This is a genomic window from Clostridium intestinale (genome assembly GCF_035905475.1).
GTDB classification, from domain to species: Bacteria; Bacillota; Clostridia; order Clostridiales; family Clostridiaceae; genus Clostridium_T; species Clostridium_T intestinale.
On sequence record NZ_CP121166.1, the window covers coordinates 919800 to 1150485 of the forward strand.

The 230686-nt window shown below is 30.1% G+C and carries 257 protein-coding genes, 1 tRNA gene, 2 pseudogenes, 2 riboswitches and 1 other annotated feature (2 of these 263 only partly in view); of the genes and pseudogenes, 219 read left to right on the forward strand and 41 right to left on the reverse strand.

The features are described from left to right. From P8F83_RS04665 to P8F83_RS04690, 6 genes are all read left to right on the forward strand, one after another. A protein-coding gene (locus P8F83_RS04665) for a DUF998 domain-containing protein (protein WP_326513652.1) crosses the window boundary here: on the forward strand, window positions 1–632 show its 3' portion. Its footprint begins 19 nt before the window's first position; 632 of the gene's 651 nt are visible here — the last part of the coding sequence; the start codon falls outside the window, past its left edge; its stop codon occupies window positions 630–632. 71 nt (window positions 633–703) lie between these two features. Further along, complete coding sequence (locus tag P8F83_RS04670) at window positions 704–925, forward strand: hypothetical protein (protein WP_326513653.1); 222 nt, start codon at window positions 704–706, stop codon at window positions 923–925. 282 nt (window positions 926–1207) lie between these two features. After that, window positions 1208–1555: a single-stranded DNA-binding protein gene (locus tag P8F83_RS04675; RefSeq protein ID WP_326513654.1), complete on the forward strand. Its 348-nt coding sequence runs from the start codon at window positions 1208–1210 to the stop codon at window positions 1553–1555. 49 nt (window positions 1556–1604) lie between these two features. Then, complete coding sequence (locus P8F83_RS04680) at window positions 1605–2177, forward strand: flavin reductase family protein (RefSeq protein WP_326513655.1); 573 nt, start codon at window positions 1605–1607, stop codon at window positions 2175–2177. 50 nt (window positions 2178–2227) lie between these two features. After that, window positions 2228–2800, forward strand: a complete 573-nt coding sequence (locus P8F83_RS04685) for a flavin reductase family protein (protein WP_326513656.1) — start codon at window positions 2228–2230, stop codon at window positions 2798–2800. 226 nt (window positions 2801–3026) lie between these two features. Then, on the forward strand, window positions 3027–3248 hold the full coding sequence (locus P8F83_RS04690; protein ID WP_326513657.1) for a DUF1659 domain-containing protein: 222 nt from the start codon (window positions 3027–3029) through the stop codon (window positions 3246–3248). 70 nt (window positions 3249–3318) lie between these two features. Here P8F83_RS04690 and P8F83_RS04695 read toward each other — a convergent pair whose 3' ends face one another. Both P8F83_RS04695 and P8F83_RS04700 read right to left on the reverse strand, forming a co-directional pair. After that, complete coding sequence (locus P8F83_RS04695) at window positions 3319–3540, reverse strand: DUF2922 domain-containing protein (protein ID WP_181603327.1); 222 nt, start codon at window positions 3538–3540, stop codon at window positions 3319–3321. A 2-nt stretch (window positions 3541–3542) separates the two neighbouring features. Then, window positions 3543–3782 (reverse strand): DUF1659 domain-containing protein, encoded by a 240-nt coding sequence (locus tag P8F83_RS04700; protein ID WP_021802249.1) that lies wholly within the window; start codon window positions 3780–3782, stop codon window positions 3543–3545. Between the two features lie 675 nt (window positions 3783–4457). Here P8F83_RS04700 and P8F83_RS04705 point away from each other — a divergent pair. The 6 genes from P8F83_RS04705 to P8F83_RS04730 all read left to right on the forward strand — a co-directional run bounded on the left by P8F83_RS04705 (window position 4458) and on the right by P8F83_RS04730 (window position 7511). After that, window positions 4458–4592, forward strand: coding sequence for a hypothetical protein (locus tag P8F83_RS04705; protein ID WP_326513658.1), 135 nt, complete (start codon window positions 4458–4460; stop codon window positions 4590–4592). Between the two features lie 74 nt (window positions 4593–4666). Then, the gene (locus tag P8F83_RS04710) at window positions 4667–5056 is read left to right on the forward strand and encodes a hypothetical protein (protein ID WP_326513659.1); all 390 of its coding nucleotides are present in this window, start codon (window positions 4667–4669) and stop codon (window positions 5054–5056) included. A 254-nt stretch (window positions 5057–5310) separates the two neighbouring features. Further along, a complete protein-coding gene (locus P8F83_RS04715; protein ID WP_326513660.1) occupies window positions 5311–5571 on the forward strand; it encodes a hypothetical protein in 261 nt (86 codons plus the stop codon). Window positions 5572–5611: 40 nt separating this feature from the next. Continuing rightward, window positions 5612–6079 (forward strand): DUF6882 domain-containing protein, encoded by a 468-nt coding sequence (locus P8F83_RS04720; protein ID WP_326513661.1) that lies wholly within the window; start codon window positions 5612–5614, stop codon window positions 6077–6079. A 198-nt stretch (window positions 6080–6277) separates the two neighbouring features. Next, window positions 6278–6667: a DUF5071 domain-containing protein gene (locus P8F83_RS04725; RefSeq protein ID WP_326513662.1), complete on the forward strand. Its 390-nt coding sequence runs from the start codon at window positions 6278–6280 to the stop codon at window positions 6665–6667. Window positions 6668–6785: 118 nt separating this feature from the next. Beyond that, window positions 6786–7511, forward strand: coding sequence for a hypothetical protein (locus P8F83_RS04730; RefSeq protein WP_326513663.1), 726 nt, complete (start codon window positions 6786–6788; stop codon window positions 7509–7511). Window positions 7512–7872: 361 nt separating this feature from the next. Here P8F83_RS04730 and P8F83_RS04735 read toward each other — a convergent pair whose 3' ends face one another. Then, window positions 7873–9273 (reverse strand): collagen-like protein, encoded by a 1401-nt coding sequence (locus tag P8F83_RS04735; RefSeq protein WP_326513664.1) that lies wholly within the window; start codon window positions 9271–9273, stop codon window positions 7873–7875. A 365-nt stretch (window positions 9274–9638) separates the two neighbouring features. On the opposite strand from P8F83_RS04735, the gene P8F83_RS04740 reads away from it, so the two are divergent. The 5 genes from P8F83_RS04740 to P8F83_RS04760 all read left to right on the forward strand — a co-directional run bounded on the left by P8F83_RS04740 (window position 9639) and on the right by P8F83_RS04760 (window position 13006). After that, entirely contained in the window at window positions 9639–10487 is an 849-nt protein-coding gene (locus tag P8F83_RS04740) for an aminoglycoside 6-adenylyltransferase (protein WP_326513665.1), read from the forward strand. A 100-nt stretch (window positions 10488–10587) separates the two neighbouring features. Further along, complete coding sequence (locus tag P8F83_RS04745; protein WP_326513666.1) at window positions 10588–11145, forward strand: GNAT family N-acetyltransferase; 558 nt, start codon at window positions 10588–10590, stop codon at window positions 11143–11145. Then, entirely contained in the window at window positions 11127–11348 is a 222-nt protein-coding gene (locus P8F83_RS04750) for a hypothetical protein (protein ID WP_326513667.1), read from the forward strand. Before P8F83_RS04745 ends, P8F83_RS04750 begins: the two co-directional genes overlap by 19 nt. 99 nt (window positions 11349–11447) lie before the next feature. Next, a complete protein-coding gene (locus P8F83_RS04755; protein WP_326513668.1) occupies window positions 11448–11888 on the forward strand; it encodes an SMI1/KNR4 family protein in 441 nt (146 codons plus the stop codon). A 311-nt stretch (window positions 11889–12199) separates the two neighbouring features. Further along, window positions 12200–13006: an amidohydrolase family protein gene (locus P8F83_RS04760; protein WP_326513669.1), complete on the forward strand. Its 807-nt coding sequence runs from the start codon at window positions 12200–12202 to the stop codon at window positions 13004–13006. A 249-nt stretch (window positions 13007–13255) separates the two neighbouring features. Here the strand turns inward: P8F83_RS04760 and P8F83_RS23540 are convergent, their stop codons facing one another. After that, the gene (locus tag P8F83_RS23540; RefSeq protein ID WP_420022618.1) at window positions 13256–13426 is read right to left on the reverse strand and encodes a DUF4318 domain-containing protein; all 171 of its coding nucleotides are present in this window, start codon (window positions 13424–13426) and stop codon (window positions 13256–13258) included. Window positions 13427–13904: 478 nt separating this feature from the next. On the opposite strand from P8F83_RS23540, the gene P8F83_RS04765 reads away from it, so the two are divergent. Together P8F83_RS04765 and P8F83_RS04770 are read left to right on the forward strand one after the other, a co-directional pair. Further along, window positions 13905–14774, forward strand: a complete 870-nt coding sequence (locus P8F83_RS04765) for a class I SAM-dependent methyltransferase (RefSeq protein WP_326513670.1) — start codon at window positions 13905–13907, stop codon at window positions 14772–14774. Window positions 14775–14903: 129 nt separating this feature from the next. Continuing rightward, window positions 14904–16169 (forward strand): hypothetical protein, encoded by a 1266-nt coding sequence (locus P8F83_RS04770; RefSeq protein ID WP_326513671.1) that lies wholly within the window; start codon window positions 14904–14906, stop codon window positions 16167–16169. On the opposite strand, the gene P8F83_RS04775 is transcribed toward P8F83_RS04770, so the two are convergent. The 4 genes from P8F83_RS04775 to P8F83_RS04790 all read right to left on the reverse strand — a co-directional run bounded on the left by P8F83_RS04775 (window position 16166) and on the right by P8F83_RS04790 (window position 18815). Next, window positions 16166–16690 (reverse strand): flavodoxin family protein, encoded by a 525-nt coding sequence (locus P8F83_RS04775; RefSeq protein WP_326513672.1) that lies wholly within the window; start codon window positions 16688–16690, stop codon window positions 16166–16168. The two genes, P8F83_RS04770 and P8F83_RS04775, sit on opposite strands and share 4 nt — an antisense overlap. Before the next feature lie 53 nt (window positions 16691–16743). After that, window positions 16744–17331 (reverse strand): TetR/AcrR family transcriptional regulator, encoded by a 588-nt coding sequence (locus P8F83_RS04780; RefSeq protein ID WP_326513673.1) that lies wholly within the window; start codon window positions 17329–17331, stop codon window positions 16744–16746. Between the two features lie 34 nt (window positions 17332–17365). Next, on the reverse strand, window positions 17366–18136 hold the full coding sequence (locus P8F83_RS04785; protein WP_326513674.1) for a flavodoxin family protein: 771 nt from the start codon (window positions 18134–18136) through the stop codon (window positions 17366–17368). A gap of 199 nt (window positions 18137–18335) precedes the next feature. Then, the gene (locus tag P8F83_RS04790) at window positions 18336–18815 is read right to left on the reverse strand and encodes a YbaK/EbsC family protein (RefSeq protein WP_326513675.1); all 480 of its coding nucleotides are present in this window, start codon (window positions 18813–18815) and stop codon (window positions 18336–18338) included. Between the two features lie 124 nt (window positions 18816–18939). Here P8F83_RS04790 and P8F83_RS04795 point away from each other — a divergent pair, with 124 nt between their 5' ends. The 20 genes from P8F83_RS04795 to P8F83_RS04890 all read left to right on the forward strand — a co-directional run bounded on the left by P8F83_RS04795 (window position 18940) and on the right by P8F83_RS04890 (window position 35111). Continuing rightward, window positions 18940–19494, forward strand: coding sequence for a helix-turn-helix domain-containing protein (locus P8F83_RS04795; RefSeq protein ID WP_326513676.1), 555 nt, complete (start codon window positions 18940–18942; stop codon window positions 19492–19494). A gap of 261 nt (window positions 19495–19755) precedes the next feature. Next, a complete protein-coding gene (locus P8F83_RS04800; protein WP_326513677.1) occupies window positions 19756–20220 on the forward strand; it encodes an HIT family protein in 465 nt (154 codons plus the stop codon). Next, window positions 20217–20513 (forward strand): hypothetical protein, encoded by a 297-nt coding sequence (locus tag P8F83_RS04805; protein WP_326513678.1) that lies wholly within the window; start codon window positions 20217–20219, stop codon window positions 20511–20513. Before P8F83_RS04800 ends, P8F83_RS04805 begins: the two co-directional genes overlap by 4 nt. Window positions 20514–20535: 22 nt before the next feature. Next, a complete protein-coding gene (locus tag P8F83_RS04810; RefSeq protein ID WP_326513679.1) occupies window positions 20536–21090 on the forward strand; it encodes a hypothetical protein in 555 nt (184 codons plus the stop codon). A 21-nt stretch (window positions 21091–21111) separates the two neighbouring features. Beyond that, window positions 21112–21675: a GNAT family N-acetyltransferase gene (locus P8F83_RS04815; protein ID WP_326513680.1), complete on the forward strand. Its 564-nt coding sequence runs from the start codon at window positions 21112–21114 to the stop codon at window positions 21673–21675. A 20-nt stretch (window positions 21676–21695) separates the two neighbouring features. Continuing rightward, complete coding sequence (locus P8F83_RS04820; RefSeq protein WP_326513681.1) at window positions 21696–21878, forward strand: NUDIX hydrolase; 183 nt, start codon at window positions 21696–21698, stop codon at window positions 21876–21878. Window positions 21879–21986: 108 nt separating this feature from the next. After that, a complete protein-coding gene (locus P8F83_RS04825; protein ID WP_326513682.1) occupies window positions 21987–22643 on the forward strand; it encodes a carbon-nitrogen hydrolase family protein in 657 nt (218 codons plus the stop codon). A 123-nt stretch (window positions 22644–22766) separates the two neighbouring features. Further along, entirely contained in the window at window positions 22767–23333 is a 567-nt protein-coding gene (locus tag P8F83_RS04830) for a 2-phosphoglycerate kinase (RefSeq protein WP_326513683.1), read from the forward strand. Between the two features lie 21 nt (window positions 23334–23354). After that, window positions 23355–23891 (forward strand): HXXEE domain-containing protein, encoded by a 537-nt coding sequence (locus P8F83_RS04835; RefSeq protein WP_326513684.1) that lies wholly within the window; start codon window positions 23355–23357, stop codon window positions 23889–23891. A 277-nt stretch (window positions 23892–24168) separates the two neighbouring features. Beyond that, complete coding sequence (locus P8F83_RS04840; RefSeq protein ID WP_315109997.1) at window positions 24169–24711, forward strand: helix-turn-helix domain-containing protein; 543 nt, start codon at window positions 24169–24171, stop codon at window positions 24709–24711. 144 nt (window positions 24712–24855) lie between these two features. Beyond that, window positions 24856–25776, forward strand: coding sequence for an ABC transporter ATP-binding protein (locus P8F83_RS04845; RefSeq protein WP_326513685.1), 921 nt, complete (start codon window positions 24856–24858; stop codon window positions 25774–25776). 2 nt (window positions 25777–25778) lie between these two features. Then, window positions 25779–26561 (forward strand): ABC transporter permease, encoded by a 783-nt coding sequence (locus tag P8F83_RS04850; RefSeq protein ID WP_326513686.1) that lies wholly within the window; start codon window positions 25779–25781, stop codon window positions 26559–26561. Window positions 26562–26800: 239 nt separating this feature from the next. Then, a complete protein-coding gene (locus P8F83_RS04855; protein WP_326513687.1) occupies window positions 26801–27175 on the forward strand; it encodes a hypothetical protein in 375 nt (124 codons plus the stop codon). Window positions 27176–27208: 33 nt separating this feature from the next. Further along, window positions 27209–27556, forward strand: coding sequence for a TIGR04076 family protein (locus P8F83_RS04860; protein WP_326513688.1), 348 nt, complete (start codon window positions 27209–27211; stop codon window positions 27554–27556). Window positions 27557–27872: 316 nt separating this feature from the next. Beyond that, window positions 27873–28766, forward strand: coding sequence for a DUF4351 domain-containing protein (locus P8F83_RS04865; RefSeq protein ID WP_238904744.1), 894 nt, complete (start codon window positions 27873–27875; stop codon window positions 28764–28766). A 235-nt stretch (window positions 28767–29001) separates the two neighbouring features. Continuing rightward, window positions 29002–29787 (forward strand): electron transfer flavoprotein subunit beta/FixA family protein, encoded by a 786-nt coding sequence (locus tag P8F83_RS04870; protein WP_326513689.1) that lies wholly within the window; start codon window positions 29002–29004, stop codon window positions 29785–29787. A gap of 20 nt (window positions 29788–29807) precedes the next feature. Continuing rightward, complete coding sequence (locus P8F83_RS04875) at window positions 29808–30746, forward strand: electron transfer flavoprotein subunit alpha/FixB family protein (protein ID WP_326513690.1); 939 nt, start codon at window positions 29808–29810, stop codon at window positions 30744–30746. Window positions 30747–30871: 125 nt separating this feature from the next. Further along, entirely contained in the window at window positions 30872–32413 is a 1542-nt protein-coding gene (locus P8F83_RS04880; protein ID WP_326513691.1) for an L-lactate permease, read from the forward strand. A gap of 73 nt (window positions 32414–32486) precedes the next feature. Continuing rightward, entirely contained in the window at window positions 32487–33920 is a 1434-nt protein-coding gene (locus P8F83_RS04885) for an FAD-binding oxidoreductase (RefSeq protein WP_326513692.1), read from the forward strand. A gap of 51 nt (window positions 33921–33971) precedes the next feature. Then, the gene (locus P8F83_RS04890) at window positions 33972–35111 is read left to right on the forward strand and encodes an acyl-CoA dehydrogenase (protein WP_326513693.1); all 1140 of its coding nucleotides are present in this window, start codon (window positions 33972–33974) and stop codon (window positions 35109–35111) included. A gap of 71 nt (window positions 35112–35182) precedes the next feature. Here the strand turns inward: P8F83_RS04890 and P8F83_RS04895 are convergent, their stop codons facing one another. The 3 genes from P8F83_RS04895 to P8F83_RS04905 form a co-directional block, all read right to left on the reverse strand. Beyond that, complete coding sequence (locus P8F83_RS04895) at window positions 35183–36571, reverse strand: MATE family efflux transporter (protein WP_326513694.1); 1389 nt, start codon at window positions 36569–36571, stop codon at window positions 35183–35185. A gap of 10 nt (window positions 36572–36581) precedes the next feature. After that, window positions 36582–37175: a class I SAM-dependent methyltransferase gene (locus P8F83_RS04900; RefSeq protein ID WP_326513695.1), complete on the reverse strand. Its 594-nt coding sequence runs from the start codon at window positions 37173–37175 to the stop codon at window positions 36582–36584. Between the two features lie 99 nt (window positions 37176–37274). Then, complete coding sequence (locus tag P8F83_RS04905; protein ID WP_326513696.1) at window positions 37275–37655, reverse strand: RrF2 family transcriptional regulator; 381 nt, start codon at window positions 37653–37655, stop codon at window positions 37275–37277. Between the two features lie 157 nt (window positions 37656–37812). Here P8F83_RS04905 and P8F83_RS04910 point away from each other — a divergent pair, with 157 nt between their 5' ends. The 47 genes and pseudogenes from P8F83_RS04910 (at window position 37813) to P8F83_RS05140 (ending at window position 80271) form a co-directional block, all read left to right on the forward strand. Continuing rightward, window positions 37813–37974, forward strand: coding sequence for a hypothetical protein (locus P8F83_RS04910; protein ID WP_021802219.1), 162 nt, complete (start codon window positions 37813–37815; stop codon window positions 37972–37974). A 156-nt stretch (window positions 37975–38130) separates the two neighbouring features. Further along, window positions 38131–39441 carry an MATE family efflux transporter gene (locus P8F83_RS04915; protein WP_326513697.1) on the forward strand — a complete coding sequence of 437 codons (1311 nt, stop codon included), beginning with the start codon at window positions 38131–38133 and terminating at the stop codon, window positions 39439–39441. Between the two features lie 14 nt (window positions 39442–39455). After that, window positions 39456–40097 carry a uracil-DNA glycosylase gene (locus P8F83_RS04920; RefSeq protein WP_326513698.1) on the forward strand — a complete coding sequence of 214 codons (642 nt, stop codon included), beginning with the start codon at window positions 39456–39458 and terminating at the stop codon, window positions 40095–40097. A gap of 116 nt (window positions 40098–40213) precedes the next feature. Next, window positions 40214–40378 carry a hypothetical protein gene (locus P8F83_RS04925; protein WP_326513699.1) on the forward strand — a complete coding sequence of 55 codons (165 nt, stop codon included), beginning with the start codon at window positions 40214–40216 and terminating at the stop codon, window positions 40376–40378. Further along, window positions 40378–40473 (forward strand): annotated as a pseudogene (locus tag P8F83_RS04930) (ATPase); the annotation flags it as partial. The gene P8F83_RS04925 and the pseudogene P8F83_RS04930, both read left to right, overlap by 1 nt. Window positions 40474–40844: 371 nt before the next feature. After that, complete coding sequence (locus tag P8F83_RS04935; protein WP_326513700.1) at window positions 40845–41603, forward strand: NERD domain-containing protein; 759 nt, start codon at window positions 40845–40847, stop codon at window positions 41601–41603. 22 nt (window positions 41604–41625) lie between these two features. Next, window positions 41626–41907, forward strand: a complete 282-nt coding sequence (locus P8F83_RS04940) for a hypothetical protein (protein ID WP_326513701.1) — start codon at window positions 41626–41628, stop codon at window positions 41905–41907. A 134-nt stretch (window positions 41908–42041) separates the two neighbouring features. Further along, on the forward strand, window positions 42042–42623 hold the full coding sequence (locus P8F83_RS04945) for a helix-turn-helix transcriptional regulator (RefSeq protein ID WP_326513702.1): 582 nt from the start codon (window positions 42042–42044) through the stop codon (window positions 42621–42623). Window positions 42624–42699: 76 nt separating this feature from the next. Beyond that, window positions 42700–43167 carry a hypothetical protein gene (locus P8F83_RS04950; protein WP_326513703.1) on the forward strand — a complete coding sequence of 156 codons (468 nt, stop codon included), beginning with the start codon at window positions 42700–42702 and terminating at the stop codon, window positions 43165–43167. Window positions 43168–43239: 72 nt separating this feature from the next. Beyond that, entirely contained in the window at window positions 43240–43656 is a 417-nt protein-coding gene (locus P8F83_RS04955; protein WP_326513704.1) for a hypothetical protein, read from the forward strand. A gap of 194 nt (window positions 43657–43850) precedes the next feature. Then, complete coding sequence (locus P8F83_RS04960) at window positions 43851–44339, forward strand: PRC-barrel domain-containing protein (RefSeq protein WP_181603375.1); 489 nt, start codon at window positions 43851–43853, stop codon at window positions 44337–44339. After that, window positions 44332–45360: an AI-2E family transporter gene (locus P8F83_RS04965; protein ID WP_326513705.1), complete on the forward strand. Its 1029-nt coding sequence runs from the start codon at window positions 44332–44334 to the stop codon at window positions 45358–45360. The genes P8F83_RS04960 and P8F83_RS04965 overlap by 8 nt, the downstream gene beginning before the upstream one ends. Window positions 45361–45435: 75 nt before the next feature. Further along, window positions 45436–45612 (forward strand) — a binding site (T-box leader). Window positions 45613–45666: 54 nt separating this feature from the next. Continuing rightward, window positions 45667–48306: an alanine--tRNA ligase gene (gene alaS, locus P8F83_RS04970; protein WP_326513706.1), complete on the forward strand. Its 2640-nt coding sequence runs from the start codon at window positions 45667–45669 to the stop codon at window positions 48304–48306. 113 nt (window positions 48307–48419) lie between these two features. After that, entirely contained in the window at window positions 48420–48677 is a 258-nt protein-coding gene (locus P8F83_RS04975; protein WP_021802211.1) for an IreB family regulatory phosphoprotein, read from the forward strand. A 46-nt stretch (window positions 48678–48723) separates the two neighbouring features. After that, on the forward strand, window positions 48724–49137 hold the full coding sequence (ruvX, locus tag P8F83_RS04980; RefSeq protein ID WP_021802210.1) for a Holliday junction resolvase RuvX: 414 nt from the start codon (window positions 48724–48726) through the stop codon (window positions 49135–49137). 47 nt (window positions 49138–49184) lie between these two features. Continuing rightward, window positions 49185–49436 (forward strand): DUF1292 domain-containing protein, encoded by a 252-nt coding sequence (locus tag P8F83_RS04985; protein WP_073015851.1) that lies wholly within the window; start codon window positions 49185–49187, stop codon window positions 49434–49436. Between the two features lie 23 nt (window positions 49437–49459). Beyond that, window positions 49460–49912, forward strand: a complete 453-nt coding sequence (locus tag P8F83_RS04990; protein ID WP_021802208.1) for a Fur family transcriptional regulator — start codon at window positions 49460–49462, stop codon at window positions 49910–49912. A gap of 63 nt (window positions 49913–49975) precedes the next feature. After that, window positions 49976–51643: a ribonuclease J gene (locus P8F83_RS04995; RefSeq protein WP_073015852.1), complete on the forward strand. Its 1668-nt coding sequence runs from the start codon at window positions 49976–49978 to the stop codon at window positions 51641–51643. A 15-nt stretch (window positions 51644–51658) separates the two neighbouring features. Beyond that, complete coding sequence (locus P8F83_RS05000; RefSeq protein WP_315109937.1) at window positions 51659–52012, forward strand: YlbF family regulator; 354 nt, start codon at window positions 51659–51661, stop codon at window positions 52010–52012. A gap of 102 nt (window positions 52013–52114) precedes the next feature. Further along, the gene (gene typA / locus P8F83_RS05005) at window positions 52115–53941 is read left to right on the forward strand and encodes a translational GTPase TypA (protein ID WP_181603380.1); all 1827 of its coding nucleotides are present in this window, start codon (window positions 52115–52117) and stop codon (window positions 53939–53941) included. A 63-nt stretch (window positions 53942–54004) separates the two neighbouring features. Then, window positions 54005–54649 (forward strand): O-methyltransferase, encoded by a 645-nt coding sequence (locus tag P8F83_RS05010; RefSeq protein ID WP_326513707.1) that lies wholly within the window; start codon window positions 54005–54007, stop codon window positions 54647–54649. A 4-nt stretch (window positions 54650–54653) separates the two neighbouring features. Beyond that, window positions 54654–55877 carry a peptidase U32 family protein gene (locus P8F83_RS05015; RefSeq protein WP_326513708.1) on the forward strand — a complete coding sequence of 408 codons (1224 nt, stop codon included), beginning with the start codon at window positions 54654–54656 and terminating at the stop codon, window positions 55875–55877. A gap of 11 nt (window positions 55878–55888) precedes the next feature. Next, window positions 55889–56509: a uridine kinase gene (gene udk / locus P8F83_RS05020; RefSeq protein ID WP_073015857.1), complete on the forward strand. Its 621-nt coding sequence runs from the start codon at window positions 55889–55891 to the stop codon at window positions 56507–56509. Between the two features lie 51 nt (window positions 56510–56560). Then, window positions 56561–58165: a penicillin-binding transpeptidase domain-containing protein gene (locus P8F83_RS05025; protein WP_326513709.1), complete on the forward strand. Its 1605-nt coding sequence runs from the start codon at window positions 56561–56563 to the stop codon at window positions 58163–58165. 77 nt (window positions 58166–58242) lie between these two features. After that, a complete protein-coding gene (gene sigK / locus P8F83_RS05030) occupies window positions 58243–58941 on the forward strand; it encodes an RNA polymerase sporulation sigma factor SigK (protein WP_275299588.1) in 699 nt (232 codons plus the stop codon). A gap of 142 nt (window positions 58942–59083) precedes the next feature. Further along, window positions 59084–60139, forward strand: coding sequence for a type IV pilus twitching motility protein PilT (locus P8F83_RS05035; protein ID WP_315109926.1), 1056 nt, complete (start codon window positions 59084–59086; stop codon window positions 60137–60139). Between the two features lie 175 nt (window positions 60140–60314). Continuing rightward, window positions 60315–61589, forward strand: a complete 1275-nt coding sequence (locus P8F83_RS05040) for a glycosyltransferase family 2 protein (protein ID WP_326513710.1) — start codon at window positions 60315–60317, stop codon at window positions 61587–61589. A 334-nt stretch (window positions 61590–61923) separates the two neighbouring features. Further along, window positions 61924–62109 (forward strand): hypothetical protein, encoded by a 186-nt coding sequence (locus P8F83_RS05045; protein ID WP_326513711.1) that lies wholly within the window; start codon window positions 61924–61926, stop codon window positions 62107–62109. Between the two features lie 58 nt (window positions 62110–62167). Beyond that, window positions 62168–63265, forward strand: a complete 1098-nt coding sequence (gene ftsZ, locus P8F83_RS05050; RefSeq protein WP_238904672.1) for a cell division protein FtsZ — start codon at window positions 62168–62170, stop codon at window positions 63263–63265. 170 nt (window positions 63266–63435) lie between these two features. Continuing rightward, window positions 63436–64239, forward strand: coding sequence for a sigma-E processing peptidase SpoIIGA (locus tag P8F83_RS05055; RefSeq protein WP_326513712.1), 804 nt, complete (start codon window positions 63436–63438; stop codon window positions 64237–64239). A gap of 15 nt (window positions 64240–64254) precedes the next feature. Further along, a complete protein-coding gene (gene sigE, locus P8F83_RS05060; protein ID WP_021802195.1) occupies window positions 64255–64962 on the forward strand; it encodes an RNA polymerase sporulation sigma factor SigE in 708 nt (235 codons plus the stop codon). Between the two features lie 80 nt (window positions 64963–65042). Beyond that, the gene (gene sigG / locus P8F83_RS05065; protein ID WP_021802194.1) at window positions 65043–65816 is read left to right on the forward strand and encodes an RNA polymerase sporulation sigma factor SigG; all 774 of its coding nucleotides are present in this window, start codon (window positions 65043–65045) and stop codon (window positions 65814–65816) included. A 167-nt stretch (window positions 65817–65983) separates the two neighbouring features. Further along, a complete protein-coding gene (locus P8F83_RS05070) occupies window positions 65984–66244 on the forward strand; it encodes a YlmC/YmxH family sporulation protein (RefSeq protein WP_021802193.1) in 261 nt (86 codons plus the stop codon). 59 nt (window positions 66245–66303) lie between these two features. Beyond that, window positions 66304–66765: a transcriptional regulator NrdR gene (gene nrdR / locus P8F83_RS05075; RefSeq protein ID WP_021802192.1), complete on the forward strand. Its 462-nt coding sequence runs from the start codon at window positions 66304–66306 to the stop codon at window positions 66763–66765. 101 nt (window positions 66766–66866) lie between these two features. Next, window positions 66867–67580 carry a peptidoglycan editing factor PgeF gene (gene pgeF, locus P8F83_RS05080; protein WP_315109915.1) on the forward strand — a complete coding sequence of 238 codons (714 nt, stop codon included), beginning with the start codon at window positions 66867–66869 and terminating at the stop codon, window positions 67578–67580. Window positions 67581–67599: 19 nt separating this feature from the next. Next, complete coding sequence (locus tag P8F83_RS05085; protein ID WP_315109913.1) at window positions 67600–68298, forward strand: response regulator transcription factor; 699 nt, start codon at window positions 67600–67602, stop codon at window positions 68296–68298. A 2-nt stretch (window positions 68299–68300) separates the two neighbouring features. After that, complete coding sequence (locus P8F83_RS05090) at window positions 68301–69998, forward strand: HAMP domain-containing sensor histidine kinase (protein WP_315109911.1); 1698 nt, start codon at window positions 68301–68303, stop codon at window positions 69996–69998. Window positions 69999–70223: 225 nt separating this feature from the next. Then, the gene (locus P8F83_RS05095; RefSeq protein ID WP_326513713.1) at window positions 70224–71114 is read left to right on the forward strand and encodes a phosphate ABC transporter substrate-binding protein; all 891 of its coding nucleotides are present in this window, start codon (window positions 70224–70226) and stop codon (window positions 71112–71114) included. A gap of 68 nt (window positions 71115–71182) precedes the next feature. Continuing rightward, complete coding sequence (gene pstC / locus P8F83_RS05100) at window positions 71183–72079, forward strand: phosphate ABC transporter permease subunit PstC (protein ID WP_286904387.1); 897 nt, start codon at window positions 71183–71185, stop codon at window positions 72077–72079. Further along, complete coding sequence (pstA, locus tag P8F83_RS05105; RefSeq protein WP_286904389.1) at window positions 72076–72960, forward strand: phosphate ABC transporter permease PstA; 885 nt, start codon at window positions 72076–72078, stop codon at window positions 72958–72960. Before pstC ends, pstA begins: the two co-directional genes overlap by 4 nt. Before the next feature lie 9 nt (window positions 72961–72969). Then, entirely contained in the window at window positions 72970–73719 is a 750-nt protein-coding gene (gene pstB, locus P8F83_RS05110; RefSeq protein WP_021802185.1) for a phosphate ABC transporter ATP-binding protein PstB, read from the forward strand. Window positions 73720–73750: 31 nt separating this feature from the next. Further along, window positions 73751–74407, forward strand: a complete 657-nt coding sequence (gene phoU / locus P8F83_RS05115; protein WP_326513714.1) for a phosphate signaling complex protein PhoU — start codon at window positions 73751–73753, stop codon at window positions 74405–74407. Between the two features lie 95 nt (window positions 74408–74502). After that, window positions 74503–75837: a DUF512 domain-containing protein gene (locus P8F83_RS05120; RefSeq protein ID WP_326513715.1), complete on the forward strand. Its 1335-nt coding sequence runs from the start codon at window positions 74503–74505 to the stop codon at window positions 75835–75837. Window positions 75838–75840: 3 nt separating this feature from the next. Then, complete coding sequence (gene der / locus P8F83_RS05125; protein WP_021802182.1) at window positions 75841–77157, forward strand: ribosome biogenesis GTPase Der; 1317 nt, start codon at window positions 75841–75843, stop codon at window positions 77155–77157. A 3-nt stretch (window positions 77158–77160) separates the two neighbouring features. Beyond that, complete coding sequence (locus P8F83_RS05130) at window positions 77161–78153, forward strand: NAD(P)H-dependent glycerol-3-phosphate dehydrogenase (protein ID WP_326513716.1); 993 nt, start codon at window positions 77161–77163, stop codon at window positions 78151–78153. Between the two features lie 267 nt (window positions 78154–78420). Continuing rightward, window positions 78421–79899, forward strand: coding sequence for a stage IV sporulation protein A (gene spoIVA, locus P8F83_RS05135; RefSeq protein WP_073015872.1), 1479 nt, complete (start codon window positions 78421–78423; stop codon window positions 79897–79899). Window positions 79900–80195: 296 nt separating this feature from the next. Continuing rightward, window positions 80196–80271: transfer RNA gene (locus P8F83_RS05140), tRNA-Pro, on the forward strand. 96 nt (window positions 80272–80367) lie between these two features. Here P8F83_RS05140 and P8F83_RS05145 read toward each other — a convergent pair. Together P8F83_RS05145 and P8F83_RS05150 are read right to left on the reverse strand one after the other, a co-directional pair. Next, on the reverse strand, window positions 80368–81474 hold the full coding sequence (locus P8F83_RS05145) for a site-specific integrase (RefSeq protein ID WP_326513717.1): 1107 nt from the start codon (window positions 81472–81474) through the stop codon (window positions 80368–80370). Beyond that, window positions 81464–81976: an ImmA/IrrE family metallo-endopeptidase gene (locus P8F83_RS05150; RefSeq protein ID WP_326513718.1), complete on the reverse strand. Its 513-nt coding sequence runs from the start codon at window positions 81974–81976 to the stop codon at window positions 81464–81466. Before P8F83_RS05150 ends, P8F83_RS05145 begins: the two co-directional genes overlap by 11 nt. A 194-nt stretch (window positions 81977–82170) precedes the next feature. Between P8F83_RS05150 and P8F83_RS05155 the strand changes: the two genes are divergently transcribed. Next, the gene (locus P8F83_RS05155; protein ID WP_326513719.1) at window positions 82171–82746 is read left to right on the forward strand and encodes a sce7726 family protein; all 576 of its coding nucleotides are present in this window, start codon (window positions 82171–82173) and stop codon (window positions 82744–82746) included. On the opposite strand, the gene P8F83_RS05160 is transcribed toward P8F83_RS05155, so the two are convergent. The 3 genes from P8F83_RS05160 to P8F83_RS05170 form a co-directional block, all read right to left on the reverse strand. Then, entirely contained in the window at window positions 82715–83773 is a 1059-nt protein-coding gene (locus tag P8F83_RS05160; protein ID WP_326513720.1) for a beta family protein, read from the reverse strand. The two genes, P8F83_RS05155 and P8F83_RS05160, sit on opposite strands and share 32 nt — an antisense overlap. 78 nt (window positions 83774–83851) lie before the next feature. Beyond that, window positions 83852–85423, reverse strand: coding sequence for a restriction endonuclease (locus tag P8F83_RS05165; protein ID WP_326513721.1), 1572 nt, complete (start codon window positions 85421–85423; stop codon window positions 83852–83854). A gap of 82 nt (window positions 85424–85505) precedes the next feature. Continuing rightward, entirely contained in the window at window positions 85506–86471 is a 966-nt protein-coding gene (locus tag P8F83_RS05170; protein WP_326513722.1) for a DUF4236 domain-containing protein, read from the reverse strand. Between the two features lie 255 nt (window positions 86472–86726). On the opposite strand from P8F83_RS05170, the gene P8F83_RS05175 reads away from it, so the two are divergent. After that, complete coding sequence (locus P8F83_RS05175; protein WP_326513723.1) at window positions 86727–87269, forward strand: hypothetical protein; 543 nt, start codon at window positions 86727–86729, stop codon at window positions 87267–87269. Between the two features lie 70 nt (window positions 87270–87339). On the opposite strand, the gene P8F83_RS05180 is transcribed toward P8F83_RS05175, so the two are convergent. Then, on the reverse strand, window positions 87340–87705 hold the full coding sequence (locus P8F83_RS05180; protein WP_286904420.1) for a helix-turn-helix domain-containing protein: 366 nt from the start codon (window positions 87703–87705) through the stop codon (window positions 87340–87342). 162 nt (window positions 87706–87867) lie between these two features. Between P8F83_RS05180 and P8F83_RS05185 the strand changes: the two genes are divergently transcribed. From P8F83_RS05185 to P8F83_RS05420, 48 genes are all read left to right on the forward strand, one after another. Next, window positions 87868–88062 carry a helix-turn-helix transcriptional regulator gene (locus P8F83_RS05185; RefSeq protein ID WP_326513724.1) on the forward strand — a complete coding sequence of 65 codons (195 nt, stop codon included), beginning with the start codon at window positions 87868–87870 and terminating at the stop codon, window positions 88060–88062. A 213-nt stretch (window positions 88063–88275) separates the two neighbouring features. After that, window positions 88276–88569 (forward strand): hypothetical protein, encoded by a 294-nt coding sequence (locus tag P8F83_RS05190; protein ID WP_326513725.1) that lies wholly within the window; start codon window positions 88276–88278, stop codon window positions 88567–88569. A 25-nt stretch (window positions 88570–88594) separates the two neighbouring features. After that, window positions 88595–88879 (forward strand): helix-turn-helix domain-containing protein, encoded by a 285-nt coding sequence (locus P8F83_RS05195; RefSeq protein ID WP_315109855.1) that lies wholly within the window; start codon window positions 88595–88597, stop codon window positions 88877–88879. A 102-nt stretch (window positions 88880–88981) separates the two neighbouring features. Then, the gene (locus P8F83_RS05200) at window positions 88982–89422 is read left to right on the forward strand and encodes a helix-turn-helix domain-containing protein (RefSeq protein WP_326513726.1); all 441 of its coding nucleotides are present in this window, start codon (window positions 88982–88984) and stop codon (window positions 89420–89422) included. A 13-nt stretch (window positions 89423–89435) separates the two neighbouring features. Next, window positions 89436–89768, forward strand: coding sequence for a hypothetical protein (locus tag P8F83_RS05205; RefSeq protein WP_326513727.1), 333 nt, complete (start codon window positions 89436–89438; stop codon window positions 89766–89768). 199 nt (window positions 89769–89967) lie between these two features. Next, window positions 89968–90738 carry a ParA family protein gene (locus P8F83_RS05210; protein WP_326513728.1) on the forward strand — a complete coding sequence of 257 codons (771 nt, stop codon included), beginning with the start codon at window positions 89968–89970 and terminating at the stop codon, window positions 90736–90738. Beyond that, on the forward strand, window positions 90716–91747 hold the full coding sequence (locus tag P8F83_RS05215) for a ParB/RepB/Spo0J family partition protein (protein ID WP_326513729.1): 1032 nt from the start codon (window positions 90716–90718) through the stop codon (window positions 91745–91747). The genes P8F83_RS05210 and P8F83_RS05215 overlap by 23 nt, the downstream gene beginning before the upstream one ends. Continuing rightward, entirely contained in the window at window positions 91740–91961 is a 222-nt protein-coding gene (locus tag P8F83_RS05220) for a hypothetical protein (protein WP_326513730.1), read from the forward strand. The genes P8F83_RS05215 and P8F83_RS05220 overlap by 8 nt, the downstream gene beginning before the upstream one ends. Next, entirely contained in the window at window positions 91942–92568 is a 627-nt protein-coding gene (locus P8F83_RS05225; RefSeq protein WP_326513731.1) for a hypothetical protein, read from the forward strand. The genes P8F83_RS05220 and P8F83_RS05225 overlap by 20 nt, the downstream gene beginning before the upstream one ends. 136 nt (window positions 92569–92704) lie before the next feature. After that, window positions 92705–93550: a Shedu immune nuclease family protein gene (locus P8F83_RS05230; protein ID WP_326513732.1), complete on the forward strand. Its 846-nt coding sequence runs from the start codon at window positions 92705–92707 to the stop codon at window positions 93548–93550. Between the two features lie 67 nt (window positions 93551–93617). Continuing rightward, complete coding sequence (locus P8F83_RS05235; protein WP_326513733.1) at window positions 93618–93914, forward strand: hypothetical protein; 297 nt, start codon at window positions 93618–93620, stop codon at window positions 93912–93914. A gap of 148 nt (window positions 93915–94062) precedes the next feature. After that, a complete protein-coding gene (locus P8F83_RS05240; protein ID WP_326513734.1) occupies window positions 94063–95163 on the forward strand; it encodes a hypothetical protein in 1101 nt (366 codons plus the stop codon). Next, window positions 95156–95536: a single-stranded DNA-binding protein gene (locus P8F83_RS05245; protein ID WP_326513735.1), complete on the forward strand. Its 381-nt coding sequence runs from the start codon at window positions 95156–95158 to the stop codon at window positions 95534–95536. Before P8F83_RS05240 ends, P8F83_RS05245 begins: the two co-directional genes overlap by 8 nt. Window positions 95537–95548: 12 nt before the next feature. Further along, on the forward strand, window positions 95549–95782 hold the full coding sequence (locus P8F83_RS05250) for a hypothetical protein (protein ID WP_326513736.1): 234 nt from the start codon (window positions 95549–95551) through the stop codon (window positions 95780–95782). Window positions 95783–95842: 60 nt separating this feature from the next. Further along, on the forward strand, window positions 95843–96040 hold the full coding sequence (locus P8F83_RS05255; RefSeq protein ID WP_084765064.1) for an aspartyl-phosphate phosphatase Spo0E family protein: 198 nt from the start codon (window positions 95843–95845) through the stop codon (window positions 96038–96040). A gap of 113 nt (window positions 96041–96153) precedes the next feature. Further along, window positions 96154–96393 carry an AbrB/MazE/SpoVT family DNA-binding domain-containing protein gene (locus tag P8F83_RS05260; protein WP_326513737.1) on the forward strand — a complete coding sequence of 80 codons (240 nt, stop codon included), beginning with the start codon at window positions 96154–96156 and terminating at the stop codon, window positions 96391–96393. 180 nt (window positions 96394–96573) lie between these two features. Then, window positions 96574–97287, forward strand: a complete 714-nt coding sequence (locus P8F83_RS05265; RefSeq protein WP_073015893.1) for a hypothetical protein — start codon at window positions 96574–96576, stop codon at window positions 97285–97287. Between the two features lie 154 nt (window positions 97288–97441). Beyond that, the gene (locus tag P8F83_RS05270) at window positions 97442–97840 is read left to right on the forward strand and encodes a hypothetical protein (protein WP_326513738.1); all 399 of its coding nucleotides are present in this window, start codon (window positions 97442–97444) and stop codon (window positions 97838–97840) included. Window positions 97841–98033: 193 nt separating this feature from the next. Then, window positions 98034–98276, forward strand: coding sequence for a hypothetical protein (locus P8F83_RS05275; protein WP_326513739.1), 243 nt, complete (start codon window positions 98034–98036; stop codon window positions 98274–98276). 101 nt (window positions 98277–98377) lie between these two features. Continuing rightward, a complete protein-coding gene (locus P8F83_RS05280; protein ID WP_326513740.1) occupies window positions 98378–98848 on the forward strand; it encodes a sigma factor-like helix-turn-helix DNA-binding protein in 471 nt (156 codons plus the stop codon). A 424-nt stretch (window positions 98849–99272) separates the two neighbouring features. Then, entirely contained in the window at window positions 99273–100727 is a 1455-nt protein-coding gene (locus P8F83_RS05285) for a hypothetical protein (RefSeq protein WP_326513741.1), read from the forward strand. A 63-nt stretch (window positions 100728–100790) separates the two neighbouring features. Continuing rightward, window positions 100791–100997: a hypothetical protein gene (locus tag P8F83_RS05290; RefSeq protein ID WP_326513742.1), complete on the forward strand. Its 207-nt coding sequence runs from the start codon at window positions 100791–100793 to the stop codon at window positions 100995–100997. A 13-nt stretch (window positions 100998–101010) separates the two neighbouring features. Then, a complete protein-coding gene (locus P8F83_RS05295) occupies window positions 101011–101619 on the forward strand; it encodes a tyrosine-type recombinase/integrase (RefSeq protein ID WP_326513743.1) in 609 nt (202 codons plus the stop codon). Window positions 101620–101860: 241 nt separating this feature from the next. Continuing rightward, complete coding sequence (locus P8F83_RS05300) at window positions 101861–102325, forward strand: hypothetical protein (protein ID WP_326513744.1); 465 nt, start codon at window positions 101861–101863, stop codon at window positions 102323–102325. Window positions 102326–102476: 151 nt separating this feature from the next. Further along, window positions 102477–102863, forward strand: coding sequence for a phage terminase small subunit P27 family (locus P8F83_RS05305; protein WP_073015900.1), 387 nt, complete (start codon window positions 102477–102479; stop codon window positions 102861–102863). After that, a complete protein-coding gene (locus P8F83_RS05310; RefSeq protein ID WP_326513745.1) occupies window positions 102860–104524 on the forward strand; it encodes a terminase large subunit in 1665 nt (554 codons plus the stop codon). The genes P8F83_RS05305 and P8F83_RS05310 overlap by 4 nt, the downstream gene beginning before the upstream one ends. Window positions 104525–104539: 15 nt before the next feature. Continuing rightward, entirely contained in the window at window positions 104540–104740 is a 201-nt protein-coding gene (locus P8F83_RS05315) for a hypothetical protein (protein ID WP_181603423.1), read from the forward strand. Window positions 104741–104745: 5 nt separating this feature from the next. Beyond that, on the forward strand, window positions 104746–106026 hold the full coding sequence (locus P8F83_RS05320) for a phage portal protein (protein WP_326513746.1): 1281 nt from the start codon (window positions 104746–104748) through the stop codon (window positions 106024–106026). After that, window positions 105986–106267, forward strand: a complete 282-nt coding sequence (locus P8F83_RS05325; protein ID WP_326513747.1) for a head-tail connector protein — start codon at window positions 105986–105988, stop codon at window positions 106265–106267. Before P8F83_RS05320 ends, P8F83_RS05325 begins: the two co-directional genes overlap by 41 nt. A 17-nt stretch (window positions 106268–106284) precedes the next feature. Next, a complete protein-coding gene (locus tag P8F83_RS05330) occupies window positions 106285–106878 on the forward strand; it encodes an HK97 family phage prohead protease (RefSeq protein ID WP_326513748.1) in 594 nt (197 codons plus the stop codon). A gap of 40 nt (window positions 106879–106918) precedes the next feature. Next, window positions 106919–108001 carry a phage major capsid protein gene (locus P8F83_RS05335; RefSeq protein WP_326513749.1) on the forward strand — a complete coding sequence of 361 codons (1083 nt, stop codon included), beginning with the start codon at window positions 106919–106921 and terminating at the stop codon, window positions 107999–108001. An 11-nt stretch (window positions 108002–108012) separates the two neighbouring features. Beyond that, window positions 108013–108327 (forward strand): phage head closure protein, encoded by a 315-nt coding sequence (locus P8F83_RS05340; protein WP_326513750.1) that lies wholly within the window; start codon window positions 108013–108015, stop codon window positions 108325–108327. Further along, the gene (locus P8F83_RS05345) at window positions 108328–108765 is read left to right on the forward strand and encodes an HK97-gp10 family putative phage morphogenesis protein (RefSeq protein WP_326513751.1); all 438 of its coding nucleotides are present in this window, start codon (window positions 108328–108330) and stop codon (window positions 108763–108765) included. It abuts the gene before it with no gap. 13 nt (window positions 108766–108778) lie between these two features. Next, entirely contained in the window at window positions 108779–109111 is a 333-nt protein-coding gene (locus tag P8F83_RS05350; protein WP_326513752.1) for a hypothetical protein, read from the forward strand. 16 nt (window positions 109112–109127) lie between these two features. Continuing rightward, window positions 109128–109709 (forward strand): major tail protein, encoded by a 582-nt coding sequence (locus P8F83_RS05355; protein WP_326513753.1) that lies wholly within the window; start codon window positions 109128–109130, stop codon window positions 109707–109709. Between the two features lie 43 nt (window positions 109710–109752). Beyond that, entirely contained in the window at window positions 109753–110076 is a 324-nt protein-coding gene (gpG, locus tag P8F83_RS05360; RefSeq protein WP_326513754.1) for a phage tail assembly chaperone G, read from the forward strand. A 104-nt stretch (window positions 110077–110180) separates the two neighbouring features. Further along, window positions 110181–110312: a hypothetical protein gene (locus P8F83_RS05365; protein ID WP_326513755.1), complete on the forward strand. Its 132-nt coding sequence runs from the start codon at window positions 110181–110183 to the stop codon at window positions 110310–110312. Window positions 110313–110321: 9 nt separating this feature from the next. After that, entirely contained in the window at window positions 110322–112829 is a 2508-nt protein-coding gene (locus P8F83_RS05370; RefSeq protein WP_326513756.1) for a phage tail tape measure protein, read from the forward strand. Then, window positions 112829–113524, forward strand: coding sequence for a phage distal tail protein (locus P8F83_RS05375; RefSeq protein WP_326513757.1), 696 nt, complete (start codon window positions 112829–112831; stop codon window positions 113522–113524). The genes P8F83_RS05370 and P8F83_RS05375 overlap by 1 nt, the downstream gene beginning before the upstream one ends. Before the next feature lie 17 nt (window positions 113525–113541). Then, a complete protein-coding gene (locus tag P8F83_RS05380) occupies window positions 113542–113751 on the forward strand; it encodes a hypothetical protein (protein ID WP_073015912.1) in 210 nt (69 codons plus the stop codon). 20 nt (window positions 113752–113771) lie between these two features. Continuing rightward, window positions 113772–118313 carry a phage tail protein gene (locus P8F83_RS05385; protein ID WP_326513758.1) on the forward strand — a complete coding sequence of 1514 codons (4542 nt, stop codon included), beginning with the start codon at window positions 113772–113774 and terminating at the stop codon, window positions 118311–118313. Between the two features lie 2 nt (window positions 118314–118315). Beyond that, complete coding sequence (locus tag P8F83_RS05390) at window positions 118316–118516, forward strand: hypothetical protein (RefSeq protein ID WP_326513759.1); 201 nt, start codon at window positions 118316–118318, stop codon at window positions 118514–118516. A gap of 149 nt (window positions 118517–118665) precedes the next feature. Next, window positions 118666–119133 carry a DUF6985 domain-containing protein gene (locus P8F83_RS05395; protein ID WP_326513760.1) on the forward strand — a complete coding sequence of 156 codons (468 nt, stop codon included), beginning with the start codon at window positions 118666–118668 and terminating at the stop codon, window positions 119131–119133. A gap of 456 nt (window positions 119134–119589) precedes the next feature. Further along, on the forward strand, window positions 119590–119841 hold the full coding sequence (locus P8F83_RS05400; RefSeq protein ID WP_326514820.1) for a hypothetical protein: 252 nt from the start codon (window positions 119590–119592) through the stop codon (window positions 119839–119841). Window positions 119842–119901: 60 nt separating this feature from the next. After that, on the forward strand, window positions 119902–120105 hold the full coding sequence (locus P8F83_RS05405) for a BhlA/UviB family holin-like peptide (protein WP_181600500.1): 204 nt from the start codon (window positions 119902–119904) through the stop codon (window positions 120103–120105). Between the two features lie 16 nt (window positions 120106–120121). Continuing rightward, complete coding sequence (locus P8F83_RS05410) at window positions 120122–120454, forward strand: hypothetical protein (RefSeq protein WP_326513761.1); 333 nt, start codon at window positions 120122–120124, stop codon at window positions 120452–120454. A 44-nt stretch (window positions 120455–120498) separates the two neighbouring features. Beyond that, window positions 120499–121425, forward strand: coding sequence for a GH25 family lysozyme (locus tag P8F83_RS05415; RefSeq protein ID WP_326513762.1), 927 nt, complete (start codon window positions 120499–120501; stop codon window positions 121423–121425). Between the two features lie 191 nt (window positions 121426–121616). After that, window positions 121617–122237, forward strand: coding sequence for an NlpC/P60 family protein (locus P8F83_RS05420; RefSeq protein WP_326513763.1), 621 nt, complete (start codon window positions 121617–121619; stop codon window positions 122235–122237). A 148-nt stretch (window positions 122238–122385) separates the two neighbouring features. Here P8F83_RS05420 and P8F83_RS05425 read toward each other — a convergent pair whose 3' ends face one another. Both P8F83_RS05425 and P8F83_RS05430 read right to left on the reverse strand, forming a co-directional pair. Next, window positions 122386–123255 (reverse strand): polysaccharide deacetylase family protein, encoded by an 870-nt coding sequence (locus tag P8F83_RS05425; RefSeq protein WP_326513764.1) that lies wholly within the window; start codon window positions 123253–123255, stop codon window positions 122386–122388. A gap of 129 nt (window positions 123256–123384) precedes the next feature. Further along, window positions 123385–123846, reverse strand: coding sequence for a hypothetical protein (locus tag P8F83_RS05430; protein ID WP_326513765.1), 462 nt, complete (start codon window positions 123844–123846; stop codon window positions 123385–123387). 428 nt (window positions 123847–124274) lie between these two features. Between P8F83_RS05430 and P8F83_RS05435 the strand changes: the two genes are divergently transcribed. The 4 genes from P8F83_RS05435 to P8F83_RS05450 all read left to right on the forward strand — a co-directional run bounded on the left by P8F83_RS05435 (window position 124275) and on the right by P8F83_RS05450 (window position 134129). Then, window positions 124275–124727: a hypothetical protein gene (locus tag P8F83_RS05435; RefSeq protein ID WP_326513766.1), complete on the forward strand. Its 453-nt coding sequence runs from the start codon at window positions 124275–124277 to the stop codon at window positions 124725–124727. Between the two features lie 752 nt (window positions 124728–125479). Further along, entirely contained in the window at window positions 125480–132949 is a 7470-nt protein-coding gene (locus P8F83_RS05440) for an RHS repeat-associated core domain-containing protein (protein ID WP_326513767.1), read from the forward strand. Between the two features lie 8 nt (window positions 132950–132957). Beyond that, on the forward strand, window positions 132958–133392 hold the full coding sequence (locus tag P8F83_RS05445) for a hypothetical protein (protein WP_326513768.1): 435 nt from the start codon (window positions 132958–132960) through the stop codon (window positions 133390–133392). 446 nt (window positions 133393–133838) lie between these two features. Further along, entirely contained in the window at window positions 133839–134129 is a 291-nt protein-coding gene (locus P8F83_RS05450) for an immunity 53 family protein (RefSeq protein WP_326513769.1), read from the forward strand. Window positions 134130–134347: 218 nt separating this feature from the next. Here the strand turns inward: P8F83_RS05450 and P8F83_RS05455 are convergent, their stop codons facing one another. Then, entirely contained in the window at window positions 134348–134614 is a 267-nt protein-coding gene (locus P8F83_RS05455; protein WP_326513770.1) for an ABC transporter substrate-binding protein, read from the reverse strand. 201 nt (window positions 134615–134815) lie between these two features. Between P8F83_RS05455 and P8F83_RS05460 the strand changes: the two genes are divergently transcribed. From P8F83_RS05460 to P8F83_RS05470, 3 genes are all read left to right on the forward strand, one after another. After that, window positions 134816–135082 carry a hypothetical protein gene (locus P8F83_RS05460; RefSeq protein WP_326513771.1) on the forward strand — a complete coding sequence of 89 codons (267 nt, stop codon included), beginning with the start codon at window positions 134816–134818 and terminating at the stop codon, window positions 135080–135082. Window positions 135083–135155: 73 nt separating this feature from the next. Then, complete coding sequence (locus tag P8F83_RS05465; RefSeq protein ID WP_326513772.1) at window positions 135156–135908, forward strand: helix-turn-helix transcriptional regulator; 753 nt, start codon at window positions 135156–135158, stop codon at window positions 135906–135908. Window positions 135909–135955: 47 nt separating this feature from the next. After that, complete coding sequence (locus tag P8F83_RS05470; protein WP_326513773.1) at window positions 135956–136651, forward strand: transglutaminase-like domain-containing protein; 696 nt, start codon at window positions 135956–135958, stop codon at window positions 136649–136651. Window positions 136652–136876: 225 nt separating this feature from the next. On the opposite strand, the gene P8F83_RS05475 is transcribed toward P8F83_RS05470, so the two are convergent. After that, entirely contained in the window at window positions 136877–137236 is a 360-nt protein-coding gene (locus P8F83_RS05475; RefSeq protein ID WP_326513774.1) for a helix-turn-helix domain-containing protein, read from the reverse strand. 253 nt (window positions 137237–137489) lie between these two features. Further along, a riboswitch (M-box (ykoK) riboswitch) is annotated at window positions 137490–137651 on the forward strand. Window positions 137652–138037: 386 nt separating this feature from the next. On the opposite strand from P8F83_RS05475, the gene mgtE reads away from it, so the two are divergent. Then, entirely contained in the window at window positions 138038–139381 is a 1344-nt protein-coding gene (mgtE, locus tag P8F83_RS05480; RefSeq protein ID WP_326513775.1) for a magnesium transporter, read from the forward strand. Between the two features lie 99 nt (window positions 139382–139480). Here mgtE and P8F83_RS05485 read toward each other — a convergent pair whose 3' ends face one another. The 4 genes from P8F83_RS05485 to P8F83_RS05500 form a co-directional block, all read right to left on the reverse strand. Continuing rightward, a complete protein-coding gene (locus P8F83_RS05485; protein ID WP_326513776.1) occupies window positions 139481–139699 on the reverse strand; it encodes a DUF2922 domain-containing protein in 219 nt (72 codons plus the stop codon). A gap of 40 nt (window positions 139700–139739) precedes the next feature. Beyond that, window positions 139740–139964, reverse strand: a complete 225-nt coding sequence (locus P8F83_RS05490; protein ID WP_326513777.1) for a DUF1659 domain-containing protein — start codon at window positions 139962–139964, stop codon at window positions 139740–139742. Window positions 139965–140058: 94 nt separating this feature from the next. Beyond that, window positions 140059–140247, reverse strand: a complete 189-nt coding sequence (locus P8F83_RS05495; RefSeq protein WP_181602867.1) for a YvrJ family protein — start codon at window positions 140245–140247, stop codon at window positions 140059–140061. Between the two features lie 52 nt (window positions 140248–140299). Further along, window positions 140300–140722 carry a hypothetical protein gene (locus P8F83_RS05500; protein WP_326513778.1) on the reverse strand — a complete coding sequence of 141 codons (423 nt, stop codon included), beginning with the start codon at window positions 140720–140722 and terminating at the stop codon, window positions 140300–140302. A gap of 577 nt (window positions 140723–141299) precedes the next feature. Between P8F83_RS05500 and P8F83_RS05505 the strand changes: the two genes are divergently transcribed. Further along, window positions 141300–141539, forward strand: coding sequence for a hypothetical protein (locus P8F83_RS05505; RefSeq protein ID WP_326513779.1), 240 nt, complete (start codon window positions 141300–141302; stop codon window positions 141537–141539). Window positions 141540–141716: 177 nt separating this feature from the next. On the opposite strand, the gene P8F83_RS05510 is transcribed toward P8F83_RS05505, so the two are convergent. Next, window positions 141717–142283, reverse strand: a complete 567-nt coding sequence (locus tag P8F83_RS05510; RefSeq protein ID WP_326513780.1) for a sigma-70 family RNA polymerase sigma factor — start codon at window positions 142281–142283, stop codon at window positions 141717–141719. A gap of 120 nt (window positions 142284–142403) precedes the next feature. On the opposite strand from P8F83_RS05510, the gene P8F83_RS05515 reads away from it, so the two are divergent. The 4 genes from P8F83_RS05515 (at window position 142404) to P8F83_RS05530 (ending at window position 144134) form a co-directional block, all read left to right on the forward strand. Further along, a complete protein-coding gene (locus P8F83_RS05515) occupies window positions 142404–142826 on the forward strand; it encodes an N-acetylmuramoyl-L-alanine amidase (RefSeq protein ID WP_326513781.1) in 423 nt (140 codons plus the stop codon). A gap of 24 nt (window positions 142827–142850) precedes the next feature. Further along, window positions 142851–143090, forward strand: coding sequence for a LysM peptidoglycan-binding domain-containing protein (locus tag P8F83_RS05520; RefSeq protein WP_326513782.1), 240 nt, complete (start codon window positions 142851–142853; stop codon window positions 143088–143090). An 84-nt stretch (window positions 143091–143174) separates the two neighbouring features. Further along, window positions 143175–143396 carry a DUF1659 domain-containing protein gene (locus P8F83_RS05525; RefSeq protein ID WP_326513783.1) on the forward strand — a complete coding sequence of 74 codons (222 nt, stop codon included), beginning with the start codon at window positions 143175–143177 and terminating at the stop codon, window positions 143394–143396. A 174-nt stretch (window positions 143397–143570) separates the two neighbouring features. After that, complete coding sequence (locus P8F83_RS05530; RefSeq protein ID WP_326513784.1) at window positions 143571–144134, forward strand: N-acetyltransferase; 564 nt, start codon at window positions 143571–143573, stop codon at window positions 144132–144134. Window positions 144135–144221: 87 nt separating this feature from the next. On the opposite strand, the gene P8F83_RS05535 is transcribed toward P8F83_RS05530, so the two are convergent. Further along, complete coding sequence (locus P8F83_RS05535; protein WP_326513785.1) at window positions 144222–144512, reverse strand: Dabb family protein; 291 nt, start codon at window positions 144510–144512, stop codon at window positions 144222–144224. A 121-nt stretch (window positions 144513–144633) separates the two neighbouring features. On the opposite strand from P8F83_RS05535, the gene P8F83_RS05540 reads away from it, so the two are divergent. Continuing rightward, window positions 144634–145656, forward strand: a complete 1023-nt coding sequence (locus P8F83_RS05540) for an IS6 family transposase (RefSeq protein WP_326511720.1) — start codon at window positions 144634–144636, stop codon at window positions 145654–145656. A 211-nt stretch (window positions 145657–145867) separates the two neighbouring features. Here the strand turns inward: P8F83_RS05540 and P8F83_RS05545 are convergent, their stop codons facing one another. After that, window positions 145868–146668 carry an SDR family oxidoreductase gene (locus P8F83_RS05545; RefSeq protein ID WP_326513786.1) on the reverse strand — a complete coding sequence of 267 codons (801 nt, stop codon included), beginning with the start codon at window positions 146666–146668 and terminating at the stop codon, window positions 145868–145870. A gap of 66 nt (window positions 146669–146734) precedes the next feature. After that, entirely contained in the window at window positions 146735–147649 is a 915-nt protein-coding gene (locus P8F83_RS05550) for a helix-turn-helix transcriptional regulator (protein ID WP_326513787.1), read from the reverse strand. Window positions 147650–148018: 369 nt separating this feature from the next. On the opposite strand from P8F83_RS05550, the gene P8F83_RS05555 reads away from it, so the two are divergent. The 13 genes from P8F83_RS05555 to P8F83_RS05615 all read left to right on the forward strand — a co-directional run bounded on the left by P8F83_RS05555 (window position 148019) and on the right by P8F83_RS05615 (window position 162447). Beyond that, window positions 148019–148210, forward strand: coding sequence for a hypothetical protein (locus tag P8F83_RS05555; protein WP_326513788.1), 192 nt, complete (start codon window positions 148019–148021; stop codon window positions 148208–148210). Window positions 148211–148482: 272 nt separating this feature from the next. Beyond that, the gene (locus tag P8F83_RS05560; RefSeq protein ID WP_326513789.1) at window positions 148483–149214 is read left to right on the forward strand and encodes a hypothetical protein; all 732 of its coding nucleotides are present in this window, start codon (window positions 148483–148485) and stop codon (window positions 149212–149214) included. Between the two features lie 11 nt (window positions 149215–149225). Then, complete coding sequence (locus tag P8F83_RS05565; RefSeq protein ID WP_286907041.1) at window positions 149226–150908, forward strand: vWA domain-containing protein; 1683 nt, start codon at window positions 149226–149228, stop codon at window positions 150906–150908. A 9-nt stretch (window positions 150909–150917) separates the two neighbouring features. Further along, complete coding sequence (locus P8F83_RS05570) at window positions 150918–152087, forward strand: toxic anion resistance protein (RefSeq protein ID WP_238904089.1); 1170 nt, start codon at window positions 150918–150920, stop codon at window positions 152085–152087. Window positions 152088–152401: 314 nt separating this feature from the next. Further along, window positions 152402–153238 carry a BglG family transcription antiterminator LicT gene (gene licT, locus P8F83_RS05575; RefSeq protein WP_326513790.1) on the forward strand — a complete coding sequence of 279 codons (837 nt, stop codon included), beginning with the start codon at window positions 152402–152404 and terminating at the stop codon, window positions 153236–153238. A 183-nt stretch (window positions 153239–153421) separates the two neighbouring features. Next, window positions 153422–155284 carry a beta-glucoside-specific PTS transporter subunit IIABC gene (locus P8F83_RS05580; protein WP_326513791.1) on the forward strand — a complete coding sequence of 621 codons (1863 nt, stop codon included), beginning with the start codon at window positions 153422–153424 and terminating at the stop codon, window positions 155282–155284. Window positions 155285–155361: 77 nt separating this feature from the next. Next, a complete protein-coding gene (locus tag P8F83_RS05585) occupies window positions 155362–156798 on the forward strand; it encodes a 6-phospho-beta-glucosidase (protein ID WP_326513792.1) in 1437 nt (478 codons plus the stop codon). A gap of 149 nt (window positions 156799–156947) precedes the next feature. Continuing rightward, window positions 156948–157937 carry a lactate/malate family dehydrogenase gene (locus tag P8F83_RS05590; RefSeq protein WP_326513793.1) on the forward strand — a complete coding sequence of 330 codons (990 nt, stop codon included), beginning with the start codon at window positions 156948–156950 and terminating at the stop codon, window positions 157935–157937. A gap of 18 nt (window positions 157938–157955) precedes the next feature. Beyond that, a complete protein-coding gene (locus tag P8F83_RS05595) occupies window positions 157956–158585 on the forward strand; it encodes a hypothetical protein (RefSeq protein ID WP_326513794.1) in 630 nt (209 codons plus the stop codon). A gap of 291 nt (window positions 158586–158876) precedes the next feature. After that, entirely contained in the window at window positions 158877–159740 is an 864-nt protein-coding gene (locus P8F83_RS05600; RefSeq protein WP_326513795.1) for a Cof-type HAD-IIB family hydrolase, read from the forward strand. Window positions 159741–159799: 59 nt separating this feature from the next. After that, window positions 159800–160657, forward strand: coding sequence for a MurR/RpiR family transcriptional regulator (locus P8F83_RS05605; RefSeq protein WP_073016713.1), 858 nt, complete (start codon window positions 159800–159802; stop codon window positions 160655–160657). 22 nt (window positions 160658–160679) lie between these two features. Further along, on the forward strand, window positions 160680–161465 hold the full coding sequence (locus P8F83_RS05610; RefSeq protein WP_326513796.1) for a histidinol-phosphatase HisJ family protein: 786 nt from the start codon (window positions 160680–160682) through the stop codon (window positions 161463–161465). Between the two features lie 67 nt (window positions 161466–161532). Further along, the gene (locus P8F83_RS05615) at window positions 161533–162447 is read left to right on the forward strand and encodes a metallophosphoesterase (protein WP_238904075.1); all 915 of its coding nucleotides are present in this window, start codon (window positions 161533–161535) and stop codon (window positions 162445–162447) included. 41 nt (window positions 162448–162488) lie between these two features. Here the strand turns inward: P8F83_RS05615 and P8F83_RS05620 are convergent, their stop codons facing one another. Beyond that, window positions 162489–163151 carry an N-acetylmuramoyl-L-alanine amidase family protein gene (locus P8F83_RS05620; RefSeq protein WP_326513797.1) on the reverse strand — a complete coding sequence of 221 codons (663 nt, stop codon included), beginning with the start codon at window positions 163149–163151 and terminating at the stop codon, window positions 162489–162491. 195 nt (window positions 163152–163346) lie between these two features. Continuing rightward, on the reverse strand, window positions 163347–164372 hold the full coding sequence (locus P8F83_RS05625; RefSeq protein ID WP_326513798.1) for a sugar ABC transporter substrate-binding protein: 1026 nt from the start codon (window positions 164370–164372) through the stop codon (window positions 163347–163349). A gap of 223 nt (window positions 164373–164595) precedes the next feature. Between P8F83_RS05625 and P8F83_RS05630 the strand changes: the two genes are divergently transcribed. The 6 genes from P8F83_RS05630 (at window position 164596) to P8F83_RS05655 (ending at window position 170126) form a co-directional block, all read left to right on the forward strand. Continuing rightward, window positions 164596–166068 (forward strand): sensor histidine kinase, encoded by a 1473-nt coding sequence (locus tag P8F83_RS05630; RefSeq protein ID WP_326513799.1) that lies wholly within the window; start codon window positions 164596–164598, stop codon window positions 166066–166068. 191 nt (window positions 166069–166259) lie between these two features. Beyond that, a complete protein-coding gene (locus P8F83_RS05635; protein WP_326513800.1) occupies window positions 166260–167723 on the forward strand; it encodes a sensor histidine kinase in 1464 nt (487 codons plus the stop codon). Window positions 167724–167912: 189 nt separating this feature from the next. Beyond that, a complete protein-coding gene (locus P8F83_RS05640) occupies window positions 167913–168500 on the forward strand; it encodes a TetR/AcrR family transcriptional regulator (protein WP_326513801.1) in 588 nt (195 codons plus the stop codon). Beyond that, entirely contained in the window at window positions 168490–168918 is a 429-nt protein-coding gene (locus tag P8F83_RS05645; protein ID WP_326513802.1) for a flavodoxin family protein, read from the forward strand. The genes P8F83_RS05640 and P8F83_RS05645 overlap by 11 nt, the downstream gene beginning before the upstream one ends. Window positions 168919–168939: 21 nt before the next feature. Beyond that, a complete protein-coding gene (locus P8F83_RS05650; protein WP_326513803.1) occupies window positions 168940–169479 on the forward strand; it encodes a flavodoxin family protein in 540 nt (179 codons plus the stop codon). Beyond that, the gene (locus tag P8F83_RS05655; RefSeq protein WP_326513804.1) at window positions 169476–170126 is read left to right on the forward strand and encodes an NAD(P)H-dependent oxidoreductase; all 651 of its coding nucleotides are present in this window, start codon (window positions 169476–169478) and stop codon (window positions 170124–170126) included. The genes P8F83_RS05650 and P8F83_RS05655 overlap by 4 nt, the downstream gene beginning before the upstream one ends. Window positions 170127–170275: 149 nt before the next feature. Here P8F83_RS05655 and P8F83_RS05660 read toward each other — a convergent pair whose 3' ends face one another. Then, the gene (locus tag P8F83_RS05660) at window positions 170276–172630 is read right to left on the reverse strand and encodes an ABC transporter ATP-binding protein/permease (protein ID WP_326513805.1); all 2355 of its coding nucleotides are present in this window, start codon (window positions 172628–172630) and stop codon (window positions 170276–170278) included. Between the two features lie 379 nt (window positions 172631–173009). Here P8F83_RS05660 and P8F83_RS05665 point away from each other — a divergent pair, with 379 nt between their 5' ends. The 6 genes from P8F83_RS05665 (at window position 173010) to P8F83_RS05690 (ending at window position 178094) form a co-directional block, all read left to right on the forward strand. Then, window positions 173010–173684 carry a response regulator transcription factor gene (locus tag P8F83_RS05665; protein ID WP_326513806.1) on the forward strand — a complete coding sequence of 225 codons (675 nt, stop codon included), beginning with the start codon at window positions 173010–173012 and terminating at the stop codon, window positions 173682–173684. Beyond that, window positions 173681–174715, forward strand: coding sequence for a HAMP domain-containing sensor histidine kinase (locus tag P8F83_RS05670; RefSeq protein WP_326513807.1), 1035 nt, complete (start codon window positions 173681–173683; stop codon window positions 174713–174715). Before P8F83_RS05665 ends, P8F83_RS05670 begins: the two co-directional genes overlap by 4 nt. An 18-nt stretch (window positions 174716–174733) precedes the next feature. Beyond that, complete coding sequence (locus P8F83_RS05675; protein ID WP_326513808.1) at window positions 174734–175876, forward strand: AI-2E family transporter; 1143 nt, start codon at window positions 174734–174736, stop codon at window positions 175874–175876. Between the two features lie 168 nt (window positions 175877–176044). Continuing rightward, on the forward strand, window positions 176045–176380 hold the full coding sequence (locus P8F83_RS05680) for a PadR family transcriptional regulator (RefSeq protein WP_326513809.1): 336 nt from the start codon (window positions 176045–176047) through the stop codon (window positions 176378–176380). Next, the gene (locus tag P8F83_RS05685; RefSeq protein WP_326513810.1) at window positions 176381–177214 is read left to right on the forward strand and encodes a permease prefix domain 1-containing protein; all 834 of its coding nucleotides are present in this window, start codon (window positions 176381–176383) and stop codon (window positions 177212–177214) included. Between the two features lie 241 nt (window positions 177215–177455). Further along, a complete protein-coding gene (locus tag P8F83_RS05690; RefSeq protein WP_326513811.1) occupies window positions 177456–178094 on the forward strand; it encodes a hypothetical protein in 639 nt (212 codons plus the stop codon). 113 nt (window positions 178095–178207) lie between these two features. On the opposite strand, the gene P8F83_RS05695 is transcribed toward P8F83_RS05690, so the two are convergent. Continuing rightward, entirely contained in the window at window positions 178208–179365 is a 1158-nt protein-coding gene (locus P8F83_RS05695) for an epoxide hydrolase family protein (protein ID WP_326513812.1), read from the reverse strand. Window positions 179366–179487: 122 nt separating this feature from the next. Here P8F83_RS05695 and P8F83_RS05700 point away from each other — a divergent pair, with 122 nt between their 5' ends. The 8 genes from P8F83_RS05700 to P8F83_RS05735 all read left to right on the forward strand — a co-directional run bounded on the left by P8F83_RS05700 (window position 179488) and on the right by P8F83_RS05735 (window position 186010). Beyond that, entirely contained in the window at window positions 179488–180342 is an 855-nt protein-coding gene (locus P8F83_RS05700; protein ID WP_326513813.1) for a helix-turn-helix domain-containing protein, read from the forward strand. Window positions 180343–180484: 142 nt separating this feature from the next. After that, a complete protein-coding gene (locus P8F83_RS05705; protein ID WP_326513814.1) occupies window positions 180485–180838 on the forward strand; it encodes a hypothetical protein in 354 nt (117 codons plus the stop codon). After that, entirely contained in the window at window positions 180801–181307 is a 507-nt protein-coding gene (locus tag P8F83_RS05710; RefSeq protein ID WP_326513815.1) for a hypothetical protein, read from the forward strand. Before P8F83_RS05705 ends, P8F83_RS05710 begins: the two co-directional genes overlap by 38 nt. 151 nt (window positions 181308–181458) lie before the next feature. Further along, on the forward strand, window positions 181459–182379 hold the full coding sequence (locus P8F83_RS05715; RefSeq protein WP_326513816.1) for an ABC transporter ATP-binding protein: 921 nt from the start codon (window positions 181459–181461) through the stop codon (window positions 182377–182379). Then, window positions 182373–183119 (forward strand): ABC transporter permease, encoded by a 747-nt coding sequence (locus tag P8F83_RS05720; protein ID WP_326513817.1) that lies wholly within the window; start codon window positions 182373–182375, stop codon window positions 183117–183119. Before P8F83_RS05715 ends, P8F83_RS05720 begins: the two co-directional genes overlap by 7 nt. Before the next feature lie 12 nt (window positions 183120–183131). Further along, window positions 183132–183836 carry an ABC transporter permease gene (locus P8F83_RS05725; RefSeq protein WP_326513818.1) on the forward strand — a complete coding sequence of 235 codons (705 nt, stop codon included), beginning with the start codon at window positions 183132–183134 and terminating at the stop codon, window positions 183834–183836. Window positions 183837–183882: 46 nt separating this feature from the next. Continuing rightward, window positions 183883–184587, forward strand: coding sequence for a response regulator transcription factor (locus tag P8F83_RS05730; RefSeq protein ID WP_326513819.1), 705 nt, complete (start codon window positions 183883–183885; stop codon window positions 184585–184587). Window position 184588: 1 nt separating this feature from the next. Beyond that, a complete protein-coding gene (locus P8F83_RS05735; RefSeq protein WP_326513820.1) occupies window positions 184589–186010 on the forward strand; it encodes a sensor histidine kinase in 1422 nt (473 codons plus the stop codon). 64 nt (window positions 186011–186074) lie between these two features. Here the strand turns inward: P8F83_RS05735 and P8F83_RS05740 are convergent, their stop codons facing one another. Continuing rightward, window positions 186075–186488 carry a GNAT family N-acetyltransferase gene (locus P8F83_RS05740; protein WP_326513821.1) on the reverse strand — a complete coding sequence of 138 codons (414 nt, stop codon included), beginning with the start codon at window positions 186486–186488 and terminating at the stop codon, window positions 186075–186077. 338 nt (window positions 186489–186826) lie between these two features. On the opposite strand from P8F83_RS05740, the gene P8F83_RS05745 reads away from it, so the two are divergent. Then, window positions 186827–187435 (forward strand): transglutaminase-like domain-containing protein, encoded by a 609-nt coding sequence (locus P8F83_RS05745; RefSeq protein WP_326513822.1) that lies wholly within the window; start codon window positions 186827–186829, stop codon window positions 187433–187435. A gap of 167 nt (window positions 187436–187602) precedes the next feature. After that, on the forward strand, window positions 187603–190053 hold the full coding sequence (locus P8F83_RS05750) for a DsrE/DsrF/DrsH-like family protein (RefSeq protein WP_326513823.1): 2451 nt from the start codon (window positions 187603–187605) through the stop codon (window positions 190051–190053). Between the two features lie 53 nt (window positions 190054–190106). Here P8F83_RS05750 and P8F83_RS05755 read toward each other — a convergent pair whose 3' ends face one another. Continuing rightward, window positions 190107–190622 carry a peptidylprolyl isomerase gene (locus P8F83_RS05755; RefSeq protein ID WP_326514821.1) on the reverse strand — a complete coding sequence of 172 codons (516 nt, stop codon included), beginning with the start codon at window positions 190620–190622 and terminating at the stop codon, window positions 190107–190109. 288 nt (window positions 190623–190910) lie between these two features. Here P8F83_RS05755 and P8F83_RS05760 point away from each other — a divergent pair, with 288 nt between their 5' ends. Beyond that, on the forward strand, window positions 190911–192689 hold the full coding sequence (locus P8F83_RS05760; RefSeq protein WP_326513824.1) for a glycosyltransferase: 1779 nt from the start codon (window positions 190911–190913) through the stop codon (window positions 192687–192689). Between the two features lie 102 nt (window positions 192690–192791). After that, window positions 192792–194138: an FAD-binding oxidoreductase gene (locus P8F83_RS05765; RefSeq protein WP_326513825.1), complete on the forward strand. Its 1347-nt coding sequence runs from the start codon at window positions 192792–192794 to the stop codon at window positions 194136–194138. Between the two features lie 51 nt (window positions 194139–194189). Here P8F83_RS05765 and P8F83_RS05770 read toward each other — a convergent pair whose 3' ends face one another. Both P8F83_RS05770 and P8F83_RS05775 read right to left on the reverse strand, forming a co-directional pair. Continuing rightward, window positions 194190–194708 (reverse strand): peptidoglycan recognition protein family protein, encoded by a 519-nt coding sequence (locus tag P8F83_RS05770; RefSeq protein ID WP_326513826.1) that lies wholly within the window; start codon window positions 194706–194708, stop codon window positions 194190–194192. A gap of 129 nt (window positions 194709–194837) precedes the next feature. Further along, window positions 194838–195482 carry a DsbA family oxidoreductase gene (locus tag P8F83_RS05775; RefSeq protein WP_326513827.1) on the reverse strand — a complete coding sequence of 215 codons (645 nt, stop codon included), beginning with the start codon at window positions 195480–195482 and terminating at the stop codon, window positions 194838–194840. 191 nt (window positions 195483–195673) lie between these two features. On the opposite strand from P8F83_RS05775, the gene P8F83_RS05780 reads away from it, so the two are divergent. The 16 genes from P8F83_RS05780 (at window position 195674) to P8F83_RS05855 (ending at window position 212989) form a co-directional block, all read left to right on the forward strand. Further along, window positions 195674–196006, forward strand: a complete 333-nt coding sequence (locus P8F83_RS05780; protein WP_073016668.1) for a DUF6054 family protein — start codon at window positions 195674–195676, stop codon at window positions 196004–196006. Between the two features lie 101 nt (window positions 196007–196107). Next, the gene (locus P8F83_RS05785) at window positions 196108–197028 is read left to right on the forward strand and encodes a polysaccharide deacetylase family protein (protein ID WP_326513828.1); all 921 of its coding nucleotides are present in this window, start codon (window positions 196108–196110) and stop codon (window positions 197026–197028) included. 431 nt (window positions 197029–197459) lie between these two features. Next, window positions 197460–198938, forward strand: a complete 1479-nt coding sequence (locus P8F83_RS05790; protein WP_326513829.1) for an Lsa family ABC-F type ribosomal protection protein — start codon at window positions 197460–197462, stop codon at window positions 198936–198938. 83 nt (window positions 198939–199021) lie between these two features. Next, window positions 199022–199081: riboswitch (Fluoride riboswitch) on the forward strand. A gap of 59 nt (window positions 199082–199140) precedes the next feature. Continuing rightward, complete coding sequence (locus P8F83_RS05795; RefSeq protein WP_326513830.1) at window positions 199141–200343, forward strand: cation:proton antiporter; 1203 nt, start codon at window positions 199141–199143, stop codon at window positions 200341–200343. 180 nt (window positions 200344–200523) lie between these two features. Further along, window positions 200524–202002, forward strand: coding sequence for a family 1 glycosylhydrolase (locus tag P8F83_RS05800; RefSeq protein WP_326513831.1), 1479 nt, complete (start codon window positions 200524–200526; stop codon window positions 202000–202002). A 150-nt stretch (window positions 202003–202152) separates the two neighbouring features. Then, on the forward strand, window positions 202153–202485 hold the full coding sequence (locus tag P8F83_RS05805; RefSeq protein WP_326513832.1) for a PadR family transcriptional regulator: 333 nt from the start codon (window positions 202153–202155) through the stop codon (window positions 202483–202485). Then, a complete protein-coding gene (locus tag P8F83_RS05810) occupies window positions 202485–203039 on the forward strand; it encodes a DUF2812 domain-containing protein (RefSeq protein ID WP_326513833.1) in 555 nt (184 codons plus the stop codon). The genes P8F83_RS05805 and P8F83_RS05810 overlap by 1 nt, the downstream gene beginning before the upstream one ends. 178 nt (window positions 203040–203217) lie before the next feature. Further along, window positions 203218–204141, forward strand: a complete 924-nt coding sequence (locus P8F83_RS05815; RefSeq protein WP_326513834.1) for an exonuclease domain-containing protein — start codon at window positions 203218–203220, stop codon at window positions 204139–204141. 134 nt (window positions 204142–204275) lie between these two features. Continuing rightward, entirely contained in the window at window positions 204276–204782 is a 507-nt protein-coding gene (locus P8F83_RS05820; protein WP_326513835.1) for a DUF3189 family protein, read from the forward strand. A 182-nt stretch (window positions 204783–204964) separates the two neighbouring features. After that, window positions 204965–205828 carry an alpha/beta fold hydrolase gene (locus P8F83_RS05825; protein WP_326513836.1) on the forward strand — a complete coding sequence of 288 codons (864 nt, stop codon included), beginning with the start codon at window positions 204965–204967 and terminating at the stop codon, window positions 205826–205828. Between the two features lie 126 nt (window positions 205829–205954). Then, entirely contained in the window at window positions 205955–207712 is a 1758-nt protein-coding gene (locus tag P8F83_RS05830; RefSeq protein ID WP_326513837.1) for a 1-deoxy-D-xylulose-5-phosphate synthase, read from the forward strand. A gap of 114 nt (window positions 207713–207826) precedes the next feature. After that, window positions 207827–209242 (forward strand): glycoside hydrolase family 1 protein, encoded by a 1416-nt coding sequence (locus P8F83_RS05835; RefSeq protein WP_326513838.1) that lies wholly within the window; start codon window positions 207827–207829, stop codon window positions 209240–209242. A 179-nt stretch (window positions 209243–209421) separates the two neighbouring features. After that, on the forward strand, window positions 209422–210582 hold the full coding sequence (locus P8F83_RS05840) for a MerR family transcriptional regulator (RefSeq protein WP_326513839.1): 1161 nt from the start codon (window positions 209422–209424) through the stop codon (window positions 210580–210582). Window positions 210583–210729: 147 nt separating this feature from the next. Further along, window positions 210730–211164, forward strand: coding sequence for a MarR family winged helix-turn-helix transcriptional regulator (locus P8F83_RS05845; protein WP_326513840.1), 435 nt, complete (start codon window positions 210730–210732; stop codon window positions 211162–211164). Window positions 211165–211226: 62 nt separating this feature from the next. After that, the gene (locus P8F83_RS05850) at window positions 211227–211448 is read left to right on the forward strand and encodes a NifU family protein (protein WP_021801783.1); all 222 of its coding nucleotides are present in this window, start codon (window positions 211227–211229) and stop codon (window positions 211446–211448) included. A gap of 104 nt (window positions 211449–211552) precedes the next feature. Further along, complete coding sequence (locus tag P8F83_RS05855; protein ID WP_326513841.1) at window positions 211553–212989, forward strand: methyl-accepting chemotaxis protein; 1437 nt, start codon at window positions 211553–211555, stop codon at window positions 212987–212989. Window positions 212990–213027: 38 nt separating this feature from the next. Here P8F83_RS05855 and P8F83_RS05860 read toward each other — a convergent pair whose 3' ends face one another. Together P8F83_RS05860 and P8F83_RS05865 are read right to left on the reverse strand one after the other, a co-directional pair. After that, a complete protein-coding gene (locus P8F83_RS05860; protein ID WP_326513842.1) occupies window positions 213028–213825 on the reverse strand; it encodes an ABC transporter permease subunit in 798 nt (265 codons plus the stop codon). Beyond that, window positions 213818–214735 carry an ABC transporter ATP-binding protein gene (locus P8F83_RS05865; protein WP_326513843.1) on the reverse strand — a complete coding sequence of 306 codons (918 nt, stop codon included), beginning with the start codon at window positions 214733–214735 and terminating at the stop codon, window positions 213818–213820. Before P8F83_RS05865 ends, P8F83_RS05860 begins: the two co-directional genes overlap by 8 nt. A 172-nt stretch (window positions 214736–214907) precedes the next feature. Here P8F83_RS05865 and P8F83_RS05870 point away from each other — a divergent pair, with 172 nt between their 5' ends. Continuing rightward, window positions 214908–215549, forward strand: a complete 642-nt coding sequence (locus P8F83_RS05870; RefSeq protein WP_326513844.1) for a TetR/AcrR family transcriptional regulator — start codon at window positions 214908–214910, stop codon at window positions 215547–215549. Window positions 215550–215744: 195 nt separating this feature from the next. On the opposite strand, the gene P8F83_RS05875 is transcribed toward P8F83_RS05870, so the two are convergent. Beyond that, window positions 215745–216992 carry a radical SAM protein gene (locus tag P8F83_RS05875; RefSeq protein ID WP_326513845.1) on the reverse strand — a complete coding sequence of 416 codons (1248 nt, stop codon included), beginning with the start codon at window positions 216990–216992 and terminating at the stop codon, window positions 215745–215747. A gap of 226 nt (window positions 216993–217218) precedes the next feature. Here P8F83_RS05875 and P8F83_RS05880 point away from each other — a divergent pair, with 226 nt between their 5' ends. Continuing rightward, complete coding sequence (locus P8F83_RS05880; protein ID WP_326513846.1) at window positions 217219–217761, forward strand: hypothetical protein; 543 nt, start codon at window positions 217219–217221, stop codon at window positions 217759–217761. Window positions 217762–217825: 64 nt separating this feature from the next. Here the strand turns inward: P8F83_RS05880 and P8F83_RS05885 are convergent, their stop codons facing one another. After that, on the reverse strand, window positions 217826–218773 hold the full coding sequence (locus P8F83_RS05885; protein WP_326513847.1) for a helix-turn-helix transcriptional regulator: 948 nt from the start codon (window positions 218771–218773) through the stop codon (window positions 217826–217828). A 126-nt stretch (window positions 218774–218899) separates the two neighbouring features. Here P8F83_RS05885 and P8F83_RS05890 point away from each other — a divergent pair, with 126 nt between their 5' ends. The 14 genes and pseudogenes from P8F83_RS05890 to P8F83_RS05955 all read left to right on the forward strand — a co-directional run. Next, window positions 218900–219421 carry a dihydrofolate reductase family protein gene (locus P8F83_RS05890; RefSeq protein WP_315115726.1) on the forward strand — a complete coding sequence of 174 codons (522 nt, stop codon included), beginning with the start codon at window positions 218900–218902 and terminating at the stop codon, window positions 219419–219421. 68 nt (window positions 219422–219489) lie between these two features. Beyond that, a complete protein-coding gene (locus P8F83_RS05895; RefSeq protein WP_326513848.1) occupies window positions 219490–219927 on the forward strand; it encodes a MarR family winged helix-turn-helix transcriptional regulator in 438 nt (145 codons plus the stop codon). Between the two features lie 137 nt (window positions 219928–220064). After that, window positions 220065–220766 carry a MerR family transcriptional regulator gene (locus P8F83_RS05900; RefSeq protein WP_315115721.1) on the forward strand — a complete coding sequence of 234 codons (702 nt, stop codon included), beginning with the start codon at window positions 220065–220067 and terminating at the stop codon, window positions 220764–220766. 6 nt (window positions 220767–220772) lie between these two features. Continuing rightward, window positions 220773–223027: pseudogene (locus P8F83_RS05905) on the forward strand (ATP-binding cassette domain-containing protein). A 114-nt stretch (window positions 223028–223141) separates the two neighbouring features. Continuing rightward, on the forward strand, window positions 223142–223762 hold the full coding sequence (locus P8F83_RS05910; RefSeq protein WP_326513849.1) for a nitroreductase family protein: 621 nt from the start codon (window positions 223142–223144) through the stop codon (window positions 223760–223762). Between the two features lie 74 nt (window positions 223763–223836). Further along, window positions 223837–224253: a hypothetical protein gene (locus P8F83_RS05915; protein WP_326513850.1), complete on the forward strand. Its 417-nt coding sequence runs from the start codon at window positions 223837–223839 to the stop codon at window positions 224251–224253. Between the two features lie 289 nt (window positions 224254–224542). Further along, window positions 224543–224968: a MarR family winged helix-turn-helix transcriptional regulator gene (locus P8F83_RS05920; protein WP_326513851.1), complete on the forward strand. Its 426-nt coding sequence runs from the start codon at window positions 224543–224545 to the stop codon at window positions 224966–224968. Between the two features lie 32 nt (window positions 224969–225000). Further along, on the forward strand, window positions 225001–225501 hold the full coding sequence (locus tag P8F83_RS05925; RefSeq protein WP_326513852.1) for a GNAT family N-acetyltransferase: 501 nt from the start codon (window positions 225001–225003) through the stop codon (window positions 225499–225501). Window positions 225502–225796: 295 nt separating this feature from the next. Next, entirely contained in the window at window positions 225797–226126 is a 330-nt protein-coding gene (locus P8F83_RS05930) for an ArsR/SmtB family transcription factor (RefSeq protein WP_326513853.1), read from the forward strand. 19 nt (window positions 226127–226145) lie between these two features. Further along, complete coding sequence (gene arsD / locus P8F83_RS05935) at window positions 226146–226532, forward strand: arsenite efflux transporter metallochaperone ArsD (RefSeq protein WP_326513854.1); 387 nt, start codon at window positions 226146–226148, stop codon at window positions 226530–226532. Window positions 226533–226550: 18 nt separating this feature from the next. Further along, on the forward strand, window positions 226551–228296 hold the full coding sequence (arsA, locus tag P8F83_RS05940; RefSeq protein ID WP_326514822.1) for an arsenical pump-driving ATPase: 1746 nt from the start codon (window positions 226551–226553) through the stop codon (window positions 228294–228296). Between the two features lie 46 nt (window positions 228297–228342). Continuing rightward, on the forward strand, window positions 228343–229395 hold the full coding sequence (gene arsB / locus P8F83_RS05945) for an ACR3 family arsenite efflux transporter (RefSeq protein WP_326513855.1): 1053 nt from the start codon (window positions 228343–228345) through the stop codon (window positions 229393–229395). Window positions 229396–229412: 17 nt separating this feature from the next. Beyond that, complete coding sequence (locus tag P8F83_RS05950) at window positions 229413–229820, forward strand: arsenate reductase ArsC (RefSeq protein ID WP_326513856.1); 408 nt, start codon at window positions 229413–229415, stop codon at window positions 229818–229820. A 237-nt stretch (window positions 229821–230057) separates the two neighbouring features. After that, window positions 230058–230686, forward strand: the 5' portion of a protein-coding gene (locus tag P8F83_RS05955; protein WP_326513857.1) for a pirin family protein. 391 nt of this gene lie beyond the right edge of the window; 629 of the gene's 1020 nt are visible here — the first part of the coding sequence; it begins with the start codon at window positions 230058–230060; the stop codon falls past the right edge of the window.

A 230686-nucleotide genomic window follows, 5' to 3' on the forward strand; every position in this document is an offset into this window, starting at 1 on the left:
ATAGCAAAATGCTGAACTGGTTGTTAATTATTGCAATTACTGGAGATTTTGCGGTTCCATACTTTTTGGCTACTTTTTACAAAGGTTATAGCCATAACTTAATGGTTATGAGTTCATTAGGAAATCCCAATAGTCCTGTACGGTTTTTCTATAATACCTGGTTGATCATTTTAGGAATTTTACTTATTTTTTCTTCTGCTATTATCTTTTCAAAGTATTGGTTAATTTCAAAAGCGCTTACCATTGTAACGGTTGTTCTTATTTTAATATTTGCTATTGGTGCAGGAATTCTATCGGGTATTTTTAGTGTAAATCAAAGCAAAGAAATTATAACTGTATCATCGCAAATACATGGAGTAGGAGCAGGCTTTATGGCTATGCTATTTGTTCCGTTGTTTTTAGCAATACTGTCATACAAAAATAATAATAATTTAGAAGGAATGATTTTTTCTATCTCCTTTATTTTTGCTTTCGTATTCTTCACTTTTTTTATAATGGCTGACAAACCACAATTTCAAAGTACATTTATTAAAAATGAAGGTTTATGGCAAAGACTGTCTTTGTTATTGATGTATTTTCCATTGGGATATATAGCGGTAGAAAACTTAATTCATTTGATGCATATAAAATGAATATAATGGGAAAAAGACAAAATCCAATTTATCTATCATATGTATCTGTATTTTATTTAGGAGGTTAGCAAATGAGTTCTAAAACGAAATCAAGAGTTTTATTTGGAATTGGGATTATTCTATTAATGTGTTATTTAATAGGCATATTTTATTTTTATAATATTCAAGAGTATAACCCCTATGCTTCTGCTGGGGCTGATCTTGATGCTTTAATTCACAGCGTATTGTTTTTACCTCCAACTGCAATATGTCTTATATTATCTCTTGTATTACACATAAAAGCAAAAAAGTGAAACATTTTAGTATTTGGAATGACAAATGAGGAAGTAAATATTCAATTTAATTTTTCAAGTAGAAAGATGAAAAAGTATAAGTGATTTTATGGAGTAGCTATGGTGGGTGGCTACTCTTTTATTATGCAGAGAGAAAAGAGACTACCTTGGATGATTTCGATAAGTTATAATAGAACTTATCTGATTAATAATATAAATCAGAAAAAAGATATTGACAACCATATATCTCTGATATATATTATTTATTAGAAAAAAAGATAATATATATATGGAGGGAGCAATATGGAGAAAGTTAATGTTCAACTATTACTCACACAAGAAGAATATGATTCCTTAAAGAAGAATGCTGATAAGCAGGGACTAACGGTTCCGTGTTATATAAAAAGCCAGGTGCTTGAAGATGATTATTTTTATGGCTACTATAAGCAGTTACTTGATAAGGTGGAGCAGCTTCCGTCCGGAACTAAATTTAATATAAAAGCGTTGTTTGGAGTAGAATGGACGATGCCGAGAGGCATTAAACTGACATTAGGTAGAACCTACTTCAATCGTGTTGATAAAGGAATTATTGACAATGTGACTGTAACAGGAAAAGACAGCTCAAATGTGATGTGGTACGAAAAAAAGTGATGCTCACAACAAGAAAACTGAGAACTTATGAACTAACAGGAGGATTATTATGATGAAAGATTTAGGTCCAAGTGGTGCAAATTATGGACATCCAATGCCAGTTTTAATGGTTGGAACTTATGATGAGAATGGAACAGTTGATGTAATGAATCTGCATTGGTGTACGATGAGCGAGGGAGGTCATTTGACATTATGCCTTGGTGAAAGTAAAAAGACGCATGAGAATATAAAAAAAATGGGTGCTTTTACTGTTGCATTAGTTAATCCATCACTTATGAAGGAAGCGGATTACTTTGGAATTATGAGTGGATATAGGGTGCCGGACAAGTTTGCAAGAACTGGTTTGAAAGCCGTAAAGAGTGCACATGTTAATGCACCAATTATTGAGCGCAGTCCTTTGGTGTATGAATGTGAGCTTTCGGAGATTGTAAAGACAGATCATTTTCATGCGGTTATTGGTAAGATTATCAATGTAGTGGCAGATGAATCTGTTTTAGATCAAAATGGTAGACTTGATGCTAAGAAAATAGACATGGTACTATTTGACTCATTCAGCAACAACTATGTTACTTTAGGTGAAAAAGCTGGTGAGGCTTGGAAAGAAGGCCAAAAATATATGTAATTTCTTATTTGAAAATATTGAATTTATATAGATAAGAGAGGTAGATTATTATGATGAAAAATTTAGGACCAAACGCATTCGGATATGGTTATCCTGCACCAGTTTTAATGGTTGGGACTTATAATGATGATGGAACAGTGAATGTGATGAATTTGCATGAGTGTACAAGGACGAATGCTGGTCACCTCGCTTGTTTTATCGGTCCACGTAGTAAAACACATGAGAATGTTGAAAAGAGACGAGCATTTACTATTGCACTCGTGAATCAGAATTTGATAAAAGAAGTGGACTATTTTGGAACAGTAACTGGGTATAAAAATCCAGATAAATTTGCGAGAACAAGTTTAAAAGCAAAGAAGAGTCAATTCATAAACGCTCCAATCATCGAAGGAAGTCCTCTTGTCATAGAATGTGAACTTATAGAGGTTGTATATACAAATAATTTCACTACAGTACTTGCAAAAATTGTCAATGTAGCTGCAGATGAGTCAGTGTTAGATAACAGAGGCAAAATCGATTCCCAAAAAACAGGCATGTTATTATTTGATGCGTTTAGCAACAGTTATATCGCATTAGGCGAGAAAGTTGGAACGGCTTGGAGTGATGGTAAAAAATATCTGTAAATTTAAGTTTGTAGAGTAAATTAAATGGGCGCCTTCAACAACTCTCACCAGTATTTTAAATTTATAGATAATAATATATTATAGACACATATTTAGAGTATTTGAATTAGAAACGTATCTTGTTTTGCCGCTAGCAGCTATACCTAGGAGAAGACACTTTGCACACACAATCAAATTCACTCATACTATATTACTGAATTTCATTTCTGAAAGGAGGTAATATAGTATGACCGAAAGTATACTAACACATCTTTCCGTAGCAGTAGAGTATAAAGCTGGTCTAGATAAAGAAGGAAAAGATGTTTTTAAAAAGATGAGCTTCTCTAACATAAAAGATGAAGCTTCTGACGAGTCCATGAGTAAAGTAGCTAATGCAATAGGAACACTATTAGATACACAAATATATAGAGTTTCTAAGACCATTAAGTATGAATTGATTGAACTATAAAAATATAATTTAGAATTGCTCTGCCATAAACAGATAAAAGTTTGTGGCAGAGCTTTTTTTATTTTCTATTTTAAACTGGAACTTCTAAAGTTGTAGATCTTCTTTCATCAAATCTAGCCGATTTGAAAGAGGCAAGATCTCCGTTTTTGGTAGTAAAAATATTTTCACTTAATATTACAGCTACCACTTCGGCTACCTCTTCAGGTGATATATCACTTCTTACGTCAGCAATGGTTAAAGTGGACCTCTCACCATTGCTCGTTAAGAAGGTCAAGATAAGACTGTATTTCATTGCTATTCTCCTTTCGATTCAGATTCTATTAATTCCGAAGTTAAAATTGTTAAATACTCCTCTGCATCATCTGATAATAGAGCAGAAATTGCTTCAGCTACAGCATGAATACTTTCATTGCTAGCATTTGCTTTAACATTACTTAACGTTTTTTTCTTATAAATTGGAGCACCATTAGCATTGGTTCCAGTATTAATTTTAATAACTAATGAAAGGGACTGAGGAACTTGTTCTATTGACATGTTGATTCACCTCCTTTCATAAGAGATACACACCGCTATTCGGTAGACGCGCTTCTCAGCGTCAGTCTAATCCTTTTACCGCTATTCGGTAGGAGCTGTTTTAAGCTCCGTTCTATCTTTTTAACCCATTTAATAAAATGAGTACTCTATATCATATTTAAAAATGAGGAGTTTTGTCACAACTTGTTGAAAACTTCTTTAAATTATCTTAATAAAAGGAGTTTAAAGAGGCTTGGAAAGAAGCCTCTAAAGGGCAGAAGTGCACAATTTCTCGAAAAAAATTAAAAAAACTTTATTTAAACAATAGAAAAAATAAGGAATTTAATGAAGCTCTTGAAAAGAAGAGCTTCTACAGGGCAGAGGTGCACTACTATTCGGTAGGCGTGTCTTTCAACGCCAGTCTAATCCTTTCGCATGGAATAATAAGGAGTTTTATGAGACTTGAGAAGAAGTCTCTACAGGGCAGAGGTGCGCAATGTCCTAATATCGCAATGTCCTAATATCGCAATGTCCTAATATCGCAATGTCCTAATATTGCAATGTCCTAATATCGCAATGTCCTAATATCGCAATGTCCTAATGTCGCAATGTCTTAATGTCGCAATGTCTTAATATCACAATATCTTAATGTCGCAATATCCTAATATCGTAATGTCCTAATATCGCAATATCTTAATGTCACAATATCATAATCCTTTTAGTATAATAAAAAAGGAATTATATGAAGCTTTTGAGAAGAAAAGCTTCTACAGGGTAGAAGCTAAAAGGAATTTTATGAAGCTTTTGAGAAGAAAAGCTTCTACAGGGTAGAAGTGTATAATATTTATAAGTAAAAGAAGAACTTACTTTGAGGTTAGAGAATATTATGAAAATAAGGGGGAGAAATGGGGAAATTAAATAAAAATAATAGTGGTATATCACAAGGTGAAGAAGAATACGAGAAATTTGCTGAGTGGGGAGAGGTTAAGGGAGGAAATACGATAAGAGAGCTTGATATAACAGATTTAGTGAAAGAAAAGCTTAAAGATAAGCCTATTAAAAATACTATTATAGAGAAGAAAAAAGAGGAGAAAATAGCCGTCGAGAAAGAAATAAACAATTCAGACGCTAAATACAGGAAGAGCTTTTATCTTGGCTTTTCTATAATAAGAATGTTAAATGACTTAAAAGGAAACCATCAAAATATAAATGTGAGAGTTAGTAAAATTGTTGAAAGTGCAATAAAGCATTATTATAAATACATTATGGAAGAAGGCGGAATCCAAGAAGATTAGTTCTTGTAAGGTTTTATGCATAAAAGGTAGTAATATTCTAGTTTGAACTGCTCATTGTTAAGTAGACAAGGGGCAGTTCAAACGAGTAAGTGGTGTTTTTTGGTTAGCATTTCAAAAATTGTATCATGTATTTTGGAATTAATATGAGGTTAGCGATTCTTGGGAAAGTGAAGATTATGATAAATTTTTATTTATTATAATATCTTGAGATGATACAATTTAGAAAGATATATTTATTTAAAGGGGAAAATAATATGCTTGAAAAGCTTAAATCCTTAACACCGTTGCTACATAAAATATTTTGGATAGACAAGTTTCAAGGAAAAGATAAATCATTGTTTACTCCTGCTAAGTTCTTTATGTATTTCTATATAATCGCAATTATAATATCTTTTTTAGATTCAGTAATTAATTTGAGTTTTGTAGGATTAATTGAGACTGTATGTGTAGTAATTATAATTCCTATAATTTATAGAATAGTAATGTGGATGCATAAAGCTATGAGAGGGTTGTAAATTAACTAGATAAAGGCATTCAATTCAAATAAAAAATAGATTGAAGGCGTTATTAATGACTGAAGAGCAGTTTGGTAATTTTGTTGATAAATGTTATGAGGAAATGGAACAAAAGCAGGAAAAACTTTTTAATACTTATAATATAGGAATATATGATAGATACTGGTTTGATCAAGAAACCAAGACGCTTCAACTTAAAAACAATGACGAAGTCTTACTAGAATTTAATATTGTATGCATTGGGACTTGGGGACATCAAAAAAATACTTGGATGTGGGGTTGGGCTAATGCAAGCTTTACAAATGAGATAAGAGAAGATGCCATCTTACTAAAAGGATTAACGGAATACACTGGCTATGAAGTGTTTAAAAAAATAGGGTTTGAATGTGATGAAGTTATGGCGTATGAGTCAGTTGCTATGGCTGTTAACTATTTAAATGCTTTGGGTATGTACAAGATTCCAGGGGAAAAAAGTGATCTGTTTGTTGCGCTAATGGAAATAAAATAATTTATATACAGTTATTTAGAAGCAATATTTATTATATTAGGAATTTTAAAAAGATTTTATTATTCCACTAGATTTCTTAGATAGTATACAAATAAAACTTAATATAAAGTTACGCTAATATGGTATTGGATAAATATTCTACAATTTACGAAATATAAGGAACTAGGAATTATGTATATTTTATTCAGGAGGGTAATGATGACCTTAAGAGATTTAATCCCAAAAGACAAATTTGATAACTCAACAATTAAGCAGCTTTGTAAGTTAACTGATAATGAAATAAGACCTATTATTTTCGATTTATTGGAGTGGCTACAAGATTATAATTGGCCGATAGCAAAAGATATTTTACCAATTGTTATTTTACATCAAAATATTGCTATACCGCACATTATAACAATTTTGCAAGGCAACAATATGATGTGGAAATATTGGATTATAGAATTAGTGATACCATATTTGATATATCCAAATAAGCAACTGTTAAAAAGTGAGTTGGAAAGATTATCTTCTCTTGAAATTATTGATGACGATATTGATGAAATAGTTAAAATGTCAAAAAATTGCCTTACGATTTACTATACATAAAAAGTATAATTGGAAGTTGTCTCATTAGAATGTTTTTATAATGCCTGATCAGATAAAGATGCATAATTAAATTTGGTAAAATAGTGAACATATTTATATTGAAACGAGGATAAGTTAGATGCCAACATTAAGGAATATTGAATTACACGTAAGTTATATACCAAGTAAAGGAATTGAGGATTTACTTGTTGGAAAGAGTAAGGAAGAGCAAAATAAGATTACAACAGAAGATTATAACAATAACATGAAGCAAAGAAATTCTAAATTTAGATTGCAAACAAGAAATATTACTGCTTTTTATGAGAGATGTTTAAAAGGTTATAAGAATGATAAATGTTGTAAGATAAACATAGAGTGTGCTCCAAACTCAGTTATAAGATCTAGTGTAGTACTAGGAATATATACAGTTCATATACCTTATGATATTGATGATTTTTTTAAGCTTAATGATTTTGATAAGAAGAGAAAAACTCTCGACCTAATTAACATAGCAATAGAACATATTGTAGAAAAAGAGCAATGGGACAAAATAAGATTTGATGAGGCTTATGATCAAATTATCTCTGAAAACTATATTAATACTTGGATATGGAAGAAGCAAAAACATAGCCCAAATAGAAAATATATTGCTAAAGTCTTTTGTGAACATGATATATATTACTGTGATATTGGAATCATTATTGTTGATAAGAGTGGACAAATAATTAAGAAAGAAGTTGTTGTAACAGAGATTCCTACTGCGTGGGTGTTCATAAAATACTTTGGTGATTTAAAATGGATATCTAATAATGAATTGGAGTTTATCGGTAAAGATGGTAATTCACGATTCACTATTAAAATTTAAGAAGATTAAAATTAACGTATGTTTTTGAAATATTTTATTAGTATTATGCATTTAAAATTGAATATAAATTTATGATACCGTGTTATTCAAATGAATAAGCGGTATTTTTACTTAGCAATTCAAAAATAGTACTTAGTATTATGAAATTATCGCGAAGTAACTACCTAAAAAATATTATATTGAAAGATTATATTATAAGATTTAGTATAATTTTATTAATTACAAAACTATATTAAATAGGTTTTAATAAAAGGAAAAAGCATTCTTTAGAAAACCTACTAAAAAATGCTTTAATTTGTAAATTTGTTAACATATTTTTTACTAAATACGCTTCTAATGATTGTTCAACTTAATACCTTTATTAAACAGGAAATGGAGTGTATGGGGCTACCCAAAGTATACTAATATCCATCGTTGTAGACGTATTATAAGTGCTACTAGTAGTAAAATTTGAATTTACAGAAATTAATCTAATTGATTGAGTATTTATATTTACAACATGGAATACATCTGTTCCATCAGAATGAAGTCTTCCAATACCAGTTATGTGGGTTGAAACAGTATCAGAGCCTGCAACATAAGATGCTTGATATCCATTTAGCCCTATTATAGTAGTGTTATCATTTACGTTTTGGACAGCAAATGCTAAAGGGTCACCAGGAGGAGTTTCTACCCATGATGCATTTAGATTAATAATAACTTGATACACCCCTGGTAAAGTAAGTGCAAAGGTATTGTTATTTAAAATAACAAAGTTTTCAGATTGGTATTGTAAAAGCTCTATTGGAAGAGGATCTGTAGATGCCACATCTGTTATTTGGCCTGAGTGAAGTATTGCGAATGGCAATTGTTGAGGGCCAGTAGCACCAGTTTCACCGGTTGCACCTGTTACGCCAGTAGAGCCAGTAACACCAGTTTCACCGGTAGCGCCAGTAACGCCGGTAGCACCAGTAATACCAGTTTCACCGGTAGCACCTGTTACGCCAGTAGAGCCAGTAACACCAGTTTCACCAGTAGCGCCTGTTACGCCAGTAGCACCAGTAACACCAGTTTCACCGGTAGCACCTGTTACGCCAGTAGAGCCAGTAAGACCAGTTTCACCGGTAGCACCTGTTACGCCAGTAGAGCCAGTAACACCAGTTTCACCGGTAGCACCTGTTACGCCAGTAGAGCCAGTAAGACCAGTTTCACCGGTAGCGCCTGTTACGCCAGTAGAGCCAGTAACACCAGTTTCACCGGTAGCGCCTGTTATGCCAGTAGAGCCAGTAACACCAGTTTCACCAGTAGCGCCTGTTATGCCAGTAGCACCAGTAACACCGGTAGCGCCTGTAGGTCCAGTAACATTAGTTGGAGAAACTATATCATCTTGTACTATAACTAAAGTTGCTTTAACTGGAACTAAGGAACTTAGAACGGCAGTTCCTTCACTTATATAATTTAATGTCAAAGTAACAGGAGCAGATACTACATTAATAATTCCAAAACCAACAACTTCCCCAGTCTTAACAGGAGAATTTCCTTCAATTAAATCTCCTTGTGAGGAAGTTAATGCGAATACAACAAAGTTAGGAGATGTAGCTGTCTGTGTTGCTACCCACCAGTTTAAAATATAACGTCCGGCTTCAGTAAAGGTTACTACACCAGAAGCTGTATCATACGTAATATTTCCTGAATTATAAACGATATTATCAAATATTACACTTGAGCCAGACTGGATATATGCATTGGCTAATAGTTCAAGCTGAAGAGATGAATTACTCATATGAATCCTCCTTGTATAAAAATAATCAGGTATAAAAATAGCCTGTGTTTTATACTATGGATATAAATAAGATAATGTGTCATAAAATGTAAATGAATATATATTTGAAGGGAAATAGAGAAATATGAAAAGATAATTAGTTCGCAATTCAAAAATAGTACTAAGTATTTTGAAATTATTGCGAAGTAAGTGGTTCTTTGAAAATTGAACAATATAGCATTGGGATAATATGCTATAATTAACTTATAAATGTAATGAAATATTGCGTCAAGAATAATAGGACAACATTGGCTTCAGACAAATATCCAGTATCCGCATTAAAGTATTGAATTTGAAATATGATTAATGAAATGGGGAATATGTGTATGGACAGCAGATATAAAGATATAGTAGGTAAAATAATTAAATATGGAGAAAAATCCGAACTCGTTAAAGCAGAAGTTCTAATTGGATCTCAGTCAAGGCAAATTGATTGTGCTGATGAATATTCAGATATTGATGTTATGTTATTTGTTTCAGATATTGATTTTTTTATTAATTCAGATGAATGGATTAGCTCCCTTGGAAAATACTATATATCATTTGTTGAAAAAACGGTTTCTGGAGGCATGGAAAGACGTGTTATTTTTGAAAATGCTATGGATGCAGATTTTATTTTTTTACAGGCAGATAATTTTAGCAGAATTAATGAATTATCTGAGATAGTTTCAAGATCCTATAAAATGCTTCTAGATAAAGATAATTTCACAGATATTATAAGTCATGTAGCACAATCGGATAAATCATTTTCTATTCCATCAGAAAGTGAAATCCAAAATCTTATCAGTGAATTTTTCTTTCATGTTATATGGGCTTCCAAAAAGATTATGAGAGGTGAGCTCTGGGCAGCAATAACATGTGTAGATGGTTATATGAAAAAATTACTTTTAAAAATGATAGAATATCACTCACACGCTTTACATGGCACAGATTATGATACTTGGCATAATGGCAAGTTTATTGAACGTTGGGCAGAACCGTGGGTTGTAAAAGAATTTCAAAATATTTATGCACGATATTCTAATAAAGATATAATGAAAGCTTTATTAAATACAATGAATTTATTCCAGAAGATAGCTATTGAAACTATGGATAAATGGGATTATGAATACCCTGTGATTAGTGACAAATATGCTGCTGAATGGTTTAATAATATTAAATATCAAAGCTTATAATTTGTTATGAGCTAATTAGTAATTTTTAAGAGAGAATAATTAACTATTTTTATCGAAAATTATGTGAAAAATTTATATTTAGTACAGGAGGAATAAAGGAGTGAAGCATGCAGGGACACAAGTAATAAAAACTACACGCTTGACATTACGGAAACTCGAACTTACTGATGCGGAAATGATGTTTAGGAATTGGACAAGTGATGAGGAAGTTACACGCTTTTTGAGGTGGGATGCACATAAAACAATTGATGATAGCAAGAAAATGATTCAAATGTGGGTTAACAAGTATCAATCTGAGTCCACTTATTACTGGGGAATATATCTAAAAGATGGCGAAATGATTGGCTCTATTGGTATATTGATAACTTCAGAACATGACTTCAAGGCTGAATTAGGTTACAAGATCGGTAGCTGTTGGTGGGGTCAAGGATATACTAGTGAAGCGGCAAGAGCTGTTATCGATTATATGTTCAAAAATACGGATGTTGAACGAATTGAATCATATAACTCGGTAGAAAATCCTGCTTCAGGGAAAGTTATGGAAAAGGTTGGAATGAGCAAGGAAGGCTTTTTACGACACAACTATAAAATCCGTGACGGCTTTCAAGATTGTACTTTATTCGGAATAATACGAGATGAATGGGAACAAACAAAATAAACAGTTGGAGCATCTATATTGCGAAATCAATTTGGATTAATCACAGGGAAGCAAAAGTAAAGATGATAGAAAAATATCTTTTATCAAACGGAATTAAAAAAACTATAGTATTGAAGCGAGCATTGGAAGGCTGTTTGCCAGTGAAGGTAAGAAGGAAAATTGAAGATATATTAAATCAGGAGTTTATAAATGAAAATGAATAGATTTCTAAATTAACGTATTATTCAAATGAATTTGCGGCATTTTTTACACGCAATAGTAATTTAGGAGGAACTATATTAACACAAAGAGAGGTTACACAAATGAATGATATTAGAGAAAAGATAACCGAATTGATAAATAATTATTATGATGAAGGATTTTTTCTGGGGAATACAGAAGAGTCTTTAATTAAAGAAATTGAAATTAGACTTGGAATTATACTACCAGAAAGTTATAAGTGGTATGTAAAAACATATGGCTGTGGAGGTATAGGATTTGATATTATCGGAGTTGGTAAAGATAATAACTTGTCAGTAGTAAACAGTACAGAGAAGTATCGGAAATTTGGCTTGGCTAAAGGTTTAGTAGTTATAGAGGATGTTGGAGAATGGATATATTGTTTAGATACTGATAGAATAAAAGACAATGAATGTCCTGTTGTAACGTGGTCTATGCATGATAAAGATGGAGTTATAGAACGAAATGATAATTTTTACGAATATTTGTTGGGTAATCTCAATGAGGCTATAGATAACCTTTGATTTATAAATTCATTTAGTTAGCAACATTTATTATATTATGAAAATAAAATTATATATGAAGATATAGAAATACCGTATTATTCAGATGAATAAGCGGTATTTTTTATTTTGTAATACAAAAAAGTTAGTTCAAAGCATGAAATTATTGAGAAGTAAATGTTTCTTTGAAAATTGAATAATGCTGTAAAAAACTATTTGAAGATTTGATTTTACTTATAGTTTATATGGAGTTAATTAACTTAATATGATATAATTACCAATAATAAAGTTAGGAAATCAAGGCATACTTAATAATTATTGGAGGCGTTTATATGATTATCGATGCACATGCACATGCTGCAGGGGAGTATTCATCAGCAGAATCTATAATAAATATATCTCAAAAATATAAAATTGAAAAAATTATACTTTGTACAAGTCCTAAGAATATTTTGGATTTAAAGAATCCGCCAAATTTTCCGCTAAAAAAATCTCCAAATAGTAATTATGTACTTAATAGAATGCTTAGATTTGGATATACGCATTTTATGAAAGATAATGGTGATGGAAATAAATATGTATTCGAGTTAAAAGGTAAAGTGCCTGAAAAAATAATTCAGTTTCTTTGGGTGAATCCACTTGATAAAGGGCATATAGCTAATATTGAAAGAAGTATTCATGAGTATCAACCAAAAGGGATTAAGCTTCATCAAGCATGGAATTCTTTTAAAATAGACAATATTGAATTTGATACATTGATTGATATAGCTAGGTCTCATAAACTACCAATTTTTATCCACTTATATTCCAAAAAGGAAACATGGAAATTATTACAGTATATAAAGAGTAATCAGGATATTGTATTTATAATTGCACATATGGCTGGGTTAGATATATTTAAAACAGATAAAAGTTTTTTGAAAAATGTGTTTTTTGATACTTCTGGATCTGATAGGGTTAGGGGAGAAGACATTTTAAATGCAATTAATTCATTTGGCTATGAGCATGTAATTTTTGGTACTGACACACCTTTTGCAAAAATAGACGACCAGATAAATAAAATAGATCAATTAAATTTATCTGATAATGTGAAAGACTACATTTTTAAATTAAATATCAGTAATATTTTGTCTTTATAAATAAAATAACGATATTTAATGTACAGAATAATGATTTCAATTAATAAAACTTAATAACTTGAGATATATTAAATTAATCCAGAGCTAAATTCTAATTTTATGGGAAGTTTCCCTATATTATACAGATAAAATTAAATATTGAGTTATGATAATACCGTATTATTCAAATGAATTTACGGTATTTTTTAGTTCGCAATTCAAAAATAACAAATAAACACATGCATTATTGCATGTGCTAATACTTAATAATTATAATTCTTTGCACTGTATATAATATCCTCCACGAGCCATTTTTACTGTAGCATCATATAAAACACCATCTAAACTAAAAGTAACGGGAGTAGCAGTATTTCTAAATTCAAGTTCATGCTTGGTATCAATACAATGTTTTTGAATATATTTACAGATTATTGAGAAGATGGATACACTAGAGCATCCTCAATATCGATATAAAAAGTTTTTTTAAAAAGATTCTTTAGAAATTCAATCAATCATCAACACTTTCCTTATTATTGAATTTTGTATTAATATTATCCATGTGATTCTATATATTAGTATTATATGGCTGCAATACATTTAGTGTCAATAAGTGGAAAAAGGATAAGGATATTACATTAAATGTGTCACTTATTAGAAAATCAAAATAACTGAAGAAATCTGAAGCTATAGAACAATTGAAGCTAGATGTGATATGACATAATACAAAAAAATGAAACTATTGCGAAGTAAATGATTTTTTAAAAATTGAATAATATGGTATTTATAAAACATGTTATAATGAATTCATAATAATATACTAAATCAATAATTTGGTATAAATAAAAAATTCATGCAGAATTTTTTAGGATGAATGATTTATGAAGGTGAAAGTTTATACATTGTATGTGGAGGCGTTATTATGGAGGGAAATGAAAATTATAAAACTGCATACGCAGCAGCCTATGCAAGATTGATTGAGCAACATGAACCTACAGAAACAAGATTATTTAATGATACATTTGTTAAAAACTTTTTTAGTAAGTATATTAATTCTATTATGAGGTTTGGCGCTATTAGAAAATTCATGATTTCAATGTATAACTCAACATCCATAGGGCTTTATGGATTACAAGTGTGTAGAACAAAATATATTGATGAAAAGCTTAAAGAGGCTATTGATAATGGAGTTGAGCAAGTTGTTATATTAGGAGCAGGACTTGATACTAGATTATACAGGATGTTAGATAGTGATAGAGTAGTAGGATTTGAAATTGATCTTCCAATTATACAAAATGAAAAGAAGAATATAATGAGCAAATGCCTTGGAAAGTTGCCTAACAATATAAACTTTATTCCAATTGATTTTAATACTCAGACACTTGACGAGGTGCTAGAAATTAAAGAATTTGATTTCTCAAGGCCTATTTTCTTCATATGGGAAGGCGTTACGCAATATATTACTCAAGAAGCTGTAGAAAATACATTGAAATTTATTTCAAAAGCTTCATACGGAAGTGCACTAGTATTTACTTATGTGTTAAAAAGCGTGATTGATGGAACTGAGAGTAAGGTAGGGGCAGAAGCATTGACTACTTTATTTAAAGCAGGAGGGGAACCTTGGAGTTTTGGTCTAAACCCATCAGAAGTAGATAGCTTCATAAAACAATATAACCTTAAACTTATTGAGAACGTAGATATGTCTTACTATGAAGAAAATTATCTAAAAGGTATAAACAGAAAACTACATGTTTCACCGATTGAAAGAGTCGTTTATGCAGAACTAATTTAAAATATATTTTTACATCTATTATAAGTATAACCATTTGAAATCATATAACTATGATATACTTAGTTAAGTAAAAATAGTTAGATATTGGTACTCATTATAAGTATTAGGTGGAAGGAAGGGTGCAGTAAAATGCCAAATAGTCAAGCTCTTAATTATCAAGTTGAAGCATGGGATACACTTCAACACCTTTTCAGAGTTAAAAATATTAATGACCATACATTGCATTTTGTAGCAACACTTGCAGAAAAACTTGATTTAGACCGTTTTAAACAGGCAGTAAATATTTCGGCTAAAGCATTTCCTCTTATTAGAAGTAGTTTCAATGAAAGTAAAAGTCAAGCTTATTGGCAGGATAGGGGATATACAGCAGATGATATGGTAAAGCTTGTAGTAACATCGAACACGGATAAAAATATTAATGCATTTGTCTGCAAAGAAATAGATGCTCTAAATGGTCCGCAGCTTAAGATTGAGGTTATTCGAGATGACAAAAGGGACACTCTCTGTGTTTTAATTAATCATATGTTATGCGATGCTGCTGGATTTAAGGATTATCTTTATATGCTGGCTGACATTTACTCAAACATGAGAGAAAATTCAAGCTATTTTCCAACACCAATGGGTAATAGAAGGATAAGTCAAATATTAAAGGCGTTTTCAGTAGGTGACAAAGTAAAAATAATATTTAGTAAAAATGATATGTTTTCACTTGATCCAGCTAAGTTTGAACTTGAGGGGGATATTAGTAATCCGTTTATTGAGATTCGAGAGATTTCAAAAGAGCGTTTTTGTCAAATTAAAGCCTATGCCAAAAAGCATGATGCTACCGTGAATGATGTCATTCTTACAGCTTACTTGCGGGTACTTTATCAAATATTTGGACGTGGTGTTAGTATAACTTGTACAGTTGACATGAGAAAATATCTTCCGAGTAGAAAAGCAGAAGGTATTTGTAATTTATGTACTAATCTTACTTGCAATATAGGTTCGGAGATTGGTACAGAATTTGAACAAACTCTTGTTAAAGTAAAAAGGGCAATGGATAAAGAAAAATTAAGTATTGCCTGCGTTAAAAGTATCAATTTAATGGAAAAGGTTTTTGATATATTTCCTTATAAATTGGCAAGGGGTATCATAAAAAAGAAATTTACTAATCCATTGATTGCATTCACCAATATAGGGATACTTGATAAGACAAGGCTTAAGTTTGGGAAGGTTGAAATTACTAAAGCATATATGACTGGTTCAATCAAATATAGTCCCTATTTTCAGTTAGCTATCTCAACATTTGATGGTCAGGCAATACTTAGTATTAATCTTTATGGAACCCAATCTGACAGAAATACAATATCGTTCTTTTTAGATAAACTTGTTCAAGAGTTAAATGTTGACTAGCTAAACGTTCCTTTTACAGTTTCCACAATTGAATTAGTTAATTTTTTAATATCTTCATTATTTATTTTATAACCTGATGTATCTTTACGGGTAGGCTTAGGATCAGAAGGTAATAAATCGACAATATGCATATCAATAAGTGAAGTTGGTTCTTTTCCTACTATTTTTTTTAGTTCACTTTCTAGTTTTGGATTTACGCCATCAGCTCCACCGCTTATTGAAATGAAAGCATAGCTACATTGAGTTTGTTTAAGATACTTTAGGTATGCGCGAAGTGGTGTGGCTATCTTTCCCATCCAAATTGGACCTACAAAGAGAACTAAATCATAATCTACAAGAGTTTCTGGTGGTGGTTGTACCTTGGGTGTTTTATTGAAAATTACATCTAGAACAATTGTACCCATAGTTCTAGGATTAGGTTCTGTAATTTTGATGTGCTTAGCTGTAAATCTTTCTGCTATACTTTTAGCTAAAGCTTCGTTGTTACCGGTTAATGAATATGAAATAACTACAACATTCATGATAAATCCTCCATTCTAAATATATATAATAGTCTTTTATAAATATTTGGTAATTAGTCCTTTTTAGAGCAATCCATCAAGCCACTCATTGTAAACTCTGCTAAATATTCTAAAACTTGAGGGAAATACTTAAGACCAATCTCTTCTTTGTGTGTATCAATATTGATTAAAGCGCCAAAAATAGCCATAATCATTTCAGCATTGATATCATTTCTAACTTTTCCTTCATTTTGCCATTTTTTCACTATTTCTATAAAACTGTCATATAAAAAATCAACATGATCAAGCCCGTTTTGTTCACGATAGCTTTGTTCTATTTTATTGAAGACATCTTTGTTATACCATTCCTTTAGTATGGGATTTGAACTCATACCTTCAAAATTCAGATACATCATTTCCCTCATGACATTAATTGGGTTAGCCTCTAAATCTAGGGATGCCATTATATTCTTTTTCAGTTTCTCATTTTCTTCTAAATAAATATCCATAAATAGTGTATCCTTTGAAGAATAGTAGTTATAAAAGGTTCCAGTAGCCATTCCAGCCATTTTTGTTATTTCAGCAACATTTGTATCTTTAAATCCTTTTGAACTGAACAACTTTCTTCCACATTCTATAATATCCGCTTTTTTATCGTTCAAATTAGTTACCTCCTTGTAATTTTAAAATATATCTTTATTTATGCTTAAGCATTTTATGCCCTAAAAAATCAAAAAAACACCCAAATATCTTTTTTATTGGTAATAAGGTAGTATCATAATAATAATCGGACGTAAACCATCCTTTTTCTTTATAATACTGATAATCCTTATATTTTTCATCTAAACTATCAATGATGCTTGTGCGAGACATATGAAATATAATCAGACTAAAAAGAGAAGGAGCTGGCGGCGTTGGACGCATAAGTTCCTTGTAAAATCGTCTGGAAGCCTTCTTGATTTCTTGAGTTATTTTTTCCTGTTGAAGCTTAGTTATAGGTTCTAATGTTGTTAAATAACATCCTTTTGCTATATGAAACCCTAAATCTTTTCCTATTTTTTCTAAATACTTAACAATAGATGCCCCTCCATATATACCTTGTGTAACAATAGGCATGAAAGCTTTACCAAAAAAGCGAGGTCTGTGAAGAATGAAAGCTAGACGATCTAAAAAATTTTTCATGAGCGCTGTAACTTGAAAAGAATAATTTGGTGTTGCAAAAATAACTCCATCTGAATTATTTATTTTCTCAATTAGTAAATCTCGATCATCTTTCAAGGGACAATACTCTTCTCCTTTATTAAAGCATAATTTACAACCTCTACAATGTTCAAGCTGATAATCACTTAAAAAGACGTACTCGTAATCAAGTTCAGTAAAGGCTTTTAAATTTGCAATAAGTTCTTCAGCAGCTCTATAAGTTGCATTCTTTTGTTGGGTTCCTATAAATACAGTTATTTTTTTCATTTAGGATATTACCTCACATTTATTAAATATTCATGCTACAATATGAATGAATAATTTTTTATTCATTCATATTGTAGCATAGGCATTTGTTTCAGTCAATTCTAATTATATTATTTATATACTAAAGTGGAATTATTTTCCTAGATGATTTAGTGACAAATAGCCATAAGATACTAAAAAAAATATCTTATGGCTACACTTATTTAACACAAATAATATTTCCCTTTGTTATTTCTGCTAAAATTTTAGGAGTTAATTTAAAAACAGCGTTAGGAGTTCCAGCAGCAGCCCAAATTTCTTCGTACTGCATTAAATCTTCATCTATAAATGTAGCTATAGGATTTTTGTGTCCAATAGGCGGAATTCCACCTATTGCAAAACCTGTATGTTCCAAAACAAAGTCTGCATCTGCTTTTCCTAATTTTTCACCGATATATTCCTTAATCGCCTTTTCATTAATTCTATTTGTGCCACTTGCTATAATCAATACAGGGTTTTTAGATGTTTTACCCTGAAAAATTAATGATTTTGCTATTTGACTTACTGTACAGCCTATTGTATTTGCTGCTTCTTGTGCAGTACGGGTAGAATCTGATAGCTCTATTACATTAAGCTCAAATCCAAATTCATTTAGTACACTTTGCACTTTTTCTGCGCTCTTCTTTAAGTTAGATGACATAAAAGTTCCCTCCTTCAATTGTGCTTATAATTTTTTTTCACATAATATAGTAAAAGTGTAATTATTATTGTATAATATATTATATATATGTTCACAATAACATACAAGTCTTGGAGGAATTTATATGAAGGACTTTAACTTGATAATAGGTAAAAATTTAAATAAGATAAGAAAACAAAAAAATTTGAGCCTCGATAAGGTTGCCGAACTTACTGGAGTAAGTAAAGGGATGTTAGCTCAAATAGAAAGAGGTAGTTCAAATCCAAGTGTATCTACTCTATGGAAAATCGCTACAGGACTAAATGTATCATTTTCTTATTTTATGGAAGAAGATGATATGGAAATTGTTTATATTTGTCACAATGATATTAAACCTATAGTAGAAAGTGATGAAAAAATGAGAGTGTTTCCTCTTTTCTCATATGATAACACTAGAAGATTTGAAGTATTTACTATTGAATTTGAGGCAGGTTGTAATCATCAATCTTTGCCACACAATGAGGGGACTGAAGAGTATATTATTGTTACAGAAGGGCAGATGGAAGTAGAAATAGGAACTTCAATATACAAGTTATCACATGGAGATGCGATAAGATATTTTGCAAATAAGCCACATTGCTATAGAAATAAAACAAATGAGATAGTAAGTTTTCAACATATAATATATTATTTAAAATAGAAGAAATTGTTTCGGGAAATTCTTCTATATTGTACAGAAAAAATTAAATATAAAGTTGTTATGATACCGTATTATTCAAATGAATTTACGGTATTTTTTACTTTACAATACAAAAAAGTTAGTTTAAAACCTGAAATTATTGCGTAGTAAGTGGTTTTTTAAAATTTGAACAATATGGGGTTGGAACAATATGATATAATTAATTAATAATTGTAAAAAAGAACAAACTGAAAATAATTATTTGTGTAGTGGGGGTATAGAATGAACTGTAAAATATGTGATAAGCAAAAAAGCATTAAGGATGACCCATATTTTATTATGGAACTTGAAACAGGATATGTAATTTTAGGATGGTTTCAGAGGTTCAAGGGTTATACAGTTTTTAATTGTAAAGAGCATGGTCCAGAATTACATAACTTAGAACATTCATTTAAAATAAAACATCTTGAAGAAATGTCTATTGTTGCTGAAGCTATTTCTAATATATTTAAACCTGATAAGATGAACTATGAACTACTTGGAAATGGATGTCCGCATATTCATTGGCATTTATATCCAAGAGTAAAAGGTGATACTCCTATAGTTAGTTCGGTATATCAATTGTCAAATGAGGAATTGTTTGATGAATCTACAAGACCAGATGAGGAGCAGAGAAAAGAATTGAAAGAAAAGATTAAAAATGAAATTGTTCGTCTATGTTCAAAAAACATTAAACGAAGTAATTGAATGATACTTACTTTTCTTATATATTGTGCAGCAAGTACGAATTTATTGAGGGATTTAAGGGATGTATATTAACTGATTTATGGTATGACGAAGATATTAATATTTCTTCATCAGATGAATTAATAAGACAATATAATTCACATGAGGCAATAATTTTGTTATCAAATTTTCGAGTAAATTCTTCTGGTGGAGATGGTAGTCTTAATCCTAATTCTAAATATACTGATTGGCAGTGGATTTCAGTGTGTGATGAAGAAAATAGTAAGTGGACACTTAAAACATGGGGATATTAGTTTATTAAATTAAGGAGAAAAAATGAGAATAAAAAAGGTAGCTAAAGTTTCAATAATCATTATTTTTTTAGCAGGTATATTATCTATTTTTTACTTTAATAGCAAGACAATAATGTTCTCTTCAAATATGAACAGAGGTATTGATAACTATTGGAATGATAAGGTTAGTATTAAAGAAGTTAAAGACTTTGAAGTATATGGGAAGAAGTTTAAGTTGGTATTAAGCACACCTATTAATAATGAAAAATACAAATATCTTAATTGTTATGAAGAGAAAATTGATGGATTGTATTATAAGAGTTATAGAGCAGCAGAACAGGGTGGAAGTAATAGTTTATTTAGTTTCTCAACTATATTTGTAAATGATGTAGAAAACTATTTTACTATAGTATATGGATATAATAAAGATGCTGAAGTAGTTAGTTATGAAATTAAGGTTAGTGAACAAGAAAAAAGTATAGTTTCAAATGTATCAAGCAAAGAATACTTTATTGATGGATTTAAAGGTCATATTCAAGATATAGTAAAGGTTATAGGAGAAGATGGAAGCGATAAAATTAACGTTTTTGAAGATTAATCGAATGATGGGAGGAAATACATGAACATAAAAATTGATTGTCCTAGTTTAGAAACTCCACGGTTGGTATTAAGAAAATTATCTTTAATTGATGCGGATGATTTATATCAAGTATTTTCTGATGAAGAAACCACTAATTATGTACCAAGAGAGAAACATTCTGATAAGATGGAAACAATCAATCATTTAGAGAACTTAATTAAAAAAATGGATGAAGGTATTTCAATTGTTTGGTCTGTTATTGATAAAGCTGACAACAGAGTAATAGGTACTGTAAATTTGTATTTTAAGGTAGATAGAGCAGCCTCATTAGGTGCAGTTATTAACAGAGAATATTGGGGCAAAGGAATTGCAACTGAAGCATTAAGGTCAGTTATTAGCTTAGGCTTTGATAAAATGAAACTCATACGAATTGAAGGAAAATGCGAATCAAATAATATTGCTTCAGAAACAATGTTAAAGAAACTAGGGATGACTTATGAAGGAACTTTACGAAACGAAGTGATAATAAAAGATATACCGAGAGATGCTAAAGTATACTCAGTATTAGTGGAAGAATATAATACTTCAAGAACAAATAAATAATAATTAGTAGAGGTGAAAAAATGGGAGAGCATTTTAGAACATTATCAGCTACAATTCCAATTATTTTACAGAAAAAAGATGGAAATGTACAAATTTTATTGCATCGCAGAAAAAATACTGGTTATAAAGATGAAGAATGGCATATGGCAGGTAGTGGATATGTTGATGAAAATGAAACAGCTAAGATGACTGCCGTAAGATAACATTTAAAATAGTGAAATAATTGAAATATAATTAATTAGCAATTGTAAATAATTGTGAAGTAATAGCGATTTATTGTAATAAGATTAAATTTAGTGAGGTAATTAATTTTGAAAATTTTAATAGGACAGCCAATGCATGAAAAGGGAATTAAACAAATGGAGGATGAATTAAAAAATAATGAAGGTATCGACATTGTATTATATCCCGAAGGTTATTTATCCAGTGAAGACGTGTTAGAAAGTGCTTGTCAAATTGCTAAACGATATAATATTACGATTATTACAGCATATAGACAAGAAAATAAGGATAGAGCAGTAATAATAAGTAATCTTGGTGAGAAGGTTTTAGAAAGAGAGAAAACTCCGCCAAAAGAGGATGAAGAGTTATATTCACCCTTAGTAATAGATTATAATAATATGACAATTGGGTATCTGTTATGTATGGAAATTTTAAAGGGTGTTAGAGATTTAAAAAAGATAAGTTCAAAAATTAGTTTTATTGCACACCCAATTGGGGTTGGGATGTTTAGTGATGAACAATTTGAAGAATGGATAAACGAAGCAAAAAATATTGCTAAGACATATAAAACAATTATAATGGGAACAAGTCATGCAGACGGTTCTTTTAGAAATTGTGGAATATCTATTCCAATTTCATATTGCTTTGATAGTAGTGGAGAGCCTATATTTATATCAAAGTCAGACCTAAGAAGTAGAATTGTAAACTTAAATACAAAAGAGGTTGAATTTGCAGTAAGCTTATAAGTTAACGCCTAATGTTCTTATATTATTCAAATGAACATGCGGCATTTGAAAAATATGGTATAATTGATTCGAGTAGTTGTTGATTACATTGTAAAAAAATTTGATAATTGGAGTGATATAACTATGGTTATTTTGATTGGTGGGGTTAGTTGTACAGGAAAAACAATTATGGCTCAAAAGTTGCTCGAAAAATATAAGATTCCATATTTGTCTATAGATCATATAAAAATGGGATTAATTCGTGGAAGTAAATATTGTGATTTTTCTGCGACTGATGGTGATGATGAGCTTACATATAAGTTATGGCCAATAATAAAGGGGATAATAATGACCAATATTGAGAATGGGCAACACATCATTATTGAAGGGTGCTATTTACCTCCTGAGTATATTAGCGATTTTGAACCTCATTATTTAAAACAAATAATTGCTCTCTATATAGGCTTTTCAAAGGATTATCTTGAGAAATATTTTAATTTGGGAGTTATTGATCATAGAAGTGAGATAGAGAAAAAAGAATATGATGATTATTACATGAACAAAGATAATTTTATTAAACTTCATTCAAAAGTCAAGAAACTCTGTAATGAAAATAATGCGAATTTTTTTGAAATTAATGATAATTACACAGAAGAAATAAGAGATGTATACAAATGGATAGATGAACAAATAGAAGCAAGGATTCAATAATAACCTTTGGGAGGAATATGAATGACTGATATAAACGTAATTATATGGCTATTTCCTATACTTTTTATTTTTCACGATTTTGAAGAAATAATTTTTATGCAATCATGGGTAAGGAAAAATAGACATTACTTATGTGAAAGATTTCCTAAATTATCAAAAAGGTTATTACCTCATTTTGATAATATTACAACATCATCTTTTGCATTGGGTGTAGCAGAAGAATTTATTTTAATCACTGTAATTACAGTTGTCTCTTATATGACAAATTGGTATATTTTATGGGTGGGAGCGTTTATAGCATTTACTTTACATTTAGTAATACATTGTTTTCAAACTTTGGTAGTAAAGATATATGTCCCAGCTATTATTACAAGCGTTATTTGTTTGCCTATATGTATTTATATTATTAATCATATGTTGAAGTTGTATCAGTTAGAAACTATTGTTTTATATTCTATTTTAGCTTTTGTGATTATGGTTATAAATTTAGTTATTCTTCACAAAGGCATGGAGATATTTGACGAATGGTTATCAAAATATGAACAACAAAGCCGATGAACTCAATTCTAAATTTTAGATAGCAAGTAATTCTTATTATATAGATAAAACCAAATATAAAGTTATTATGATACCGTATTATTCAAGTGAATAAGCGGTATTTTTTACTTTGCAGTACAAAAATAGTATCATGTATTTTGACATTATAACGTAGCAAAATTATATATTTTTAGTGTTGAAAGTGAGAATAGTGTGGATATTCAACAAAAGTGTATAATTATTTGACTTTATATTATCAAAGTGATAATATTTTCATAAGTAATTAGGAGGGAATGTTATGGAACAAAAAGTTATAGAGTGCATTACTCACCCAATAAAATGTAAACTATTATTAGAGCTATATTCTTCTGGAAAAGCAACTGCTAAACAACTTGCAGAAATATATAACGATATTCCACAAGCAACTTTATACCGCTACTTGAAGCGTATGACAAATGACGGTATTTTAAAAGTAGTGGAGGAAAATCAGGTAAGAGGAACAATTGAAAAGACCTATGGAGTTGCCATTAATTTAGATTCTAACGGTCAGGATATGATTGGTGAAAACTCAGGTGATGCTTATATGCAAATGTTTATGCAGTATGTATTTGGATTTGTTAAAAGATTTCAAGAGTATTGTAAGAATCCGAATATAGATATTTTAAAAGACAGGTCGGGTTTTTCTCTTGCACCCATCTATGCAACCGATGAAGAATTGGAATCAGCAATGGTGGAATACTCGAAAATAATTCAGCCGCTTTATAAAAATAGACCTACGGCAGATAGAAAATCACGAACTTTAGGATTAATTATTTCACCACCAGAAAATTACGATAAATAAGTTTTTTAAAGCTCCTTTACTATTCATTAAGTAAAGGAGCTTCTTCTTGACATTATATTATCATAGTGATAATATAATCAATATAATAATAATTTAATCATTAGTTGATAAGATAAATTCTGTTAATGAAGAGGAGGAAAGCACATGAATGCAATCATTGCAGATAGGCTTACTAAAATATACCCTGGTGGAAAAAAGGCGTTGGATAATGTCAGCTTTGAACTAGGGCAAGGTGAGGTGTTCGGATTTTTAGGACCAAATGGGGCTGGTAAGACAACCTCAGTTAAACTTTTAAATGGTATGATATCTCCATCAGAAGGCTCTTGTCATATTTTTGGCATAAATCCTTCGTCTAATCCAGAGAAAGTCCATGCTATATCAGGAGTAGTTACGGAGCATGCGCAGATGTATGGCAATCTAACAGGGCAGGATAACCTTGTATTTTATGGTACGTTATTTGGAATTTCAAAAGAAGAAAGCCGTAAGCGAGCGATTGAGTTGCTTGAGAAATTGGATCTTACTGACGCAAAAGATAAAAAGCTGAGCACATATTCTACTGGTATGCGTCAAAGACTTTCCTTAGCAAGGGCAATGATCCATACACCCAAAATATTATTTTTGGATGAACCCACCTCTGGATTAGATCCTGAGAGTGCTCAAAGTGTAAATAATATGATCAAAGAATTGGCTAGCGACAAAGGAACCACAGTTTTTTTATGTACACATCAGTTACGTTATGCTCAGGAGGTCTGCACGTCATATGGCATTATTGATGATGGGACACTGCTAGAGGTAGGTAGCCTTGATGCTTTACGTTGCAAGTTTTTCTCAGGTCTTAATGTTCAAATCAAAGCAAACTATTTTCCAAAAGGAATGTCTTTCAGGAAAACTGAAGGACAATGGGCTGAAATAAACGTGCAGACGGAGGAGGAAATTCCACCGATTATTAAACACATTGTGGATGCTGGCGGCAACGTATATTCAGTTTCAGCAAATAAATTGTCATTAGAAGAGATATACTTCTCCCTTATTGAGAAACGAAAAGAGAAAAAGGAGGTCAAATAATTATGAATGCAATGCAATCTTTAATTAGAAAGGATATACGAGGTATCACCGCCAACAAGCAATTACTTATAGGAATGATAAGTGTTCCTATAGTGCTGACAGTTGTTATACCTTCAATTTTTATTATATTACTTCATTTTACATCGGATTTTAGGGATTTTGATGCAATGATTCGTATGTTGCCAATAGACGTTCAGCCAGATAATATGAAGGCCTCGGTTATATCGCTACTTATAAACAACATTATGCCTGTTTTCTTTATAATAATCCCTATTATGGCTTCATCAATTATGGCGGCAAGTTCTTTCGTGGGTGAGAAGGAAAAGCGAACACTTGAAACTCTCTTATATTGCCCGCTTTCTCTAAAACAAATATTCAGAGCAAAAATACTTTCTTCATTTATCATGAGTGAACTGGTTTCTGTCCTATCTTTCATAATTATGACACTTGTGACGCAGATTGAAATATTTATAACAACAGGCAGCCTGATGTTACCTAATATAAGTTGGCTAGTAGTGCTATTACTTATATCTCCAGCTATGTCCCTAATCTCAATTACATTGATTGTACGTGGCTCAGCCAAGGCACAAACAATGGAAGAGTCCCAACAGCTTGGTGCACTTTTAGTTTTGCCAGTAATTTTTCTAGTAGCTGGACAGTTTGTAGGAATTATCCTCATAAATATTTGGATTCTATTAGGCTTAGGAGTCTTTTTAGCAGCGATTGCATGGATTTTGATTAACGGTTCGTTTAAAAAAATAAGCTATGAATCAATGTTGCGTTAAATATAAGGAACAAAACAACACTATAAAACTGTAGTATTTTACTAGTTTTATAGTGTTGTTTTTATGAATTCAATGAAAAATCAGCACTAACTAAGTGTATTTCCAAAGTCTCATTGTGCCAGGTTATATTTTCTATAACTTCCTTTATTAGATAAATGTGATATAATTGATTTATAATTGTTAGAGAATTCAGAATTAAATTATAGAGCTAAATAGTAATTTAAATAGGGGGACAAACTATGAAACAAATCGAAAATTATAATGCTAATAAATATAATAGCGATCTATATTCTGAAATTGAAAATGGAATATATGAAGTAAAAGAAGATGGTGAGATTTTATATGTAACTTCACTATCTTTTATTCAAGAGCCAGAATTTGATGAGGGAGCTAATGCAAGTAATATAACACAATATCCATTAGAAGATATACTAGATAAATATTATTGCTATATTTCAGATTTTTACAAAGAACTAAATACAGTTGATTCCCAAAAGTGTTATCAAGAATTTGCAAGTCCTGATTTAGATGATATTAAAATACTACGCTTTTTAATAGGAAAACACGTATATAACAAAGAAACTGGAAGATATGTAGAACTTATTATTGAATAGGGTGGAAAGCAAATTTAAAGTTGGAGGTTAATCATGAAAAAATGGTATGATGAGGAGTACAAATTTGAAATTGAGGTGACTGGGTTTCTTCGTAGTGATCACACAGAACGATATTGCAGAAACGGGGAGGAAGTTGGAGATAAATATACCTGTACATATGGCTGTCCAACAAATTCGGATGGACAAGGTATCTGTTCCAAGGTCATGATGATTATGTTTCCAATCATGGAGTCAGTCAGAAGTGGTGGAGATTTAGAGAACATTGGTGGAAATGATAAATATAGCAAGGATATTGTATGCCCTGATGGTTGCGTCATGTTTAGGGTGACAGCTCAAAAACTTAACAATGAGAATTTTTATAAAGGGAAGTTTTTTGATTAGTTTTGAATTGGAATCCAAGTTTCAATTTTAAATATAAAAGCTCCTAAAACTTATGCGTTCATAAAAAGATTTACTGATGAAAATAATAATATTTTATAATATCGCTCTGCTATAAACTTATAAAGGGTTATGGCAGAGTTTTTTATTTACCATCAATGAGCAGATAAAAAATCAGAGAAATTTATTTATAAAGCATGAGAATATATGTTCCCCTAAATGGCAATAATAATAAAGGGAACAAATGTTCTGAATATCTAGGTACCTAATATTAAAATTATAATTAAGTTGTTTTGCTTAATTGAAATAGGAGGGTGAAATGGACTATAATAAAGTTGAAGATGCCATAATGAAAAAAGCTATGGATTACTTTAAGGATCATGCAATTAAGTTCTTTGGGATAGAAGATAAGGTAATAGCTCCAGCTGAAACTGAATTAAAAAATATTGAAATTAAAACAAATCAGATGGATTATTTATTCTATTTAGAAGATGGTACTTATCTACATTTCGAATTTCAAACTACAAATAAAAAAGATGATTTAAGTAGGTTTCTTTATTATGATGCTTCTTTATATTTCAAAAATAAAAGAAAAGTTAAAACAGTAATTATATATTCAGCCGATATTGCAAATGCCAATACATATGTAAATGCTGGTTCAGTAAAATACTCTGTTGAAGCGTTTTACATGAGCAGTTTAAATGGTGATGACAGATTAAATTATTTAAAAGAAAAAATCTTAAATGGTTCAAATTTAACTGATGAGGATATTGTAAATCTTACAATGATTCCGTTAATGAAAAGTAAAAGAGACAAAAGTACGCAAACTATTAATTGTATAGAACTAGCTGATAAGATTAAAAATAGCGAAGATAAAAGCAAATGTACAACACTTCTGTACGCATTATTTGAGAAGTTTGGAGATGAATTATCCAAGAAAAAATTTCTGGAGGTGATATCAATGACCGAAATAGGAAAAATGATATATGAGGATGGAAAATCTAAGGGTGAAGAAGAAGGACTTATTAGAGGAAAGGCTGAAGGAAAAGCTGAGGTTTTAATAAAGCAATTAGCAAAAAAATTTAAATCTATTCCTGAAGCTTACATTAATAAAATAAAGAAATTACCTGAAGCTATTATAGAAACTATAGCTACAGATATTTTTGATTTAGAAAAAGTTGAAGATATAGAGAAATATTTTGAAAGCAAATAAAATAATAAATCTTGCAGGTGGTAATTATCCGCCTGCTTTTTTATACTCAATAATTATAAAAATATGACAACTAATGTATTAAATACAAAAATTAATTATTTATATAATGCGTTGAAATTTTTGGAATATTGTGATAAAATTAACTTGTTAATTGGTAAGACCAATTTCTGATTATTTTAATACAAAATGATTTTATCAAAATAAACAATCTGAAAAGGGTAAGGAGAGGGATAGTATGAGGATTCTATTATGTGTAAAACAGGTTCCAGATGATTCTGTTGAAATTCATTTGGACAAGGACAAGAAAAAACCAAATTTAAATGGAGTCAGTTTTGTGGCAAATGCATTTGATACATATGCATTGGAGTTAGCAGTCCGCTTTGTTGAGTCTCATGGAGGAACAGTTAGTGTATTGACGGTTGGAGCAGATGACTCTATAAACACCTTAAGAAATTGTCTTGCAGTGGGAGCTAAAGAAGCTTTTTTTGTAAAAGATGATTTATATGCAGATTTAGATGCTATGGGAGCAGCTGGGGTTTTAGCTGATGCTATTCATAAAATTGAAGAAGATAAAGGTGAAAAGTTTGATTTAATTCTATGTGGAAAAGAATCTACGGATGAAATTACTGGACAAGTTGGAGCAATGCTTTCTGAAAAGTTAAGTTTAGGATATCTTAGTAGCGCCATTGAAATCGATTTAAAGGGTGATGGGATGGAAATCCATCAAGAAACTGATGAAGGATATAATTTAGTTTCCTTAGGTTTTCCAGCTGTTGTTACAGTAAGTAAACCAGAGTATGATCCACGTTATCCTACTATCAAAAATAAGATGGTAAGCCGTAAAGCTGTTATCAAAACTTATAGTGCAGCAGAAATTGGAGATGTAGAGACGTCAAAGGTACATTGTATTCAATATGTTGAACCCCTTAAGAAAGAGGCTGGCATAAAGATTCAAGAAAAAGATGCAATATTAGCAGTAAGTGCTACTATTGATCAAATGAAAAAAGATAAAGCAATTTAATTAAGGGGGGAAGAGATGGTATGAAAGCATTATTATTCATTGAAACAGATAAAGAAAAAGTTTTGGGCGGAAGTATTGAGCTTATTAGTGCTCTTAAGGAATTAAATGCAGAAGGTAAGGCTATTGTGATAAGTAATAAAGCTGCTATAGAAACTGTAGCTGATTTTGGAGTTCCAGTTACTTTTGTAGATGCAAGCGCAGACTGTGATACTTTGACAGAGGTGTTATCAGAAATAGTTAAAGAGGAGAATCCAGATGTGGTTTTACTAGCTAATACAGCAATGGCTAAGGATATTGCACCACGTATTGCAGGACGTCTTGGGTTAGGCTGTGTAAGTGATGTAACAGGAGTTAGTAAAGAGGATGGAAAAGTTATATATACCAGACCAGCTTATGGCGGTACTATTTTAGAACATATTGTGGTAGATGGCACAGCTGTAGTTACAGTTAGAAATGGAAGTTTTCCAAAACCTGAAGCTGGTTCTAAAGCAGAGGTTACAGAGAAAACTATTGAAGTTCAAGCTGATGTTGTTAAGGCAAAAATCATTGATACAGTTAAAGAAATTTCAGAATCTGTTAATTTAGAGGAAGCTGAAGTTATTGTTTCTGGTGGCCGTGGACTTGGTAGTGAAGAGAATTTCAAACTTGTTGAAGAATTAGCACGTGTTCTTGGTGGTGTAGTAGGTGCAACAAGACCGGCAATTGAAAATGGGTGGATTCCACGTACACATCAAGTTGGACAATCAGGAAAAATAGTATCACCTAAACTTTATATTGCATGTGGTATTTCTGGAGCAACTCAGCACACCTCTGGTATGACTGGCTCAAATTATATTGTAGCTATTAACAAAGATGAAGAGGCTCCAATATTTGAAATTGCAGATGTAAGTATCGTTGGAAATGTAAATGAGATTCTTCCAGTTATGATTGAAGAAATGAAAAAGGTAAAAGAAAAGTAGGGATTTTTTATATAAAAAAGAAATTGTCGCACTAAAAAATGAGCTTAATGTGCACTAAAAATTGAACTTGGTGTCGCACTAAAAAATAGGGTTAATATTTTAAAATTAAATAGGGAGATGGAAAAATGTTATTTCTAAAATTCTTAATGGCAATATTACCTATTCTTTGGCTTATAGTTGCGCTCAGTAAATTAAAGATGCCAGGCTATAAAGCTTGCTCTATAGCCCTTTGTATTACTATGGTTTTGGCGATTTTTTTCTGGAAATTGAGTGTAATTAATACTGTGACAGGAGTATTTGAAGGAGTTCTTAATGCATTATGGCCAATTTGCTTGGTTATTGTGGCAGCGCTGTTTACCTATAATTTGATTTTACGTACAGGCGCAATGGATTCCATAAAGCAAATGCTAGCAGAAGTTTCTATAGACAAAAGGGTTTTGATATTAATTATTGGATGGGGATTCGGTAATTTTATGGAAGGTATGGCGGGGTTTGGTACAGCAGTTGCGATTCCTGCATCTATGCTTGCGGCTATTGGATTAAATCCATTTGCTACAGTTATAGCATGTTTAGTTGCAAATACTACACCAACTGCCTTTGGATCAGTTGGAATACCTTTGGTAACTTTTTCAGCAGTAACTGGTGTTTCAGCTACTGACTTAGCGGCAAATACAGCAGTAATTGAGGGTCTTCTTTGTTTTATCACTCCATTTATCATGGTGTGCATAATAGGTGGTGGAATAAAGGCTTTAAAAGGTTCCTTTATTGTTACCTTAGTTGCCGCAATATCATTTACAGTACCTGCTTATATTATGGCAACAACAGTTGGACCAGAACTACCAAACATAGTAGGTTCTATATGTTCTATGGTATTTACAATCATTGCAGCCAAGGTCTTTAATAAAAAACCTCAAGAGGAGTATTGTATTAAAGTTAGTGAGGATAAGGAAAGAGCAAGTTTATCCTTTGGTAAAGCAGTGCAAGCATGGTGTCCATTTATTTTAATATTTGTAATGTTAATTTCTACATCAACATTATTTCCACCAATTCATGATGTAATTGCAGTATTTAAAACTAGTTTAAAGGTATATGCAGGTCAAGGGGCAAACACATTGAGTTTTAGCTGGATCAATACCCCAGGAGTTATTATTTTTATAGCAGCAGTTATTGGTGGTTTTGTTCAGGGGGCTAAGCTATCCATGATATTTGATGTACTAGTTAGTACCTTAAAGGCAAACTGGAAAACGATTGCTACAATCTGTGCAGTTATGTCCACAGCAAAAATAATGGCATATAGTGGAATGATTTCTGATATTGCAAGTCTCTTAGTTGTGGTTACAGGAGGAGCATATCCATTAATTTCTCCATTGATTGGATCTATTGGTGGGTTTGTAACGGGCTCTGGTACCTCGACAAGTGTTTTATTTGGAGGCTTACAAGTAGAAACAGCACAAAATCTTGGGCTTTCTGGAGCTTGGATGGGAGCTGCAAATACTATGGGAGCAGGTATTGGTAAAATGATTTCGCCTCAAAGTATTGCAATCGGTGCAAGTGCAATTGCAGCTACTGGCTCAGAAAGTAAAATTTTAAGAACTGTATTTAAGTATTTTATATGCTATATAGTTATAGCTGGTATTGTATGTTTCTTAGGAACCTTATGGCTTTAATAACTTTTAAGTGGTTTAATTATGAGCAGAAATTTAAGTTTTTAACTAAATATATATGGAGGGAATGAGTAATATGGCTGAATATAATAAGTTAACAGAAGAGATAATAGAAAAATTAAAGGCGGTAGCTCCAGGACATATTTTAACTGACAGTGACATCAATGAGGATTACTCTCATGATGAGATGCCTATCTATGGAAAAAAAGCTCCTGAAGTTGTTTTTATGGCACATTCTACAGAGGAAGTTTCTGAAGTTGTAAGGATATGTAATGAAAACAAAATACCAGTAACTCCAAGAGGAGCAGGAACAGGTCTTGCTGGTGGAGCAGTTCCACTATTGGGGGGAGTTTTGATTGACATTACAAAGATGAATAAGATACTTTCTTATGACATGGAAAACTTCGTTGTTCATGTACAAGCAGGAGTTTTATTAAATGATCTTGCAGAGGATTGTGCTAAAAAGGGATTGTTATATGCTCCAGATCCAGGTGAAAAGCTAGCTTGCCTTGGTGGAAATGTTTCAACAAATGCTGGTGGAATGAGAGCTGTTAAATATGGTGCAACTCGTGATTATGTACGTGCAATGACAGTTGTTCTTCCATCAGGAGAAATCACTCACTTTGGAGCTACAGTATCAAAAACAAGTTCAGGTTATAGTCTTTTGAATTTAATGATTGGTTCAGAAGGAACTCTTGGAATTATTACAGAACTTACATTAAAAATCATGACAGCACCAAAGGTAGTTGCAAGTTTGATTATTCCTTTTGAAAATTTAGATGATTGTATTTCTGCTGTTCCTAAATTCAAGATGGCTCATTTAAATCCACAAGCCTTAGAATTTATGGAAAGAGAAATTGTTTTATCTAGTGAAAGATATGTTGGAAAAAGTGTATTCCCACAAGTAATTGATGGGGTAACTGCAAATGCTTATTTACTTGTTACTATAGATGCTAACAATGAAGATGAGTTAAATGATCTTATTGAAAAAGCAAGTGAAATAGTGTTAGATGCTGGAGCGATTGATGTTCTTGTAGCTGATACACCTGCAAAAATGAAAGATGCTTGGGCTGCACGTTCTAGTTTCTTAGAAGCTATCATGGCAGAAACAAAATTATTAGATGAATGTGACGTTGTAGTTCCAGTAAATAAAATAGCTTCTTATCTTGCTTTTGTAAATAAAGCTGGTGAAGAGTGTGGGTTAACTATTAAGAGTTTTGGACATGCAGGGGATGGAAATCTTCACATATATCAATGCAGCAATGACTTAGAAGAATCAGAGTTTAAAGCAAGAGTTGATAAATTCTTCAAGATTATCTATGATGAAGCAACTTTATGTGGAGGACTTGTTTCTGGAGAACATGGAATTGGTAGTGGAAAGGTTAAATATCTTGTAGACAGCGTTGGAGAACTAAACATGGAATTAATGAAGGGTATTAAAAAAGTGTTTGATCCGAATTCTATCATGAATCCGGGCAAGGTGTGTTACACATTAGATGGTATAAACTAATAAATCACAATTGATATACACATATAAAAAAAAGAGAGGTAGGGAATTAATATGGATTTTAAACAAGATGAAAATCATCAACAATTACAAGAAATGTATCGTGACTTTGCAGAAAATGAGGTTAAACCAATAGCAAAAGAAATTGATGAAAGTATGCGTTTTCCAGAAGAAAATGTTGCAAAAATGGCTGAAATGGGGCTACTTGGAATTCCATTTCCTGAAGAATATGGTGGAGCTGGAGTAGATACTTTAAGTTATATACAATGTGTTGAAGAATTATCTAAATGCTGTGCAACAACAGGTGTTATTGTTTCAGCACATACAAGTCTTTGTGCATCACCAATTTATGCATATGGTACAGAAGAGCAAAAAGACAAGTACTTAAGACCACTAGCATCAGGTGAGAAGTTAGGTGCTTTTGGACTTACAGAACCTGTAGCTGGAACAGATGCTTCTATGCAAAAGACAACAGCTGTATTAGAAGGAGACCATTATGTATTAAATGGAAGTAAAATCTTTATTACTAATGCAGGATATGCAGACATATATATTGTTTTAGCTATGACAGATAAGAGTAAGGGAACAAAGGGGATTTCAGCATTTATAGTTGAAAAAGATTTCACAGGTTTCTCTGTTGGAAGTCATGAAATGAAGATGGGAATACGTGCATCTTCAACCTGTGAGTTATTCTTTGATAACTGTATAGTTCCAAAGGAAAATCTTTTAGGACAAGAAGGTAAAGGTTTTGGAATTGCAATGGCAACTCTTGATGGAGGACGTATTGGTATAGCTGCACAAGCTCTTGGTATTGCAGAAGGTGCAATAGAAGAAACTGTAAAATATGTTAAGGAACGTGTTCAATTTGGACGCCCTATAGCACAGTTCCAAAACACACAATTTGAACTTGCCCAAATGCGTGCAAGTACAGAAGCTGCAAAACTTTTAGTATATCAAGCTGCATGTGCTAAAGATGATCATGAAAGATTTACACATTTAGCTGCAATGGCAAAATTAGTTGCGTCAAGAAATGCTACTGATGTAACAAACCGCTGCCTACAATTATTTGGTGGTTATGGATACACAAGCGATTATCCAATAGAAAGAATGATGCGTGATGCAAAAATAACAGAAATTTATGAAGGAACATCAGAAGTTCAAATGATGGTTATTTCAGGATGGATGTTTAAATAAGAAGAAATATAATTAAGGAGGTATCTGTAAGTTGTTTATACTTACAGATACCTCCTTTAACTTATGAAAATTTATTCCGTAGCTAAGTGTAAAGATTCTGTTTCTTCTAATCTATATTCATTATCTAGTTTGTTTAGATGATTAAATGCGGATCTTAAAGCAAATATGGCAATGACATTGGAAATAATGTCAGACAGTGGACCAACTCCCCATACACCATTTAGTCCAAAGAAATGAGGTAAATTAAGTAATAGAGGTATGAGTAAAAATACTTGCCTTAAAAGGCCTAAAAAAGTAGCTTTCTTAGCTTCACCAATAGCTTGAAAAAAGCTGGCTCCTACTATTTGAGCACTCATGAGGGGAAGCATTAATAAGAATAAACGCATTCCAGAACTTGCTGTCATAATAAGGTCGACTTCTTTAGTAAATATACTAGAAAGTTCTACAGGAAAAGCTTGAACTAATATAAAAGTTGTAGTGCAAATTGATGTTACGGCTATAAGTTCAAGCCTTAATACCTTTTTAACCCCATCAAAGCGTTTAGCACCATAATTAAAGCCTATGATTGGAGCGGCTCCCTGAGTAACTCCCATAGCTGACATGAGGAATAATACCATGATGGAGTTGATTATTGTCATTGCTCCTATTGCTATGTCTCCTCCATATGTTTTTAGGGAGTTGTTGAATATAATGCTGAAGAGAACTGAAGCTAACTGCATTGCAAATGCAGAAAATCCAATGCTCAGAATTGACTTAATAGTTATTAACTGGAGTTTAAATTTTTGTTTTTCAATTCTTATTTCGTTTTTTTCACTTAGGAAATGGCTTATAACCATTATAGAAGTTATTAGCTGAGCAATAATAGTTGCCCATGCTGCTCCTGAGATACCCATATCAAAAGTGAAAATGAGAATTGGGTCTAAAATGATATTAGTAACTGTTCCAACAATTATAATCAACATTGACTTTACTGGATGACCAGTAGCTCTCACCACGTTCACAAGTCCAGATCCAATACCTTGGAAAACAGCGCCATAGAGAATGACAGTCATGTAATCTAAAGCATAAGGCATTGTTGCATCACTTGCCCCAAAGGCTTTAAGTATAGGTACTTTAAAAACTAGTCCTAGAACTGTCATCAGGAACATTAAGATTGTAAGTAATGTTATGGCATTACCAAGTAATCCTTTTGCTTCATCTTTATTATTTTCTCCAAGCTTAATAGAAATTAGGGAAGAAGCACCTATGCCTACCAAGGAACTTACTGCACTTAGTAGCATCATAAAGGGTAAACTAAGTCCTATGCCTGTCATGGCAAGCCCGCCAATTCTTCCAACAAATATTCTATCTACTAGATTATATAGAGAATTTACAAGCATACCTCCAATAGCTGGAAGTGAAAATTTAAGCAAAAGTTTACCTACTGGTGTTGTGATGAGCATGTCTTTATTTGTGTCCATGAAATTCCTCCTATTTTACGGCTATCATGGTATAAATAGCATCGTTAATTTTCGTTTTCTTCGCAAGTTTAAAACCAATTGAAGTTAATGTTTTTTCAAGGTTCTCTGAGGAGATACGAATGGACATTGGTGGTCCTTCTACTACCAAGTCGTCTTTTTCATACTCTAAACATAATAAATGTCCACCGGGTTTTAACACCTCATATATCTTTGAAAGTGCATTTGAAAGAGAGCCAACTTCATGGAGTATTAAAGATGCCATAGCAAAATCAATACTGTCATTTTTAATGTTTAAGTTTTCAAGATAATCTTGAATCAGCTCAATATTAGTTATTCCTTTTTCCTTTGCTTTTTCTTCTATAACTTTTAACATACGAAAGTCAGGGTCCATGGCATAAACTTTATTGGTAGTGCTTTCTGCCATAGGAATTGTAAAAAAGCCGGAACCAGCACCTATATCAAGTAGGGTATGATTTTTTTCAATAGGCATTTGACTAATAAGAACTTCAGGGGGGATAAGTTTAACCCTTTGTTTGCTATCTAAAAAAGCTATTTTGTTTAAAAAATTTTGATTAAATTCATTGTGATTATGTTTATGATTCATAATAAACCTCCTATAAAATATAATACAGAGTGTAATTATCTATAATTACTTTAAAAAATGAGCAGCTTTATAACTGCTTATATAATTTCTAGCTCATTTTTATACAATTTCAAAAATAAATTTCTCTTTAAGGTGTTTCACCATTTTGTCTTCAGCTTCTCTCATTACATTCTCAATTCTACAAGCTTTATTTTCACCCATTTCACAAGTGAAAAGTGCTCCACTTCCTTCGATAGCTTGAATGACATCATAAAAGCTTATTTCAGATTTTGATTTTCTAAGAGAATAACCTCCATTTACACCAGGTGTAGATTGGACTAGATCAGCTTTAACTAATTGAGTTAGAATCTTTGATAGGTAAGTAGGGGATATATTCATATGATTAGCCAATGGAAGTAGACTTAAATTATCCTTACCTTCTTGTTTAATTAAGTAAGCCATGATATGCAAAGCATAATTTGTTGCTTTAGTATACTTCATATTAAATCCTCCATAAAGATATTACAGACTGTATTTGTCTTTAATTATAAATTGAATATTTTATCTTGTCAATAAGTATATTTTTATTAATTATAAAAGAGCAAATTGGGCAAATTAAAGGATGAGTAATATAGAAAACATTTAAGAGGTGAATAGAATGAGCACTAAATATAAAAATACTAAAAAGAAAATGGCATCTTTAGGTCTTAAGAAAGGTGAAAATGGGGACTATGTTTATATTGATCCAAATGATACTACTTCAGAGTTTGTACCAGTAAGAAATAGAAATAAGGAAAAGGATAAATCAAGTGAATCTTAATTGACACTAGTTTAAATTCATATTATAATGAAAAAAATTATAGTGAATTTAAACTTTGCCACCGGGTAAAGAGTTTAAGGTGTTCTGAAGCATTCCGTTAGGTCTTAGAAGGGATGTTGTAAGGGCACCTTTTTTATTTTTTAGGAGGAGTGTTATATGGAAAAGTCTATTTTAAAGAATTTTATTAAGTATGTTAGTTTAAATATCATGGGGATGATAGGACTTTCTTGCTACATTTTAGCAGATACTTTTTTTGTAGCTAAGGCGTTAGGAGCCACAGGTATTGCAGCACTTAATTTTTCTATTTCTATTTATAGTGTTATTCATGGCACGGGATTAATGATTGGTATTGGAGGAGCTACGAGATATAGTATATTAAAATCACGAAACAAGGATATGAAGGCTAATATCATATTTACTACCTGTATGAAGTTAGGTGTTATTATAGGAATTATATTTGCATTGATAGGCATATTTGGGTCAACTCCTTTAGCTTTAGTTTTAGGTGCTGATATGACTACATTACCATTAACAAAGGAATATTTAAGCACAATATTGTGTTTCTCACCTTTTTTCATTATGAATAACATTGTTCTTGCTTTTGTTCGTAATGATAATAATCCTAATTTATCAATGATTGCAATGCTTGTAGGGAGTTTTTCTAATATTATTTTGGATTATGTGTTTATGTTCCCTTTTAGAATGGGAATGTTTGGGGCTGCTTTTGCAACAGGTCTTGCACCAATAATAAGTATAGGTGTACTATCAATTCATTTTATTAAGAAAAAAAGTAAATTTAAGTATATCCACAGTAAGGTAAAGTTCTCTTATATTCGTGATATATTTGGTTTGGGGTTATCTACTTTTATTGTAGAGGTTTCTTCTGCTGTTGTTCTTATTACCTTTAATCTTGTTATTTTAAGACTAAATGGGAATTTGGGAGTTGCTGCATATGGGATTGTTGCCAATATAGCCCTTGTAGGAATTTCAGTTTTTACTGGAATAGCACAAGGGGTTCAGCCTCTTATTAGTAAAGGGTATGGATTGAAAAATCATGAGTTACTTCAAAAAGTGAAGAATTATGCTTTGATAACTTCTATTTCCTTAGCATTATTTATGTATTTATTTATGTTTTTAAACTCTGATAGTATTATTGGAATTTTCAACAGTGAGAAGAATCTTGAAATAGCTCAAATTGCAAAATCAGGACTTAGAATATATTTTATAGGATTTTTCTTTGTGGGTATTAACATAATCATGTCTATGTATCTAAGTGCTACAGAGCGTACAAGGGATGCTTTTATAATTTCTGTATCACGAGGATGTGTTATTATAGTTCCTTTAGTTATTTTATTAAGTAGAATTTGGAATATTACAGGAGTATGGTTTGCTTTTATTTTGACAGAATGTATTGTAACTGGTATAGCATTTTGTATGGTAAAATTAAAAAAGAAATCTTTAGTGTAAAAGGATTGATTATAATGATAAAGAAGCTGAAAAGTTTTGTGGAAGATTTAGCGTCTATAGAGGTTACTCCAAATGTATATAATCAGTATTCATATGAATATAAGGAAAGTTCTATAAGAAGGGATAATCTTTTAATATATTTAAAACAGATGTATGAATTAAAGCCTAGGATTATGCTTGTAGGAGAAGCTCCTGGATATAGAGGCAGCCGTCTTACTGGAGTGCCTTTTACTAGCGAACATTTACTTGTAAATAATATGGATGGTTTAGATTTGTTTGGAATGGATAAGGGTTATAGGCTAGCTTGTCCAAAAGAAAAGTTACTTAAAGAAGCAACGGCTACAATTATATGGAATACCCTTTTACAGTATGACATAAAGGCATTATCTTGGAACGCTTTTCCGTTTCATCCACACAAAAAAGATGATGAAGAAAGCAATAGAACTCCATTAAAGAAAGAATTTTTAATAGGTGAGAAACCTCTTCTTCAAATGATAGAAATGTTTGAGATAAAAAAGGTAATTGCAATGGGTAATAAAGCAGAGGAAAGCCTTAATAAGCTAGGTATTGATTGCCATAAGGTAAGACATCCTGCTCAAGGTGGGAAAAATGAATTTGTTTATGGGATTAGGAAGTTTGGGGAGATGTCTAGTTAAAGGGGTTGGAGACATTAAAACTTGTTTTGTATTTTTTAATATAATTCACTAGGTTTAATATTCACTAAATGTGATATATAATAGATATAATATATTTAGTTATAGGAGGTATTAGAATGAAGAATAATGAAAATCTATATGATATATTTTTAAAATATTCTTACAGCCAATTAAAAGAATTATTTAGTAATGCTAAAACTAAAGAGGAGAAAGATTTTTATATGGCTTTATCTAATATGGTTCTGCAAAGAGAGCAAAAGAAAGTTATAGGAGAGTATTAATGTGTAGATATACAATATTTGCAGGTGTAAATGGAGCTGGGAAGACCTCAATTTATAAATCCATTTACTATGAAGAAAATAAAAAGGAAGAGAAGGAAGTTCTAGATTTCAGTAGAGAATTATTAAAAAGTAGTTTTAAATATAGAGAAGAATTTAATAAGTTAGAACCACTATATCAAGTTAATAATTGGGATGCGGGATGGTATTAAATTAAGGCTTTATTGAAGAAGTATGACCCTAAAGGATTAGATAAATTTAATCTACTTTTTAGAAAACTAGAAAATAAAATGAGGCCTATGATTTATGAGTTAGGATTTTTAAAGAATTAAATTTAGAAATTGAATTAAGGTGGCAAAAGATAAATATGTCTTTTGTCACCTTTTTATTTATTCCATTTAATACACATAACTGGAATAATGATGTAAAATATAGTGGACGATAATTTTGCAATATATGGAGGATTTCTATGGACTTAATAATTCAAATACTAATTCAAAACTGGTATGCAGTAGTAATAATTTTATTCTTCATAGTTCTAGGCGCATTTAAGCCAAAGATTAAAGGTTTTATAGGGGAAGCTGCTGTTTCAAGTAGACTATCTAAGTTAAATTCAGATAATTATAAAGTTATAAATAATCTGATGTTAAGAGTAGGAAATAAAACAACACATATAGATCATGTAGTAGTATCTGATTATGGTGTTTTTGTAATTGAGACTAAAAATTATAAAGGATGGATACTTGGTAATGAGCATGATGATTATTGGAGACAACAAATTTATAAGAGAAAAGAGAAATTATACAATCCTATAAAACAACACTACGGACATGTAATGGCATTAAAAGAAATTTTGAGTACATATGAGGATATAAAATATATTCCCATAGTTACTTTTACCGCAGAAGCTGATTTGAAGATTAATACAAAATCAGAAGTTATTTATACAACAAAATTACTTAAAGCTATTGAAAAGTATAGTGATACTAATATTTCTCATAAAGATAAAGAGGATATTTATAATAATTTGTTATCTTTAAATGTTGATAGTAAAGATAATAGAAAAACTCATGTACAAGCTATAAATAATAATGTGAAAGAGAAAAATAATAAAATTAATAATGACATATGTCCGAGATGTGGTGGAAATTTAGTCACTAGAAAGGGCAAATACGGGAGATTTAAAGGATGTAGTAATTTTCCTAAGTGCAGATTTACAGCTACATAAATCATTACGAGGGGGAAAGTAGATGAGGGCTATAAAAAATAAGAATAATGAATTAGTAATAACTAATTATAGAGATATGGATGAACAGGAAATTTTTGATGGAATTTTTAATATTTTAAAAAACAATTCAGCTATTTATATTGGAAATAAAATAGTAGGTCCCTCAGAAGATATTTACAAATGTAAGTTCTTAAATGAAGAATTTACTTTAGTTTATGATATAGATTATGGTGTATTTATAAATAGTTCATCAGAAGTAATTATAGAAAAATTACAAGAAATATTGAATAGTACTAATAGATAAAAGGTTATATGGTATAATTATCGCATTTTCAGGGTGTCAAATCTTTTTGACATGCGAAAATAAGCCAGTGTAAAGCACTTTTGATTGTGATAATTTATTTAAGATCTTAGACTGAAGTTGCAGGAGGACATTTTATGGAGATTGGAAAACAAATAAAAAAATGTAGAAATGAGATTGGGATTTCACAGGAGGAATTAGCTGAAAAGATTTTTGTATCTCGACAAACAATTTCAAGTTGGGAGAATAGTAAAAGTTATCCTGATCTTAGAAGTTTATTATTACTAGGTTCTCTTTTTGATGTCTCTCTTGACAATTTAATCAAAGGAGATCTTGAAAAAATGAAAGAAAAGGTAAAGGAAGAGGACATTAAAAGATTTAAAAGTGAGGGGAATATTTTTACTATCCTCATGGTAATTTTGATTTTAACTCCAGTTCCATTAGCAATGCTTTGGAATTTCGTTGGTTTAGGAATATATGGAGTGATTTTTATTATAACTATGTACTATGCCCTTAGAGTAGAAAAACTAAAAAAGAATTTTGACATTCAGACTTATAGAGAGATTCTTTACTTTGAAGAAGGTAAAACTATGGACGAAATTGAAAAGAATCGTGAATATGGGAAACGTCCATATCAAAAGTTTTTGTTAGCAGTAGGGGCAGGGTTGATTACTCTTGTTGTTGGAGTTGTTATAGCTATAGTGATTCGTGTATTATAAATAAAGTATAAATTATTGGATAATAGTATTATTCAGTGAGTAAGTTAAATAGTAATTTTTATAGGAGTAATGAGGAATGAAGAAAGGCTTAATTAATAAATTAACCCAATTATATACTGGGGAATTGGCAAGTATAGTAGTTTTTCTGTCTATATACTATTGGAGATTCAAGGATTTTGTCCTTCCTGTATTCTATCCATTACTAGTGTTGTGTTTTATTCTTTTTCAGGGAGCTTTATATTGGTTTATTTGTTTACAAAGGCTAAAAGGTAAATATATAAGAAATGTTGGGGGGAGTTTTTATATTCTCAAGTATTTTAACTTAGCTCTCATCCTAGTATCTATACCAGTAATATTAATTGGTATAGATACTAATATATTTCATATTAGCATAGGCTTTTTTCTTTTGTTATTTGCTATTGTAGAATGGATAAATTACTTTTTTGTTAGACTTTCATATAGAAATCCCAAAATACTAATTGATTTAATTAAACATAGCAAGTTGAAAAAGAGTAAATTAGCTAAAGAAATTGCAGAACGCTAAATTCCAATTTGCAAGTGAGATATAGTAAAATATTTTAACTAGAGTATTTTTAGAATTAAAAAGGGGATATGTATGAATAAGAAAAAGTGGACTTTTATGGTCGCTATAATGGGTTTAGCTTTACTGCTTTATTATATTAACATAAAACCTCATTATAAAATTTCGAGGGAAAATGTTAAGGATATATATTGTAAGTATTCTAATAAAAATGGATATTATTCTATTAAAGTTAGTGATGCGGATAAAGAGATGATAATAGATGAAGTAAGTAAAATGAGAAAAAAGAGTTTATGTGGAGAGGTGGGTACACTATATTACGATTTTGTCATTGAGCTTACTACTGGGGAAACTTTAACTTTCCATGAAAACACAAAAAATATCATAAAATTATATTTCAAAGATGGAAAGTCTATTTTAAATATAAAAGCTCCTAAAACTTATGAGTTTATAAAAAGATTTACTGATGAAAATAATATTGAGAGATATTGAAGAACTTAAAGTTGTTTGGAAATAATAACATTTTATAATAGCACTCTGCTATAAACAGATAAAAGTTTATGGCAGAGTTTTTTTATTTTTAGGAAAATAGGCATAAAGAATCTAATGAAACTTCATAAATAAATGTTATATTTTATCAATTTTTAGAAATACTAAATATATAATTTTCTATGGGAGGCGATTTTTTGAAACGTAGGAAAGATTTTGTGGGTATGATGGTTTTTGATGTTGGGGGAAAGAAAATAGGAACAGTAACTGATATATATATAGATTTTTATAAAGGAATAGTTAAGGGGTTTAAGATTTCGGCTTTTAGTTTGTTTAAGAAAAAGCAGTTTATAGCTATTGAGGATATTTTATCTTTAAATGAGATTATAGTGACGGCTAAAACAACCTCTGAAGAAGGTATAGCTTTTTTGGATATTAAGGATATGGAGGTAATAAGTAACGAGGGGAATATTTTAGGTGTAGTTGAGGATGTTCTTATTAATTTATTGAATTATTCGATTAAAGGTATGATTGTTGCCTCAGGAATTTTTGATAAAATATATAAGGGAAAAAGAGTCTTGCTTATAAATAACAGCATACTTGGTGAAAAAGAAATATTATATTATGAGGATCAAAGGATATCCTTTAAGTCTCTTCCACACAATTTGGTGATGTCTAATGAATAGAAGTTATGTGGTGAAGTGGGGCAAAAGAATTGGAATATTACTTTTATTACTAGCTATTATATTCATAATAAATAAAAGTTCTATTATAAGAGAGATAGTAGGTGTGGTTTTTACATCCTTTATAATAGCCTATAGTTTAAAACCTGTTAAAAATTCTATAGTAAGTAAATTTAAGTTTAACGAGAGGTTAGTCTCTGCCTTATTAGTAGTTGCTATATTAGGTACTGTTGTTTTAACTTTTGCTTTATTGATACCAACATTATTTAAAGAAACTTTGGATATAGAAAATATTTTAAATGGATTTACTGAATTAATCGATTCAGTTCTTAATAAACTTAGAAGTTATAATATAGGTGTTGTAGATGTTATTTATGAACAGACTAGTGAAAAGTTAAATGTTTGGCTTATTGATACTTCTTATAGATTTTTTGATACCCTTATAGCTTTGTGGGAGAATATGATTTCCTTGGCTATAATTCCTGTTGTGACCTATTACTTTCTAGCTGATGGGAAAACTCTTGGCAGCAAGCTTTTATTGGTTCTTCCAACTGAAAAAAAAAGTGTTGTTAAACTTATCGGTAAGGATATAGATAGACTTTTAGGTAAATATATATTCTCTCAGCTTCTATTGTCACTTATTATAATAGTTTTGACCTTTATAGGTTTACTTGTAATAGGGATTAAATTTCCTTTATGGCTCTCTATTTTAAATGGAATATTTAATATAATTCCTTATTTTGGGCCTATAATAGGGTTAGTTCCAGCTCTTTTAATAGCTTTTTTAACTTCTCCATCTAAGGCCATTGCTGTTGCTATATTATATTTTGTAATACAGCAGTTAGAAGGGGATCTTATAGCTCCTAAGGTTACAGGGGAATCTATTAGTATGCATCCTATTTGTATTATATTATTGCTTTTAATAGGAGAAAAATTAGGAGGAATATTTGGGATGGTTTTGGCTGTTCCTATAGGTGTTATGGTTAAGGTTATATATGAGGATATAAATTATTATTTATTTTAGAGATATTAGTTATGACTAAAGGTGATAAATATTGACAAAGTTATCGGCGTATCCTATAATTCAAATATATGTTTGTGTTTGGCTGTGAAGAGAATGAGTAGATTTAATTAATGTATCTAGAGAGGAAGTGGCTTTGGTGAAAACTTCTTACATATTAAATTGAAGCTGTCTTGGAGCTGATTTTCTTGAGTGATGCTAAGATTTTAGCATAATTAGGGTGGTACCGCGGAAGTTATGTCTTTCGTCCCTTGTTTAGGGATGAAGGGCTTTTTATTTTAATTTTTTTTATTGTTGGAGGTAAAGTATATGAAATTCATGGGAGCAAATGAGCTTAGAGAAGCGTATTTAAGTTTTTTTGAAAGTAAAGAACATTTAAGGCTTGAGAGTTTTTCTCTTGTACCTAAAAATGATAAGAGTTTATTATTAATTAATGCGGGTATGGCGCCATTAAAGCCTTATTTCACAGGACTTCAAGAGCCACCTAAAAACAGAGTAACAACTTGTCAAAAGTGCATAAGAACTGGTGATATTGAAAACGTAGGAAAAACCTCAAGACATGGTACTTTCTTTGAGATGCTTGGAAACTTTTCTTTTGGAGATTATTTTAAGGAAGAAATTATTCCTTGGGCTTGGGAGTTTATAACTGAAACTTTACAAATTCCTAAAGATAAGCTTTATGTAACTATATATTTAGAAGATGATGAAGCTTTTGATATTTGGACTTCAAAAACAGATGTAGATCCAAGCAGAATTTTTAGATTAGGTAAGGATGATAACTTCTGGGAAATAGGAGTAGGACCTTGTGGACCTTGTACAGAAATTCACTTTGACAGAGGAGAAGGTAAGGTTCAAACTGTTGAAGAATTTTTAAAGGCTGCTGATGATGATAGAATAGTTGAGTTTTGGAACCTTGTATTTACTCAATTTGATAAGGATGAGCAAGGAGTTTACAATAAACTTGCAAAACCTAATATAGATACTGGAATGGGACTTGAAAGAATAGCTACAATAATGCAAGGGGTAAACAATATTTTTGAAATAGATACAGTAAGAAGTATACTTAACAAGGTATGTGGGGTTACAAACTCTAAATATGGTGAGGACCCTAACAAAGATATATCTTTAAGAATAATTACTGACCATCTTAAGAGTGTTGCTATTTTAATTTCTGATGGAGTTTTACCTTCAAATGAAGGAAGAGGTTATGTTTTAAGAAGATTATTAAGAAGAGCTGCAAGACATGGAAGATTGTTAGGCGCTAAGGATATTTTCCTTATAGATATAGTTGATGTTGTTATTGAGAACTATGGAAAAGCTTATTCTAATTTAGTTGAAAAGAAGGATTATATAAAGAAAATTATTTTATTAGAAGAGCAAAGGTTTAATGAAACTATAGATTCTGGGATGGATATATTAAAGTCTTATATAGAAGAAATGGAGAAGGCTTCTGAAACTGTATTAGTTGGAGAAAAAGCTTTCAAATTATATGATACTTTTGGATTCCCACTAGAACTTACTATGGAAATATTAGAGGAAAAAGGTTTATCTTTAGATTTAGAAGGTTTTAATAAGTCTATGGAACATCAAAGAACCTCAGCTAGAGAAGCAAGAGGGGAAAGTACTTACATGGGTACTGATGATAAACCTATCAATAAATTAGATGCTTATATAGAAACTGAATTCTCAGGATATTCAAAACTTGAACTTAAATCAGAAGTGGTTGCATTAGCTGATAGTAGTGATTTAAAAGAAAAGTTATCCGAAGGAGATAAAGGTTATATAGTTACTTCTAACACTCCATTTTATGCTGAAATGGGAGGTCAAGTAGGAGACACTGGTGTTATTTATAATGATATTTTTAAGGCAGAAGTTTATGACACTAAGAAAAATGTTTCTGGAAAGACAATCCACTACGTTACTGTAGTTCAAGGTGAAGTTTTAGTTAATGAAGAAGTAACACTTAAGGTAAATAGAGTAAGAAGAAGCAACATAGGTAAAAACCATACTGCAACTCATATGCTTCATGAAGCTTTAAGAGAAATACTAGGAGAGCATGTATCTCAATCTGGATCTTATGTTGATGCTGAAAGATTAAGATTTGACTTTACACACTTCCAAGGATTAACTAGAGAAGAGCTTGACAAGGTTGAGGATTTAGTTAATGAAAAAATAATGGAAGTATTTGATGTTGATACTGATGTTATGACTATGGATGAAGCAAAATCTTCTGGAGCTATGGCTTTATTTGATGATAAATATGGTGATAAAGTTAGAGTGGTTTCTGTTGGGGAATTCTCAAAGGAACTATGTGGAGGAACCCATGTTAGAAATTCAGGAGAGATTGGATTATTTAAGATTGTTTCTGAAGCTGGTGTTGCAGCTGGAGTAAGAAGAATAGAAGCTTTAACTGGATTTAATGCTTTAAGATATATGGAAGAAAAACAAAATCTATTAAAAGAAGCTTGTGGAATATTAAAATGCAGCGAAAAAGAAGTAATTAAAAAAATTAATACAACAACTCAAGAGCTTAAGGAAAAGGACAAAGAAATTCAAGAGCTAAAGAGTAAATTAGTTTCTGGAATTGAAGATGAAATATTAGGAGCTAAAAAAGTAATAAACGATGTAGAAGTTGTTGCTTATGTAGTTTCAGATGTTGATGCTAATTCTTTAAGAGATCTTGCTGATAAGGTAAGAAATAAATTAGACCTTGGTGTAGTTGTTTTAGGTAGCGTTTTAGGAGATAAGGTTAACTTTGTATCTATGGCTACTAAAAATGCATTACCAAAAGGCGTACACTGTGGTAAAATCATTAAAGAAGTTGCTACCGTAGCTGGTGGTGGCGGTGGTGGAAGACCAGATATGGCGCAGGCGGGTGGTAAAGATCCGCTGAAAGTTAATGAAGCTATTGCCAAATCATATGAAGTGATTGAAAATTTGGTAAAATAGTGTACATTTTTAATATATTAAGTTATAATAAACTTAGATAATGGGTATATTTATTAATATGTTAATGTAATATTGTGCGAAGGGATGGTGAAGCTGCCTTTTAGCAGCGAATTATGAACGACAATATACAAAATACTATGATGTTTGATAGAAATAGAGATAAAAAAGATTTAACAAAGGCAATGCTGACAGAAGTTTATGATTCACTTATTGAGAAAGGATATAATCCTGTGAATCAATTAGTAGGCTACTTGATTTCCGGAGATCCAACATATATTACTAACTACAATGGAGCTAGAGCTCTAGTGAGAAAACTAGAAAGAGATGAGATTCTAGAAGAAGTAATAAAATCCTATCTAGGAATAGAGTAAAGAGTGCCTTCGGGTGCTCTTTATTGTTAATTGAGGAGTATATATAATGCGTATTTTAGGTTTAGATTTAGGTACAAAAACTATAGGAGTTGCTGTAAGCGATCCTTTAGGGTTTACTGCACAAGGGATTACTACTGTAAAAAGGAAGAACTTTAATAGCGATATCGAAGAAATAAAAAGGATATATGATGAGTATTCTGTACAAACTATAGTGATAGGACTACCAAAAAATATGAATGGAACTATAGGAGAAGCAGGAGAGAGAACATATAAATTTTGTGAAAAGTTAAAGGCTGCTTTTAATCCTGAAATTGTGTATTGGGATGAAAGACTTACAACTGTAGCTGCTCATAGAGCTATGTTAGAAGCCGACTTATCAAGAGAAAAAAGAAAAAAAATAGTGGATAAAATAGCTGCAACCTTTATCTTACAGGGCTATTTAGATAGAAAATCTAGATAGGGTTAATGCTTAATATATAATTTTAAAATATTTAAAGGAGTGTTTTTATGGAAAACGAAGTTGATAAAATTACCTTATTAGATGAGGACGGAGAAGAAAAAGAATTTGATGTTGTGACAAAACTTGATATTGAAGAAAATGAATATGTAATAGTTATTCCTTCAGATGGGGATGAAGAAGAAGCTGTTGCGTTAAAAATTGTTAAAGATGAAGATGGAAATGAGGTTCTTGTAAGCATAGAAGACGAAAATGAATTTGAGATGGTTGCAGAAGCTTATGAAACGTTATTTAGCGAGTAATTTATAGAAGAGAGGGTAATTTTATGCCATATTTAAATGAGGAAGAAGTAAATTCTTTAAAGGAAGATTTTAAGAAAAAAGGGTATAAGCTGACACCTCAAAGAAGAGCGATTGTAAACTCTATAATCAAAAATGAGGGTAAGCATTTAACTGCTGAGGAAATTTATGATGAGGTAAAGAGAGATTGTCCAGAGATCGGGTTAGCTACGGTTTATAGAACCATACTTTTACTTGAAGATTTAGGTATAATATATAAATTGGATTTAGATGATGGTTGTGCTAGATTCGAATTAGCTCATGAGGGCGAAAATCATAGACATCACCACTTAGTATGTAACGTTTGTGGTGGGGTTATAGAAGTGGAAGATGATTTATTAGATGAAATTGAACAAAAGATTCAAAATTCTTATAACTTTGCGATAACGGATCACTCAGTTAAGTTTTTTGGAGTTTGTGATAAATGTAGAGACAAATAAATAAAGGTATCCTCTCGATTGAGATGACATCCTTTGTAGACACCTATAAGAAGGAGGGGAAATATGAAAAGAGAAAAAGCAAAGGTTAAAATAATTCCTCTTGGAGGAATTAGTGAGATCGGGAAAAACATTACTGCTATTGAATTTAAAGATGATATCGTAGTAATAGATTGCGGAATGAAGTTTCCAGATGAAGATATGTTTGGAATAGACGTTGTAATTCCAGATGTATCATACCTACAGAAGAATGCTGATAAGGTTAGAGGAATATTCTTAACTCATGGTCATGAAGATCATATAGGAGCCTTGCCTTATGTTTTAAAGCAATTAAATGTTCCTGTGTATGGAACTAAACTTACCTTAGGGTTAGTTGAAACAAAATTAAAAGAGCACGGTTTATTAAGTTCAGTTGAACTTATAAGAGTAAAACCAAGAGAGGTTGTGAAACTTAATGCTGTGTCTGTGGAGTTTATAAAGATAAATCACTCAATTGCAGATGCATGTGCAATAGCAATTCACACCCCTATTGGAGCAGTACTTCACACTGGTGATTTTAAGATAGACTATACGCCTATTGATAATGAACCAACTGATTTTTCAAGACTTGCTGAGCTTGGAAGAAAAGGAGTACTTGTAATGCTTGCTGACTCTACGAATGTTGAAAGACCAGGTTATACCTTGTCTGAAAGAGTGGTTGGTGAAAACTTTATTAATTTCTTTGGAAAAGCTAAAGGTAGAATAATAGTTGCAACATTTGCATCCAATGTTCACAGAATACAGCAAATTATAACTGCAGCTCAAATATATGGCAGAAAAGTAGCTGTATCAGGTAGAAGCATGGAGAATGTTGTTCAAGTTGCAGTAGAGCTTGGATATATAGAATTTAATAAGGATGTATTAATAAGCGTTGATGATATTAATAAGTATCCTAATGACAAGGTTGTTGTAATAACTACAGGCAGCCAAGGTGAGCCTATGTCAGCTCTTGCTAGAATGGCGAGTTCTGATCATAAGAAACTTAATGTTATTGAAGGGGATACTGTTATAATATCAGCTTCACCAATTCCAGGTAATGAGAAGTTGGTTTCTAGAGTTATAAATCTTTTATTTAAAAAAGGTGCAGATGTTATTTATGAAGCATTAGCTGATGTTCACGTATCAGGTCATGCTTTCCAAGAAGAACTTAAACTTATGCATACTTTAGTTAAACCAAGAAACTTCATACCTGTACATGGAGAGTTTAGACACTTAAAACAACATGGAGAACTTGCTATGAAGCTAGGACTTCCGGAGAAGAATATCCATATTCCTGAAAATGGGGAAGTTATAGAGGTTACAAGAGATTCTATAAGAAAAAATGGAACAGTAACTTCAGGACAAATTTTTGTTGATGGACTTGGCGTTGGAGATGTTGGAAATATTGTTTTAAGAGACCGAAAACACCTATCGCAAGATGGAATACTTACTGTTGTAGTTACTATCGAAAAGGAATCTAGTACCGTTATAGCTGGTCCTGATATAATTTCTAGAGGATTTGTATATGTTAGAGAATCTGAAAGACTTATGGATGATGCTAGAGAGATAGTTAAAAAGGTACTAAGAAACTGTGAAGAGAAAAAGATAACTGATTGGGCTACAATGAAAACAAATATTAAGGATGAATTAAGAAATTTCTTATATGAAAAAACTAAGAGAAGACCTATGATTCTTCCTATAATAATGGAAATATAGATTTAGGAGAAATTTATGGTAAACATTAATGATAAGGTGAATGAATTAGCTAAAGCCTTAAAAGAAGATTCTCAAGTTGTGGCCTATAGAGAGGCTACAGAAAAAATAAATGGTAACCCAGAAGCTAAAAAGATGGTTGAAGATTTTAGAAAAATTCAATTTAAAGCATACAGTGAGCAAGTGCAAACTGGAACTGTTTCAGCAGAGACTCAAGAAGAAATGAGAAACTTTGGAACTATTATGACTTTAAATCCAGAAGTTTCAAATTACATTTCATCTGAAGCTAGCTTCGCTGTTATGTGGGACGGTATTTTAAAAACTTTAAATGAGGCAATAGGTGTAAATATTATTGCACCTTCTCAAGAATAAAGTTTGACTTTTTCTCACTATAAGATTAGAATGTAGTATAGACATGAAATTGGATACGTAAGTATCCAATTTTATTTTGCAAATTGTTTGGAGGAATAAATAATGAACTTAACTGTAAGAGAAGATATAAGAAATATAGCAATTATTGCCCATGTTGACCATGGTAAGACAACATTGGTAGACGCACTATTAAAACAAAGTAATATATTCAGAACTAACGAAAGAGTAGAAGAAAGAGTAATGGACTCTAATGACCTAGAAAAAGAGAGAGGAATAACAATTCTTTCTAAAAATACTGCTGTTATACATAATGGTATAAAGATCAACATTATAGATACACCAGGCCATGCTGACTTTGGTGGAGAAGTTGAACGTGTTCTTAAAATGGTAGACTCTGTTCTACTTGTAGTAGATTCTTATGAAGGTCCAATGCCACAAACTAAATTCGTTTTAAGAAAAGCACTTGAACTTGGATTAAAACCTATAGTTGTTATAAACAAAATTGATAAACCTAATGCTAGACCAGAAGAAGTTATAGACGAAGTTTTTGACTTATTCTTAGAACTTGGTGCTGAAGATGAGCAATTAGATTTTCCTATAGTTTATGCATCAGCAAGAGAAGGTATAGCAAAACTTGAGATAGATGAAGAATCAAGCAACATGGAACCTTTATTTAATACTATAGTTGAAAGAGTTGATGCTCCTAAAGGATATCCAGAAGAACCACTTCAAATGCTTATAACTACATTAGATACTAGTGAGTATGTAGGTAAAATAGCTATTGGTAAAATAGTTCGTGGAACTATAAAGAAAAACCAAAACTTATCAATAGTTAGAAAAGATGGAAGTACAACTAACTTTAAAGCTTCTAACATCTATACTTATGAAGGTCTTAAAAGAGTAGATGCTGATACTGCTTCAATTGGAGATATAATCGCTGTTTCAGGTATTGGTGACGCTAATATAGGTGAAACTATAGCAGATTCTGCTAATCCAGAAGCACTACCATTTGTTGATATAGACGAGCCTACTTTAAGCATGAACTTTATGGTTAATGATTCACCATTTGCAGGTAAAGAAGGAGATTTTATAACTTCAAGACATTTAAGAGACAGATTATTTAAAGAACTTGAAACAAACGTAAGTTTAAAAGTTGTAGAAATTACTCCAGACTGTTTCGAAGTATCTGGTAGAGGAGAACTTCACTTATCAATATTAATCGAAACTATGAGAAGAGAAGGATATGAGCTACAAGTTTCTAAAGCTAATGTTATATTTAAAGTTGAAAATGGTAAGAAGCTTGAGCCAATAGAATATTTAACTATAGATGTTCCAGAAGAATTTATGGGACCTGTTATGGAGAAATTAGGACCAAGAAAAGCAGAAATGGTCAATATGACATCTGCTCAAAATGGTTATACAAGATTAGAATTTAATATCCCAGCTAGAGGACTTATAGGATTTAGAAATGAATTCTTAACTGATACTAAAGGTAATGGTATAATGAATCACGTATTCCACGGATATGAGCCATTTAAGGGTGAAATTCCAGGAAGAAGCAGAGGATCAATAGTTGCTTTTGAATCAGGTGAAGCTATAACTTATGGATTATACAACGCTCAAGAAAGAGGTACTTTATTTATAGGTGCTGGAGTTGAAGTATATGAAGGAATGATAGTTGGAGAATCTTCAAGAGCTGATGATTTAGATGTTAATGTATGTAAGAGAAAGCAATTAACAAATACTAGATCTTCAGGTTCAGATGATGCGTTAAAATTAACAACTCCTAGAGCTATGTCTCTTGAACAATCTTTAGAATTCATTAATAGCGATGAATTAGTAGAGGTTACTCCTGAAAACATAAGAATGAGAAAAAGAGTTTTAAATAGCGGAGAAAGAAAAAGAACAACATCAAGAAATAAAAAATAATTAATAGCCTTAGGGCTTTTAATTATATTAAGAGTAAATTTACCTTTAAAGGTTGGAGGAAAAATGAGCGGAATTACTTATGATTATATGGAAAGCTATATAAGAGGACTTATTCCTGAAAATATTGGAATCTTAAAGGAACTCGAAGATTATGCAAAAGAAAATAAAGTTCCAATAGTTCAAAAAGAAACTGCAAAGTTTTTAGAGTTCATGGTAAGTTTTCAAAAGCCTTTAAAAATTTTAGAGTTAGGTACAGCTATAGGATATTCTGCAATAATGATGTATGAAGCAAGTGGAAAGATTGCTCATATAACTACCATAGAAAGAAGCGAAGAGATGATAGCTATGGCAGAAGAGAATATTAAGATGTTTTCTTTAGAGGATAATATAAAAGTTCTAAAAGGTGACTGTTTAGAGATTTTAGAAAACTTAGATGAGCAATATGATATGATTTTTATGGATGCTGGAAAAGGTCATTACAATCATTTTTTACCACATTGTTTAAGATTGCTTAAACAAGATGGAATTATTATTGCGGATAATGTACTTTTTAGAGGAATGGTTGCATCAAGAGAATTACTTCAAAGAAGAAAAATTACTATAGTAAAAAGAATGAAAACATATTTAGAGTTAGTATCAAAAGATGAAAGCTTAATCACCTCCGTTATACCGATGGGGGATGGGATAGCTATAACTAAAAGGAGGTAAGAGCATGAGAGTACCAGAACTACTAGCACCAGCAGGGAGTTTAGAAAAATTAAAAACAGCTATAGATTACGGCGCTGATGCTGTATATTTAGGTGGAAACAAGCTTAATTTAAGAGCTTTTGCAGATAACTTTACAAATGAACAAATAAAAGAAGGGGTAGCGTATGCTCATGAAAGAGGAAAAAAAGTCTATATGACTTTAAATGTTATTCCTCATAATGGAGATCTATACGGACTAGAGGATTACTTAAAAGAAATATATTCTCTTGAAGTAGACGCCATAATAGTAGCAGACCCTGGTATCATAGCTACAGCTAGAGATGTTGTTCCAGACTTAGAGATACATTTAAGTACTCAAGCTAACAATACTAACTGGAGATCAGCTAAATTCTGGTATGATCAAGGTGTCAAAAGAATAGTTCTTGCAAGAGAACTTACTATGAAAGAAGTTAAAGATATAAGAGAAAACCTGCCAGAAGATTGTGAGATAGAAGCTTTCATACATGGCTCTATGTGTATGAGTTATTCTGGAAGATGTGTAATGTCTAATTATATGACAGGTAGAGATTCTAATAGAGGTGCTTGTGCTCAACCATGTAGATATAAATATTACTTAGTTGAAGAGAAAAGACCAGGAGAATACTTCCCTATAATTGAAGATGATAAGGGAAGTTACATAATGAATTCTAAAGATCTATGTATGATTGAGCATATTCCAGAGTTAATGCAAAGTGGAATATATTCATTTAAGATTGAAGGAAGAATGAAAAGTTCATACTATGTAGCTGCTATAGTTAAATCTTATAGACAGGCAATAGATGCATATTTAGAGAATCCAGAAGGATATGAACTCAAGCAATCTTGGGTAGATAACTTATTAAAGGTATCACATAGAAGTTATCATACAGGGTTTTATTTTAATGAACCTAATAAACAAGTATATGACACATCTTCCTATGTAAGAGATTACGATATCGTTGGTGTGGTTAAAGAATATGATGAAGTAAATAAAATAGCTACGATAGAGCAAAGAAACAGAGTATTTGAAGGAGATAAGGTAGAGGTATTAGGCCCAGTTGGAGAAAACTATGAGATAGTATTATCCGATATGCATGATGGAAAAGGTGAAAAGATTGAAGTTGCACCAAGGGCTCAAATGATATTCTCAATTAAAGTAGATGCTCCTTTAAAAGTTAAAGATATGCTTATTAAAGGAAAAGATAACTAGAGGGGGATATTATGAATAAACCTATTCTTATTGGAATTACTGGGGGAACTGGCTCAGGTAAAAGCACTATAGCAAAAGAAATATATAATAACTTTTCTGAAAATCGTATAGGTATGATTGAACAAGATTCTTATTACAAAGATCAATCACATTTAAGTATGGAAGAAAGAGTTAAAACTAATTATGATCATCCAAAAGCTTTTGATAATGATTTATTAGTTGAACATCTTAAGCAATTACTAGAATGTAAAAGCATAGATAAGCCTATATACGATTTTTCAAATCATAATAGAAAAAGTGAAACTATAAAGGTTGATTCAAAAGAAATCATAATAATAGAAGGAATATTAGTTCTTGAAGATGAAAGAATAAGAGATCTATTAGATATAAAGATTTATGTTGATACTGATGCTGATGTTAGAATAATCAGAAGAATGGTTCGAGATATTAAAGAAAGAGGAAGAACTGTTGAGTCTGTTATTGATCAATACCTATCAGTAGTTAAACCAATGCATCTTCAATTTACAGAGCCTACTAAAAGGTATGCTGACATTATAATACCAGAAGGTGGACAGAATAAGGTTGCAATAGATATCATGGTTTCTAAAATAACTCAAATTTTACAAAATTAATTGAATAAAACATCTCTCTAGAGTCAAAAATTTAGCTGGGGAGGTGTTTTTTTGTTAAGAAAAAAATATTCAAAAAGACTAAGAGCCATGATTATAGTATTTTCGCTAATTTTATTAGTTTTATCATACAGAACATATGATGTTGTTACAAAATATAGTCCTCAAAGTACCAAGGGAGCTGTAGCTAATACTCAAGTAGAAAATTTGTCAGAAACAAATTACATGCTTTTAGATGCTAATGGCAAGGACTTAAGAAGCTACAAGAAAAAATATGTTGTTGTAATAGATTCTAAACCCTTTTCTTTAAATAATTTTGAAGAAAACATTGAGGGTCTTTTAGCCTTTAACTTCATTATGAAGTCACAGGTAGATAACTTTGCCTATGATGAGATTCTGAAAAAAGGTGGAAAAAGTTATTTTGTTGTTAATCAAGAGGCTTATGAAAAAGTTAATAAGATTCAGGGCGTTAAGGGAATATATACATATGTATATGATGAAATAGAAAGAAACTACGCTTGGGGAATTGGAGATATTTTAAGCAATATAAATGAAAAAAATAATTATGCGGAAGATTCAATGGAGGCAAAACTTCTTAAGGAGATAAAATCTAACAATCCTCCTCAAGGAAAATTTGAGATTGAAAAAGATGGAACTTACAAGGCAGGAGTATTAGGAGTAAATCCAGAAAATAAAAACATTAAATTAACCATAGACCTTGATATGAATGAAAAAATAAAAGATATATTAAATAAAGAGCAGTTTTCTAATTTAAGTAACATAGGGGTTATACTTATGGATAGTGAAACAGGGAAAATTAAGGCCTTAGTTCAAAAAGATGAATCTATGCCAAATATCTTAATTGGAGCTGAAGGATTAGGGTTTGAACCTGCTTCAACATTTAAATTAATAGTAGAAGAGGCAGCTTTAGAGAATAAATCAGTAACTTTGGATTCAACCTTTACATGTACAGGACAAATATGTCAAAAAGATGGAAAACCTTATTCTCATGGTACTCTAACCGTTAGAAGAGCCCTTGAGATATCTTGTAATGATACTTTTTACCATGTAGCTCAAAAGGTCGGTTATGATAAGTTGATGGAGATGGCTGAGAAGCAGGGACTGTATTCTAAGGTACTTGGTTTAACAAAAGAGGTTACTGGACAAAAACCTTTAGAAGAGGCTAGTTTAAGAAATATAGCAATAGGTCAATCTATGACAGTAACACCAATACAGATGGCAGGTGCTATAAATACTATTGTAAATAATGGTGTATATGTTGAGCCAAGTGTAATAGAAGGGTTTGTGGATAATAAAGATAATGTTGTAGATGCCTTTAATTATAAAAAGACTACAGTTATCTCAAAGGAAACAGCAAACTTAATAAAAGGTAATATGAGAGATGTAGTTAGTAAAGGAACAGGTACAACTGCATATATAAAAAATGTTGAAATAGGCGGAAAAACCGGTTCTGCTACTGGAAACAATGGAACTACCCATGGATGGTTTGCTGGATATTTCAAAAAAGGAAATAAAAATTACACTATTATAGTTTTTGCTCCAGATATCAATGGGAAAAACAAACAAGGAGAAGATTTAGTAGGTGGAAACACAGCAGCCCCTGTTTTTAAAGATATTGTTTTAGAACTTTTAAAATAAATTTAATGATACATGCAACATTGGATTATTATTTCATATTATATTAATAAGCATTATTAGGAGGCACATCTGTGTTTATGATTAGTAACCTTATAGATATAATATGTAACTTACCTTTATTGACTGGGTATATAAATAACAATAACAATACATTTCCAAAACCACTTTCAGAAGCTGATGAGGAATTGTATTTGAAAAAATTCCATGAAGGAGATGTATCAGCGAAAAGTATACTTATCGAAAGAAACTTAAGATTAGTAGCACATATAGTAAAAAAGTATTCAATGCAGAACAAGGATGTAGATGATTTAATCTCTATAGGAACTGTAGGCTTAATTAAAGCCATAGAGTCTTTTGACTCTTCAAAAGGTACTAGATTAGCTACTTATGCAGCTAGATGTATCGAAAATGAAATACTTATGCTTTTTAGAAATAATAAAAAAAATAAAAGTGAAGTATATTTACAAGATCCTATAGGAATAGATAAAGAAGGTAACGAGATATGTTTAATGGATGTATTGAGCAGTGAAAGTGATTCTGTAGTTGAAATAGTTGAAAATAATCTACAAGTGAGAAGTCTCTATAATAAAATGAGTAAGTTTTTAAGTACAAGGGAAAGAGAAATCTTAGAGATGAGATATGGATTAATAGATGGAAAGGTTAAAACTCAAAGAGAAATAGCTGTAATTTTAGGTATATCTAGATCTTATGTATCTAGAATAGAAAAGAAAGCTTTAAAAAAGCTAAATAAAGAGATGAACTTTAATAAGATATAGTTAATGACCAGAGTTAACCTCTGGTCATTAACTATAATTTTATGAAAAAAAGGAATTTAAGTTTTAGTATAGAATTTAGTTTATTAATGGTATAATTAGTTATTATTTATATTTTTATTACAACTTAGATTGGAGGAAATTAATGTACGTTTTAGTTGAACTGTTAAGTAAAACATTAGAGTTAGGGGCATCAGATTTGCATCTTACAGTAGGAATTCCACCTGTAATTAGAGTTAATGGTGGATTGATTAAAATAGGAAGTTCTAATCTAACTCCTGTAGACACCGAAAAATTTGCAAAAGAAATACTAGAAGAAAAATTCACAGAATATAGTCAAGTGGGTGAATATGATACATCTTATTCAATTGCTGGATTAGGTAGATTTAGAGTGAATGTATTTAAACAAAGAAATTCAGATGCATTAGCACTTAGAGTTATTGCATTAAAGATACCTACACTTCAAGAGCTTAGTCATCCACCTGTATTAAAAGAGTTAACTGAGAAAAAGAGAGGATTAGTTCTAGTTACTGGGCCAACTGGAAGTGGTAAATCTACAACTTTGGCTGCCATGCTTAATGAGATAAATCATAATAGAGAAGCTCATGTAATAACTTTAGAAGATCCTATAGAATTTTTACATAAACATGATAAGTGTATAATTAATCAAAGAGAAATAGGAAAAGATTCAAATAGTTATCAAAATGCTTTAAGAGCTATATTAAGAGAGGACCCTGATGTTATTCTAGTTGGAGAGATGAGAGATCTTGAAACTATAGCTATAGCAATAACAGCTGCTGAAACAGGGCATTTAGTCTTTTCAACATTACATACTATTGGAGCTGCAAAGACGATAGATAGAATAGTAGATGTTTTCCCTCCGCACCAACAACAACAAATAAGAATTCAATTGTCAGCAGTGTTACAAGGAATTGTTTCGCAGCAATTGGTACCAACAGCTGATAAACAAAGTAGAGTAGCAGCATTAGAAGTTATGATCACTACCCCAGGAATTCAAAATATAATAAGAGAAGGAAAAACCCATCAAATTGAATCATCAATACAAACTGGAAGCAAATATGGAATGAAGACCATGGATATGGCTTTAGCTGAGTTATATAGAAAAGGAATTATTACTCAAGAGACAGCTTTAAGTTATGCCGTTGATAGAGAGACTATTAAAAGAATTATGTTGCTTTAGATAAAACTAATTTGTAAGATATCAGATTCATCTTACAAATTAGTTTTTAAATATATTTGATATAGACCCAAAAAAATTAAATAATTAGCAATAAATTAACATATTAAGGCGAACAATAAGTAGTATTATAAGTTGTTTTATGCTAAAATGGGTATGAATTAGGGGGGAACTTTTGATGCAATATATAAAAGGTATACTAGACTATATCTCAGTTATTTATTCAAACGTAGTATTTGTAATATCAATGTACTTTTTATTTCTTTCATTTTTTGGACTTATTAAGGTTAAATCAAAGAAGAAAAAGAAACCCACAACAAGTTTTGCATTAGTTGTTGCGGCTCATAATGAAGAGAAAGTTATTAGCGGTATAATAGATAGTTTAAATAGGTTAGATTACCCTAAAGAATTATATGATATTTTCGTTATAGCAGATAATTGCACTGATAATACAGCTAGAATTGCTAGACAATGTGGTGCACAAGTTTTTGAAAGAATGGATGCAGAGAAAAGAGGAAAAGGATATGCTTTAGAATGGATGTTTAATAAATTGTTTTCCATGAAGAAGCAATATGATTCAGTTGCGGTTTTTGATGCCGACAATTTGGTAAGTAAGAACTTTTTAAGTGAAATTAACAACAAATTTTTAGATGGATATAAAGTTGTCCAAGGATATTTAGATTCTAAAAATCCTAATGACACATGGATTACAGCTAACTATTCAATATCTTTTTGGTTATCTAACAGAATATTCCAATTGGCTAGAGCAAATATCGGATTATCAAGCCAATTAGGAGGTACAGGTTTTTGTATAAAAACAGATATACTTAGAGAATTAGGATGGGGAGCTACTTGTTTAACTGAAGACTTAGAGTTTACTTGCAAGCTTGTACTAAATGGATATAAGGTTGGGTGGGCACATGATGCTATCATATATGATGAAAAACCTTTAACACTAGGGCAGTCTTGGGCTCAAAGAAAAAGATGGATGCAAGGATTTGCAGATGTATCTAGTAGATATTTCTTTAAGTTATTGAAAAAGGGAATAAAAGAGCTTAATATTGTGGTTTTAGATTGTGCACTTTATAGTATACAACCGATAATTATAGTTTTGCTTGGAATAGCTTTGGTTTTAAATATGTATAATCAAGTTGTTAATGCCCCAGAGCTTATATCGGGAGTTCTAAGTACTCTTAATAATTTTAATGCTAATATTACAAAGGTTGGAGCGACTGGACTAATAATACTACAATTTTTATATAATCCTATAATATTGGTTTTAGAAAGAAAGTTAAGCTTTAAAATACTACTATATTATATTTTAAATCCTATATATTCTTTAACATGGGTACCAATATCTATTCAAGGTATGATAGATAAAAATAAAAAAGAATGGTCTCATACAGCTCACACTAGAAATATAGATATAACTGAGTTAGAAAAGGTGAATTAACATACAGGAAACTGTATGTTTTTTTATTTTGGTATAATTTACATAGAGGAAAAATCAAAGTTTTGTTGAATATACTTAATAGTTCTAATTTCTTTACTGAAATGAGAATAAATATTTTAATTTGGTTATAAAATAAATCATTTTATTTACGATAATATAATGAGAGGGAATATAACCAGAATATTCATAGGGAAATTATTGATAAATTTTATAAAATAATTTAATAAATCCTTAAAATCATAATATTTCAGTTAAAAAAACGAAAATAGTATGATAAAATAAATAATATAGTTATTTTTGGTGATATCTTAATTTATTTTGAAAATACTAAGAAATGTTTATGATATTTGTAGGAAAATTGTTAATTTTATCTCCAAATGAGACTTATTTACAAATTTCTTCAACAAATTCATCCTTAACACTTGTAAAGGATGTATATGATGATTTAAAATTAATGTATAGGATTTTTACAATTGAGAATATTTTAACTAAGGAAAGTAGTAAACAAATGAACTATTAATAACGAATTAACTAAAATAAAATTTTACTAAAGGAAATTTTCTAAAGGAGGAATTACTTTGTTAGACTTTGAAGTAGATATGCATGATTTTGCCAATATAAAAGTTGTTGGCTGTGGTGGCGGAGGTAGTAACGCCGTAAATAGAATGATTGTTGAAGGATTAAGAAATGTTGAATTTATTGCTATAAATACTGATAAGCAAGCACTTATGCTTTCACATGCTAATCAGAAAATACAAGTAGGAGAAAAATTAACCAAAGGTTTAGGAGCAGGAGCTAATCCAGAGATCGGGAAGAAAGCTGCTGAAGAAAGTAGAGAAGAAATTGAAGAGGCTATTAAAGGCGCTGATATGGTGTTTATAACGGCTGGTATGGGTGGGGGAACTGGAACTGGAGCTGCACCTGTAGTAGCTGAAATAGCTAAATCTTTAGGCATATTGACTGTTGGAGTAGTTACTAAGCCATTTCCTTTTGAAGGAAGAAGAAGAATGAAACACGCAGAAATGGGTATAGAGAATCTTAAAGAAAAAGTAGATACATTAGTTACAATTCCTAATGAAAGATTATTGTCAATGGTTGATAAAAAAACTACTTTACTTGAATCTTTTAAATTTGCAGATGATGTATTAAGACAAGGTGTACAAGGTATATCTGATTTAATAACTATACCTGGACTTGTTAATCTTGACTTTGCAGACGTTAGAGCAGTTATGTTGGACAAAGGTTTAGCACATATGGGTGTCGGAACTGGTACTGGCGATAATAGGGCTCAAGATGCAGCAAAGCAAGCTATATCATCACCATTATTAGAGACGTCAATTGTAGGAGCTACTGGAGTATTATTAAATGTTACTGGAGGAGCTGATTTAGGTCTTTTAGAAATTAATGAAGCGGCAGAAATAGTTCAGGAGGCTGCTGACCCAGATGCTAACATAATATTTGGTGCTGTGATTGATGAGACATTAAAAGATGAAATAAGAATAACTGTTATTGCTACAGGTTTTGAAGAAGAAATAAGAAGAATTCAAAAACAAGAAGTTAAAGAAGAAGTAGCAGCAACTACAATGACAAGAGAGAAAGAAGAAGTAGTGGAAAGCCAGGCTTTTGATCCAGAAGAGATAAATATACCTACTTTTTTAAGAAATAGAAGAAAATAATAAAATTTATGATAAACAGCTATGAGGTTTTATGAACCGCATAGCTGTTTTTTTCAATTTTTAATGTAATTTATTGTAAAAAAGAAGTGTAAAATAATTGAAATTATAATGTTTAAAATGACAAAATTCTGATATTAATAGTTTTATAATTTACTTGTGAGGTGGAGTTGATGGAGATAAATTTAGATATATTTTTAATAGAGAATTTTGTGATTAATTTATTTTTAATAGTAATAATGATGAAGTTATTAAGAGCAAAGCGAAAGCGAAGAATGGAAATTATAGCAGCAATGGTTGGAGCTTTTTACACTTTAGTTATGATATTTCCTGAAGTGAGTATTTTAGCCGCCTTACCATTTAGAATAATAGTAGCTGTTATTATGGTCTATATAGCTATGAGGTGTAGAAATGTTAAGGAGATGCTTAAGGGAACATTAGTGTTAATATTAACATCATTTATATTAAGTGGAGTATCCTTTGGATTTTCTTTAATGGGTAATGGATATAGCTTAGAAGATGGACTTACAATAAATAATTATCCAATAAAATATTTAATAATATCTATATTAACTATATTTATATTAGTTGAAAGAATTGTTAATACAATCAGAGATAAGATGTTTGTGGAGAATTATATATACAATTTGACAATAAAGTATCATAGTAAAGAATTTTATGCTAAAGGTTTTTTAGATACAGGGAATGAGCTTAGAGAACCAATTACAGATTTGCCTGTGATTGTAGTTGAAAGCGATATATGTAAATATGCCGATTTTAATGAAAAAGAGGCTATATATATAAATATAAAAACTATCAATGGTGATGGTGGAAAGCTAAAGGGTTTCAGAGTTAAAGATGTAGTAATTGAAAATGAAAAAAGTAAGTTGATTAGAGATGTTATTATCTGTTTAACAGAAAATATATTAAGCGGAGAAGGAGCTTATAATGCATTGTTATCTAGAGGAATAGTATAAGGGAGTTGTGACGTTATGATGAAAATACTTTTATTACTTAATAAGCTTGTAATCAAATTAAAGTTATTTAAAAAGAGGGTTTATTATATTGGTGGAAGCGATGCTTTACCACCACCATTATCAAAAGAAGAAGAAGAAGAACTTGTAGAGAATCTTATGTCTGGAGACGAAAGAATAAGAAGTACATTGATTGAAAGAAATCTAAGATTAGTTGTTTATATAGCTAGAAAGTTTGAAAATACAGGAGTAGGTGTTGAAGATTTAATTTCAGTTGGTACTATTGGATTAATAAAGGCTGTTAATACTTTTAATCCTGAGAAAAAGATAAAACTTGCTACTTATGCATCAAGGTGTATAGAAAATGAAATTTTGATGTATTTAAGAAGAAATTCAAAGGTAAAAGCCGAAATTTCTTTTTATGAGCCACTTAACATAGATTGGGATGGAAATGAATTATTATTATCAGATATATTAGGTACAGAAAATGATATAGTATATAACCTAATAGAAGATGAAGTGGACAAACAACTTTTGTTTATGGTTCTTAAAAGTTTAAATGAAAGAGAAAAGGAAATAGTTAAATTAAGATTTGGATTATATGGGGTTAGAGAAAAGACACAGAAAGAGGTAGCCGACATGCTTGGGATATCACAATCATATATTTCAAGGTTAGAAAAAAAGATAATAAGTAGATTAAAAAAAGAAATGAATAAAATGATTTAAATTATTATCAGTATAAAATTTACTTCTTAGGGATATACTCTAAATGCAATCAGTTATTACTTCCTAAGGGGTTGATCATTTTGATAATTAATAAGGTTGAAATCTGTGGAGTAAATACTTCAAAACTTCCTGTACTAAAAGGCAAGGAAATGAAGGAGCTTTTACTCAAAATGAAAGCTGGAGATGATAGTGCTAGAGAGATATTCATAAAAGGAAACTTAAGGCTTGTATTGAGTGTTATACAAAGATTTAACAACCGTGGTGAAAATGTTGATGACCTTTTTCAGGTGGGTTGCATAGGATTAATGAAAGCTATTGACAATTTTGATTTATCACAAAATGTAAAATTTTCTACCTATGCTGTTCCAATGATTATAGGAGAAATCAGAAGATATTTAAGAGATAATAATTCAATTAGAGTAAGCAGATCTTTAAGAGATATTGCATATAGAGCTCTATTAGTGAGAGATAGATTAATTAATGAAGATAATAAAGAACCAACTATATCTCAAATTGCAAAGGAGTTAGATTTACCAAGAGAAGAGGTAGTATTTGCATTAGATGCAATACAAGACCCGGTATCATTGTTTGAGCCTATTTACCATGATGGTGGAGATGCTATTTTTGTAATGGATCAGATTAGTGATAGTAAAAATGGAGATGATAGTTGGTTAGAAAATATATCAATTAAAGAAGCCATGAAGAAATTAAACGAAAGAGAGAAATTAATATTAACATTAAGATTTTTTAATGGAAGAACGCAAATGGAAGTCGCAGATGAAATAGGTATTTCTCAAGCACAAGTCAGTAGACTAGAAAAAACAGCATTAAAACATATGCGAAAGTATGTCTAAGAGCTCAATTGAGCTCTTATTTTTCATTGTTTATAGGAGTTAGTGGCATTGTATTAATTTAAAGTGTGTAGAAATATTTTTAAACGTGCAGAAATATTTTTTTGTGTGCATATATTTTTAATTGAAGAATATTATGTAATACAGTAAAAGTTATAGGGGGGAGAACTATGGATGAGGAATTACATTCAATAAACTCTATTCGAGCTATGGAAGTTATTGATATTGAGCGTGGAGCTAAAATAGGATTTGCTAGAGATTTTAAAATAGATTGTGAAAGTAGTACCATAGAGTCAATACTTATTCCAGTTCAAAAAGGATCTTGGTTTGGTAAAGTGGAATTTATAGAAGTACCATGGAAAGATATAATAAAAATAGGTGATGATGTTATTTTAGTTAAGTTAAATACATTTATGGATGAAATACTCTAGAAAAAAGCGTCTATTGACTGTATAATATAATTACTTTAGAAAAGAAGGGCGTGAAGTTAGTGAGATGTCCATATTGTTCTTATGAAGAAAGTAAGGTTGTTGATTCTCGTTCTACAGAGGATTTTACAGCTATTCGAAGAAGAAGAGAATGTCTTAGCTGTGGGAAAAGATACACAACTTATGAAAAGGTTGAAGATATACCTATTTTGGTAATTAAAAAGGATATGAACCGTGAGATTTTCTCAAAGGAAAAAATAGTTAGCGGTTTAATAAAAGCATGCCAAAAGCGACCTGTATCTAGAGCTCAAATTGAAGATTTAGCTAATGATGTTGAAAAAGCTATTAGCAACAAGATGATTTCTGAGGTTAAGTCAGAATATATTGGTGAGATGATAATGGAAAGGCTTAAGGTAATAGATGAAGTATCCTATGTTAGATTTGCATCTGTATACAGACAATTTAAGGATATTAATACTTTTTTACAGGAAATTAAAAGCTTAATGACAAACAAGGACTACTAATAGAAGGTAGTCCTTTTGTTATAATTAAGTTAAAAAAGCAATTAAAATGTTTCAAATTAACTATAAAATGTTAAAATTAAATTACTTGAGGAGGATAATTGATGACAAATATTAACAATGAAGAATTCATATCATTTTCTGATGATAAGTTTGAAATATATTTTTCTATAGGAGATAAAAATTATAACAGAAAACTTGAAAAAGGCAGGAATAATATAGAGAAGTTAAAAGACATATTTGAATTAAATTCTATAAAGTATCTTACCCAAATACATTCAGATAAAATCATAAATGTATTAAGTGTTGATGAAGAAACTAATAGCGAAGAGGCAGACGGCCTAATTACTACTTTAAAAAATGTAGGAGTAGGTGTTTTTTATGCAGACTGTGTTCCAGTTATATTATATGACAAGGTTAAGGGCGTCATAAGTGCAGTTCATAGCGGATGGAGAGGAACTTATGATGAAATAGTTAAGAATGCAATAAGTATGATGAAAGATAAATATAAATCAAAAGAAGAAGATATTAAAGTTATTATAGGTCCACATATTAGACAATGCTGCTACGAGATTAGTGAAGAATTAAGAGATAAGTTTAATAATAAGGAATCTTTTAAGGGAGAAAATCTTTTTGCTGGGAGAAATCTTTCATTAGAGAAAGTAATATTAAAAACATTGAGCAATAATAGGATAAAAGAAGAAAATATACAGACTATTAAATTATGTACTTGTTGCGATACCAATAATAAATTACATTCCTATAGAAGAGATGGAAATGAAGCTGGAAGATGTTATTCGTTTATAGTTAAAAGATAATTAATTGGAGGGGATTTTTGTGGCTAATGAAAAAATTCTTATTGTAGATGATGAAGAACATATATTGGAGTTATTAAAATTCAATTTAGAGAATGCTGGATATAAGGTCACTACATCTACTAATGGTATAGATGCATTAAAAAAGGTAAAAAATGATTTGCCTAATCTAGTATTATTAGATTTAATGTTACCTGGGTTAGATGGGTATGATGTGTGTAAGGAGATTAGAAAAGATCCTAATGCTCAAAATATACCTATAATTATGACTACTGCTAAGAGCGAAGAATTAGATAAAATATTAGGGCTTGAATTAGGTGCTGATGATTATATAACAAAGCCATTTTCAATAAGAGAGCTTCTTGCAAGAGTTAAAGCAGTTTTAAGAAGAATTAATACCACTCCAACTTCAGAAAGAGCTTTTAGTTTTTCTAATATATCAGTAGATTTTAATAAACATGAAGTGGTAAAGGATGGAGAAAAGGTAGATTTAACATTAAAAGAATTTGAACTGTTAGAAATACTTATAAAAAATAGAGGTAGAGTTTTAACAAGAGAAACTTTACTTGATAAAATATGGGGATATGAGTACATTGGTGAAACAAGAACTGTAGATGTTCATATAAGACATCTAAGAAAAAAAATTGAGATAGACGATAAAAATCCTAAGTTGATAGAAACTATTAGAGGAATAGGCTATAGATTTTTTAATGGAGATTAAATATGAAAAAGAAGATATTAATAACTGTAATTATAGCAATCTTATTTGCATTAATTGTAATAAGTTCTTCATTTATAGCCATAGTAAATTATAGATATATCGACAGTTCTAAGGAAACTTTAAAATTCTATAATGATTTAATAAAATATTCAGATTTAAGCAAAATTGAAAATCTAAAGGAACTAGTTAAGGCTGATGAAGAAGCAAAACAAGTAAGAATCACATACATATTGCCTGACGGAACTGTAATTTATGATACAAATGTAGATAAATCTACACTTGAAAATCATAATAACAGGGAGGAAGTTAAAGAAGCAGAAGAAGAAGGAGAAGGCTCCGCTGTAAGATATTCAACCACACTAAAGAAAACATTAGTGTATTATGCTACAAAATTAAATGATGGAAGTATTATAAGAACCTCTATTGCTATAGAGAATACTAAAGTATTTAAAGATGGACTTTTAAAATATTATTTAGTTATACTTGCAATTGTAATTTCTATTTCTATTATAATATCTTTAAAATTAATTAGGGTTATATTAGAGCCTGTTAGAGAAATGGAGTTTATCACTTCTAGAATTGCTAGAGGGGAATTAAACAGGAGAGTAAAAATATTATCCAATGATGAACTAGGTACATTAGGAAAAACATTTAATAATATGGCAGATCAATTACAAGGAAAGATAAATGAAGTTTTAGACAAGCAGAATCGATTAGAAGCTATATTACAAAGTATGGATAGTGGTGTGATAGCTGTAGACAGAAAACATAATGTCATAATGATGAACCATTATTCTAAAAAAATATTTGGAATAAAAAAGGATATAATAGGGGAACCTCTTATGGATCACATACGTGATTTTGAGTTAGATCTATTATTTGAGAAAAAAGATGTACGTGTTCATGAAATTAAAATAATTTGGCCAAAAGAAAGTATTCTTAGAATAAGAACAGCTGATATTATAAATGGACTTGATTATATAGGAACAGTTGCAGTTTTACAAGATATTACTGATATAAGAAGGCTTGAGAATATAAGGTCTCAATTTGTAGCAAATGTATCCCATGAACTTAAAACTCCATTAACATCAATAAAAGGGTTTGCTGAAACTCTTAAATATGTGAAAGATGATGAGAATAGGGAACGTTTTTTAAATATAATTAATGATGAGGCTGAGAGGCTTACAAGGCTTATTAATGATATATTAACCCTTTCTAATATTGAACAAAAGGGTGATGTTTTTAAGGAAGAATTTTTCCCTAATGCTGTTATTGATGATGTTTTTATTCTTATGAATAACCTAATAGAGGATAAAAAAATTAAATTAGAGTTTGAAAATAATAATACCAAATATCTTTACGGAAGTAGAGATGGGTTTAAACAAATGTTAATTAATCTTATAGAGAATGCAATTAAGTATTCTGAAGAAGGAGATAAAGTAACTTTTAGAAGCTATAATTTGGACAATAAACTAGTAATAGAGGTTGAGGATACTGGTTGTGGTATTCCGGAATCTGAAATACCTAGAATATTTGAACGTTTCTATAGGGTAGATAAAGCTAGAAGCAGAGCAAAGGGTGGAACAGGCCTTGGATTGGCTATAGTTAAACATATAGTTAAGAATTTTAATGGAGATATTACAGTTAATAGTGTCTTAGGTAAAGGAAGTAATTTTATAGTGAAAATAAAACATATATAAAAATAGGATGCCTCAAGGGAAGTTTATAACCTTTGATGCATCTTATTTTATTTAATATAAGAATTTCAAGAAATTATTCAATTGTTAACTTTTCTTAACAATTATCTAATATTACTTAACATCAAACTAATAACAGGTTAACTTTTAATGTTTATTATATTATTTGTAAGGAATAATAAATGCATAGAAAGAAATAAACATGAAAGAATCTTTGGAGGTTAAAAGATGAAAAGAAGAGGTATTAAGTTAGCGATTTTAGGATTATCATTAACCATAGGTTTAGGCGCATTCGCAGGATGTTCAAAAGGAACTGATGAAAATGTTAATGGAAGTGAATTAAGTGGAAGTATAACATTATCAGGATCATCTGCTTTATTACCATTAATTGAAGCTTCAGCAGAACCATTCCAAGACGAGAATCCAGATGTTGTAATTAATGCTCAAGCGGGTGGATCAGGTCAAGGTTTAACTCAGGTATCAGAAGGTTCTGTAGATGTAGGTAATTCTGATGTATTTGCAGAAGAAAAATTAGATGCTGCTAAAGCGAAAGAGTTAATAGACCACAAAGTAGTAGCTCAAGGTTTTGCAGTTGTTGTAAACAAAAACCTTAATGTAACTAATTTAACAAAACAACAAATTCAAGATATATTCTCTGGTAAGGCTAAGAACTGGAAAGAAGTTGGAGGACCAGATAAAGAAATAATTATAGTTCATAGACCAAGTTCATCAGGAACTAGAGCTACATTTATCAAAACAATTCTTGATGGAAAAAAAGAATTAGAAAATGATCAAATAGGTGTAACTCAAGAAAGTAATGGCGCAGTAGTTAAAGCTATGGAAAACTCAGATGGAGCAATAAGTTATGTAGGATTATCTTACTTAAATAGTGATGAAGCTAAAAGCAAGCTATCAGCAGTTAAAATTGATAATATTGAAGCTACAGTTGCTAACATAACAACAGGCAAATACCCATTCTGGGCATGGGGACATATGTATACAAAAGGAGAACCAAATGAAATAGCTAAAGCATTTATCGATTATATAACAAGTGATGCAAATAAAGAAGTTGTTGAAAAACAAGGATATATCAGTGGAGCTGAAATGAAGGTTAAATAATAATCTTAATTCTCCAAGGACTGGCAAATGCGCCAGTCCTAAATTCAGTGAGGGGGGAAAGTACAAAAATGGAAGACTCAAAAAACGTATTAAAGAAAATTAAAAATGAATATGCTGGAAGAGGATATGCATATTTCTGCGGAGTAATGATAATTATAATTACTCTAACTATCATGATATTTATAGCCTCCAAAGGGGTTCAGACTTTTATAAAAGATGGAGAGAGTTTAAGTGGATTTTTATTTGGAACAAGATGGAATCCTAGTGGAGATATTCCGCAATATGGTGCTTTAGTATTTATATTAGGGTCAACATTTATATCTGTTGGAGCAGTAATAATTAGTGCCCCTATAGCTATAGCTTTGGCTATATTTATGAATTTGATATCATCTAAAATAGGAAAAACTGTACTTCAACCAGTTTTAGAACTATTTGTTGGAATACCATCAGTTGTTTACGGATGGATGGGTATAACAGTTCTTATTCCTCTAATAAAAAACTCTTTTGGTGGTCTTGGATTTAGTTTGCTTGCAGGTATTTTAGTACTTAGTGTAATGATATTACCTACAATAGCTTCACTTTCATCTGATGCTATTAAAACTGTACCAAGAGAATATTTAGAGGCCTCTTATGGATTAGGGGCAACTAGATGGCAAACAATAATAAAAGTAATATTGCCAGCAGGTAAAAATGGTATATTAACAGGTGTTGTTTTAGGTATTGCAAGAGCCTTTGGAGAAGCATTAGCAGTTCAGATGGTTATAGGAAATACTGCAAGACTGCCATTTAAATTAACAGAGTCTATGGCAACTCTAACAAGTATTATAACTATGGATATGGCTAATACAGCAGGTGGATCAACATGGAACAATGCTTTATGGACACTTGCACTTATACTATTAATTATAAGTTTTGTATTTATATTAATAATAAGAAAAATAGGATCTAGAGGTGAAGAGAGATGAGTGCAAAAACGCAAGACAAAATAGCTACCGTTATTTTATATATAATAGCTTCTTTAGTTGTATTATTATTAGTATCATTTTTCGCAGTTGTTATTTATAGAGGTGCATCTTCGTTAAACTTTAAGTTTTTATTCGGCGCACCAAAAACCACTGCGGCTGGTGGTGGAATAGGACCACAATTATTTAATTCAGTGTATATGTTGATAATTTCTTTAATAATAACTGTACCTTTTGGTATAGGTGCAGGGATATTCTTAGCCGAATACGCAAAGGAAGGTAGATTTGTTAGGTTTGTTAGATTATCAATAGAAACTATGGCATCTTTACCATCAATAGTAATAGGTTTATTTGGATTATTGATATTTGTAACTTACTTTGGCTGGGGTTATTCTCTTTTGGCAGGAGCTCTATCAGTTTCAATATTGAATTTACCAGCTTTAGCTAGAGTTAGTGAAACTGCTATAAAGGAATCATCTAAAAAAGTAAAAGAAGCAAGTTTAGGGTTAGGAGCTACTAAATGGCAAACGATAAAAAAGGTAATATTACCTTCTGCAATGCCACAAATATTAACAGGAATAATTTTAGCTTCAGGAAGAATATTTGGTGAAGCAGCTGCATTTCTATATACAGCAGGACTTAGTGCAGGAAGACTTAGATTCTCTAATATAAGTCTTACAAATAATGTATCACCATTTTCATTATTCAAACCAGCAGAAACTTTAGCAGTACACATCTGGAAGCTTAATGCTGAAGGCATAGTTCCAGATGCTGCTAAGATAGCTAGTGGTACATCAGCAGTTTTAATTCTTGCAGTATTATTATTTAACATTATAGCTAGATTAATTGGAAATGCATTATATAAATCGTATAGTGGAAAGTAGGAGGAAAACATGAGTATTATTGAAACAAAAAAATTAAATTTATTTTACGGGACTTCACAAGCTTTAAAAGAGGTTTCTCTTCAAATAGACAATAATTCTGTAACAGCCCTTATAGGACCTTCAGGATGTGGTAAATCAACATTTTTAAGAACTATAAACAGAATGAATGATTTAATAGATAGTGTAAGAATTGAAGGGGAAGTACTCTTTGAGGGAAAAAATATATATAGCGATTATGATGAAATATTATTAAGAAAAAGAATAGGGATGGTATTCCAAAAACCAAATCCTTTCCCTATGTCTATTTATGATAATATAGCATATGGCCCAAGAATACATGGAATAAAGAATAAAAGTCAATTAGATGAAATTGTAGAAAAAAGTTTACAAGGAGCTGCTCTTTGGAATGAAGTTAAGGATAGATTAAAGAAAAGTGCTTTAGGACTATCAGGTGGACAACAACAAAGACTATGTATAGCAAGAAGTTTAGCTGTAGAACCAGAAGTTTTATTAATGGATGAACCAACTTCTGCACTTGACCCTATTTCTACTAGTAAAGTTGAAGAACTTATGGATGAATTAAAAAAGAAGTATACTGTAATAATAGTAACACATAATATGCAACAAGCAGGTAGAATTGCAGATAAAACAGCTTTTTTCTTAAATGGAGAAGTGGTAGAATATGATTTAACAGAGAACATATTCTACAAACCTAGAGATAAAAGGACCGAGGATTATATTACTGGAAGATTCGGATAATCGGATAAATTATTTAAAAGGAGCGAGAATTATGACAAGAACTTCATCAGATTTAAGACTACAAAAATTACATGATGCAATTATAAAAATGGGCAGTATTGTGGAAAAGCAAATTTTTAATTCAGTGGAAGCATTAAAAAATAAAGACATAAAGTTAGCAAACGAAACAATAAAAAAAGATGATTTAGTTGATGATTTGCAGAAAGAAATAGAAGATGCATGTATAAAGTTTATAGCAACTGAGCAACCTTTAGCTATAGATTTAAGAAATATATTTACAACTGCTAAGATAGTTACAGATTTAGAAAGAATGGCAGATCATGCAGTAGATATATGTAAAATTGCAAAGAAGTTAAAAGAAGAAGTATATATAAAAGAACTTAAACACATTAGCGAAATGGCTGAGAAAGTTCAAAATATGATAAAAATATCTATTGATGCCTATGTGGAATCAGATGATATAAGAGCACTTGAGATTTGCAAAATGGATGATGAGGTAGATGACTTATATAAGGCCGTATTTGAAGAACTACTAGTGCTAATGAGTAAAGATCATAATGCAATACAACAATCAGCGCAATTTTTATTTGTATGTAAATACTTAGAGAGAATTGCAGACCATGTTACAAACATATGTGAGTGGACTATATATCTTAAAACTGGTAAATATGTAGATTTAAATGAATAGCTTTAAAAAGGGGGCCTAGGCTCCTTTTTTATTGACTAAAGTTATTAATTAAGTTAATATTACATAATGAAAGTAAATAATTTAGGAGACTAGAAATGAAAAATAAGATTACTAGTGTTGAACCTAATAGTTTGGGAGAAGAACTAGGCATTGAAGTAGGAGATTATTTGGTATCCATAAATGATACTCCGGTTAAAGATATCATAGATTATAAGTTTTTAATGAATGATGAATATATAGAGGTTGAAATAGAAAAATCCGATGGAGAAGTTTGGATATTAGAAGCAGATAAAGATATTCAAGAGGATTTAGGTGTGGACTTTGAGAGCTCTATTATGGATAAAGCAAAAAGCTGCTCTAATAAATGTATATTTTGTTTTATAGATCAACTTCCTGGAGGAATGAGAGATACACTATATTTTAAAGATGATGATTCTAGATTATCTTTTTTACAAGGAAACTTTGTAACTCTTACTAATATGAAGGAAGAAGATATAGATAGAATTATAAGCTACAGAATAAGTCCTATAAATGTCAGTGTACATACAACTGATCCTAAGCTAAGAGTTCAGATGCTTAACAACAGGTTTGCAGGAAATCTTTATGATAGGTTAAAAAGATTAGCAGAAGCGGAAATTGAGATTAATGCTCAAATAGTTGTAGTTCCTGGAATTAATAATGGCGAAGAACTTAAAAGGACAGTTGAAGACTTATATAAACTTTACCCTTCCGTTCAAAATGTAGCAGCTGTACCAATAGGAATAACAAAACACAGAAAAGGCTTAAAAGAACTTGAGATTTTTAACAAATATACAGCTAAAAAAGAAATAGAAGATTTAAAGAAGCTTCAACAAAAGTATATAAAGGAGATAGGTGCTCCTTTTGTTAGACTTTCAGATGAATTTTATGTTTTAGCAGAAATGGATCTTCCAAGTGAAGATTTTTATGGAGAATACGACCAGCTAGAAGACGGAATTGGGATGATTACCTTATTTAGAAAATATATTAAAGATTCGATTAATTACTTAGGTAATAAAAATAAAGGTAGTTTTACCATTGCATCTGGAGTATCTGCATATAAAGAACTTTTATGGGCTAGTGAAGTTATTAAGGAAGCTAATCCTAATATAATTTTAGACGTTCATGAAATTAAGAATTACTTCTTTGGAGAAACTATTACAGTTGCAGGACTTCTTACTGGTAAAGATATTATAGAGCAATTAAAGGGAAAGATAAAAACTGACTATTTAATTTTATCTAGTAACATGTTTAGAAAAGGTTATGAACTTTCAAATTCAAAAGAACAAATAATGCTTGATGATATGAAAATAATAGATATTGAAAAGGCATTAAATATAAAAGTTATAGTTGTCGATTATACTGGTGAAGATTTAATTGACAAGATTAATACGCATTTACAGGAGGAATAAAAGATGGGAAAGCCTATAGTTGCTATAGTTGGTAGACCTAATGTTGGGAAATCAACCCTATTTAATAAATTAGCAGGAAAAAGAATATCGATAGTGCAAGATACTCCAGGAGTAACTAGAGATAGAGTTTATGCAGAAGCAGAGTGGCTTAATTATAATTTTACAATGATTGATACAGGTGGTATAGAACCTGAAAATCAAGACATAATAGTTAAGCAAATGAGAAGACAGGCGCAAATTGCTATTGAAACAGCAGATGTTATAGTTTTTATAGTTGATGGTAAAGAAGGATTAACTGGTGCAGATAATGAAGTTTCTCAAATGCTTAGAAAAAGCAAAAAGCCAGTAGTTCTAGTTGTTAATAAAGTAGATTCTCTTAAAGAAGAAGATAATGCTTGGGAGTTCTATAATTTAGGAATAGGTGACCCTATTACTATATCAGCGTCTCAAGGTTTAGGTTTAGGAGATATGCTTGACAGAGTAGTAGAGCACTTTAAAGAATTAGGAAATCAAGACGAAGATGAAGATTACATTAAAATTGCCATGATAGGTAAACCTAATGTAGGAAAATCCTCTTTAATAAATAAGCTTTTAGGTGAAGATAGAGTAATAGTTTCAGATATACCAGGAACTACTAGAGACGCTATAGATAGCTACTTAGAAACAGAAGATGGGAAATTTATACTTATAGATACAGCTGGGCTTAGAAGAAAGAGTAAGGTAAAAGAAGAAATAGAAAGATACTCAGTTATAAGAACTTACGCAGCAGTAGAGCGTGCAGATGTGTGTATACTTATGGTAGATGCTCAAGAAGGTGTAACAGATCAAGATGAGAAGATAATTGGGTATGCTCATGAACTTAACAAAGCGATTATGGTAATAGTTAATAAATGGGACCTTATAGAAAAAGATGATAAAACTATGAATTTATATCAAAAAGATTTAATGGCGAAATTAAACTTTATGCCGTATGCTAACTACTTATTTATATCAGCTTTATCAGGTCAAAGAGTTCATAAAGTGTTAGAAGTAGCTAAATATTGCTATGCCAACTATTCTAAGAGAATATCTACAGGAATATTAAATGAGGTTATTAATAAAGCAGTATTAATGAAAGAACCTCCAGTAGTGGGACTTAAAAGATTAAAGATATTTTATGCAACTCAGGTTGCTACAAAACCACCAAAGTTCTTATTCTTTGTTAATGATAGAAATGCATCACATTTTTCTTATGAAAGATATTTAGAAAATCAGCTTAGAGAAAGTTTTGACTTTAAAGGGACTGGTATAGATATTGAGTACAGGGAAAGAAAGGAATAAGGGATGAATAAAGTTGCTTTTTTAGGTGGGGGTAGTTTTGGAACAGCCCTTGCGGTATTAATAGCTAATAAGGGATATGAAGTTAACTTTTGGCTTAGAGATGAAGTTCAAGCTAAAGAAATTAATGAACATAGAAGAAATATAAAATACTTAAAAGATATTATTATACCTGAAAATGTAACAGCTACAGCTGACCTTGAAACTGCGCTAGAGGGAGTTAAATATATAGTGCTTACAATACCTTCATTTGCAGTTAGAGAAATGTGTGATAGAATAAAACCTTTTTTAAAAGAGGAACAATTAATTGTTTCCTTAGCAAAAGGAATAGAAGAACATAGTAACTTAAGGTTATCTGAAGTCATAGAAGAGACTTTAAATCACTCTCCAGTAATACTATCAGGTCCTTCTCATGCAGAAGAAGTAGCACAAGGAATTCCTACTACTATAGTATCAACAAGCAAAGATATGAAGTTAGCAGAAGAAGTGCAAGAATTATTTATGACACCTGACTTAAGAGTTTATACAAATGATGATTTAGTTGGTGTTGAAGTTGGAGGAGCAGTTAAGAACATAATAGCTGTTGCTGCAGGAATTCTTGATGCTATAGGATATGGAGATAATACAAGAGCTGCATTGATTACTAGAGGTATGAAAGAGATTTCTAGAATTGGTAAAAGCCTAGGTGGAAAAGAAGAAACTTTTTATGGGCTTACTGGTATGGGAGACTTAATAGTTACCTGTACATCCATGCATTCTAGAAATAGAAGAGCTGGAATATTAATAGGTAAAGGACTGACCCTAGATGAAACATTAAAGGAAATTGGAATGGTTGTTGAGGGCGTTAAAGCTTGTAAAGCCTTTTATGATTTGAAAGAACATCTGCATGTATCTATGCCTATAACAGACTTGTTATATAATGTTCTTTTTGAAGGAGAAGATCCTGTAAGAGGAATTCAAGAGTTGATGTTAAGAGATAAAAAAAGCGAGAAGTTTTAATTAAAGAAACGTTGTAAAATAATTTATTATTTTGCAACGTTTTTTATTTTATGAAGAAAATATATTTTTTCTTATGTAACGATTTCAAGTGTATATTTTAGAGAGGATACAAATATCTTATAATAAGTAGAATTTCAGAAATATATATTATTAGAAATACTCGTAAATGATGGTTAAAAAAGATAAACTAAATCCCAAAATTTCAGTATACTTTTATAAATTATCTAATATATATATATTGTCAATAATATTATTAGGAGGATTATCTTGGAAGATTATAATATCTATAAAGATATAGCGGAAAGAACCCAAGGAGATATTTATGTTGGGGTTGTAGGACCTGTAAGAACTGGTAAATCAACATTTATAAAAAGATTTATGGATCTTATGGTAATACCGAACATAGAAAATTCTTATAAAAAAGAAAGAGCAAAGGATGAATTACCACAAAGCGGATCAGGAAAAACAATCCATACTACTGAACCTAAATTTGTACCTAACGAAGCAGTAGAAATATCCTTAGAGGAGGAATTAAAACTAAAAGTCAGACTTGTAGATTGTGTTGGATATATAGTTAAAGGAGCTTTAGGCTATATAGAAGAAAACAATCCTAAAATGGTAAATACACCATGGTTTGATTATGAGATTCCTTTTGAAGATGCTGCTGAGATAGGAACAAGAAAGGTTATAACAGATCATTCAACAATAGGTCTTGTAGTAACTACAGATGGATCTATCACAGGAATACAAAGAGAAGACTATGTAGAGGCTGAAGAAAGGGTTATAGGAGAATTAAAATCTATAAATAAACCATTTATAGTAATATTAAATACAAATAATCCTAATGCTACAGAAACAATGGAATTAAAGAAAAGCATGGAATTAAAGTATAATGTATCAGTTGAAATAATGGATGTACAAAAAATGGATGAAGGGTCCATACAAAAATTATTCAAAAAAGTACTTAAAGAGTTCCCTGTAAAAGAAATAAACATAGATATGCCTGAGTGGATAGAAAAATTAGAAGGTTCTCATTGGTTAAAATCTAATTTTATAAACATAGTAAAATCAATGTGTGAGAACATATTTAAAGTCAGAGATATAAAAGAATGCCTAAATAATAATTCTGGAGAAGATATCTTTGCACAATCAGAAGTTACTGAAATGAATTTGGGAAATGGTACAGCTAGAATTAATATGAAACCTAAGGATGGAATATTCTATAAAATTCTTAGCGAACTATGTGATACAGAAATAGCATCTGAATCACACCTTATAGATTTAGTAAAAGACCTTCATCATGCAAAGGTTGAATACGATAAAGTATCAATAGCTCTGCAAGATGTTAAAGATACAGGTTATGGATTAGTAGCTCCTCAGCTTTCAGAAATGAAGTTTGAAGAACCTGAAATAGTTAAACATGGTTCTAAATATGGAATAAAACTAAAAGCTAGTGCACCTAGCCTACACCTAATAAAAGCAGATATAGAAACTGAAATATCTCCTATTATGGGAACTGAAAAAGAAACAGAAGAATTAATGAAATCATTACTTAACCAATTTGAAAATGATCCATCAAAATTATGGCAGAGTAATATGTTTGGAAAGTCTTTAGAAGTATTAGTAAAAGAAGGACTTCAAAACAAGTTATATAAGATGCCAGAAGATGTACAGGTAAAAATACAAAAAACACTTCAAAAAATTATTAATGAAGGTAATGGCGGATTAATCTGCATAATTCTATAGTTTAAAGTTTGACCACAATATTTCTAAATAAATATTTAAGAAGTAATGTGGTTAAATTTATTTGCAGTTATAAATTGCCTTTAGAAATATGGATATGATAATTAAAATTAAGGGGGAAATACTATGCCTGATAAAGGAAAAAGTAAAAGTGGTTCAACTAAAAAACCAAAAGCAAATAAAAACAATAAAGCAGGTACCAGCTCCAAAACCACTTCATCCGATAAAAAGAAAAAGAAATAGCTAAAAATGTGAACATTGCGCTAAACCCTAACTTGTTATATAATAATATTTAATTTCTGGGTATAGCGCAGATGGTAGCGTACAAGACTGGGGGTCTTGGGGTCGCGGGTTCAAGTCCCGCTACTCAGACCAAAAGAAGATTAAAACCCTGTAAACATGAGTGTTTGCAGGGTTTATGTTTTTGTGGGAAATATGGCATGGGTGACGAAAAGGTGACATAGTAAAAAATCAAGTAAAAATATTCTCTAGTTTTCTCACTGCTTCTAGCTGCATATTAGGTAGAACATGAGAATAAATATCTAAAGTCATACTGATATTTGCATGACCTAAACGCTCACTAACTATCTTTGGATGGGTACCTTGCTGCAATAGTAGAGTAGCATGAGTATGCCTTAAATCATGGAATCTTATCTTCTTAAAATTATATTGTTTAATTAACTTCTGAAAAGTCTTAGACACATAATCAGGAAGCATATTGCGACCATCTTCCCAAGAGCATATATAATCATATTCGATACCAGTTTCAGTTTTAAGAAGAAGCTGCTTCTTCCTTAAAGCTTTAAGATCATTAATAGTTGAATCCATAAGAGCTATGGTTCTAATAGAGCTTGAGGTCTTAGGTCTTTTTATAATAAGTTCCTTATGTATATAGCTTAAACTATTTCTAACAGCTAGAGACTTACCAGGAATATTAATATTATCCCACCTTAATGCAAGTATCTCACCTAACCTCATACCAGTTTGAAGAGCTAGAGATACTGGTATGTATATACTATGTTCCTTAATAAGTTCCAAGAATAAACTAGCTTCTTCACCATCCCAAACACTAAAATCAACCTTATTGGCTCTAGGAGGCTTTACAGCACTAGTAGGTATAGAAGTTACTAACTTCAAGGAATACGCATTCTTATAAGACGTATGGAACATTCTGTGAACCTTTAATATGGTAGTAGGTGAGAGATTAGTTTCTGTTAGCAGCTCATTATAAAACTCCTGAATATCGGTAGACTTAAGAGCAGCTAACTTAGTTTTACCTAGATGTTTATTTATAGTTTTAGCTAATTCTCTATATCTCTTAAGAGTAGAGGGAGCTAAATTAGCCTTGCAATAAGTATTAAGCCAATAATCTAGATATTCCTCAACAGTCATTTTGGATTCTTCAATTAAAGTTCCTGAATTAACTTTATTAATAACTATAGAAAGAGCTGCTTCAGCTTCAGCCTTAGTTCTAAAACCTCCTTTAACCTTTCTTCTTCTGCTTCCAGTCTGAGGATCAATTCCTATATCAACTAAGTAATACCAAGAATTATGTTTTTTGTAGACACTACCTCTCATAATGAATATTCTCCTTATCATAATAAATTGATTGATTTATGGAATAGGAGATACCTTCTATATTTAAATTAGGTCTTTCTAAACGTAAGAAATAAAACCTATCTAACACAAAAACAGGTGTAACATTAAAATAGTCTGATAAGTCATCAATAGACCTACAGCCTTTCTTAATAGCCTTTATAAGCTTATCATAGGGCATGATGAATTCAGTAGCCCACTTTCTAGCTATTCTTTCTTGTTTTGATCTTTGGATTTTCTCGGAGTAGACAAAGCATTCAGCTGTTAAATCTCCGTAAGATGTGAAATGATGACCCAGTTCCTCAGCGAGAGTAGAAACCAGTCTTTTAGAATTATTTGCGATAGATTTCCTAATTCCAATAGTAGGTGATAACCCTGGAACCTTAAAATAGATTCCATCCATATAGTAGTATTTAAATTTTACTTCTTCAACTATTATACCTTCTTCTTCAATTATTTTATATATCTTTTCTAATATTTCCATGTATATCAACCCCTTTTATCTAAAGTATGGAAATATTATACCACAAACATGAGAACTTATGTTCTAGGAATTTCTTTTTTGAATAATATAAGTTTCAATTAAACAACAAATTTGTTTGATTTTAAGAAACTATATTGTTAAAATTAGTATTGTTAATATGGATTTCAATATATTTAAGGAGAGTTGTGTTAGGCATGACTAAGACAAGAGATATAGATATAAGAACAAAATTACATAATGATTTTTTTGTGAAATATCACGATGATAAAAGTACTATAATTGTAGATGAGTTAAATCTATGTCAAGGTGATGCACGGATAGATGTTGCAGTAATAAATGGATCAATACATGGATATGAAATTAAAAGTGAATCAGATAATTTATTAAGACTTCCTAAACAAATATTAACCTATAGTAAAGTAATGGATTATATGACATTAGTTGTGAGTGATAGTCATTATGAAAAAGCTAAAGATATTTTACCAGAGTGGTGGGGAATCAAGGTTGTAATAAATAAAGAGCGGTCAATAGAAATAAGAGAAAGAAAAAAGCCTAAGAAAAATAAATATGTAGATTCATTTTCACTAGTTCAATTATTATGGAAGGATGAGGCATTAGACATACTTAAAGAAAAAAAACTTGATAGAGGGTTTAGATCTAAATCTAGATTAGAGATGTGGGAACAATTAGCTAAAACCGTTCCCATAGATGATTTAAAAGAAGCAGTTAGGGAAAAACTTAAAAGTAGGATGAACTGGAAAGTTGATTAACAGTATAAGTTAAGTGATGATTTATAGCAGCCTGTAACCATGTTGTTGGATTACCAGATTTAATTTCGCGTGTAGATACATTATAAATATATAAATCTCCAGACGAATAATCTTTACCTGTATAATCTTCAAGGTTGATTAAATTTTCAGCTAAAGTAATATATTGGTCAAATGTGCCTTTTTTTAATTGATTTCCTCTAACCACTATATAGTTTTCTTTGCTTGTATATCTAATAGCAGCAAATACTTTGTTTTTAGTATAATCGAAATCATTTAATTGATTAGGATTTATGCAAGTATAGTCAGAAAAGATAATTTTTGATATATCAAAGTTAATTTCAGGAGCAAGATTATAATATAAGTCTTGTTCTAGTTTTCTGATATAACCAATTGAGTTAAGTTCAATTTTAGAAAAATCTAATGGAAATGAACTAGATGAGATGATTATTTCACTAAAGTTATTCCAAATATTTAAATCATTTAATTTACTTATTATAGTATTATCTATAGTCGGAGATATAGATATGAAATTATAATCTATAAACAAAACGGAGCTGTTTAAATTAAATCCAAATGATTTATAAGTGTCTATAAGAGTTTTCAAGTTAGATAATTCATTTGCGTTAATGTGAATTGCTATTTTAGATTTATCTAAGCTTTTTACAATATTTAGTGAACTCATAGAAGATGTAGATTTAATAACAGGTATAAATTCTATATTTTTCTGATTTAGCAATATATATAACTGAGAATGAGGATTTGTTCCATGTTTTGTGACTTCTTCGTCATTCAAATTATCAGCATCAATAAATGGGCTGTGATTTACACATAGATTTTTTATTTCCTCAGAAGTAATTTCAAGATACTCATCTATTGTTTTGCTTGGCTTGTGTGTTCTTGGATTTATATTTCTAACCTGGATTTTAAAATAAGGTTTTATTTTAGATAAAATTTCTTTTGGTAATTCTGATAAAGCTTTTCTTTCACACTGTTTAAACTTTAATATAGGAACATAATACCTTTCCATAATGATTCCTCCTATAACTTAAGATAATATATACATAGATTTTTAATAGATAAGTGTTTAATCAACACTTATCTGTTATTACTTATTTAGAGTTATATTAAGATTAGAGTATCCATACTGATTAAACAAAGATAATAAATTTTGACCGTCAATTAGTGAAATTGGCTTATCTTTTACAAACTCGTACGAATCTTTTCCAAAGTAGCTTGTTGTCACTAAGATGCCTTTAGTTGCACCCTCATGAATCATGGTTCCATATAAGTCTCTCACTGAGCTTACTGAAACTACATTATTATATCTCTTAGCTTGTATTATAAATTTGCCACCTTTAATAGGGTCAGGATCAAAAGCTATCGCATCCACACCACCATCTCTACTTGCCTGAGTTACTTTAACTTCTGCACCAGAACTAGCATTAAACATCTTCTCAAATAGTTGTCTTACTAAATGCTCAAAATCTTCCCACGGCATTGAAGCAAGATTGTCTTTTGATGTAAGTTCTGAAAGAACATCTTTAGATTCTATAAATCTATTATCTTCAGTAGAGATATTTAAAATTGGTTTAACCGGAGACAGATTTATTAATTTTCCTGAGAAAATTCCTTTTAAGGATTTTATGCATTCTTTATAATCAATTTTAGTTAAATCAATATTTTTAAATTCTTCAGGATTAATTTCTACTGAAATAATGCAAGAGGATGCATCTTGACCAGTAGCTTTGTCTATGTAATCAACCCAACCATTAAATACTAATAAGTCAATATAATCGGGTTTGCTAGAATTTAAGATTTCGTGTATAACCTTTAATGTTGATTGATAAATTATGTCATCATAAAATTTTTCGAAATCTGTTTTCTTCATAACCTTTTCTGTCATTTCATCTCTAGTTTTTATATACCTATACTCTATGATATTAGGAATATTTTCAGGGGATGGTAATTTGAATGATACAATAAGTATTTTATTTTGCTGCATGTACTGTACTTCAGAATCATACTCAAAATCATCTGGGAACTTTAAATTATCTAATATTGTTTTAATATATCTTTCAACAGCATCTTTTTCGCAATTCTCAAAGTTTTGTTTCCATGAATCTATTGAGGAATTATGGTCATTTTGTTTTTTTAGAAATTCATTCTTTTCTTTTTCATAGTTTTCTTTTGATAACTCTTTATCCTTGTTGTATTTATCTAAGGATTCATTAAATAACCTTTGAGCATCAGCTTCCAGTTGTTCTCTCTTAATCTTTTTAGATTTCATGAAATTTTCCATAAAGCTTTGCCTAGGAACATTTAGCTTAATATAAAACTCATCAATGCTAGGCGGTGCTATTAAATAAGTAAAATTTTTAAATTGTGATTTATCTTTCTGTGAATTCCAATTAAACTTTTTACTTGATCGTACGCTATTAATCAAGATAGTATTATACGAATTGATTTTGTTCGTAGCTGCTTTAGTTAAATAATCAGATTTACTTTTTAAGTCACCAATCCTATCTTTTTCTCTTCCTCTGAGTTCTTGTTCTTCCCATATTTTTAATTGATTTTGAATTTTTTGATTTAATTCGTATTTTGACTGAGCTTTTACGGTTTTAGATTTTCCAAGATATGAATTGGAAATAAATTGCTCGTAAAAATATTTAGTTGGCATATACATTCTCCCTTCTTATGTTTAGTAATTATGTATCCATAATTATTTATTTCTTGTATAGATTCTTCTATCATCATGTAGTTTATTTCTTTGGAGCTCTAAATCCAGCAGCTTGAGCTTCTTCTACTGTATTGAACCAACGTTCGGGATCAGTTCTATCATAATATGTACTACCAGGAACATGATAAATTTTTTCGCCTTTACTGTTTATATTACCTTTAATAAGTCCTTGTCCTGAAGAACTACTGGAAGAACTAGAAGAACCCTGCTGTGATTGAGGTTGAGAAGTGGATTGAGTAGCTTGTTCACTTTTAGCTTTTTGTTCAGCCTGAGCTTTTTCTTTGGCAGCTTGATCATCTTTAGCTTTTTGTTGAGCTTCTTGTTCAGCTTTTAATTTAGCTTCTTCCTCAGCTTTTTGTTGAGCCTCCTGTTGTTCTTTAAGTTTATCTTCCTCATCAGATTTATTATTAGTTTCTTCTACAAATATTTGATCATCTTCCTTATCATCATTAGTCATTGAAGAATTTTGTGAAATGTTTTCATTTGATATATTATCTGATGTTGTAGATAAGAGCCCACCTAATCCAAAGAAGAACATAAATCCAAAAAGTAATACACTTGTGAAAATTTTTATAAGTATGTGCTTTCCTTTAAAGGTGGAGCTTTTAGCAAATAAATAATAGAATAATCCTAATCCCCCCAGCAATGTTAATGCACCAAATACTTTAGGAAATGATACCAGTAACAAAATGTAGATTAGCACAGCTAAAATAATTAATAGCCATTTTGGTGGTCTTTTATTGTTGCGCATGTTAGGTTTTTGAGTGTTTGTACTAGTTGATGATAAATCAGAAAAGTTAGAGTTATTATCTTTAACATCTACATAGCTTACTCCTGTACCTGGAATACTGTATGTATTTTGTGTTTTACCATCAGCTCTTTTAGTATGCCTAAAGCCTTTACCTCCAACAGACCATCCTATTCCGCTTTTTGATACATTCACTCTAAATGGTCCAAAGTTTTTTGATTTTCTAAATCTGAATCCCATTAGTATGTCCCCCTATAAATATAATAACAATTATATTGTAATGTAAATATTATGCGAAATTGATAGAATAAGGTCGAATAAAAATATTTTATATAGAAGCTAGATGCTGAAACCCTAAAGGTGCCCTTCACGGACACCTTTAATACTGAATAATAACATTTACTGGATAATATGTAATCTATAGAAAAGAAATATCTGGTATGGTATACTTATTTTGCTATGGAATGGGTATTAAAAGGGAGGGTGGTACTGAACATGAAAAGTATGATAAAAAGTATGAGAATGAGTAAAAATGAAATTCCAGTCGATATAGTGCCTTTGTTTGAGGATATTGCTCAAACATATAAAGGAGACGAATGTGAAGAAAAGTTTATGATTGCTATGGAAAAACATCTCACTAAAGAGCAGCGATTCCGCTTGTATGAGCAAAATGGAAGTTGTAGAGGTACTGGGTATGATAAAGAGAGAAAAGCCTTTGCACTTGAACATGCTGATAAACCTCTTGGCGAAAGATTGAGATTATTTACAAATAAATTTAGAAGAACAGCCGTTTTAAATGATGATAATACAATCACTGTTACTTTTGCATGTAATCATGGATATTATAAGCATGCACCAAAAGGAACTTTTCAATTTCCAAAATCCATTGAAACATATTTTGAAAGATGTGCAGGTGGACGTTTGTATGAATATCAGAAAGCATTGGGAATAAAGCTTAAGATTAAGTCTGTCGACGTGTCTCCACTAATAGAAAACATGATAAACCCAGTTGTGTTTACCTTTGAGATAGTGAACTAATAACAAGTTAAAAGAGATATTAAATATTTACATAAGAAAATAAGGTGTCCGTCACGGACACCTTTATCTTTTATTCTTTTTTTCCATACTTCTGTTTAACAAATTCAATGAAATTATCTATTTCTTTCCTAGCTTCTTCAGGAAGTTCTTCATCATAACCATTATTGTTATGTAGTGCTATTGTGTATTCACTATCAGAAGAAGATGGTATTTTACCTATAGCCTCTAAAAGTTCTTGAAGTGTCATACTCATAGCTTTAGCAACTTTTTCAATCACATCTAAAGTTGGTTCAATAGGTTTGTTAGTTCTAGTATCAATTCCTTTTTGCAATTTGCCAACGTAAGTATGGCTTATAGTAGCTTTCTCAGCAAAATCTCTCAATGAAAGATCATTTTCATTCATATATTGAGTAATTATTTCTCCTAAAGTTTTCATAACAACACCTCTATAATAATTATACCCTCTGTAACCTATCGTTTACAGAAATAAACTTCAAATAATTTGTATAACATAGTTGACAGAGGATGAAATAAAGAATATAATCAAAATTGTAAACAATAGTTTACTTAGCTAAATCTGTTTATAGGGGGAGTAAAATTGAGTAACCTAGTAAAACAAGAACGTGAATTATTAAAAATGTCTCAAGAAAAATTAGCTAGTAAAGCTAATATATCTAGGGTATATTTATCAAGAATTGAAAGAGGAAAGAGTATGCCGTCTTATGCAATAGCAAGTCAAATATCAACGGCATTAGGAAAAGAAGTGAACGAAATTTTTTTAGTTAAACTGTAAATTATAATTTACTAAATAAAAGGAAGTGAGATAGGTGAATGATAAAGAAAAGAGACTTGTTCCAAGGATGCTTATTTTGGAGCAACTGATAGAAATAGAGAAATTAATAAAATCTATGCAACGCAGTATAACAATTCATGGATGCACTTTGATGATTTTAATTACTATGTTAATCATGAGCTTGAATTAGTTTTTAAAAGGAGGTTGATATAAGTGGATGCTAATAGAATGTCAATTGAAGCTATTAAAGAAGGTATTTCAAAAGGCTTTTATGAACTTACAGGAGTCCTTAAAACTGGCGAAATTGTAATTTCCTTAACTGGAACTCTTGAAAAAGATTTAGTTAGTATTTTAGATTCTATATCTAATGATAATGAAAAGCTTAAGTACACAAAAGAGGTAATGGATATTAAGGGCAGACCTGCACAAGAAATTATGCAGATCTTTTATCAAAATACATGTTCTAAAGAAGAGAGAAACAAGACAAATGGATTAAGAATTAGATAAAAATAGAAATGGAGGAGAGTAAAAAATGAAAGCATATTCAACACATGAAGCAGCAGAAATATTATCTGTATGCAAAGACACAGTAGTAAGAGAAATTGATAAAAAGAGAATCAAAGCATTTAAGGTTGGACGTGATTGGAGAATCCATGAGAGTAGTTTAATGGAGTACATGGACGTTGTAGCTAACAACTATAAAACTAAAAAAGAAGTGGAACTTGAACAAAAGGTTAAAGCGCTTGAGAAAGAAAATAACAAGCTTAAAAATGTTCTAGTAAAAATCAGTACAGCTGTTGTGGAAATCAACACTTAAGAAAAAGAGCAGAGTAAGTGGGAACCCTGCCAAAATAGAAATTATATGTATTTAGATGTGATTAACATAATTTAATTATAAATGACGAGAGGTATAAAAGGAATGAATGAAACATGCGTAAATTACTACAAAACTTGCAGAGAGAATGCGGGTTTAACTCAAGCTAAAGCTTCTGAGCTATTAGGAGTTAGTGAAAGGTCTATATCAGACTATGAGAACAACAAAACAAAAGTTCCAGATGAGATAGTGGATAGGATGGCTATGGCTTATAATACCCCACTGTTAGCATGGTGGCATATCAAAAATAGCAGTGTTTTAGGTAAGTATTTACCCGAAATAATAACACCACAAACCAATGTTGATATGGCATTTCAGACTATACTTGCACAGGATGAACTTGATCCTGCTGTAACATCCTTAAAAAAGATAATGTCAGATGGAATCATATCAGAAGATGAAAAGCTAGAATTTCATAGCAGCATAAACATAATAAACAATGTGGCAGGTAAGTTGATATCAGTTGTTACTTTTGCCAAAGATTGAGGAGGAAATATACATGAAGGAATATTCAAACATTATATTTGATATATCCAAAATGAAAGATAATGAGGAAAAGGCTTTTAAAATACCTGAAGATTCAACTATACATTTTGGAGCAGCTATTTTAGGCAGAAAACTTATAACTTCAATTAAATTTAGAAAGGTTACCTTTGAAGGTAAGGATGAACGTTTATTCATTGAAGCCTTTGCAGGACACACAACAGTAGCAACTATAGTGGATGACATTCCATATACGTTAGTTTTAGGTGATGATAATTACTTTGTCATTGGGCCTACAGAAGAATACGACTATATATCTAAAAAAGGGCAAAAAAATAAACCCTTATAAAAAGAGTTTATCTTCTTATGTAATTTTTAGGACTACGATGTTCGAGCATCGTAGCTCCATTATAACATAATTAAATATTTGATGTAAAGGAGCTTATAAAAATGAGAAAGATTAAGGTTGAAATGAGATCATGGATAGATCCTAAGACAGGAAAGAAAATTGTAGCTATAGCTGGAAAGAATTTTTAAGGGGTGATTTTATGGGAACAAGAGTTATAAGTTTTTTAAACATTAAAGGTGGAGTAGGTAAGACTATTTCCACCACAAACATAGGAGCTGCTTTAGATAAGATGGGTTATTCAGTTTTGATTATAGATATTGATCCACAATCTAATGCAACCAAGTATTTATCAAGTTATAAGGAAAATGACTTATCCAGTTATGAGCTTTTAAAAGGTGAAACAGGTATTTATATAAAAGCTACAAAGTACAATGCCCTTCAAATAGTACCAGGTAACATAAAGCTTATCATGGCTGAGAATGAGATAATGCTTGATACTAGAAAAGCTAGAGAAACAAGACTTAAGAAATGGATAGATTCATTAGACCATGAATTTGACTTTATATTAATAGACTGTCCACCATCATTAAACATCTTAACGACTAATGCTTTAGTTGCATCTACAGAGGTATTAGTACCTATTAAGATAGATAAGTTTGCATTAGATGGTTTTGAGTACCTAATGTCAGCTATAGAAGAAACTAGAGCGGAATTCAACCCACACCTAAACTTATTAGGTGCATTTATAACCATGGACAAGTCAACAACAATCAACAGGGATATAAAAGCAGAACTAGATCAGATACTTGGAGATAAGTTTCTAAAACAAACAATAAGAGAAAATGTTGCTGTAACCAAAAGCACATTCCATGAAACACCAGTCATATACCATGATCCTAAATCAAATAGTGCTAAAGACTACATCAAGCTAACGGAGGAGATAGTAAATGTTCTTACAAGGGTTATCTGAAAAAGTTAATAGCTTTGATGCAAAAGATAAGTTTTCCCTTTTAGAAATAAACATAGAGCTGTTAGAACCATCAAGAAATAACTTCTATGGCATAAGGGAAATTGATGAACTATCAGAATCCATAAAAGAACAAGGCTTACTTCATAACCTAGTTGTAAGAGAAAAAGAAGGAAAGTATGAAATACTATCAGGCGAAAGAAGGTACCACGCATTAAAGAAATTAGGCTTTAAAAAAGTACCATGTAAAGTACAAAGGAATCTATCAGATATAGACTCAGAAATCCTACTAATTGAAGCTAATGCAAGAACTAGAGAACTTACACCTACTGAATTCATGAGAGGTATTAGTAGATTAGAAGAAATCTATAAAGCTAAAAAATCTAATGGTGAGCAGATAGAAGGCAAAACAAGAGAAGCCATAGGAAAAGTATTAGGTAAATCAGGAACTCAGGTAGGAAGATATCAAAAGATAAATAAGAAGCTCTCAGAGGATTTAAAAGAGGACTTAGACAAAGATAAGCTTACAGTAACCCAAGCTGAAATAATATGCAACCTAAAACCTCAAGAGCAAAAAGAAATAGCCAAACAAATAAAGAATTTAGATCCAAAAGAATCAAAAGAAGAAATCAGTATCCTCATAGAAGGAATTAAGCAACCAGTAGAAAAAAAGCGAGATAAAGAACTATTAAAAGAGATTTATCCAGAACCTAAACCTAAAGAGAAGAAACCCAAGACAACTAAGTTTACCTTTGAAAATAAGGAGCAGCTGCAAACAATACAAGAACTTTGTGAACAAATGGTAAGAACACTAAAGAGTATGCTGCCCAAAAAAGGACAGAAGTGGACTGAATTTGATCATGAGGTTAAGGGGGAATATGATGCCTTTGACTTGATGAGGATAACCTTGAGAGATCATGGATATTCGGATGGATTGGTGTTTGAGATGCCAGGGATGGAAAGTGGGCGGATTAATAAAGAAGTAGAGGAGGTTCTTCAAATAAATGTTTAATTTAAAACAGTTAGAAGTATTTAGTGCATTGTATATGAAATACAACAACAGAGCCTTTACATCTAAAAACTCTGTTAAGGAACAATATAACCTTGGTAAAAGGGATATGATAGCTGATATTGTTGCCATATTCAATGGTGAAGATGATGTAAAGAAGTTATGGAATAAAGAGTTGATGAATGAGAGGGAGAACGATGAAAGTAGATATATTTGAAAATGAGATAAAAGAAGAATGGTTTAATGGGCATATAGCTGAGTTAACTAAACATGGCGATTTAGAAGTTTTAGAGTGGTATAAGCCTAATAGTTCGATATATTATTGTCGATACGTATTTGATGGTTCTAAGCTTTATATAAGTGGGGATATAGGAGAGGCAATATTTAAATTTACTGAAAAGGCATCAATAGAAAATATATCGACATATGGGGTCAATTATTTTCATAGTAAACTTTCTGCATTTGAAGATAATAAATATTCTTTTGATAAGAACGTAGCCATAGAAGCATTGAATAGAGAAATCAAAGAGGCATATGAAAATATGGATCATGATGATATCGAAGTTAAATCACATGCGGATAATCCTAGAAATGAAGCAATCCTAAATTATATAGAAACTTTAAATGAATTAATTGAAGAAAGTCAATCTTGCTACACAAAAGATAATTGGGATTATGAAGTTCATTTAAGATATGATGATTTAACTGACTATAATCCTGATATATCAGAATGGATATTTGAAGTAGGAGATGTAATTCCTCATAGAGTTCAAGGCTACCTGGTTGGACTAAAGATGGCATTTGAACAGTTAAATAGGAAATAAGATGTTTTAAAAGTTGTTCTTTGAAAACTGAATAATACGGTATTTAATGCTGAATTATTAGCAAAATATAGAAATATTGATAAAAAAATGTTATAATCTCACTCATAATATTTAAATAAATGAATGAGGTGTTAAAATGAAAAATGAGAGACTAATACAAGATTTTATGAATATTTTGGATAATGAAAATTTAAATGAAAATGACATTCAAGACTTTTTGGAGATAAACACTGAATTAATTCCCATTCCATATATATTAGGGCATCAAGTAAATTTCTCAGCTGTTATTTCTAAACTAGTAATTTCAGATGGATTAAAAAGTGATTTCGTATATATGACTAAATGCAGTGACTTTTGGGAAGTAGTTTTAATAGAATTAGAAGATTCAAAAAAGAAAATATTTAATAGTAATATGGAAAATATACAGTTTAGTCAAAAATTTAATAATGCCTATGACCAGATAACTTCATGGAAAGCATATATTGAGGATAATAAGGAGATTTTTTTAAGAAAGATAAACACATTAAAAAGACCTTTAGAGAGGAATCCAGTTCGTGTGAAATATGTTCTAGTGATTGGGAGAAATGATGAGAAAGATAATTCAGAAAGAAAAATTAGTATGTTTGCTCAGAAAAACACAGATGATATAAGGGTTATAACATATGATAGCGTAATTTCAATGTATCAGAAATCAAATATAGTTAATAAAAAAATGATACTATCTCCATGGAGAGATGGTGGTTTTTCAATTAAATATTTTCCAGAAGACTTAACCACATCAATATTTGCGCATCTTAAACCTGATGAGTTAAAGGTGAGTCCAAATATTAAAGAAGTTTTAAAAAAACAAGATTATGAAATAGAAAATTGGTTAAAAGGTAACTTACTTGTATATAATTGCAAGTATGATGCTGAGACATTTTCTAAGAAGAGTTCTAGTCTATTGGCAAGAGCAGTAGCTACTATGGACATAAAAAGGTAAATATAAAAATACCGTATTATTCAGAAATGAATTTACGGTATTTTTTTATTGAATAGGAGATAAGAAATTGAACTATACAAATGAATATATAGAAAAAGCTTGTAGTGAATATCCACTACTTAAGGTTCAAGTGGAAGCACTTAAAAAACAAGATGGAGGATTAATACTAAAAATAAATGAGTTTGCTCAGCTGGTTAAAGAGATAGCCACAGATAATGCAGATCTTATTCAAAGAAATAATAAGCTTAAAGACTTGGTTGATTTGATAAGAATAGAGCTTATTGCGTTAAGGTCTTCTGAAAGCCACATAGAGCATATTGTAAAACTTATTGATAGTTGTAACTTTAATAAATTAAAAAAGTAAACAATTATAAAAATAATCACATTTACGAAGGTTAATAGACAGTTAACCAGTTAAGAAGATAACCATTTAACCAGTTAAACAGAAATACAGATAACCAGTTAACCAGCAGAAAACAAAAGAAAATGAACTTTTTGAATAGGAGGTAATCATGGCTAAATTTAGATATGTTTATACAGATTTTTGGAATGATACAAAAGTTATAGAGAGATTTACACCAGAGGATAAGCTGTTTTGGCTTTATCTTTTGACTAATTCACATACAAAACAAATAGGAGTTTATAGAATACCTAGGAAGGTTTTAGCCTTTGAGCTTGGATATAGTATAGAATCAACTACATCTTTACTAGAACGCTTTGAGTACAATTATAAGCTGATTAAATATAACAAAGATACTGGTGAGGTTGCTATAAAAAATTGGGGTAAATATAACCTAGTTAATGGTGGACTACCTATTGAATGTTGTATAAAGTCCGAATTAAAAACTATAGATGATAAAGATCTCGTCTTATATGTACTTGATGGAGTGAAGAATGAAAAATTAAAGTTATTCATCATTGAATGCTTAAAAGAATACGGTACGTACTACGGCACCTATGACGACACGTACCACGATACGTCAACAGAAGAATCAAGTAAAATCGCCAATGTGGAAGAAAATAACAAAGGGCTAAATCAAGCCATTCCTACGTCACGTACTACGATACGTGGGGAAAATAAAAATGAAAATAAAAATATAAAAGAAAAGATAAATAATATATATAGTGTGCAAGACACTTCCTCAGATGAAACATCTGAGACTTTACCTGCAAATGATATAAGCAAAGTTCCATATGAAGAAATCATAGCTCAGTATAATGCTATCTGTAAGTCCTTACCCAAAGTTAAGGCTAGGTCAAAAGCTCGTGATAAGTCTATGAAATCTCTTTATAGAAAACTTAAAAGTCTTGAAAAGATTGCAGAGCTATTCTCAAAGGTTGAATCTAGTGATTTTCTATCTGGTAGGGATGGAAAATGGTCAAATTGTGGTTTTGATTGGGTATTAAAAGAGTCTAACTATATAAAAATTCTTGAGGGTAACTACGATAATAAATCAAGGACTCAAATCGTAAACCCAAGTAATAATACAAACTATCAAAGCTCTAATAAGGGCAAGTTAAGGTTTGATAATTTCACAGGTCGTCAATATGACTATGATGCCTTAGAGAAAAAACTATTAGGCTGGGATGATGAGGAGGACAAGAATGAATAAAGTAGTTCTCATAGGCAGATTGACAAAAGATCCAGAGCTTAAGTATACACCAGGTAATGGAACAGCTGTAACTACAGTAACATTGGCAGTAGACAAGTTTAATTCATCAACAGGTAAAAGAGAAGCTGATTTTATCTCAATAACCATATGGGGTAAACAGGCTGAGAACACAGCTAACTATATGACCAAAGGCAGCTTGATGGCTATTAGTGGGAAAATTCAAACAAGGTCTTATGATGGGAAAGACGGTACTAAGAGATATGTCACTGAAGTAGTTGCAAATGAAGTAAGTTTTTTAAGCTATAGAAAACAAGGATCTATACCAAGTTTTGATGATATGACTCCAACAGATGATGGTGATATACCATTTTAGAGGAGGGGTTAAATGTCAGTAGTTTTAAGTGATAAAGAGTTTGATGTTATATCCAAGTTCTATGACTATGCAGATAAACTTTATCATCATGCAGAGGAAATGCAGTTAGTAACTCAGTACAAAGGTGAAAAGATAAACTATCTAGCCACTTTAAGATATAAGCAATTAACCAAGGAAATTCTTGATAAGAAGCAGCAAGAATCAAAAAGTGTCCGTGACGGACACCTTAAGAAGATAGTCAAATAAATTAACAAAAGAAATATACAATATAGATAATTAAATATCAGTGAACATTAGGGGAGGAGAATGAAGATGAGAAAAGTACTATCGATAATAGAGAGAAAGCGAAGAAGTTTACATAAAGCTATGGATATGTATGGAATTAGTGACAATAGGGTATTAACTAAGAGTATAGAGCTTGATAAGCTGATACTTATAGAGCAAAGGAGAAGGTTATGTTTATTAAATACTGCCAAGTCTTTCAATGCATGTGCAACGAAGTAAAAGACATTATCAAAGGTTATGATGTTGTATGCGGTGCAGAATGTCATAACTGCCATGAAAGCAAAGACTTGAAAAAAGAAGAAATCGAAGAATAAATTTTTAGGAGGATAATTATGAAAAGCACAGGAATTGTAAGAAAAGTGGACGAGTTAGGAAGGATAGTAATACCAAAGGAGCTAAGGACAGTAATGAATATAGACATTGCAGACTCACTTGAGGTATTCACTGAGGATAAAACAATGATCCTAAGAAAATATAATCCAGGCTGCACCATCTGCGGTCACATAAAAGGTGGACAAAGCTTTAAAGGGAAATATGTTTGTGAGGATTGCTTGGAGGGGATGAGGGAGTAAGGTTTTTTGATGTTCTTTGAAAATTAAATAATACAGTGTTGGATAAATATGATATAATCGCTTTATAATTGTAAAATGTGACATATTATTTTAATGCAGGAGGTATAGGATATATAATAATATGTATCTAATAAATACAATTATTAAATAATACTTCAAAAAATTTTTAGGGGGAACTTTATGAAGGAAGAATTTATAGCTCTACAAATTAAAAGAATAAGGCGTAATATCATTATTTTAATAGTTGTATTAACATTATTGTCGATATTTATAGCATTTTATAGAGGGATAGGTTTAATGATACTAAGCGTCGTGTTCTTTGTATTTATAATGGGGCCAGTTAGATTTATAAGAAAATTGAAGAGTATTAAAATTTATTCAGTAAATAAAGCACTATCAGTTTATGGATACTTTTATGATGTGGCTCAATATATAAATAATGAGATATTAAGAGGAGATTCTGTAAGATATGGAAATGTAATAATTACTGATTCTTGGATTTTGAAACTTAACACCTTTAGTTTGGATATAATAAAAATTGATGATATAGTGTGGGCATACCAACAAATTATTAGGCACAAACAAGGCGTAATAATGCCTGGAGTAGTTGCTCCACTTGATGAGGTAGGGAAGACATTTGCTGTAATTATTAATTCTAAAAATCCTATTGCTCCAACTATTAGAATTAATACAACTCATATGAGTTATATGGACAAGAGTAAGGAAGTAGAAATTGAAGGGGTTGAAAAACAACAACGTATGCTGAATATACTTGATGAATTAGAGAAAAGAAATTCTTATGCTATATATGAATATTCAAGTGATCTTTCTAAAATATGGGACGAAGATAGAGATAGATTTATTAAATTAGTAATGAGTCAATATTCTCAATAAACTATAATTGTCTAAGTTATACGGTTAAGAGATAATATTCAAATGAATTAGCGGTATTTTTTACTTCTTAATAAAAACTCTTTGAAATTTGGATATTGAAATAATATGATATTTTTAATACTAAGTAAAAATTAAACATAAATTAGGGGGAAACATGAAAAGAGAATATGTATTGGTAGATAGCAATAAACTTAATTTACCTAATTGGAAAAAGTGGTTAATGTTAATAGGGGGTAGTTTTATTGCCTTGTTATTAATTTCAGTATTAGAAAATTTATTATCAAATGCTATGGAAATTCAAATTGAAAAAATTGCAGTAGTAACATTTTATATTAGAGCCTTCATAGTATTAGCATTAATACATGATTTAGCACCTAAGCTAAAGAAACTAATATTGATTCTTTGGAGCATGGTAGTATATGTTGTGTATGTTGGGATAGATTACACTTCAGGAGACAAATTGTTTTTAGGTTCACTTGTATTTTTTATTTTTCTAGTTGGATATAATATTTTTTTATTTAGAAAGAAGAAAAATCATATGACCAATATATAAATAATATTAAAAAGGATAATTTATGATACCGTACTATTCAACAAAAGAATATGCGGTATTTTTGTTCAATAATTTTATGAAACTGATGTGAACCATAAACACAAAATGATTTGATGAAGCTGAGATACGCTTCTACAGATCAGAAGTGTATATTTTTAAGAATATTTCTTTATATAAATACAGTGAGGTAAAAATGAAAGGAAAAAAGAATACTGATAAGTTAGTAACCATCTTGCCTAATATGGATTTTTGTTGGTATTCAAAAGAAATAGATAGAGCTATAAGGCTTTGGGAATATGGTACAGGCATAAAAGAAATGTCTAGAATTTTAAAAAGAAGCTGTGAAGAAGTCTTTATGCTGCTAATGCATTTATCCCTAGAAGGTAAGATAACACAAAGAGAAGGTTATGTATGGGGAAGAGATAATTTTAAATAAACAAAAAAGAGAGCTGTTAGTTTCCAGACATATAAGCTCTCTTTAAACCTCATTTAGTTACATATATATTATAACATAGATGTGATTAAGGAGGAAGAAATTTGATAAGCCAAGGAAAGTTAATAGAAGGAATGTTAAATGATTATATTGATTTAGAAAACTCAATAAAGAATTTAGAACTAGACATTGAGGAACTAGAAAATGATTATGTGGGTATATCATCAATAAGTATTGGAGAAAAGTCTAGTCATACATATAAAATAAATAGACCAACAGAAAATGAAGTATTAAGCAAAGAAGAGAAACTAGCAAGACTGAGAGAACTTAAAAGATCTAATGAAATAAGAAAAGAAAGAATAGATAATGCTTTAAATGTTTTAAGTGATAATGAGAGGGATGTTATTTACTTTAAATATCTGAAGTATAGAAATAAGTCATGGTGTTTTGTAGCCAAGCAGCTGGATCTTAGTGAAGCATGGGTAAGAAGATTAAGAGATAAAGCTATTGATAAGATGATTCCAATAGTTTATCCAAGTAAAAATGAATTAAGTATCAGAAAAGTAGCAGAATAATATCACTTTAGTATGTAGAATAGTTTTATTTCTTTGTGATATCATTTAAAATGTGATAATAAGTTGGTTACTGAAAAGCATCTATAAGTGGGTAGGTGCTTTTTTATTAAGATAAGTTAATAGTTGTTAACATAATGTTTATTGTCATGACACATTAAGGACACATAGAAACCCTATAATAAAGTTATAAGATAACCATAAGATTTTTCATTATTTGTTTCCCTACCTTTTTATAGAGCAGCTACTTTTGAGTGGCTGCTTTTTGTTATATATTTTAATATAACTTTTTTATAGATTTATAAAACTGCATTAATTTTACATTTATTAAAAATAACAATGGATATTGATGCAAATAAATACTTGTTATAACAAAAAAGGAAGTATTATAATAATATCTGAATAAAATCACAAGGGGGAGTAATCAATGAAGAAAAAACTAGGTTTATTTTTAGGAGTTCTATTGGCATTCACTTTCATGTTTTCAGTGTTTGGTAATGGAGAAGTAGCTAACGCAGCATCAGGTTTTACGGGGCACTATGATGATGTTCTTATTGGTACAAGAAATTTAAATAATACTTCAGGGAATAGTGCTAAACTAAAAAGTGCATTATTTGAGCCTGAAATAGGATGGAAAAGATATGACGATTCAAATAGTAAAATATATTATAATAATGGATATTTTACTTGTTATGATAACTTTTCAGGAACTTATAAAGGAACTACAAGAGATCATAGCGGTTCTGGCGGTAAGGTAAAAATAAAGTTTCAAGGTTCAAAGTTTAGATTAATAGGAAATGGTATGAATCCTGATCCAGCAAGGAATGAGAATGATGAATATTATAGATCTGCGAAGGTATATACCGATGGTGTAGCTCAAGGATATGTCCATGAAGCAATATATGGACGTCAGAGTAGACAATTGCTTACTTATGAATACAATTTCGGTACTTATGGGGTTCATGAAATAGAAATTGTAAAAGAAAAGGTAAGTGGAATTATAAGTGTTGATGCCATAGATATTGATGGAGAATTGTTAGATGCTGTAAATTATGATCCTATATTAAATATAGAATCACCTATTACAAATAATACTTATACAGGAAGTTTTAATTTATCTGGATATTCAATAAATCAGTCAGGAATACAGTCAGTAAAAACATATATTGATGATGTTTATTCAAGAGATGCTCAAATAGGAATTCAAAGATCAGACATATTAGCAAAATATCCAAGCTATACTGGAGCTGCTAATAGTGGATTTTCAACAACATATAATGTAAGTGATTTTAGTCTTGGAACGCACACTATGAAGGTGCAAGCTGTAGGTAATAATGGTACAATTAAAGAACAATTATTGTATTTATATGTTTATAGTAATTACATAATTGTACAGTCCACTAATGAGCCACAGAAAATAACTAATACATCTCAGCTAAAAGCTGGAGATATCATTTCACTTCGTTGTACTGGAACAACAGAAGGGAATAGGTGGCTAGATGGTAAAACAGAAGATGCTAGTGTATGGTTAGCACCAAGTACAGGAGGAATTTACTCAGGTACTAAATGGCAAGTATACTCAGTTAATGGATATTATGCACTTAAGTGTTTAGGAACTTATGAAGGAAAGGGCTGGAGATGGCTAGATGGAAATACTGCTAATAATGTTGTTGCTTTAGCACCTGATACAGGAGTAGTTTATTCTGGAACTCAATGGAACATACTTTCAAATGGAGATGGTACATTTGGATTTCAATGTATGGGTACAACTCCTGGAAATAGATGGCTAGATGGTAATACAGCTACAAATGTAGTGTCATTAGCTCCATTTACTGGTGGACAATATTCAGGTACTAAATGGGAAATATATAAAGCTAACTAGATATTGTAGATAAGAGCCTTTAAGGCTCTTATTTTTATACCTAAAAATAAGGAGGCACAGTAAATGTCAACTAAAAGAAAACTAAATATTAACATTAAATTTCAAGGAGACAAAGTGATATGTGCTAAGTCTCCAATTGAATGTAAGAAGTGTTTAGATAGTAGGTCATGTGAAAACATGACCTTATTTTATGATCCTTTTGAAGGCGTAAATGAATGCATGAAATCAAGGAGCTATAAAAGAGAAAAAGGAGCCATAAGGCAAAGGTAGGTGAGAAAATGAAATGAGGAAGAAAAAGCAACCTGCTAATCCTGTAAGATATCTAAAAAATATACTCGATATTCAGGATTATTTGAAGTGCAATAATGAGCGAGATTATGTTCTTTTTGTTCTTGGAATAGCTACAGGTTATAGAGCAGGAGATTTAGTTAAGTTGAAAGTTAGAGATGTTAAGGAAGCTCTTAGAAATGGCTATTTCTATATCCTAGAAGAGAAGAAAGAAAAATCTAAGAGTATTAAGAAAGCGAATCTAAAACCCAGAGAAGCAGAAGTAGTTCCTAACTTAGCAAAGGTGCTTAGGAACTATATCAAAAACAAAAAAGATTATGAATTTATGTTTCAATCTAGAAAAGGAATCAATAAACATATACAAGTTAGCAGAGTTAGTAGAATATTAAAAGATGCTGGAGAGTATTTTGGACTTAAGAATATTTCAGCTCATTCTTTGAGAAAAACTTATGCTTATAACATCTATATAGAAAGTGATCACAATATTGAAGCAGTAAGAGAATTATTAAATCATAGCACAGCTAAATACACCAGAAAGTACATTGGATTAGATAGAGAGCAGCTTAGTAAATATGTAAATAAGCTCAATGGACTTATAAGGTGATTTATTTTTTTACCCTATGAATGTCTTATTTTAAGACATATGAACATTGAAGTACTAAAAACAAGGTACATATATTAGTAGAGAAAGTTAAAATTGAAAGTCTTATTTGATATATAAATAGAACATTCAAAAGGGCAAAACACGAACATTAGAGGGGCAAGTTCAAATATGATTTGAATAACTTGGCTTTTATTTTTGTACATTTTTAAATAGTTAAATGAGGTGAGAATCAAAAGAGATAATGATAAAGAAGCAATGCTCATATCATAGCTGCAGTAAGATACTTGATGATGGTGTTATGTTTTGTCCTTATCATCAAGTGGTATATGAGAAGGAGAGAAAGAAAAGGTGGAATAAGTACCGTAAGGAAAGAATGAAGGACAAGTATGAAGCTATGTGTCAAAGCTTCTATAGAAGTCCCACATGGGATAGAAAAAAGGAAGAAGTTAAAGGAAGATGTTTGCATATTGATATTCTAGAATTCTATAGGACAGGGAAGATTGTTGAGGGTTATGCTGTACATCATATCAAAGAGTTAAAAGATGAGTGGGATTTAAGACTAGACTATGACAATCTAATATATCTAACTAAAAGTAATCATGCTAGAGTACATAGAGAATATGATAAAGGATTTAAAGAAAAAAAGAAAATGCAGACTATATTATTAGAAATAAAAATGATGTTTGAAACTGAGTTCAATTTATAGCGATACCGGGGGGAGGGTGCAAAAGTTTTAGAAGGCTAGAAAGGTCTCGATGCCTAGTGCTACAAGAATTTTTTCGGGACTTTTTGCTATAGGGGGTATGCGAAAAATTGAAATACGAACATTAAAATTTTACACTTGGAGGTGAAAAGTATTGGCAAGAAAATTAACGTGTCCAAAGTGGTTTGATGAATATGCCACTGAAGAATGGAAGAGGATTATTAGATTACTAAAAGCAGAGGATAGAGATTTTACAGATAAAGATGTGAAAGCTCTTGAAGGGTATTGTGTAAATTATTCTAAATGGAAAAGATGTGAGCAGATCCTATTAAAAGAAGGAATGTCCATGGTTGTAAATGAAGAAGGTTATGAGCAGCAAAGACCAGAGGTATCCATAGCAAATAAAGCTCAACAAGAAATGAGAAGTTGGATGAAAGAGTTAGGAATTACTCCAGCAGCTAGAGCTAGAATGAATAAAAATATCAATTTCAATAATGATGGAGATGGAGATCCTGAAATGGAATCCATGATTAGTAGATGATAACTGAAAAGATTAAAAGTTTAATTGATGCTCATATAGTTTATGAAACAACTTATGAAGTTGAAGAAGTAATAAGAGAGCAGAAATTAAAATATGATGATGAAGAGTTTTACTTTGATGAACAAGAAGCCAGGAAGATCTCTAAGTTTATTTCTAAGCTTACCCTGGATAAAGGAAAGAAAGGAAATAAAGTAAAGCTGCTAAGATTTCAGTTTAAGATATTAACTTCAATACTTTGTGTGAAGAGTAGAGAGACAGGCTTTAGAAGATTTAAGGAAGCACATTTAAACATAGGTAGAAAGAATGGTAAAGGCTCATTAGTTGCCTGGATCATAATCTATTTATACTTTACTGAAGATGTTTATGGAGCTGAATACATAATCGTAGCCAATGATATTAAACAAGCTACAAACCTATTTAATACAATATTCCAAACTATAAAAGGTAATAGGACTTTACGCAAGTATGTTAAGATAACTGAATCTAAGAAGATAATGTATAGAAAGTCAACTAATAGTTGGCTTAGAGTTCTAGCAAATGAAGGAAGTAACCTAGATTCTTATGCAACTTATATTGCTGTTCTTGATGAAACTCATGAGTATAAGAAAACAGATGCTTATTCAAAGCTTATAACTGGTATGGGTTTGTGGGATGAACCATTAATGTTTACAACAACTACTGCATCAGATGGTGAAGATGATGAAAACTTAGAATTTCAGATGTATAACTACTCCAAGAAAATAGATAATGGAGAAGTTGATGATGATACTTTCTTTGGAGCTGTATTTGAATCAAAGAAAGATTGTGAAATATGGGATGTACAAGAATGGATTAATGCTAATCCAGCACTAGGTATATTTAAAAAGCTATCTGACTTTATTAAATTAGCTAATAAAGCAAGTGCCATGAAAACTTTTGAAGCTAAATTCAGGAGATTATATTTAAATCAACATATAGCTACTGATGAAATCAAAGGTGCCATTAATATGGAGCTATGGAATAAAGCTTTAAGAAAGATTAATTTAAAAGACCTTGAAGGATGGAAGAGTTGGAATGGATTTGACTTATCGTCTAAGAATGATATAACAGCTTTTGTCCAGGTATTTTATGATGAAGAGTCTTGTGTATTCATTATTTATCCTCATTTATATACTCCAGGAGATAATATGTATGAAAGAGCTGAACTTGATGGAAATGATTATCCTAGATGGGTTAAAGATGGACATCTTATAGCTACTGAAGGCAAGTATGTAAACTTTGAGAATGTGTTAGATAAATTATATGAATATGATGAGAATACTCCTTTTGAGCAGATAGGTTTTGATAGATGGGGTTCACCAACTATTATAAACAGGTTAGAAAATAAGTGGGATGTAATAGCATTAGGTCAAGGTACTGGAACAATGTCACCAACCATAAGTGATTTTGAAAACTTATTGATTGATGGAAAGATCATAATAGCTGATAATGAAGTATTTAATCTTATGGCCAAGAAGGTTGTAGCTGTAGTTAATGATGGAGGTACCAGGTATAGTAAAACTAAATCGGAGTTTAAGATAGATGGAATTATAGCTATGTTAATGGGATTAAATCTTGCTATAGAAGCTAATGGAATGCCATCATATAATGCAATAGATGAACTTGATAAAATGGACTGGTAGTGAAGAGGTGGAAAGATGAAAGAAAAACTTAATAAGATCCTTAATAAGACCATTCATAATGAAATGTTTGTTATGGAAATGGTCTTTTTTGTTGGGCTACTTATAATTATCTTCACTAATTTTTATGTTTCTGTAGTTTTTGGAATGTACTTTCTAGGCTTTATCTTGATAGCTTACTCAGTATTTTTATTTAAATTTAGAAAAGAGAAGAGGTGAGATAGTTGATATTTGATAGATTAAATAGTGAAAAGAGAGAAACTGAGGTAAATGACTGGAAAGAAGTTTATAGCTTTGAAAAAGGTTATGAGGATTCACCATTTAGCAGCGGATTACAAGAGAGTACTTATTTCAGCTGCGTTAAAATTATTTCTGAATCTATAGCTAAATGCCCATTTCAAGTGAAGCAGGAAACAGATAAAGGGGAGATAATAGCAAGAGACCATTATCTATATGATTTACTAAGATTAAGACCCAATCCATATATGAATGCTGTTGATGTGTTTAAAAGTTTTGTTGCTATATCAAAACATGAAGGTATAAGTGGATTGTTTATAGATAGAAAAGGCAGCAAGATAGATGGATTATATCCTGTAAAGATAGACACCATTACAGTTGATGATGCTGGATTAATAAAATCTACTAAAAATAATAAGATCCTTTATGACTTTCAAGGCGTAAATGGTGAAACAGGTTCTTGTTTTGATAAAGAGATGATAATTCTAAGAGATTTTAGTATAGATGGAATCAATGCTAAAGCTAACAAATCAATACTTAAAGAAAGCTTAGATACAAGTATTAAAAGTCAAAATTATCTTAATACCTTATTCTCAAATGGATTAACAAATAAAATAGTGGTTCAGCTGACAAACGATATTAAAGAAGAGGGTGAATTAAAGAGAATTCAAAGGAAATTTGATAGGATCTACACTAATAACGGAAAGATATTTACAGTTCCTGCTGGATATAATGCTTCATCCTTAAATCTTAGCTTAACAGATGCACAGTTTGCAGAACTTAGGTTTATGAGTAAGAAAGATATAGCTGCATCTTTTGGAGTTCCCTTATCAAAACTAGGGGAAATGAAAGAAAATGCTAAAAGTGATGAGCAGGATAATCTAGCTTTTTTAGTAGATACACTCCAGGTTATCTTCACAGCAATAGAGCAAGAGGGTGACTGGAAGCTTCTAACTCAAACTGAAAGAAAAAAAGGCTATAAGATTAGATTTAACACCAATGTAATGTTGAGACTTGATAGTTTAACTCAAGCCAATGTTATAAGTACCTATGTTAAAAATGGCGTTTATGATTTAGATTATGCAAAGGATCTATTGGGAGTTGAAAGAATTGGTGGAGATAAGATTATTACATTACCTTCAGGGCAAATATTGCTTAAGGACTTGTTAGCAGGTAAAGCAAGCTATCAGCAGAATAACAATGCTACTGAGAAAGTAGGTGATGAAGATGTTGACACTGGAGGAAGCGAAGAGATACCTAAAGATTGATTTTGAAGATGATGATGAAGATATTGAATCATTTATTGAAGCAGCTGAAGCTTATATAGATAGTATGGTTGGAATTCTTTATAAAGCAGATGAAAAGGCTGTTAAGCTTGCTACTTTACTACAAAAGAAGTTAGTTAATGATATGTATGAGAATAGAAATACAGAGATTCCTTCAAATACTAAACAAGATAGGATAGTAACAAGTATCCTAGATAAATTATCTAACTATGAAGAGGGTTAGAGAGGAGGTGATAGAGTATGCAAATAGAAATCAGAAGCGATAGCGTAATTGTACGTGGTTATGTAAATGCGGTTGAGAGGGATTCAAGGGTGTTGAAAACTCCAAAAGGAAACTTTGTAGAACAAGTAAGAAGTGGAGTATGGGAAGATGCTATTAAAAAGAATGATGATATTCCAATACTTTTAAATCATAACTGGAGTAGAAAGCTTGGCAGTACAAAAGATAACCTGAAACTTAAAGAAGATAATATAGGCTTATATGCTGAAGCTAGGATATTAGATAAGGATGTTATAGAAAAAGCTAAAAATGATAAGCTTGTAGGTTGGAGTTTTGGATTTAAAGCTAATAAACAAAGCTGGGGTAAAACTGACAATGATAGAGAAAGAAGATACTTAGACGATATTACTTTGTTTGAGGTAAGTATATTAGATAATACCAGGACTCCTGCTTATTATGGTACTTCTTTAGAAGCAAGAGATAACCAAGAAATAATTATTGAAGAAAGATCTAATATTGATGAAATTGAAGTTATTAATACAGTTGAAACTAGAGATGTCGATGAGGACTTAGAACTTAAAATGAAGCTATTAAAGTTAGAACTAGAGTTATAGTTCTTTTTTTATTATAAAAAATTGAAAGTGAGGAATAACAATGGACTTAAAAAAACTATTTGAAATTTTAGATGCTAAAAAAGCTGAGGTAAGATCATTAATAGCAGAGCAAAAAGCAACAGAAGCAGAAGTTGCAATGGTAGAAGTAAGAAACATAGAGAAGATGATAAAAATACAAGAAGAAATAGAAGATGAGGAAAAGAGATCTTTAGAAAGCCAAAAGAAGAAAGCAGAGAATAAAACTGAAGAGGTAAGTGAGTTTAGAGCCATAGTTAAACAAATAATGGGTGAAACAGTAAGTGAAGAGGAAAGAGCTACTATAACAAGTGTTGATAATTCAGCTGTTTTACCAAAACAATTTATAAATGACATTATAGTTTTACAAAAAGGCTACGGATCATTAAAGCAGCTATGCGATATAATTCCTGTAACTAAAAATGAGGGAACTATACCAGTTGTTGATTTAGATCAAAATGAGTTAGCTGAAGTAGGAGAAGGTGAAGATATAGTTGATGGAACTCTAGTTACTACTGATGTGTCCTTTAAATGTGCAAAGGTTGGATTGATTCAAACTTTAACTTCTGAGTTAATAGATGATGCAGAGGTAGAAATAGAAGGTTTAGTAAGAAGCAACTTCACTAATATAGCTACAGTTAAAGAAAATACTAAAATATTAAAGGTTATTAAAGATAATGCTACTGCAATTACTGGAGCAACTTCATATGAAGATGTAGAAAAAGCAATAGATGGCTCATTACCAGCTGTAAAAGCAGGATTAATAACTCTTACAAATGTTTCAGGATATGTGCATTTAAAGAATCTAAAAGATAATGAAGGTAGACCACTTAATTTAATAACTTCTGGAGCAGATGGAGCAGAGTACTTTCACTCAAAACCAATAGTTCATGTGGAAGATACCTTATTACCTCCAAGTGTAGAAGGTAAGCTTGTATTCTATATAGCTCATATGAAAGAAGCTGTTAAGTACTGCGATAGAAAGGCTATAACTATAGCTAAGAGTACAGAAGCAGGATTTACTGATGATACAGTTAAAATAAGAATACTTGAAAGATTTATACCAGTTAAAGGTTCTGTTAGATCTGTTAAAAAGCTTGAGTTTTAGTAAATATGGTTATGAAGGAAAGGGTATCTATAAAGAAAAAGGTTAAAACCAAGGATGCTGATGGATATAAAATAGATACCCTAGAAGATTATTATAGCTGCTGGGCTGAGATAAATAATCTATATGGAAAAGAGTTATATGAAGCTTATAATTTAAAGCTAGAAAATACTTTAAATATAAAAATAAAGTATTGTAATAAGGTAAAAAGCTTAAATAATAAGGACTTTATCCTTGTATGGAAGGATAGAAAGTTTAGGGTTTTACTTGTTGACTACCTAAAATACAATAAAAAAGATGTGATTTTAAAGTGTATCGAGGTAAGTTAAATGGCATATATGGAGTTTGAAGGATTAAGTGATCTAATAAAAACTGCTGAGAGAATTGCAACATCAGCTGAAATAGATAAGGTTAATAAAAATATCATTAAAAAATGTGGTGCATTAACTCAACAAGCTGCTAAAACTAAAGCTCATAGAAGTAAAAATCCTAAACAAAGTGGTAGAAAAGGCAGCAGAACAGGAAAACATATGGCTGATGAGATACCACTATCAAATATTAAAAAGAATAAGAATGGTGGCTTATACATCATTGTTGGTTGGGAAAAGGACGATACAAGTCCTTATTTTTATGCAAAATTTGAGGAGTGGGGAACGTCACAAAGACCTCCTCATCCTTTTTTAGCCACTGCACTAGAGCAATATAAAAAAGAGTTTAGTAAGATAGCTGAAGGAGAATATCAAAGATTAATAAAAGATTTAGAGTAAAGAGGTGAGTACATTGAATTTAAATAAATTAGTCATAGAAGCTTTAGAAAGTCTCGGTTATCCAGTGGAATATGGTTGGTATGATAAAGAAATTAATGATACTCACATTACTTTTTTTCAATACAACGAAGTTACTGAAGAACATTCAGATGATGAAGAAGAAATAATAGCTCATTATGTTCAAGTTGATTTATGGAGTAAGGAAAATACAGAACAACTTAAAAAGGATGTTAAGACAGCTTTAAAAGAATCTGATTTTATTTACCAGGATAGTAATGATCAATTTGAAACTGAAACAGGGATATATCATAAGGCTATGAGGTTTTATATAGCAGAATATTTATAAGAAAGGAAGCGATAAAATGTCAAGAAGAAAGAGTTTAAGGGACATATTTGTAGCTAAAGTTACAACTAATAATGCAACAACTTACGCTGCTGCAACTCCTATAAAACTGGCTAGAGCGCTTAGTGCAAAAGTTGATATTAAAAGAGAAAGTGAGCCATTATATAGTGACGATTCTGTAGAAGAGATTTTAAGTTCCTTAACTGGAATAGATATAGAGATTAATGTTAATGATTTATCTCCGGAGCAGGAGGCTTTATTAACTGGTGCTACTTATGAGAATGGCTATTTAATTGATAATAAAGATGATATAGCAAGTGAAATAGCCATAGGATGGAGAGCAAAACGAACAGATAACAAGTGGGAAATGGTTTGGTTATATTGTGGTAAGTTCAGCCAAGGCACAACAGATAATTATGAAACTCAAGCTGATAAGGTAGCAACTCAAACTCCAGTATTAAAGGGAACCTTCTACGCTAGAGAAAAGGATGGAAACTTTAGAGTAAGAGTAAATGAAACATATTTAGAAGAGACATTTACAGATGCAAAAGAGGCTATAGCTACTTGGTTTAGTGAAGTTCAAGAACCTATTGCAGCTTAAAAAATAAGGTGTCCGTGACGGACACCTTTCAAGGAGGTAAAATATGAAGGTGAAAATTGGATTTGAAAATGAAGACGGAAGTGAAGAAATAAAAGTCTTTGAGTCATTAAAACTTAAGGGAAGAGCTTTAAGAAGATATCTAGAAGTGCAAGATGTATTAGAAGATGCAGATAGAGCAGGGACATTTAATACAAGTCATTTTGATTTAATGATGGAGTTTATAGTTGAATGTTTTGGAAATCAATTTACTACAGATGAATTATTGGATGGGGTAGATATAGAGGATATATATCTTCACTATAAAAATTTAAGTAAAGAAATTCAGGAGAAAACCACTAAGAAGATGAAAAACATATCAAAAAACTAACTAGCCGACAGGAAAAGAAGTCGGCTTTTTTTGATGAGTGGGATGAAGAGGAACAGGAAGAAGAAAAAAGGCACTATATAGATATTCTTTTTCAAATATATGATTTGGCTATTAATGAGCAGAAAATGTCTTTTGAAGATTGCGAGGAAATGGACATACTGGCGTATATAGATTTCTTAGACTATCTACTAAATAGAAAGCAAGTTAATAACTCAGATGATATGGAAGATTATTAGGAAAGTGAGGTGACTAAAATAGCAGGTGCAAATATTAAAATAGGTGCTAACAGCTCAGAATTTCAAAAGCAAATGGGAGATGTAGTTAAGCAGCTTAAAGTCACTCAATCAGAATTTGGATTAACAAGTGAAAGAGCAAAGTTATTTGGAAGCTCTACTGATATGCTAAAGGTTCAACAGGAGCAACTAAGCAGCAAAATTAAGGCTCAAAATACTGTAGTAGCTTTAAATAGAGAGTTTATAAGGAACTTGAATAAAGATATAGTTGCATATGGTGATAGAAATAAAGAGTTAGCAGTTAAGATTGAGGAAACTGATAGAAAGCATAAGGAAGCTATCATAACCTATGGAAAAAACAGTACAGAAGTTAAGCAGTTAGAGGATGAATTATCAAAGTTAAAATCTAGTTATGATAAAAATGAAAAAGGTATTGTATCCACAAATAAAAGGCTAGATGAAGCAAAGATCAAGTTAAACAATAATGAAAAAGCATTACTTCAAGCAAGGAATGCCCTTGAAGAGGTTGAGAAGAAACTAAAAACTTCAAGTTTAGATGAGTTTGGAAAGAAACTAGATAAGGTATCTGAAGCTTCAGACAAAGTTGCAGGAACATTAGGAAAAGTTTCTTTAGGGGTCGGAGCTGCTTTTGGATTAGCTGGTAAGGAAGCTCTTGATGCAGAAAGTTCTACAGCTAAACTACAAGCTAGATTAGGAGCTACAGCAGAAGAGACAGAAGCACTAACAGAGGTTGCTAAAAATGTATATACAAATGGGTATGGTGATAGCTTAGATGATGTTACAGACTCACTGTTTTTACTACAAAGTCATTTTTCAACTGCTAAGAACTGGACTCAAGATACTCAAGAAGAAATGGTTGGATTAGTTTCTACTGTTAAAGATGTTTTTGGAGCTGAGAATGATGAAATATACAGGACTTTAAAGGTAATGCAGGATTCAGGTCTTGAGGATAATGTAGATTATGCTTTAGATATTATAACAAGAGGTTTTCAAGAAGGTGGAGATTACAGTGGAGAACTACTTGATTCTATTAGAGAATATTCACCTCAGTTTGTTAAGCTAGGACTTACAGCTGATGAAGCCCTTAACTATTTAATAACTGGAGTCGAAAATGGAGCCTTTAACTTAGATAAAGTTGGGGATGCTATGGGGGAATTTAGTAAAAGAGCAGTAGATGGAAGTAAAACAACTCAAGAGGGATTTAAATTGATAGGCTTAGATGCTAACAACATGGCAGCAGCTATAGCAAGAGGTGGAGATGATGCAAAAGAAGCATTTCAAAAAACACTTACAGGCTTGGCAAGTATAGAAGATCCATTAAAACAAAACCAAGCAGGAGTAGATTTGTTTGGTACCATGTGGGAAGACTTAGGTGGGAATGTAATTAACTCATTAGCAGGAGTAACAGGTGGGTTGGCAGATGTTGAAGGATCAACCAAAAGAATGCAAGATGCTATGAACTCAACACCGCAAGCTCAATTCCAAGCAGCCTTAAGAGATACTAAAATGTCATTGTTGCCATTAGGAACTGAACTATTGAATATAGGAAAGGACTTAGCTCCTTCAGTTAAATCTGTCTTAGAAGATATAACTGGAGTACTAAAAAACATGTCACCAGAAACAGCTAAAACAGTTATAGGCATAGGTGCATTTACTATGGGAGCTGCTGGACTAGCTAAAGGAATTTCAACAGTTACTGGAGGAGTAAGTGATGCTATAAAAATCATTAATAAGATGAGAGAATCAACATTTTTAGCAGAGCTTGCAACCAAAGGAATGACAGCAGCACAAACTGCTCTTAATTTTGTTCTGAACATGAATCCGATTGGATTGGTTGTTATAGGAATAGGGTTGTTAGTAGGAGCCTTTATATTTGCCTATAACAAAAGTGAATGGTTTAGAGATGGAGTTAATGCAGCATTTACAAAGGTTAAGGAAACAGGAGAGTGGGTATTTGGAGGTCTTAAAGATTTCTTAAGTAAATGGGGATTAGATATACTTACAGTTTTTGTACCATTTATAGGAGTACCACTTCAAATAATTAAACATTGGGATGAAATAAAAGGATTCTTTTCAGGATTAAAAGATTTTGTATCAGGAAAAATCCGAGATATGTTTAGCTTTCAGCTGCCACATATAAAGCTACCGCACTTTAAACTTAATGGAGAGTTTAGTTTATTACCGCCTAAAGTACCATCAGTAGGAATAGATTGGTATGCTGAAGGTGGTATCATGACTAGTCCAACACTGTTTGGATTTAATGGACTTAATGCAATGGTAGGTGGAGAAGCAGGAGCAGAAGCAATATTGCCATTAAGCCAATTATGGCAGGAGCTATCAAAGAACTTTGATGAGTTAGCTGAGAGACTTAATAAAAATCAGTTAATGGTTACCATACCTATTTACTTAGGAGATAGTGAGCTTATTAAAATAGCTAAAGTAATGACTCCAATAGTAGGAAATCAATTAGCTATAGCGAGTGTAAGGAGAAGAAGATAATGAAGATAAATGGAGTTGATATATCTGTATTCAATGGGAAGCAGCTAAAGGTTGATATTCAAACATCATCTATAGAAATAAATAAAGAGTGGCTTAAAAAAGCACTTATTCCCCTTACATTATCTTCAAAAGTCTCATACAAACAAATAAAACTAGAGATCCTTTTTAAAGGCAACTCAAGAGATGAAATATTAAAAAATATATCTAATCTTACAGCGAAATTAAAAAAAGAAACTGAATTAATACTTGATGGATATAGCAATAAATATATAGCTATTTTGTCTAATAAAAGTACAGAGAAGACTATTTCAAAGTTTCGATATTTACTTAAGCTTGAGTTTGAAGGATATGAAATGGGAAATCAAGTTACAGAAACAGCTAATAGAGTCTCAAGCAAAACAATAAATGTACTAGGTAATTCAGAAACTCCAGCCATAGTAGAAATAACGCCTAGTGTTGCCATTGTGGATTTAGTGGTAACTGGACTAGGAGAAACCTTCACACTAAAGAATTTAACAGCAGGACAAAAAATAATAGTAAATGGAGAAGATTGTACAGTACTTCAAGGAACAACTAATAGATTTTCAGATTATGATAGTTGGGATTTTCCTGTACTGTCTCCAGGATCTAATACAATAACTTTTTCAAAGAATAATTGTGATGTGAATATAAAATATAAACCTAGATGGATATAAGAGAGGATGAATGTATTATGAATAATAATGTTAATCAAGAAATTAAAGAAGTAAATCAAGTACCAGAACAATCTAAACTAATAGATCCAAGTAAAGACTTAGGAAATTATGTAGTACAAATTATAGGTGAAGATGGAAAGTCAGTTTTAAAACAACTTATAGCAAATAAGTGTACTGTAAAAATATCAAGTTTAGGAGAAGGCAGCATTTGTGCTGAGATTAAATAATCTCTCAAGGGAGGGATAACATGTTAGTATTATACGACTTAAATAAAACTAAAATAGCGGGACTAAAAAACTATAAGGATTTAAGGATGGAAAGAGATCTTTCAGGTGATGAAGTTCTCTTTTTTTCATATCCTCAGATAGATCCTAAGCATGATTCTATAAAAGAAGAAACCTATATTAGAACTAAGAAAAATGAATATGTGATTAAAGAAATTAATATAAAAGATGATTGGACAGAATTTATAGGAAAAGTTAATGTTGAAGATCTCAAGGGAACGGTATTAGATAAATTTGAGGTACTAGAACAACAATGTGCTGATACTGTTAACTTAGCTTTGGTTAGTACTGGATGGAGTATAGGAAGTTGTGATGTAAGTAAAAAAAGAACTGTAAGAAAAGCTAATTGCAGCGTTTATGATGTTCTTCTTGAAATTAAAAAGATTTACCTTTGTGACTTTAAGTTTGATGCTAGAAATAAGAAAATCTATATTTATAAGTCTATGGGGACAGATAAAGGATCATATTTTTCAGATAAATTAAATCTTAAGAAACTAGATATACAATCAAACTCCTATGACTTCTGCACCAGGATAATACCTATAGGTAAAGATGGACTGAAGATAAACAATATAAACAGTGGCAAAGAGTATGTTGAGAATTATCAGTACTCAAATAAAGTCATAACTGTGTTCTGGGAAGATAATAGATATACAGTGGTTGAAAATCTAAAAGAAGATGCTGCAGCAAAGTTAAATGAGTTATCCAAACCTATAAGGGCATACTCAGCAGAGATATTTGACCTGGCTAATTTAAATGATAAATATAAAAATATCCTGGACTATGATCTTGGAGATACCATTACACTTTTATCTAAAGATAAGAAGGTTAAAGAAAAACAAAGGATAGTTAAAATTATTGAATATCCAAACGAACCTGAAAGAAATTCATGTGAGATAGCAAACAGGACTTTGAGCTTTGAGGATATTCAAGTAGATACCTTAGAAGCTACTGAAACTATAAACTCAGTAACTACAAGTGATGGAATGATTGATAATTCTAAGGTAGACTTTAATCCTTTAAGGCTTGAAGTTATAGATTTAGTAGCACAAAAAGTAAGTGTGGGAGAACTTGAAGCCGCAAAAGCTAGGATTGGAACATTAGAAGCCACCACTATTAAAACAACAGAATTTGAAGCTTACAGAGGGAATATTGAGATACTTATATCTAGTAAAGCAACTATAACGGATTTAGAAGCAGTCAAATTAAAAGCAGACCAAGCAACAATTAATATAGGAAATATAAATACTGTATTAGCCAAACAAGTGTTTACTGAGTTAGCTAATGTTGGACAGATAGTTGCAGGAAGTTCAATAATAGCAAATGAAGCTATAGGAGATGCCCAAATAGCAAACTTAAAAGTTGGAAAACTTTTAGCTGGAGATTTATCTACAAGTAAGTTTAAGATTGTTTCTGATAGCGGTAATATGCTTATTTCTGATAATACTATACAGATAAGGGATTCAAGTCGAGTAAGAGTTCAAATAGGTAAGGATGCATCTAATGACTATAACATGTATGTGTGGGATAGTACAGGAAACTTAATGTTTGATGCAACTGGACTTAAAGCAAGTGGTATTAAGTCTAAAATAATTCGTGATGATATGGTATCAGACACAGCTAATATAAGCGGCAATAAGATAGAGAAAGAAAGCCTAGTAAGTCAAATAAATGGAGCAACTACAACCCTAAAGGCATCTAAAATAAAGTTTGATGATGTTAACCAGACTTTAGATATTGCTTTTAATTCCCTTAAAACAGCCATATATGAGACAGGGCAAACAGTTAGCTCTCAAGGTACTTCAATCGGTACACTGCAAGGACAGATAAGCACTAAGATATGGCAAACAGATATAACTACAGCTATAAACAATGTAGTTATTGGAGGAAGGAATTTAGCACAAAAAACAAGTGATGTCTATATAGATGCTACAGGGTTTACAGGAGCCACAAATGATGTAAAGTTTCCTCATACTGTTTTAATTAGAGATTTAAATGTGGGGGATAACGTAACTGTATCATTTACCTTTAAGTATTCCAATTTAACTTACAATAATGCATCAAGGGGAATAAGGGTACAAGGACAAGGTAATGTAACAGGATGGGGTAATGGGGCGTTTAACTCTTATTTAATACCAGTAGATTTTAATGCTGGAACTGGAGAAATAAATGTATCGTACCGCATGGTAATTACAGCTGATCATCTTTCAAATTCTATGTGGTATATAAACCTTAGAACTGACTATATAACCGGTGGAACAATATCAATAAAGTCACTTATGATAGAAAAAGGAAATAAAAAGACTACATGGACAAGAGCTTTAGAGGATTTAGATACAAAGATAAGTGAGAACTATTCATCAATAAATCAAACAATAAACGGAATAAATACAACCGTTGGAAGTATGCAAACTTCTATTAGTGGACACGAGACAAGAATAGGGACAGCAGAGGGCTCTATAAGTACAATGAAAGACCAGATAGTTTTAAAGGTTGAAAAAACAGATATTTATAATATTGCTGGATTGGTAACAAAAGTTGATGATAGAGATGCAAGTTTAATTTATACAGGAACATGGACAAGAGGAAATGATCCAGGGCACTATAATACAACGTATTCTTATAGTGCCACTGCAAATGCTTCTGTCAAATTAACTTTTGAAGGAGTTGGCATTAGATGGATAACATCAAAGAATACGGCTAGGGGTTATGCAGATATAAAAATAGATGGTACTATTGTTGCTACAAATATAGATACTTACTCAGCAGCTCCTACAGTAACAAACTTTGTTGCCTTTGAAAAGTTAGGACTCTCTTATGGACAGCATACTATAGAAATTATAGTAAAAGGTACAAAAAGATCCGAAGCTGCAAGTCAAGCAGTACTAATAGATTGTTTTGAAGTATTAAAAGAAGCACAAACACAAATAGATAGTGCAGTAGCTAGCCTATCATTACTTAGTAATCAAATAACTTCGAAGGTAAGTACAACAGATTTTGAAACTTATAAAATTCAAACGGCTACACAAATATCAGCCAAAGTTAGCGGTGGAGATTTCGGCTCTCTAATAGAACAGAATCCTAATAATGTTAGAGTTGCAGTAGGCAAAATTGGAGGTACAAATTTACTAAAAGGAACAGACTTCACTGGTTTAGTCGGAAGTAAAACTCCTCAAGGGTGGTGGTATTGGGGTGATGCTCAAACATTCTCAGCACAGGGACAAACCAATTATAATAATGCTGGAACAGTTTATATACAAAATCCTAGTACTACGACAGGCGGTCTATGGCAAAATAACATACCTTTAAAACCAAATACAAAATACACACTTTCTTTATCTGTATGGAAAGAGAGTGTTGTTAAGGGCGGTTCATTTATCTTTGAATTTATGGACTCTAATGGAATTAATATTAGTAATATAGAAATAGCATTAAATTTTGATAACGCTAGGCATTCTTATACTTTTATAACACCAAGTACTTTTAATAGTGCGCAAGGTGGTCTACTACATCAAGGTTCATATAATTCGGGTGGAGGATATCTAATATATATGAGTTACCCTAAGCTAGAGGAAGGAGAAAATGTTACAGCATGGAGCCAACATCCAAGTGAATTAAAAAACACTACAGTAACTATTAATGATGTAGGATTAACAGTAAGGAATGGAGCGATAAGCATACTTAATAATGCAGGAGTAGAAGTGCTAAAAGGAGATACTAGTGGTAATCTCTCAATAAGGGGAGATTTCACTAACTATGATACAACTACAGGGAATGCAGCTATAAAAATTACTAATAGAACAATAGATTTTAATGATTGGGATAGTAATTCAGTATGTGGAACAATATTTGCAGGGAAACTAGTAGGACAAACTAGTACGCGAGGAATGACCTTTGGAGCAAAGAGAAATAAGTATTTAGATATAGCTTATGAAGACATTAATGGAAACTATGCAGCTGCTATCAGATTAGACAATGGGGCATTAGGAAATGCAGGAACAATTTCTTTATATAAGGTATCTATAGAATCTGGGGAGGAAATATGGATAAAAAATCTTTATGTAAGTGGTACTAAAAATAGTATTCAAGAAACGAAGACATATGGAAATAGATTAATAAATGCATATGAAACTGCTGAATATTTCTTTGGAGATATAGGTTCAGGAAAGATAGATTCTAATGGAGAGTGTTTTGTATATATAGACGAGATATTCCAGGAGTGTGTGAATACTAATATAGAATATCATGTATTTACACAAGTTTATTGTGGCTCTATATCTAAGATAGAAAGATACCCTAACCATTTTATTGCGTATGGAGTAGAAGGAACAGAATTTTCTTGGGAACTTAAAGCAAAGCGAAAAGGGTTTGAATATGCAAGACTAGAACAAAAATATGTAGGGCTAAATGCTAATATAGAAGATGAATTGAACTTTAGAGCACTAAGTTCAGATATAGAAGAAGAACTATATTTGAACTTAGCAGATGAGTTATTGGAGGTGTAAGAATGTTAATGTTAACAGGAGTTGCTATAATAACTACAGCCGAAGGTAAGAGATTAACTTATAGCTATAGTGAAGTAGATGATAATGGAACAATAGTTAAATCTAATGCTAAAAGAAGTTTTGTTGCAGTGGATCCAGAACTAAAGGCTATTATAGAAGAACTAGAAAACAAAGTTTCTGAACATATGAATTTAAATCATTAAGTAGGGTGAAATTCTTACTAATTGAATATCGAGAGGAGAATTTAAATTTCAGAAGTAAGAAGGAGAAGTTCCCTTAATTATAGAATATCTATAACTTGAAGGCGGCGGAGGTATGCGTAAAGAAAGTCTATATTTTGGGAGGAGATAAAATGTTAAACAATGGGCTACTAGATCCTAAGGATTTTGAGATTGATGAAGATTGTTGTGAGGATATAGAAAAAGGCATGGAAGCTTGTGAGAGACTTATAGATATATGGACGCCTGAACTAGAGACTCAGATGTTAAACGCCTTTATAAAGCTTTATTACGATGATATGTATGAACAATGGGGACCTGATGACGAGGAGAAAAGTAAAGAGTGTTGGCCGGAAATTAAGTCACCTGCAGACCTTGTAAAACACACAGGTACAGCCGTTAATCTTTATGCTTTGGAAGACAGTATATATGGAAAAAGTGAAACAGATATTAACAAATACGAATCAAAAAATGTTGATGTGTGCGTGATACTGGTAATTAATTGCCCATGGGATGAAGAACATGGCTGGGCTGCTGTTTTTGTAGACGAAAAATTTGTTAAAGTTGACCGTGATATTGTTGATTGTGTTTATTTAGACTGATTATGATGTCGTAACTAAATAAAGAAATAACAAAAAGAAGATGCTCCTTGTGTACAAAGCATCTTCTTTTTAATGAATTTTATTAAAGTAGAATATCTTTATTATTATCAAAAGAAAAAGTTTTATACATCCTAGAAACAACAAAAAAAGAAGGTATTCAAGCTACTATATACCTTCTTTTTTATATCTATTCAATTAGGAGATAATTATAAAACTTTTCTATAAGGAAGGTAAAAACTATTAAATTAAAGATAGTGTTTAGCAATCATATGAACCTTCCTTATAGAAATAACATTCTTTATGGGGGAATGTTATTTTGATTATTAACAGTATTTAATGAATGTATACATTTATATTTTAATTTCCAAGATTTATGCATTTACACGAGAACGTTTGTTTGTTATATTGGTATTAATTTCTTGAAGTAATATGAGGAGTTGATATTGAGTGAAAGCAATGGCCAAATGTGTAGATGTAATAGCCTGGTTTAATGAAAGTGGTAAACCCTGTCCTATTAGATTTAGAATTAATAATAGAGATAAAAGACATGTAATTAATGTTGAAAGGGTAATGATAGTAGAGAAAGAAATGCTCGCAGGGAATCCTATGTTAGTGTTTAGATGTCAAAGCCTTATAGACAATTTAGAAAAGGTGTATGAATTAAAATTTGAAATTAACACGTGCAAATGGTTTCTTTGGAAGATGTAGAGAGAGTTGTGAAAGCAGCTCTCTTTTTATATTAAAAAATATAATTTAAGAGGTGAAGAAATGGAAAGCGAAATAGTTAAATATGTGATAACGCAAGGAATATTCTGTGTTCTGTTTGTATGGCTACTAATGGACACAAGAAAGGATTCAAAGGAAAGGGAGGTTAAATATCAAGAAACAATAGACAAGCTTGCAAGCTCAATAGGAACTATAGAAGATATCAAGGAAGATGTAGAGGATATAAAAGAAATAATTTTAAAATAAAAGGAGAGATTTTATTATGGAAAATTTATTAACTTTAATTTGGGAATGGAGATATGTAGTTTTATATGTACTAGGTGTTATTGCTTTTGTAGTATTTCAAGGTAAACAGTGGGTTAGATCTCAAGCTTATATTTTCATGCTATTAGCTAAAAGTAAGGCTAAAGATGGAGTTTTAAACTCTGGACAAGCACAAGAGGATTGGGTGGTAGAAGCTCTCTACGTCTTATTAAAGAAACTAAAAATACCTTTTGTAACTGAGGAGACTGTAAGAGGTATAGTTAAAAAGCTATATGTGCTGGCTAAAGATTATTTAGATGATGGGAAAATAAATAGAAGCATATCAAAGTAATATATGGGGCCTTATGGCTCCTTTTAAATTGGAGGAATGTAAAAATGATAAAAGGAATAGATATATCAAATCATCAACCAAGTGTGGATTTTAACGCACTTAAAAACTCTGTTCAAGTAGTAATTATGAAAGCTACTGAAGGAGTAACCTATAAAGATCAATTACTAGAATCACATTATCAAAAAGCTAAAATAGCAGGTTTTCCAGTAGGGTTTTATCACTTCATGAGTGAAAGCACTTCACCTTCAGAACAGGCAGAAGCTTTTTATAAAGCTATAAAGGATAAACAATATGAAATATTACCTTGTTTAGATATAGAAACTAATAATCAAAATAGAAGTGCAACACAAATAACTGATAGATGTCTGGAGTTCTTAAATAAATTTAAAGAGCTTTCAGGGATAGATTGCATGATCTATACAGGTGGTTATTTTGGAAGAGATAATTTAGATAGTAGGATTAAAGGATATAAAGCGTGGATAGCACATTATGGAGTTAATTCTCCAATGTCTACAGGCTTTTCTAATGTTGTAGGACATCAATATACTTCTAGTGGGAATGTACATGGAATCAATGGAAATGTAGACTTAAATAACTTTACAGAAGGAATTTATATAAGTGGTCAGCATACTACTATAGATCAGCTAAGAAAAGAAATAGATATCAATGGATGGGTTGCTAGATTACAAACTGAATGTAATATGCAAGGATTTTCTAATCAAAAAATTGATAATGCACCTGGCCCGGTAACATTAGGTGGATGCCCAATGTTGAAACTAGGTGCTAGCGGGAAAATAACTAGATTATTACAAGAAAGATTAAATGCACTAGGCTTTAACTGTGGAACTATAGATGGAATCTTTGGAGATAAGACTAGAGCTGCAGTAATAGCATTCCAAGCATCAAGAGGACTTTCTCAAGATGGAATAGTTGGACAAAATACTTGGAGAAAGTTATTGGGCTTATATTAAGTGCTACAATGTTTAGTATATAGTTATGTTATCATTTACTATATATTAAATATTTAGCTGTTTTTTGCACACTTATTACTATATTCAAAATAAATAATCATAAAAATAAAATTCTAAGTTACTACTGTAACTTATTTATCTATATGTATCTTTATGGTATATTTAAATATGGGTAAAGGGGTGAATATAAATTGAAAATTTTAAAAACAATACTAATAGTTAATTTAACTATTATCCTAACGATTCTTTTATTACCTTTAGTAAAATCTAATGCATCAAGTAATATAGATCAATCCTCAATAGTAAATACAGCTTATAGTAAACTAGGAGCTAGATATGCTTTTGGTGGAGTTGGTCCTGATGTTTTTGATACCTCTGGGTTTACTCAATACGTATATAAACAATCTGGAATTCTTATAGCTAGAACTGTGTATGGCCAATTAGATAATGGTATAGAAGTAACAGAATCTGAATTAGCTCCTGGAGATCTTGTATTTACTAGTGCTGGCCATGTAGGCATATATGTAGGGGATGGGCAAATGATTCATGCTCCGCAAACAGGAGACGTCGTAAAGGTATCAAAGATTTGGTCATTTTATGCAGCAAGAAGGGTAATATTGAATAAGGATTATAATGAAAAATTTGATTTTAATAAAGATGGTTATGTTGATATTATGGATATAGCTATGTTATCTGAAAAATATGGTTATTCAAATACTAATACTGATTGGAATCAAATCTATGATTTGAATAATGATAATACTATTGATATATATGATCTAGTATTAATATCAAAATCTATGAAAGACTAGAACCGTATTAAAATTATTCATATTTGATATAATTGAACCTTTATGCTATTATGTCATGCTTAAAAGTAAAAATCTTAGGATGGTAAAACATTCTAAGATTTTATTTTTTTATTCACTTTTAATTAAATAGTATGTTTTTAAAATAAAATCATTTTAGTGTTTTAAATTCATATCCTTTATTCTGTAAGTCTTTAATTATCTCAGGCAAAACCTTAACAGTGCTTTCTTTTCCATATGTATCATGCATTAATATTATTATCTTTTCTTGATTTTTAAATTCTTTTTTATAAGTATTAAAGAGTTGAGTTTTTGTTTTAGTACCTCCAATGGAATCATCAATTGATATATTCCAATCTATGTATTTATAACCCTTCTCATTTAAGATTTTATCAACTTTTGTTGAACCTTTCCAAGTGTTATGTCCACCAGGAAATCTTACTATTCGTGTATTAAAATTTTCACCTAAAGTTTCTTTAAGACAATCGTCATTTTTAGAAAGTTCTTCTATGAAGTATTTGGTATTAATATATCTGTTGGGATATAGCTTTTTAAAATTATGGTTATAAGTATGATTTCCAATGGAATGTCCATTATTATATTCAGATAAAAGAACTTCTTTAGCTTCTTCAGGATAATCTATTCTATTTCCACAAACAAAAAAAGTTGCTTTTATATTATAGTCATCTAAAATCTTCAATATTTTAGGTGTTATTGTTGTAGAGGGACCGTCATCAAAAGTTAAAAAGGCTATTTTTTCTCCAGTGTTGAAACTTTCTCTTTTAGCCAAATAGTTTTGAACATTATCAGCATCAATATTATTTAAATCAATACTAGGTTTTGATTTACTAGACAATTCGGTATTGAATTTATTTATTGAGTATAAATTTATTTGTGGATTTAAAAAATTTGATAGATTTACTTTACTTGTATATATGATTGTGTTGAAAGTATAGCAAGATATAAACGAAAAAAATAAAATCTTTATTATAAGTTTTTTTACAGTATAGTTTAAATTCAACCCAAAACATCTCCTTAAAATTCACAACTATTTAAATAGTACATCTATAATATTATTAATAAAATTTTTATATGTATTCTTAATTTGATATCCATAATTAGAATTAAATTGAAAAAAGGTAGTTTATAGCTACCTTTTTAATACTACCTTATAATTGATCCAAGCAAGAACCAAGGAAGTGGATTGAATCCATATGCAGGGTAGTTGTAGTATGGATAATAAGGATGATAGTATCCATAGTGCATAAAGTTGGGGTCCATACTGATTATAATAAGGTCTTGGGAAGCCAGGATTATAAGGTCTATTAGTATAAGACATCATTTCAGGGTTGATAGGTTGTTGCATTGGAATATTTTTGTAGTTTGGATTAATAAATAAAAAATTACCCATCATTTCATCATAATCTTCCGGATATCCTGTTTCATGCATGCTTCCAGGAACAGTTGGTGGCTCAAAAATTTGTGAAATTTCCTTTGCTTGAGATGTTTCATAAGGTGAGTCTGTTTCATGCATACTTCCAGAGAATGCCGGAGGTTCTACAAAGTTAAAATTTTCTTTTGTTTTTTGATTTAAGGACTTTTTATTGTCCATGTTATCCTCCAATAAAATAAATCATATTATTTATATATGAAACTAATAAGCATATGTGAAATAAAAAACAGTAAATATTATTTATAAGATTTACTATTAGGTGGAATGCTTGGAGAAAAACAATATAAAAGCTCCTACATCAATTAAGACACAGGAACTTAAAAAAGACATTCCATATAAAAATTCGATATAGTATAGGAAGATTAGAAGATTATTGCCGCAGATGAGGATTAACAACTGTAATACCACTATTAGGTGTGTAAGATTAGATAAATATAGGTTCTCTTTCTTTAAAATTAAGTTATTATATAACTTATCTCTTTAGAAAATCTCACCTCATTCAATTAAGGAATATCTCAACATGCTCTATACAAAAACTAACCACAATATGGTATATTTTATTTATACATATTTTAAGGGGGAGAGTTATGAGAAAAGATATTGAGGATTTAATTGAAAAGTTAAAATTACCTACTCTTGGATTTGAGAGTAATTATAAATGTGCTGAGGAGTACCTAACACCTGATGAAAAAGTTTTATTTATATATCCAGGTAACGGAGGGATATCAGAAATAAAACGAGATGAGAATTTTGTACCTATTCAATTAAATTTAGAAAATAAAAAGCAAGGAATATTTGTTATAACTACAAATAGAATATTTCATGCAAGTAGTATATTAGGAGAAGGTTTTGAACAGATAGACAAGGAAGAAATAGTTACATATAGAGCATTTAAATCTCAATTAGCAACAAGGGTGATGGAAATATTTTCAAACACTAGAGTTCTTGAGGTTGAATTATCATATAAAAAGCAAATTGTTAAAGCTGCAGGAAAAGCTGTTATGTTCCTGATTGACAGCGAAAGTTCTAGTGAAATATAATTTAGAACAGGTAATTGTAAATATTCCAAAACGAATAAAAGATCTTTAAGAGCTTAAAGATATGGGAATAGTATCAGATGAAGAGTTTAATCAGGAGAGAAGAGAGTTGCCTGAGATGTTGTAAAATAACTATGTAGCCACCACAAACATAAAATATATAAATATTATGCTTACATACTACAACATTAGATATGAAGATACCTTGAATATATTTATTTCTACATATACATGTTTATAAACAAATGCAAAAACAATATTGGAAAAGGAAATAAAGTGATATTTTATGCATATAATAGAAAGCCCCTGTATTAATTAAGATACAGGAGCAAAAAAATATTTTTTTAAGCAAAAATGACTTCTTGGTAACTAGTAACACTGCAAAATTAACTGAGAAAAATTCTACTACTATAATATATGCAGATTAAAAGATTATTGCCACAACTGAGGATTAGTTTCCTCAGTTGTGGCTTTAATTATTTAATTAGATTTTTATTTCTAATAGGCATTTGTTTTAGTTAGGTAGAAATGAAAATTAGATAAGTAAAGAAATTATATATAAATTTTAATGCGAAATCAAAGATTCAAGTATTAATTCTTAATCTTTTTTTAGATAACTTTAATCTAATATTAAAAACTCAATTAATTACTCTAAAGTGTTGTCGTAATTTTTGTTATTATTTCTGTTTGGTTTGATATCGTAGCAATGATACTATAATTGTGTGACAAATATGTGACAAAATGGGGGACGAAAAATGCAAAAATTTATCAAAGGAATGACATTAACGTTACTAATGACATTTCTTGCGACTATGATACCAAGTTATAATGTAGTTGCTGAAGAGAAAAGTACAAGTAGTATTGAGGGATCAAGTTCTGAGCAAGGTACTGAAACAGATGGTCTTATATTAGGAGAAATAACAGAGAAGAGAGAAGAAAATGTCAAACACTTTATGAAGGATGATGGAACCTTTGTAGCAATGATGTACAATAATCCGGTACATTATAAGGAAGGTTCAGAATGGAAAGATATTGATAATACTCTAGTAGAAAAAGATGACACTAAGGGGATAATTGAATCAAAAGATGAGATGTTAAAAGAAGCTACAATTTTTAGTGATGTATCTACTAGTGAAGAAACTACTAAAACTACAGAAGATACTGCTAAGAATAGTTCTTTAGTTTCAGGAGAAGAAGTTAAAGAATCAGCTGAAGATTCAATAGAGACTAATGAAAATGCTTCAAAAGAAATTTTAGTTGAAAACAAAGAGATAAAAACTGATAGTAAACCAACTGAAAAAGTAGCTAAAGATAAGGAAATAAACAAAGGTAAAAACAATAAAGTCTTAGAAAATAAAAGTAATGACTTTAAAATATCTATAGCGCAAAATATTAATGCAGATAAGTTAGTTTCTATAAACAAGGATAAATACGAAGTTTCCTGGAACATAAAGAGTGATAAGAATGTAAAGGTAAATAAAAAAGAAACTACGGATGAAGATGTAAACAAGCTTTTAGGACTTACAAAGGAGCAAGAAAATAAGTTAAGTAAAAAAGAGAAAGCAGAGCTTGAAAATAGTAAAAAAGCAACATTAATAAAAACAACATCATCTGTTGTATTTGAAGAAGTTAAACCTAATATAAATTTAGAGTACAAGCTTATTTCAGATAGTATTAAAGAAAGTATTATAATTAATAAACCAACTGATATAAAAAAGTTTTCATTTAACTTCAATATGAAAAATTTAAAACCAGAACTAAAAGATAATCAGATTATTCTTTCAGATAAAGATACTGGAAAAGAAATAATGAGAATGCAAGCTCCATTTATGGTAGACGCTAAGGGTGAGCAAACAGATAGAGTAAAACTTTCTTTTGATAAAAAAGGAAAAGGATATGTTCTTACATTAGAATTAGATAAAGAATGGATAAATTCAAAAGATAGACAATACCCAGTTATAGTAGACCCATCTTTTGAATCTTCAGTAAGATCCTCAGATATAAGAGATACATTTGTAGCAGCTAATGATACAGAAGATAAATCTACAAATATGTTTTTAAGAGTAGGAAATACTCCTCAAATTGGAACAACTAGAACTTTTATAAAGTTTGTAAATCTGCCTCAGCTTAGTATGGGGGATATGATAATAGATGCAAAATTATCATTATTAAAAGAGCCATCTCAAAGTGGGGTTGATGGACAGATTGATGTACATAAAGTAACAAATGATTGGAATAATGTTGGCTTAAGATGGGCTACCCAACCAGCTATAGATTGGACAATAAAAGATTATCAAAACTATGCAAATGATAACTGGCAATATTGGGACATAACAGATATAGCAAAAGAGTGGTACACAACAGGAAATAACTATGGTTTATGTGTAAAGAAAAATGATGAAAGATCAGGACATTCAACCTATTATTCCTCAGATACCTCTAACTCAATAGGCTACCCAAGAGTATATTTTAGCTATATCAATAACTCTGGATTACAGCCACAATGGACATACCATTCGCAATCAGTGGGTAGAGCAGGAACTACTAATATAAATGATTATAATGGTAATGTTATTCATGTTCATGATGATGTATCTATGAGTGGAAATAGATTACCAACAGTTATTAAACATGTATATAACAGTAATGATAGAGGCGATGATATAGGATTTGGACCAGGTTGGAGATTAAATTTAAGTCAAAAAGTAATTCATAAACAGATTGGTTCTAAAAAGTATTATCAGTATACTGATGAGGATGGAACTAGAAGATACTTTGAAGATACTGGAACAGAAATGAAAGAAGAGTATGGTGGAGAGCTAACTTTAGTAAAGAATGCAAATGGAAGCTTCACTATAAAGGATAAGGATAATAATGCTTTACTTTTTAATAATATTGGAGACTTAGAAGAGATAACAGATTCAAATGCAAATAAACTTGATCTTCAGTATTATGATGGAAAACTTAAATATGTTGTAGATGGAGCAGGAAGAGTAACTAAGCTTGAATATAGCATATATGGTAAGCTTCAAGAAATATATTATCCAGACAATACAAAAGTGAGATTTGATTACTATGGAGATATAATGAAGTGGATTACTTATGCAGATGGAAAGCAGTCTGTATATGATTATGATGGACAAAATAATTTAACCTCAGTGACTAATATAGATGGTTATAAAATGAACTATGAGTATTATACCCAGTCTCCTAACAGAATTAAAAAGGTTACAGAAGGTAATACAGACGGCACAGTAGGAGCATCAATGTCCTATGAATACAGCTTTAATAGTACAAAGTTTACTGATAATAAGGGTAGGGTAAATTACTATCAGTTTGACAATTCTGGTAAAACTATAAGTATTAGAGATGCAGCAGGATATGCACAAGCCTATCAGTATGGGGATGGGACTAATGTAAATAAGATGACATTAGAGTCAAAGCTACAGAAGACTGTAAGTAATTTAATTATGAATAGTAGTGCTGAAGAGGATAGAAACTTTAATTTTGGTGCAGGTGGTGGAGGTACAGGTAGTGCAGAAATTACATCTGAGCAAAAATATATAGGAAGTAGGAGCTTAAAGTTAAGCAAAGGAGATAATACTGGAAGTAGATATATAGATCAAGTATTGTCGCTTCAAAAAGGAAAAACTTATACCTTTTCTGCTTATGTAAAGACTTCTAATATATCTCAATTAAAGTCAAAAGGCGCAGGTATAAACATAAATTATAAGGATAAAAATGGTGTATATAATTCAGTAAGATCAAAATTTTTAACTGGAACAAATGATTGGACAAGACTTGAAACTACTTTTACGTATCCTACTGATTCAGTAGACAGTAATGTTATATTAAGATGTGAATTATGGGAAGAATCAGGAGTTGCTTACTATGATGCACTTCAATTAGAGGAAGGAGCTATTTCTAACAAGTATAACTTGGTTGAAAATGGAGACTTATCAGGTGGAGCTAAAATACCAAATTACTGGTCAGATGAGATGCATGGAGGAACTGTTCGTACTGAAGCAAGTGATACTAGGTTATTAAATAGTGATAGTGATCACCCATCATATTTAGATGAAAATGTATTTGAGTTGACTGGACGCCAAGGAAAAGATACTCGTATAAATCAAACAATAAAGGTAAATGGAAAAGCTGGAGATTCTTTTGTAGTTGGAGGATGGGCTAGAGGTGCAGCAGTTTCTCATGGAGCATTTGCGATTCAAGCAATGTTAGTAACGACAAGTGGAGAGCAGTGGGAGACATTTTATTTTAATAGAGACTCGAAGAATTGGCAATTTATTAATGGAGTAGCAAAAGCCAAGAATGATTATTCAGAGTTACACATCTACCTAGTCTATTCTGATAATGCAAATGAGGCTCAATTTGATGGTATACAAGTATATAAAGAGGAATTTGGAGATACCTATCAGTATGATTCAAAAGGGAATATCACTTCATCTGTTGATTTATCAAAGCAGAAAACGAAGTTTGAGTATAATGGAAGTAATGATTTAATTAAAACTACAGATCCAAAAGGAAATCAGTTTAAGTATGAGTATGATTCAAAGAAAAATATAACTAAAGCAACAACAGCAGAAAATCTTATTTATAACTTTGAATATGATAGTTATGGAAATGCTGTAAAAAGCAAAATATCAGGAACTTCTTTATTTATAGAATCAAGTGCTAGGTATACTTCTAATGGAAACTATGTAAGTTCTGTAACTGATTCATTAGGAAATACAGTAGGATATAATTATGATGAAACAAAGGGAACTTTAACATCAACTACTGATGCCAAAGGAAATATAACAAACTATAAATATGATATTAATAATGCACTATCAAACGTATCTAAAAAAGTTGACGGAGTAGATATATCAAATAGTTACACTTATAAAAATGATAGAATAGATACAATAGGCCATAATGGATTTACCTATAACTTCATATATGATACTTTAGGAAGAACTACAGGAGTTAATGTAGGAAGTCAAAGACTTATAACTAATACTTATGAAGCAAATGGTGGAAACCTTATAGAATCAACCTATGGGAATGGAGCCAAAGTTCAAACTGATTATGATAATTTAGATAGAGTTGTTGCTAAAAGGGTAAATGGATCAGAAATAGAACACTATAGTTATGATGCTAGTGGGAATTTAGCTATATTAGAAGATAAAGTAAATAATACAACATATAAGTATAACTATGATTCTTCAGATAGATTGGTTAATTTAACTGATTCTAAAGGTAACAGCTATAAGAATGAATATGATGCTAATAATAATGTAAGTAAACAAATAAACTCTATAAATGGACAGAAGAGAGAGACTTCTTTTGAGTTTGATAAAGATAATAAGATAACAAAGTTTATCTTTAATAATGGTAGTAACTTTATTCAGTATACATATGATGAAATAGCTAGAAATAAAGAAAAAAACTTACACCTAGCTAATGATGTAGTTTATAAAACTTCAACTGAATATTTACCAGGAATTAATGGTTCAGGTTCAACTAGAGTAGGAACTATAGATAACAATGGGTCAGTTATAAAGTATACCTACGATAGTAATGGAAATATAGACACAATATATGAAAGTAATAGTTCTGAGCCATTAAGTGCAGGAAGATATGAAGAAAGTAGTCCTCACATAATATTTAATGGAAGTTGGTTAAGTGATTCTAATTCTGCATACAGTGGAGGAAAGGTTTTATATTCGCAGACGCCTGGAAACTCTATAGATTTTAGTTTTATAGGAACTGGTTTTAGGTGGGCTCAGCCAATAAATTCATATAGAGGGATAGCTAAGGTAACAATAGATGGAGTAACTCAGAATCTAGATACTTATTCTAATAATGAAATATTACAGAAGGTTGTATTTAGTAAAACAGATTTATCTTTAGGGACACATAAAGTTAAAATTGAACTCTCAACAGAGAAAAATTCATCATCTAAATCATACGTTCAAGCTTTTGATTATATTGAAATATTGAATAATAATCCTCTTACAGCGGGTAGGTATGAAGAAAATAATCCTAATATAACATTTACGGGAAATTGGATAAAAGATTCTAATTCATCCTATAGTGGAGGAGATGTACTTTACTCAGAAACTCCAGGAAATTCTATAGATTTTAGTTTTATAGGAACTGGATTTAAGTGGGCTCAACCAGTAAACTCATATAGGGGAATAGCGAGAGTAACAGTAGATGGAGTAACTCAGAATTTAGATACTTATTCTAATAACGAGATCTTACAAAAAGTTGTATTAAGTAAAGTAGATTTACCTTTAGGTATACATAAAGTTAAAATTGAACTTTCAACAGAAAAGAACCCTTTGGCTAATTTCTATGTTCAAGCTTTTGACTATGTTGAAATTTTGAATAATACTTCGCTTAAGCCACTAATACAAGGTAAATATGAAGAAAGTGATTCTAATATAAAATTTACTGGAAATTGGATAAAAGATTCTAATTCATCCTATAGTGGAGGTAGTGTAATTTATTCAGAAACTCCTGGAAATTCTATAGATTTTAGTTTTATAGGAACTGGATTTAAGTGGGCTCAACCTGTTAATTCATATAGAGGTATAGCAAAAATAACAGTAGATGGCGTAACTCAGGATTTAGACACATATTCTGATAATGAAATATTACAGAAGACTGTGTTTATTAAAACAGATTTATCTCTAGGGGTACACGAAGTTAAAATTGAACTTTCAACAGAAAAAAATCCATTATCCAAGTGGTATAATCAAGCTCTTGACTATATTGAAATTGTCAATACTAAGCTTGATGATAGTAAAACTACAAAGTATTATTACAATGAACTTAATGAGCTTATAAGAGAAGATAATCAAGTTCTTGGAAAAACAATTTTATATAACTACGATGCAGGTGGTAACATAACTTCAAAAAGAGAGTATGATTACACCACAGGGACACCAGGAACAGTAACTAATAATATCGCTTATGGTTATGGAGATACTAATTGGAAGGACAAACTTACTTCTTATAACGGAAAAAATATAACCTATGATGCCATAGGAAATCCACTAATCTATGATGGATATTCTTACACTTGGGAAAGAGGAAGAACTTTAACAAAGATAGCAGGAAATAATAAAACCATAAGCTATAAGTATGATGGAAGTGGGATAAGAACAGAGAAAAATGTAAATGGGGTAGTAAGTAAATACACTTTACAAGGTAATAAAGTAGTATATGAAGAAGTAGCTAATGGAAGCAATGTAGATAAAATATACTACACTTATGATGGAAGTGGAAAACTAGTAAGTATGAGCCTAAATTCAGTAGAATACTTCTATGTAAGAAATCTACAAGGTGATATAATAGGTTTGATAGATAAGACAGGTACACAAGTAGTAACTTATAACTATGACTCATGGGGAAAACTAATATCTATAGAGGGAAGTTTAAAGGACAGTATTGGAGTTAAAAATCCATATAGATATAGAGGGTATAGATATGATAACGAAACTGGAATGTACTATTTACAAAGTAGATACTACAATCCTGAGTGGGGAAGATTTATTAATGCTGATGGATTAATAGGACAGACAGGGGAATTACTTGGACATAACTTATTTATGTATTGCAAGAATAATCCAGTGTTGTTAAAAGATGAAAATGGATTTAGACCTATGATTGCTACGAACTGGGATGATGAGGTTGCAATATCAAGAGGACTTCCAATTCAATCAGATGTAGGGTCAGTTAGTGTTGTTCCAACTGTAAGCGTAAGTAATTTATCTGGAGCTACTTTAGGTACTGCTTTGGGATATGTAGAGAATATAGAAAAGAAAATAGTTGGTTATGCAGATAAATATTCAGCAATTCATATGTTTCCTAAGACAAGTATATCTCAAACAATAAAACCATTTGAAAAAGTTGCTAAAGGAGCAGCAAAATATGTAACGTTGATAACCGGGGCAATTGATATAGCAAATACATGGGATTCTTCGTCGAAGTTAACTTTTAAACAAAAACTGGGTAAAACAGCTTTGCAAGCCGCTGGAATAGGAGCATCAATTGCAGTAGGGGCACTTCTATCAGGCCCATTACTCGCAACAGGAATGGCAACTGGTGGTTTGGCATTAGCAGGAGGTATTGTGGGAGCTGGAGCTATTGATTTCATAGGGGGGACTTTAATAGGTAGAGGACAAGATGTTATTTATAAAAAATTTGGTTTAGAGTAGGTGATTAAATGAAATTTAAAAATAAGAGAATATTTACAATTCCGTTTTTCATGGTTATTTTACTTTTTATTTATATAATATATTTGGATAGTAGACTAGATTACAGATTATTACTTGGAGTTACAGTATTTACAGCAACAATTTTTTATTTGTTTGCTATGTTTGAATACTTTGAAGTAAAGGAAGATAAAATTGTATATGCTAATCCACTAAGGAGAATAAGAAAAGAAATACCATGGGATGAAGTAATAAGAATATATGTATTGAATCCTAAGGGAGTTTTTAAAGCGGCTAGGATAGGATACGGAACTTTTGGAGGAAAAGAGATAACTATTAATGCAGGGTTAAAAGACTATAAAAAATTAATCAAAATGGTATTAGATAAAGTAGAGGTAAATGAGAAAGTTTCAATAGATGTAAGAATTGATGATTTTATAAAATAAATTGTATTCATAATTTATTAACAATGATTTAATACAGACATGCTATCATAATAGCATGTCTGTTCTAATTTGATTTAGATAATATGTAGTATTAAATGTGAATAATATAATGGTGAAATGAATTTAATGTAAGATATTCATATATTAATATCTTATGTGGATATAGGAATGGGTTTAGTAGGCAGGTATACAAGGGATTGTTGAAAATATTTATTCTAAGACATATATAAGTTATTTGGATAGTACTTCGCCTAGTAATAAGTTCTAGTTCCTCAGAGAAAAACACAATAAGAAGAGCCAGAGGGAAAAGTTAACAATAGGCTCAAACTTGATCTCAAAAACGGTTAGATTATACATATATAAAACTGTGTAAAGCAAAGTTTATATCCATTTGCTTTGGAGTGCTATAAGATTCAATAAATATTTATGAAAAAGGAGAAATTGGAGTGAATAACATATCGTGGCTAAATGATTGGTATAAAAATAATTGTAATGGAGATTGGGAACATTGTTATGGGATAAAAATTGATACTCTCGATAATCCTGGTTGGAGTGTTGATATAGATTTAATAGAAACTAGTTTAGAGGGAAAGTTATTTAATACAATACAGATATATAATAGTGACGATGACTGGATACATTGTAGTGTTGTGGATGATGTTTTTAGAGGAAGAGGAAGTGTTGATAAGCTAGAAAGAATAATAATCTTATTTAAGGAATGGGCGGTAGAAAATTAGTAACACAAATTGTGTTAACCAGTTAATCAATTTTAAAGATGAAGATTTTAAATTAATTGTAGGGTTTAATAAGTCTTAAAATTGATTAGATAAAACTATCTTTATCTAGAAAAACATAGAGAGCTAACTACAAGAATTAGAGTAAAAACGGAACAGAAATATATTTATAGTATTTGAATTGCAACTTGAATATAATATAAACACAAAAAAAACAACTATTAATTATAGTTGTTCTCTTGCGTTTTGGTACATGTTGCATCCGCACCTTGTCCAGTCGAAAGATCTATTTCAATACCTTCTTCCTCAAAGTAGCCGTTATTTATAGCAGCATACATAGGTGCATAAAAAACTGATCTAACAACCTCATTTAATCTAACCTTAGTAAGATCTTTAGTTCCCTCAGAAGGTTTTTTAGTACAGCCGCCTACAGTAAGTATTAAAACAAAAGTCAGAATAATTGATAAAAAAGCTTTCAGTTTCTTCATTTAATATCCTCCAATGTGTAAAATCAATCTAATTTATAATATGATTTTGTGGGAGTTAATGTTAATTTTTGATGAAATAAAAAGGAAGAAAAACATAAGTATAATATTTAGAACTTAATCCTTAAAGAACTGGTAGTGAGATTATGGGAAAATATGTTACAATTAGTCCATAACAAAAAACTGTAAAGCTAAGGGGGAGCAATGAAATCATCAATGTATGAAAATCCAGTTAGATCAGCTATTATTTTAGACGCTTTTGTCTTATATATGACTATAGGATCCATATTGGATAATCAATATAATTTTACAATACTTTTAATAATGTTAGGAATAGTTAATAATAAGATTATAAATAAAGGGAAAAATTTGAATCAGAAAAAGAAAAATATAATTCATTTTAGTTTCTTTATGACTATGGGTATTTTTTTGATTTTTGCACTGTATATGCATAATTTGAGGTATAGATAATATATGTGATAGCTATAGTTTATAATTAAGTTAATTTATTAAGTATCTGTACTTTAAGTTCGGAGGTGATGTGATGAACTATATTATAAAATATGGCAGAAATTTTATGGCAATTTCAAGTAGTATAGAAGCAGATTATCATAAGCACTGGTTATTACAAATGTTTCTCGGCAGTCACAAGGAATTAAATATTGAAGTTAATGGAAAACGTATAGTATGCAATTCTATTCTTGTAAACATGGATACACTGCATAGGTTTGACGCAGAAGGGGAACATCATTTCACTATACTAGTTGATCCTACAACAGAGCTTGGGCGTACTATGAGAGGGTTATTAATGGATCAACCTTTTTATATTTTCCCACATGAAAAAAATATAGTTATGCAGCAGGCTTTCAAAAATGTGATTGAACAAAACAGTCATGAGGCTATTCTTTCCTTTGCTCAGAGCATTCCCTTTCAGTTTATTTATAGTAATATGAAAATTTTTGATGACCGTGTTATGAAAGTACTGAATCTCTTGGATGATTGCGTATATGAAAATGAGTTTCATCAGATAAAATATTTTTCCGAAAAAGTTGGGCTCTCTGAAAGTCGCATAGCGCATTTGTTCAAAGAAGAAACAGGTATTCCGCTTAAAAGTTATATTGTTTTACACAAACTTCAGAGGGCGTATGAGTCAATCTTTAATGGTGAAAACATAACGACATCTGCACTAAATGCAGGTTTTGACAGTCCGTCTCATCTTGCATACACAAATAAAATGATGACTGGGATGTCTGCAACAAATATTATAAGAAATAGCGAGTTTTTGAAAGTTTTTTGATGAGTACTTTGGTAAAGTGTAATTAAACCAAAAGGGAGGATTACACAATGAATAAATACTTGCAAGAAACTCAAATGTTGAATTTTAACCATAAATCAATACAGAGATTGATAAAGGAAAAGCAATGGATAAACGATAATAACTTTCAAAAAATCCTAAAAATCTATAATTTTGTACGCGACGATATTGCATTTGGCTATAATACAGATGATATTATCCCTGCATCCGAAGTTTTAAATGATGGTTATGGCCAGTGCAATACAAAGGGAACATTATTTATGGTACTTCTGAGGGCAGTTGGAATACCTTGTCGGATTCATGGTTTTACCATTGACAAGAAATTGCAAAAAGGTGCAATGACAGGAATAATTTATAAGTTTGCTCCCAAAAGTATTATTCATAGCTGGGTTGAAATTCAGTATAAAGATAATTGGTATAATATAGAGGGGTTCATTTTGGACAGCCAATATTTGAAAAAGCTCCAAGAAAAGTTTAAAGATTGTAAAACCAGTTTTTGTGGCTATGGTGCAGCTACCGATAACTTTCAAAATCCACAAGTAGAGTGGAATGCTAATGATACTTACATCCAAAAAGAGGGTATAAACCAGGATTTCGGTGTGTTCGATTCACCTGATGAATTTTTTGAGAAATATCACCAACAGTTAACGCCGCTAAAAAAATGGATTTATCGGAATATCGGACGTAAACTTATGAATCGCAATGTAGAAAGAATTCGTGACTAGCATAAGATATAAACATAAATAGGAAACTGATAAATTATAATTCTCAGAATTGAATCATGTCTAAGTCTGTTCCGCGCAAACCCCAGGCAATGCTCTGGGGTTTTATTATGTCTATTTGCTTGAATGAGAGGGTTTTGATTCAATTAGCTAAAAATGAACTCTCTTCTAACAGGAATTAGTTTTTAACATAGATAACAATAAGTATAACCTCAAGCACATAAAGGACTACTTACTAGATTCCTTTATCTTTTTAATTAATCTGTCTATATCAAATCCTATGTCTCTAAGATAATTAATTAATCTTTCAACATCCTCAGGTGATAAATTATAAGGATATTTTTCATGAATTTTAACGACGTTATTACCAGAACTAATATATGAGATATATTTTCTACAAAGCAGGTAGTCTATGGATACATTAAAGTAATCTGCAATTTTGATTAAAGTGATCGTATTAGGTAAGATAGCATCACTTTCCCACTTTGTTACAGCAAGATCAGTTACATTAAGTATTTTACCTAGTTCTACTTGAGTTAATCCCATTTTTTGTCTTAAGCTTTTTATTCTTTTACCAAAAGTATTCATAACAATCCCTCCATTGTTAAATTATAACAGTTGCTAAACTTTCTTAGCAAGTTCATATTTAGGCGTAAGCTTTAAATATCAAAAATAATCTAAAGGAGGAATGTAAATCTAGGTTTAAGTTAAGGTGAGAATGCAAAAAGAAATGAGAGTGTAGCAAACATTAGACTTTTAGAATAATATGGAGTATGTTTTTTATAAGTTGAAAGTAAATATTGACAAGATAATACTAAAAGAATATACTTTTAATGAATTTAATAATCCTCGGTAGGTGAGGCTACTACAAGGATATGGGTTGCTGCCGTAAAAGGATGGAAACATTCTGCATTGGTCAACAGATTCTGCCGAACAAAGAAGGTTTAATCTAATGCAACTTCACCGCCTAGTAGAGCTAAAACTTGAACGAGAAAGTATTGTTTATAATACCTTCATCATATTCAAGTTTATGATGAAGTTTTTTTATTTTAAGGAGGTGTACAGAATGGAAGATGGGCCTAGTGATATGGATGGCGAGGTTAATATTACAAATAACTGTATGAAGTTCAGATCTAAGAGATTGTCTTCTGTTCTGATTACTTCGTATTAGCTATTTGTTATAACCTCTCTTCAATCCTATTCTTTTATTGATAATAGTTATTATTCGCTTTGGAGTTTTAATATTTTTCAAATTTTAATTTATAATGAGCGATATAAAGCATTTAGATATAATACTATATCTGAATTATCAAAGATGGAAATGCTAGGAATATAAAAAACTAGATTCAATATTCAAAATTGATTTAAGTTAAAGAGAGGTGCGTAAATATGATTGAAGAAAGACAAAAAGCACTTATAAATAGTGTATTAGAAAATGATAAAGAAAAAATATATGAAATTATTGACAATATGTATCCTATAGATATTGCTATTCTCATAGAAGAATTTGATGATGAAAGTTTATTAAAGTTTTATGAGCAAATAGATAATGAGTTAATGGCGGAAATTGTAGAACAGGCTAGTGAAGAGTTACAAGTTAGAATTATAAAATTGTTTGATTTTAAGTCTATAGTACATTTGTTTTCTTATATGTCCAATGATGATATAGCAGATATTTTAGGAAATCTCCCTATTAAGATGAGAAAAAATTTATTAAAGATGATGAAAACTGGAGATACCAAACAGTTGCAAGAACTATTAGGTTATGATGAAGACAGTGCTGGTGGTATTATGACGACAGAATATATAGCACTAAAAGGAGAATTATCAATTGGAGAGTCCTTAAAGAAAATTAAAGAAATTGGACCTAAGACAGAAGTAATTGAGACAATATTTGTATTGAGTAAAGACAAGGAATTAATTGGGACTGCGGATTTAAGGGATATACTTATTTCTGATGAGGATAAAAAACTTGTAGAGATTATGAATGATAATATAATCTCTGTTAATCCAGAAGAAGATCAGGAAAGAGTATCTCTGCTTGTTTCAAAATATGATTTAAAGGCTATTCCAGTAATAAATCACAAAAATTCTTTACTTGGTATTATAACTGTAGATGATATAATTGATGTTATCGTAGAAGAGCAAACAGAAGATATATTGATGATGGGTGGTGTAAGTAAAGAAGAGAGAGTGGATAGCTCACTTATAACATCTGTTAAAAAGAGACTACCTTGGTTATTTATTAATCTTGGGACAGCATTTTTAGCAGCATTTACTGTTGGTTTATTTGAGGATGTTATAGAACAAGTTGTTGCATTAGCAGCCGCAATGCCTATAGTTGCTGGAATGGGAGGAAATGCAGGAACCCAAACATTATCAGTGGTAATAAGAAGTATTGCTCTTGGAGAAGTTAGCTTAAAAAAGAGTTGGAAATTAGTCTTTAAAGAAGTTGGGCTTGGTGTAATTAATGGAGCAGCTACAGGAGTTATTACGGGAATCATACTTTATATGAAATATGATAACCCGTATCTTGGAATTATTATCTTCGCTGCAATGATTGGAAACTTGGTAATAGCAGGCTTCTTTGGTTTTTTAATCCCTTTGTTATTAAAAGGATTGGGTGTAGACCCTGCATTGGCATCAGCAATATTTTTAACAACTGCTACTGACGTTTTTGGATTTTTCTTATTTTTAGGGTTAGCAAAAATGTTTTTGCCATTCTTATTGTGAAGATTAGGAAACGATGGATGTTTTCATGTCAGGAAATTGTATTTTAAAAATAAGAGAGCTCAGCTTAAAAAACTGAACTCTCTTTTATAATAGATTAAATTACTGTAAGTCAAACTTAGTAACTTCTCTTTGAGTTAATTGAGCTGAATACTTAGAGGCTAATGATCCATTCTTAGTTAAGAAAACATCTTTACCTATAATAGTATCCATTAAAGTTGATACCTCAGCCTGACTTATGTCACTCTTAACTCCAGATACTGTCATGGAAACCTTGTCCCCAGTTTCAGTAACAAAAGTCATTGATAATGAATATTCCATAATTTCATCTCCTTTCTATAATAAAATCTTTGGTTAAACTTTAAGCATTAGCAATTTTTGATGTTTCATTTAAAAAGTAATCTCGAGCAGGATTACTCAAAACACCTTTGATGGCTTCAGCTACATCAAATACATTTTCAGGTAAAGCATTAATCTTAATACCTGAGAAGTTTTTCTTTCTATAAATAACTTCGCCAGATCCATTAACACCATTCTCCACTTCAATAGCAAGAGAAGTAGAACTTAAAACTTTACTAACAGCCATATGTATCACCTCCTTTAAATAATTTAATTCATCAGGTTAATCATAATATAAATACACCACTAATCCCTAGAATAACTACTTTTAGAAATTTTTCTTAAGCAATTTTATCATCATTTCCACTATCTATAACAACACCAAGCTTAGTTGAAATAATAGTATTTAGCTTGTTTATAGATGCTGTTAAGCCTGCTATGTTTTTCTCAAGTCTAATTAATAAATAGGCACTAATAGCAACGGGAAAACCCACATTTCCTATTAGAGTCACAAGATCATTAATTTCCATAGAAAATCACCTCCAATTAAGTAATACACCTTTTTACATTATAATTATCCTCTTAGGAGTATAATTTATTAAAATCATTTTCTTTAGTAATGAAATCATAATAATGATTTATAGCTTCATCTAAAATACTGCTTAAATAGGCGTTAATATCAGGATGCATGGCTTTAAGTTCATTAAGCTTCCTAACAGTGGATTTTCTAAAAATGTAAGTGCGTTTAATATCAAAATATTCATTGTTAATAGGAGGGATAATTCCATTAGCACAGGGCTTACCTACACGATTATCAATTAAATTTGTTTCAGCTGCTAAAGAAGGTTTTGAGTTAAAGGTTACTGGTTCAGTATAAGTATTTGTAAAAGAGAAACTTGATACAGGTGTTCCAGAGATAACATCACTAAATCCATTTTCTTCAACGTAATCTTCAAATCCTAAATCAATTATATTTTCATTTTTCTTAGAAGTTTTTTTTACCATAATAACATCTCCTATTTTATAGAATATATCTAAAAAAGATATACACCTAAATACTGTAGAAGGTTCTTTTAAGGCCTTATAAAATTCATGCTATAAATAGCTTTAAGGCGCATAAATATGGAGGAATATGAAAGAAGCTAAGAAATAGCTTCTACAGTGATAATGTTAAAAGGAATTTAATGGAGATGAGGAGCACTCCTACAGTATAGAAGTGTGCATCTTATTCAGAATATTTATTTTTTTATTTTTTAGAATATACACATCTATTCTGTAGAAGACGTTCCTAAAAGGAGTCTAGTGAGACTTGAGAAGAAGTCTCTACAAAATATAAGTGCAGCCTTCATTAAAATACTTCTAGAAATTAAATGCTGTAGAGAATTGATAATGGAAAATCATTTAGTTAATGAATTCAATGAGGCTACTTAATACAGAACTCTAATAAAATTTTGAAAAAAATTTCTAAAGGGCATAGGTGAAATGAATTTAATGAAGTTTCTCCAAAGTCGAAATTTCTACAGGTCAGTAGTGTATTTCTTTTTTGTCTAATGTTAATTAGAGAAAAAGGAGAGGTGTCTATATGATAAAAGATAAAATTATAATTTCAAACCACAATAGCCAGAGCTTTGATAAAATGCAGTTAGCTTTAGCTATCAGAAATTCTACCTACGAGGATAATTTAAGTTGCTCTTTGCTTGATAATGGAGTAATTAAAGATTGTAGTTTATGTAATCTCAAAAGTATATGTGATGGAATTGAGGAGCTAGCTAAGGATTATTATGATAGTACTACTGAAGTTGTTGGGAGCTTTAAGTTTTAATATTATTATTGATGCTGCTTGAAGGGAGAAGATTCTTTTAAGCAGTATTTATTTTTATGATGAATTAATCCAGTAATAAGAATTTAATTTCATTAAATCAGAATATATAAAATGGAAGAATTAAATTTATGGTAGATATAAAATTTGCACAAGACAAATTGTCTTGTGCAAATTTTTTTACCCACCAATTATCTCCTTTAGTCTTTCTAAACTCCTGTTTCTCATCCTCATCGATGTGGAGTAAGGTATACCAGCTTGTTTTGCAAATGCCTTTAATGGTTGATTTTTTATATAAACAAACTCAATAAGTTCTTTTTCTTCTTTAGATAATTTTCTTATTGCAGCCTTAAGATTTAAAATTTCTATCTTAGGGAAAAGTTCATCTTCAACAAAGTCTATATCATAAGCTAATGTGTGTTCCAAGCAATCTGTAAGAGTAAGAATTGATCTACTATCAGTCTTTTCATGTCTAGTTGAACTCCTTATTAGGTTAGATAAAGCGTTTTTTATTGATCTGGTGGCATAGGCTACAAATCTCTTGTTCTCTGGATTGTACTTATTCAGTGCTTTAAAAAGGCTTTTATAACATTCATTTTGGACGTCTTCAAATTCATATCCATTTAGAAAGGTTTTTTTACATAAATTTAGAATAAAGGGCTTAAAATTATTAGCCAAATCCTCTTTTGCATGATCATTTCCCATCTTAGCTAGTACAGCTAATCTTTCATTTTCAATTAAGTTCATTTTCATAACCTCTAATTTAATATTTTTAGAAAACACCCTGCACAAGTTAGTAGGAATTTAATTAAATACAATGTGGTATTTATATGGTGCATTGGTGTATTTATTTATAGGGGTGATTAAATGAAACTAGCCATTGATATTGGTCATAATTGCAGTTATGACCTAGGAGCATCTGGAATTAAGTCAGAGGATAATTTAAATCTTGATGTAGGTAATAGTCTTATTAGTAAATGCTTAAATGCAGGTATTGAGGTTATCAAATGTTTACCTAGTAGCACTTCAAGTCTTTATGATTCTTTAAACAAAAGGGTAACTACAGCTAATAATTATAATGCAGATTTCTTTATATCCATTCATCATAATGCTTTTCCAGGAGCACAAGGAACCGAGATTCTTTGTTATCCAGGCAGTAAGGGATTAGATATTGCAAAGGTAATACTTCCAGAGATTGTTTCATTAGGCTTTAGAGATAGAGGGGTAAAACCTAGAGGTGATCTCTTTGTATTAAAAAATACTAAAATGCCTGCAATTCTAGTTGAATGAGCCTTTTGCGATAGTGAACATGATATGCAAATTTATAACTCTGAGGCTATGGCAACTGCAATATTTTTAGGAATTAAAAAAGCCTTTAACATTCAAACTGTCGTACAACCTAAAGATGAGGGAATATATCATGTTGTCAAAAAGGGTGATAACTTATGGACATTGTCAAAGATCTACTTCACAACGGTAAAAGACCTAATAGCTCTAAATAATATCGAGAATCCAGATTTAATATATCCTGGTCAAAGAATTAGAGTTAAGTAAAATTTGTCTATATGAAAATTATACCAAAAAAAAAGGAGAATGCAAACGTGTGTTCTAACTACAGAATGAAAGGAGGTGAGGAATATGACAGAATCAATTTTAACTTCACTAGCTTTAGTTGTGGAATATAAAAGCGGACTAGATAAAGAAGGAAAAGATGTCTACAAGAAGCAAAGATATTCAAAATTATCTGAAGATGCTACAGATGAAGCTTTATATGATGTAGGAAACGCTATAGGACAAGTGCTTGATACACAGACCTATAGCGTTTCAAAAGAAAATAAATTTGAGCTATTTAATGTTTAAGAAAAAGAGGAAAAGATGTGGAGTTAAATGATTCCACATCTTTTTTACAATTTATTTTGATCTTAAAAGTCAATTAAGACAATATGTAGAATTATGGCAATAGTTATTATAAAATAAAAGTAGGTGAGTTATCTATATCTATAAATAATAAAGTATTAGAGAGGAGAATAAAAAATGCTAAGTGTATATGAAACATGCCCTACATATGAAAATGAAAAATATCTGCTTAAATTTGTTGAGAATGAAGACTGTATTGATTTACTGAAAGTATATTCTGATAAAAAAGCGGTTTTATTATTTAATAGTGATAATTGTGGAGGAGATGATTTTTATTATACGACAGAGAAGCGTATGAAAGATGCTATTGATTATTGGCATTTTGAATACGATAGACAAGGTTTTGTTAGATGGTCTATTATAGATAAAAATAAAAACTCTGCTATTGGAACAATAGAACTGTTTCATAGAACTAGTAAGGATTATTTTACTGAATGTGGATTATTGAGATTAGACCTGAGAAGTGATTATGAGAAGGTAGAAGAAATTGAAAATATTTTATCTTTAATAATCCCTAAAACATTTGATTTATTTAAGTGTGATAAAGTGGCTACTAAAGCTATATCAAAGGCATCTGAAAGGATCATGGCTCTAAAGAACTTAGGATTTCAGGCTTCAGATGAAAAGTTAATAGGTCATGATGGAACAGAGTATGATTCCTATTTCGTTCTTAAAAACTAGATAGATTTCTAATCTTAAATGAGTAAAGGCTCCTATGCTGTAGTAAAATATAATATGAAACTAAATAAGAACTGCATTAAGCAGTTCTTATTTAGTTTCATAACATACTGATGTTTGTGTGTCTAAAACATCTCCTATAAACTTTCCAACTTCTAGGTGGACAGGATGAATAAGATATGCATTCATATCATCCAGTGATTCAAATTTAGTAATCAGAATTATGTCATAAGCTGTTTGACTGGGAGGAATATTCATTTCAGCTTGTATATCTAAAAGAACTTCTATTTTTCCTTTCATACCTAAAAGAACTTCCTGTGCCTTTTTAATATTTTCAGTATCATTATTTTTTAATTTCAAAAGTACATTATTTACAATCATTTTTTTACCTCCTGTAATATTTAGACGTTCTGTTAAGTTATATGAACATTGCTCTTCTCAATCCTAGGAAATACAATAAGTTTGACTAGAACTAAATGTCCCCCTTGAAAGGAGAAGCGCAATGAACAAAACAAAAGTAAAATGTCCTCGTTGTAACTCTGACCAACTATATAAGTTTGGTTTAGATAAGCAGGCTAATCAAAAATATCAATGTAAAAAGTGTAAGCGACAATTCGCACCTGACTCCGTCAGAAAGCGGGTAACATCTAAATATCCAAGATGTCCAAAGTGTGGTAAAGCAACTTTCTTGCATCACATCTATAAACACTATAATCGCTATAAATGTGGTAATAAGAAGTGCAATCATATCATTGTTCATCACCATAACCTAAATATAGATGATGCCTCCAGTGAAAACCTAACCGGTTCCCTTTCTATGAAAGGTATGCGTTTTCCACTCCATACTATTCTGACTGCATTAACTTTATATTTTTTAAACAACTCATCAACAAGAACTATTTCACAGTTCCTTTTCGTAACTTCAAATATAAAGGTTTCTCATGTCACAATAGCTAGTTGGACTCAAAAGTTTGCACCTTTTTTCAAACAAAAAGCTGATAAGTTTAAAGAGCAGCTAGATCTCCAATCTGACGATTGGCATGCTGACGAAACAGTGGTCTTTATAAATGGTGAACGCTATTATTTATGGTTAGCTATTGACTCTGAAACGAGATTTATTTTAGCTTTTCATCTAACCAAATCACGTAGTGAGGATTCAGCATTTACACTAGTAAACCAAGCTAAACAATTTGGAATGCCATCAAACTTTATAACTGATAGACTACCTTCATATAACCAAGCTGTAGCGAAGCTATTGGGCGAAAACAAGCATGTGCCTGTTGCTCCTATGTCTAGCGACATATCAAACAATTTAATTGAGTCTTTTAACAAAACATTTAAAGCTTGGTATAAAGCTAAAAAAGGGTTTAACTCTTTTGAGAAAGCAAATAACTTAATATACTTATTTGTCTTTCACTATAATTTCATTAGGCCTCATGGTTCATTAAATAATCTCACACCTGCTGAAGTTGCAGGCTTCGCTAGCAATAGCATTGATCGTAAATCTTGGTTTGTCGCTGCTTAATCTCAACTTAATATCTTTGATTAACCTGCAAAAATCTAACTTTTTGTAGGCTTATTTGCCATACAAAAATTTATTCAAACTTATATAATTTTCAAAGAACGAGTAATTCTACGAAATGTTAAGCTATTTTTTCATAACAACCTAACAGAATCTATTTAGAAATACGTATAGTTTAGGGTTCATAATATTTTTTAGTATCGTTAAATAGTTTTTAAATGGTTCGAATTATACCACCATCAATAGTATGCTCACATCCAGTAATGTAGGAAGCTCTATCTGAAGCAAGAAAAGCAACAAGTTCTGCAACTTCCTCGGGTTTTGCTGGACGACCAAGAGGTATACCACCAAGGGCATCCATCAATTCTTGACGAGCACCGTTATAATCTTTTCCAGAATTCTGTGACATTCTTTCAATAAGACGCTCGGCAGCTTTTGTTTCAGTAAAACCTGGGGCTACTGTATTGATTCGTATTCCTTCAGATACAAATTGAGTGGCTAGATTTTTACTATAATTAGTAAGAGCTGCTTTTGCTGCTGAGTATGCCACTGTCATATTTCCTGGAAGCCTGCGCTGAATTGAGGATATGTGAACTATAACTCCTTTATGCTGATTAATCATAGTTGGTAAAAATCCACGATCCAAGCGTACAGAAGCAAAAAGATTAGCATTAAATGTACTCATCCAATCTTCGTCACTTTGGGCTAAAGCTCCAGATGTTGAAGATGATGAACCTCCTACATTATTAATTAGTACATCTAATCCTCCAAGTTTTTCAAGAGTATCCTTAATTATTTTTTCTGTGCCTTCTGGTGTACTGACATCAGCTTGAATAAATCCAACAGAATCAGGCAAATCTTCTGAAACAGTTCGAGCTGCAGTCATTATACTTGCTCCAGCACTGAGTAAACGGTGAACAATAGCATTTCCAATCCCTTTGGTTCCTCCTGTTACAAGTACCCTTTTACCCTCAAATTCTTTGCTCATATCAAATGTTGATAATGTATTTCCCATACTTAGATTCCTCCCTAATTTATGTTGTCTTGTTTAGTATAGCTAATATAACTTGACTACAGTACGTCAGGTTCTAGAATGATATTTATTCACCATATTATCTAAACGAAGTGATATCTCATTCCTTATACTTTGAGGAGCTATAACCTCTAGCATTGTACCAAAAGAAAAGAGATAGTTATAAATCCACTCACCATAGGGCATGGAGACAATTACAGTATAAGATTTGTCAATATTTTTTATTATATTTTCTTCACTAAAATCATCATATACACGGTAAGCTCCTTCAGCTGATATTTTAAGAGTTAGTTTAACCCGTTCATTAGCTTCTTCCTTTGCAGACTTAGGCAAAAGCTCCTGAGAATTTTGGCGTAAACATGACTCTTCAGTAATATAAATATCAGACATACGGCTTATTTTAAATGTTCTAGAGGCGCTTTTTCGCAGACAATATCCCTGTAAGTACCAAGCCTTATCTTTAAAAATCAATTTAAAAGGTTCAACCTTTCTATATTCTTTTTCTCCGTATATATTAAAATAAGAAAAAGTAACAACTAGTTGTTCAAGTATTGCACCTTTAAGAAGTCCAAAAATCTGTTGTTGTTTTTTATTGCTTCCCCAATTAGAAAAATCGACTTCAACCCAGTTTATATTATTTTTTCTAAAGAGCCCGCTAAGCTTTAATAGCACGTTATCAAGTTCAGGATATTGAACTGCTGATAGACTTTGAAGAGCCATCAAGATTTTATCCTGTTCTTTTTCTGAAAGTAGTGACTTATCAAGTACAAAGTCATCAATAAGAGAGATTCCCCCACCTTTACCTTGACTTGTATATATGGGAATACCACCTTGGCACAGTGCATCAATATCCCTATATATAGTTCTCACAGATACTTCAAAATGTTCAGCCAGTTCTCCAGCGGTCACAGATTTCTTTTTAAGCAGAATGTATATAATTTGGAATAACCTACTTATTTGCATAAATATCACCTCGTTTTAAATATAAAACATATAATATGACTACAACATGTCATATTATATGTTTTTCTAATAAATAAACATTTTGATAAAACAGGATTACCATATCCGTTTCTTTTGGACTTCCATTTTACAGTAGTAAATGAGAAAATAACAAAACTAGAAATTTTATAACATTACGATAATTATAAGGAAATTAAGGCTATATCATCATATATAATTATTAAAGTGAAAAGTTGTAACGAAATAGAAGCCAAAAGAATAATATAAATCTATCGGATTTAAAAAAATGAATACTTCTAATTATCAGAAGTTAAATAAGGTAAAGTTAAGGGATACTTTAAAAGGTAGGATAAATAAGGTGGTGAGTTAATGAAAAGTGAAGTTGAATTTCTGCAATTATTAGATGGGGAAACAGATGAAACTGCTCTAGAAAAATTCAAAAGAAAAATGATTGCTCTAGGCAAAGAGATAAAAATTGTAAATAGTAAAAGAATGTGCCCAAAGCTTATGAAAATATATTTTGTTGAAAATAAGAAAAAGGAAATGCAGGGGATGGGATAGTTAAAAAATAAGATACACAAGTTCTTGAGTCATTATGATTCAGTTGCTTGTGTATTTTTATATTTTTACCACTAAAATAAGGAATTATTTAGATATTTATAGAAATATTTAGTCTTTTTTCATGTTTCAGTATTGAAAGAACTATGAATTATATAATAAACTATATTTACTAACACTTACATTTAATTCTGCTATAAAGTATCAATTATATGATTTCTAATTAAGGAGTACATAGGAGAAATTAAAAATATTTTTAATTTGGGGGGGAGAATTTGAGTAAAAACACAATTACAAAGTTAGTAGTATATAATTTAGTAGTAGCTTTGACGGCTATAGTATTGTTTTCTCCAGGGCTTTTAAATTTATTTGGTAAAGCAACTGGGTTGATATCACAATCACTTATAATAACCTTATTGTTGATGATTATATTTGTATTTATATATCTTAATTATAGTTTGCTATTTGCTAAAAAAGATTCATCTGTTGAATTAAAAGCTGAGACTATGAGGGATGTTGTTAAGATATTAAATAATAATACATACAAGAAATCTTTTGGAAAAACTATAAAAACTCTTATTAATCAAATAGATTCCTATACAGTGTTAAAGGACGATATATTAGAGGATTTAGAAAAGCGATTTGATAAAAATAGTTTAAGTTATTCAAAGTTTTATCAAACTATACAAGCTATGGAGTTTGTTTATTTTGATATGATGAAAAGAACAGCTACTAAGATAGAGAATTTTAATGAGGATTCTTATAATACATTAAAAAGAGAAGATAAAAATAGAGATGATAAGGTTATAGATGAAAGATTAGAGATGTATCAAAAATACTTATCAGATATAGAAACCTCAATTGAACAAGGAGACAAGATATTATTAAGATTGGACAAGTGTATGTTTGAATTATGTAAGTTAGATAATGCAGAAGGCGATTTAGATAATATGTTAGAGATCAAGCATTTGGATGAATTAATAAATAATATAAAGCATTATAAGTAAGGGGGATAATAATGAAAATTTTAAAGAACGTATTAACATTTATCATTATAGCGGGAATCGTTTTCGCTGTGGTATATGGTGGAGTATCTTTAACTAAAAATTTGGGTAAATCTGATACACAGGTATCTGAAGAAGATGCAAGTAAAACAATGAACAAGTTGTTAAAAAAGGTTAGTTATAAAGAAGTTGGAGCAAGAAAAGCTTCTGTAGTTTTAGAAAGTAATAATTTAAGTGACACACTTCCAAGTATAGATAAGTATCCAGTGAAGGTTGAAAATACAACTGATACTTTTGTTGAGATATTTTCCTCATCTGAAAAAGCTGGTAGCGGAAATGATGCTTGGCTATTAGATATGGCTAACAAATTTAACTCTTCAAGTGTGGTTGTTAATGGGAAAAAGGTATCTGTAAAAATTAGGGCAATTTCATCTGGTGAAGGTATGGATTATATATCTTCAGGAAAATATGTTCCTGATGCTTATACTCCTTCAAATGATTTATGGGGAAAAATGCTTCAAGCTAAAGGCATTAAAGTAGATACTGTAGAGGAAAGATTATTAGGGAATGTTCCAGGAGTTCTTCTATCATCAAGTAAAAAAGATGAACTAATTAAAAAATATGGATCTGTTAATCTAAAGGTAATAACTGAGGCTGTTGCAAATGGTGAATTAACAATGGGTTATACAAATCCATTTCAAAGTGCTACAGGTTTAAATTTTCTAGTATCAACACTAAATAGCTTTGATACTAACTTGTTGAGTGATTCAGCTGTATCAGAATTTGAAAAGTTCCAAGCTAACATACCTTTTGTTGCTTATACAACTTTACAAATGAGGGAGTCAGCAGCATCTGGGGTTTTGGATGGTTTTATAATGGAATATCAAACTTACAAAAACTCTCCAGAATTATTTAGCAGCTATGCATTTACTCCATTTGGATTAAGACATGATAATCCTTTATATGGCATAGGAAATTTAACTGATGAGAAAAAATCTATTTTAAATGAGTTTGTAAAACTATGTAAAAGTGGTGATAGTCAGAAATTAGCAAAAGACTATGGCTTTAATGAGTTAGATAATTATAAGTCAGAAGTTAGTATGCCAGCTGGTGACACTATAATAAGAGCGCAGAAAATATGGAAAGATAAGAAAAATTCAGGACAAGATATAGTTGCAGTATTTGTAGCTGATAAGTCAGGAAGTATGGAAGGCGAACCTATGACTAAATTAAAAGAGTCATTAATCAAGGGTTCGCAATATATAAGTAATAATTCATCTGTAGGATTAGTGAGTTATTCAGATGATGTTGAGATTAATTTACCTATAGGTAAGTTTGATTTAAACCAAAGATCCTTATTTACAGGAGCGGTTGAGGATATAAATGCAGTAGGGGGAACTGCAACTAATGATGGTGTATTAGTTGCTACAAAGATGTTATTAGAAGCTAAGGAGCAAAATCCTAATGCAAAGTTAATGCTTTTTGTATTAAGTGATGGAGAACAAAATAGAGGCCTTAATTTAGATAAGATAACACCTGTTATAGAAGCATTTAAAATACCTATTTACACAATTGGTTATAATGCTGACATTGATGCTCTAAACGTATTATCTAGTATAAATGAAGCTGCTAGTATAAATGCTGACTCAGAAGATGTTATCTATAAGTTAAGCAATTTATTTAACGCACAAATGTAGGAGGTTATTATGGGTTTTACAATGGATGCCACAATAGATTTAGATAGAGTTCCAAAAGCTCCAGATATAAAGGTTTTGGAACAAGAGATTGATAAGCAGTTAGAAGTTTCTGAGGAAGTAAAAACAGAACTTGAAAAAAGAGCTGAGGCAAATATAAATAGTATTTTTGATGTTGATATTTTATCTATGGATTCTAGAAAGAGTTTCATAAATCCAATAATAGAGTTTGGTAGAGATACTATGGAAGCTTCAGCTAAAAGAAACTCTATGTTAAGTATCTCTGTTGGGAAGTTAGCTACACTAGAGGACAAAGATAATGTTATATCTAAAAGTCTGTTAGATTTAAACAAAGAAATGAAGGCTTTAAATCCATCTTTAATAGACTTTAATAAAACTGGTTTATTATCAAAACTATTTAATCCTATAAAAGACTATTTTGCAAAATATGAAAAAGCTAGTGATGTTTTAGTGAATATATCTAAAGCTTTAGATAAAGGTAAAAAAACTTTAGAGAATGATATTATAACAATGACTAACGAAGAAATAGAAATGAGAAAACTTACTAAAAAACTAAAATCAGAGATAGAGTTATTAACAGCAATGGATCTTTGTCTTGAAAAGAAAATACAAGATGCAAGTAGTAATGGAGTTGATCCTGAAAAGATAAAATTTGTAATGGAAGAAATTCAATTTCCACTAAAACAAGGATTAATAACTATGCAGGAAGTTTTAACAGTAAACCAACAAGGTATATTATCGATTGAATTATTTAAAAGAAACAACAAAGAATTAATGATAGGGGTAGATAGAGCAAAACTAGTTTCTATGTCAGCCCTTAGTATAGGAGCTATGCTTGCAAGTGGTTTGTATAATCAAAAGATAGTTATTAAAACCATAGAGGCAGTAAACCAAACAACAGGAGCTATGCTTGTTGGTATTTCTGAAATGATAAAATCACAAGGGGTAGATATTCACAAACAGGCTGTTAACTCAAACATATCTGTAGAAGATCTGCAGAAGTCATTCGATAATTGTTTAACAGCTATAGATGATGTAAGTAAGTTTAAGCTTGAAGCATTGCCTAAGATGAGAGAAACTATAGACAAGTTTAAGAAACTTACAGAATCAGGTGAAAAGGCAATAAATAAGTTTGAAAATGGAGATAAATTTTCATTTTAGAATATGTTAATTATGAACTATTTCTCAGTATTTAAGCCTGAGAATAGTTCTTTTTAAATAAAATGTTGACAATGTTTACAGATTATATTAATATAATTGTATATTAAATATGAATTCATTTAAGGATTGTTACTGGAATGCAGGCAAAACCTAAATTGATACCAAACTTGTTATAGCCTATGGTTATAGCTGTTTGATGTTGATTTGGGTTTATTTTTATTTAAAAACAGAATAAATTCTTTCTATAATTTAAAAACTACTATTATGTGGATAAATGTTTCTAATGGAAATTTGATGTAAAGGAGATTAGGGATGTGCTAATAAGCAAAGTGTTAAATAATAATGTTGTTACAATTAAAAATGAAGATAATCAAGAGTCTGTGGTTATGGGAAGAGGGATAGCCTTTCAAAAAAAGAAAGGTGATGAGATTGATGAAGAGAAAATAGACAAGATATTTGTTTTAAAAAACAAAAGCATAAATGATAAATTAATTACTTTAGTTAATGACATTCCAGCAGAATATTTAGAGGTTTCTGAAGAGGTTATAAAATATGCTGAAGAAACGTTAAATACGAAACTAAATGAAAATATATATTTAACACTAACTGATCATATAAGCTTTTCTATAAACAGATATAATAATAATTTAGAGATGAAAAATGTTATGCTTTGGGATATAAAGAGACTTCATAAACCAGAGTTTGATATTGGAATTAAGGCGTTGAAAATCATAAAAGATAAAATAGATATGACCCTACCAGAAGATGAGGCTGCTTCTATAGCTATGCATATTTTAAATGGTGAGTTGAATCAAGACATGCCACAAATAGTAGATATTATAAACTTAATAAACGAAGTATTAAAAATTGTGAAATATCATTTTAATATTGACTTTGATGAGGAGTCTATTAATTATTATAGATTTATTACTCATTTAAAATTTTTTGCACAAAGAATGGTTAATGGTAAATACTATGAAGATGATGATAATGAATTATTTGAAATTATTAGATTAAAATATCCAAAGTCTTATGAGTGTACTAAGAAAATAGAAGGATTTATAAAACAAAAATTTAATAGCCAGCTTACAAAAGAAGAGAAATTATATCTTATAGTACATACGGCAAGAGTAGTAAAAGAAAGTCAATAAAGCTTTAAAGAAGTTATTTTCTTTAGGTTTTTATTATACATATTTATATAAATTAAAGGAGGGTGTAATAGTAAAATTAATTTTTAACCAGAAGTTTCATAGGATTGTAACTGATTCGATCAGGCAAAACCTTAATTCTTCAAAACTTAACTATATTAAATTTTGAAAGTGAGGAATTAAGCTATGAATTATGAAAATTTAGCTAAATCAATATTAGAAAAAGTAGGCGGAGAAGGCAATATATCAAATTTAACACATTGTGCAACAAGATTAAGATTTAATCTTAAAGACAAGACAAAGGCAAACACTGATGGATTAAAAAACACAAGTGGTGTTATGGGTATTGTTGATAAAGGAGGACAATATCAAGTTATTATAGGTAACGAGGTTAATAATGTCTATAAGCAAATAGTTAAAATATCCAATATAGAAGTTGCTGACGGAAAGGATTCTGAAGAGGATGATAAACGTAAAGTTTCTGCAAAAGTTATAGATACAATAACAGGAATATTCACTCCTATATTACCAGCAATAACGGCTGCCGGCATGATGAAAGCAGTTCTTTCATTATTAGTTGCTTTTAAATTAATAACAACTAAATCACAAAGTTATCAGATTATAAACTTTATGGCTGATGCAGCTTTTTATTTCTTACCAATACTTCTTGCAAATTCTGCTGCTAAAAAGTTTAAGACAAATCAATATTTAGCTATGATGCTTGGAGGAATGTTAGTTCATCCAACATTTGTATCAATGGTAGGTGCAGCTAAAGAAGCGGGAACAGGAATATATTTATTTGGTTTACCGATATCTTTAGCATCTTATAGCTCAAGTGTTTTACCTATAATATTAGGTGTTTGGTTTATGTCTTATGTTGAACCAATAGCAGATAGAGTATCACCAAGTGCAATTAAGTTTTTCACAAAACCATTGATTACAGCTATGGTTACAGGAGTAGCTTTATTAGTTGTAATAGGACCTATAGGATATATAGTAAGTGATAAAATAGGATTAGGTATTAAAACTTTAGAGTCTTATGCTGGTTGGTTAGTACCAACTTTAGTTGGAGGTTTAACTCCACTATTAGTTATGACAGGTACACATTATGGACTAGTTCCAATCGGTATAAACAATCGTATGACTATGGGATATGATACTATAATATATCCAGGAATGTTAGCATCTAACGTTTCTCAAGGTGGTGCTGCTTTAGCGGTAGCAGTGAAAAGCAAAAATAAAGAGATAAAACAATTAGCATCATCAGCAGGTATTACAGCAGTTTGTGGTATAACTGAGCCAGCACTTTATGGTGTAAACTTAAAATTTAAAACTCCATTATATTCAGCTATGATAGGTGGAGCAGTGGGAGGATTATTTTTAGGACTATTTAGAGTATCAAACTATACAGGTGGTTCTCCAGGATTTTTAACACTTCCAAGTTATATTGGTGGAGATTCCATGAGCAACTTTGTATATGCCTGCATAGGAGCTGTAATAAGTGTAATTGTATCATTTATAGTTTGTTTAATATTATATAGAGATAAAGTTGAAAGTGAAGAAGTTGTTAATAGTGTTGAAAAAAAGAATTTAGTTAATAAAATTACTATAGCTAGCCCTATAAGCGGAGAAGTTATTTCATTAAATGAAGTTAAAGATGAAACTTTTGCTTCAGAAATGATGGGAAAAGGAATTGCAATTAAACCTACTGAAGGAAAGGTAGTATCACCAATAAATGGAGTTGTTCAGACAATATTCAAGACTAAACATGCTATAGGTTTAAAATCAAATGATGGAGTTGAGATTTTAATTCATGTAGGTATGGATACTGTTCAATTGGAAGGTAAGCATTTTACTTCATACATTAAGGATGGTGATGAGGTTAAAGTTGGAGATATTTTAGTAGAGTTTGATATGGAAGCCATAGAAAAAGAAGGTTATGAATTAGTTACTCCAGTTATAGTAACAAATACTATGGATTATTTAGAGGTTTTACCAATGAATTTAGACATAGCAAAACTTGGAGATACTATTATAAGTATTATTTAGTTAATATGTTTAATTAAAACAGAAGGGAGTATCTTTAGCTTAATGCAGAGATACTCTCTTTAATAAAGGAGATAGGTATGTATTCTAATAAATTTCCAGAAAACTTTTTATGGGGTGGAGCAACAGCTGCAAATCAATGTGAAGGAGGATATAAAGATGGAAATAAAGGTTTATCAACAGTAGATGTTATTCCATCAGGAGAAGATAGGTTTCCAGTAATGAAAGGAAACCTAAAAATGATGACTTGCGATGAAGAGCATTATTATCCAAGTCATGAAGCTATTGATTTTTATCATAGATATAAAGATGATATAAAATTATTTGGAGAAATGGGATTTAAAACCTTTCGTTTATCAATTTCTTGGGCACGTATATTTCCAAATGGAGATGATGAAGTTGCAAATGAAGAAGGTTTAATGTTTTATGAATCTTTATTTGATGAATGTCTTAAATATGGGATTGAGCCACTAGTAACTATAACGCATTTTGATGTGCCAATGCATCTTGTGGAGACAATAGGCTCATGGAGAAGCCGTAAGATGGTAGAACATTATGAAAGACTATGTACTACTCTTTTTAATAGATACAAAGATAAGGTTAAATACTGGCTTACTTTCAATGAAATAGACATGTTATTGCATTTGCCTTTTATAGGAGCTGGATTAACTTTTGATGAGGGAGAAAATGAAGAAGAAATAAAATATCAAGCAGCCCATCATCAGTTAATTGCAAGTGCAAAAGCTACAGAAACAGCAAGGGAAATAAATCCAAACTTTAGGATTGGTTGTATGCTTGCTGGAGCAAGTACTTATGCAAATACATGTGCACCAGAGGATGTTTGGAAGTCTATTACAAGAGATAGAGAAAATTATTTCTTTATTGATGTACAGTCACGTGGAGAGTATCCTAATTATGCAAAGAAGATGTTTGAAAGAAATAATATAAATTTAAATATGGAAGATAAAGATGAAGAGATTTTAAGAAACAACACAGTAGACTTTATATCATTTAGCTATTATGCTTCAAGATTAACTAGTGCAGATCCAAATGTAAATACGAAAACATCAGGAAATGTATTTCCAACATTGAGAAATCCTTATTTAAAGGCTAGTGAGTGGGGATGGCAAATAGATCCATTAGGTCTTAGAATAACATTAAATGCATTATATGATCGTTATCAAAAACCTTTATTTATAGTTGAAAATGGACTTGGAGCTGTAGATATTCTAGATAAAGATGGTTATGTAGAAGATGATTATCGTATAGAATATTTAAGAGAACATATAAAGGCTATGAAAGTAGCAATTAATGAAGATGGAGTAGAACTAATGGGATATACGCCTTGGGGATGCATAGACCTTGTAAGTGCTTCAACTGGTGAAATGAAAAAACGTTATGGTTTTATATATGTTGATAAAGATAACGAAGGAAAAGGAACCCTAGCTAGAAGTAAAAAGAAGAGCTTCTATTGGTATAAGAAAGTTATAGCTAGTAATGGAGAAGAATTAGATTAATGCACATAAAAATCAGCTTTTGATAGGCTGATTTTTTTATGTCATCTGAGTAATTGACAACAGGGTAAGAAGAAAATTGTGCAATTAATTAACAATTGTGCTAACATATAACTATTAATATAAAAGACAAAGCTTTAGGAGATGATAGTATGCATAAAAATAAATTGGTAGTTATAGGAGTAGGACATGTTGGATCTTATGTCTTAGCTGATGCTATGAAGCTTGGTTTATTTGCAGAAATTGGTGTAATTGATATTTTAGAAAATGTAGCATATGGAGAAGCTCTTGATCAGGCTCAAGCTACAGCATTAACTTATATGAATAATGTTGAAGTTAAAAGTGGGGGTTATGAACAATGTGAGGATGCAGATGTTATTATTATAGCTGCAGGTCCAAGTATGATACCTGATCCTAATGACCCAAAAGGAGAACCTGATCGTACGTTATTAACAAAAATAAACTGTGGAGTTATTCGTGACGTAATGAGTGGAATAACAAAGTATACGAGGGATGCAATAATAATTTTAATAACTAATCCATTAGATACCATGGTTTATATCGCTGAAAATGAATTTAATTATCCTAAAGGACGTGTGTTTGGAACTGGGACTATGTTAGATTCAGCACGTTTAAGAAAATTTATTGCTGATACCTATAAAATTGATCCAAAATCAGTGACAGGATATATGATGGGAGAACATGGTAGTACTGCATTCCCTGTTTTAAGTCATGTTAACGTCTCTGGTATACCATTTTCAGAGTTAAATGAATACTTTGAGGGTTCTTATGATATAAATGATCCCGAAGTAGTGAAATCTGCAATAATTACTTCAGCCTATGAAGTCTTTAATGGTAAGGGATGGACCAATGCTGGTGTTGCTCAATCTGCTGTTACTATGGCAAAGGCTGTTCTATTGGACGAAAAAAGTGTTTATCAAGCATCTACTACCTTAAGAGGTCAATATGGTCATGACGGAGATGTAGCATTAAGTATGCCATGTGTTATTGGACGAGAAGGAGTTATAAAACAACTGCCTGTAAAATTAAATGAATGGGAAATAAAAAAGCTAGAAGAATCTATTTCTTTTATAAAATCAGCTATGAAAGATGCAAAAACTGGACCTGAGTTTAAAATTTAAAGAGGTGAATAATTTTTAATGGATACAGATAATAAAAAGTTATTTAAGTACTTAGGTATAATTTTTATATCAGTTTTGATATGTTATAGGCTTCCGCATAGTTCATATTCAATAATAGAATATATTATAAGACCAATAAGAATTAATTATACAACAATATATCTTGCAGGATTAATTCCACTAGTACTATTTATTATAGGGATAAAAGGTCTTTTTAAATTAAAAAGAAATGAAAAGAAAAGTAAATTTTTTATTTTTATTGTAACTGTATTTGTAATAATACCGATAATGAAGTGGTCTTTAGGGTTCGTAAGGTCAAGCTATCACTTTATTATTAAAGATGGATTAAATTCATTAGATATTACTGATTCTAAAGTTAATTTAGGTAGTAATAATAATGATTTCTCTATAAATGTAAATATGGAGATAATTGATTATGGTTCAAGTAATAAGGACTTTAAAGTAAAAATGTATTTACCTAAATCTTTAACTGATATTTTAGGAGAAGAGGCTTATGATTTAGAGGGTAGTTATAATACTTACGGACATAAAGGTAAAATATATGTAAATGAAAAAATTGTTCTTAAAAATGTAAATGAAAAATGCGGGGAGAAATTTTTAAAACAATGTGGTATTTTGATCCTATAAGGTATGAGCTATATAATAATGATCAATCAATAAAGATAGTAGATTATAGAAATAAATCATTTTAGAAAAATATTTAGTAGCAGGTGGAAAATAAAATTTTTAAAAAATAAGTTAGTAATGCATGAAATCACAGCCTTTGGACTGTGATTTTTTCATAGGTTGATAAGTTTATTTCATTTTTCAATTAATAAGTTACCTATTTTTGATAGATACTTTTCATTTTCTCTTCAATCTATTTATTTGAATATAAAGAGTTAGTATAATCAAAGAAAAAACTAGGGGGAAAAAGTTATGAGTGATATAAAAGTAATTATTATGGATGTTGATGGAACTTTAACTAATAGTGAAAAGAAAATTACTGAAAAAACTAAAAAAACTTTAATAAGGGCTCAAGAAGAAGGGGTTATTTTAGTTTTAGCATCAGGGAGACCTACTTCTGGATTAATGGATTATGCAAAAGAATTGAAGATGGATAAACATCATGGACTTTTAGTTTCTTTTAATGGAGCTAAGGTTATTGAGTGCCAAACTAATAAATTGTTATTTAATGAGACTATGTCTGTAAAAGAAGGGCAAGCTGTTCTTGAGCATATGAAGAAATTTGATGTTAAACCTATGATTGATAAAGATGATTATTTATTTGTTAATGATGTTTATGACTGTTATGTACAATATAAAGACAAGCCTTTTAATGTAATTCAATATGAATCTCGTGGTGGTAAATTTAAGTTATGTGAAAAAGATGATTTGGCAGCTTTTGCTGATTATCCTCTGAATAAAATATTAACGGCAGGAGATCCAGAATATCTAAAAGAAAATTATGAAGAGATGATGGACCCATTTAAAGATACTTTAAGTTGTATGTTTACAGGAGCTTTCTATTTTGAATTTACTGCTAAAGGAATTGATAAGGCTAAGGCTTTAGATACTGTTTTAATTCCTATGGGATATAAAAAGGAAGAAATGATGGCTTTTGGTGATGGACATAATGATGCTTCAATGATCAAATATGCTGGTATTGGAATAGCTATGGCTAATGCAGTAGAGGATTTAAAGCAAGTAGCTGATGAAGTAACCTTATCTAACGAAGAAGATGGGATTGCCTACGCTTTAAGTAAATATTTTGAGGATTTAGATTTAAATCCAGCCATTTAGACTATACTTCAAGAGAAAAATTAAAGAAAATAATGTATAATGTTCATGAGGTGATTTTCATGAACATTTTTATTAAGTTAGATAAAGTAACAAACTTAACTGAAAATGAAAAAATATTAGTAAAATTTATGCAAGAAAACGCAGAAGATTTTATAAAAATGAGTGCACTTGAAATAAGTGAAGTTTGCTTCATTTCAACCTCAACTATTTATAGGCTTTGTCAGAAACTTGATTTAACAGGTCTATCAGAACTTAAGGTTCAGGTATCTACTTCTATAAATGAGTATTTGAAAGAAAAGAATTTATTAGATTATAATTATCCAGTTAAACAAAATGAAACACAAAATCAAATTATTTTGAATTTGAAGGAATTATATGAACAGACCTTGATTTCCTCATTTAATTTAATAGATTTAGAACAATTAAGATTAATATCAAATATTCTAAAAAAGACAAAACACATCGATTTATATACTTCAGCTGGAAATATTTATTTTGGAGAAAACTTTAAGTTTCAGATGCAAGAGATTGGAACTTTCGTTAATGTTCCAATAGAAGAATATAATCAACTTTTAACGGCTTCCACAAGTGATGAAAGCCATGTTGCTATAATAGTTTCTTTTGAAGGAAGGGGAATTATAATAGAAGATATTGCAAATATCTTAAAAAATAACAAAACCTCAATTATTTTAATTTCTTCTACAAATGAAAATCCATTAAGTAAATATGCTGATTATCATTTGTATCTAAGTTCAAATGAAAACCATTTTAATAAAATTTCATCGTTTTCAACTAGGTTATCTTTATTATATATTTTAGATTGTTTATATGCTTGTTATTTTAAACTTGATTACGATAAAAATGTAGCCTATAAACTTGATACCTATAAAAAATTGTCTAATAAAATTAATAAATAATGATATAGAGGAGAGGGAAAGAATGTTAGCTGATTATCATATGCATACAAATTTTAGTGATGATTCCACCTATGAAATGGAGGAGGCTGTAAAAAAAGCCATTTCCATAGGACTTAATGAAATTTGTTTTACTGAACATGTGGACCATGGAGTAAAAACAGATTTAAATTGCGATTATGATGCTTATATAAAGGAAGTTAAAAGATGTAGAGAATTATATTCTCAAATAATATCAATAAAACTTGGAATAGAATTTGGAGTACAAACTCATACTATAGAGCAATTTAAAAAAGATTTTGATAAGTATGATTTTGACTTTGTAATTCTTTCTTGTCATCAAGTAGAGAATAAAGAGTTTTGGACACAAGATTTTCAAAAAGACAAAACTCAAAAGGAATATAATGAAGCTTACTATAAAGAAATATTAAATGTAATGAAAAACTATGATGACTACAGTGTATTAGGGCACCTTGATATGATAAAGAGATATGATAATGAAGGAGAGTATCCTTTTGAAAAAGTTAAGCATATTATAAAAGAAATATTATCTCTTGCTATTAAAAATGGAAAAGGTATTGAAGTTAACACTTCAAGTTTTAGATATGCACTTAATGATTTAACACCATCTAGAGACATATTAAGGTTATATAAAGAGCTTGGGGGAACCATTATTACCATAGGCTCAGATGCACACAAAGAGGAACATTTAGGTGCTAAGATTTCCTATGTAAAAGAAGAACTTAAGAAATTAGGATTTAATAGCTTTTGTACTTTTGATAAAATGAAACCAATATTTCATGAGATCTAGTATATGTATAATGACAGTATTTTGGTAAATAATATAATTGATTCTATTTACCAAGAAGAGGAGTGCCATGATATCAGGGAAAAAATTAGCTTTTAAGAGATTAAATGAAGCTTATAATAATGCTAGAATTGAAGAATTTGATGATAATTCTAAGTATATATTTTTTAGCGACTGCCATAGAGGTGAAAATACACCATACGATGAATTTTCAAAGAATCAAAATATATTTTTATTCGCATTAGAATATTATTATAATAACGGATATACTTATGTAGAGGTTGGAGATGGAGATGAGCTTTGGGAGCACTCAAACTTTAAGCATATAAGGCTAGCACACGATGAAGTATATACTCAATTAAAAAAGTTTTTTGATGAAGATAGATTGATTATGTTATATGGAAATCATAATATACAACTAAAATATCCGGATTTCGTAGAAAAAAATTACTACAAGTTTTATGATGATTATAATGAGGAAGAAATAGAGTTGTTTCCAGGTATAACCATATATGAAGGGGTAGTATTTAGGCATAGGGATACAGGTCAAGAGATATTAACAGTTCATGGGCACCAGGGAGATGTATTAAATGATTCTTTTTGGTATTTCAATATGCTTTCTGTAAGATATTTCTGGAAGTTTTTTCATTCAATTGGTTTTATAAATCCTGCAAGCCCTGTAAGAAATGCAGAAAAAATCCATAAAATCGAAAGGATTTATAGTCATTGGATTAAAAGACATAAAACTATGATTATCTGTGGACATACTCATAGACCTCATTTTCCAAAAGCAAAAGAATTACCATATTTTAACGATGGTTCATGTGTTAGAGCAAGTGGAATACAGGGAATTGAGATAGAAAACGGCGAGATAATGCTTATAGAATGGAGAATTAGAACTGATTCAGAGGGAGATCTTCATATTAAGAGAAAAGTTCTTAGAGGACCGGAACCAATTGAAAGATTTGATTTAAGAAAAAGATAAGTAAAAATGGTCTAGAAAACCTTGAAGTTTTCTAGACCATTTTAATTTTGGGGATTCATCTTAAAATAATTTTCTATAGCTTTTGTAATTGATAAAGAAATTTTTTCTTGATAATCTGAATTACTTAAGTTTTTTTCATCAGATTCATTACTTATATAGCCAAGCTCAACTAATATTGCAGGAGCTTTTACCTTTTCTAACACTAAAAAATTTCCTTTCTTTATCCCTCTGTTTGTAGTTTTTAAATCTTCTATAATTTGTTTTTGGACTACTTCTGCTAAAACCTTACCTTGAGAACTGGCTTCATTATAATAAGTTTCTGTTCCAGTTATGGATTTCTCATCAAATTTGTTTAGATGAATGCTTAAAAATATAGTGGCCTTTTCGTAATTTGAAATAGCAGCACGTGCTGATAAATCTTCTTTAGGCTCAGAAGGCCATGAAACTTCATCATTTTCTCTAGTATAAACAACATTATAGCCTTTTTTCTGTAAAATTGAGCCAAGCTTTAAGGATATTTCTAAGGTGAGTTTTTTTTCTTGATTTCCTAAAGAACCTACGGCACCAACATCATATCCGCCATGACCAGGATCAATTACTATAGTTTTTTCAGCTGTACTTAATTTGGAATTTAGTAAGAGATTTACTTCTCTATATGGATATTTATTATCATAGATTTTAATTATTGTTATAGAAACTATCAAAAAGATAAATAATCCTAAATATATTTTTTTATAAGTTGATTTTTCAAATCTAATAGTAATACCCCCTCACTGTTTTACATAATTTCCCTGTAATTTAATTATATATTATTTTGTAAGATATTACTGTTATATTTTAAAATTATAATAATAAATTTATTTTCTGTAATAAAAAGAGGAAAGAAAACTACCTTTAAGCTAACTATAAATATCGTTAGGGCTTAAAAATCCAGTATTAATTATGGTTTCAGGAATATTATATCTAGTTACTAGGGTTGGAGGTAAAATAATTGCGGGAACATCCTTAAAACCATTATTAATAATTGCATTAGTATCTAAAGATTCACCATTTACTAGTTTTATAGAAGCGTTAACTGCTACTTTTGCAAGTTCTCTACTATCTTTAAGTACAGTCATTGATTGAGTACCAGCAATTATTCTTTTAATAGCAGCTGGAGATGCATCTTGACCTGTTATTGCAACTTTTCCAGCTAATCCTGCTTCTTCTAAAGCTTTGATAGCACCTCCTGATATAGCATCTGTAGGGGATAATATTGCATTAATATTATTATTTTTACTTAAAATAGTTTTTATAACATTATAGCTTTCTACAGGATTCCAATTAGGTATAGATACACTGGAAACTATTTTTATAGATCCAGTTGCAACTAGAGGGATAATATATAACATGGAACCATCTTTATATAATTTAGAAGTATCGTCATTAGGGTCGCCAGATAAAATAATATAGTTGCCTTTTGGAACATTTTGAACAAGATATTTTCCTTGAAGTTCGCCAACTTGTGTACCATTATAAGATATATAAAGGTCAGAGTTACTATTTTGCAGAAGTCCATCATAAGATATTACCTTTATTCCGGCTTCTTTAGCTTTTTTTACTAAAGAAGCGAAAGCTAAAGAGTCTAAAGGAGCAATAATAAGTACATCTACATTTTGTGAAATTAAATCTTCAACTTGCTTTGTTTGAAGTAAAGGATCATAGTCAGCATCTTCTAATTTTAAGGTTACACCTTTTTGATCTGTATAATATTTAAAGGCTTCTTTATCTCTAATCCATCTAGGAATTCTCTGATTAGGTAAAGACACGCCTATTACTATATTTTCTCTATCCATTGGGTTATGTTCATAGAGCTCTTCTTTAAACATAATAATTTCAGTGTAGCTGACAGGCACAAGAAAAACCTTTGGTATTGATAGGTACATAATCATCACCTTTTTTTAGTTTATATAATAATTAAAATATTCTATTAGGAGAGATTTATTTCCAATATATTTTTTAATTTCTAAATTTTAACAAAAAAGTTATCAAAGTAATAATAAATACAAATGTCGATTGAAATTTAGAGGAAATTACACAAATTTGTAGAATAATGTATTTTGTATAGTAGAATTAATCAAACTAAAAATTATATTAATAGAGGTGCACATGTTTTGGAAATTTAATAAAAACAATGATTTTGAAAATATAGAAAATTTAAAAGAAAAATATAAAGAAGAATTTGAAAAATTTAAGACTGAAACAAATATAAAAAGAACTACAAAGCTAGGTATAGTATTGCTTATAGTCAATTTAATGATGATAGGGGTAGATTTAACAAGCTATAAATCTATGAGGACTGAGAATATAGGATATTTATATCTTTTCTATATTCATATCCTAACAATAGCTATGCTTTTACTTTGGTATCTTTTATATAATGTTTCTAAAAAATATAAAAGAATTATTAATGGGAAGCTTATTTATGAAATATTACTAACTATATCCATGGCATCCTGTATTCTGATATCTTTAAATGATTTAAAGATATCTGGGCAAATATCTGTGTATTTTATTGGAATATTAATAATATCAGGTGTGGTATATATGGATCCTTTTGAATCATTTATACTATATGGCGCCTCTATAGTTGTTCTACTGATAGGCATGTATTTTATAGTCTGTAGCAAGACTTTATTATACTACAATATTTATAACTCAGTTGTTGTGGTGATATTTGGATTCATAGTTTCTAATATTATATATAGAGGATTTTTAAGAGATTTTTTGAATAATAAAAGTTTATTAAAAAGTAAAATGGAAGTAGAAGCTGTTAATCAAAAGTTAAAAGAATATGAGAGGTTAAGGACAAATTTCTTTGCAAATATATCTCATGAGCTTAGAACTCCTTTAAATGTGATTTACAGCGCCCAACAAATGATAGAGCTTATGGTTAATCAAGAAAATCTAAATAAGAGAAAAATGGAAAGCTATTTAAAAATAACTAAACAAAATTCATACAGACTAATTAGGCTTATAGGAAATCTTATTGATATTACTAAAATAGATGCCTTAAGTTTTGAGGCAACTTTTGTTAATTTAAACATAATAAAAGTAGTTGAGGATATAGCTATGTCTGTAGTTGATTTTGTTGAAAGTAAGGGGCTTACACTTACATTTGACACCGAAGTTGAAGAGAAGATAATATGCTGTGATCCTTATTTAATTGAAAGAATAATGTTAAACCTTTTATCAAATTCAGTTAAATTCACACAAAAAGGTGGGAATATTTTAGTTAATATACATTTAGAGGACAATTATGTATGTATTTCAGTAAAGGATAACGGAATAGGTATACCAGATGATATGCAAGAATTGATATTTGATAGATTTATTCAAGTAGATGACGTTATAACTAAGAATACAGAGGGGAGCGGAATAGGATTATCTTTAGTGAAATCTTTAGTAGAAATGCATTGCGGGAAAATATATCTTAATAGTCAGGAAAATAAGGGAAGTGAGTTCGTAATTTGTATACCTGATGTTTTAAATAAAGATAGTGGAGAGAAAAGGAATATAACTAATTTAGATGATAACAGGATTGAAAGGATAAATATTGAGTTTTCAGATATTTATGACTAAGTATATAATGGGCAACTGATTTTAAATCAGTTGTCTTTTTTATAAAAATAGTCAATATATGTTTGTATTTGTCGTGCGAAAAACTCAAATAAAAGAAGGTAAATAGATAGAATTGTAGAATATTTAATTTTATAGAAAAAAATACATTTTATTACATAAAGATATATATTTATTGATAAAGAGGTGTAAGAGTGGAGTTTTTAAAATGTATGTGGGAAAAAGACGCAATTCAGGATATTAAAAAATACAAAACAGAATTCGAAGAACTTAGGACATCAATTAATATTAAAAGGTGTGAGAAAATCGGGGTAATACTATTATTACTTAATATTATTTTAATTATAACAGATAGAGTGGTGTATGAGCCTATGAGAGCTTTTACACCTGAATATATAAATTTATATTATTCGCACCTTATAGTATTACATTTAATAATTTTATGGTATGTAATTTTATTCTTAAATAGAATATATAAAAAGTTTATAAGTGAAAAAATATTATATAACTTTTTTGCAAACATAATAATATATTGGTGCCTTTTTATGGCTCTAAATGACTTATATATTAATGGACAAATATCTGCATATATAATTTGTGTATTGTCAGTAGCATCTTGTTTATATAGTTCACCAATAGAAGGAGTTATTTTATATTTTGTTTCAACTTCACTTTTTATTTCAGGTCTCTTTATAATAATAGAAAATAATTCAAACCTATTATATGGAAATATAGTTAATTCTGTAATTGTAACTTTTTTTGCATTTATTGTTTCGAAGGTTAATTACATAAGATTTTCTAAGGATTTTATAAGTCAAAAAGATTTATTAAAAAGTAAACGGGACATAGAAGAAAAAAATGAAATTTTAATACATTATGAAAAGTTAAGAAGTGATTTTTTTGCTAATATATCTCATGAATTAAGAACACCTATTAATGTCATTTATAGCGCTGAACAAGTAATGGAACTTAATTTAAGGAAAAGTCAAAACTATGACATGAGTAAATATTTGAAAATGGTTAAGCAAAACTCATTTAGACTTATACGAATTATAAGTAACTTAATAGATATAACCAAAATAGATGCTTTGAGTTTTGATGTAAAATTTAGAAACTTAAATATTGTTAAAGTAGTTGAGGATATCACCATATCTGTTGCAGAATTTATAGAACATAAGGGGCTTACAGTCATATTTGACACTTCTATTGAAGAAAAAGTAATAGCTTGTGATCCTGATTTAATAGAACGTATAATGTTAAATCTATTATCTAATTCTGTAAAATTTACGAAAAGAGGTGGAAGCATCTTAGTTTCTATCTATCTTGAAGAGGATAAGGTGTGTATTTCTGTAAAAGATAGTGGTATAGGAATACCAGATAATATGAAGGAAATAATATTCGATAGATTTATACAAGTAGATAAATCCACTACTAAAAGCTGCGAAGGAAGTGGGATTGGGTTGTCTCTAGTGAAATCCTTAGTAGAAATACATAAGGGAAGTATATCATTAAATAGTGTTATTAGTAAAGGTAGTGAATTTATTATTTCTCTTCCTGATGAATTATGTTTTGAAGAAGATATACATGAAAATATTATTAATTTAGATGATAGTCGTATAGAAAAAATTAATATCGAGTTTTCTGACATATATAATTGAGTATGTTATAAGACAGAAAATCAAAGGTTTGAATATAGTTGAAAGAGAAGAGGTGAAGAAATCCCTTCTTTTTTTATTGCATCTAAAATTACAAATGAGGAAATAAGTTGCAATTAGAACAGGATTAGATTACAATTTAAATAACAGTGTTATAAAAATAAACGTCGTTATTTAAATGGAGGATGATTTATGGCAAGGGAAGATCAAAAGATGAGAAGTGAGATAGTTCGAAAGACTATTTTAGATACAGCATTAGAAATAGGAATAGAAGAAGGATTTGAAGAGGTTTCAATAAGAAAAATAATTAAGAAGATGAAGTATTCCACAGGAATTGTGTATCATCATTTTAAAGATAAACAAGAAATTATAGATGCCATTGAAGAAACTGAAACTAAATGGTTAAGTGCTGAAATAGCAGGACTATTAGATAAAAATAAAAATGTAGTTTGGAATATGGAGAGGATATTTAGAAGAATAATGAGATTAGCTATTGAAGAACCAGAGAAATATAATCTTATAGTTCTTCATAAATATAGTAGAAGACAACCTGATAAACCAAGGTGGTTATCTAGAATAAGCCAGAATCTTAAAAATGACATTCACCTAGGATTGATTAGGGAAATGGATACGGATAAGGCTGCTTTTGCTATTTGGAGTTCATTTTTAGGATTTAATTTAATGATTTCTAGGAATAGGGATCTGACAAGTGAAGAGGCTGAAGAGTTATTTAAAGTTCAATTTGATATTATTTTAAGGGGGATTCTCTATGATAAATAAAATAGGTATTGTGTATGCAAGCAAAACAGGTCATTGTAAAAAGATAGCTAAGGCTATAGGAAAAATTTTAAACATCGAACCTAAGAATATTAAAGATAACTCCAGTCTAGAAGATATGGATTTACTCTTTATTGTATCAGGAATTTATGGGGGAGAAAGTCTTCCAGAGGTTTTAAAATTTGCAGAAGGTCTGGATAATAAGAAAGTAAAAAAGGTTGCACTAATAACATCTTCAACCTCAAAGAAGAAAGGTCAAGGCAATCTACTAAAGATTTTAGAGGAAAAGAATATTCAAGTTGTTGATGAAATACTTTCTCAAGGAAGTTTTTTAATCATGAAGTTTGGACATCCAAATAGACAAGATATCAAAGAAGCTGAGGACTTCTCTATAAGAATTTCCAAAGAGATAGGGGTATAAGCTGAAGAAGAGGGGGATATTATGGTTACTATAATAGCGGATGAAGGGCAAAACAACATAGGCGAAAAGCTTTATGAAGAATTTTTGAATAGGGGAATTAAAGTTGATTATGTTTCCCTAGAAGGAGTAGAGATAAAACCTTGTGTTAGCTGTGGAGGATGCACTTATAAAACCTATAGAAAATGTGTAGTGAGAGATGATGGAGACTGGATTTATTCTAAATGTATACAGGCTGATGCTTTGATTTTTGTTACTCCTATTACATTTGGAAGTTACTCTTTTAAAATAAAGAGAGTATTTGATAAATTCGGATTAATAATGGATGAACATTATTATGTGAAAAACGGAGAAATAGTAAAAGGAGGTAAAAAGGGCGGTAAATTTAAGTTTTTTGCTATAGGGATAAATGAAAATTGCATTGAAGAAGAAATAAAAGCCTTTAAAAATTTAGTTAATGAAAACTTAGTTATAACAAGAGGAGTAGGAAATTCATATATAGTTGACTCTGAACTTACCTCTGAAATAAGGAGTAAAATCATTGAGGAGGTTTTAAGTGCATGAAAAAAATACTTTTAATAAATGGTAGCCCAAGAAAAACTGGTACAAGTTTTCTCTTAGGAAAAATGTGCTCAGAATATTTATTGAATAAAAGTTATGAATGTCAGCTTCTTCACCTATACTCAAGCTTAAATAATATTGATAAACCATATGAATCTATTAATAATGCAGATACTATAATAATAAGCGGACCATGTTATATAAATACTTACCCAGCAGATATGATTGATTTTTTAGAAAAGGTATCTAGAAATAAAGAAATTTTACATGGACAAAGCATTTATGGAATTATTCAGGGTGGAATGCCCTATGCTCATACTCATGAAAGTGGATTAAAAATGTTAGAGATATTCGGAAAAAAATGTGGGTTGAATTTTAAAGGTGGTTTTGTAATGGGTATGGGTGCATTGGTTAATGGTGGGCCATTAAATAAACTACCGAACTCAAAAAAGTTTATAAAACAGTTAAATGTATTCTTTGAACATATTTCAAGAGATGAAATATCACTTTCAGAGGTTTATAAAGAAGCTCAGTTTAAAATGCCTAGTTTAGTATATAAAATTATGAGCGTAACAATGAATAGAAAGATTGATAGTAATTTAAAAAAGCATGGAATTGATGTGAATCAAGAAAATCCATATTTAACTTAAAATAAAAGCCCCATTTCTGGGGCTTTATTAAAGAGTAAAACAATGATTAAAACTTAGAGATCTTATTACAAATGTATTATGGATATAAAATCATCTAACAATATATACTATGATAGATCTATCATAATAGATACATTTTATTTTAAATTTTATTCTGTTCTTAAAGCTTCAACAGGATCTTTTTTAGCAGCCATTCTTGCAGGAAGAAGCCCACCAAGTAGTGTAAGTATTACGCTTATGGTTAATAAGGTTAAAGCGTGTAGTGGATTTAGTTGTGCAACATTTTGTAATTCTGTCATGTTCTCAATTACTGAATTAACTGGGATAGTAAGAAGGTATGCAATTGTTATTCCTAAAATACCAGATGTAGCACCTATTATAAATGTTTCAGCATTAAATACACGTGTAATATCTTTTTTTCTTGCACCAAGGGCACGAAGTACTCCTATTTCTTTTGTTCTTTCAAGAACTGATATATAAGTTATAATTCCTATCATGATTAATGAAACCACAAGAGAAATTCCAGCAAATGCAATAAGAACTAAGGTTATAGCATTCATAATACCGCCAGTCATTTCTGTCATAGAGCTTGCGAGGTCAGTATATACAATTGTATCTTTTGTAGATTTTCCTTGATTATATTCATCAAGATACTCTAGTACAGCATCTTTTGATTCAAAATCAGTTGGATATAAATAGACCATATAAGGCACGGACTCTCCACCTAAGTATGATAAAAAGGTAGTTTTTCCTTTTTCATCGAACTTTTCCATAGTCATAACATTGTAGTCAACATCACGTTGAGCTTTAACTATTTCTGAATCTATAGAGGAATCTATAACCTTTTGAACTAATTTATCACTATAAGCTATTCCATTACCCACAATTCCAAAAGAAACATCTTCTTTTAATCTCACAATTCCAGATATCTTTAAAGTAATGCTGTTTTTAGAGTTATACATTTCATCATAATTTGTTCCAGGAAGGAAGTTACCCAGCTGAGTTTTTGAGTAAAAATCATCGTTTGTAATTAATTTAAATTCTGTACCTACTATTTCATCAAAATCTATACTATCAATATCATCTGTATCAAAACCAAGATTTTTTAATACTGCTTGATCAATACGATTTTGATTATCTATAACTAACACTAATCCTGTTTCATCTTGTGGATATTCACCAGATAGAAGGTCATAGTTTTTTTCTAAATAAGAAATCGAAGAGTTATCTAAAGGCTCAGGATATGAGGATAAACCAACTCCACCTCCCATGCCAGCGCCAATTCCCTGATTATCAGAATTATTAATACCTATAGCTAATGATACAGGTGAAGTTATTCCAGATTTTTCTCTAAGTATGTTCATACCAGTCATACGAGTATAACCTATACTGTTTAAAATCTTTGGATCTATAGCTTTAACATAGTCAACATAATCCTCTGTTATAATGTTTGTATGAGTTAAAGCTCCCTCTTTAGGATCATAAAGCTTAACTTCTTTAGAATCTTCTATTGAGAGAGAGGAATCCTTTTTATTCATTTCACCACGCATTTTTTCTAAACTTTCTTCATCTGTGTTCATAGCGGTTTGCGAAACTATAATAGGAAATTCTGAAAGAGCATCCTCTTGGAATTTATCTATTTGAAGTTGAAAACCTGATGAAAGGCTAAGAATCATCGCTATTCCAATAATACCAATACTTGAGGCAAATGCAGTAAGTGCAGTTCTCCATTTTTTTGTTGAGATATTTTTTGCGGATAATTTTAATGCAGTTGCAAAGCTCATGCTTGTTTTCTTCAAGGAATATCCTTTTTCTTCTTTAATATTTTCATAAGGATTAGAATCATCTACTATCTGACCATCTTTAAACTTTACAATACGATCGGCATATTGTTCTGCAAGTTCTGGATTATGAGTAACCATAATAACTAACTTATCATCAGCTATTTCTTTAATTAAATCCATAATCTGTTCACTAGTTGATGTATCTAATGCACCTGTAGGTTCATCAGCTAAGATTATATCTGGATCATTTGCAAGAGCACGAGCTATTGCAACTCTTTGCATTTGTCCACCAGAAAGCTGATTTGGTTTTTTGTGGACATGATCCTTTAGTCCGACCTTTTCTAAAGCCTCTAGAGCTTTTTTATGCTTTTCAGCTGATGAAACACCACTTAAAGTCATTCCCATCTCAACATTATCTATAATACTTAAATGAGTAATAAGATTATAACTTTGAAATATAAACCCAACACTATTATTACGGTAAGCATCCCAGTCAGAATCTTTAAACTCCTTAGTTGATTTACCGTTAATAATTAAATCACCACTATCATACTTATCAAGGCCCCCTATTATGTTTAGGCAGGTGGTTTTTCCAGAACCACTTTGGCCTAATATTGCCACAAATTCGTTTTTTCTAAAATTTACGCTTACATTGTTTAATGCAACTTGAGTAAAATCTCCAGTAGTATAGCTTTTTTTAATATTTTTTAATTGAAGCATTACATCGTCTCCTTACTATTTTTATCCGATAGCTAGCATCCGTAATACTCCTACGCACTGTGTGAAAGCGACTATGCCAAATATAAAATTTGGAATATCTGCTTTTCTTCAAGCGGGCGATAACGGATGCACGCTCCTGGATTAGTTCAACTAAATTCAGCTGGAGTATAAAAACTCCACCTGAAGAGTTTCACTTTATTGCTGTAGGTGAAGTATAGGATAGAAATATTAACTCAATGTAAACTGAAAAATATGATTAAATTCAATAAAAAAGTAGTTTACATTTAGTTAATAAAAAATAGGTAAGATATAATAGTATCTAATTTAAAAAATATATACATGTTATAATGAAACAAAAGTAAGTAAGGTGGTTTTAAATATGTTTAACATAATGGTTGTTGAAGATAATGATAATACAAGAAAACTAATGGAAGCTGTGCTTTTAGAAAATGGATATAAACCTATTTTGGCAAGTGATGGTTTAGAAGCTTTAGATATTTTAGATAAACAACATATAGATTTAATAGTATTAGATATTATGATGCCAAATATGAACGGATATGAACTTACAAAGGAGCTTAGAGAAGCTAAGTTTAATTTACCAATTTTAATGGTGACTGCAAAGGAGAGCCCATCAGATAAAAAACAAGGTTTTATATTTGGAACAGATGATTATATGGTGAAACCAGTGGATGAAGAAGAGATGATTTTACGTATAGCGGCTTTACTTAGGCGTTCAAAAATAGCTAGTGAGCATAAACTTGTTTTTGGAGAAACTCAGCTTAATTATGATGAACTTACTGTTAAACAAAAAGGTAAAGTAGAATTATTGCCTCAAAAGGAATTTATGTTATTATTCAAATTATTATCTTATCCAAATAAGATTTTTACAAGGAGACAGCTTATGGATGAGATTTGGGGTATGGATAGCGATACAGATGGGAGAACAGTTGATGTTCATATTAATAGGTTGAGAGAAAAGTTTAAAGATAATGAAGATTTTCAGATCATTACCGCGCGTGGTCTTGGATATAAGGCGGTGAAAGGTGTATGAAAAAATTGAAAACAATAAATGCAGCCCTGGCTATTATTGTATTTATAATAATGGTAAGTTCAGCTATTTTATCTAGTGTTTTTATTATGATATTAGATAAATATAAATTATTTATAGGTAGAGGTAGTGCCCCAATAGCTTTATTAATAATTGGTCTTATAGTAAGTACAATCATTGGAACAATACTTACATTTCCAGTGGCAAAATATTTTTTAAAACCACTAAATGAGGTAATATCAGCAACTAGAGAGGTTACAAAAGGAAATTTTAATGTAAAGGTGAAGGAGCTAAAGAGAAAACACGAACTTGGAGAGCTTATTGATAGTTTTAATAGTATGACAAGTGAGCTTAATAGTATAGAGATGTTTCGTAAGGACTTTATTAATAACTTTTCACATGAATTTAGAACCCCTATAGTATCCATAAGAGGATTTGCAAGACAACTTCATAAAGCTTCCTTAACAGAAAATCAGAGGCTTGAATACACAGATATAATTATTAGAGAATCAGAAAGACTTGCCAATATGTCTTCAAATGTTTTATTATTAACAAAACTTGAAAATCAAGCTATCATTACAGAGAAAAACTGTTTTTCCTTGGATGAACAGATTAGAAATTGTATACTTCTTCTCCAGATGCAGTGGGAGAAAAAAGAGATAGAATTTAATATAGAGTTAGAACCTATAGAATTCTATAGTAATGAAGAAATGTTATCTCATGTATGGCTTAATTTACTAAGCAATGCCATAAAATTTAGTCATAAAAATGGAGAGATATTAGTTAAAAGTTATTATGAAGGAAATGATATTAAAGTTAAAATATCAGATAATGGCATAGGTATGAATGATGATACTAGAGAGCATATATTTGAAAAATTTTATCAAGGGGATTTAGCCCATGTATCTGAGGGAAATGGACTTGGATTATCCTTAGTTAAAAGAATAGTTGATCTATGCCAAGGGAAAATATCAGTAAAGAGTAAGATAGAAAAAGGAACTGAGTTTATTGTTAGGCTTCCTAGTCAGATTTAAAATTGGAGGAGAAAGTAGATGAATTTTAATAAAAGAAATATCATGGATATTGCTAAGTATTTATTTTTAGCTTTATTTGTAGTCCTAGTAGTGAAATATTCAGAAAACATTTTTTCAAAGATAGGAAATATAAGTGGGGCAGCAGTACCTCTAATTTCAGGATTAGCAATGGCATATGTTCTAAACATATTGATGAAAAAGCTTGAAAAAATATATTTTCCTAAATCAAAGAATGAAATCATAAATAAATCTAGGAGAGCAGTCTGTATATTTTTAGCTATACTTCTGATTATATTTATATTAGTAATAGTGGCTTTAATAGTAATTCCTGAATTAGTAAATGCAATTTCTGTTATAATAGCAGCTATACCAAAATTTGTTGAGGACATCATTAATTTTATAGATACTAATAGCGATAAATATGAAGTCATTGAAAATACATTAACAACCATGCAAATAGATATAAATGAGATATCAAGGAGTGTTATGACTTTCGCATCAAGTTTACTTACAGGAGTTCTTAACTCAATTATTTTATTTGCATCAACAATGGCAAATAGCCTAATAAATTTCATAATTTCACTCGTATTTGCAATCTATGCACTTGCAAACAAGGAAAAACTATCCTATCAGATAAAAAAAGTAATGAAAGCATTCTTAAAAAATAAAAGTATAGAGAAAATTAACTATGTATTTCATGTTATAAATGAGTCTTTTTCAAATTTTATTGTAGGACAATGTGTAGAAGCTGTTATTATAGGCGGATTATGTACGGCAGGAATGTTTGTCTTTAGCTTTCCTTATGCTGTTACAGTTGGAGTTTTTATAAGCGTTACAGCTTTAATACCAATAGTAGGAGCATATTTAGGTGCAGCATTAGGTGCCTTTATAATTCTTACAGTAAGTCCACTTAAAGCCGTATTATTTTTGCTTTATATAACTATACTTCAGCAATTAGAGAATACTTTAATTTATCCTAAAGTTGTAGGATCAAGTATAGGCCTACCGGGTATTTGGGTTTTTGCTGCAATAACGTTAGGAGCAGGACTTGGAGGAATAGTTGGAATGCTTTTAAGTGTACCAGTAGCTGCAACTATTTATAAATTATTTGTAGATAAAGTAAATAAGAGGTTAATAGAGCAGGAAATGAAGAAAGAATAATTGAGATGAGCTGTAGTTATATGGCTCATTTTTTTCGTCTATTTATCTAAAAAAAGTAAAATAAATGAATTATTTGGATATAAGTACTTGATATTATTAAGTAATATGAATTATACTAAAAGAGTACTTGATAATATTAAGTAGTTTATTTTAGAAAGGGGATATGAAGTGGAATTTGATAAGGAGATTTTAAAAGGGTATATTGATTCAATGGTTTTATCTGTACTTTATAATGAGGATATGTATGGGTATTTAATAGCAAGAAAAATTAAAGAGACATCAAATGAAGAGTTTGAAATGAAGGAAGCCACCTTATATGTATCATTAAAGAGATTAGAGAAAAAAGGGTATATTAAAGGGTATTGGAATGATACAGAAGGAACAAATGGTGGGAGAAGAAGGTATTATTCTATTACTGAAGAGGGTGAAGAGTATTTTATAATAATTTCTAGCCAATGGAATGCTTTAAAAAGAATAATAGACAATTTTATGGGGGGGAAATAAATGAAGAAGATTGAAGAGTATGTTGAGAGTGTATACAGAAGCTTTGATGAAAAAGATGAAGAAACAAAGATTATAAAAGAGGAAATAATAACACATTTAATGGATGAGGTGGAAGACTTAAAGCAATCAGGATTATCTGAAGAGGAAAGTATTAATAAAGCTTTATCAAACTTTGGAAATGAAAAAATAGTTATAAATGAACTGAAACTAATCTTAAAAAAGCAGGACAAGTTTTCAAAGATATTAAAAATATCTGCATTAGCTTTCTTTATGATAGCAAGTGTATTTTTTACTATTTATGTTGCAGATGACTTCAGCCATAGGAATGATCCCAATCCATATTTATCAGATAAAAACACAAAAGCATATGTTTTTGAAGTTATAAAAGATAAAATCAAAGATAAGAATGAAATAAATTTGGATTTGAATAATGAAATAACTAGTTTACTTGATGAGTTTAATATAAAAAATGATAATGGAACATATGACATTAAAATTTCTAAAGGTGATAGTTATAATATAGTATATGAATACAAAAAAGATGTAACTGACGAAATGATTCCAAATGGAAATGGCGGAGCAAGTGGAGTTTATAGTGATGAAGGTACTCATACATGGGACATTTTCTACAAGAGAACTGATAAACAACAAAATTATGATTATGATGTGCAACAGAAAGCTTGGAATGAGAGGGTTAATAGAATACCAAATAGATTAGGTCAAATATCTAATCATCTTTTTGTAATTTCAGGGGTATTAATTTTTATATATGTTATTAATAAATTGTATATGAAGGGTTCATTTTCAGTTATTAAACCTTTAAAAAGTAATTAAAATTTATAAATATTTAGAAAGACTATTTTACTTAATAAGATGGTCTTTTTATTTAAAGTGAAAAGTAGATGAAACCCGCATAAACACTATATATTCTTAAGAAGCTTTATTCTTAAGAAGTGGAACCAGGTCAACATTTTTTATATAAAAAATTTAAAACATAAGGTAAAATATATTAAGAAAAGAATTTTAAAATAAGAAAGTATAATAATTATGAAAGCAATTAGATTGGAGTGGAATTATGGAAAAGTGTTATATGTTATTTAATGATGAAAAAATCTATATTAAATCCAATAAAAGCAGCAATGTTGCGGAGTATACAATTAATGATGTTGTAAGTTATCCTAATGTACCATTATATTTCAACATTTTTAATAACGAAGATGTTATAAAGGACATGAGAACGTTTATAAAGGATAACGAAGATATTAATAGTTTAATGCAAGGAATATTTGCTAAAAAAGTTTATTTGCTTGTACCTGATGATGTAACAAATGTAACTGATATTGAGAAAAGAGCTTTTGATGAATTTGCTAAAAAGTTATTTAAAGGGAAAGAAGTTGTTTTCGGATCAGAATTTGCTTTTGTAACAACCTTTGAGGAAAAAGATTATATATGTATTTCAAGAACCTGTAGAATGTTGATTTTAACTTCTATTAAAGATAAAAAAATCTTTAAACAAAAATTTATTCAAGATAAGGAGTACACAAATGATGAATTACGTGCTCTTATAAATGAAGTAAGTGAGGGTAATGAATACCTTCCTAAAGTGTACTTAAACGGAAATAATTTATCTCAGTACTCTGATATAGGAATTTATGTTGATAAATTAGATATAATAAAAAACTTCGAAGATACTTTAAATCAACTAAATCTATAGAAGACAAATTACTTTGAACATAAAATTATAGATGGAAGAATATATAAATGGTTAAGATAAAATTTTATTTATCTTAACCATTTATAACCTTCTTTTTAGAATGGACAGCAATACTAAATTTTGTTTCTATAAGACCTAAAGAAAGTTTTGATTTCTTCAGCCAAAAGCTCAGGCTCTTCCATAGCAGTAAAGTGTCCACCACTTGCCATTGTTGTCAAATGAGTAATATTTAGATTGCGTTTTGCCCATTCTTTAGGTGGTAGGAGTATATCAGATGGGAAAAGAGCTAAACCTGTTGGTATATCTATAGGTCTCATTGGAGGTAAAGAGTTCATATTCTCATAATACATATTTGCAGAGGAGCCTATTGTATTTGTAACCCAATAGATCATTATGTTAGTAAGTAATTCATCTTTACTAAATATTGTTTGCAAATCACCATTACAATCACTCCACCCACGGAATTTTTCTACAATCCAAGCAGCTAAACCTACAGGTGAGTCAGAGAGCCCATAAGAAATAGTCTGTGGTTTTGTAGATTGAATGGACATATAACCTCCTTCATCTGAAATCCACTTTAGGGCATTTTTTTTGTAATTTAATTCTTCTTCAGAAAGTTTACTAATATCATCATTGGAAGAGATTAGCTCTCTAATAATCCCTATGTCCGTTAAGTGAATTCCAACTAGAAGTTCTGGATGATTTAATGCTAAATATCTAGTAATACCGGATCCTATGTCTCCTCCAGCAGCAGCAAATTTTTTATATCCCAGTTTTTCAGTCATTAATTTTGCCCAAAGTTTAGAAACAATATAATTATTTATTCCATCACGCTTTAGTGGACTGGAAAATCCGAATCCAGGTATTGATGGCACTACTACATCAAAAGAGTCTTTAGGATCTCCACCATAACTAGCAGGATCAGTAAGAAGAGGTATGATTTTCTGATATCTTATGAAGCTGTCTGGCCATCCATGGGTAAGAATAATTGGTAGTGGATTTGGTCCCTTACCTTTTTTATAAATAAAGTGAATATCTATTCCGTCAATACAACATTTAAATTGATGAAAATTGTTTAATTTCCTTTCTTGTGCTTTCCAATCAAATTCTTCTTTCCAATATTGGATAAGGGATTTTAAATAATCAATATCAGTGCCGCGATCCCAACTTGAATATTTTAAGTGGTCTGGCCAGCGTACATGGTGAATTTTGTATTTTAAATCATCAAGTATTTCATCAGATACTTGAATATTAAATGGTTCAATAGTCATAATGATGCTCCTTTCGTATGAAGTATAATTTCATTGTTTAATAATAGTGTAGCATTTAGAGATTATGATACAATGTTATAAATGAAACTTTAACCTATACTATTTGTTAATGGAGGTTTTTTATGCCACAAGATGATCGCTATAAAAATAGACCTGTGTTTATTGAATTTGTTGTAAATGAGAATTTTATAAATCTCCCCTACAAAGAGAGGTTCACTATAATTTTAATTACTAGTGGAAGCATTAAATTACAAATAAATGATCGTCCTATTAAAATTGTAGCTCCAAGTGTTCTTTGTTTATCTATAGAGGATAGGGTAAAGGTTATTGAACAACATAATTTATCAGCGCAATCATTTTCTTTCCATCCTGATTTTTTTTATACAGCACGTTTTTTAGAAAGTAAAGGATACATATCAACTAGTCTAAAAATAGAATCTGGACTTTCACTTTTTAATAGCGAAAATAACCATGTCTGTGTATATGATTTAACTGAAAATGTCTATCCAAAATTGTATGAGTGGTTTTTTATTATGGGTATGGAGGTATATGCACAAAGCGACTCACTTTGGGTATGTAGAATAAAGAGATATTTGATACAGATATTAGAGTTGATTGAAGAGTTAAGTAATTATAAGGAACAAACACCAGTTAATTTAGTATTGGAGTATATACATATAAACTATTCTGGGAAAATAATGTTAGAAGATTTAACAAAATGTGCTCATTTAAATAGAGTGTCATTAAATAAAATGTTTCAAGAGTTATGTGGATTAACTCCAATGGGGTATCTACTAGAATATTGTTTGAAAGTCTCAGAAACACTTTTAACACATACAGATATGAGCTTAAATGAAATTGCACGTGCAACTGGCTTTGAATATGATACCTATTTTATAAAGCAATTTATTTCAAAAAAAGCAATGACACCAACTAATTATAGAAATGCCTCTCGTGAATTTGTTAATGTATTATAAAATGAGGCATATAAGGTATCAAGGATATGCATGGAGAGATTGACACTATTTTCTATTTGTATATAATATATATGAGGATTAATAAATATTTTGTGAAAGACTTTATGGGGGTTATTAGGAAAGGATAAGAAACATGTTGACAATGAAAAAAGTTAAAAGTGTTAAATGGTTTGGATTAGTGTTTATCGGATTTTCAATATTTATGGTTTTTAATTTCTTGTACAAAGGAATGGATAAAGAAATACCTCCTAAAGAGCAAGAATACATATATGAGGTATTAGATAAAATTAATGCCGATAGTAGCAAAGAAGATGTCATTAAGTTATTAGGAGAACCTGATAGAAATCTAGGGTTGAAAGTTAATTGGTGGGTAACCGTAGACGGGAACAAAGATAGGGTAGGAGTATATTTTTCAGAAACAACAGGAAAAGCAACTGCAGTTAATTTCGATGGAGGAAGTGGAAGATTTTATTATAGAAAGAATTTTGATAGGTAATGTTATGGCTATAAAAATAATATTTACTGTTATAATAACATTGATTTATGTGATGTTTTATAAAAATATATCGTACAAGCATATAAATAAGAAGTTGCTTACAGCTCTAATCACTACGATAGTATTTTCATCATTAGGTGTGTATAAAATTTTTTTTCTGAGAAATGAGCTTTTTTTGGCTGAAATAATATGCTATGTATTAATTGAAGTTATAATAGTTTTAACTTTAATAGGTATGTATAAAAAAAATAAAATCTGTGGAATAATAAACTTTATTTTTGTGTTAATAAGTATATATAGTGACTACTTAATTGATAAGAATAAAGCTTTGCCTATTATTGTGTTTATAGTATACTTAAGATCACTATTATATTTCGATATTTTTTGGGATGGAACATTAGGTATATTTGCATATCACAAAAAACTTAAAATAGATGATGATAACGACTTTAATTCTAATTATATGTAAAATAAATAATTTTAAGCTGGTAGAAAAATTGAAAAATTCTATCAGCTTTTTACTTTCTTCAAAGAATTAAGATAGAATTAAGCTCACCTAAAATCAATATTAAAGAGAACATTGTAAGATTATAGTGAAATAAGCTTAAGAGGTGAGTAAAATGAGTAGATATATCGTTGAAACAAAAAATCTAGTTAAGGTGTTTAATAAAGTTAAAAGTGTTGATAATGTTAATCTAAAGATAAAAGAGGGAGAAATATATGGATTTTTAGGTCCTAATGGAGCTGGAAAGTCAACAACTATAAAGATGCTATTAGGACTTATAAGAGCTATTAGTGGTGAGGTTTATATTTTTGGGAAATCAATTAAAGAAAATAGGGAAGAGATTTTAAAAAACATAGGTGCTTTAGTTGAAAGTCCATCATATTATGGGCATTTAACTGCCTATGAGAATCTTGATATATTAAAAAGAATGTTAAAGCTTAATAAGGAAGAGATTGAAGAGAAACTAAAACTTGTAAATCTGTGGGAAGAGAGAAATAAAAAAGTTAATGAGTTTTCTTTAGGAATGAAACAGAGGCTTGGAATAGCGCAGGCTCTTATGGGAAACCCAAAACTTTTAATTTTAGATGAACCTACTAATGGTTTAGATCCTGCTGGAATAATAGAAATTAGAAATTTAATAAGATATTTAGCTAAAGAAAAGAAAATTACCATAATTATTTCAAGTCATATATTAAATGAGATTGAGTTAGTAGCAACGGAGGTTGGAGTAATAAATAAAGGAAAACTACTATATCAAGGATCTCTAGAAGATTTAAAGAAAAACTCTACTAATGAAGTGATAGTAGGATTAGAGAAAAAGGAAGAAAAGGCTTTAACTATGAAACTTTTATTAGCTAGAGGATATAGGGTAGAAGAGCAAAATTTAAAACTAAAAGTTAAAGGAAATAATTTATCTCCTTCAAAAATTTGTAGAGAAATAGTTATGGGGGGATATTCGTTAAACTATTTAGCTGAAGAAAAAAGCTCCTTAGAGGAAATTTTCTTAGGACTTACTAAGGAGGAAAAGGTATGCTAATGGATTTAATAAAAAACGAGTTTATAAAAGAGAAGAGAAATTTAGTAATTTTGTTTGTACTTATGATTCCAATAGGAGTTTCAGCTCTCTTGGTATTTGATTTTTTAATAAGGTATGAAAGTTGGCTTTTACCGCAAGCTACATTAAAAGGATTAACCTCTTGGCAGGTATTAGTAAAAGAGCAGAGGATATTGTATTTTAATGATAATATGCCCCTATTTGTTTCACTTATCTTAGTTACTTTATTTGAAAGCGAATATAAGAATAACGCATGGATATTTTTATTAACTAAACCTATAAAAAGAAACAGTATTTTAAATGCAAAAGTTATTGTGGCTGTATTTTATTCAATAATTATGCTTTTACTAAATGTATTTTCCTTGATAATAGTTGGACTAATATTTAAGTTCAAAGAGCCTATTCCTTGGAGATTTTTTATAATAATGTTTTGTATTCAATTAATATCAACTTTAGGAATAATGACTATACATTTATTTATAAACCTAAAAAATAAAAACTTACTGATATCCATTGGAGTGGCAGCAGCACTTAGTGCGCTTTCTTCCAATATATATCATAGTGAGACTTTTATTAAAAATATAAACCCTTATGGATTTTCTTTATTTTCTACAACTCAAGGTAGGAATGAGATAACTATCGTTTTAATAATTTCAGCAGCTATTCTTATAATAGGCTCATCTTTAGTTAGAAAATATTTTGAAAATAAAGAAATATATTAGGAGGATTAAGAAATGGAATTATTAAAAGTAGAATTTTTAAAGATTAAGAAAAGCTCTTTATTGTTTACAGCCTTGGCTGTTCCAATAGCTATAGTTTTAATATTTATAAAAAAAGCACAAAGCCTAGCTGTAAATGGGTTAGAAATTAATGAAGCTATAATTATGTTTTCTTCAATTACCTTTATAGCCTTAGTACTACCCTTACTAAATACATTTACTGCATGCATAATAACAAAGGTTGAAAATGATAATAATGGCTGGAAACAACTAATGCTTATGCCTATTAAGAAAAGTAGTATTTACTTTTCTAAATATAAAGTCATGATATTAACTTTAGCAACTTCAATAGTTTCTTATCTTCTAGCAGTAATTTTAGGAGGGTTTTTTATAAGTAAAAAAATAGACTTAAGTATATTAGTTATTGGGGTTGAAATATTTATAACTTCACTTCCAGTAATAATTCTTTTATTTATAATAGGAAGAAATTTTATGAGCATAATACCAGTTATTTCTGCTGGAGTTGTTATGATGATTACAAATATTTTTATTGCTCAAAGTAGATTTTGGATTTATGCTCCTTGGACATACGCATTATCAATTACAAATGGGTCAATAATTTCCTATGAGAAGTATATAGCTATAGGTGCCTCCTTAGTTTTAGGTTTTTTATTATTTGCACTAGATTATATAAGCTTTAAGAAATCGGATATAATGTAAGGGTGAACTATGGTAAAATTATACTTGTGATAAGGAGGGTATTATCGTGATTAATGATGAACTATTAAACAAGAAGATAATGCTTGTTGATGATGAAAGAGAGCTATTACAACTACTAAAGGAAGTTTTTATAAAGGAAGGCTTTAGATATATATACGAAGCTGAAAATGGAATAGATGCAATATTAATGTGTAAGGAGAAAAATCCTGACATAATAATTTTAGATGTAAACCTACCAGACATAGATGGATATATGGTTTGTGACAAAATTAGAACTTTCTCAAACTGTCCAATAATTTTTTTAACTGCAAAAGGGGAAGATGAAGAGAAAATAATGGGTCTAGAAGCAGGGGGAGATGATTATGTAACTAAACCATTTAATATTAAGGAAGTGGTTTTGAGAGTTAAATCTCAGCTTAAAAGGGGCAATATAGGTAATGAAATAAAAAGCAGAATATATACATTTGGCTCAATTATTATAAATGAAGAAACAGGCGAAGTTAAAAATGGAGATGAGAATATAAGTTTAACAGCCAAAGAGTATTTATTATTATTATTTTTAGCTAAAAATACGAACAAGGTTTTTAGTAAAGCCTCATTATGTGAGGAGGTTTGGGGGTATGAGTATGACGGCTATGATAATACAATTATGGTTCATATAAGACATTTAAGAGAAAAACTTGAGAAAGATCCAAGTAACCCCAAGCACATAAAAACATTAAAAGGAATTGGTTATAAGTTGGTGAACTGATATGAAAATAAAATTAACAGCAAAAATATTGATATCTATGATTTTAGTTTTTCAAATAACCTTTCTTATTTATGGACTTTTAAATTTATTGATATACAAAACTGATATAAGTTTTGGAGAGAAGATATATAGTGTATCATTTTCAACTTCAGATTTTATAGAGCATTTTATAGAAGATCTAGAGAGTAGAAATGAGTTTAGCTTAAATGATGAAAATATAAAAAAACTAAAAGAAGACAATGTTTGGATTCAAGTTCTAGATAAGGGGAATAATGAGGTTTTTAAAGAAAATAAGCCTGATAATATTCCTACTAGTTATGCGACTTCAGAATTAATTAATTTCATACAAAATCCCTGGGAAAGTATAGCTCCAACTACCGTTTCTACAAAAGAATTGATCAAAGGTAATGAGAAATACACTTTATTAGTAGGTTTTCCAATAAATAAGGTTTTTAAGTATTCTTTAACTTTTACAGAAGAAAGTTTTAGATATCATTTGAGTATGATAGTTTTTGGCTTTGTTTTGGTTGGAATTGTAGCATATATTTTTAGTAGAAATCTAGTAAAACCAATGGTATCAGTAATTCAGGATATAGAAGATTTAAAAGATGGTATTTATAAACCTAAGAAAAATAAAAAGGGAGTTTACGAAGAAGTAAGTAAAAACATAAACAATTTATCAGTTATCTTAAAGGAAAATGAAATGCATAGAAAGGAAGTTGACGAGGCAAAAGAAGAGTGGATTGCAAATATAAGCCATGATTTAAAAACTCCATTAAGTTCCATAAAGGGATATGCAGAACTTCTGCAGGGAGAAGAATACGATATAAATATTGAGGATGCAAAAAGATATTCACATATAATTCTAGCTAATACAAATCATATTCAGGAGTTAGTTAATGATTTATCTTTAATATATAAACTTAAAAATAAGGTAATTTCTATAAGTTTTAGCTATGAGAATTTAGTGACAATACTCCAGGAATGTATAATAGACTTACTTAATAACAGTAATTATAGTGAACGAGAAGTGAACTTTAACTTTGATGATGAAAATATAATAATAAACTGTGATAAAAAATATATAAAAAGAGCTATAACCAACCTGTTAGTTAATGCAATTGATCACAATACAGAGGATACGGTTATTGATGTATCAGTGTTTAAAAAAGATAGGCTTATAAATATAATTATAGAAGACAATGGACAGGGTATAGGAGAAGAGGATTTAAAAAATATATTTAACAGATATTACAGAGGAGTTAATTCAAGTTCCAAATCAAAAGGATCTGGATTAGGCATGGCCATATCTAAAGAAATAATAAATTGGCATAAGGGTGATATAAAAGTTCAGAGTGAAATTGGAAAAGGAACTAAAATAGAGATTTCCTTTGAGGAAATTAAAGAAAACCATCTGAAGTAAAACTTTATAAAGTTAATTTAAAAGAGGAAGATGATTCCTCTTTTTTGTATGTTAAAAATTAAAATTACCACTTAAATAGTGAGATAAATCCATTATTACTTCTGGATAATCCAAATTTAGAATAAAAGGATTCCTCAGAAGGTTTTGTTAACAAAACAGGACTTAAGTTATTTTCATCAAGAAGCTCCATCAAGTTTTTCATTAAGCTTGTACCAATTCCTTTACCTTGATAATCTTTGTGTACAAGCAACCTCAAAATATAAGCATGTTTTATACCATCAGAAAGCACTTGAACAAATCCAATAAGATTATTTAAATCATCTCGAACAGTGATCCATCCCCAAGATAAGTTTAGAGAATCTTCTAGCTTTTTAGGTGAACTTATTCCCCAACCAATAGTTTTCAATAAGTCATTTAATTCATTAATATCAACTTTAGCGTTTCTTTCAATAAGCATATTTTTATACAGTCCTCTCATAAGTAAAAATTAATTGTAAATAATATGATAATTATAACATTAAGTGCCAAATGGTGTATACATAAATTGAGGTATTTATATTTGGTTTAAAATATCCTTATTTAGAAAAATAAAGTGTATAAGAAATACTCGTAAATGATGATTAGAAATAAAAACTTAAACTCAAGATTTAGCAATAATTCTAAAAGTTATATAAATAAAGTTAAAATAAATCAATAAGGAGGATTTTTAAAATAATAATGTTATTAACATATATATAAAATAAGTTAAATCTATTATAATATAGTTATTTCAAAAATTAGTACGGTTATTTTTTATTTAATTAATGGAGGTTTTTAATGGAGTTTATATTAGAAAGTGAAGATTTATTGGATTATTTAAAGCTTAATAAATACGTTGACTTTGATAATGAAGTTATTAAAAATAAAGCAAAAGAGATATTTAAAGAAGGTTCAGATGATATTCAGAAAATAAGGACTGCCTTTGAGTATGTTAGGGATGAGATTTCTCATTCTTGGGATATTAAAAGTAAAAGAGTTACAAGAGTAGCTTCAGAAGTTCTTAAATATAAAGAGGGTATTTGTTATGCAAAATCAATGTTACTAGCTGCACTATTAAGAAATGAAAACATTCCTGTTGGTTTTTGTTATCAAAGACTTACGCTTGGGGATACTCCAGAAACATGTTATTGTATTCATGGATTAAATGCGGTTTTTATTTCAAATTTAAATAAATGGATTAGGTTAGATGCGCGTGGAAACAAGAATGGGGTTGATGCTCAGTTTCTAATAACAGAAGAAAAATTAGCATTTGAAATACGTAAAGAATTTGATGAGTTCGATTATATGACCATTTTTAGTACTCCAATTAAAATAGTTACAGATACATTAGAAAATAATATAGACTGCATGGAAATGGTTAAATATAATCTCCCTACAACATTATAATATTATATTAATGTAAAATAACTTATCTAAATAGATAGGTCTTTTTTAGTTTTAAGTGTGATTAAGTCACAGACTATATTTACTTATAGGCTTTAATATAAAAGTAAGATAGTTAAGAATTTAAGATGTTTTATATAAAAACATTATAAATATAGGAGGAGTTCTGTATGAAAAAAGTAATAATTGTTGGTGGTGTAGCAGGCGGAGCTTCAGCTGCTACTAGATTAAGAAGATTAGATGAAAACTTAGAGATAATAATGTTTGAAAGAGGCGAATACGTAAGTTTTGCAAACTGTGGACTTCCGTATTATATTGGGGGAGAAATAAAGGAAAGAGAAAAACTTTTGGTTCAAACACCTAAAAGTATAAATGATAGATTTAATGTTGATGTAAGGGTAAATTCTGATGTTGTTTCAATAGGTACAGATAGAAAGGTAGTTAAAGTTAACTCCTTAGAAAAAGGTGAATATGAGGAAAGTTATGACTATTTAATATTATCACCTGGCGCAAAACCAATTAAACCACCTATTAAAGGAATAGATAGCTCTAAGATATACACTTTAAGAAATGTACCAGATACAGATAAAATTAAAAAGGTTGTGGATGAAAAAGGTATAAAAAGTGCTGTTATAATAGGTGGAGGTTTTATAGGAATTGAGATGGCTGAAAATCTTAAAGAAAGGGGATTAGATGTCACTTTAATAGAAGCTGCTCCACATATATTAGCACCTTTTGATTCTGAAATGGTAACTATTGCAGAAAAAGAGTTAAATGATAGAGATGTATCATTGATTTTAAACAATGGCGTTGATAGTTTTAAGGATAATAATGATTTAATAGAGGTTCATTTAAAAGATGGAAGTTTGGTTGAATCTGACATAGTAATTTTGGCTATAGGTGTAGCTCCTGATACTTCATTTATTAAAAATACTAACATTCAATTAGGTGCAAGAGGTCATATTATAGTGGATGAGTATATGAGAACATCTGCATCTGATGTTTATGCTGTTGGTGATGCAATATTAGTTAAGGACTATGTGTCTGGGGAAGATGTAGCTATTCCTTTAGCTGGACCAGCTAATAGACAAGGAAGAATTGCAGCAGACAATATAGCTGGAAGAAAGGTCGCTTATAAAGGAACACAAGGAACCTCTATATTAAAAATATTTGATTTAGTAGGAGCTTCAACAGGAAATAATGAAAGAACATTAAAAAGATTAGGAGTTGACTATAAAACAGCATATATACATCCTATGTCTCATGCAAGTTATTATCCCGGAGCAAAACAAATATCAATAAAATTAATATTTAATAAAGATGGTAAGGCTTTAGGTGCTCAGGCTTTTGGATATGAAGGTGTTGATAAATTTATAGATGTAATAGCCTCAGTTATTAAACTTAATGGAACAGTTGATGATTTAGTAGAATTAGAACTAGCATATGCACCACCATTTTTATCGGCAAAATCTCCACAAAATATGGTAGGATTTGTAGCTGAAAATTATTTAAATGGAACTACAGATATAATCTCAGTTAATGAATTAAATGAATATAATAGTGAAAATAGTACATTATTAGATATTAGAGAAACTATAGAAGTCGAAAGTGGTTCTATAGAAGGAGCTATAAATATTCCTTTAAATTCTCTTAGAAATAGAATGAATGAATTACCTAAAGATAAAGAAATAATTGTATATTGTGCTGTAGGACTAAGAGGACATATTGCATCTAGAATTTTAACTCAAAATGGATTTAAGGTCAAAAATTTATCTGGTGGATATAAGACATATATTCAATCAAAATATATTGCAAAGAAAATTACTAAAAAAAGTAGCCAAAATACTGATATTCAAAAAGAAGAAGTTGCTGTGGATATAAACTCAATAGAATTAGATGCATGCGGATTATGTTGTCCAGGTCCATTAATGCAAGTTAAAGCTAAAATTGATACCTTAAATACTGGAGATGTATTAAAGGTAAAGGCTTCAGATCCTGGTTTTTATGAAGATATTAAATCTTGGTGTAAAAATACAGGAAATGAATTAATGTCTTTAGATAAAAGCTGTGGAATAATCTACGCTGAAATAAAAAAAAAGTCTAAAAGTAATGTAGAAAACATTGATATATTAGAGAGTTCAGTTAAACTTGATAACTCTCAGACAATGGTAGTTTTTTCAGGTGATTTAGACAAAGCTATAGCTTCTTTTATTATAGCTAATGGTGCAGCTGCTATGGGTAAAAAGGTAACAATGTTTTTCACTTTCTGGGGCTTAAATATTTTAAGAAAAAGTGAAAATATAAAAGTCAAAAAGAATATAATCGAAAAAGCATTTGGGTTTATGATGCCAAGAGGTTCTGAAAATCTTAGCTTATCGAAAATGAATATGGGCGGCATTGGAGCTAAGATGATTAGAGGAATAATGAAAAAGAAAAATGTACAGTCACTAGAAGAGCTTATGAAAGCTGCTATGGATAATGGCGTGAATATAGTTGCATGTACAATGTCTATGGACATAATGGGAATAAAAGATGAAGAACTAATAGATGGAGTTAATTTTGGAGGAGTAGGTTATTACCTAGGCGAAGCTTCAGAATCAAATATAAATCTATTTATATAAGTAAACAAAGGCTTTGATAATTGATTTTATCAAAGCCTTTTGTCTATTTAAAGTTATTTTATATCTACAGTAACTTTTTTCATTTTTTGATCTGTTAGTGGTTTGTCGTTAGCATCTCTCTTTTCACTAACTATTTTGTCTACAGTATCCATACCATCAGTTACTTTACCAAAAGCAGCATATTTTCCATCAAGGCTGTCAGTATCTTTAACCATAATAAAGAATTGAGAGCTTGCTGAATCAACTGCTTGAGATCTCGCCATAGATAGAACTCCTCTAGTATGCTTTAATTTATTTTCAAATCCATTATAGCTAAATTCTCCAGGAATAGTTTTTTCAGAACCGCCAGTTCCATTACCTTTAGGATCTCCCCCTTGAATCATAAATCCAGGAATTACTCTATGAAATATTAAACCATCATAAAAACCACTCTGAATTAAATCTACAAAATTATCAACGGTTTGAGGTGCTATATTAGGATATAGCTCAGCTGTTATTTTTGCCCCATCTTCCATCTCAATAGTTACAATTGGTTTTTTACCTTCATATTTACTTTTATAATCAGCCATTGCCTTTGAAGATGTAGCGTTATCACTTGGTGTTTTTGTACAACCACTTAAAATAAGAATTAAGCTTGCACATGAAATAGCTAAAACTTTCTTTAGTAAACCTTTGCTTTTCATATTTTTATCCTCCAGAAAAAGTATAGGTGTATTGAAATATATTACCAAAAACTCAACATAAATTCAATGGTCAATTATCTTTAAAGTGTCTTTAACATTTTAACTACAATGTTATTCTAAAGATTAATTTTTTAGAATAGTAATAACTAAAATAGTATAAAAAGGTGATAGTAAATGAGTGAAGTATTAAATAAAGCCACTAAAAAGGAAACTTTTGTAACTTTATTCCCAGAAACAGATAATTCGCACTTAACTAAAGATGTAGGGATGATAGCATATGTAATGGGAAAACACTATAATTATGATTCCAAAATAGTAGCCTATAATAATGGTAGTTATCCATATCTTGAAAAAGAGTTATTAGGATTTAATATAGAATTTCTTGAAAAAGTAAAAGGCGACCCAGAAGTAGATGGTATGTATTATTTAATAGATAATGCTGAGAAAATTGATGTTTTACATTTATTTCATTTAAATGCTAGAAGCTTAAATTGGATAAAGTTATTTAAAAAGTTGAATCCACAAGGAAAGGTTTATTTGAAGTTAGATGCTAATATGTATATTACTTATGAAGAATTCTCTGATAGTAAAATTGATATTCTGAAAAAATGCTCATTAATAACAGTTGAAACAAAATATCTCTATGATTTTTTAAAAAGAGATTTGGAAGTTAAGGTTGAATATATTCCTAATGGGTTTTATGACTTTTTTGAAACTAAAAAAGTTAACTATGAAGAAAAAGAAAATTTTATTATTACTGTTGGAAGAATCGGATTATATTTAAAAGCTAATGAAATTTTAATGGAAGCTTTTAAGTTAGCTGAAGATAAAATTAAGAATTGGAAACTTAAAATTATTGGACCTGTACTTAATACATTTAATCCATATATAGATCAATTTTTTCTAGATAATCCGACTTTAAAAGACAGGATTATATTTACTGGAGAAATAGTTAGTAAAAAAGAACTTGAAGAAGAGTATAGAAAGGCTAAAATATTCTGTTTAACTTCACGAAGTGAAAGCTTTGGGATAGTATATGTTGAAGCAGCTAAAAATGGATGTTTTTTATTGTCATCTAATGTTCTTCCTGCTTTAGATGTTACAGATAATAGGAAATATGGTGATATATTTGGAGTTGATCAAATAGAGGAATTATCAAAGTTAATAGTTAAATATGCTCAGGATGAAGAACGTTTAAAGAATAACTGCGAAGAAATTCAAAAATTTGCTTATAGTAATTTTAATTGGATTGATATTTGTAACAAAATTTATAATTATATTAATGATGAAAATTATTCGATAATTAATGAAAATTGTACGAATAAAGAGTTTAAAGAAGTACGTAGAATTATTGAAGCAGGAGCGAGTAAAAACAACATAAATGATAGGGGTTTTATAGATAGGTTAAAGTATAATCCTGAAGCTTTAAAAATGTCCTTTTGGGAAAATCATTTTGAACTTTCTTGTTTTGATAGATATCCAGAGATAAGTGGTAAAATACTAGATTTTGGATGCGGGTCTGGAAATCTAGATATCTATTTAGCTAGAAAAGGAATGTTTATTCATGGAATTGATTTAAGTGAGATTGGAATTAATATAGCAAACTATTATAAACATAAAGAAGTTGATGAAGTAAAAAAAAGACTATGTTTCACTCTAAATGATATAACTAAAGATGTGCCAAAAGATTTGTATGATTCTGCTTGGTCAATCAATGTGTTTGAACATATTTTATATCCAGGTCCAATATTTAAGGGATTAAGAAAATGGATAAAACCAGGAGGATATATACTTATTTCAGTGCCATTAGGTTATGCTTATAATGATTCAAATCATGTGCATCATTTTATGAATAATGATGAATTAAAGGTTCATCTTGAAAAATACATTGATGTTATAAAAGTTGATAGTGATTTAAACAACAAAGTAATAAGAGCATTATGTAGATTTTAATGCAGTAAATAAAATTAAAATATAGTGTGTTCTACAAAGTCCTATGCATATATTGGTAGTAGAAAAAATATAGTCGAAACTATATAGCAAAGGATGATTAATATGAAATTAACAAGAGATTTGTCATTTGATGGGGAAATAGTAACACCTAATGACAAAGAATATGAAGAAGATAGACAAGTATGGAATAGAGCCATACAAAAATACCCAATAGCTATATTGTATTGTACAAGCAAAGAAGATGTTAAAAGTGCTCTTGAATTTTGCATTATAAAAAACTATGATTTTAGAATACGCTCTGGTGGACACAATTATGAAGGATATTCTGTTGGCAATAAACTTATAGTAATTGATGTAAGTAGGATGAAAAAGATAAAAATAGATGAAGTTAAAAATACTGTTATAATAGAGCCAGGAGTTTTAAATAGTGAGTTGTATGATTATGTAGGTAAAAGAGGATATCCTTTCCCAGGCGGAACTTGCCCAACTGTTGGGGTAGCTGCATATACTTTAGGTGGAGGTTGGGGACTTTCATCTAGATTATTTGGTCTAGGTATAGATAGTGTAGTTGAGTTTAAGATGGTAGATTATAGAGGTAAAATACTCACTGCAAATAGAGAATGTAATAAAGACTTATTTTGGGCATTAAGGGGAGCTGGTGGAGGAAATTTTGGCATAGTAACTTCCTTAACTTTTAATTTGCCACCTAAATTTAATATGGTAACTCTATTTACCATATATTATCCAAGCACAACTTCCTTTGAACAAGCAAAAATAATGGAGACAATGCAAGATTTATATGAAAACCTAGATAGAAGGGTAAATATGAGGGCGAGTTTCTATAATTCAGATGAAGAAGGAGTGGCAGCTTATTTTAAAGGTTTATTTTATGGAGAGATTGATGAGCTTAAGGGAATTTTAAAACCACTACTAGAATTGCCAAAGGCTCAGCCTAATTTTCAATATACAACTTTTTTAAATGCTATAAAAGAAGTTGAAGCTGGATATCCAGATAGTGAAAAATTTAAATCAGCAGGTAGATTTCAAGATAGAGTATATTCAAAAGATCAACTTCTAAAATTATCATCGCTAATTCAAGATAGGCCTAAAGGCTCAGTGTATGTAGCAGTAACATTTTATGGTTTAGGTGGAGCTGTTAAAGATAAAGGTAAAAATGAAACAGCATTTTATTACAGGGATTCAAATCTTATAATTGGAATACAGTCAGTCTGGGAAGATTCTATATATGCAGAAGTAAATAAAAGATGGGTAGCAAACAGGCTAAATTATATAAAAACTATAACTGAAGGATCTTTTATTAATTTTCAATATAGTCCATTTAAGAATTATGAAAAAGAATACTATGGTGGAAATGCTTGTAGATTGAATTTTATAAATGAAAAATATAATCCTCTAAATATATTTAACTATCCGCAATCAATAAAATAATCTTAAAGATAGCAATAAGACGTACCAAATTAAACGGTGCGTCTTATCTTTTTATTTTACATTTAGTTTTGCTTTGATTTCTTCAAATGGGAAGTTATTACCAGGGCATTCTGTTTGTCGTACATCTTTATGCCTTTTTAAATCCGTAATATTGTATTTGTTCATTAAGTATCTTGACAATGCTATAAGACTAGTCATTTGCTGAGGAGTTACATACTCTTCATTAAAATTTCCTTCAGATGCAATTCCAAAAGCTCTAGCATTTACTCCAGGGGCATGAGAACCTACTGCATTTTCGGGTCTACCTCTATAGATAGTACCATCTTTTCTTATATAAAAGTGATAACCTATACCACTCCAGCCTCTTTGTTTATGAATTTCATCTATTTTTTGAGGTGTCATATTGTTATCCACAGTATGATGATACACTATCATGTTAGGATTAAAATTGTAACTTAAAGGGGTTGCCCAAGTATAATTTACCTCAACAATTTTAGGAGTTTTAATCACGTCACTACGACTAAACTTGCTTCTAAGCTTTCTCCTAAATCTTCTTAATAAATTTTTCATAACTATCTCCATATTAGTTCTATAGTTTAATTATATGTACCAACTTTTATAGTGATACTATAATGCTAGAGATTTGGATAAATAATATATGAAACTAAGAGAATTGATGAAATTAAATTGGATTTAGGATTATAATGTTAAGTCTTCATTTTTTACCTTTTCAAGAACTTCCAAGAATAACTCAGGAGGTTGAGCACCTGATACTGCATACTTATTGTTAAATACAAAGAAAGGAACTCCAGTTACTCCTATATTTGATGCTAATTCCTCATCTGCTCTAACATCTGAACTATACTTATTGGATTCAAGGATAGATAAAGCCTTGTTTTCATCAAGCCCAACTTCTAAAGCAAGTTTAGATAATACCTTGATATCTGACAAGTTTAAAGAATCAATAAAATATGCCTTTAACAATCTTTCAGTTAGCTCATTAATCTTATTTTCAAATTTTGCATAATGAACTAATCTATGTGCATCAAAAGTATTAGTTGGTTGTAAATCGTCAAAGTTATAATTAAGCCCAAGTTCCTTAGCTTGATTAACTAGTTGATTATTTGAAGCTTTAGCTTGTTCTAATGGGATTGAGTATTTCTTTGCTATAAGCTCATGAATACTTTCAGAATATACTTTTTTAGCATTGGGGTCTAGTTCAAAACTTCTAAAAACTATTTTAACTTCATTTGAATATTCGAATTTATCTAATGCTAATTCAAGTCTTCTTTTACCAATATAACAAAAAGGACATACAAAGTCAGACCATATTTCTATTTTCATTTATACCACTCCCTAAAAAGATTATATTAAGTTTATCAATTATCTCACATAAGAAAATCACTGTCAATTTATTGATAATTACATAAATTTACTTAAAAAAGATAACTTAATAAATTACCAATATTAACATAATTTTGAGAATATATTGTATAATGAAATATAGAATTAATTTTAATTAAGGAGGATGGGTTTTGGCAAAATATGAGAAGGCAGTAAAAGGCGATTTTAATGATATAGTAAGACATTTAGAAAAAGACATAGGTAGTAGTGGAATAAGTATGAATCTAGTAGATGAAAGTAATTATAGTTATAGTGGTATGAAAGTAGCAGTTAGAGTATATGATAAGTACTTTATGAGAAATGGAAATAGGGCAAGCTTAAGTTTAACTGTAGTTGGTCATGATAGTGATATTTTTGTATCCGCAATAGGTGCTGGTGGGGGACAAGGTATATTTTTTAATTTTAGTTTAGGTGCTGAAGATGATATGGTTGCTTTAGTAAGGGATAGCATAGCTAAAATATAAGTAAAAAAATTTACAACTTCGATACAAGTTACACATTTAATGATACAACAACATCATACAATTTATATGAAGAGATTGTATTTGTTAGAAGGAGGTTTAACTTGAGGAAAAATAATTTTAATAAACGAAGAAAGAAAATAGGGATATTTATTTGTAGTTTGATTATTATATTGGGTGCCTTTATAACCTATAAATACTCTGAAGAAAAAACTACTCAAAAAAATGAAATACTACAAGCATCTATAGACAATGAAGCAGATAACAGTAGTGATAATTCAGAACCAAAAGAGAATGATAACGATAATAAGGATAATAATTCTGAGAATGATGATAATATAAATATGGATGAAAATAGTTTTGATGCAGGGCAAATTCAAGATTTTTTAGTTAAAAACATAAAAATTCAAGATGGAAAAAAGATTGCATATTTGACATTTGATGATGGTCCATCAACTACTGTTACTCCAAAGATTTTAAAAATTCTAAAGGATAATAATATAAAAGCTACCTTTTTTATTGTAGGTGATAAATTAGAAGAAAGCCCTGAAACAAAAAATATACTTTTAGATATATATAAACAAGGACATGCTATAGCAAATCACACATATACACATAACTATTCTAAACTTTATCCACAAGGGAAAATCGATGCAAATACATTTATGGGAGAGTTAGAGCAAACGAATGATGCAATAAAGAAGGTATTAGGAGATAAGTTTCATACTAGGGTAGTGAGATTTCCAGGTGGACATGCTTCTTGGGGCGGAAGAGAAGAGATTGATAGTAAACTTGAGGAAAAAAAGTATAAGTACATAGATTGGAATGCATTAATAGGAGATGCTGAAGGTAGCCGAAAAACAAAAGAACAGCTTTTAAATAGATATCATGAAACTTTTGTTGGACAAGAAAAACTTGTTCTACTAATGCATGATACATATAGTAAAGAAAGTACAGCAGAAGCACTTCAAGATATAATTACTGACCTAAAGAACAAAGGGTATGAATTTAAAACCTTAAAATAATTATGTTGATTTTCTAAAACTATTGATGCTATAATATAAAAAATGAAAGTTGAGGTGAAAAAATGATTAATTTTTCTTGCTAATTTTTAAAGTACGTTAAAATAAGAAATTTAACAGAGGGATCTGTTTGTTTTTGTTGTACTTATTTGCAAGAAAGTTATTATTTTTTCTCTTAGATATATACTGTTATTTTATGCTACCCTGGAGTAGTTTAATTGCGTGTATTTATGAGCTGTAAGAATAATATTTCTTGCAGCTCTTATTTTATTCTTTTTAGGAGGTGATTTAAATATGAAAGATACTATTGTAACACATGATATTCTCCATATAGAGTCAGATAGGAAATGTCAAGTTTATATGGAGCAATAACGAGGTCGGCATAAGTTCTGACTTTGTTATTTGCATTATTTAATTACAAAGGAGGACTAAGTATGTCTTTAATAAATGTCACAAATCTTACCTTCAGCTATGAGGGAAGCTACGATAATATTTTTGAGAATATTAATTTTCAAATTGATACTGATTGGAAGTTAGGTTTTACAGGCAGGAACGGACGGGGAAAAACAACCTTCATGAATCTTTTACTAGGAAAATATGAGTATAGAGGAAGTATTTCTTCTAGCGTTAATTTTGAGTATTTTCCATATGAAGTTAAGGAAAAAGAAAACTTTACTATAGATGTTATAAAGGAAATTAGCCCAAATTCAATGGACTGGGAAATAGAAAAAGAATTATCATTATTAGAAGTGGACTTTGATGTTTTATATAGACAGTTTTTTAAACTATCAAAGGGGGAACAAACAAAAGTATTGCTTGTTGGGATGTTTTTAAAAGAAAATTCATTTCTCCTTATTGATGAACCTACAAATCATTTAGATTCGGAAGCTAGAAAAAAGTTAAGTAGATATCTAAATAAAAAGAAAGGCTTTATTTTGATTTCACATGATAGAGTATTTTTAGATAATTGTGTTGATCATATTTTAGCTATTAATAAAACCAATATTGAGATTCAAAAAGGAGATTTTACTTCTTGGTGGAGAAATAAAGAACTTCAAGACGGATTTGAGGTTTCAGAAAATGAGAAACTAAAAAAAGATATAAGTAGACTTTCAAAAGCAGCAAAACTTACATCATCATGGTCAGATAATGTAGAAAGCAGCAAGTTTGGAAGTACTAATTCTGGAAGTAAAGTAGATAGAGGATATATTGGGCACAAGGCAGCCAAGATGATGAAACGTGCTAAAAATATAGAATCTAGACAACAAAACATGATAGAAGAAAAGTCAAAACTACTTAAAAATATTGAAACTAATGAGAGTTTGAAGATATCTCCACTTAGCTTTCACGATAATAAAATAGTTGAACTAATAGATGTTTCAATTAACTATGATGATAAGAGTGTTTGTGAAGGAATAAGCTTTAGCATAGAACAGGGTAAAAGAATAGCTATTCAAGGTAAAAATGGTAGTGGTAAATCCAGTATATTAAAATTAATTAATGGAGAAGATATTTCTCATACTGGAGTTATAAGAAAAAACAATCAATTAATCATTTCATATGTATCGCAAGATACATCAACTTTAGTTGGAAATTTGTCTGAGTATGCCTACGAAAATAGCATTGATGAGAGTTTATTCAAATCTATTCTTAGAAAATTTGATTTTTCAAGAGAGCAGTTTGAAAAGAAAATAGAAGATTTTAGTGGTGGGCAAAAGAAAAAGGTATTGATTTCAAGAAGTTTATGTGAAAAAGCACATTTATATATTTGGGATGAACCTCTAAACTTTATAGATGTAATTTCGCGTATGCAGATTGAAGAGCTATTACTTGAATATAAGCCAACAATTCTTTTTGTTGAACACGATATTGCTTTTTGCGAAAATGTAGCAACTAAAATAATAAAATTATAAATGGTTAATGGTTAAAAAATCTATTAATTTCATTTGTCTACTGTTATACTTGTAAAGAAAATTAATTTATGATAAAATCAGAGTAATTTATAGGTGATGGAGTTCACCTTAATCGCAATTTAGCTAATGACTCCTACAGGTCCTTGTATAAGTGTACCTGTAGGAGTTTTTTATATTTTACCCAAAAATTGGAGGAGAAAAAATGGCAACAAGTTTAGCAATTATAATTTTACTAGGGATACTAGCAAATACTCTTTTTACGAAATTAAAGATGCCTGGATTATTAGGAATGCTCATCTTAGGAGTAATTTTAGGTCCTTACGGCTTTAATTTATTGCAGCCAGATATTCTAAATGCATCAGCAGATTTTCGTAAAATAGCACTAATAATCATACTTCTTAGAGCAGGATTTGGCGTAGGTGTAGAAGATTTAAAAAAAGTTGGAAAAATCGTAATAAAAATGGGTTGGATACCTAGCCTTATTGAAGGATTTTTTATAACTTTTGCATCAACTAAGTTTTTAGGATTTTCATTTATACAAGGAGGTTTATTAGGGTTTATTATTGCAGCAGTATCACCAGCTGTAGTGGTTCCACAGATGATTAATTTCATTGAAAATAAAATTGGAACAAAAAAAGGAATTCCAACATTGATATTAGCAGGTGCATCAATTGATACTGTTTTTGCTATAACCATCTTTACGACCTTTTTAGGTTTATACAGTGGAAGCCATGTAAATATAGGTGTAAAGTTATTAGAAATTCCAGTTTCAATAGTTTTAGGAATTGCTATTGGAACTATTATTGGATTTATAATGATGTGGGCATTTAAAAAGTATCACATTAGAGATACAAAGAAGTTATTACTTATAGTTGGAACAGCTATAATGCTCACGACTTTAGAAAATTCACTCAAAAATAAGGTCGAGATAGCTGGACTTTTGGGAGTTATGATTATCGGATTCATAATTCTAGAGAAAATACCAAAGGTAGGTAAAAGATTATCAGCAAAATTAAATAAAGTTTGGGTATTTGCAGAAATACTTCTTTTTGTATTAGTGGGAGCCCAAGTTAATATAAACGTAGCAGTTAATGCAGGAGCTATGGGGATAGTGGTAATATTTATAGGATTAATAGGAAGAAGTATAGGAGTAATAATTTCGATGTTAGGAACTGATTTTAATTGGAAGGAAAGAATTTTTTGTGTGATTTCTTATATTCCAAAGGCAACAGTTCAAGCTGCAATGGGTGCAATACCATTATCTATGGGAGTTCAATCAGGAGATGTAATTTTAGCAATAGCAGTACTATCAATAATAATTACAGCCCCACTTGGAGCAATTGCCATAAGTACATCATCAAGAAGTCTTTTAGATGTAGAAGAGGATAAAATAAAAATAGCATAGATATTTAAAGGAGGAATCTCTTAATAGATAAGAGGGGCCTCTTTTTAAAGATTACAGATATAAGTATATACTTTATGAATAAAATTTTCATATTTAGAAAACTATAGTCATTTGTAAAGGTTTATAATACTCAATAAGACAAACAAAAATATAAACAAAACTTTTGAAGGATGGTGTATTATGAGTTTTCCAAAGAATTTTTTATGGGGTGGAGCTACAGCTGCAAACCAATATGAAGGTGGATATAAAGAAGGCGGTAAGGGTTTAAATACAAGTGACGTGTTGACTGAAGGTAGTCACACTGTACCTAGAAAAATAACATGGCGTAATCCAAACACAGGTGAAACTGGGTATTTGGAAATTAGCTTTCTAAAACCAATGGTATTTCCAGAAGGAGTAGAACCTGCAATTCTTGATGAATATTATTATCCAAGTCATGAGGCTACTGACTTCTATCATCATTATAAAGAAGATATAGCTTTATTTGCGGAAATGGGTTTTAAATGTTTTAGATTATCATTAAATTGGGCACGTATTTACCCAAATGGTGATGATGCTCAACCTAATGAAGAAGGATTAAAATTCTATGAAAATGTTTTTGACGAATGTAAAAAATATGGAATAGAGCCACTAGTAACTATTTCGCATTATGAAACACCATTAAATCTTTCAATAAAATATGGTGGATGGCTTGATCGTAGAGTAGTTGATTTTTATGAAACTCTATGTAGAACTGTTTTCACAAGATATAAAGGAAAAGTTAAGTACTGGATGACTTTTAATGAAATTAACATAATGGGAATGATGCCGTTTATGGCTGGTGGAGTTATGAAGTTTGATGAGCAAAGTAAAGCTCAGGCTGTTCATCATCAATTTTTGGCAAGTGCTAGAGTAGTTAAAGCAGCTAAAGAAATTGATCCAAACATGATGGTTGGACTTATGATTGCATATGGTTCTAATTATGCTGAAACTTGCAATCCATTAGATCAATTAGAAGCAATGAAAAATATCCAAAAAACACATTTCTATACAGATGTGCAAGCTAGAGGATATTATCCAGAATATAAACTTAAAGAATATGAAAGACTTGGTGTAAAAGTTGAAATGGAACCAGGGGATTTAGATGAACTAAAAGAAGGAACAGTTTCATTTATAGGTTTCTCATGTTATTCATCTCATGTTAGTACGTCTAAAAAAGATGCAGAATCTGAAGGTGGAAACTTCTCAATGGGAGCAAAAAATCCATATTTAAAATCAAGTGACTGGGGTTGGTCTATTGATCCAACAGGTTTAAGAATAGCTTTAAATACTTTATATGAGCGTTATCATTTACCACTTTGGATAGTTGAAAATGGATTAGGTGCTGTAGATAAGGTAGAAGAAGATGGGAGTATCCATGATGACTACAGAATAGATTATCTTCGTGAACATGTAAAAGCAATGAAAGAAGCTATAGAACTTGATGGTGTAGACTTAATGGGTTACACTCCATGGGGCTGTATTGACTTAGTAAGTGCTGGTACTGGTGAAATGAAGAAACGTTATGGTATGATTTATGTTGATCGTGATGATAAAGGAAATGGAACTTACAATAGAAGTAGAAAAGATTCTTTCTTCTGGTATAAAAAATGTATTGAATCAAATGGGGAAAAATTATAAAATATAGTTATTTCAATAGGAGGCATATTAATGTCTCCTATTTTTTATGAAATTTTATTAATTGATTTGAGGAAGTATATGTTGACAGAATATATTCCAACGGAATATAATTTTAATATAAAGAAGTAGAAAAATGGAGAAGGTGAATTAATGGTAACCTTACAAAATGCGGTAAAAGTATATATTCCAATGACAGAAACAATGTATTATATTCTTCTTTCATTAGTTGAAGAGAAACATGGATATGGAATAATGCAGCACGTTGAGGAAATAACAAACAAAAGGTTAACTTTAGGTGCAGGAACAATTTACAAAAGCATCTCAAGGCTAGAAATAGATGGGCTAATTAAATCAGTAAAAGTTGAAGATAGAAGAAAGATTTACAAAACAACTGAATTAGGAAGAGAAATATTGGAGATGGAAGTAAATAGACTCAATGAATTAAATCGCAATGGAATACTTTTATTAGAAAGGAGTAAATAATGGATAAATTATTCAAGAAAAGAAAAATAAATATATTAAATTTTGTTGAATATGAACTGTGGTTAGAGGACCTTCAATTAAAAGGTTGGAAGCTATCAGAAATAAAAAATAAAACTCATATATTTACAAAAGATATTTCTAAAAAGCTTAGATATTGTTTAGATTATTGTGAAGATTATGTTGATCGTCCTAGTAAATATTATGAGAAAGTTTATTCTGACTTTGGATGGGAATTAGTTTATAAAAATAAAGATATTTTTTTATGGAAAGTAGAATATGAGGAAGAAAGACCAAACGCATTTAATAATATAGAAGAAATTGAAAGACGTAATAAAGAATTTATAAAAGAATCAAAACCAATGTTAGTTGTATGTATTTTATTGCTTGTTATTACTACAGTTAATTATATGCCAAGATTTTTTGTAGCATATGATATTAAAAATATGATATTTATGTTTGCTTGGTATATGCTTGCAATGACAAAAGTAATTCCAATAATAAAGAACTATAAATATTATTTTAAAAACAAAGGTTTAATAGATAAAAATCTATAATTATTTGGAGGTAAGTATTACTGCCTCTTATATTTATTAGCTTAAAATGTTCGGACATTTCAAATTTAAAAAATTGTAATAAAAGAGGTGATACTTTAGTTAAGTAATGAAAATGCTCTTGAGAGCAAGGCGTTATTATTTTAAAATAAGATATAATATAAAACACTGGAGAAAATAAATGAATTATATATCGATAGATTTTGAAACTGCAAATGAAAAAAGAAACAGTCCCTGTTCAATAGGAGTGGTTGTTGTAAAAAATGGTGAAATAGTGGAGAAGATTCATCATTTAATAAAACCAAAAGAAATGAGATTTATGCCAATAAATATTGGAATTCATGGGATAAGACCGTCAATGGTTATGGATGAACCAGAGTTTGATATAATATGGGATAAGATTGGACATCATTTTAATAATAGTTTGGTAATAGCTCATAATGCTTCTTTTGACATATCAGTTCTTAGAAATAGTGCAGAACTTTATAATATTGAACTTCCGAGCTTTAAATACGTCTGTACAATGAAGCTTGCAAAAAACTTTTATAAAGAAATTGAAAACTCAAAATTAAATACAGTAAATGATTTTTTAGGATATGAATTTAAGCACCATGATGCTTTATATGACGCTTTAGCTTGTAGTAATATACTTAACAATATATCAGCGGAATTGGATTGCAGAGACATTGATGAAATATCAAGATTGCTAGGAGTAACCATAGGAACTGTAGATAGTAATGGATATACGCCATCATCTACTAAAGGGAAGGGTATAAAGATATCTAATAAAATTTCTATTAAGAAAAAAGAAAGTGCACTAAAGAACTTAAATAAAGATGCTTTTAAAAATGAAGTCGTAGTTTTTACTGGCAAATTAAATTCTATGTCAAGAGATGAAGCTATGAGAACAGTTAAAAATCTAGGGGGAAGTTCAGGTAGTTCTGTAACTAAAAGTACAACCATATTAGTTACAAATATGAAGGATATAGAATCTTTAACTAGAGGCGAAATGAGTACTAAACTTAGAAGAGCCACTGATTTAAATAAATTTTGGCAGAAGATTAAGATAATTGACGAAGAAAAATTTTTAAGTATGTATCGATAGACAGTTTTATTAAAAACATAGCTAGAGTAATGTTGAACTAAAAAATAATTCCCTAATGTATGTTTAATATTAAGATATAATGCACACACTACAATAGTAAAAATAAGCAAAAAATACGGAATTAGGTGATTTAAATGATATATATATATAATTGCTATGGAGGAACTCATTCATCTGTTTTAGCAATTGCTTATCACTTAAAAATGCTAAATGAAAATCGAGAACCAACTAAAGATGAAATATTGAATCTGCCTAACTTTAATAAATTATCTTATAAGGATCGTGGAGAGCTTTTTTATCATGGAATTGATCAAGATGGAAACAAAGTTTATACTGTAGGTAGAGGAAATTCAAAAAAATTGATTCCAGGATTGTATAATCTAACTTCTATGCTTCATATGCAAAAAGTATTGAATGAGAAAATTATATTTTCAAATACATCACCAACTGTTCCATTAGCAATGACTTTTGGTGGATTATTTTCAAGATTATTAAAAATTGATTCTGTAGGAGTACCATTGATTGTAAGGGGAGCAAAACAATCATACAAGAATATAATACAACTTGTAAATCACACAGTTAAGGTTGCTAAAGAATGTAAATCAGATGTTATTGTTTTAAATAATAAAGAATTTAAGTAAATATAAATTTTAAGTATGTATTGATGTGAAATGTCAGTACATACTTTTATATTTTTAACTTAATTAATCAATAAGAAGAAATAAATAGCAATAAAGTTTAATAAATAGCAGTAAAAATATTTACAATATAAACAAAGTGCAATATAATAGGTATAGAAAATAAATAATAAGGATGTGTATTTATGAAAGATAAAAATGTTAAGATGCAAACTGCATTTAAATCTAAAGAAGGTAAAAATGAAGTTTTGAAATATTATGAATCAATAATTAATGAATCTGGGGTTAGTCATGAAGAAATTTATATTGAAACAACTTATGGAAAGACTTTTATTATAGCTAATGGAGAAAAAGACTTACCACCACTTATATTACTTCATGGAAGCGGTATGAATTCTGTTATGTGGATCAAAGAGATGGAAAAGTATTCAGAAAATTATAGAGTATATGCAATAGATATGCCTGGAGAGCCAGGAAAAAGTATTGAAACTCAACTATCGCTTGTAGGAGATGATTTATCAAATTGGCTTAAGGATGTTTTTGAAGCTCTATCCATAGAAAAGTCAAGTATTGTTGGAATTTCATTAGGCGCATGGTTAGGAGCAAAATTTTCTATTAAATATCCACAAAAGGTAAATAAACTTGCTTTGCTTTGTCCAGCAGGAATAGGTCCTCAAAAAAAGTCATTTATTTTTAAATCTTTATTCTATATGTTATTAGGAGAAAGAGGAATAGATAAATTGTACTATAGAATTAATGGGGACAAACTTATACCACAGGTAATGTTAAATTATCAAAAATTAATTGCGAAACACTTTAACTTTAGAAAGGAGACTATTCCTCTATTTAGAGATGAAGAAATATTAAAACTAACAATGCCTGTTGCAGTATTTGTAGGTGGGAAAGATATTATGCTACATTCAGAAAAGACAACAAAACGTTTAAAATCATTGTTAGGACATGCTATGGTAAAATTCTTTCCTAATGAAGGTCATTCTTTAATTAATCAAGGAGATGAAATAAGAAAATTTTTAAATGAAGATATATAAGTCATAATAGTTTTTGATTTAGTTTTTTATTTTAGGAACTTAGTCTGAAAAAACTATTGACTTAGAGTTAACTTCAAGGAGTATAATTACCTAATATAAAAGTAAATCAAAGTTAGGAGAGAAAATATGAACTTAAATATTTTGAACAACATAAATTCCCCAAGGGATTTAAAGCAATTAAATAAAGAGCAGTTATACACATTGGCAGGAGAAGTAAGAGATGCAGTAATAAATAAAGTTAGTCAAACTGGTGGACATTTTGGACCTAACTTAGGAATGGTTGAGGCAACAATAGCATTACATTATGTTTTTAATTCACCAGTAGATAAGATAGTTTATGACGTTTCCCATCAGTCATATCCTCATAAGATATTAACTGGTAGAAAACATGGATTTATAGAAAAGGATAAATTTGATTCTATAACAGGATACACTTCACACGTAGAAAGTGAACATGACTTTTTTATAGTTGGTCATACATCAACTTCAGTAAGCTTAGCTTGTGGTCTTGCTAAAGCACGTGATATAAAGGGTGATAAAGAAAATATTATAGCTGTTATAGGGGATGGTTCCTTAAGTGGGGGAGAAGCTTATGAAGGTCTTAATAATGCAAGTGCATCAGGAAAAAATATAATTATATTAGTAAATGATAATGACATGTCCATAGCCACAAATCATGGTGGACTGTATAAAAATCTAGCTAAGCTTCGTGAAACAGAAGGAAAGGCTGAAGATAATTTCTTTAAAGCTTTAGGTTTTGAATATCACTTTGTTAAAGATGGTCATGATATAGAATCTTTAATTGAGGTGTTTTCAAAGGTTAAAGATATAGATCACCCAGTAGTTGTTCATATGAACACTATAAAAGGTAAAGGATATAAAGACGCTGAAATTAATAAAGAAGCGTTTCACTGGTCTGCACCTTTTGATTTAGAAACTAAAAAACCACTATTTACAAGTTCGAGAGAAAATTATGGGGATATTACAGACAACTTCCTGATTGAAAAAGCAAAAAAAGATAGTCGTATCGTTGGAATATCTCCTGGAACACCTATGGGTGGATTTAATAAATTTAGATATGAATTTAAAGATCAATTTGTAGATGTTGGAATAGCAGAGGAACATGCAATTGCTTTAGCTTCAGGTATAGCATCTCAAGGGGGAAAACCTGTTGTATCAGTTATGAGTTCATTTGTACAAAGAACATATGATCAATTGTCACAAGATTTAGCAATTAATAATAATCCGGCTTTAATACTTGTACAAGGTGGTGGAATTAGCGGCTCAGATGTAACTCACCTAAGCATATTTGATATCCCTTTAATATCGAATATTCCTAATATAGTTTACCTTGCTCCGACAACAAAAGAAGAATACATAAGCATGATGGAATGGGGCTTGGAGCAAAATGAACACCCAGTTGCAATAAAAGTGCCAGGAAAAGGGGTTATATCAACAGGAGAAAAAGTTTTAGCTGATTTTTCTAAGTTAAACACTTATAAAAAAGTAAGTGAGGGAAGCAAAGTTGCAATAATAGCACTTGGAGCATTCTTTGAGCTTGGAGAAAAAGTAAAAGCAAAGCTAAAAGATACTATGAATATAGATGCAACACTAATTAATCCAAGATTTATAACAGGAATAGATAAAGATATGTTAACTGAACTTATGGCTAATCACGAAGTTGTTATAACTTTAGAAGATGGAATACTTGATGGTGGCTTTGGAGAAAAGATAACAAGATTTTATGGTGCTAAAGATATGAAGGTCCTAAACTTTGGTGCAACAAAAGAGTTTACAGATAAGGTTGATATAAAGGAACTTTTCAAGCGCTATCATCTAACTGACGATTTAATAGTTGAAGATATAAAAAACATATTAGCCTAAAACCAAGTTTCAAAATATGAAAAAATATCCTCATTAAAGACTGTATAATTATAATTGTAAACAAGTGAACTAATTTGTTGAAAAATAATTACAGTTTAGATGGGAGAAATGAATATGACAATTAAGTTTCCAAATGATTTCTTATGGGGTGGCGCTACTGCTGCGAACCAATTTGAAGGAGCATATAATGAAGATGGTAAAGGGTTATCAATTCAAGATGTTTACCCTAAGGGAATTATGGGTGGTATAACTGATGAACCAACAGAAGACAATATGAAATTAATAGGAATAGATTTTTACCATAGATATGCAGAAGATATAAAGTTATTTGCTGAAATGGGATTTAAAGTTTTTAGATTATCCATAGCATGGTCTAGAATATTTCCAAATGGAGATGACAAAGAACCAAACGAAAAAGGTTTAGAATTTTATGATAAAGTTTTTGATGAGTGTTTAAAATATGGTATAGAACCACTTGTCACTATATCACACTATGAAACGCCATTAGCTCTAGCTAAAAATTATGATGGATGGAAAGATAGAAGGCTAGTTGGATTTTTTGAAAATTATGTAACAGTACTATTTAATAGATACAAAGGTAAGGTTAAATACTGGCTTACATTTAATGAAATAAATTCAGCTCTACATGCACCTTATATGAGTGGAGGAATCTTAACACCAAAAGATAAACTAAGCAAAAAAGACTTATATCAAGCAATGCATCACGAATTAGTTGCTAGTGCTTCAGCAGTTAAAATAGCTCATAAAATAGATTCAAGTTTAAAGGTAGGTTGTATGATATTAGGAGTGCCTAATTATCCATTAACACCTAATCCAGCTGATGTACTAAAGGCTTTGGAAGCAGATAGATCTAATCTTTTCTTTGCAGATATTCATGCTAGAGGTAGATATCCTAGATATATGAATAGATATTTTAAAGAAAATAATATTGTTATTGATATGGAACCAGGTGATGAGGAAATCCTAAAAAATACAGTTGATTTTATATCCTTCAGCTATTACATGAGTGCTTGCGCAACAGCTGATGAAAGTAAAAAAGCTGGAAAAGGGAACATTATTGGGGGAGTTCCAAATCCATACCTAAAAGCTAGTGACTGGGGATGGCAAATAGATCCGGAAGGTCTAAGATATATACTTAACGTTCTATATGACAGATATGAAAAACCACTTTTCATTGTAGAAAATGGACTTGGAGCAGTAGACGAACTAATTACAGATGAGAATGGAAATAAAACTGTAAATGATGACTACAGAATTAATTATTTAAATGATCATTTAGTTCAAGTGGGAGAAGCTATAGAAGACGGTGTAGAACTTATGGGATATACTACTTGGGGATGTATTGACCTTGTAAGTGCATCAACAGCAGAGCTTAAAAAGAGATATGGCTTTATCTATGTTGATAGACATGATGATGGAAGTGGAACTTTGGATAGATACAAAAAGAAGAGCTTTAACTGGTATAAAGAAGTTATAGCAACCAATGGAGAAAGTTTAAAAAGAAGATAATATTAAATAGAATTTTTAAAAAGCAACTGAGGTTATATCAGTTGCTTTTTTTGAAAAAACTATTGACCCTAACATGATGTCATAGTGTAATCTATACTTAGAGCTTAGAAATTGAAAACTCATTGCCGGCAAAGTTTAGAGAATATTAAAGCTCTATAATCAAACTTGGAGGAATATTTATGAGAACAGTAAAACAAGTTTCGGATTTGACAGGCATAAGTGTTAGGATGCTTCATTATTATGATGAGATAGGTTTGTTAAAGCCAACTTTAACTACAGAAGCGAAATACAGACTTTATGATGATGAGGCATTAGAAACTCTTCAACAAATTTTATTTTTTAAAGAACTCGATATACCCCTTAAAGAAGTTAAAAAACTCATAGATAATCCAAGGTTTAATAGATCAAAGGTTTTAGAAAATCAAAAAAAGCTTCTTATTTTAAAGAGGAATAGATTAAATGATTTGATAAAACTAATAAATAGAACTATAAAAGGAGAGAGTGAAATGAGTTTTAAAGAATTTGATATGAGTGAATACTTTAATGTTCTTGATGAATTCAAAAAGGATGAAGATAAGATAATTAAGGTATATGGTAGCATGGATAAATATGATGAAATGATTGAAAAAATAAGATCAAAAGAAGATGAAATAGCTGATATGGCTATAAAAGAGTATGGAAGTATAGAAAAGTATGCTAAAGCAGTAAAGCAAAATCTTAATAGTGATCTTTTAATTTTATCTGAGCAATATGCCGCATTTAAAAAGGAACTCCTAGAGGATACAAATCCAGAACTAGCAAGGTTGTTTAAAAAACTTTTAGAAGATTTAAAAAAAGGCACTTCATCAAAAGAAATTCAAGTAATTGCCGATGCAATAACCAAAACTGTAAAAAAGAATTATAAAATTTTTGAAGATGAAATTGGAGATGAGCATTGGTTCTATATGATTAAGCTATTTCTAATTAATGAAGAATGGATAAAAGATGTTGATAATAAATATGGTATTGGGGCATCAAAATTCATAGGTCAAGTACTAGAAATAAACTTAGGTGGTAAAAAACCTAAAATAGAAACCTTATATGATAATTTAGTTTCGGATTTAACTAAAGATCCATCATCTTCTGAAATCCAAAAAATTATTAATGAAATAGCTTATGAAACAGATAAAAGTAATAAAATATACAAAATAGATCAAGGCGAAAATCATTGGGCATATATGTCTGATCTTTATTTAAATAACGATATATGGATAAAAGTTACTGATGATAAATATGGAGAAGGAACATCAAGATTTATAGGTGAAGCCTTTAAAGTATATGCAGATAAACGTAAAAACTAAAAAGATTATATTTGTAATAAAGGAAACTTATTTTGAGTTTCCTTTTATGAATTAAGGAAGCGTCAAATATTGAATAAAATAATATGTTGACAAGAAAGAATATAAATTCTATAATTAATTCGTACTCGAACGAATGAGGTGTTGAGAATGGATAAGAAATGCATTATGGGAAAGATTAATATGATTAGTGAAACTTTTGATAAATTTATGATTAAAAAAATAAAAGCTGAGGGCTTACCTATATTGCAAAATCACATAACTTTATTCCATATTCTACCAGAAGATGGTTCTAAACTATTATTTAATGAAGTAGCCAACATATGGAATATATCTAAATCATCGCTATCAGATATTATTAATAAATATGAAAATCAAGGATTAATTAATAAATGTGAATGCCATGAAGATAGAAGAAGTATTCATATAATTTTAAAAGAGGATGCTATGCCCATAAAAAGAAGAATTTTAGAACTAGAGGAAGATTTTCGAAATGTGTTATTAGAAGATTTTACTCAAGAAGAAAAAGTTGTGTTTGAAGATAATATCAATAGTGCATTAAGTAATATCAAAAAAATGCTATAGGTGTATTTTTTTGAAGATATTATACGTACACGTACGAATAATTGTTGAAGGAAGGTATTTTTATGAAAGAATTAATAATTAAATCATTAGATAAAATTAGACCAATATTGCAAAATGATGGTGGGGATGTTGAATTTGTTGGTGTCAGCAATGATGGAGTTGTAAGTGTTAAAATGCAAGGCGCTTGCGGGAATTGTCCTGGAGCTATGATGACTATTAAAATGGTTATAGAAGATAGATTGAGACAAGAAGTACCAGGAGTTAAGTCTGTAATAGGGGTTTAATATTATTTTAAGATGTATTTCATAAGTTAAGGAAATGCAACTTAAAGTAAATCAATACGTTCGAGTACATTTTTAGTGATTTTGGTTAGGTTAGGGAGGAAACTATGTTTACTAAAATAAAAAATAGGCTAGTTTTTAATTCAATAAGAAAAAGATTGATTTTTAATTTTACTTTAATAGCAGCAATAATATTAGTTATTTGCACGATCTTTTTTACTTTTGAAATGAGAAAAGGTATAGAAAATCAAATGAAAGCTGATGAGATAACATTAGTTAATAATATAAAAGCAAATATAGAAGGTTTAGACAATGTTGATAATGAAAGTATGCAGGAAGTAATATATGCCACAGATAGTATATCAGTAAAACATATGAATGAACAAATACATAAAAGCTTAATTAACAGTATTATATTTGGGTTTGTAGTATTAGCCCTAACTTTCATAGTTGCATTACAAATTGGAAAAAGGATAGCAAAACCTATAGAGATAATTAAAGATGCTATAGAAAAAGCAGGAGAGGGAGATTTTACAGTAGAATATACTATTAATAGTAATGATGAAATAGGGAAACTTGCTAATGCTAGTACAAAAACCAGAAAAAGCATGAGAGAACTTGTTAGAAAAATTAAAGTTATATCTGAAAGTTTAAGTAACATATCAAATAACATATCTAGCGGAGGAAATCAAATAGCATTATCAAGTGAAGAGATTGCATCAGCAGTGAATAATGTATCACAAGGTGGAATGAAACAAACAGAATCTCTTGAAGAGGCAGTAAACTTACTTAAGAATTTTTCAAGTGACTTAAATGGAGTAAATGATAAATTAAATCTATTGTCTAAAGATGGAGAATACATAAGAAAAGATGCAAATGCAGGTGCAGAGAAAATTAATAATCTCTCCGCTAGTGTAGATGAAATGCTTAATTCATTTACTCTTGCAAAAACAAAAGTTGAAAATCTAGATGAAACGATATCTCAAATAAATTCAATTGTTGATGTCATAAATGGGGTTGCATCTCAGACAAATTTATTAGCATTGAATGCTTCAATTGAAGCAGCAAGAGCTGGCGAATCTGGAAAAGGATTTTCAGTAGTTGCAAATGAAATAAGAAAACTTGCTGAAGAGGTGTTAATGTCATCAAAGGGAATAGCTAATCTTGTAAATACTGTAACAAAAGAAACCCATGATGTTTATGATACTACAGAGCATGTAACTAATATAGTTGCTGAAAGTAGACAAGATATAGAAACAGCAATTGATGCATTCAAACAGGTAATTATAAGAGTAAATGATATACCTAAGGAAATTAATGAAGTACATAGTGTTTTAAAGGGAACTGTAGGTACAAGTAATGGAATATTAAAAACCGTAGAATCAATAACCTCTGAATCTCAAACAATTACAGCTTTATCAGAAGAAGTAACTGCTTCAACAGAAGAGCAGGCAGCAATTACAAATGAGATGTCCATAACTTCTAAAAAATTGGTTAATATATCAAAGGTATTAGAGAAAAATGTTTCTGCCTTCGATATTTAGTATATATTTAAAGTCAGGCAATAACGCCTGACTTTTTCTTATACAGGTAAATCTCTTTTGGAAAAAATAAATATACTAATGCTATAAAGTATAATTGAGATTGTTGTAAGTACAATTACAGGAAGTAAGATGTTTGTTCCTGTAATAATATCGTTAGGATTAAATAGAGTGTATAGTGTAAAGTACTTCAGATTTTCAAGTTTTCCACCCATATTAGCTATCATCTGAATTAGATAAAATATAACGGGTATACCTGCTCCAATTAAGAAAGAAAGTTTAGTATCATTACTAATACATGAAGCAAAAAAGCATATCCCACTTACAGCTAGGTGAAGCATAAATACTGAAACGTTAATCTCAATTAATTTCTTAACATCAAGAGTTCCAGAATGGAAAAATGCAGAAATAACTATAATAGCAACAGTAGAATAAGTTATAAGAATAGCCATATTAACCCATAAACATAAGGCTTGAGTAAAAATAATTTTCACTCTTTTATTAGGAGTTGCAAGAAGATATGCCATTGATCCGCGATCCATATAGCCAGCCACAAGTTTATTTGCAAGAATTATAATAAATATAATAGGAAACATCAAAATTATAAATCCATATAAATAAGAAGATAAAAAGCTAATAAGTGAACCACCGCTTGAAACCATACCAAATGCTTTCATTACCTCAGGCATGGCTTGTACCATCTGTTCCATTATATTATTTTTTTCAGGATCATAAAGATAAATCATGCTTAAAATATATAATGTTAAAATATAAATAAAAATCATAAGAAGTTTTGAGTTAGCCTTCATTTCACGTTTAAATAATGGTAAACTAATCATTTTTTTCACCTCCATAGTAGTGTGATGATTGTATATCTCCATAGTAGTGCATAAATAATTCCTCAAGGCTTTGAGTTTTAATATCTAAACTTGTCACCTCATATTTCCCTAGAGCATGTATAAGGGGCATAACCTTACCTTTTATAGATACCGTAACTTGATTTTTAGTTATTTCTTTTACATTAAACACATCATTAATAAAGTTTTTTGCCATTTCTTCATTTAAGAAGGTTATAATATACGATTTATGTTTTGAGCTAGAGAGAGTTTTCATATCTTCGATAGCTACTAATTTACCATTTTTAATAATCGCTGTACGGTCACAGGTACGTTCAATTTCATCAAAAATATGAGATGACATAAAAATTGTTTTTCCCTTTTCCTTTTCTGATAAAATAAGCTCTAGGAACTTGCTTTGCATAAGTGGGTCAAGACCTGAAGTTGGTTCATCTAGAATAATAATATCTGGATTATTCATAAAAGCACAAACTATACCAATTTTTTGTTTCATCCCTTTGGACATTTTTTTTATTTTTCCAGACGGGTCTAAACTAAACATATTGATTAGCTCCTGAGCACGGCTAAAATCCTTAACACCTTTCATTTCTGAGATAAATTTAATGAAGTTAATTCCAGTCATATCATCCATGAAAGCAATTTCTCCAGGCAGATAACCAAGAGTCTTTTGAATTATATGACTATCTTTGCTACAGCTTAAACCATTGATAGAACAGCTTCCTTTGTCTGGATGAATAAACCCCATTAGATGTCTTATAGTAGTTGTCTTTCCAGCTCCGTTTGGACCTAGAAATCCGAATACCTCCCCTTTTTTTACTGAGATATCTAGATTAAAAACTCCTTTTTCACTTCCATAATCTTTAGTTAAATGTTTTATTTCAATAACATTCATAGTTATATATTCCCCCTTTATTATATGATTTTGAACCAAAGTACCTTATGAGTTCATAATACTCTCGATTTTATAGTAAGTCAATATATTTTGAACTTAATTTAATATTAAAGTTCAAAATATATTGTGGTATAATTAAATAAACATACGTATAAATATAGGTGGTGATATGATGAATGGATACGAAAGAAGAACTGAGGAAAAAAAGAAATTAATTTTAAATACAGCTTTAGATATGTTTTTAAGAAGCGGAATATCAAACACAAGTGTTTCAGATATAGCTAAAACAGCAAAAGTTTCCAAGGTTACAATTTTTAATTATTTTCAGAGTAAAGATAATTTAGCAAGGGAAGCCTTAAAGATATATTTTGACCAATATATTAGTTCTTTTATAAACATAATAGAATCAAACAAAACCTTCATTGAGAAATCAGAAGAACTATTTTCCTTATCAGCTGAAAGTACTCCATCTATGATGGAAACTGATATATTAAGTAAAGAAGTATGGGAAGATCCTTTAATGCAGCAAATTTATAATGAATTAGTAAATGAATCAATGCCATTTTTAATAAATTACATAGACCAAGGAAAAATAGAGGGAGTAATAGACTCAGCTATACCTACTAATGCGCTAATTTCATTTATATCCATGTGGGCAGCTTTATCTAATCCAGGAACTGGAGATGCAAGCATTGAATATATTTTAGGAGTAAGTAAATTGTTTTTCTTTGGTATATTTGGAGATAAGGATAATTTAAAAGAAAGAAGCAGATTATTTAAATCTTATGAAAAAGTAATTACTATGCAGGAGTAAAAATATATAATTAGTAACTTTTTAAAAATAAACTGCTACAAAACTAAGTATTTGAGTTTTGTAGCAGCTTAGTTATAAAACAAAAGTAATTCTAATTCCAATTATAAAAATCCATATCAATAACTTCAACACCCATTTCATCTATATAACAATTAGAAAAGTAAAAAGTTACACTAAAAATATAATCTTTTAATATTAATATAATTTAATATTATCTGGCCAAGCATCTTTTCTTAATATACTCCATGTTTTATCAATATATTGATGTGTATAAGCTTGTTCGATCAAATGGTATTTATAAGTGCCTTTTTCTGTTAATTCATATCCATCATTTGTTTTACGTATAAGACCCAAAATTCTTCCAAGACTTAATTCTAATTTAAACATTGAATCTAAATCTAAATTAAAAAGATTTTTAAAATTTTCCTTACTTATTTTTAAAGTATAGGAATTCCAAAATAGCCAGTATAGTGCTCGGGTTCTCTTTGTGAAATTTAGTGTTAAAGCAGTTGGTACTTTATTAGAATTTAAGCTATGTATATATTCTTCTACAGAAAAGGTGTTAACTTTAAAGGAATCCTTTAAGAGAGTAGTAGCACTTGATCCAAAACCTATAAAGTTATCTCTTGTTACAGATGAATATTTAGGTGCATCTTTTTTACCAAAGGTCCATACAGCTGTTCTGCTGCAATTAAATTCCTCGCTAATTTCTTCAAGGCTTCTTAGTAGAACTTTTTTATCTCCTTTTTTTAATGGAGTACTTTTATTATTTGCATAGGAAAAATCAATAAATGGGTAAGTAGAAACTTGAGTTGCACCTGAAGTAAAGGCAGAAATAAAATCCCTTCTTAAATCCTCTTTAGTTTGTCCATCTATTCCAAACATAAGATCTACATCTATTGTAGTAAAATCAAAAGTTGCAGCCATTTTAACCTTCTCACTACCATCAATGTAACTTCTACCTAAAGTGTTTAATGTATTCTTATTAAATGATTGGATACCTATACTAATCATATCAAAACCGATTTCTCTTAGTTTTGAAAGAGTATCATTATTAATATCCTGTGGATGAAGCTCTATGCCTATATTGGACTTTATATTTAAATTATTTTTAAGCGCAATAAATATATCAGAAAGTTCATCAATCATAAGTGCTGGTGAGCCACCACCAAAATAGACACTGCTTATTTGATTCGCATTTTTATTTAATTTACCAACCATATCAATTTCTTTAATCAATGCATCTTTATAGGAGGAGACTAGTTTTTTATTATATTTAACTTTGTTATAGGGACAAAAAGGACAAAGTGTTAAACAAAAAGGAATGTGAACATATAGACCTAATTCGGGTACATCCGTATTAAATTCAGTCTTATTATCATTAGTAAAAATAAAAGGTTTTAGAGATTTAGTAAAAAGTAGTCTTAGTAAACTTGTAATCATTAAAAACACCCCTCTAGTCTTTATAGAATTCCATATTACTCAAAAAGTAAATAGTTACAATATAGTGTAATTTTACGATATGGTAACTAGATAATCAAAGAAAATATTCCAAATTATTCTTAAAAAAAGATTAAGAAATACCTATATTACTATAAAAGTTAAGGTTTTCATATATAATGAAATTACTAATAATAAAGGCAGCTTTGATTTAAAGGGGGATAAATAATTGAATGGCAATAAGAAAAAAGTTTTAATAATTATATTGCTTCTTTTGAGTGGGTATTATTTTTTTGTAGGAAGGTATGAAATAGTTGTTTATAATAAACTGAGATATTTTAAGTCAAAAATAAAAGCAAGCTCTTTAGAGGAGAAAATTGTTTTAGACTCATTTAGATTTGATATTACTGATGAATTTGAAAAACTTAAAGATATTTATGTAGATAATGAAAATATAGTTGAAATTCATAAATCAAGAAAGGCAGAGAAAGCTAACCCTAGAAAAATAACAATTAATAGTTTAAAAGAAATTTATGAAAAAGATTATACTGATTTAGAGCAAGTGGATAAATATTATAGTTTTATTGATAGATTAAGAGAATACAATCCTTATGAACATAAAGTTATTGAAGTAAATTATGATATAGTTTATTATCCAAAACATGCTGCTGTGGCTCAATGGGGAAATGGAAGTTGGACTAGGTACTATTTAGTTACAAGAGAAAAAGAAGATTCTGATTGGAAGTTGTTTGATGTATATTGGCAGATATAGAATGGGATTATTTTAACTCCTAAGATTTACCTAGAGTATATATCTTAGGAGTTTTATACTATCTTTAATATAAATCAATTATCTCTAATGATTTCTTTTTAATTTCTGTGATAGCTTCAAATGGTTCTATAATTTTTATATCTTTACCATAACTAAAGGCAAATTCTATTCCTTGCCATAATGAATCAAAACTTATATAAAGATGGGGCTCGTCATCCCTATGAGTAATTTCTTTTATTGTTATAAAAGGCCTTTCTTTTATGCTTTCAAGTATATTAGGATTAATTTTAAAGATGAAATTGTATTTAGGTATTAAAGTTTTAAATTTACTTACAGAATTTTCCCAATAGTTTTTTAAGTTAAATTCTGAAGGTCTTGTAAATTTATCATTAGTCAAAGTAGCTGATTCAATAGAAGATATCTTGTAGGTTTTAATAGTATCGCAATCTATAGCAACTAGATACCAGATACTCCTTTTGCAAACTAAGCCTAAAGGATTTATAGTTATTTCTTTTTTTTCATCTATCTTTTTGTAACACATCTTTAATGATTTTGAACTCCATGTAGCTTTTTGTAATGTAGAAAGTACATCTTTGTTTGTACTAGTTTTTGAATTATTCCAGGTATTCATATCAATATAAATATAGTTCTGAAAATTTTCAAATTCCTTATAATTATCAGGTGAGGAGTTTCCTAAAATCTTCAATATAGTAGTATTTTTAAGATTTTCTATTCCTAGATCTTCAAATATCTTATCTCCAGTAGGAATAAATAAAGAGAGAAGCTCATTTCTATTTATTCCAGTAAGGGTAGTCTTATAATTGCCTAAAAGTGTTATGCCTCCATTTATACCTTTTTCCGTTACAATAGGTATTCCTATACCACTTAATGAATCAATATCTCTATAAATTGTTCTTACAGAAACCTCAAGTTTTTTAGACAATTCTAGAGCTGTTAACTTTTTATATATTTGTAATAGCATGAGTATGGAAATTAATCTGTCTGCTCTCATTAGTTCCTCCATTTATATGACATAGGTTGTCAGTTTTTATATCTTATAATTAATTATGTATTAAATCAACATAATTATAAAGCATATAGAAAAGAATATTTATAACATGTGAAGGAGGATTTTTAAATGGAAAGAAAAATAATTTTAAATCTAGCCATTAGTTTAGATGGATTTATAGCTTCAGAAGATGGTACCTATGAGTGGATTGTTGGAGATGGAGACCATAAATTAAATACAGGAAAACATGATTTTAGTAAGTTTCTTGAAGGTGTTGATACGGTAGTTATGGGAAAAAATTGCTTTGATCAAAACATGCATCTTGAATATAAAAACAAGAAGGTTTATATTGCTACATCTCAAAAACTTCAAGATAAAGAAAACATACATTTTATTAATGGAGATATATGCAAGGTAATTCTAGAGGAAAAAAAGAAAGAGGGAAAGGATATTTATCTTTTTGGTGGAGGAGTTCTGGTAGATCATTTTATTAAAGCTGACATTATAGATGAGTATATCATAGGTATAATTCCAATTATACTTGGCAAAGGAAGGCCATTATTTTTACAAAACAATCCCACAATACAACTGCATCTTGATGAATATTTAATAGAAGATGGGATTACAATCTTAAAGTACTCAAAGAGATAATAAGACCTTGACAACTGAAAAGAAAAAGATTACAATCAATTCGTATTCGAACGAATGAGGTGGTAATAATGGATAAGAAATGTGTTATGGGAAAAATAAAAATAGTCAGTGAAGTTTTTGATAAATTCATGATGAAAAGACTTAAGGCAGAAGGTTTACCAATATTACAAAACCACATAACTCTATTTCATATTTTACCAGAGGATGGATCTACGTTACTTTTTAATGAGGTTGCAAGTTTGTGGCAGATATCTAAATCTTCATTATCAGATATAATAAATAAGTATGAAGGACAAGGATTAGTTCAAAAATGTGAATGCCATTCAGATAAAAGAAGTGTTCATATAAGATTAACTGAGGATGCTGTGCCAATAAGAAAAAGAATTTTAGAATTAGAGGAAGAATTTCGTAGTCTACTATTAAAGGATTTTACAGATGAGCAAAAAGTAATTTTTGAGCGTAATATAGATAAAGTGCTTAACAATATAAATGATTTTAGATTTTAACTTATAACAATGCCAGGCTTTTTTTGAGTCTGGCATTTATTATATTGAAATGAAAATACACAAACACTCCAATATCGCACCAGGGTTTACGTATTATGATATAATCTGACCTGTATATTGGAGAAGGAGGTAATTAGTTGAAGGTCTATAGAACATCAGATGTGGCAAAAATAATAGGTGTACACAATAATACTATTTTAGCTTATGAAAAATCAGGATATATAAGCAATGTTGAAAGAAGTGAAAATGGTTATAGGATTTATACAGATAAACATATTGAGCAAATTAAGCTTGCAAGATTAGTTTTAAAAAATGATATAGTAAAAGTTTATATGATATTTAAAGTAAGAGAAATTTTAAAAACCATTGCAAGGAATGAATTAGATATAGCTTTAGATTTAAGTAAGAAATTCTTATTACAAATACAAGTTGAAAAAGCTAATGAATTTATACTTATTAAAGAAATAAAAGAGTTAATAAAATTTCATATTGATGAAAATAAGAGGATTTCTTTAAAAAGAAGTGAAGTATCAAAAGAAATCGGTGTATCTATGGATGTGATTATTAATTGGGAGAGAAATGGACTATTAGAGGTACCAAGAAATAATAAAAATAATTACCGAATTTATTCTGAACATGAAATTATTCTATTGAAGACTATAAAACTTATAAGAAAAGAAAACTACAGTACTCAATGTATTGGGAAAATGATTAGAAAAATAGAAGCTAATAACTTTGAATTTATACATAGAGAAAATGAATTATTATCACCTATAGGAGATAGACAAAAGGATATGGAAAATTTAATATGTCATCTAAATAAAATGAAGGAGGATTGAATAAGTATGGAGAAAGAATTTATAGTTTTAAAGGGCTTAAGGGAAAATAATTTAAAAAATGTTTCACTAGAAATACCCAAAAGAAAAATAACAATATTTACAGGGTATCTGGCTCTGGTAAATCATCTATTGTTTTTGAGACAGTAGCAAAGGAAGCACAAAGACAGTTAAATGAAACTTTTAGTGCATTTATAAGAAACTTTTTACCAAAGTATGGTGAGGTTAAAGCTGATAAAATAGAAAACTTATCTACCCCAATAATAATAGATCAAAGCAGACTTGGAGGTAATTCAAGATCAACTTTAGGTACTATTACAGATATAAATTCTTTCCTAAGAGCTTTATACTCAAGATTTGGAAGTACATATATAGGTAAAGCAAATATGTTCTCCTTTAATGATATACATGGTATGTGTCCAGAATGTCAAGGTCTTGGGAAAAAGCTAATTCCTAACATGAGTGAAATACTTGATATAAATAAGTCTTTAAATGAAGGAGCTATTTTACTTACTGGGTTTGGGGTAGATTCTTGGCACTGGAAACTGTTTGTTGATTCAGGATATTTTGACCCTGATAAAAAAATAGTAAATTACTCAAAGGAAGAAATGGAGAAATTCTTAAATTCTCCTGCTCATAAAATAAAACTTGATGAAACAGGTAAAATGAACATAACCTTTGAGGGATTATTAATTAAATTTAATAGATTGTATTTAGGCAAACAAGGAGAAACCTCAGAAGCATCAAAGAAAAAACTTAATAAACTTCTTATTGAAGATACATGTCCTAAATGTGATGGAAGAAGGCTTCATGAAAGAGTATATAAATGTTTAATTAACGACTATAATATTTCAGATTTAACTAAAATGCAAATTGACGAATTAGTTAAAGTCATTAGAGAAATAAAGAATACAGAGGCAGAACCATTTGTAAAAAGTATAATAGAGAAACTTAATAATATTATTGACATAGGGCTTGGATATTTAACATTAGATAGAGAAACCTCATCATTATCTGGAGGAGAATCTCAGCGTATAAAAATGGTAAAGTATTTAAACAGCAATCTTATAGATTTGATGTATATATTTGATGAACCTAGTATAGGACTTCACCCAAGAGATGTAAATAAATTAAATAATCTTTTAATTAAACTTAGAGATAAAGGGAATACAGTGTTAGTAGTTGAACATGATCCTGATGTAATTAAGATTGCAGATCACATTGTAGACATAGGACCAAGAGCAGGAAGAAATGGTGGAAAAGTTGTATATCAAGGAAGCTATGAAGATTTACTTAAATCTGGCTCTTTAACTGGAGAAGCCTTAAAGAAGTCACTATTAATCAAAGATAAAGTCAGAGGGCATAAAGGGTATCTAGAGGCAGTTAATTGTAATAAAAATAACTTAAAAAATATATCAGTTACCATACCTAAAGGTATATTAACGGTTGTAACTGGAGTTGCTGGATCAGGTAAAAGTACCTTAATAAAAGATGAATTCTTAAAACAAAATAAAGAGGCTGTACTTATAGATCAAAGCGCAGTATCAGCTAATTCACGATCAAGTTTAGCAACCTATAGTGGAATCATGGATAATATAAGAAAAGCTTTTTCTCAAGCTAATAATGTTAGTATATCATTATTTAGTTCAAACTCAGAAGGAGCATGTGAAAACTGTAATGGAAGTGGAGTAATAGAAACAAATCTTGCATTTATGGAAAATATAAAAAGCACTTGTGATGTTTGTGAAGGCACAAAATTTAAAAGTGAAGTTTTGGATTATAAATATCAAGGTAAAAATATAATAGAAGTTCTAGATATGTCTGTTACAGAAGCTATTGAATTCTTTAATATTAAAGCGATAAAGTCAAAATTAGAAGCTTTAGAGGAAATGGGTATAGGTTATTTAAGTTTGGGGCAAACCCTAGACACATTATCTGGTGGGGAGTGTCAGAGATTAAAACTTGCAAGTGAACTTCATACTAAAAGCTCAATCTATATTTTAGATGAACCTACAACAGGACTTCATATGGCAGATATAGAAAAGTTTATAAATATAGTTGAAGGAATTGTAGATAGGGGAAATACAGTTATAATTATTGAACACAATGTAGATGTAATTAAAAGAAGTGATTGGATAATTGATATGGGACCAGATGGTGGAACTAGAGGTGGAGAAATAATATTTGAAGGAACACCAAAAGAGCTTCTTAAATGTGAGGCATCATTAACTGCTAAATATATTGAAGCTATTAAGAACATATAAATAAGAGAATTCACTTACTTTTCTAGAGTAGATATAGTATAATAATCATTAACGAATAATGACTATATAAAATAGCAGAGAGAATAGAATATTTACTGCAAGGAGAGTATTTATATGAATGAATTTTTAGAAATTGTAAGAGAAAGAAGATCTGCAAATAAATTTATTAAGGGTATAAAAATCCCAAGAGAAGATTTTAATGAAATATTTAGGGAACTTTCTTTAGCTCCATCAGCATTTAATTTACAGCATGCAAAATATTACATAGTAGAAGATGAGGAGTTAAAAAACAAAGTTTATGAGGCATCCTTTAAACAGTACAAAATTAAAACTGCATCGGCAGTAATAATAGTTACTGGAGATAAAAATGCATATTTGTCAGCAGACAAAATTTATGAGGGGTCAATGTTACTTGGAATGATTGATAAAACTGAGTACCAAATTATGATTGATAGTATTCATAACCTTTATACGGGGTGGGGAGAAGAATTTAAACATGATGAAGCAATTAGGAATGCATCATTATCATCTATGCTTTTTATGCTTTTAGCAAAAAATAAAGAATGGGATACATGTCCAATGATATATTTTGAAAAAGAGAAAATAAGTAAGTTACTAGATATTCCTGAAAATGAAGTACCTGTATTGATGATAACAATTGGTAAAATGGACAAGAGTAGTGATAAAATTAGAGGTTATAGAAAACCTGCTACTGAATTTGTAAAATACTTTTAGAAATTCTAAAATTGTGAATATATCATCTATTTGTTATAATTTACTATATTGAATTATATACAAATGGGGGACTTATGAAGAAAATTCTCATATTTACGGTTATTGGATTTGTTTTAGCTTTATCACTTAATTTATGGGGGACTATAGGAAGGTTTAATAATGTTGAGATTATAACTAAAATATATATTTATTATAATAGCTACATAATTACCATAACTCTAGCTTCTATGATTATTCTATTAACATACAAACATAAAGAAAAGGTATTACCATATTTCATTTCCTCTGCTCTGATCTTAGGTGTAGTAAATTACATAATCATGGAACTTAACATTAAATATTATTATACATTTGATAAAGTTGATAATGTGTTTGCATTTATAATTTTTACTCCTTTAGAGTTATTTTTTATATTTGTAGTTTATGGATTTGAAATTTTGGTATTAAAAATCATAAAGTTAGTTGGAGATTATTGTAAGAGGCTTGGGTAAATGGGATTTTACATAAGGGAAATGGAAGATAATGATTGGACAAGGGTAAGTGAAGAATTGCAGGTCTAGATGAGTATGATGTAAACTATCGTAATTAATTAAAACATAATCACACATAAGTAATCAAATTTAATAAATTATGAATAAAGACTGCTATAAGTATTTAAATATCGTACTTATAGCAGTCTTTAAATAATGAAAAGAATAACTCTAATTGACTAATTTTTAAAAAAAATAGTTGTATGATGCAACTATTATATAGTACAATAATTGCAGGAGGTAATTGATTATGATTAATGAAAAACAATTAAGAGAATCCATAAGAATAATGGAAAGAAAACTTGGAGTTTTAGAGGAATGTGGCTATTCATGTTGCGATATTACAATGTCACAGTGTCACGCATTAGTAGAAATAGGACGAGTAAAAAATATCTCCTTAAATCAATTAGCTGAATTATTAAATTTAGAAAACAGTACAATGAGTAGGACTGTAAATAGCCTTGTTTCAAAGGAGTTAGTTAAAAGAGATATTGATCCAGAAGATAGAAGATATGTAACAATATCACTTACAGATAAAGGCCATAAAATTTTTGAGGGAATAGAAAAAGATATGAACCAATATTTCAAAAAGATATATGACGAAATTCCAGATGAGAAAAAACAACAAGTGTTAGAAAGTTTAGACATACTTATAAAAGCTATAGATAAAATTTAAATATTTTAGGTTTAGTTAAAAGGAGAAGAGATATGGACTACAAAGTTGAAAAGATGAGGTCAGAAGATTGGGAGCAAGTAAAAGACATTTACTTAGAAGGAATTAATACAGGGATAGCAACATTTCAAAATGAAGCGCCTACTTGGGAAGCGTGGGATAAAGGTCATCTTAAAATAGGTAGATTAGTAGCACGTTCTGGGGATGGGGTATTAGGCTGGGTGTCTATAGCGCCAACTTCTAGTAGATGTTGTTATGAAGGCGTAGTTGAGGTAAGCATATATATAGGAGAAAAATATAGAGGACATGGTATAGGAACAAGTCTTCTGAAAAAATTAATCGAAGAAAGCGAAGAAAGTGGAATTTGGACAGTATATTGTTCAATTATAAAAGAGAATTATGGAAGTATAGAAATGCATAAAAAATGCGGATTTAGAGAAATAGGTATAAGAGAAAGAATAGCTAAGATGCCTAACGGAACATGGCACGATGTTGTATTACTTGAAAGAAGAAGTACTATTACTGGTATGATATGATTAAGGTTTCTATATTAAATTATTTTGATTAGAGAGCATATATAAACAAAAAATATATGCTCTCTAATTTTATAATTAATTAAATCTACATTCCTAGTTTTTATAATTAAATCTTGAATTTGAGAATACTAAATCCAATAGTATCAAGATAATCAAATAAGAATATAATATCAATATATAGATAAAAGTGAATGTAATTCAAATATAAATGCTAAAATATTTAATGCTATTGACATTACATAGATGAACATCTATATTTAATATATAGACAACCATCTATATAGGGAGTGATTTAATGAATTTAGATTATGAAGTTAATGCAAAAATTTTTAAAGCATTATCAGATCCAAACAGACTAAAAATTATAGACATTCTTTCCTGCGGAGAAAAATATGCCTGTGATATATTGGAGAATTTTGAATTTACTCAGCCAACCTTATCTCATCATATGAAAGTATTAATAGATTGTAAGCTTGTTAAGTCTAGAAAAGAAGGTTTATGGAATTACTACACTTTAGATAATACAAGTGCAAATAAGCTTGTTTTATATTTAATGAATATAGTCACAGAAACTGAAGACTGTATATGTAAATCTGTAGAAGAAAATAAAAAATGTAAAGAATAAATTTAAGGAGTTGTTAATTATGAAAAAAATGATTATTTTTGATCCTGCTATGTGTTGTTCAACTGGAGTATGTGGACCAGGAGTTGATCCAGAATTATTAAGAGTTTCAACTGTATTAAATAACTTAAAAAGCAATGGTGTGGTTGTTGAAAGACATAATTTATCTAGTAACCCACAAGCTTTTGTAGATAATAAGGTTATTAATGATATCTTAAATAGTGATGGAGTGGATACTCTTCCAGTAACTTTAGTAGATGGTGAAGTTGTTAAAACAAAAGGTTATCTTTCAAACGAAGAGTTTTGTAAATATTTAGAAGTTACAGAAGATTATCTTAAGGTTTCTATTAAAAAAGCAGAGATGAAGCTTAAACCAAAGAGTTGTGGTTGCAAGGATGGCTGCTGCTAAAATAGAAAGGGGATTTTTATTTTGAATAAATTCAATTTAGATGATATTAAACTAACTAAATATTTATTTTTTACAGGTAAAGGTGGAGTTGGAAAAACTTCGACAGCCTGTGCTACTGCCATGACACTAGCTGATCAAGGGAAAAAAATCATGCTTGTAAGTACTGACCCAGCGTCAAACTTACAAGATGTTTTCAATACCACTTTAGATAATAAAGGGGTAGAAATAGATGAAGTTCCAAACCTAGTTGTTGCAAACTTTGATCCAGAAGAAGCTGCAAAAGAATATAAAGAAAGTGTTGTAGGACCATATAGAGGAAAGCTTCCTGATGTAGTTATTAAGAACATGGAAGAGCAATTATCAGGTTCCTGTACAGTTGAAATAGCAGCTTTTAATGAATTCTCAAACTTTATAACAGATGATAAGGTGAAAAACGACTTTGATCATGTAATTTTTGATACAGCACCTACAGGTCATACCCTTAGAATGTTGCAGCTTCCATCTGCTTGGAGTAACTTTATAAGCGAAAGCAAACATGGTGCATCCTGTTTAGGTCAACTAGCAGGTCTTGAAGATAGAAAAGAGATTTATAAAAATGCAGTTAAAACTCTCGCAGATGAAGATTTAACTACTCTTATTCTAGTATCTAGACCAGAGGTTTCACCACTTAAAGAAGCAGAAAGAGCATCAAAAGAACTTCAGGATATTGGTGTAAATAATCAAGTCCTTGTTATAAACGGAGTTCTTAAAAATCCTGATGATGAATTATCAAATAATATATTTAATAAACAAAAAATAGCTTTAGCTAATATACCAGAACACTTAAAGAATTTAGAAACTTTTGAGATTCCTTTAAGACCATACAATATAACAGGTGTTGAGAACTTAAGAGCCTTTTTAAAAGAAGATAATATAAAATACAATCATGAAAAATTAGGTGTAAATGAAATACCTAAGTTAAGTGAAGTAATAGAAGATTTATATAATTCTAATAAAAAAGTTATCTTTACAATGGGAAAAGGTGGAGTAGGAAAAACAACAATGGCTGCAACTATAGCTCTAGGATTAGCTAATAAAGGTAAAAAAGTACACTTAACTACTACAGATCCAGCTCATCATCTTAAATTTGTTTTAGATGAAAGTTATGGAATTACTTTAAGTAATATTGATGAAAAAATGGAATTAGAAAAATATACACAAGAAGTTTTAAGTAAGGGTAGAGAAACTATGAGTGAAGAAGACTTAGAATATGTAGAAGAAGACTTAAGATCTCCATGTACTCAAGAGATAGCGGTATTTAGAGCTTTTGCAGAGATAGTTGAGAAGTCAGAAAATGAGGTAGTCGTTATAGATACAGCACCAACTGGACACACGCTTTTATTATTAGACTCTACACAGAGCTATCATAGAGAAATAGAAAGATCACAGGGAGATATTCCTGAATCAGTGAAAAAGCTTTTACCTAGATTAAGAAATGAAGATGAAACAGAAGTAGTTATAGTAACTTTAGCTGAAACCACTCCTGTTTATGAAGCAAAAAGACTAGAAGATGATTTAAAGCGTGCAGGAATAAATAGCAAGTGGTGGATCATAAACTCAAGCTTATATGCAACAAATACTACTAATGAGATTTTAAAAGCAAAAGCTAATAATGAGATTCCTTGGATTAATAAAGTTAATGAAATAGCTAAGGGCAATTTTGCTGTAGTTGAGTGGAAACCACAAGAAATAAAAGGGGATATGCTTTTAAGCTTATTGAAGTAATATGTAAAGTAATAATCGTAGCAATAGTTTTAGGAGGATTAATATTATGCCAAAGGAAAACGAAAGTAAAGGGTTAGGTGTCTTTGAAAGATACTTAACTATCTGGGTTACATTATGTATAGTTGTAGGAATATTAATAGGACAGTTTTTACCTGTGATTCCAAATACCCTTAACAAATTTGAGTATTATAATGTATCAATTCCAACTGCTATACTCATATGGATTATGATATATCCAATGATGTTAAAAATTGACTTTTCAAGCATTGTAAATGCCACTAAGAAACCCAAAGGACTAATAGTAACTTGTGTAACTAACTGGCTTATAAAACCATTTACTATGTATTTGATAGCAGCATTTTTCTTAAAAGTTGTTTTTAAAGCATTCATACCAGCTGATTTAGCAACAGAATATCTAGCAGGGGCAGTTTTATTAGGGGCAGCTCCTTGTACTGCAATGGTGTTTGTCTGGAGTTATCTTACTAAAGGAGATTCTGGATATACCTTAGTTCAAGTTGCAGTTAATGACTTAATAATCTTGGTAGCTTTTGCACCGATAGTGGCATTTTTATTAGGTGTAAGTGATGTAGCCGTACCATATGGTACTTTACTATTATCAACTGTACTATTTGTGGTTATTCCTTTAGCAACAGGATATATAACAAGAACATCTGTTATAAAGAAAAATGGTCTTGATTACTTTAATAATATATTTATAAAAAAGTTTAATAATATTACAATTATAGGTTTGTTGTTAACACTAGTTATAATATTTTCCTTCCAAGGGGATATCATTTTAAATAATCCATTGCACATTCTATTAATTGCAATTCCATTAACAATTCAAACTTTTTTAATATTTGGAATAGCTTATGGTTGGGCAAAGCTTTGGAAATTACCTCACAGTATAGCAGCTCCAGCTGGAATGATAGGAGCAAGCAACTTCTTTGAACTAGCTGTTGCCGTTGCAATATCTTTATTTGGATTAAAATCTGGAGCAGCTTTAGCTACAGTAGTTGGTGTATTAACAGAGGTTCCTATAATGTTAACATTAGTTAAAATTGCTAATAGTACTAGAAAATCATTTGAAAATAAATAACGAAAGAGGTAATTATTATGACAAAACCAAAGGTTGCATTTATATGTGTTCACAATTCTTGTAGATCACAAATGGCAGAAGCTATTAGTAAACTGTACGCTTCTGATGTTTTTGAGGCATATTCAGCTGGTACTGAACTTAAAGATCAAATTAATCAAGATGCAGTTAGAATTATAAAAAGCTTACATGGTGTGGATATGAATGAATCACATAAATCAAAGCTTTTAAGTGATATTCCAGAAGTTGATATAGTAGTAAAAATGGGATGTAATGTAGTTTGCCCTTTCTTACCAGCTAGACATACAGAAGATTGGGGATTAGATGACCCAACAGGAAAAGCAGATGAAGAATTTATAAAAACAGCAGAGACTATTAAAGAAAAAGTTTATGATTTAAAAAATAGAATACTAAATAATGAAGTTTAGAAAAAAATAAACTATACCCTGTAAAATAGACACTGAAAAGTGTGCTAAATTACAGGGTACTTTTATTATTATTAGTTTCAAACTTTATAATTAAGAATAATTATTGACTAAATATAAGAAATATGGTTTAATTATATTGTTACTAAAAGTAAGTTACATTAAAAAATATATTATATAAAGTCTTTTGAATTCTCACAAACTTTAATTATAAAATAAGTTAATATTAAGGAGGTAATTATGAAAAATAAAATTATTAAAATAAATAAATTAGGGACACAATGGCAAACTAAAGATCCATTTCTATTTTGTGCATATCATAATGATGCTTTTCCAAAGGGAAATGATGACATGGGACCAGATGCTTCTTTAGCTGGAAGAGATATTGGAAGTGATTTTCAAGGGAAAGATGGATGGAGTATGTATCATGGTGATGTGATTCCAGGATTTCCACAACATCCACATAGAGGTTTTGAGACAGTAACTATAGTAAAGGAAGGAATAGTAGATCATGCTGATTCTGCTGGAGCTACAGGACGATATGGAGAAGGTGATGTACAGTGGTTAACAGCTGGTAAAGGCTGCAACCATACCGAGATGTTCCCTTTAGTTAATAGAGATAAGGATAATCCATTGGAGTTATTTCAAATATGGCTAAACTTACCTAAAAAAGATAAGTTTGTTGATCCTCATTATAAGATGTTATGGAGGGAAGATGTTCCTGTTATAGAGAGTAAAGATATTAATGGAAAAATAAGCACTGTTAAGCTTGTAGCAGGTTCTTATAAAGATACTAAAAGCTTAGATCCATCTCCTAATTCTTGGGCTGGTGAAGAAAAAAACAATGTTAGAATAGCAGTTATTAAAAT

Excerpts from the sequence above, each read along its gene's own strand:
- P8F83_RS04670 (WP_326513653.1), top strand. The coding sequence starts at position 704 with ATGAGTTCTAAAACGAAATCAAGAGTTTTATTTGGAATTGGGATTATT.
- P8F83_RS04675 (WP_326513654.1), top strand. The coding sequence starts at position 1,208 with ATGGAGAAAGTTAATGTTCAACTATTACTCACACAAGAAGAATATGAT.
- P8F83_RS04680 (WP_326513655.1), top strand. The coding sequence starts at position 1,605 with ATGATGAAAGATTTAGGTCCAAGTGGTGCAAATTATGGACATCCAATG.
- P8F83_RS04685 (WP_326513656.1), top strand. The coding sequence starts at position 2,228 with ATGATGAAAAATTTAGGACCAAACGCATTCGGATATGGTTATCCTGCA.
- P8F83_RS04690 (WP_326513657.1), top strand. The coding sequence starts at position 3,027 with ATGACCGAAAGTATACTAACACATCTTTCCGTAGCAGTAGAGTATAAA.
- P8F83_RS04695 (WP_181603327.1), bottom strand. The coding sequence starts at position 3,540 with ATGAAATACAGTCTTATCTTGACCTTCTTAACGAGCAATGGTGAGAGG.
- P8F83_RS04700 (WP_021802249.1), bottom strand. The coding sequence starts at position 3,782 with ATGTCAATAGAACAAGTTCCTCAGTCCCTTTCATTAGTTATTAAAATT.
- P8F83_RS04705 (WP_326513658.1), top strand. The coding sequence starts at position 4,458 with ATGTCACAATATCATAATCCTTTTAGTATAATAAAAAAGGAATTATAT.
- P8F83_RS04710 (WP_326513659.1), top strand. The coding sequence starts at position 4,667 with ATGGGGAAATTAAATAAAAATAATAGTGGTATATCACAAGGTGAAGAA.
- P8F83_RS04715 (WP_326513660.1), top strand. The coding sequence starts at position 5,311 with ATGCTTGAAAAGCTTAAATCCTTAACACCGTTGCTACATAAAATATTT.
- P8F83_RS04725 (WP_326513662.1), top strand. The coding sequence starts at position 6,278 with ATGACCTTAAGAGATTTAATCCCAAAAGACAAATTTGATAACTCAACA.
- P8F83_RS04730 (WP_326513663.1), top strand. The coding sequence starts at position 6,786 with ATGCCAACATTAAGGAATATTGAATTACACGTAAGTTATATACCAAGT.
- P8F83_RS04735 (WP_326513664.1), bottom strand. The coding sequence starts at position 9,273 with ATGAGTAATTCATCTCTTCAGCTTGAACTATTAGCCAATGCATATATC.
- P8F83_RS04740 (WP_326513665.1), top strand. The coding sequence starts at position 9,639 with ATGGACAGCAGATATAAAGATATAGTAGGTAAAATAATTAAATATGGA.
- P8F83_RS04750 (WP_326513667.1), top strand. The coding sequence starts at position 11,127 with ATGGGAACAAACAAAATAAACAGTTGGAGCATCTATATTGCGAAATCA.
- P8F83_RS04755 (WP_326513668.1), top strand. The coding sequence starts at position 11,448 with ATGAATGATATTAGAGAAAAGATAACCGAATTGATAAATAATTATTAT.
- P8F83_RS04760 (WP_326513669.1), top strand. The coding sequence starts at position 12,200 with ATGATTATCGATGCACATGCACATGCTGCAGGGGAGTATTCATCAGCA.
- P8F83_RS04765 (WP_326513670.1), top strand. The coding sequence starts at position 13,905 with ATGGAGGGAAATGAAAATTATAAAACTGCATACGCAGCAGCCTATGCA.
- P8F83_RS04770 (WP_326513671.1), top strand. The coding sequence starts at position 14,904 with ATGCCAAATAGTCAAGCTCTTAATTATCAAGTTGAAGCATGGGATACA.
- P8F83_RS04775 (WP_326513672.1), bottom strand. The coding sequence starts at position 16,690 with ATGAATGTTGTAGTTATTTCATATTCATTAACCGGTAACAACGAAGCT.
- P8F83_RS04785 (WP_326513674.1), bottom strand. The coding sequence starts at position 18,136 with ATGAAAAAAATAACTGTATTTATAGGAACCCAACAAAAGAATGCAACT.
- P8F83_RS04790 (WP_326513675.1), bottom strand. The coding sequence starts at position 18,815 with ATGTCATCTAACTTAAAGAAGAGCGCAGAAAAAGTGCAAAGTGTACTA.
- P8F83_RS04795 (WP_326513676.1), top strand. The coding sequence starts at position 18,940 with ATGAAGGACTTTAACTTGATAATAGGTAAAAATTTAAATAAGATAAGA.
- P8F83_RS04800 (WP_326513677.1), top strand. The coding sequence starts at position 19,756 with ATGAACTGTAAAATATGTGATAAGCAAAAAAGCATTAAGGATGACCCA.
- P8F83_RS04810 (WP_326513679.1), top strand. The coding sequence starts at position 20,536 with ATGAGAATAAAAAAGGTAGCTAAAGTTTCAATAATCATTATTTTTTTA.
- P8F83_RS04815 (WP_326513680.1), top strand. The coding sequence starts at position 21,112 with ATGAACATAAAAATTGATTGTCCTAGTTTAGAAACTCCACGGTTGGTA.
- P8F83_RS04820 (WP_326513681.1), top strand. The coding sequence starts at position 21,696 with ATGGGAGAGCATTTTAGAACATTATCAGCTACAATTCCAATTATTTTA.
- P8F83_RS04830 (WP_326513683.1), top strand. The coding sequence starts at position 22,767 with ATGGTTATTTTGATTGGTGGGGTTAGTTGTACAGGAAAAACAATTATG.
- P8F83_RS04835 (WP_326513684.1), top strand. The coding sequence starts at position 23,355 with ATGACTGATATAAACGTAATTATATGGCTATTTCCTATACTTTTTATT.
- P8F83_RS04840 (WP_315109997.1), top strand. The coding sequence starts at position 24,169 with ATGGAACAAAAAGTTATAGAGTGCATTACTCACCCAATAAAATGTAAA.
- P8F83_RS04845 (WP_326513685.1), top strand. The coding sequence starts at position 24,856 with ATGAATGCAATCATTGCAGATAGGCTTACTAAAATATACCCTGGTGGA.
- P8F83_RS04850 (WP_326513686.1), top strand. The coding sequence starts at position 25,779 with ATGAATGCAATGCAATCTTTAATTAGAAAGGATATACGAGGTATCACC.
- P8F83_RS04855 (WP_326513687.1), top strand. The coding sequence starts at position 26,801 with ATGAAACAAATCGAAAATTATAATGCTAATAAATATAATAGCGATCTA.
- P8F83_RS04860 (WP_326513688.1), top strand. The coding sequence starts at position 27,209 with ATGAAAAAATGGTATGATGAGGAGTACAAATTTGAAATTGAGGTGACT.
- P8F83_RS04865 (WP_238904744.1), top strand. The coding sequence starts at position 27,873 with ATGGACTATAATAAAGTTGAAGATGCCATAATGAAAAAAGCTATGGAT.
- P8F83_RS04870 (WP_326513689.1), top strand. The coding sequence starts at position 29,002 with ATGAGGATTCTATTATGTGTAAAACAGGTTCCAGATGATTCTGTTGAA.
- P8F83_RS04875 (WP_326513690.1), top strand. The coding sequence starts at position 29,808 with ATGAAAGCATTATTATTCATTGAAACAGATAAAGAAAAAGTTTTGGGC.
- P8F83_RS04880 (WP_326513691.1), top strand. The coding sequence starts at position 30,872 with ATGTTATTTCTAAAATTCTTAATGGCAATATTACCTATTCTTTGGCTT.
- P8F83_RS04885 (WP_326513692.1), top strand. The coding sequence starts at position 32,487 with ATGGCTGAATATAATAAGTTAACAGAAGAGATAATAGAAAAATTAAAG.
- P8F83_RS04890 (WP_326513693.1), top strand. The coding sequence starts at position 33,972 with ATGGATTTTAAACAAGATGAAAATCATCAACAATTACAAGAAATGTAT.
- P8F83_RS04895 (WP_326513694.1), bottom strand. The coding sequence starts at position 36,571 with ATGGACACAAATAAAGACATGCTCATCACAACACCAGTAGGTAAACTT.
- P8F83_RS04900 (WP_326513695.1), bottom strand. The coding sequence starts at position 37,175 with ATGAATCATAAACATAATCACAATGAATTTAATCAAAATTTTTTAAAC.
- P8F83_RS04905 (WP_326513696.1), bottom strand. The coding sequence starts at position 37,655 with ATGAAGTATACTAAAGCAACAAATTATGCTTTGCATATCATGGCTTAC.
- P8F83_RS04910 (WP_021802219.1), top strand. The coding sequence starts at position 37,813 with ATGAGCACTAAATATAAAAATACTAAAAAGAAAATGGCATCTTTAGGT.
- P8F83_RS04915 (WP_326513697.1), top strand. The coding sequence starts at position 38,131 with ATGGAAAAGTCTATTTTAAAGAATTTTATTAAGTATGTTAGTTTAAAT.
- P8F83_RS04920 (WP_326513698.1), top strand. The coding sequence starts at position 39,456 with ATGATAAAGAAGCTGAAAAGTTTTGTGGAAGATTTAGCGTCTATAGAG.
- P8F83_RS04925 (WP_326513699.1), top strand. The coding sequence starts at position 40,214 with ATGAAGAATAATGAAAATCTATATGATATATTTTTAAAATATTCTTAC.
- P8F83_RS04935 (WP_326513700.1), top strand. The coding sequence starts at position 40,845 with ATGGACTTAATAATTCAAATACTAATTCAAAACTGGTATGCAGTAGTA.
- P8F83_RS04940 (WP_326513701.1), top strand. The coding sequence starts at position 41,626 with ATGAGGGCTATAAAAAATAAGAATAATGAATTAGTAATAACTAATTAT.
- P8F83_RS04945 (WP_326513702.1), top strand. The coding sequence starts at position 42,042 with ATGGAGATTGGAAAACAAATAAAAAAATGTAGAAATGAGATTGGGATT.
- P8F83_RS04950 (WP_326513703.1), top strand. The coding sequence starts at position 42,700 with ATGAAGAAAGGCTTAATTAATAAATTAACCCAATTATATACTGGGGAA.
- P8F83_RS04955 (WP_326513704.1), top strand. The coding sequence starts at position 43,240 with ATGAATAAGAAAAAGTGGACTTTTATGGTCGCTATAATGGGTTTAGCT.
- P8F83_RS04965 (WP_326513705.1), top strand. The coding sequence starts at position 44,332 with ATGAATAGAAGTTATGTGGTGAAGTGGGGCAAAAGAATTGGAATATTA.
- alaS (WP_326513706.1), top strand. The coding sequence starts at position 45,667 with ATGAAATTCATGGGAGCAAATGAGCTTAGAGAAGCGTATTTAAGTTTT.
- P8F83_RS04975 (WP_021802211.1), top strand. The coding sequence starts at position 48,420 with ATGAACGACAATATACAAAATACTATGATGTTTGATAGAAATAGAGAT.
- ruvX (WP_021802210.1), top strand. The coding sequence starts at position 48,724 with ATGCGTATTTTAGGTTTAGATTTAGGTACAAAAACTATAGGAGTTGCT.
- P8F83_RS04985 (WP_073015851.1), top strand. The coding sequence starts at position 49,185 with ATGGAAAACGAAGTTGATAAAATTACCTTATTAGATGAGGACGGAGAA.
- P8F83_RS04990 (WP_021802208.1), top strand. The coding sequence starts at position 49,460 with ATGCCATATTTAAATGAGGAAGAAGTAAATTCTTTAAAGGAAGATTTT.
- P8F83_RS04995 (WP_073015852.1), top strand. The coding sequence starts at position 49,976 with ATGAAAAGAGAAAAAGCAAAGGTTAAAATAATTCCTCTTGGAGGAATT.
- P8F83_RS05000 (WP_315109937.1), top strand. The coding sequence starts at position 51,659 with ATGGTAAACATTAATGATAAGGTGAATGAATTAGCTAAAGCCTTAAAA.
- typA (WP_181603380.1), top strand. The coding sequence starts at position 52,115 with ATGAACTTAACTGTAAGAGAAGATATAAGAAATATAGCAATTATTGCC.
- P8F83_RS05010 (WP_326513707.1), top strand. The coding sequence starts at position 54,005 with ATGAGCGGAATTACTTATGATTATATGGAAAGCTATATAAGAGGACTT.
- P8F83_RS05015 (WP_326513708.1), top strand. The coding sequence starts at position 54,654 with ATGAGAGTACCAGAACTACTAGCACCAGCAGGGAGTTTAGAAAAATTA.
- udk (WP_073015857.1), top strand. The coding sequence starts at position 55,889 with ATGAATAAACCTATTCTTATTGGAATTACTGGGGGAACTGGCTCAGGT.
- sigK (WP_275299588.1), top strand. The coding sequence starts at position 58,243 with ATGATTAGTAACCTTATAGATATAATATGTAACTTACCTTTATTGACT.
- P8F83_RS05035 (WP_315109926.1), top strand. The coding sequence starts at position 59,084 with ATGTACGTTTTAGTTGAACTGTTAAGTAAAACATTAGAGTTAGGGGCA.
- P8F83_RS05040 (WP_326513710.1), top strand. The coding sequence starts at position 60,315 with ATGCAATATATAAAAGGTATACTAGACTATATCTCAGTTATTTATTCA.
- P8F83_RS05045 (WP_326513711.1), top strand. The coding sequence starts at position 61,924 with ATGTTTATGATATTTGTAGGAAAATTGTTAATTTTATCTCCAAATGAG.
- P8F83_RS05055 (WP_326513712.1), top strand. The coding sequence starts at position 63,436 with ATGGAGATAAATTTAGATATATTTTTAATAGAGAATTTTGTGATTAAT.
- sigE (WP_021802195.1), top strand. The coding sequence starts at position 64,255 with ATGATGAAAATACTTTTATTACTTAATAAGCTTGTAATCAAATTAAAG.
- P8F83_RS05070 (WP_021802193.1), top strand. The coding sequence starts at position 65,984 with ATGGATGAGGAATTACATTCAATAAACTCTATTCGAGCTATGGAAGTT.
- pgeF (WP_315109915.1), top strand. The coding sequence starts at position 66,867 with ATGACAAATATTAACAATGAAGAATTCATATCATTTTCTGATGATAAG.
- P8F83_RS05090 (WP_315109911.1), top strand. The coding sequence starts at position 68,301 with ATGAAAAAGAAGATATTAATAACTGTAATTATAGCAATCTTATTTGCA.
- P8F83_RS05095 (WP_326513713.1), top strand. The coding sequence starts at position 70,224 with ATGAAAAGAAGAGGTATTAAGTTAGCGATTTTAGGATTATCATTAACC.
- pstC (WP_286904387.1), top strand. The coding sequence starts at position 71,183 with ATGGAAGACTCAAAAAACGTATTAAAGAAAATTAAAAATGAATATGCT.
- pstA (WP_286904389.1), top strand. The coding sequence starts at position 72,076 with ATGAGTGCAAAAACGCAAGACAAAATAGCTACCGTTATTTTATATATA.
- pstB (WP_021802185.1), top strand. The coding sequence starts at position 72,970 with ATGAGTATTATTGAAACAAAAAAATTAAATTTATTTTACGGGACTTCA.
- phoU (WP_326513714.1), top strand. The coding sequence starts at position 73,751 with ATGACAAGAACTTCATCAGATTTAAGACTACAAAAATTACATGATGCA.
- P8F83_RS05120 (WP_326513715.1), top strand. The coding sequence starts at position 74,503 with ATGAAAAATAAGATTACTAGTGTTGAACCTAATAGTTTGGGAGAAGAA.
- der (WP_021802182.1), top strand. The coding sequence starts at position 75,841 with ATGGGAAAGCCTATAGTTGCTATAGTTGGTAGACCTAATGTTGGGAAA.
- P8F83_RS05130 (WP_326513716.1), top strand. The coding sequence starts at position 77,161 with ATGAATAAAGTTGCTTTTTTAGGTGGGGGTAGTTTTGGAACAGCCCTT.
- P8F83_RS05145 (WP_326513717.1), bottom strand. The coding sequence starts at position 81,474 with ATGAGAGGTAGTGTCTACAAAAAACATAATTCTTGGTATTACTTAGTT.
- P8F83_RS05150 (WP_326513718.1), bottom strand. The coding sequence starts at position 81,976 with ATGGAAATATTAGAAAAGATATATAAAATAATTGAAGAAGAAGGTATA.
- P8F83_RS05155 (WP_326513719.1), top strand. The coding sequence starts at position 82,171 with ATGACTAAGACAAGAGATATAGATATAAGAACAAAATTACATAATGAT.
- P8F83_RS05160 (WP_326513720.1), bottom strand. The coding sequence starts at position 83,773 with ATGGAAAGGTATTATGTTCCTATATTAAAGTTTAAACAGTGTGAAAGA.
- P8F83_RS05165 (WP_326513721.1), bottom strand. The coding sequence starts at position 85,423 with ATGCCAACTAAATATTTTTACGAGCAATTTATTTCCAATTCATATCTT.
- P8F83_RS05170 (WP_326513722.1), bottom strand. The coding sequence starts at position 86,471 with ATGGGATTCAGATTTAGAAAATCAAAAAACTTTGGACCATTTAGAGTG.
- P8F83_RS05175 (WP_326513723.1), top strand. The coding sequence starts at position 86,727 with ATGAAAAGTATGATAAAAAGTATGAGAATGAGTAAAAATGAAATTCCA.
- P8F83_RS05180 (WP_286904420.1), bottom strand. The coding sequence starts at position 87,705 with ATGAAAACTTTAGGAGAAATAATTACTCAATATATGAATGAAAATGAT.
- P8F83_RS05195 (WP_315109855.1), top strand. The coding sequence starts at position 88,595 with ATGAAAGCATATTCAACACATGAAGCAGCAGAAATATTATCTGTATGC.
- P8F83_RS05200 (WP_326513726.1), top strand. The coding sequence starts at position 88,982 with ATGAATGAAACATGCGTAAATTACTACAAAACTTGCAGAGAGAATGCG.
- P8F83_RS05205 (WP_326513727.1), top strand. The coding sequence starts at position 89,436 with ATGAAGGAATATTCAAACATTATATTTGATATATCCAAAATGAAAGAT.
- P8F83_RS05210 (WP_326513728.1), top strand. The coding sequence starts at position 89,968 with ATGGGAACAAGAGTTATAAGTTTTTTAAACATTAAAGGTGGAGTAGGT.
- P8F83_RS05215 (WP_326513729.1), top strand. The coding sequence starts at position 90,716 with ATGTTCTTACAAGGGTTATCTGAAAAAGTTAATAGCTTTGATGCAAAA.
- P8F83_RS05220 (WP_326513730.1), top strand. The coding sequence starts at position 91,740 with ATGTTTAATTTAAAACAGTTAGAAGTATTTAGTGCATTGTATATGAAA.
- P8F83_RS05225 (WP_326513731.1), top strand. The coding sequence starts at position 91,942 with ATGAAAGTAGATATATTTGAAAATGAGATAAAAGAAGAATGGTTTAAT.
- P8F83_RS05230 (WP_326513732.1), top strand. The coding sequence starts at position 92,705 with ATGAAAAATGAGAGACTAATACAAGATTTTATGAATATTTTGGATAAT.
- P8F83_RS05240 (WP_326513734.1), top strand. The coding sequence starts at position 94,063 with ATGGCTAAATTTAGATATGTTTATACAGATTTTTGGAATGATACAAAA.
- P8F83_RS05245 (WP_326513735.1), top strand. The coding sequence starts at position 95,156 with ATGAATAAAGTAGTTCTCATAGGCAGATTGACAAAAGATCCAGAGCTT.
- P8F83_RS05250 (WP_326513736.1), top strand. The coding sequence starts at position 95,549 with ATGTCAGTAGTTTTAAGTGATAAAGAGTTTGATGTTATATCCAAGTTC.
- P8F83_RS05255 (WP_084765064.1), top strand. The coding sequence starts at position 95,843 with ATGAAGATGAGAAAAGTACTATCGATAATAGAGAGAAAGCGAAGAAGT.
- P8F83_RS05260 (WP_326513737.1), top strand. The coding sequence starts at position 96,154 with ATGAAAAGCACAGGAATTGTAAGAAAAGTGGACGAGTTAGGAAGGATA.
- P8F83_RS05265 (WP_073015893.1), top strand. The coding sequence starts at position 96,574 with ATGAAGGAAGAATTTATAGCTCTACAAATTAAAAGAATAAGGCGTAAT.
- P8F83_RS05270 (WP_326513738.1), top strand. The coding sequence starts at position 97,442 with ATGAAAAGAGAATATGTATTGGTAGATAGCAATAAACTTAATTTACCT.
- P8F83_RS05275 (WP_326513739.1), top strand. The coding sequence starts at position 98,034 with ATGAAAGGAAAAAAGAATACTGATAAGTTAGTAACCATCTTGCCTAAT.
- P8F83_RS05285 (WP_326513741.1), top strand. The coding sequence starts at position 99,273 with ATGAAGAAAAAACTAGGTTTATTTTTAGGAGTTCTATTGGCATTCACT.
- P8F83_RS05290 (WP_326513742.1), top strand. The coding sequence starts at position 100,791 with ATGTCAACTAAAAGAAAACTAAATATTAACATTAAATTTCAAGGAGAC.
- P8F83_RS05295 (WP_326513743.1), top strand. The coding sequence starts at position 101,011 with ATGAGGAAGAAAAAGCAACCTGCTAATCCTGTAAGATATCTAAAAAAT.
- P8F83_RS05300 (WP_326513744.1), top strand. The coding sequence starts at position 101,861 with ATGATAAAGAAGCAATGCTCATATCATAGCTGCAGTAAGATACTTGAT.
- P8F83_RS05310 (WP_326513745.1), top strand. The coding sequence starts at position 102,860 with ATGATAACTGAAAAGATTAAAAGTTTAATTGATGCTCATATAGTTTAT.
- P8F83_RS05315 (WP_181603423.1), top strand. The coding sequence starts at position 104,540 with ATGAAAGAAAAACTTAATAAGATCCTTAATAAGACCATTCATAATGAA.
- P8F83_RS05325 (WP_326513747.1), top strand. The coding sequence starts at position 105,986 with ATGTTGACACTGGAGGAAGCGAAGAGATACCTAAAGATTGATTTTGAA.
- P8F83_RS05330 (WP_326513748.1), top strand. The coding sequence starts at position 106,285 with ATGCAAATAGAAATCAGAAGCGATAGCGTAATTGTACGTGGTTATGTA.
- P8F83_RS05335 (WP_326513749.1), top strand. The coding sequence starts at position 106,919 with ATGGACTTAAAAAAACTATTTGAAATTTTAGATGCTAAAAAAGCTGAG.
- P8F83_RS05340 (WP_326513750.1), top strand. The coding sequence starts at position 108,013 with ATGAAGGAAAGGGTATCTATAAAGAAAAAGGTTAAAACCAAGGATGCT.
- P8F83_RS05345 (WP_326513751.1), top strand. The coding sequence starts at position 108,328 with ATGGCATATATGGAGTTTGAAGGATTAAGTGATCTAATAAAAACTGCT.
- P8F83_RS05355 (WP_326513753.1), top strand. The coding sequence starts at position 109,128 with ATGTCAAGAAGAAAGAGTTTAAGGGACATATTTGTAGCTAAAGTTACA.
- gpG (WP_326513754.1), top strand. The coding sequence starts at position 109,753 with ATGAAGGTGAAAATTGGATTTGAAAATGAAGACGGAAGTGAAGAAATA.
- P8F83_RS05375 (WP_326513757.1), top strand. The coding sequence starts at position 112,829 with ATGAAGATAAATGGAGTTGATATATCTGTATTCAATGGGAAGCAGCTA.
- P8F83_RS05380 (WP_073015912.1), top strand. The coding sequence starts at position 113,542 with ATGAATAATAATGTTAATCAAGAAATTAAAGAAGTAAATCAAGTACCA.
- P8F83_RS05385 (WP_326513758.1), top strand. The coding sequence starts at position 113,772 with ATGTTAGTATTATACGACTTAAATAAAACTAAAATAGCGGGACTAAAA.
- P8F83_RS05390 (WP_326513759.1), top strand. The coding sequence starts at position 118,316 with ATGTTAATGTTAACAGGAGTTGCTATAATAACTACAGCCGAAGGTAAG.
- P8F83_RS05395 (WP_326513760.1), top strand. The coding sequence starts at position 118,666 with ATGTTAAACAATGGGCTACTAGATCCTAAGGATTTTGAGATTGATGAA.
- P8F83_RS05400 (WP_326514820.1), top strand. The coding sequence starts at position 119,590 with ATGGCCAAATGTGTAGATGTAATAGCCTGGTTTAATGAAAGTGGTAAA.
- P8F83_RS05405 (WP_181600500.1), top strand. The coding sequence starts at position 119,902 with ATGGAAAGCGAAATAGTTAAATATGTGATAACGCAAGGAATATTCTGT.
- P8F83_RS05410 (WP_326513761.1), top strand. The coding sequence starts at position 120,122 with ATGGAAAATTTATTAACTTTAATTTGGGAATGGAGATATGTAGTTTTA.
- P8F83_RS05415 (WP_326513762.1), top strand. The coding sequence starts at position 120,499 with ATGATAAAAGGAATAGATATATCAAATCATCAACCAAGTGTGGATTTT.
- P8F83_RS05430 (WP_326513765.1), bottom strand. The coding sequence starts at position 123,846 with ATGGACAATAAAAAGTCCTTAAATCAAAAAACAAAAGAAAATTTTAAC.
- P8F83_RS05435 (WP_326513766.1), top strand. The coding sequence starts at position 124,275 with ATGAGAAAAGATATTGAGGATTTAATTGAAAAGTTAAAATTACCTACT.
- P8F83_RS05440 (WP_326513767.1), top strand. The coding sequence starts at position 125,480 with ATGCAAAAATTTATCAAAGGAATGACATTAACGTTACTAATGACATTT.
- P8F83_RS05445 (WP_326513768.1), top strand. The coding sequence starts at position 132,958 with ATGAAATTTAAAAATAAGAGAATATTTACAATTCCGTTTTTCATGGTT.
- P8F83_RS05455 (WP_326513770.1), bottom strand. The coding sequence starts at position 134,614 with ATGAAGAAACTGAAAGCTTTTTTATCAATTATTCTGACTTTTGTTTTA.
- P8F83_RS05460 (WP_326513771.1), top strand. The coding sequence starts at position 134,816 with ATGAAATCATCAATGTATGAAAATCCAGTTAGATCAGCTATTATTTTA.
- P8F83_RS05465 (WP_326513772.1), top strand. The coding sequence starts at position 135,156 with ATGAACTATATTATAAAATATGGCAGAAATTTTATGGCAATTTCAAGT.
- P8F83_RS05470 (WP_326513773.1), top strand. The coding sequence starts at position 135,956 with ATGAATAAATACTTGCAAGAAACTCAAATGTTGAATTTTAACCATAAA.
- P8F83_RS05475 (WP_326513774.1), bottom strand. The coding sequence starts at position 137,236 with ATGAATACTTTTGGTAAAAGAATAAAAAGCTTAAGACAAAAAATGGGA.
- mgtE (WP_326513775.1), top strand. The coding sequence starts at position 138,038 with ATGATTGAAGAAAGACAAAAAGCACTTATAAATAGTGTATTAGAAAAT.
- P8F83_RS05485 (WP_326513776.1), bottom strand. The coding sequence starts at position 139,699 with ATGGAATATTCATTATCAATGACTTTTGTTACTGAAACTGGGGACAAG.
- P8F83_RS05490 (WP_326513777.1), bottom strand. The coding sequence starts at position 139,964 with ATGGCTGTTAGTAAAGTTTTAAGTTCTACTTCTCTTGCTATTGAAGTG.
- P8F83_RS05495 (WP_181602867.1), bottom strand. The coding sequence starts at position 140,247 with ATGGAAATTAATGATCTTGTGACTCTAATAGGAAATGTGGGTTTTCCC.
- P8F83_RS05500 (WP_326513778.1), bottom strand. The coding sequence starts at position 140,722 with ATGGTAAAAAAAACTTCTAAGAAAAATGAAAATATAATTGATTTAGGA.
- P8F83_RS05505 (WP_326513779.1), top strand. The coding sequence starts at position 141,300 with ATGATAAAAGATAAAATTATAATTTCAAACCACAATAGCCAGAGCTTT.
- P8F83_RS05510 (WP_326513780.1), bottom strand. The coding sequence starts at position 142,283 with ATGAACTTAATTGAAAATGAAAGATTAGCTGTACTAGCTAAGATGGGA.
- P8F83_RS05515 (WP_326513781.1), top strand. The coding sequence starts at position 142,404 with ATGAAACTAGCCATTGATATTGGTCATAATTGCAGTTATGACCTAGGA.
- P8F83_RS05520 (WP_326513782.1), top strand. The coding sequence starts at position 142,851 with ATGCAAATTTATAACTCTGAGGCTATGGCAACTGCAATATTTTTAGGA.
- P8F83_RS05525 (WP_326513783.1), top strand. The coding sequence starts at position 143,175 with ATGACAGAATCAATTTTAACTTCACTAGCTTTAGTTGTGGAATATAAA.
- P8F83_RS05530 (WP_326513784.1), top strand. The coding sequence starts at position 143,571 with ATGCTAAGTGTATATGAAACATGCCCTACATATGAAAATGAAAAATAT.
- P8F83_RS05535 (WP_326513785.1), bottom strand. The coding sequence starts at position 144,512 with ATGATTGTAAATAATGTACTTTTGAAATTAAAAAATAATGATACTGAA.
- P8F83_RS05540 (WP_326511720.1), top strand. The coding sequence starts at position 144,634 with ATGAACAAAACAAAAGTAAAATGTCCTCGTTGTAACTCTGACCAACTA.
- P8F83_RS05545 (WP_326513786.1), bottom strand. The coding sequence starts at position 146,668 with ATGGGAAATACATTATCAACATTTGATATGAGCAAAGAATTTGAGGGT.
- P8F83_RS05550 (WP_326513787.1), bottom strand. The coding sequence starts at position 147,649 with ATGCAAATAAGTAGGTTATTCCAAATTATATACATTCTGCTTAAAAAG.
- P8F83_RS05555 (WP_326513788.1), top strand. The coding sequence starts at position 148,019 with ATGAAAAGTGAAGTTGAATTTCTGCAATTATTAGATGGGGAAACAGAT.
- P8F83_RS05565 (WP_286907041.1), top strand. The coding sequence starts at position 149,226 with ATGAAAATTTTAAAGAACGTATTAACATTTATCATTATAGCGGGAATC.
- P8F83_RS05570 (WP_238904089.1), top strand. The coding sequence starts at position 150,918 with ATGGGTTTTACAATGGATGCCACAATAGATTTAGATAGAGTTCCAAAA.
- P8F83_RS05580 (WP_326513791.1), top strand. The coding sequence starts at position 153,422 with ATGAATTATGAAAATTTAGCTAAATCAATATTAGAAAAAGTAGGCGGA.
- P8F83_RS05585 (WP_326513792.1), top strand. The coding sequence starts at position 155,362 with ATGTATTCTAATAAATTTCCAGAAAACTTTTTATGGGGTGGAGCAACA.
- P8F83_RS05590 (WP_326513793.1), top strand. The coding sequence starts at position 156,948 with ATGCATAAAAATAAATTGGTAGTTATAGGAGTAGGACATGTTGGATCT.
- P8F83_RS05595 (WP_326513794.1), top strand. The coding sequence starts at position 157,956 with ATGGATACAGATAATAAAAAGTTATTTAAGTACTTAGGTATAATTTTT.
- P8F83_RS05600 (WP_326513795.1), top strand. The coding sequence starts at position 158,877 with ATGAGTGATATAAAAGTAATTATTATGGATGTTGATGGAACTTTAACT.
- P8F83_RS05605 (WP_073016713.1), top strand. The coding sequence starts at position 159,800 with ATGAACATTTTTATTAAGTTAGATAAAGTAACAAACTTAACTGAAAAT.
- P8F83_RS05610 (WP_326513796.1), top strand. The coding sequence starts at position 160,680 with ATGTTAGCTGATTATCATATGCATACAAATTTTAGTGATGATTCCACC.
- P8F83_RS05615 (WP_238904075.1), top strand. The coding sequence starts at position 161,533 with ATGATATCAGGGAAAAAATTAGCTTTTAAGAGATTAAATGAAGCTTAT.
- P8F83_RS05625 (WP_326513798.1), bottom strand. The coding sequence starts at position 164,372 with ATGTACCTATCAATACCAAAGGTTTTTCTTGTGCCTGTCAGCTACACT.
- P8F83_RS05630 (WP_326513799.1), top strand. The coding sequence starts at position 164,596 with ATGTTTTGGAAATTTAATAAAAACAATGATTTTGAAAATATAGAAAAT.
- P8F83_RS05640 (WP_326513801.1), top strand. The coding sequence starts at position 167,913 with ATGGCAAGGGAAGATCAAAAGATGAGAAGTGAGATAGTTCGAAAGACT.
- P8F83_RS05645 (WP_326513802.1), top strand. The coding sequence starts at position 168,490 with ATGATAAATAAAATAGGTATTGTGTATGCAAGCAAAACAGGTCATTGT.
- P8F83_RS05650 (WP_326513803.1), top strand. The coding sequence starts at position 168,940 with ATGGTTACTATAATAGCGGATGAAGGGCAAAACAACATAGGCGAAAAG.
- P8F83_RS05655 (WP_326513804.1), top strand. The coding sequence starts at position 169,476 with ATGAAAAAAATACTTTTAATAAATGGTAGCCCAAGAAAAACTGGTACA.
- P8F83_RS05660 (WP_326513805.1), bottom strand. The coding sequence starts at position 172,630 with ATGCTTCAATTAAAAAATATTAAAAAAAGCTATACTACTGGAGATTTT.
- P8F83_RS05665 (WP_326513806.1), top strand. The coding sequence starts at position 173,010 with ATGTTTAACATAATGGTTGTTGAAGATAATGATAATACAAGAAAACTA.
- P8F83_RS05670 (WP_326513807.1), top strand. The coding sequence starts at position 173,681 with ATGAAAAAATTGAAAACAATAAATGCAGCCCTGGCTATTATTGTATTT.
- P8F83_RS05675 (WP_326513808.1), top strand. The coding sequence starts at position 174,734 with ATGAATTTTAATAAAAGAAATATCATGGATATTGCTAAGTATTTATTT.
- P8F83_RS05685 (WP_326513810.1), top strand. The coding sequence starts at position 176,381 with ATGAAGAAGATTGAAGAGTATGTTGAGAGTGTATACAGAAGCTTTGAT.
- P8F83_RS05690 (WP_326513811.1), top strand. The coding sequence starts at position 177,456 with ATGGAAAAGTGTTATATGTTATTTAATGATGAAAAAATCTATATTAAA.
- P8F83_RS05695 (WP_326513812.1), bottom strand. The coding sequence starts at position 179,365 with ATGACTATTGAACCATTTAATATTCAAGTATCTGATGAAATACTTGAT.
- P8F83_RS05700 (WP_326513813.1), top strand. The coding sequence starts at position 179,488 with ATGCCACAAGATGATCGCTATAAAAATAGACCTGTGTTTATTGAATTT.
- P8F83_RS05705 (WP_326513814.1), top strand. The coding sequence starts at position 180,485 with ATGAAAAAAGTTAAAAGTGTTAAATGGTTTGGATTAGTGTTTATCGGA.
- P8F83_RS05715 (WP_326513816.1), top strand. The coding sequence starts at position 181,459 with ATGAGTAGATATATCGTTGAAACAAAAAATCTAGTTAAGGTGTTTAAT.
- P8F83_RS05720 (WP_326513817.1), top strand. The coding sequence starts at position 182,373 with ATGCTAATGGATTTAATAAAAAACGAGTTTATAAAAGAGAAGAGAAAT.
- P8F83_RS05725 (WP_326513818.1), top strand. The coding sequence starts at position 183,132 with ATGGAATTATTAAAAGTAGAATTTTTAAAGATTAAGAAAAGCTCTTTA.
- P8F83_RS05735 (WP_326513820.1), top strand. The coding sequence starts at position 184,589 with ATGAAAATAAAATTAACAGCAAAAATATTGATATCTATGATTTTAGTT.
- P8F83_RS05740 (WP_326513821.1), bottom strand. The coding sequence starts at position 186,488 with ATGAGAGGACTGTATAAAAATATGCTTATTGAAAGAAACGCTAAAGTT.
- P8F83_RS05745 (WP_326513822.1), top strand. The coding sequence starts at position 186,827 with ATGGAGTTTATATTAGAAAGTGAAGATTTATTGGATTATTTAAAGCTT.
- P8F83_RS05750 (WP_326513823.1), top strand. The coding sequence starts at position 187,603 with ATGAAAAAAGTAATAATTGTTGGTGGTGTAGCAGGCGGAGCTTCAGCT.
- P8F83_RS05755 (WP_326514821.1), bottom strand. The coding sequence starts at position 190,622 with ATGGCTGATTATAAAAGTAAATATGAAGGTAAAAAACCAATTGTAACT.
- P8F83_RS05760 (WP_326513824.1), top strand. The coding sequence starts at position 190,911 with ATGAGTGAAGTATTAAATAAAGCCACTAAAAAGGAAACTTTTGTAACT.
- P8F83_RS05765 (WP_326513825.1), top strand. The coding sequence starts at position 192,792 with ATGAAATTAACAAGAGATTTGTCATTTGATGGGGAAATAGTAACACCT.
- P8F83_RS05770 (WP_326513826.1), bottom strand. The coding sequence starts at position 194,708 with ATGAAAAATTTATTAAGAAGATTTAGGAGAAAGCTTAGAAGCAAGTTT.
- P8F83_RS05775 (WP_326513827.1), bottom strand. The coding sequence starts at position 195,482 with ATGAAAATAGAAATATGGTCTGACTTTGTATGTCCTTTTTGTTATATT.
- P8F83_RS05790 (WP_326513829.1), top strand. The coding sequence starts at position 197,460 with ATGTCTTTAATAAATGTCACAAATCTTACCTTCAGCTATGAGGGAAGC.
- P8F83_RS05795 (WP_326513830.1), top strand. The coding sequence starts at position 199,141 with ATGGCAACAAGTTTAGCAATTATAATTTTACTAGGGATACTAGCAAAT.
- P8F83_RS05800 (WP_326513831.1), top strand. The coding sequence starts at position 200,524 with ATGAGTTTTCCAAAGAATTTTTTATGGGGTGGAGCTACAGCTGCAAAC.
- P8F83_RS05805 (WP_326513832.1), top strand. The coding sequence starts at position 202,153 with ATGGTAACCTTACAAAATGCGGTAAAAGTATATATTCCAATGACAGAA.
- P8F83_RS05810 (WP_326513833.1), top strand. The coding sequence starts at position 202,485 with ATGGATAAATTATTCAAGAAAAGAAAAATAAATATATTAAATTTTGTT.
- P8F83_RS05815 (WP_326513834.1), top strand. The coding sequence starts at position 203,218 with ATGAATTATATATCGATAGATTTTGAAACTGCAAATGAAAAAAGAAAC.
- P8F83_RS05820 (WP_326513835.1), top strand. The coding sequence starts at position 204,276 with ATGATATATATATATAATTGCTATGGAGGAACTCATTCATCTGTTTTA.
- P8F83_RS05825 (WP_326513836.1), top strand. The coding sequence starts at position 204,965 with ATGAAAGATAAAAATGTTAAGATGCAAACTGCATTTAAATCTAAAGAA.
- P8F83_RS05830 (WP_326513837.1), top strand. The coding sequence starts at position 205,955 with ATGAACTTAAATATTTTGAACAACATAAATTCCCCAAGGGATTTAAAG.
- P8F83_RS05835 (WP_326513838.1), top strand. The coding sequence starts at position 207,827 with ATGACAATTAAGTTTCCAAATGATTTCTTATGGGGTGGCGCTACTGCT.
- P8F83_RS05840 (WP_326513839.1), top strand. The coding sequence starts at position 209,422 with ATGAGAACAGTAAAACAAGTTTCGGATTTGACAGGCATAAGTGTTAGG.
- P8F83_RS05845 (WP_326513840.1), top strand. The coding sequence starts at position 210,730 with ATGGATAAGAAATGCATTATGGGAAAGATTAATATGATTAGTGAAACT.
- P8F83_RS05850 (WP_021801783.1), top strand. The coding sequence starts at position 211,227 with ATGAAAGAATTAATAATTAAATCATTAGATAAAATTAGACCAATATTG.
- P8F83_RS05855 (WP_326513841.1), top strand. The coding sequence starts at position 211,553 with ATGTTTACTAAAATAAAAAATAGGCTAGTTTTTAATTCAATAAGAAAA.
- P8F83_RS05860 (WP_326513842.1), bottom strand. The coding sequence starts at position 213,825 with ATGATTAGTTTACCATTATTTAAACGTGAAATGAAGGCTAACTCAAAA.
- P8F83_RS05865 (WP_326513843.1), bottom strand. The coding sequence starts at position 214,735 with ATGAATGTTATTGAAATAAAACATTTAACTAAAGATTATGGAAGTGAA.
- P8F83_RS05870 (WP_326513844.1), top strand. The coding sequence starts at position 214,908 with ATGAATGGATACGAAAGAAGAACTGAGGAAAAAAAGAAATTAATTTTA.
- P8F83_RS05875 (WP_326513845.1), bottom strand. The coding sequence starts at position 216,992 with ATGATTACAAGTTTACTAAGACTACTTTTTACTAAATCTCTAAAACCT.
- P8F83_RS05885 (WP_326513847.1), bottom strand. The coding sequence starts at position 218,773 with ATGAGAGCAGACAGATTAATTTCCATACTCATGCTATTACAAATATAT.
- P8F83_RS05890 (WP_315115726.1), top strand. The coding sequence starts at position 218,900 with ATGGAAAGAAAAATAATTTTAAATCTAGCCATTAGTTTAGATGGATTT.
- P8F83_RS05895 (WP_326513848.1), top strand. The coding sequence starts at position 219,490 with ATGGATAAGAAATGTGTTATGGGAAAAATAAAAATAGTCAGTGAAGTT.
- P8F83_RS05910 (WP_326513849.1), top strand. The coding sequence starts at position 223,142 with ATGAATGAATTTTTAGAAATTGTAAGAGAAAGAAGATCTGCAAATAAA.
- P8F83_RS05915 (WP_326513850.1), top strand. The coding sequence starts at position 223,837 with ATGAAGAAAATTCTCATATTTACGGTTATTGGATTTGTTTTAGCTTTA.
- P8F83_RS05920 (WP_326513851.1), top strand. The coding sequence starts at position 224,543 with ATGATTAATGAAAAACAATTAAGAGAATCCATAAGAATAATGGAAAGA.
- P8F83_RS05925 (WP_326513852.1), top strand. The coding sequence starts at position 225,001 with ATGGACTACAAAGTTGAAAAGATGAGGTCAGAAGATTGGGAGCAAGTA.
- P8F83_RS05930 (WP_326513853.1), top strand. The coding sequence starts at position 225,797 with ATGAATTTAGATTATGAAGTTAATGCAAAAATTTTTAAAGCATTATCA.
- arsD (WP_326513854.1), top strand. The coding sequence starts at position 226,146 with ATGAAAAAAATGATTATTTTTGATCCTGCTATGTGTTGTTCAACTGGA.
- arsB (WP_326513855.1), top strand. The coding sequence starts at position 228,343 with ATGCCAAAGGAAAACGAAAGTAAAGGGTTAGGTGTCTTTGAAAGATAC.
- P8F83_RS05950 (WP_326513856.1), top strand. The coding sequence starts at position 229,413 with ATGACAAAACCAAAGGTTGCATTTATATGTGTTCACAATTCTTGTAGA.